The following is a 183,829-nucleotide window of genomic DNA, read 5'->3' as shown; positions in this document are numbered from 1 at the left end:
CCTGCGTCGCGGACCGTGCCGCCGTCGCCTGTTCGGCCCGGGCGCGCCGATACGACGACGTCAGCACGTCACGCCGGTAGGCGCGTTTCGGCCGCCCAGCCGCGTCCGCGACCCGCGAGCCGGTCGGCGTGTCAACCCGTCGCTCGGGTAGGCCAGCGGTTTGGCGCCGATCAGCGCGTGCTTGCTCTCGTTTGGAAAGCCAGTACTGGTCGCGGTTGGCATTCCTGCGGGACCGGTCCAGGGCTTTCTGCCGGCGTCGAGCGACGAGCCCAGCCTTCTCCGCGGCGGCTCGCTGCTGCGGGGTCACCAGTACCTGATCCGCCGCGAGACCGCCGAGCATGGCGGGGCTGGTGGGCATGGAGACGATCGCGAGGTTGGACACGTTCCCGTCCACCTCACCCACCCGGTCTTGGGGCGCGGACAGTCGCTGGGCCCGCACGCTGGGGCTGGCCCAGCCCGATCCGAGGATCATCAGATGCGCGTAGTACCGCCACCCGCCGGGTGCGCGGGGGTCTTCGACGCGGACGAGGTCGATCTTGTGCCACGTGTTCGGGTCGGCGAGGAAGTGCTGCAGGCGCGCCCACTGCCCCATACCCTGGGGCAAGCGTATCGGCAGGACCAGGTCGTGACGGAGGCCGGTGAACACGATCGCGAGCGGACCGTGATACGCCCACCAACCTGCTTGACCCTTTGGCCGGATCGGGGTGGGCAGAACCTCGGGCTCGGCGAGGACCGACCCGGGCTGGGTTGCCGGATACGCCGCAGCGTGCGCGTCAAGAGTCCCGACGAGCCGGAACGTTTCCCACGTACGGGGCTTCGTATGCGAGCGGGCGCGACCGGGGATCCGGGTCGAGTCCCACCACGAGCCTATCCTCGGCGGGCCGTGACGCTTACCCGTCTTGTCCGCGAACAAGTGCCGATCAACGCTCTGCCACACCTCGTCCGCGAGATGCATCGCCAAAGCCTTGGTCAGATGGTTCCGCAGCCAACCCGATGCTTCCACATGCTCGGCAGCGGCGTCTTCGAACGCCTTGCGGGACAATCCGAACCGCTTGCGTGCCTCGGCCAGACCAACCCGGTCGCGCAACCGGTGCGCGGCCCAATACGCGTCCACCCGGTCGCGGGCCTGGTGTTGCATGGTCCGGCGCAACGCATGCACCGCGGTGGACATGCTCGCCAACCGGCTGCGGGTGGCGGGGTTGCTCGCATCAACTTCCAGGCGGATCACGGCGACCGGCTCATCCTGGACGCGGCGCCAGTTCTTGGTTTTGGACTTGCCGCGGACCCGGCGAACCGGGGCGGGCGCCAGCACGGTGTCAGGCATGCCGGTCACCCCCGTCTTTCGATCCGGACCCCAGCGGTTGATCTATCGGCGGGGTCAGCATACGACTGGAGTACGACAGATTCCGCCGCCGATCATCCGGGCATGCCACCCGTTTCGCGGCGATACTCGCGGCTGATCGCGCTCACCGGGCTCACCCCGGCCGCGCTCGCCACCCCGATGACTCGAATCGCCGCCGCCCAGCCCACCGCCACTGCCCGGCCGTGGCGGCTCGCGCTGCCCGACCGGGTCCTGCTCGTCGCTGCTGGGCTACGCACGAACCTCACTACCCGGGCGCTTGCCGCCGTGTTCGGCATCAGCCAATCGATGACCGTGCGCATCCAACGCACCTGCTGCCGGTCCTGGCCGGACTACGCCAGACCCGAACCTACTCCAGCCACCAGCGCCGCTGCACCTGGGTTCTCGACGGCACGCTCATCCCAGTGCACGACCAGTCCCGTACTGCGGTGTCGAAGAACCATCGGCGCAGCGTCAACGTGCACGTCGTGATCCGCCGCTGCGACCGCGCGGTGACCGCCGCCGGCACCGCGTGGCCCGGCAACCGCAACGACATCACCGTCGCTCGCGCCCAACACGACACCCTGCTCACCGACCCGCCTCGCCAGGTGTTGGGCGACGGCGGCTACCGCTCGCTGCCCGACGTGACCGGCCCCCGCCGCGATTCGCACGGCAGGATCATCCGGGACGAGGCATGGCGCCGTCACCGGCGCAGGCGAGCCACCGTCGAACACGTGATCGCCCGGCTGAAAGACTGGCAGATCCTGCGCCAATGCCGCCGACCCGGCCGCGGCATCGACCTTGTTGTCGCCGCCGTGACCGCGATCTATAACCACCGCCTCGACCACTTACGACTCAACTCTTAGGGTCGGGTCGTGCCCCAACGGCTCCTGGCCCTGTCGAACTTCGTGTTCACCGTCGGCAGCGGCATGTACCTGACCGCGGGCGTCCTGTACTTCACCGAGGCCGTCCGCCTGCCGCCGGGCCAGGTCGGTCTCGGGCTGGCCGTCGCCGGTGCCCTCGCCCTCGCCCTGGCCGTCGCGGCCGGGCACCTCGCGGACCGGCGCGACGCGCGGGTCGTGTACGCGGCCACGCTGCTCGTCCAGGCCGCGGCGACGGCCGGGTTCCTGCTCGTGGACGGCTTCTGGGCGTTCGTGGTCGCGGTCAGCGTGGCCACCGCGGCGAAGGCGGCCGGGACGGCGGCGCGCAGCCCGATGATCCGGCGCTTCGGCGGCGAGCGACCGCAGCAGTTCCGCGCCTACCTGCGCGCCGTGACCAACGTCGGCGTCTCGTTCGGCGCGCTCCTCGCCGGCTGGGCGGTGCAGACCGGCACCCACCGGGCCTACGACCTCATGGTCGCCGGGATGGTCGTGGCCACGGCCGGCTCGGCGGCGTTCCTGGCGTTCGTGCCGCGGGTCGCACCGCTCCCGGCGGCCGAGGGCCCGCGGTGGGTGGCGCTGCGCGACCGGCCGTACCTGGTGCTGACGGCGCTGGACGGCGTCATGGCCATCCAGTACAAGGTGCCGACGGTGGCCGTGCCGCTCTGGGTGGTCGGCGCGACCCGCGCGCCGCACTGGGTCATCTCCGCGACCATGCTCACCGGCACGCTCATCGTCGTCGGCTTCCAGGTGCGCGCGAGCCGCGGCATCGACTCGCCCGCGGCCGGCGCCGCCGCCTACCGCCGGGCCGGCCTCGCGTTCCTGGCCTCGTGCGCGCTGATCCCGCTCACCGCGGGCCCGCCCGGCTGGGTCGCGGCGTCGCTGCTCATCGTCGTCGCCGTGGTACACACCGCGGGCGAGCTGTGGCACGCGGCGGGCGCCTTCGAGCTGTCGTTCGCGCTCGCGCCCGAGCAGGCGACCGGCCAGTACCTGGGCGTGTTCGGCCTCGGCGCCGGCATCGCCGAGGCGGTCGGGCCGGGGCTGCTGATCGGGCTGTGCATCACCTGGGGCCGGCCCGGCTGGTACGTGGCCGGCGCGCTGTTCCTGCTCACCGGCCTCGCCATGCCGCCCGCCGTCCGCCGGGCCCGCCGCCGAGCGGCGTCATCACTCGCGAGCGGGGCGGAGGTCACGTCAGCTCGCCGGGGAGCAGGCTGAAGACCAGGGTGTCGCGGCGGGCGGACTTGAAGGGGAAGTGGGAGCGCAGCAGCGATGGCGAGGTTCAGGGACGTGCCGGCCAGGCGGTCCTGCTCGTTGCGGTCGTACGCGGCCGCGATGTCGGCCTCGGTCGGGGGGTCGACGCGCGGCCAGGAGTAGCGCCGGCACAGCTCGTCGGAGAAGGCCTCGTAGCGCTGCGGTGCGTCCTGCGGCCGCCACGGGCGCAGCAGGACGACGCCGTCGCTCAGCGGCGGCTCGGGGAAGGGCAGGGCCGGCAGCCCAGACAGTCTACGAACGGGCCGCGGGCCGGATGCGGGGTGATGCGCTCGGGAACGACGGGAGCGAAAAGACAACATCCTTCAACGAAAAGCGACGCAACCGAAGCAACGCTGCCAACTGCGCAAATGAGCTTAGGACGAAGGATCGGCGACCGCGACGCCCCATCCAGCGGGGGTGGTCGGTGCGAAGGCTTGACAGAAGCACACATGACCGTCAATCTGCCAAGCAAGCAATTATCACCAAGTTCCCACATGTTCGATCACGGTTGGACGTCGTGATCATGGGTGCCCGGCCACGGTGCCCGCGTTTCGACCTGGTTCTGAAAGCGTTCTCAGCCCTGTTCCGCCAGACAGTGAAGGAGAACCACATGCACCACGTACGTCGCGGACTCATCGCCCTCGCGGCGGGGAGCCTGCTGGCCACGGCCGTCGTCGCCGTGACCGCCGCGCCGGCCGGCGCGGCCACCACCACGATCAACGTCAACGGCGGCATCGTCGGGCGCACGTTCGACGGCGTCGGCGCGATCAGCGGCGGGGGCGGCAACTCGCGCCTGCTGATCGACTACCCGGAGCCGCAGCGCAGCCAGATCCTCGACTACCTGTTCAAGCCGAACTACGGCGCCGCGGTGCAGCTGCTCAAGCTGGAGATCGGCGGCGACGCCAACTCCACCGACGGGTCCGAGCCCAGCCACGAGCACGTGCGCGGGGACGTCAACTGCAACGTCGGCTACGAGTTCTGGCTCGGGGAGCAGGCCGTGGCCCGCAACCCGAACATCCGCATCGTCGCCCTGCCGTGGACCGCGCCGGGCTGGATCGGCGGCGGCAACTTCTGGTCGCAGGACATGATCGACTATGACATCTCGTGGCTGAACTGCGCCAAGGGCCACGGCATCACCGTGCACTACCTCGGCGGCTGGAACGAGCGCGGCCACGACAGCGGCTGGTACAAGAACCTGCGGACCGGCCTGAACAACGCCGGGTACGGCGCGGTGCAGATCGTCGGCGACGACTCCGGCTGGGGGATGGCCGACGAGTTCGCCGCCGATCCCGCGCTGAAGAGCGCGGTCGGCGTGCTCGGCAACCACTACGTGTGCGGGTACCTGTCGCAGGCCGACTCCTGCAGTACCACATCCAACGCCCGATCCAGCGGAAAACCGCTGTGGGCCTCGGAGTTCGGCTCGCAGGACGACATGAGCGGCGTCGTGCCGTTCGTCCGCACGCTCAACCGCGGCTACCTGGACGCGGAGATCTCCGGCTACATGAACTGGCCGCTCATCGCCGCCATCACCCCGAACCTGCCCTACGCCACCGTCGGGCTCATGGACGCCGGCTCGCCGTGGTCGGGCGCCTACCGGGTCGGCCGGAACCTGTGGGCCACCGCGCACTACGCGCAGTTCACGCAACCGGGGTGGAAGTACCTCAACAGCTCGGCCAGCGGCTACCTCGGCGGCAACCGCGCCAACGGCAGCTACGTGTCGCTCAAGTCGCCCAACAACACCGACTACACCACGGTGTACGAGACCAGCGGCACCACCTCGACGCAGACCGTCAACGTCACCGTCTCGGGCGGCCTGAGCGCCGGCACCGTGCACGTGTGGTCGACCGACATGGGCTCGTCCAACCCGGGCGACTGGTTCGTGCGCCAGGCTGACATCGCCCCGTCCGGCGGCGCCTACAGCCTCACCATGCAGCCCAACCGCATCTACACCCTGACCACCACGAGCGGGCAGGGCAAGGGCACCGCGGCGAGCCCCGCCCCGCACGGCCTCGCGCTGCCCTACGCCGACACCTTCGACGGCTACGCGGTGCGCAAGCAGCCCCGCTACACCGAGGACATGCAGGGCTCGTTCGAGACCCGCGCCTGCGCCGCCGGCCGGTCCGGCACCTGCCTGCAGCAGGTCGCGCCGCAGCGGCCGATCAACTGGCAGGACGACAGCGACGCCTTCACCCTGTTCGGCGACTCCAACTGGACCAACTACACCGTCAGCCTGGACGTGAACATGCAGCAGGCCGGCACGGTCACCCTGCTGGGCCGGGCGAACATCCAGAATCGGCCGCAGAACCGCCAGGCCGCCTACCAGCTGCGCGTGTCGAACACCGGCGCGTGGTCGATCGTCAGGCACAGCAACACGAACACCGACACGACCCTCGCCTCGGGCACCCGGGCGGCGCTTGGGCTCAACAGCTGGCACAACCTGAAGCTCGGCTTCTCCGGCGGCCAGATCACCGCGACCATCGACGCCACGATCGCCGGCACGGCGAACGACTTCTCCTTCGGCAGCGGCCAGGCCGGCGTCGGGGTCGTGGGCTACCAGACCGACCAGTTCGACAACCTGAGCGTCACCGCCAACGCAGGCCCGGTGCTCAGCGTCCTGCGCGGCGTCGGCTCCGGCCGCTGCGCCGACGTGCCCGCGCTGTCGCAGACCAACGGCACGCAGCTGGCGCTGTGGGACTGCAACGGCGGTGCCAACCAGACGTTCACGCAGACCGCGTCCAACCAGCTGCAGGTGTACGGCACCAAGTGCCTCGACGTCAACGGCGCCGCCACGACGGACGGTGCGGCGGTGCAGATCTGGGACTGCAACGGCGGTGCCAACCAGCAGTGGACCGTGAACTCCGACGGCACCGTGGTCGGGGTCGGGTCCGGCAAGTGCCTCGACGCGACCGCGAACGGCACGGCCAACGGCACACTGCTGGAGATCTGGACCTGTAACGGCGGGGACAACCAGAAGTGGGCGCGGTCATGAGACGCCCGCTGAGCATCGCCGCCACGATGCTGCTCGGGCTCGGCCTGGCGATCGTCGCCATGCCGGGCCCGGCCCGGGCCGCCGTCGCACCGTCCGCCGCGAACAGCGTCGCCGTGCTGATGCGCTCCTACGACGCGAACACCGGGCGCATCGGCACCGACTGGTGGACCAGCGCCGTGTCGCTGAGCACCGTCATGACCTACCGGCAGGCCGGCGGCGACACGCAGTACGACTACGCCATCGCCGGCGCGTTCGCCAAGAACCCGAGCTTCACCAACATGTACATCGACGACACCGGCTGGTGGACGCTGGTCTGGCTGCAGGCGTACGACATCACCGGCAACCGCTCCTACCTGTCGATGGCCGAGACCACCACCCGGTACATGCACAACTACTGGGACGGGGTCTGCGGCGGCGGCGTGTACTGGAGCACGGCCAAGCAGTACAAGGCCGCCATCGCCAACGAGCTCTTCCTCGCCGCGACCGCCGGGCTGCACAACCGCATCCCGGGGGACACGACGTACCTCGGCTGGGCGGGCGACGAGTGGAACTGGTTGCGCGCCAGCGGGCTCATCCACGACAACCTCGTGCAGGACGGGCTCAACGTGTCCGGGTGCCAGTTCAACACCGCCAACTGGACGTACAACCAGGGCGTCATCCTGCAGGGCCTGATCGAGCTGAACCGGGCCACCGGCAACGCCGGGCTGCTCACCACCGCCCGCTCGATCGCCACCACCGCCGTCGGGCGGTTCAACCGGGGCGGCGTGCTCTACGAGGGCTGCGAGCCCAACTGCACGGGCGACGGCCAGGCGTTCAAGGGCATCCTCATCCGCTACCTGCGGGCGCTCGCGACCGCCGCGAACACCAGCGAGTACAACACCTTCATCACCACGACCGCCAACTCGATCCTGGCCAACGACACCGCCGCCGACGGCCGGCAGGGCAACTCCTTCGTCGGCCCGTTCAGCAACTGGAGCCCGACCACCCAGGCGGCGGCCGCGGCCGCGCTCGTCGCCGCCGGCACCAGCGTCACGCCGCCGGCCAACCAGCCGGGGCTGCTGCGGGGCCGCGAGTCGGGCCGCTGCGTCGACGTGCCGAACAACTCGCAGGCCAACTTCACGCGCGTGGCGCTGTGGGACTGCAACGGCGGCGCCAACCAGACGTGGACGCTCACGCCGTCGAAGCAGCTGAAGGTGTACGGCACCAAGTGCCTCGACGTCAACGGCGCCGGGACCGCCGACGGTACCGCGGTGCAGATCTACGACTGCAACAACACCGCCGCCCAGGTGTGGAACGTGAACGCCGACGGCACGGTGGTGAACCCGAACTCGGGCAGGTGCCTCGACGCCATCGCGCACGGCACCGCCAACGGCACGCAGCTGGAGATCTGGTCCTGCAACGGCGGCGACAACCAGAAGTGGGCGAGGATATGAGACGAGCCGTACCGCTGCTGACGGCGGCGCTGCTGCTGCCCGCCGCCGTCGTGCTCACCACCACACGGGCCGCGTCCGCCGCCACCACGTGGACGGTCGCGGGGCCCTCGGCGGGCACGACCGCCGCGCAGGTCAGCCTCGACAACGGCGGCCTGACGTTCGCGGTGAGCAACCAGGGGCAGACGGTGCTGTCGCCCTCGCCGATCGGCATCGTCACCACCGCCGCCGACCTGACCCGGAACCTGGCGTTCACCCAGCGCGCCGACCGGACCGTCACCGAGTCCTACACGATGACGACCGGCAAGCAGCGCACCCGCAGCACCACCTACAACGAGACGACGCTGTCCTTCACCGGCAGCGGCGGCGCCCGCCTCGACGTGGTGGTCCGGGCGTCGAACACCGGCGCCGCCTACCGCTACGTGCTGCCCGGCAGCGGCCCGGTCACGGTGAGCCGCGAGGCGTCGTCGTGGAGCGTCCCCGCCGCGTCCAACGCGTGGCTCGTCCCGCCGCACGCCGAGGACCAGGGCCGCTGGTTCCAGTCCACCGCCGGCGGCGCGCCGACCGGCAACAACTACCGCGTGCCCGCCCTGTTCGAGGTCGGCGCCCGCTTCGCCCTCGTCGCCGAGACCAACCTCGACGGCCGCTACGCCGCCGCGTACCTCACCCACGCCGCCGGGTCCGGCACCTACACCACGGCCCTGGCCGGCGGCATCACCACGACGCTGCCGCTGAGCACCCCGTGGCGGACCGCGGCGGTCGGCGACCTCGCCACCGTCACCGGCTCGACGATCGTCGACGACCTGGCCGCGCCGTCCAGGGTGGCCGACACGTCCTGGGTCAGGCCGGGCACGGTCGCCTGGTCGTGGCTGACCGAGCACGCAAGCCCGTCGGACGAGAACCGGCAGCGGCAGTACATCGACTTCGCCGCCCGCAACGGCTGGGGCTACGTCCTCATCGACGAGGGCTGGTCCTCGAGCTGGGCGCCGTCCGTGGTCTCCTACGCCCGCTCCAAGGGGGTGCAGGTGATCCTCTGGTTCAACTCCAGCAACCTCAGGACCGCGCAGCAGCGGGAGGACTGGCTGCCGCTCATCAAGAGCTGGGGCGTGGCCGGCGTCAAGATCGACTTCATCTACGAGGACACCCAGCCGACGCTGCAGTGGTACGACGCCATCCTGGCCCGCACCGCCGAGCTGCAGCTGATGGTGAACTTCCACGGCGCGGCCACGCCGAGGGGCCTGCAGCGCACCTGGCCCCACGTGATGACGGCCGAGGCGGTGTTCGGGGCCGAGCAGTACCTGCGGGCCGACTTCAACACGATCCTGCCGTTCACCCGCAACGCCATCGCCGGCATGGACTTCACGCCGGTCGTGTTCAGCCTGGCCAACCGGGACACCACCGACGGTCACGAGCTGGGCACGTCGATCGTCTTCGAGTCCGGCTGGCAGCACCTGGCCGACAACCCGCAGAGCTACGAGACCCACCCCGAGGCGCTGCGCATCCTCGACCAGCTGCCGACGGCGTGGGACGAGTCCCGGCTGCTCGGCGGCCGCCCGGGCCAGGAGGCGTACTTCGCCCGCCGGTCGGGCAGCCGCTGGTTCATCGGCGGCATCTCGGCGCTGAACGCGAAGACGTTCACCACGTCGCTGTCGTTCCTCGGCGCCGGGCAGTACCTGGCCGAGACCGTCCGCGACGGCTCGGGCGGGCTGGTGCGCGAGACGCGGGTCGTCACGAGCGCCGACACGCTCAGCGTGGCGGAAGCGACCCGGGGCGGCTTCGCCTCCGTCGTGTGCCCGTACACCTCCGGCATGACGACCTGCGGCACGAGGGCCGTGCCCTTCGCCCTGAAGGGCACCCAGTCCGGCCGCTGCGCCGACGTGCCGGGCGCGTCACAGACCAGCGGCACGCAGCTGGCGCTGTGGGACTGCAACGGCGGGGCCAACCAGGCCTTCACGCTGAGCGGTTCGAAGCAGCTGCTGGTGTACGGCGGGAGCAAGTGCCTCGACGTCGCCGGCGCGAGCACCGCGGACGGGGCCAAGGTGCAGATCTGGGACTGCAACGGCCAGACGAACCAGCAGTGGAACGTCAACGCCGACGGCACCGTGGTCGGCGTCGGGTCGGGCAAATGCCTGGACGCGACGGCGAACGGCACGGCCAACGGCACGCCGCTGGAGATCTGGACCTGCAACGGCGGGGGCAACCAGCAGTGGGGACGGCCCGCTCAATAGCGTGCGACAGGCAGGCGGCGCGGGCCCGAGGACCCGCGCCGCTGTGCTCCTGGCTGTTGCGTCAGGGCAGGGTGATGGTGACGCCGGTCGTGGTGGAGCCGGCCGTCGTGTGGAACTGGGTGGGGTACTTCACCATCTCGCCCGCGACGCTGTAGTAGAGCCAGACGTCGTTGGTGTTGAGGCCCTTGATGGTGAAGGTGCCGTCGGGGTACACGTACGGGCTCACGCCCGCGTTGTCGCCGGTGACGGCGTCCACCACCGTGATGTAGGTGCACTGGATGCACGAGCCGGCGGGGCCGGTCACCGTGCCGCTGATCGCGCCCGTCGCGGGCAGCTTCACGTCCAGGTTCACGGTCTGGCCGGCGATGACCTGGACCGGGGTGGCCTGGGCCCGGTTGATCTTGTCGCCCGACCAGACCCACGCGTGCTGGCCGCTGTAGTCGGGGAAGGCGATCTTCCACTGGTACGGGCCGAGGTCGTGCACCGTGTACTGGCCGTTGGCCCACTCGTCGACGCAGTTGGCCTGGCTGTTGGAGGAGTAGCTCGCCGACGGCGTGGTCGGGGTGGGGCAGACGCTGCGGGCGTTGGCGTCCGTCGATGCGTCCTTGACCGTGCCGCTGATCGAGCCGCCCGGGTCGAGCTTGACCGTCACGTTGATCTGCTCGCCGGCCTTCGGCGAGTACACCTTGGCCTGGTCCGGGTCGCCGGTGCCCGCGCCGGTCGTCGACACCCACTGCGCGCCGTGCACGTGGTCGGAGGTCGCGACGAACAGCCGGAACTTGTCGCCGGGGAACAGGGGCTTCACGTCGATCGCCGGCCCGCAGTTGTTCGGCCACCCGAGCTCGCTGTTGGTGACGCCCATCATGGCGATGCAGGCGCCGCCATCGACCGCGGCGCCGGTGGCGGCGTCCACGAACGTGACGTGCAGGCTCGCCGCCTTGTCCAGCTTCACGACCGCGGTCGCGGTGGCGTTCTCGGTGACCACCGTCGGGCCGAACTGCCCGTTGACGTACACGTTGGTCTGGTCGTAGCCGCCGCCGCTGTAGGTGCCGACCGGGATGTCCTTGAGCTTGGCGACGCCGTTCTGGTCCGTGCAGACCGTCTGGAACTGCAGCGGGCCCTCCTGGTAGTACCAGCAGTAGTTGACGATCGGCGCCTTGGTCTGCCGGTCGAGGGTCTTGATGTGGAGGTTGCCGACCGGCGGGCGCACGAGGTCGATCGTGGTGGTGGCGCTGGGCTTCACCTCGAACGGCGTCGCGTTCCACTCGTCGGCGTGGTCGTACCAGACGACCTGGCCGCTGGGGAACCTGAAGAACATCGTGTAGTTGGTGCCGGTCTCGACGTTGTCGAAGTGGTAGCGGCCCTTGGTGTCGGTCGAGGTGTACCCGACCCAGTTGCCGCCGCGGCGCAGCTCGACGTAGATGTCCTGCAGTCCGCCGCCGCCCGGCTTGGTGACCTTGCCGGCGATTTTGCCGTACTGGATCGGCATGAGCGACACGCTGACGGTGCCCGGCACGGCGATCTTGTCGGCGGTGTAGCGGTCGGCCTTGCCGTTCAGCCACTGCTCGACGTAGCCGTTGCCGGTGACGTCGACGATGTACTGCCCGGCGGCCGCGTCCGGGAACGAGAAGTGCCCGGTGGCGTCGCTGTTGGTGAACGCCCAGTGCGAGCCGTCCTCGAACTGGATGACGATCCCGGCGCCGGAGACCGGCGCGCCGGTCAGGGCGTTGGTGATCGTCCCGTCCAGCCCGGTGCCGGCCGCGGCGGCGCCCGTTGCGGGCACCAGTGCGCCGAGGACGGCGGTGAGCAGCGCGACAGCCAGGATGCCTAACTTGCGCAGGGTGGAGCCAGCCTTCATTTCTCCCCCGTTCATGTTCCACCGCGTGAGGCGGCGGGCCGCGGATGCGACGCCCGCAAGATATCAACAGTCATCAAGCGGGGCAGCCCCAATTCGCGCGCACCGGCATCGGGGAGCGCATCGGCGCTGGTCGCTCGCCGTGATGATCGCCGGACACAGGAAGAACCCCCCACCGCGGTGGTTTCGGTGGGGGTTCAGCGCCCGGACATCGTCGTTACTGCTGGGGCGGGACCTGCGGCCGCGGCTGCTGGGGCGGATACGCCTGCTGCTGCGGGTACTGCGGCTGCTGCTGGGGCTGGCCCTGCGGCGGGAACGGCGGCTGCCCGCCGGCCGGCGCCGCGGCCACGGCCGGCGCGCCGCCCTTGCCGCCGCCGGCGTGCCGCTTGATGATCAGGGCGGTGCCGATGCCGAACATGAGCGTGCCGACGATGATGCAGCCGTAGCGGTACAGGTGGTCCTGCGACTTCTGCTCCTCGTAGGTCCGCGTCGTCGAGCTCCCCTTGCGCGTCTCGACGCAGTGGTCACCGGGCCGCATGGTCTGGCTGCCGCATTTGACCTCGCTGCTGTCGAACCCGAAGATCCCGATGGCCACGAGCAGCACGCCGAGGACGGTCGCGCCGTAGCGATTGGTGAAGAGTCTGCCGATCATGGGCACCGACTGTATCGATGAACGACGCTCCGCGTTGCCCCGAGTCCACGCTCCCTGCACCCCGAATTTGCGTGATTGTTATCGAAGGCGCTCAGGGGACGGACAGCGCGGGAGCGGCGAAGAAGGCGCCGAGGCGGTCCAGCATGGCGCGGTTGATGCGGTAGTACACCCACGTCGCGCGGCGTTCGCTGGTCACCAGGCCGGTCTCGCGCAGGACGCGCAGGTGGAACGAGATCGTCGGGGCGGTCACGTCGAACTCGCCCGTCAGCTCGCAGACGCAGACCTCGCCGTCGCCGCGGGCGGCGATGAGGGACAGCAGGCGCAGCCGGACGGGGTCGCCGAGGGCCTTGAAGACCTTCGCCGTGTCGACCGCCTCCGGTGCGGTCAGCGGCTGGCCGACCAGCGGGGTGCAGCAGTCCGGCTGGTCCGCCACTTCGACGGCCTTCGTCCGCGCCATGGCACCCATGTTCGCCGAGGGCAACCGGGCGCCGCAACCGGAGCCCCTTATTGATCGGGCGTGTGCCTGCTCACCAGGAGCCCGGCGAGGAGGAGGGCGACCAGGCGGCGGGCGTCGTAGCGGGGGTCCTTGCCGGCGCCGATGCACAGGTTGCCGATGCCGCGCATGAGCTCGAGGGCCTCGACGTCGGCGCGGATCTCGCCGGCGGTCGCGGCGGCGTCGAGCAGGGCGGCACAGACGGGGACGAGGCGGTCGAGGAAGTACTCGTGCAGGCTCGCGAACGTCGCATCGCCTGACTGCAGCGCCTCGGCGAGGCCGTGCTTGGTGACGAGGAAGTCGACGAAGAGATCGGCCCACTGCGCCAGGGCGGCGTGCGGCGACGCGGCGGCGGCCAGCAGCGCCGGGCCGGCCGCCACGCACGCCTCGACCTGGTGGCGGTACACGGCGACGATGAGGTCCGCCCGGGTCGGGAAGTGCCGGTAGATGGTGCCGACGCCGACGCCGGCCTTGGCGGCGATGTCACGCACGGGCGCGTCGACGCCGGACGCCACGAACGCCGCGGCCGCCGCCTGCAGCAGCGTCTCCTCGTTGCGCCGGGCGTCGGCGCGCTTGCGCGGGGCCGGCCCGCCGTCGTTGTCCGCCACTCGCGTTGCCTCCGTCACGTACGCCGGCGTTGCTAACCGGAACCAAGTTCCGTATCGTCGGAAACGGAACGTTGATCCGTTAGTCCATGATGGCAGAGGAGCATCCCATGGACCATTCCGGCATGCCCGTCGTCTCCGTACGGCCCGTCGTCCTGCCCGCACCCGGCCGCGGCGACGATCTCCAGGTAAGGGTGTCGGCCCCGGTGAGCGGAGACGAGCTGCCCGTCATCGTCTTCTCGCACGGCTTCGGCGGTTCGATGGACGGCTACGCCCCGCTCGTCGATCATTGGGCGGCGAACGGGTTCGCGGTCGTACAGCCGACGCACCTCGACTCGCGGACGCTGAGCGTGGGGCCGGACGACCCGCGGTACCACGACATCTGGCGCATTCGCGTCGAGGACCTCGTGCGCACCGTGGACGGCCTCGACCTCGTCGAGGCGGCGCTGCCGGGCCTCGCGGGGCGCCTCGATCGCGGCCGCATCGCCGTCGCCGGGCACTCGTGGGGCGCCCAGTCGGCGAGCATGCTGCTCGGCGCGCGGGTCCTCGACGCCGGCGGCGAACCGGGGCCGGACCTGTCCGACCCGCGGGTCAGGGCCGGCGTGCTGCTGGCCGTGCCCGGCACCGGGGGCGGCGACCTGACGCCGTTCGCCGCCGAGCACTTCCCCTTCATGAACCCGGACTTCGCGGCGATGGCGGCACCGGCGCTGGTGGTCGCGGGTGACAAGGACCAGTCGGCGCTGAGCGTGCGCGGCCCGGACTGGTTCACCGACGCCTACCGGCTCGGCACCGGCCCGAAGAGCCTGCTCACGCTGTTCGGGGCGGAGCACTCGCTCGGGGGCGTCTCCGGCTACGACAGCGCCGAGACGACCGACGAGAGCCCCGCTCGGGTCGCGCTGCTGCGGCGGCTCGCGTGGGCGTTCCTGCGCAGCGCGCTCTACCCGGGCGAGCCCGCCTGGTCCGCCGCGCTCGCCGAACTCGAGAAGACCGCCGGCGCGCCGGGCGTGGTGGAGTCCCGGGCCGGCTGAGTCAGGTGCCCTCGACGCCGATGCGGGCGCGCAGGTTGTCGGCCCACAGGTCGGCGGTGTACACCTCCGTGCCCGGCTCGTGCTTGCGCCCGCCCTCGCCGAGCGCCCCGGCGTCGACCGGTTCGTACCCGATCTGCTCGATCAGGTCGAACACCCGCCACTTGGCGTTCGGGTCGTCGCCGGAGACCGGGATGCCGTAGCGCTGGTTGGCACCGGCCGAGCGGCCGTGGTCCATCAGGTGGTCCCAGCGCATGGCGTTGAACGCCTTGACCACGTGCGCGCCGGCGAGGTGGCGTTGCATCAGCTCGCTGCTGGTCACGCTGCCGTGCTCCAGCTTCTCGTCGCGCCCGTCGCGCTGCGGGGAGTAGTTGGTCGCGTCGATGACCGTCCGGCCGGCGAAGGCCTGCGCGGGCAGGTCCCGGTAGTGGCCGAACGGTACGGCGACGATCGTGACGTCGCCGTACCGGGCCGCCTCCTCGGTGGAGACGGCGTGTGCGTGGCGGCCGAGGTGGTGCTCCAGGTCGCGCAGGGTGTCCGGGCCGCGGGAGTTGGCGATGGCCACGTCGTCACCGGCCGCCGTGAACAGGTGGGCCAGCGTGGAGCCGATCTTGCCCGCGCCAATGATGCCGATCTTCATACCGGTGCTGTACCCGCCGGCGGCCCGTTCACGCGAATCAGCGCCGCGGCAGGCGGGCGCACGCCACCGCGCAGCCGGCGGCGAGCACGGCGCAGGCGGCGAGGCCCGTGACCGCGCCGCCGGCCCAGCCGGAGCGCCCGGCGACGGCGACGAAGAGCGAGCCGACGGTCGCGACGCCGGCGGCCAGCCCCGCCTGCTGCGCGGTGACGAGGGCGCCGCTGGCCGCGCCGGCGACCTGCGGCGGCACGGTGGCGAGCACGGCGCCGAACAGCGGCACCATCACCAGGCCGCCGCCGAGGCCCGTCACCAGCATGGCGGGCGCCACGGTGAGCAGGCTCAGCCGGTCGTACCACAGCAGCGCCTGCACCGCGAGGACCCCCAGCCCGGCGGCGAACCCCCACGCGCCCACCACGATCGCCGTAACGCCGTGCCGGGCCACGATCCGCGCCGCGACCAGCGACATCACCAGGAAGCCGGCGGCCATCGGGGTGAGCCCGAGCCCGGCCCGCAGCGGCGACCAGCCCAGCCCGGACTGGGCGAGGACGGCGAAGACGAACATGAACCCGCCGACGGCCGGGAAGTACAGCAGCGCCACGGCGAGCCCCCGGCGCACCGCGGGCCGGCGCAGCAGCGACGGCGGCAGCATCGGTGCGCGCCGCTCGTCGCGCTCCGCCGCCCGCTGGTCGCGCCAAAGAGCCAGGCCCAGCAGCGGTACCGCGAGCAGCGCCGCGATCGTCCACAGTGGCCAGTGCAGCTCGCGGCCGACGGACAGCGGCGCGAGCAGCAGCGCGAGGGTGCCGGCCAGCAGCAGCGCGCCGCGCGGGTCGACGGGCGCGGGCGAGGAGGAGCGGGACTGCGGCATGAGCCGCGCCGCGAACAGCCCGGCGATGCCGAGCGGGACGTTGACGAGGAAGATCGCCCGCCAGCCGGTGCCGGCCACGTCGGCCCGCAGCAGCACGCCCCCGATCAGCTCGCCCGCCACGCTGCCGGCCCCGATCGTGGCGCCGAACAGCCCGAGCGCCCGCGCGCGCATCGGGCCGGCGTAGGTGGCCTGGATCGTGGCGAGCACCTGCGGCACCATCGCGCCGGCGGCGACGCCTTGTAGCACGCGGGCCGCGACCAGCGCGGCGGCGCTCGGCGCGAGCCCGCACAGCAGCGAGGTCAGCGTGAACGCGGCGAGCCCGAGCACGAACAGCCGCCGCCGGCCGAAGGCGTCGCCGAGCCGCCCGCCGGCGACCAGGCAGCAGGCGTACGCCAGCCCGTACCCGGCGACGACGAACTGCACGCCCGCCGGCCCGGCGCGCAGGTCGGTGCCGATCGAGGGCAGCGCGACGTTGACGATGAAGAAGTCGACGACGGCGAGAAACTGGGCGAGCAGGATCACCGGCAGCGCCCGCCACGACGTGGTGACGGCCGCCGGCTCGGTCCTGGGCATCGTGAGCGTCATGGGACCAGTCGACGCCGCTGCCGGTACCGGAACCAGAGCGTGGTTATCCAGGTATCCATGCCACCTGGATCGACCCGCCGGACGGGCGCATGCTGGACGTATGCCGGGTCGCCACCGCGAGCTCGCCCAGTTCTTGCGCTCCCGCCGCGAGCGCCTCTCGCCGGCCGACTTCGGCCTGCCGGTCGGCCCGCGCCGTCGCACGCCGGGCCTGCGCCGCGAGGAGGTCGCGCAGCTCGCCGGCGTGGGCGTCACGTGGTACACGTGGCTGGAGCAGGGCCGCGAGATCACGGTGTCGGCCCAGGTGCTCGGCGCGGTCGCGCAGACCCTGCGCCTCGACCCCGGCGAGCGCTCGCACCTGTTCACCCTGGCGGGTGTCTTCGACAACGCCGTCCCGTGCGAGGCCCAGCCCCTGCCCGGGGCCGTCCTGGCGACCCTGGAGGCCGTGCGCCCCTTCCCCGCCTACGTGGTGAACGGCCGCTGGGACCTCCTGGCACACAACCCGGAGGCCGAGGAGATCCTGGGCGGCTTCGCCGGCGTCCCCCGCGAGCGGCTCAACATCATGTGGCTGGCGTTCGTCGAGCGCACCCTGGACGGCCGGGTCGTCGAGTTCGACGCCGAGAGCGCGCGGCACGTCGCGCTGTTCCGCGCCGGGATGGCCGACCACCCGGACCACCCGGCCTGGAAACGCCTGCGCGACGACCTCCTCGCGGCGTCCCCGCTGTTCCGCGAGTACTGGGATCGCTACGAGGTCAGCCGCCCGATGGTGCGCAGCAAGACCTTCATCCACCCGCGCGCGGGCCGCATCCACGTCGAGACCGCCAGCTTCATGATCAACGGTGGCCCGCCCCTGGCCCGCCTGGTCGTCTACTCCCCGGCGGACGAGACCGCCCGGGCGGCCATGCGCATCCTCTCCCCGTCACCCGGGGCCGCGGTCGTCGCCCTCGCCTGACGGCCAGGCGCGGCGGCCGGCGACCCAGGTCTGGGTGACGCGGGACGCCGGGTCGAACGGGTCGCCGTCGCAGACGACCAGGTCGGCGGGCTCGCCGGGGGAGAGGCCGCCGGCGCCCGGCGCGCCGAGCGCGGCGGCCGCCGCCGTGGTGTAGCAGCGCAGAGCCTCCGACGGGGTGAGGGCCTGCTCGGTGCGGCCGACCGCCAGCCGCAGGTTGCCCAGCGGGTCGAGGGGGCCGGCCGGGTGGTCGGAGCCCGCCGTCAGCGGCACGCCCGCGTCGAGCAGGGCGCGGCCGGCCAGGACGGTGAGGTACCGGTCGGTGCCGGTGCCGGCGATCTGCGGGCCGAACGTGGCCGGGAAGCCGGGCTGGAACGTCGCCGTGGCGCCCGAGGCGGCGACCAGGCCGGTGGTCGCCGGGTCGAGCAGGACGAGGTGGTCGATGACGGCCGCGCCGGGCGGTGCGCCGATGGCGCGCAGGGCCGTGGCGGCCTGGCGGGCCGCGAGGTTGCCCAGCGCGTGCAGCCGCGGGCGGACGCCGGCCTCGACGAACCGGGCGAGGACGTCGGCCAGGGCGCGGTCGTCGTAGCGCAAGTACTCCACGCGCAGGTCCCGGCCGTGGATGCGCGCCGGGCGGCGCAGCGAGTCGCGCAGCGGGCCGATGTGGCGCGCGGCGACGCTCTCGCGCACCGCGCTGCCCGCCAGGCGGGCCAGGGCGCGCGAGGGCAGGTGCAGGGCGCAGCGGTCGCCGCCGTCCAGGAACAGCTTCACCTCGCGCGCGGAGGCGCCGTACGGGCCGTCGGGCAGCGCCGCCGGGCCGGGGACGGGGGTGAGCAGGCCCTCGGCGGCGCCGACCGCCCACGACAGGCGCGGTGCCGGCGCGGCCGCCAGGCGCAGCATCCGCTCGTGGTGCTGCGGCGCGACGTACGCCTCGTGGACGTGGGTGATGCCGTGCGCCAGGCAGCGGTCCAGCTCGTGGCGCAGCAGGGCGTCGGCGTCGTGCTCGGCGATGTGGCCGGCGACGTCGGCCAGGGCGCGGGCCAGGGCCTCGCCGTACGCCTGCTCCCACACCTCGCCGGTCGGGCGGCCGCGGCGGTCGCGGGTGACGTCGCCGGAGCGGGCGCGGGCGGTGGTGAGGCCGACGGCGCGCATCGCCGGGGACGACAGGGAGCCGCGGTGCACGTCGACCCCGCTGAGCATGACCTGGCGGCCGGGCGCCGCGGCGTCGAGCTCGGCGGCCGTGGGCAGGCGGCGCTGCGGCCAGGCGAACGGGCGGGCGTTCCAGAACAGCAGCCACGGCGATGTCGGATCGGCGACTGCGGCGGCCCGGACCGCGGCCAGCGCGTCGCCGAGGCCCGCCCAGGCGGCACCGTCGACGCCCCGCGGCTGCCAGGCGGTCACGCCCACGTGCAGGTGCGAGTCGACGAACCCCGGCACGACGTGCGCGCCCGGCAGGTCGAGCACCGTTTCCGCAGGTGGCGGGGGCACGTCCGGCCCGCCGGTCGCCGCGATCGACGGGCCGTCGAGCAGCAGCCAGCCGGGGCCGGGCGAGCAGTCCGCGCCGGTCCAGATCGTGGCTGCGCGCAGCAGCGTGCCGGGCATGCGCTCACGATAGGGCACCGTCCTACTCAGCCGAACCGAGTAGCACGGCTCATACGCGTTCTCGCCCGGCGAGCCCACAATGATCGGCGTGACGTTCGTGCGGCAATGGACCCTCCGGATCTGCAGCTTCCTGCTGACCTGGATCTACGGCGTGTACCGCGCCCATCCGGCGGTGTGGCGGCTCATGGCGCGCAACTACCGGCCGTACATGGGCCGCTTCGCCCGCCTGCACGCGTGGATGACGTGCCAGTTCGCCGCCATCGACGTGCCGGCGTACGGCGACTTCCTGCGGCGAAACGGCTGGCGGTTCCGGTGGTTCGACCTGTCGTCGTACCCGCCCACCGACAAGCTGTCCTACGTCAAGGCCTACCCGGAGGACCAGCGGTGCTGGCACGGGCGGATCGAGATCGCCGGCTGCGTCGTCGACGAGTCCTCCGGCTCCTCCGGCCGGCCGTACAACTGGGTCCGCAGCCGCCGCGAGCTGCGCACCGTCCACAAGAACCTGGCCGGCTACACGACGCTGGTGTTCCCGTCGAAGCGGCGGTTCGTCATCAACGCCTACTCGATGGGCGCCTGGGCGACCGGGACCAACACCGGCATCGCGATGGCCCGGGTGGCGATGGTGAAGAACACCGGCCCCGACCTGGACAAGATCGTCGACACGCTGCGGCACTTCGGCCCCGGCTTCGACTACGTGATCACCGCCTACCCGCCATTCCTCAAGCACCTGCTCGACCGCATGGACGCCGAGCAATTCCCGTGGGAGCAGTACCGGCTCTCCGCGCTCGTCGGCGGCGAGGGCATGACCGAGGCGCTGCGCGACTACCTCGAGCGGCGCTTCGCCAAGGTGCGCTCCGGCTACGGCGCCAGCGACCTGACCATCGGCATGGCCGGCGAGACCGACCTGACCGTCTGGCTGCGCCGCCGGCTGCGCACCGATGCGCGGCTGCGCGCCGCCCTGCTGGGCGCGGACGAGCACCGGCTGCCGATGGTGTTCCAGTACAACCCCCTCGAGACGTATCTCGAGACGACCGCCGACAACGAGATCCTCTGCACCATCAACACCACCGCGGTGATGACCCCGAAGGCGCGGTACAACATCGGCGACGAGGGCCGGCTGCTGCGCTTCGACGACCTCGTGAAGATCCTCGCCGCCGACCCGGAGGCCCTGGCCGGGGCGCGGGCGGCGATGCGCGCCGAGCGCATGCAGCTGCCGCTGCTGTTCCTCTTCGGCCGCCGCGACAGCACCGTGTCGTACATGGGCGCCAACATCTACCCGCAGGACGTCGAGAACGGCCTGTACCAGGGCAACGAGATGGCGCACCTCATCGAGAGCTTCTGCCTGTCGCTGGAGGAGCACGACAACCTGGAGCATCGTCCCGCGGTACACCTGCAGCTGCGATCCGCCGTCGAGCTCGGCGACGACGAACGGCGCGCGCTGGCCGCGGTGTGCCGGCAGGGCGTGCTGCGCTACCTCGCCGAGGTCAGTCGCGACTTCGCCGAGTCCCTCGCCGAGGACCCGACCGCCGCCGACCTGCGCGTGCACGTCCACGACCACGGCGCCGGCCCGTTCGCCGGCACCGGCTCCAAGATCAAGAACGTCTACCTGGCCAGGAGCGCCGCCGCATGAGGACCACCGACTTCTCCAAGGCCCCGCCGCTGGCCCAGGCCGGCGCGATGTTCGTGGGCGCCACCCGCTACCGCGGACCGCACTCCATCTTCGTGCTGTCCTTCACATGGTTCCGGATGGTGCGCCAGATGAAGCGGCTGCCGGGGTACCGCTGGCACACCGTCTACTGGCAGTGGCCCTTCACGCTCGGCACCATCGCGTTCTTCCACGACCGCGACGCGCTGCTGAAGTTCGCGCGCACCAAGCACCACCGCGACCTCATGTGCTGGATCACCGACCACGGCACCCGCAACGCGACCGGCGGCTACATCCGCCTCTACACCGCCGAGGAGAGCGGCTACTCCAACGGCGTCTGGCGGGCCGAGGGCGACACGATGGCGCACATCGAGCGGTACACGGCACTGTCCGCCGAGACCGAGGGCCCGGCGGTGCACCGGCAGGCGCAGCCGTGACGCTCGACGTCGCGCGGGTCACCGACCGCGCCGGCCTGCGCGCCTTCCTCGACCTGCCGCTGCGCCTGCACCCCGCCGACCGGTTCGTGCCGCTCGACGACGCCGTCGTCACCCGCTGGTGGCGGGGCCCGGTGCAGCTCTACGTCGTGCGCGACGCCACCGGCGCCGTCGTCGGGCGCACCTGCTTGCACACCGACGCGAAGTTCGACGCCAAGCTCGGCCGCCGCAACCGCCTCTTCGGCCTCACCGAGTTCGTCGACGACGACGCGGTCGCCGCGGCGCTGTTCGGGCTGATGGACGAGCACGGGCGCAACGCCGACGCGCTGTTCGGCCCGGTGGCGCTGCTGCCCAACCAGACCGGCGGGGTCATCACCTCCGGCTTCGGCGAGCGCGGGTTCGTCGACTCGGCGTGGAACCCCGAGTACTACCCGGCCGCCTACGAGCGCCACGGCTTCACCCGCCGCTTCGAGGCCGACACGTGGCTGTGCGACCTGCGCGGCCCCGAGTCCGAGCCGTTCTCCTTCGACGACACCCGCATCGCGGCCGAGGGGCTCGCGGTGCGCTACGGCTCTCGCCGCCGGTTCGCCGAGCAGCTGCCGATCCTGCGCGAGATGCTCAACGCGAGCTTCGCGCAGCTGGGGTACTACACCGAGATCAGCGCCGAGGAGCTCGCCGCGCAGACCGACGGCCTGGCGTACCTGCTCGACGAGAAGCTCCTGCTGTGGCTGGAGAAGGAGGGCCGGCCGGTCGCGTTCATCGTCACCGTGCCCGACGTCTCCGAGTTCCTCATGCGCGTCCGCGGCCGCCTCGGGCTGCTCAACCAGCTGCGGCTGCTGGCCACCCGCGGGCGCTACCGCCGCGAGGCCGTGCTCATCATCAAGGGCACCGTCCCCGGCGAGCAGGGCAAGGGCTACCTGAGCCTGTTGTCGCGGGAGCTGTACCGCAACCTGCGCGCCGGCGGGTACCAGGCCCTGCGCAGCACCTACGTCGAACGCGACAACCAGGGCTCGCAGGCGCAGTACCGCCGCATGAACGGCCGCCCGTTGCACGGCTACACCTTCTACGAGCGGGGCCCTCGATGACCTGGGTGGACGAGCTGCGCCGGCGCGAGGAGGCGTGCCGGCGGGCGCCGAGCGCGCACAACACGCAGCCGTGGATGCTGCGGTACCGCGAGGACGCCGTCGACGTGCACTGGGACCCGGCCCGCGAGCTGCCCGACTCCGACCCGACCCGGCGGGACCTGTTCCTGTCGCTCGGCGCCTTCGTCGAGGCGTGCCTCATCGTCGCCGCCGACGCCGGCCTGCCCGTCCGCGCCGAGGTCGCCGTCGACGACGCCGAGCGGCGGGTCGCCCGCCTGCTGCCGGCCGGCGCCGCCTACGCCACCGCGTTCACGACCGCCGCGCTCGAGCGCCGCCGATGCGCGCGCGGCGCCTACGAGCCCGGCGAGCTCGACCCCGCCGTCGTCGCCGAGGTCGCCGCCGGCGCCGACCTGCGCCGGGTGCCCTGCCGCGCGCTCACCGGCGAGCTGGCCGCCGCCGACCGGCACATGTTCGGCACGCCGGTGGTCGCCGCCGAGCTGCGGGAGTGGCTGCGCCTGTCGCCGCGCCACCCCCGCTACGCCCTCGACGGGCTCACCGACCGGGCCATGGAGCTGTCCCGCGCCGAGGCGTCCGGGCTGGCGGCCGTCCTCGCGCCCGGCGTGTACCCGCTCGCCCGCCGCCTCGGCGCGCCGGCGCTGCTCGCCGCCGCCTCGCGGGGGCTGCTGCGCTACGACGGCAGCGTCCTCGTCCTCGTCGGGCGCGCCGCGGGCCCCGACGACCTGGTCGAGCACGGGCGCGCCCTGCTGCGGGTGTGGCTGGGCCTGTCGCAGCGCGGTCTCGCGGTACACCCGCTGAGCCAGATCCTCGACTGCGCGGCGACGGCCGATCGTCTCGCCGCGGTCCTCTCGCCGGCGCCGGGCGAGCGGCTTCTTGCTGTGTTCCGCGCCGGCCGCCCCCTGCGCGAGCCCGTCCGCTCGTCGCGGATCCCGCCGGTGCAATAGCTTGCCGGTGCGCTCAGCGCACCAGCTTCCACAGCCGGATCGTCTTGTCGTCGGCGCCGCTGGCGAGCATGCTGCCGTCGGGCGAGAACGCGAGGCTGAAGACCGAGTTCGTGTGGCCGGTCAGCTCGGGGCCGATCTGGGTGCGGGTGGCGACGTTCCACAGCCGGATGGCGTAGTCGCCGCCGCCGGTGGCCACGACCTTGCCGTCCGGCGAGAACGCCACGCCGATGAGCGTCTTGTCGCCGCTTTGCATCGGCGCGCCGGTCTGCTGCTGGGTGGCGGTGTCCCAGAGGTGGACCATGGCGTCGTGCCCGACCGCGGCGACCAGCTTGCCGTCGGGGCTGAAGCGGATCCGGTTGATGCCGTCGGTGGGGCCGCCCAGGTCGCCGGTCGGCTGGCCGGTCTCGGCGTTCCACAGCCGCACGTCGTGGCCCCAGTCGGTGGCGAGGATGGTGCGGTCCTTCGGGTGGAACGCGGCGAAGCTGACCGGATGGTCCTTGTCGTTCAGCGCCTGGCCGGTCCGGCCGTCGGCAACGGTTCGCAGATACATGAGGTGGTCGCGGTAGTCCACCATGGCGATCGTCTTGCGGTCGGCGCTCACCGCGACGCTCTGGACCGCCGACAGCGTGGCGAACGGCCGGTCGCCCGACTGCCTGGTCTTCGTGTCCCACACGTACACGAAGCCCTCGGCGCCGCCGGTGACGAGCATCTTGCCGTCGGTGCTGAGCGCGTATCCCCAGATCGCGTTCGTGTGGCGGGTCAGCGGCTCGCCGATGGAGCTGTGCTTGCGGGCGTCCCAGAAGCGGACGGTGCCGTCCTGGCCGGCCGAGACGAGGCAGCCGCTGTCGTATGCGAGGAAGTCGAGGAACGACACGGTGTTGGTGTGGCCGGTGAGCGCGGCCAGGAAGGTCGCGCCCTGCACCGGCGGCAGGTTCTCGACGCCGTTGCCGCGGTCCCAGGGCTTCCAGATCACGGCACCGGCCGTCGCGCCGGCCACGGGAACGGCGAGCGCGGCCAGCAGCAGCGCCCGCCGCGAGACCGGCCGCCGCCGCTCGTCGTCCTTGCCTTTGTCGTCTTCGGCCTTGGTCCGCTCCTTGTCTTCGGCCTTGGTCCGCTCCTTGTCTTCGGCCTCGGTCCGCTCCTTGTCGTCGGCCTTGTTCCGGTCCTTGTCTTCGGCCTCGGAATCCTGCTCTTTGTCGAGCTCCGGCTCGGACGAATCGGATATTTCCGGTTTGTTCGTACTGTGGCCGCCGGTCTGCGGTTCGGGGGCCGGCGCCGGAGGCGGCGGGGGCGGCGCCGGCGCGGCGGCCGGACGGGCCAGGAGGCTGCCGTCGGCGACCACGAGCTCGGGCTGGTCGATGACGGTCGGCGCGATGCCGAGCGTGCGGTGCAGCAGCGTCCCGGCGAGCGGCACCCGCGACGCGCCGCCGACCAGGAACACGCCGGCGATCGCCTCCGGCGGCAGCCCCGCCTCGCGCAGGGTCCGCAGGGTCAGCTGCACCGTGCGGTCCAGGTGCGGGTGCGCCGCCTTCTCGAACTCCTCGCGGGTCAGGTGCAGCTCGACGTCGACCAGGGGCACCTGCAGCCGGGCCGTGGTGTGCCGTGACAGCTGCTCCTTCACGGCCCGCGCGCCCCGCCACAGCGCCTGCCGCGCCTGCCGGTCGGCCGCGGACTGCGGCCAGTCCAGCCGGCCCCAGGCCTCGGCGTTCGCGGTCAGGGTGCGGGCGTGGTTGACGACCACGGCGTCGAGGTCGAGGCCGCCGACGTCGATCAGGCCGTTGGTCGCCACGACCTGCAGGGCGCCGTCGACACCCAGCCGCACGACGCTCACGTCGAACGTGCCGGCGCCCAGGTCGTAGACGACGAGCGAGCGGCCCGGCGGGATCTCCCGGCCGAGGGTCTCGAGGAAGTAGGCGGCGGCCGCGACCGGCTCGGCCACCAGCCCCACGTCGCCGAAGCCGGCACGGCGGGCGGCGTCGACGAGCACGGCCAGGCGCGGGCGGCTCCAGACCGCGGGGTGGGTCAGCACGACCCCGGACAGCGGCCCCCCGGCGACCCGGGCCGCCTCCTCGCCGACGCGCCGGAGCACGGCGGCGATGAGGTCCACCACGGCGTGCTCGCGCTCGCCCAGCCACACCGTCCCGTCGTCGATGCGCCGCTTCGGGTTGGCCTCGAGCCCGGCCGGCGAGGCGACCGCGGTCCGCTCGGCGTCCAGCCCGGTGAACAGGGCCGCGCCGTCGCCGACGGACACGGCCGAGGACAGCAGCGGGGAGGCGTCGAAGAGCAGCGGCCGGGCGCGCCCGTCGCCGCCGGCCAGCACCGCGACGGTCGAGGAGGTGCCGAAGTCGATGCCCAGCCGGAAGCCATCCGTGATCACGACGGAAACCTTAGGGATGTCCGGTCCGCAGGTACACCCACCGATGAGTCCCAACCGACCGTATTCGTCGGCGCGATCGGCCGCGGGCGTGGCCGGCTGACGCAGCGCCGGTGGGCGTCAACGGTCCTCGGGCCGGACCCACTGCCGATGGTCCGGCTCCTCGTCCTGTGCTTCGTCGTCGACCAGGCCGCACTCATAGGCGAATACTCGCAGCTCGTACCGGCGCCCTTCGTGCCGCTCGGCCGCGGCGAGCTCCGCGAGGAGCTCGACGAGGCGGCCGCGCTGGTCGTCGGGCAGGTCGAGCAGGTGGGAGGCGACGCTCTCCTGCGTCTTCACCGCCACGTGGAGGTCCACCTCGTCGTCGTCGCAGGCGCCCAGCCACCACTGCACGTCGACGAAGACGCCGGCGACGGCCGGCAGCGAGCCGGCGTCCGGTTCGGCGGGCAGGCTCCGCTCGACGAGGTCCCGCATGCCGGCCAGGGCGTCGGCGTCGACCCGCGGCTCGTCCGGGTCGTCGCCGACGTGGTCGCCCAGCCAGCCCAGGGTGTCGGTCGTGAGGCGGTGCAGCGCGCGGGCGAGCACGGCGTCGGTCTCGGGCGTCATATCGGGTCGGGGTGCGGGATCATGCGGCGCAGCTCGCGGTCGAGCACGTCGATCTCGGGCGCGAGTGCGGCGGCGGCATACTCCGGGTACGCGTAGGAGAACAGGTACACGCGGACCTGCCCCGGCAGGACCTGCGAGATCTGCCAGTACCGGATGTGCAGCACGCCGTCGTCGTCGACGGTGTCGAACTCGTACACGTCGAACTCGCAGTCGTTGGGCAGGGTGCCGCCGTCGATCTGCCGCTCGCCGGGCTTGCGCGGGAACCGCAGCACCGGCGGCCCGGTCGCGTTCGCCGTGCCGAAGACCAGCACGTTGAGGCGCAGGACCGCGTCGCCGTCGGGGTCGTAGTAGCGCCCGCCGTGCTCCTCGGACTCCTCGACCTCCCAGGACTGCGGCACCCAGAAGCGGGCCACGCCGCCCATGTACACGACCTCCTGTGCGCCTCCCCGTCGCTCGCGCCGCCGCCCGCCGGCGCCCTCTTCCCGTCGTCGTTGCAGCCGGCGAGCGCCAGCACCGCAACGACCAGGATGAACGCGAGTGGCTTGCGCACGCGCCGGATCATAGAGCAGCACCCGCGTGTTCCGCGGCCCGCTGTTGTCCGGCCCGCGCTCAGCCCTTGTCGCCACCCTCGTTGGCGCCGCGGATGAAGTACCGCTGGAACACCACGAAGATGACGGCGACCGGGATCGTGGCCAGCAGCGCCGCGCCCAGCTTGAGCGGGTACTGGTTGCCCTTGCCCAGCGAGCCGCTGACCAGGTCGGCCAGGCCGCGCGGCAGGGTGAACAGCGCCGGGTCCTGCACCGCGACCAGGGTGTGCGGGAACTCGTTCCACGAGCCCTGGAACGACAGGATGGTGAGGGTGATCAGCGCGGGGCGGGCCATCGGCAGCACGACGGACCAGAAGGTGCGGAAGGTGCCGGCGCCGTCGATGCGGGCCGCCTCCTCGACGCTGACCGGGATGGACTCGAAGAACTGCTTCATGATGAACACGCCGGCCGCGTCGGCCAGCAGCGGCACGATCAGGCCCGCATAGGAGTTGTAGATGCCGAGCTGCTTGAGGACCAGGAACTTCGGGATCAGCAGCACCACGCCGGGCACCGCCATCACCGCCAGGACCGCGTTGAAGACCGCGCCCCGGCCGCGGAAGCGCAGGCGGGCCAGGGCATAGCCGGCCAGGGAGTCCAGGAACACGCGGCCGGCGGTGACGACGACGGTGACCAGGACCGAGTTGCCGAGCCAGAGCGGGAAGTCCGTGCCGAACAACTGGTGGAACCCGTTGAGGTCGACCGCCGCCGGGATCGGGGACAGGGGGTGCGCCGAGGCGTCGGCCTCGGTCTTGAACGCGTTGCCGATCTGGATCACGAAGGGATAGAGGAAGACCAGGCCGAAGAAGATCAGGATGGCGTACCCGAGGAAGGCGCTCACCAGCGCCCGCGGGTCCCGGCGGCCGTTCATGCCGCGTTCCCTTCCGCCCGGCTGCGGCTGCGGCGGCGGGGCTTGTCGTCGCGCTCGCGCAGCATCCGGCGCTGGAGCAGGGTCAGCAGGATGATGATCAGGAAGAGCACGAACGAGATGGCGGCGCCCGAGCCGTAGTCGAAGTTGCGGAACGCGGTGCGGTAGGACAGGTAGGCCGGGGTGAGCGTGGTCTTGGCCGGGTCGCCCTGGCTCATCACGTAGATCTGGTCGAAGACCTGCCAGGTGCTGATCAGGCCGAGGGTCAGCACCAGGAGCATGGTCGGCCGGATCATCGGCAGCGTGACGTAGCGGAACCGCTGCCAGCGGCCGGCGCCGTCCAGGGTGGCCGCCTCCTCCAGGGCCACCGGCACGTCCTGCAGCGCGGCCAGGAACATCAGCATGAAGGTGCCCGAGGTGGTCCAGACGACGAGCATGATGATCGCGCACATCGCCACGCTCGGCCCGGAGAACCACTCCCACCAGCTCAGGCCGAGCGGGCCGCCGCCGGCCAGCCCGGCCGGGGCGTCGTGGACGCCGACCAGGCCCAGCAGCAGGTGCACGATCCCCCTGGGGTCGGAGAACCACTGCGGGCCGGAGAGGCCGACCATGGACAGCAGCTGGTTGATCGCCCCGGAGCTGGAGAACATGAAGAGGAACACCACGCTGATCGCCACCGAGCTGGTGACCGAAGGGAAGTAGAACGCGGTCCGGAAGAACGCCTTGCCCTTCAGCATGCGGGCGTTGACCACCAGCGCGAGGCCGAGGGACAGCGCGGTCTGCAGCGGTACGACCAGCGCGACGTAGTAGAGGTTGTTGCGGATGGCGGTCATGAAGTCCCGCCGGTCCAGGCTGTCCTCGGTGAACAGCCGGGTGTAGTTGTCCACGCCGACGAACGGGGTCCCGGCGGTGAACGGGCTGCCCTGCCCCCGCCAGTCGGTCAGGCTCACCCAGAGCGCCATGAGGATCGGCAGCAGCAGGAACAGGCCGATGAGCACGATCACCGGGGCGACGAACAGCCAGCCGGCGACGCCCTCGTTGCTGCGGATGCCCTTGCCGCGTCGTACCGGCGGGGGTTTCGGGGTGGACGCGCCGGCGGCGGCCACCGTGTCGGTTGCCAATGGTTGCTCCCTCCTGCAGGGCCGGGTGCCGGGCCCGCCGCGGCGGGCCCGGCACCGGGGGATCAGCCCTTGAGGGCGGCCTCGGTGTTCTTCTGCACCCGGGCCAGCAGGGCCTTCGGGTCGCCGGCGGCCAGGCCCTGGATGCCGGTGTCCAGGTCGGCCAGCACGCTGTCCATCTTCGGCGCGTTGACCGGGCCCTGCGCGTAGGCGGCGCCGTCGATGAACGGCTTGTCGGCCGGGAACGCGGCCGTGTACTGGTCCTTGACCGACTGCCGCGACGGCATGACGCCGAACGCCTTGGCGAAGCTCATCTGCTGCTCGCCGGCGGTCATCGCCTCGACGAACTTGATCGCCTGGTCCTTGTACTTGCTCTTCGCCGCGATGCCCCAGCAGTTGGTGAACGAGAGCGTCGCCTGCGCCTTGGGGCCGGCCGGCAGGGGGTGCACGGTGTACTTCACGTTGGGGTAGTCGGTCTGCATGGCGCCCTTGATCCAGTTGCCCTCGATCGTCATGGCGGCCTTGCCCTTGCCGAACGCCTCGCCGGCCCAGCCGGAGTCGAGCTGCTTCGGGAACTGCACGAGCTTGTCCGTCAGCAGCGTCTTGACGTACTGCAGGGCCTGCAGGTTCTCCGGGCTGTCGGCGGTCGCCTGCTTGCCGTCGGCGCTGAGGATCCAGCCGCCGGCGCCCTTCATGAACGCGCCGACCCGGTCCCGGGTGTCGCCGAGGGCCATCGGCGTGACGCCCGCCGCCTTGAGCTTCTGCGAGACGGTGGTCAGCTGGTCCCAGGTCGTCGGCACGTCGGCATCGGTCAGCCCGGCCTTGGCCCACAGCTCGGTGTTGATCTCCAGCGCCAGCGTCGAGAAGTCCTTCGGCGCGCAGTAGAACTTGCCGTCGTAGGTGAAGGTCTTGCGCAGGCTGTCGTAGAAGTCGTTCGCGTTGCTGATCTTGTCGCCGTACGGCTCCAGCGCGCCGACGCTCGCGTAGTCGGCGAAGCGGCCGGCGTCGACGTAGAACACGTCGGGCGGGGTGCCGCCGGCCAGCGCCTGGCCGAGCTGCTGGGTGAGGTCCTGTGCCGGGGTGACGGTCGCGGTGTTGCCGCTGTCGGAGGCCCACTTGGCCGCGGCGTCCTGCACGGCCTTGGTCTCGGCGGCGCCGGACGAGCCGATCAGGATCTGCAGCGACGCCTTGCCGGACTGCTGCTGCGAAGAGCCCTTGTTGTCGTCGAAGCCGCCACCGCAGGCGGCGGACCCGAACAGCGCGGCCGCGGCAACGCCCGCGACGGCCAGCTGGCGGAATCCGGTCTGTTTCATGTCGATCTCCTGATCAGGCGGGGGACGGAAAGGAGAGGAGGGATGGGGCGTTCAGGCCGACTGGCGCACGACCAGGGTCGGCTGGAGGAGCATCGGTCCGATGCGGTGGCCGAGGGCGGCGTGGTCGCCGTCGAGCGCCGAGGCGAGCAGGTCCATGCAGCCCGCCGCGGCCTCGGCGAGCGGCTGGCTGACGCTGGTCAGGCCGACCGCCCGGGCGACCGGGGTGTCGTCGAAGCCGGTGACCGCGACCGTCGCGCCGGCGGCCCTGACCGCCTGCAGGGCGCCCAGGGCCAGCGAGTCGCTCGCGCAGACCAGGGCGGTCGGCGGCGCGTCACCGCGGAGCAGGTCGCCGGCGACCGACTCGCCCTGGGCGATCCCGTCCGGGGTCTGCCGGTCCAGCGCGGCGGCCGGCTCCAGGCCGGCGTCGCGCATCGCTCGCGCCCAGCCCGCCCGGCGGTCGTCGCCGACGCCGGAGCCGGCGGGCCAGCCGATGAAGCCGATCCGCCGGTGGCCGGCGGCGATGAGATGGTCGGTGGCGTGGGCCGTGCCGGAGGCGCCGTCCACGTCCACCCACAGGTGCCGCTCGGGGTTGTCCCACGGCCGGCCGAACGTGACGAACTGGACGCCCCTGGCGGCGAGCCACTCAGTGCGTACATCGCCGTGGTCGGTGCCGGTCAGCACGAACGCGTCGAGCTCGTACGAGCTGAGCAGGTCGTCGTAGGTGGCGATCTCGTCGGCCGGGCCGGCCGCGGTGTAGAGCATCACGCGGTAGCCGGCGGTCGCGGCGGCATCGGTCAGCCCGTGCAGGAAGCGGTCCAGGACCGATCCGTTGATGCCGTCGCGGGTGGGCTCGATCCGCACCGCGATGAGCTGTGAGCGGCCGGTGCGCATCTGGCGGGCGGCCCGGTTGGTGCGGTAGCCGAGGGCCTCGATCGCGTCGAGGACCCGCCGGCGGGTGTCCTCGCGCACGACATCGGGGCTGTTCAGGACGTTGGACACGGTCTGGCGGCTGACCTGCGCGTGCTGCGCAACCGTGGAGATCGTGACCTTTTCCGCCATTTGCACCCCTCTACGGTCTTGATCGTTCAAACGCTGCTATGCACAATTAGATCGTTCAAGTTGCGGGAATGTTTCGCACTCTGCACCGGCTGAGTCGATCTGTCAAGGAGCCGCTTATGACGCCGCCACTCCAGCCCCTGTTGCACGATCTCGTCGGCGTCGTGCTGGCGCCGACCAGCGTCCTGAGCGACGCCGGCGGGCAGATCCGGCCGGGCGTGGGGGTCCAGGGAGTCTTCCGGGCCGACGCGCGGGTGCTGTCCCGGGCCGAGCTGCGCCTCGACGGGCGCGAGCTCGAGCCGATCGCGCACGCGCCGGACGGCCCGCACGGCGCCCGGTTCGTCGGCCTGGCCCGCTGGCTCGGCGATCCCGGCCCCGACCCGACCGTCCGGGTCGACCGGCTCCGGCACCTCGACGGCGACGGGCTGACCGAGGAGATCGTGGTGCGCTCGACCGCGGCCGTCCCCGTCCGCGCGCTGCTCACCGTCGACCTGGCCTGCGACCTCGCGCCGATCGAGGTGCTCAAGTCGGGCGGTTCGGCGCCATCGCTGCCGGCCGAGGCCGGTCCGGACGGGCTCACCTGGCAGGCCGGCGGCACCACCGTCACGGTCACCGGCGAGGACGCAGCCGTTGCGGACGGCGCACTGCGCTGGCCGATCGACCTTCCCCCCGGCGGCACCGCGACCCTGCGCTGGCACCTGCTGGTCGAGGACCCCAAGGCCGTGGTGGCCGCACCGGCCGGCCCGCTGCCCTGGTCGCGCCCCGAGGTGACGGCCGGCGATCATCGGCTGACCCGGCTGCTCGAGCGGTCCCTGGACGACCTGCAGGCGCTGCGCCTCACCGAGGCCGGCGACCCGGACGGCACCTTCATCGGCGCCGGCGTGCCCTGGTTCCTGACCCTGTTCGGCCGGGACAGCCTGTGGGCGGCCCGGATGATGCTGCCGCTGGGCACCGACCTGGCCGCCAGCACCCTGCGGGTGCTCGCCCGCCGGCAGGGCACCCGTGACGACCCGGCATCCGGCGAGGCGCCGGGCAAGATCATGCACGAGCTGCGCCGCCACGAGTTCCACCTGGCCGGCAACGGCCTGCGCCTGCCGGCCGCCTACTACGGCACGGTCGACGCCACGATGCTCTGGGTGATCCTGCTGCACGAGGCCTGGCGCTGGGGCCTGCCGCCCGAGCGGGTCGAGCCGCTGCTGCCGCATCTGGAGGCGGCGCTGGGCTGGCTGGCCGAGTCGGCCGACCCGGACGGCGACGGCTTCGTGGAGTACCGCGACACCAGCGGCCGCGGCCTGTCCAACCAGGGCTGGAAGGACTCGGGCGACGCGGTGCGCTTCCATGACGGGCGCCGGGCCACCGCGCCGATCGCGCTGGTCGAGGTCCAGGGCTACGCCTACCAGGCCGCCGTCGGCGGCGCGGACCTGCTCGAGGCGTTCGGCCGCCCGGGCGCGCAGCGCTGGCGGGAGCACGCCGCCCGCCTGGCCGAGCGCTTCCGGGCCGCGTTCTGGGTCGACGGGCCGCTCGGCGCCCACCCCGCCCTCGCCCTGGACGCCGCCAAGCGCCCGGTCGACTCGCTGACCAGCAACATCGGGCATCTGCTGGGCACCGGCCTGCTCACCGCGGCCGAGTCCGCCCAGGTCGCCGCGGTCCTCGCCACGCCGGAGATGTCCGGCGGGTTCGGCCTGCGCACGATGTCGACGACCGACGCCGGCTTCAGCCCGCTGTCGTACCACTGCGGCTCGATCTGGGCCCACGACACCGCGATCGTCCTGTCCGGCCTCGCCGAGACCGGACACGGTGCCCCGGCCGCTCGCCTGGCCGACGGGCTGCTCGGCGCGGCCGAGGCGTTCGGCTACCGGCTGCCGGAGCTCTACGGCGGCGACGAGCGCACGCTGCTCGGCCGGCCGGTGCCCTACCCGGCCGCCTGTTCACCCCAGGCCTGGTCGGCGGCGGCCTCGGTGGCCATCCTGCGCGCGGTCCTCGGCCTGCACCCCGACGTGCCGAACGGCCGGCTCGAGGTGCGCCCGCTGCCGGGCCTGCCGTTCGGCCCGGTCACCGCGCGCGGCCTGCGCATTGCCGGCGCGACGATCGACGTCTCCCTCGACGCCACCGGCACCGCCAAGGTCAGCGGCCTGCCGGCGGACATCGCGGTGGTCGCGGCCTGACGAGAGCGGTTCGTCACCTAGAGTGTGCGCATGGCGAGCGCGGGCGGGAGCGGCGGTCGACCGCAGCGGGCCGACGCGCGGCGCAACATCGCCGCGATCCTCGACGCGGCCGTGCTGTGCCTGGCCGAGGACCCCGACGCGAGCCTCGGCGACATCGCGCAGGCGGCCGGGGTCGGGCGGGTCACGCTGTACGGACACTTCAAGAGCCGCGCCGATCTCGTCGACGCGGTGCTGACCCGCACCATGGCCGAGGCCGACGAGATCCTGGACCGGGTCGATACCACCGGCGACCCGAGCGCGGCGCTGACCCGACTGGTCGAGGCCTCGTGGCAGATCGTCCACCAGTTCCGGGCCGTGCACCGCGCCGCCGGGCGCGAGCTGCCGGCGGAGCGGCTGCACGGCAGCCACGACCGGGTGCGGCGGCGCATCCAGAGCATCGTCGAGCGCGGCCGGCGCTCCGGCACCTTCCGCGGCGACCTGCCCGCCAAGTGGCTCACCACGACGGTCGTCGGGCTCATGCACGCCGCCGCAGAGGAGAGCGCCGCGGGCCGGCTCGCGGCCGGCGACGCGCCCCGGCTCATCAGCGCGACCGTGCTCGCCGCGCTCACGGCGCCGGACGAGTCCAGTGGCGCGTCATCAGGATGAAGCCGATCGCGAAGGGCACCGCGCCGGCGATCTCCAGGACCTCGATCGCCGGTGACGTGGGGCCCAGCCCGAAGATCGCGAGCCCGCCCAGGGTGTAGGCGACGGCGCCGGCGGCGAGCAGCAGCCCGGCCCACCGGGCGCCGTGGCGGGCGTTGAGCAGGCCGAGCAGGATGTGGCCGAGCGGGAACAGCAGCAGCGCCGGCAGCACGATGATGGCCGTGCCGGTGTCGAGGTCGGCCGAGGTGTGGACGAGGTCCGGCGCATAGCGCGCGGTGACCGGGTTGCGCGTGCCGTCCACGACGATGAGCCCGAAGTACCAGATCGTGCCCAGCACCGCGGCGTAGACGCCGGTCAGGTCGCGCGGGCGCAGGCGGTCGGCGCCGAGCCACGCCAGGCTGAACAGGCCGACCACCTGCAGGATCAGGCCGACCGCCTCGAGGCCGTGCGTCAGCCCGTACAGCTGCCCGACCTCGGCGATGTGCGCGCCGTCGCGTTCGGGGTGGACCACGACGGCGGCCAGGAACACCAGCACGCCCGGGATCGCGGTCGCCGCCGCGATCCGGCGCAGCAGACCTTGCATCGTGCCTCCAGGGGTAAGTCGTACATTTGAGTTCGACTTGGCTACGATAGCCCGCACCGAGTTATGTCGAACAACTCAGTACGACTTAGTGTGTGGAGGAGAACAGGTGACCCGCTTCTCGCGGTTCGTGCTGCGCCACCGGACGGCCGTGGTGCTGGCCTGGCTCGTGCTGCTGGTGGCCGGCGGTGCGTCGGCCGGCCGGCTGTCGGGCCGGCTCTCGCACGACTTCGCCTTCCCGGACACCGCCGCCGACCGGGCCAACCATGCGATCCTGGCCGAATACGGCAACGGCGCAGGCACCTACCCGCTGGTGCCCGTGGTCGTGCTGCCCGGCCCGGCCGGCGTCGACGACCCGGCGCTCGGGCGCGCCTTCGCCGCCGCGGCCGTCGACCCGGGCCTGCGCGTGGTGTCGTACGCGTCCACCGGCGACCGCCGGTTCGTCGGCGCCGACGGTCGTACCGTGTTCGGCCTGGTCTTCACCCCACCGACCCGTGGCGCCCCGCCGCGCGACTACGCGGCCCGCATCACCGCCGCGATGTCGCGCGCCCTGCCGCCGGGCGCGACGGTGAACGTCACCGGCCTCGACGAACTGTCCACGGTGGACAACACCGGCTCCGGCACGGGCGTGCTCACCGAGACCCTGATCGGCGCCCTCGGCGCGCTGCTGGTGCTGGTCTTCGTGTTCGGCTCGCTGCTCGCCCTGGTGCCGCTGCTCGTTGCCGCCGTGTCGATCCTCACGACGTTCCTCATCGTGCTCGGCCTGACCGGCATCTCCGACGTGAGCTTCATCGTCCAGTTCCTCGTCGCCCTGATCGGCCTGGGCGTGGCCATCGACTACTCGCTGCTGCTCGTCACCAGATGGCGCGAGGAACGGGCACAGGGTCACACCGGCGACGAGGCCGTGCACCGCGCGATGGCCAGCGCGGGCCGGGCCGTGCTGCTCAGCGGCGTGACGGTCGCGATCGGGTTGGTGGCTCTGGTGGTACTCCCCGTGCCCTTCATGCGCAGCGTCGGCTACGGCGGCATGCTCGTGCCGCTGGTCAGCGTGCTGGTCACGCTCACCCTGCTACCGGTCCTGCTGGCCACCGCCGGCCCGCGCATGGAATGGCCCCGGCGCACCCGGGAGCGCCCGACCGGCCGCGCCTGGCGCGCCTGGGCGAGCGGCGTCGTGCGCCACCGCTGGCTCGCGGCCGCGGCCGCCCTGGCGATCCTCGGCCTCCTGGCCGCGGCGGCCACCGGCATCAGGCTCGGCGACGCCGAGAGCGGCGCCCTCGCCGGGTCCGCCCGCCCGGCCGCCGCGGCCGGGCTGCGCGACCTCACCGACGCCGGCGTGCCCAGCGGCGTCCTGACCCCCATCGAGGTGCTCGTACCCGAGGGCGCGCGGCCACCGTCCACGGTGGACGCCTACGCCACCGTCGCCCCGGCCGGCACCCGGCTGCTGGTCGTGCTGCCCCGCCACGAGGCCGGCAGCGACGCCGGCAAGGAGGAGATTGCCCGGGTCCGCGACGCCTTCCGCGACGTGCCCGGCGCGCAGGTCGGCGGCCTGGGCGTGCTGCAGTACGACGCCGAACACGCCCTCTACGGCCCGTTCCCGCTGCTGCTCGCGCTCATCGGCCTGGTCACCCTGGTCCTGCTGACGAGGGCGTTCCGCTCGCCGCTGCTCGCGCTCAAGGCGGTGCTGCTCAACCTGCTCTCCCTGGCGGCGAGCTACGGCGTGCTGGTCCTCGTCTGGCAGGACGGCCACGGCTCCGACGCGATCTGGAACGTCCCGGCCACCGGCGCGATCACCTTCTGGGTGCCGCTCATGGCCTTCGCGTTCCTCTACGGCCTGTCCATGGACTACGAGGTCTTCATCCTGGCCCGGATGCGCGAGGAGTACGACGCCACGGCCGACACCCGCACCGCGATCGTGGAGGGCCTCGCGCGCACCGGCCGCCTGGTCACCAGCGCCGCGCTGATCCTCTTCCTCGCCTTCGTGTCGCTGGCCACCGCCCCCAGCCCCGACATCAAGATCCTGGCGACGGCCCTGGGCGCCGGCATCCTGCTCGACGCCACCGTCGTGCGCAGCCTCCTGGTACCCGCGACGGTGTCGCTGTTCGGCCGATGGAACTGGTGGCTGCCCGGCTGGGCCGCCCGCGCGCTGCGCATCGATACGCTACGACCCGATGCGGACCGGGATGACGACCCGTCCGTGCCGGCGCTGAGCGGGCCGGCGGGCTCGGGCTGATCACGACGAGGGCCGCGGGCACTGTTCGCCGCGGCCCTCGTCGCGCTCGAGGACCTGACTGTCAGGCGGCCGGGGACGTGTACGTCACCGGCTTGCCGCAGTAGCTCGGCGGGAGGGTGACGACCGGGTTGCGGCAGACCTGCACGACGACGGTGTCGACGCCCTTCGAGCCGGCGGCGGCGCCCAGCATGAACGAGAAGGTGACGGTGGCGTTGTCGGCCGTGCGGCTCTGCCGGTCGACCTCGACGCCGTGGGTGTACGCCACGAACGTGACGGTGCTGTTGTACCCGTCGTTGCGGCAGATGGCGCCGGGGTCGATGGGCAGGGGGCGGTCGGCGACCTTGCCGGAGACGGCGACGCCCGGACCGGGCAGCGGCGACGGGCCGACCTGCCAGCCCAGCGTGCCGGAGCTGGAACCGTACGTGCAGCTGTCGCCGGAGTCGGCGGCGAACGCCTGGCTGATCACTGCGGCGTGCGCTGCGGTGGGGAGGGCCAGGACGGTTGCCGTGGCGGCGGCAGTCAGGATCGCCGCCGAGCGTACGTTTCGCATGTGCCGGATCCCTTCGTCGAAGTGCGTTCACTGGTAACTGACCATCGACGAATCTACATGGTTGCATGCTTAGGCGCAGGCCGCCTCGACGAGCCCGTAGTGGCCGCTGGTCAGCACGACGGCCTCGTCGCGGTCCTGGTAGAAGGGGAGCGTGGAGCGGTCGCCGTCCCACCGCTCGCCGCCGTTCACCGTGGTGATCCAGATCGATCCCCGCGGCACCTTGAACGGCTGCAGGTGGCTGCTCTCGCCCATGTGGCCGTAGTCGTACGTCATCTCGAACGTCTGGCACGGGCCGTTGACGCGGTCGGCGATGCTCATGCCGGTGGCCTCGCTGTCGCCGGGGCCCTGGTCGGAGTTGACGATGATCTCCCAGTAGCCGTCGGCGTCGGCGAGCTTCGACGGCGGCCACTCGCAGGTCTTGAACTGCTGCACGCCAGCGCCGTTGTCGTCGGTCTGCTTCGCCTTCGTCATCTTGTGCTGCCGCTCGCAGTCGGCCACCTTCGTCGCCGCCTCGGCCTGCAGGTCCTTGGTCGGCGCCGCCTTCGAGGTCGGCGCGGCCGGGGTGGTGGTCCCGCTGCCGGCGTTCGTGGTCGGGCCGTTCGAGGCGGTGGCACCCGGGTCGTCGCTCAGCAGCAGCGAGGAGACCACGACCGTCGCGATCACGAGCACCAGCGCCGCGACGCCCCACAGCACCTTCGTCGCGGTGCTCATCGCGTCGACGGTCCGCCGCAAGCCGCTCGGCGGCGGCTGATAGGCGGGCGGCGGCTGGTAGGCGGGCGGCGGTGGTTGGTAGGCGGCCACCGGACTGACCGGCGCGGGTGCGGGCGGCGCCGAGAACGGTGAAACCGGCGAGATCGGGGCCGACGCCCCGGTCTGCGGGTAGGCGGGGCCTCCAGAGGTGACCGGGGGCGCCGACGTCGGCGCGACGGCAGGTGCGACGGCGGGCGCGGCGCGGTGGAAGTGCAGGGTGCCGCCGGCGACGATGAGCTCTGGCTGCTCGATCACGGTCGGCGCGACGCCGAGGGACTGGTGCAGCAGGGTGGCGGCCAGCGGCATGCGGCTGGAGCCGCCGACGAGGAACACCGAGGCGATGTCCTCGGTGCGGATGCCGGCGTTGCGCACGGCGACGCGGGTCGCGGCGACCGTGCGCTCGAGCAGCGGCTGTGCCAGGGCGTCGAGCTGCTCGCGGCCGAGGACCGCCTCCACCTCGAGGATCGGCAGGAAGATCGTCGTCATCGCGGTGCGCGACAGCGCCTCCTTGCCGGCCCGCACGTCGTCCCAGAACGTCCGGGACAGCCGGCGGTCGTGTGACGTCGCCGGCGCGGTGAGCCGGCGCCAGGCCTCGGGGTCGGCCGCGCCGTAGGTGGCGCCGAAGTGCGCGACGATCGCCGCGTCGAGGTCCAGCCCGCCGGCGTCGAGCAGCCCCTCCGCGGCGAGGACCTCGAAGCCCTGTGCGGTGCGCCGCACGACGGACGCGTCGAACGTCCCCGCCCCGAAGTCATACACCACAAGACAGGCATTCAGCGGTACCTCATGACGAAGCGCGAACACGTAGAACGCCGCGGCGGCGACGGGCTCGGCGACCAGCTCGGCGGCCGGCAGCCCCGCGGCGGCGGCCGCCTCCAGCAGGGTCTGCCGGCGGCGCGCGCCCCAGCCCGCCGGGTGGGTCAGGACGAGGCGGCCGACCGGGGCGCCCGCGACGCGCAGCGCCTCGTCGTGCACCCGCCGCAGCACGGCGCCGATGGCCGCGGTGACCGGCACGGCCCGCTCGCCGAGCAGGATCTCCCCTTCGTCGATGCGCGACTTCGGGTGCCCCTCGAACCCTTCGGGCCGGCTGCGCGAGGCCTGCACCGCGTCGCGGCCCACGAGGAGGTCGCCGTTCTGCGTGAGGCAGACGGCGGAGGGCAGCAGCGGGGTCTCGCCGAACAGCAGCGGCGCGGCCCGGCCGTCGTCCAGCCCGACCATCGCGACCGTCGACGAGGTCCCGAAGTCGATGCCAAGCGTCACCATGGCCAGGTCTTACCACACCGGCTGGCCAAGATCGATCCGCCGTACCGTCAGAGCCGGTCTTGGAGCTTTCCGGTGTCGCCCGCGTCGGCGGCCAGGCGGGCGCGGGCGGGGTCGTCGTGCAGCAGGGACCAGCGCAGGAAGTCGGTCGTCGTCTTGGCCACCGCCGCGAACTCGGGGCCGTCGGCCAGGTACGGGTCGAGGTGGTCGCCCTTGGGCAGTTCCAGCAGCGCCTTGGGCCAGGGCAGGGGGTCGTACGCCTCCGTGCTCCCCTCGAACTTCACGACCTCGTCGGCGCGGCCGTGCACGAACAGGATCGGCGCGGGCGGGCCGGTGTAGCCGACGCCGAAGGGCCACTGCCCGCCGGCGAGGATGACGCCGGCCTTGAGGCGCTCGTCGCGGTGCTTCGTGAACATGCCGACCGTCGTCATGCCGCCCAGCGAGTGCCCGGCCGCGGCGACGGCGTTTGCGTCGATGCGGCCGAAGAGGGGGTCGCCCTGCGTCGTGTCGAGGGCCAGGACGGCGGTGAGCACGGCGGCGTTGTCGGCCGGCTGGTTCACGATGTCGTCGTCGTCGAGCTTCGCCGAACCGCGCGCCGAGTGCGGGAACGTGGGCGCGGCGACGACGAAGCCGGCGGCCGCCCACGTGCGCAGCAGCGGCAGGTAGTCGTCGGGGCGGCGGGTGTACCCGTGGCTGAACACCACGACCGGGTGCCGGCCCGCCGTGGTCGGCTGGACCAGCAGCGTGGGCAGCGGCCGGTCGGGGCCGCCGGACAGCTGCAGTGTGCGCTCGGTGACTGCGGGCGCCGCCGCCGGTGTCGCGGTCGAGCCGGGGCCGCCGCGGCCGCAGGCGGCGAGCATTCCGGCAGCCAGGAGGCCGGCGAGGGTCAGGCGGATCAGGCGCACACATTGATCATAGTGGGCGTCTTCCCGCAGTCCTACGCCTCCGGTGCCGCCGGGGCGGACAGCAGGGCGCGCAACGTTCTGCGGCCGCGTGAGAGCCGGCTGCGGACGGTGGCCTCGGGAATCCGGCACAGGGCGGCGATTTCGTGGTACGGCCAGCCCAGTCCGTCCGACAGGATCACCACGGTGCGGTAGTGCTCGGGGACCTGCCGCAGCGCCGCCCGGAGCTCCTCCCGGTCGATCACCTCCGACTCCGGTGACTGCGACGGCATCTCCCACGCCGGCTCCGCGACCGGCACCGGACGCCGCAGGCTGCGACGGTGGTGGTCGATCGCGGTGTTCACGACGATCCGGTAGAGCCAGGTCCGCACCGATGACCGCCCGTCGAAGCCCGCGCAGTGCCGCCAGGCCTTGATGAGGACCTCCTGCAGCAGGTCCTGTGCGTCGTGCGGGTCGCGGCTGAACCGGCGGCAGTAGGCCCGCAGCTCCAGGTCGTAGCGTCTGGTCAGCGTCCGGAACGCCTGCGCGTCGCCCGCGGCGCACCGGCGCAGCAGTACCGGATCGGTCTCGTCGTCGAGCGTCGTCGTCATCATGTCTGTCCCGCCTGACCTTGTAGGTGGCATCAGGCTCACGCGGCGCCGACGGCGGAACATCGTCAAACGATGACGTCCGGGGCAGATTTCCGAGGAGCGGGGCGCGACCGGAGCGCCTCGGCCAGGCGGGCCAGGGTGGCGTGGTCGAGGTTCACGACGTCGCCGAGGAAGTCGAGGAGCCACGCGTCCGTGGGCCGCAGGACGCGCTGGGCGGGAAGCGGTTGCCGCATGCCGAGTCTGACGTGCGGTCCCGCGGGCGCGTGCCCGACCGGCACAACGGATGTGGGCCGGCCGGTGAGATCAACTCGTCCGTTGCGCCGGTGCCAGGGTGTTCCCGCGTCGCTAGAGTCGCCGTTACCCGATCTGAACGGTGGATCCGTGACGCAGGCACAGCCCTCCTGGGCGCAGGGGACCTTCCTCGCCGCGCTGCGCGGTGCCGACCGCGACGAGCTGCTGACCCTCGGATCGCCGCGGACGTTCGCCGTCGGCTCCGCCCTGGTGCGCGAGGGTGAGCGCGGCACCGACCTGTACGTGCTCCTGCGGGGCTGCGTGAAGGTCCTGGGCGACACCGTCGACGGGCACACCACGCTGCTGGCGATCCGGGTGCCCGGAGACCTCGTCGGGGAGCTGGCGGGCGTGCGCAACGACGTGCGGTCCGCGACCGTCCTGGCGGCCACCCGTTGCATCGTGCGCAGCGTCGACCGGCCCACCTTCGACGCGTTCCTGCAGCGGCGCCCGGCCGCCGCCCGGGAGTTCATGGCCAGCATCACCGGCAAGCTGCAGCAAGCCACCCGGCTGCGCATCGACCTCATGGGCGGCTCCGCCGCGGTCCGCCTGGCGCGCATCCTGCTGCCGCTCTACGAGGCGCATGCGCTGCCCGGCCGCGACGGCGCGATCGGCATGCCGCTGAGCCAGCGCGAGCTGGCGGCGCTGGCCGGGGTGGCGCCCGCCAGCATCTACCGGTCCCTGGCCGGGCTGCGCGCCGCCGGCGTCGTCGACACGGGCTACCGCCAGATCGTCATCCGCGACCCGGTCAGGCTGGCCCGGCTGGCCCGCGGCGAGGAACCGGAAGGGCACTGACGGGCCCGGGCACAACCACCGGGGCGGGTGCGTCCAACTCGGCGCTGGTCATTGGACGTACCGACGCTGAGGAGCTGGGAAGCATGGACATCGCCATCAAGGGTGGAATCGTCGGACTCGCCGTCGCGGTGGTCTTCTTCGTGGTGCAGAAACTGCGGGGGAAGTGACGCCCTGCCCGCTGCTACCATCCCGCCAGCAGGCCACTGCTGGCGGGATGACGGGAGACACCAGCCATGCCGATGCCGCTGCCCGAGAACCGACTGTGTTTCGTCGTCGACATCGTGTCCTACAGCACCCGGCCGTCGGTGCGGCAGGTGGAGGCGCAGAGCCGGGTCGCGGCCGTGATCGCCGCCGCCCTGACCAGGGCCCGGATCGCGCCCGGGCACTGCGAGCGCCAGGACCGCGGTGACGGCCAGTTGCTGCTGCTGCCGATCGGCGCCGACCCGGTGCGGACCGTTCCGGCGCTGGTACAGGGGCTGCTGGCGGGTCTCGCGGAGGCGAACCGGGTGGCGGCGCTCACCGACCGGATCAGGCTGCGGGCGGCGCTGTCACACGGCGTGGTGCGGATCGCGGCGACCGGCTACGTCGGCGACTGCGTCGTCGAGGCCTGCCGGATCGTGGACGCGAAGCCGCTGAAGCAGGCGCTGGCGGAGCGCCCCGACCGCGACCTCGTCGTCGCGCTCTCGGCCGAGCTGTATCGCGACGCGGTCCTGTCACCCTACGGCGACCTCGCGCCGGAGCTGTTCTGCGAGGTGAACGTCGCGGAGAAGGAGCTGTCGACGACGGCGTGGATCTGCCTGCCCGACCGGCGCGGTCCGGGCGGCGCCCCGGCCGGCGATCTCGCCATGGGCCCGCCCGGACCCGGCGCCGGCGGATGGCTCAGCGGCGCGGCGCGACCCTGGCTCGCGGGCGCCGCCGGATGGGCCATCGGCGAGGAGTGGGGCGACGACCGGGACACCGTCGCCGGCGATCGCGCGACCGCCCCGCACTGGCAGGACCACCACCCGCACCACGACGCCTGGGGTTCGTGAGCGTCAGCCGGCGACGGCCACGTGCTCGCCGGTCTTCGCGTCGATCGCCATGAGATGCCCGTCCCGTCCGGCGAAGAACAGGCGGCCGTCGGCGTACGCCGGGCGGGAGTGGTGCGTGCCGAACCGCAGATCGATGCTCCACTTCTCCCGGCCGTTGCTCGCGTCGATCGCGCACAGCCGCCCGGAGGACGCCAACGACGACCCGACATCGATCAGCGTGCTCAGGAAGCCGAGGAAGCCGCCGGGCGCTTCGGAGTTGTCGCCGACGCCCATCCACGTGCCGGTGCTGACGAACACGAGGCCGTCGGCGACCAGCGGGGTGGCGTTGACCTGGTCGCCGGTGCTGAACGACCAGCGCACCCGCCCACTGCCGGGCTCCAGCGCGATCACGCTGCCGTCGCGGCTGCCGACGTAGACGAGGCCGTTGGCGCACACCGGAGCGGCCACCAGCGGCGCGCCGATCTGCGCCCGCCAGACCTCGCGGCCCTTCATCCCGAACATGCCCTGGTGCGCCACGACGCCGCGCAGGATGCCGTCGGCGCCGCCGACGTAGACGATGCCGGCGCGGGCCGTGGGCGCCGACAGCTCGCCGCCGCCGCCCTCCCAGCGCCACCGGATGTTCCCGCCGGCCGCCTCGATGGCCTCCATCAGCCCGCCGTTGGTGCTGCTGGTCGCGTAGGCGAGCCCGTCGCAGACACAGACGGCGGCGCCGGACAGCGCGGTGTGCCACAGGCCGCGGCCCTGCCCGACGCTGATGGCGCTGACGCCGGCGCTGAACGGCACGAACGCGGTCGAGCCGGCGACCTCGAGATTGGCCGTCGGGTTCGGGTGTTCGCCGGGCTCCTCGGCGAGGCGATGCTGCCACACCTGGGCGCCGGTGGCCGCGTCGAGCGCCACGACACGGCCGTCGAGCCGCAGCAGCACCCGCCCGGGCGTCAGCGCGGCCGGCCGTTCCGAGGAGAGCTGGCTGGTCCAGCGCACCGCCCCGTCGTCGAGGCCGACGGCGGCGGTGCCCGGCCCGTACGAGACGATGGCGACGCCGTCGCCGATCACCGGCGTCACGTCGACGAGCCCGGCCTTCATGTCCAGCGGGACCGTCCACACGCGCTTCGGTGCCTGGCGCTGCCGGTCGGCCCGGCCGACCGGGACCGGTCGCGGGTCCGGCGCGGGCCTGGGCGGGGGCGGCGCGGCCACCGGTGCGATCCGGGTGAGCGCGCCGATCGCCACGACCGCCTTCGGGTCGCCCTGCACGGTGGGCAGCCGGCCGCCGAGCGCGGCCGCCACCTGCTCGGACACGCACGGCATCCGGCTGGCGCCGCCGGTGAGGTAGACGGCGGTGAGATCGGCGAGGCGGGTGCCGGCGCGGGTGACGGTCTGCTGCAGCTCCCGCACCGTGCGCTCGAGCAGCGGCGCGATGGCCTGCTCCAGCTCGCGCCGGGTCAGGTGGACCTCGTCGGGGAGCCCCGGGACGTAGACGTACGCGGTGGGCTTCTCCGACAGGGTGTGCTTGGCGGAGACGATGTCGGCGCGCAGGCTCGAACGATCCCGTTGCGCCCTCGGCCCCTCGCCGGAGGCGATGCTCAGCCACGCATCCTCGTCGGAGGCTTCGGCGTGCGCGCCGACCACGCCCATGAGCGCCTCGTCGACGTCCTCGCCGCCGAGGTGCGCGTCGCCGCCCGGCGGGCCGACGAGCTCGAACCCGGTCGGCGTGCGGCGCAGCACGGCCGTGTCGAACGTGCCGCCGCCCAGGTCGTACACGCCGATCAGCGCGCCCGCGGTCACCGTGGCGTCGGCGTAGTAGTTCGCGGCCGCGACCGGCTCGGCGACGAACTCCGGCTTCGCCAGGCCCGCGATCCGGCCCGCCTCCGCGAGGCGGCCCAGCTCCACCCGCCCCCACGCGGCCGGGTGGGTCAGCACGACCCGCGCCGGATCCTGGTCCTGGAACCTTCTGCGCGCCTCCGCGACCACCTTGGCCAGGACGACGGCGACCACCTCGGCGGTGCCGATCGCGTGGCCGCCGATGACGATGTGCGTCGAGGAGGCCAGGGCCCGTTTCGGCAGCCGCTCGGCGCGCTCGGGGAACTGCGCGGCCCGCCCGCTGGCGCGCTGCCCGGCCAGCATCGTTCCGTCATGTTCGAGGTACACCACCGACGGCACGTACCGCGAGTTGTCGACCTCGATGACCTCGATCCGGCCGTCGGGCGTGCGCACCGCGCCGGTGGTGTTGCTCGTGCCGAAGTCGATCGCGAGTTCCCAGCTGGTCATGGCGCTCCAGACGTCAGGGCGGGCGGCGAGGCGGGGCGGGAGAGCAGCCGCACGCACCGCTCGAGCAGCGGCCGCACGAGCGCCAGCCGCTGCTCCGTCTCGGCTCGTGCCTGGGCGAGCTCGGCCGCGGAGATGTTCCGGGCCGCAGCGCTCTCGGCGAGGGTCTGCTCCAGTTCGGCGCGGCGCGCGGCCAGTTTCGCGCTCAACGCCCGGTCGAACAGCGTGATGCGCTCCTCCAGCGCCTGGCTGACGGCCGCCGGTACTTCGGTGCCGAGCTCGCGGAAGACGCTCTGGACGAATCGCTGCGCTTCGACGCGGGCCTGGGCGGCCTGTTCCCGGGCCGCGCGTTGCTTGTGGATGCTGTGGCCGATGAACCCGCCGAGGCCCAGGAGCAGCAGCGGGTTCACCGAGCTCAGCACGATGTGACCGAGCGCGAACGCGATGCTCATCCCCGGCCCGTACCGCTCCACCAGGTGCATCCCGGTGACCGGTGCGGCGCCGCCGTCGCCGATCACCAGGGGCGGGAGGTCGCGCAGCCGCTCGGGGTAGGCGATGGTCCGCGACAGCGCGTCCACGCCCTGCTCGTCGAAGGCCCACGCCAGCTGGCCGGCCAGCTCGGCGAGGTTGTGCTCGACGGTGGTCTCCAGCTCCATCCAGATGCCGCGCATGCCGGCGTCGAGGTCGTCGGCGAGCGTGGCCAGCTCATACGGGTCGGCGTGCAGGACCCGGTAGTCGGCGGCGTCGCGCAGGTCGGCCGCGAGCCGCTGGTAGGTCAGGCGCAGCTGGGTGTCGAGCTTCTTGAAGTGCTCGGCCAGCTGCCGGCGCCAGGCGGCGTCGGCGGCCTGCAGCTCCAGCAGGCCGGCCCGCTGGCGCTCGGTGGAGCGCACCAGCTCCTCGTCGCCCGCGAGGGCGCGCAGCCTGACCTCGTGCTGGTCGGCGAGCCGGCGTGCCACGCTGTAGGCCGACTGCAGCAGGTTGGCCGAGCGCAGGTCGTCGGCCCGGCTGGCGACCCGCGCCTGCAGCGCGTCGGCGAGCTCCGGCACGCCGCTGTCGGCCAGGTGCCGGCCCCCGGCGGCGGCCTTGCGGGCGCTCACCGCGAACCAGGGCGCGTTCGCGTAGCGAGGTGCGTGCTGTGCCAGCAGCTCGTGGTTGGCGGCGAGGGTGTCGCGCCAGCTCGGGTACTTGTCGATCTGGGTCAGCACGAAGAACACCGTCGCGATGCGTTCGGTGGCCCGCTGCAGGAAGCGGCACTCGGACGCGGTCAGCTCGCTGCTGCCGTTGACGACGAACATGAGCGCGTCGGCGGCGTTCAGGGTCGCCATGGTGATGGCGGCGTGGCCGGCGACCAGACCGCCGACGCCGGGCGTGTCGATCAGCATCAGCCCCGAGCCGAGCAGGTCGCTCGGCACGCCCACCTCGACGCTGCGCACGCCGCTGCGGCGCACCCGGCCGGTGACGGGGTCCAGGGAGGCGTATGCGGGCAGGTCGTCGAGGCCGATCGGGATGCCGCCCGGGTGCTCCTCGGTGACGGCGACCGCGCGTGGCTCGGCCGCATGGCGCACCACGAGGTGGACGGTGGTGGCGACGTCGGCCTCCACAGGTAGCAGGCCGGGCCGGCCGACGAGGGCGTTGATCAGCGAGCTCTTGCCGCGCTTCTTCTCGCCCACGACGACCACGGCCGCCGCACCGCTGCGGGCCCGGGCCAGCTCCTCGCGCAACGCGACGGCGTCGCCGGCACCGCCGATCCGCTCGGCGACCGTGGCGATGCCGGCGACGAGGTCGACGATCTCGTGCTCACCCATCGTCGCCGATCCCTTCGGTCCGGAAGACCATGACCTCCGGCAGCCGCAGCACCCGGCCGCGGTCGACGTATCCGGCGCGTTCGGTGCTCGCCACCGTCTTCTGCAGGTCCGGGTCGGCGGTCGGCTCCCGGCCGACCGCGTCGTGCAGGCGCTCGTCGTACGGCTGGCCGTCGACGATGACGCATTCGACGCCCACCTCGCCGAGGTGGCGGTTGAGCCGCTTCCAGAGCGCGGGATCGCGGTCACGGAGGCGATCACCGATGTCGATCATCGCGGCGACGAGCAGGTCGCGCTCGGGATCCGGTGGCGTCTCACCGCGCCCCCGGCGCATCTGTCGCCACCACGCCGCGGCCTTGGCGATCATCCCCGTTCCCCTTCGATCTCGAAGTACAGCGACTCGTACGCCTCGCGCACCGTGCGGGCGTGGCGGGCCAGGCTCCGCGACGGGCTGCCCTCCAGGGCCCGCCACCGCCCGATCTGCCGGTCGGCGGCGGCGCGCAGCTGTGCCGGGTCCGTGCCGGGCGGCTGTCCCAGCCGCGCGGCCGGGTCGGCACCGGTCACGAGGGCGAGCAGTTCCTCGCCCGCCTCGGCGAGGGCGCCCTCGCCGGCGGCGGTCAGCACCGTGGCGAGCGCCGCCCGCCGCAGTCTCGGGTCGCGGCGCACCTGCGCCAGCTCCTCGCGCAGGCCGGCGAGGACCTCCCGCTCGTCGGCGTCCCGGCCGGTCCACGTCAACGGCTCCACGTTGGACAGCACGCGGTCGACCCGCAACCAGTCGGCGCTGCCCGCGAAGTGCCGGTCGATGGCCTGCGTCAGCGCGTCGATGCCCGACAGCCGGCGCAGTTCGGCGAGGAGCCGGACGGTTCCGGTGACGCCGCCGTCGAGCGCCGCCAGCGCCTGCCCGATGCCGTACACCCCGAGGAGCTTGAGCAGTCGTTCGCGGGCGGCGGGCGGCAGGTCGGTCGCGTCGCCGGCCCGGAAGTCGTCCGGCGAGAACAGCAGCTCGTCGCGCTCCGGCCCGGACAGCGGGACGAGGCGGCGCAGCAGCTGGGTGTCGCTCTCGGTGAACGTCTCGCCCAGCGCCGTCTGTGCCAGCAGCCCGACGATCGGGATCACCTCGGCGACCTGGGTCGTGAGGCGCTGATGGTACCGATCGGCGATGCGTCGGGCCACCGGCCACGGGTCGCCTTCGCCGTCGCCGAGTTGGTCGATGCGGCTGAGCACCCCGATGGCGTTGACCGCGCACATGCCCGCGCCGCCGGCGCCGCCCCGGAACGCGGCGAGCGCCTCGGCGTCGCGCTCGCCGGGATGCGGCATCACGTACAGCAGGGCGTCGGCGTCGGCGAGGGCGAGCATGGAGTACTCGTCCAGCCCCGACAGTGCGTCCAGGCCGGGGGTGTCCACCACGGTGTACTGCTCGCGCAGCCGCCGGTTGGACGTCGCGACGGTGAGGTGCGCGACGTCCTCGGGCGCCGTGCCCAGCTTGGCCGGCACGCCACCGCCCGGCGCCGTCGCGATGGCGTACGGCTCGCCGCGTTTCGGCGTGACCGTCACCCGGTTCTGGTCGCCGTAGACGAACCAGGTCACGATCCGCGTGCACTCGGTGGCGTCGGTCATCGCCAGGCCCTGCCCGAGCAGCGAGTTCACCAGCGTGGACTTGCCGGCGTTGAGCCGGCCGCCGACCGCGACGCGCAGCCCGCCCTCGCTGAGCCGCACCTTGGCCGCGGCCAGGGCCTCGCGGGCGGGGCCGGGCTCGAGCGCCGCCTCGGCCGCCGCGCACACGTCGTGCAGCCGCTCCCGCAGCTGCGTCATCAGAGCGCCTCGATCATGTGGACCCGGCCGTCTTCGGTCAGCGCGTACACGACACCGCCCGCGACGACCGGCCGGGCGGCGGCCCGGGCGTCGAGGTCGACGATCCAGCGCTCGGTGCCGTCGCTCAGGTCGATCGCGTGGACCTCACCGTCGTCGGTGATGTAGTAGCCGGTGTCGCGGTCGACGACGAGCCCGTCGTTACCGGCGTGCCGCGGGCCCGCATATTCCCAGGCCAGGTTGCCGTCCGCCGCGTTGAACGCCAGGAACCCGCCGTCCTTGGCCCGGACGTACAGGTGGTCCCGATCCGCCGTGAGGAAACGGCCCGCGGCACCCAGCGGCGCGAAGGTGATGCCGTCCGGCGTCTTGCTCCAGCGCCGGTTGCCGGTCATCGCGTCCAGGGCCATGATCACGGCGTCTTCGGCCGCGCCGCAGATGTAGACGGTCCTGCCGTAGCCTGCGACCGTCGCCAGATGCAGCTCGTTGATGCCCCAGGCGGGCTTGCCGGTGGTGGCGTCGACCGCAATCACGCCGTTGCTCTTCAGGCACCACGAGACGATCCGGTCGCCGACGGCCACCGGCTGGGCCAGGGGCGCCTTGGCCACATGCTCGAGCGCCATGAAGACGATCCCGGCGAATGCGGAAACCATCAATGCCGTCATGAAATCCGTCCTCGGTCCGGACAGGCCGAAGTCGGACTCCTTGGGTTGACAGGCCCAGCGCTCGGCGCCCGAGTTGGCATCGACGCAGACCAGGCCGGTCTGGGTGGCCACGACCACCTGGCTGCCGGCGAGCTGGGCGTTGGACATGCCCTTCTGCGCGCTCTTGAACAGCTTGGCGCGATGGCGGTAGGACCAGCGCTGCCGCCCGGTGCTGGCGTTGAGCGAGACGAGCTCGTCGCCGGGCTCGGTCACGAAGACGTGCCCGCCGCTGACGATCGGTGTGCGCGGCACCACCCCGGGCGCGTACCGCCCGTAGGACCAGCTGAGCCGGCGGGTCCGCAGATCCACCGCATGCAGCTGGTTCGCCTGCACCAGCAGCTGGTCGCCGGAAACCGCCAGGCTCGCGTACAACGGGTGGAACATCTCCAGGGAGATGGCCTTGCCGTCGTCGTCGACCAGCTCGTTGATCGGCGGCTCGATCCGCGGCAGCTGCACGACGGTCGTCACCCGCGGCCCGCTCGGCACCACCGGCACCGGCGCCGGCCTGACGACGATCTCGGCGAGCGGCGGTATGAACAGGTCCGCCTTGATCGGCTCCACCCGGGTCAGCGCGCCCAGCACGACGACTGACTTCGGGTCGCCGTGCACCTCCGGCAGCCGGCCGACCGCCTCGGCGACCAGGTCGGACACCCGCGGGATCCGGCTGGAACCGCCGGTCAGGTAGACCGCCGCGAGCGACTCGGGTGCGACCCCGGACGCGACGATGGTGCGGCGCAGCTCGGTGACGCTGCGGCGCAGGTGGCCGTCGATCGCGCCCTCGAACTCGCCGCGGGTGAGCCGGAACTCGTCCGACGGACCCGGCACGTAGACCTCCGCGGTGGGCCGCTCCGACAGCCGCTCCTTGGCCGCGATCACGTCCTCGCGCAGCGATGCCCGGTCGCGGGCCGAACGCCGGTCGGTGCCCTCCGACAGCTCCTTCCAGCTGTCCGGGTCGGCCGAGGAGGCCCAGGTGCCGACGAGCCCCAGCACGATCTCGTCGAAGTCCTCCCCGCCCAGGTTCGCGTCGCCGCCGGGCGCGCCGACGAGCTCGAAACCGTCGGCGGTGCGGCGCACCACGGCCGTGTCGAAGGTCCCGCCGCCGAGGTCGTAGATCGCGATGTGCGAGCCGAGCGCGATCTTGCCGTCGGCGTAGTACGCCGCCGCGGCGACCGGCTCCGCCAGGAACTCGGGCGCGGGCAGCCCGGCGAGCCGGGCCGCGTCGGCGAGCGCCTGCACCTGCCGGCGGTCCCATCTGGCCGGGTGGGTCAGCACGACCCGCTGCGGCGCCCGGCCGCCGTGCTGGCGCAGCGCCTCCGCGGCGACCTTGCGCAGCACCACGGCGACCAGCTCGGCGGGGGTGAAGTCCTGCTTCGCGATGCGGACCGGCTCGCCCTCGGCCAGGACCCGCTTCGGCAGCCGCTCGGCCCGCTCGGGGAACTGCAGCGCGGCGCGGTAGGCCTCACGGCCGGCGGTCAGCGCCCCGTCCTGCTCCAGGTACACGACGGACGGCAGGTAGCGGGAGTTGTTGATCTCGACGACCTCCGGTGCGCCGGTCGCCGTGCGCATCGCCACGGTGGTGTTCGACGTCCCGAAGTCGATCGCCAGTTCCCACGCCGTCACTGCAGCCTCCCCGTCTGTCCCGCCCTGTCGCGGTTGCACCTGGTAAGACGCGCGCCGCGGGCGATCTGTGTCTGTGGAAGGCTATTTTTGAAGATCGCTTGGCGATACCGGCGCAAGATCGGCAGCCGTTGACCCTTCGGGCAGATTCCGGCGGCTAATCGGTGCCGTCCAATGCCCGGTTGACGTTGATTTCCAGCTCGTGCAGCTCGTTGCCCCAGCGCAGGTCCGACTCGTTGCGGCTGACGGAGGCGCGGATGCCGTCGGCGAGGTCCTGCCCCTGTATCCGCGCGTCGAGGTACTTGAGCTGCTCGGGGCTGACCGGACGGGCCGTTTCGGGGTGGTCGACGACGTGCTGGGCGTCGGCGAGCACGTTGTTGATCCCCCCGGCGAACGCGTTCATCTGCGGGTTGGAGCCGGCGAGATGGTCGAACCGGCTGGGATCCGTGAAGCCACCGTGCCAGCTGCCGGTCGGGGAGTGCCAGCTCGACCCGGTCCCCGGCTGCCCGTGCATCTGCGGATCGGCGACGTGGGCGTCGTGCCCGGGGTGGACGATGTCGTCCACGAGGTCACCCAGCCAGTCGAAGATGTTCACGGCGCCCCCTCACGAGTATCGACTTAGGATCGTGTCCGGCGGCCGCGCCCGGCACAAGGTCCCAACGGATTGGACGCGGTCCGCCGCGTCGGTGTGCCGCGACGGCGCTTCTGCCACGGCCGGAGCCGGCGGATCGGTGCAATTGCGGTCGTCTGGACGCCCTCGTTCGTGGGCGCACATGCCCGGGTGCCGGAGGTGTGAGTCACGACCCTTGCCGATCCCGGTCGAGACGGCGTGGTGCGGGCGTGTCCTATGCCGCGTTGCGGTGGCGGTCGGCGGCCAGCGCGGCGGCGGCGCGCTGGGCGACGTCGAGGCTGCGGCGGAGCTCCGTCACCGGGTCCGGGGTCGTGCCGGTCGTCGCCTCGAGCCCGGCCGTGATCAGGTCGCGCAGCAGGACCGACAGGGCGACGCCGCGCTCGGCGGCCAGGGTGACCACCTCGGCGTCGACCTGGAACGGCAGGCGGACCGTGCGCACGACCGACACCGGGGCGCCGGGAGGCGGCAGGTCGGGGGCGGGGGCCGAGTCGTCGTAGGCGAGCTCGAGGCCGCCGGTGGCGAACTCGTGGCCGAGGTGCTCGGTCTCGGCGAGGTGCTGCAGGTCCCGGTCGTCGTCGGTCATTGGTCGTGCTCCCATTGCTCGAGGTGGGCCGTCTCGGCGGGCGTCATGGGGCGCGCGGCGACGATCGTGGCGTCGAGGCCGGGGCGTGGCCGGACGACGACGATGATCGGGCGATCCGTTGCGGTGCGGCTCCAGATGGCGACGAAGACGTTGCCGTGCTGGTCCACCATGCGGCGGGGCCAGCGGCGTGGGTTGTCGAGCGCCTGCAGCACCTCGACCGGCTCGGCTCCGTGCAGGATCGCCATGAGGCCTGGCAGCCACTCGTAGCCCACAACCCGAGTGTATACGACATGTATACGCAGGTTAAGGGGGTGAGCGATGCCCGTGGCGGTTGATTCACGTCCGCCGTTTATAACGCTCCGGTAAGGATCGACGGCTGTGGGGTGGCAGGAGCCGCCGCGGCAGTGACACGGTCGGAGCCTAGCCAGACGAGCGTCAATACGGGGAGGCGCGTCGCGTTGGGCATGTGGATCTTTGCTGCGCCGCAGTGAGGGCGCGGGGCTGTTCCTGCTCGCCGTGATGGTGGCGGGGTTCGTGGCCGTGTCGGCGCGCTGGCAGGGGCAGTTCGACCTGCAGGTGTACCACGACGCGGTGCGCTCCTGGCTGCGCGGCGGCGACCTCTATGCGTACCGGCACCCGGGCACGGTGCGGGCGTTCGGGTTCACCTATCCGCCGTTCGCCGCGGTGGTGCTGGTGCCGCTCGCGCTGCTGCCCTGGCAGCTCGCCGCCGTCGTGCTCGCGGGCGTCTCGGTCGCCGGCACCGTCGCGCTGCTGTGGCTGCGGTTCGGGCGGATCGTGCCCGTCGTGGCCGCCACGGTGCTGCTGGCCGCGGCCGAACCGTGGCGCGACACGCTGAGCCTCGGGCAGATCAACCTCGTCCTGCTCACGCTCGCGGCGCTCGACCTGCTGGTGCTGCTGGACCGCTCGCCGCTGGCCGGCGTGCTGATCGGGCTGGCGGCCGGGATCAAGCTCGCGCCGGTGCTGTTCGTGGGCTACCTGTTGCTCTCGCGCCGGTACCGGGCGGCGGGCGTCGCCTCGGCCACGGCGCTGCTCACGGTCGCCGTCGGGTGGGCCGTGGCGCCGGGGGCGTCGCGGCGGTACTGGACGGAACTGGTCTGGGGGACCGACCGCATCGGCGACGTCGCGTCGCTCTCCAACCAGTCGCTGCTGGGCGCGGTACACCGGCTGGGCGCGCCGGGCTGGGCCTGGCCCGTGCTGGTCGTCGCCGTGCTGGCGGGCTGGGCGGCGGCGGTCCGGGTGTTCGACTGCGCGATTGCCGCAGTCGGACACCGGCCTCACGCCGTGCGCGACGAGGCCGGCCGGTGGGCCGGCCTCGCGGTCACCGGCGTCGCGATCTGCCTCCTCAGCCCGGTCAGCTGGCTGCACCACCTGGTGTGGCAGCTGCCCGCCGTGCTCGTCCTGACCACGCCGGCGGCGACCGGGCGGGCGCGGGTGTGGTGCCGGGTCGTCGCGGCCGGCGTGTTCACCCTGATGGCCACCCGGGTGGTGTGGCTCTTCGACGACCCGGGCGCCCTCGCGTACCCGATCGGTGCCAACCTGCACGTGCTCACCGGCCTGCTCCTGCTCGCGGTCGTCCCGATGGCCATGCGCAAACCTGTCGCACCGGGGTGACAACCTTTCGGGGGCCGTTGCAGTAGTTGAGGGTATGAAACCCGAACCTGCGAGCGTCGAGGTTCGGTTCTTCGGGAGCCGCGACGAGCAGTTCGAGGCGTTCGTGGCCGACGTCGGGCCGTACCTGCTGCGGGTCGCGCTGCTGCTGTCCGGCGATCGCGGCCACGCCGAGGACCTGGTGCAGACCACGTTCGAGCGCACCTACCGGGCGTGGGACCGGGCCGGCACCGTCGACCCGCGCGCTTACGCGCGCCGGGTGCTGGTCAACCTGCGCATCGACCGGTGGCGGGGGGTGCGGCGGGAGGTGCTCACCGCGCCCGACACGCTGCCCGAGCGCGCCGCGCCGAGCCACGACGACGCCGTCGACACGCGCAACGAAGTCGTGCGGGCCCTCGCGGTGCTGCCGGCCGCGCAGCGGCGGGTGGTGGTGCTGCGGCACCTGCTCGGGCTCACCGAGGCCGAGACCGCGTTCGAGCTCGCCGTGTCGGTCGGCACCGTGAAGTCGCACAACGCGCGGGCCCTGGCGCGGCTGCGGACCCTGCTCACGGGAAGGGCGGCAATGATGGAAGCCAACCGCGAGCCGGGCGCACGCGACCTCATGTCCGACGAGGCGATCGTCGCCTTCCTCCGCACACACGCGCCGGGGCTGCCGGCCGTCCGGTTCGACGGGCCGGCCGTGGCCGCCCGCGCGCGGCGGGTCCAGCGGCGGCGGCGCCGGGTGGGGGCCTCCGCCGTGACCTTCGCCAGCGCGGCGCTGGTCTACCTCCTGCTCGCGCTCGTCGGCCCGCTGCCGGTGCCCGGCGGCGGCAACGTGAGCCTGCCCGGCAGCCGCGAGCTGCGGGCGGCGGTCGCGCACATCATGCCGGGGCCGCCGAAGGCCGACCAGTGGGGCGAGGACGTGAACCGTCTCGAGCGCGACGTGCTGCCGGTGATCGAGGAGCTGCGGGTCTTCTACTACCTCTACGAGGAGGGGACGCCCTGTCGCGTCCTGGAGTACGGCCGCGGCAACTTCCGCGAGGGCTCGCCCGCCTGCGGGCCGGACCAGGTGCCCTTCGACGCACAGGCCCGCGCCGACTTCGAGCGGGTGAGGATGGGCGTCGAGCACTGCGGCGTGCAGGTCCAGCGGATCTACCGCAGCGGCGGCGTCCGCGTGCAGGTGGTGGACTCCTCGTGGGAGTACAACTGGGAATATGCCTATCTGCCCGGCACCGACGTGGCTCCGCCGAAGGTCTGGCCCGAGGAGGAGTGGACGCACATCCGCGACCAGTGGTGGTTCCACCGGGGGCACGACGACTGACGGGGCAGCGCGCCGATCGCCGATGCGCTAGTAAGCAGGCATGCCGATCGGATACATGATCCCCGTCGCCCTGCTCGCGTTCTGCACGGCGGTGGCGGTGATCGGTCCGCGGCCGCCGCACACGACGCCGAGCTACTGGGGCTACTGGGTCACGTTCCAGATCAACGAGCAGCCGTTCGTGCCGCTGTACGTGCTGGCCGCGATCAGTGCGCTCGCGTTCGCGCAAGGCGACCTCGCCTCGCCAGCCGGGCTGGCCGCCTTCGGCGTCGCGGTGCTCACCGCCGCCGGGCTCATGGTGCTGGTGCGGCGGGCGCTGCCGGCGGGTGCGGTGCTGCGGCGGGCGCTTGCCGAGGGCGGCATCGACGTCCCGCCGGCGCGCCGGTCGTGGGCGCGCATCCTGTTCGCGCCGTTCGCGGTGCGCCGCCGCGACGTGGCCCGCGTCGCGAACCTCGCCTACGGGGACGCGGGCACCTCGCGACGATGCTCGCGCTCACCCCGGACGACCCGCAGCTCCAGCCGGGCTTCGAGGACACGGACACGTCGGTCACGGCCGCCATCGGCTTCTACGGCTACTACGGCCGCGCCGGCGGCCCGGGCTCCTCGCCCCTCGACCGCCTCGGCGACGCGCCGCCGATGTTGTTCGTGCACGGTGACAAGGACAGCTCGACACTGGTCGAGGACACCCGCGAGCTCGTCGAACGGCTGCGCGCGGCAAGCTCCGGCCCGGTGCTCTACGCCGAGCTGCCCGGCGCGCAGCACACCTTCGACCTGTTCTACTCGCTGCGGTACAGCCACGTCATCGACGCCGTGACGGCGTTCTGCGAGTCACAGCGCCCCGCGTAGGGCCTTGCGGTTGAGCTTGCCGACCGAGGTCAGCGGGATCTCGTCGACGATGCGGATGTCCCGCGGGCGTTTCGTCGGGGCCAGCCGCTCGCGGGCGAACGCCTCCAGGTCGGCCGGCTCGCACGGCTCGCGCAGCGACACGAACGCCACCACCTCCTCGCCGAGGCGCTCGTCGGGGCGTCCGACGACCGCGGCCATCGACACCGCCGGGTGCTGGGCGAGCACGTCCTCCACGTCCCTGGGGTACACGTTGAAGCCGCCGCGGATGATGACGTCCTTCTTGCGGTCGACGATGGTGAGGTACCCGTCCTCGTCGAGCCGCCCGATGTCCCCGGTCGCGAACCAGCCGTCCTCGACCCGGTCGCCGCGCTAGTAGCCGCGCATGACGTTCGCGCCGCGCACCAGGATCTCGCCGTCCTCGCCCAGCCGCACGTCCACGCCCGGCACCGGCCTTCCGACCGTGCCGGGCCGCGGCGCGTCGGGCGGGGTCGCGGTGACGATGCCGCCGGTCTCCGTGCAGCCGTACCCCTCCAGGACCCGCGCCGACGGCACCGCCCGTTCGAACGCCTCGGCGACCGCGCGGGGCAGCGGCGCGGCGCCGGAGTACACCCGCCGCAGTTGCCCGAGATCGTGCCTCGCCGGGTCCTGCGCGAGCAGCATGACCAGCATCGAGGGCACCACGGCGGCCACCTGCACCCGATGCCCGGCCGCCAGCCCCAGCCACGCCGCCGGCTCGAACCAGCGCTGCAGCACGGTGACCGGCGCCTCCCTCGCGTGCAGCGCCCCGACGGTGAGCAGCAGCCCGTAGGAGTGCGACATCGGCAGCGCGGTCAACCCCAGGTTCAACCCCGGCGTGTAGCTGACGGCCCGCGACGACGCACCGGCCGCCGACAGGTTTGCATGCGTCAGCGGTACCCCTTTGCTGCGCCCGGTCGTACCCCCGGTATAGAGCAGCGCGGCGAGGTCATCGGCCCCGACGTCCACAATGGACAGCGGGTCGGCGGCCCGCAGCTCGTCGAACTCCGGCGTACCGACGACGAGCGTGCGCACCCCGAGATCGCCGAACTTCGCCACCAGCTCGGGACTGGTCACGACGGCGACCGCGCCCGCGTCGGCCAGGATGTGCCGCAGCTCCTGCGCGGTCACGAGGAACACGACGGGCGTGACGACCGCACCGGCCCGCCAGATCGCCTGGTACACCATCGAGACCTCGGGACAGTTGGCCATCACGACCGCGACCCGCTCGCCGGGCCGCACGCCGAGCGCCCGCAGCCCACCAGCGATGCGCGCGGCGCCGTCGTGCATGGCCGCGGAGGAGTACCAGGAGCCTTCGAACCACAGCGACCGATGGTCCCCGAACCGTTCGAGCGCGGCATCGGCAAGGCGGGCAAGGTTCGTCATGTGACCTCCTTTTGACACTCCCTATGCCGATAGTTGAGCCGTGTCAAGGGGTGCCGGCGACCCGGGGCCGCGAGGACCTCCACGTCTCGCGGAGCGGCTCGCCGAGCCAGTTGCTGTTCACCGATCTACCCTGAGCCGCCCAGTTTTCGTCCCCGCCGGCGTCTACATCAGCGACGCGCGAGTGAGGGGAGCACGCCGATGCCCGGGATGGAGCCGCCGGAGCCCACCCGGCTGGGGGAGGTGCGCTGGTTGCAGCCTTTCCCCGATGTACTGCTGGAATGCCTCGCCGACACCGCACCCGGCCCCGAGGCGCGCTTTGACGCCCGCGAGTCGATCTCGCTCGCGTTCATCACCGCGCTGCAGTTGCTCCCGCCGCGGCAACGGGCGGCGCTCATCCTGCGCGACGTGCTCGGCTTCCACGCACGCGAGGCCGCCGAGATCCTCGATGCCACCGAGGAGTCGGTGACCGGCGTGCTCGAGCGGGCCCGCGCCGCGCTGCAGCGACAGCTTCCGGAGGGGCAGCACGGTGCGCCGCCGCCGGCCGGGTCGCCCGCCGAGCGGGACCTGGTGCAGCGGCTCACCCGGGCCTTCGAGTCCGCCGACGTCGGCGCCGTCGTTGCGCTGCTCACCGACGACGCGTGGCTGACGATGCCGCCGCGTCCCCTGCAGTACCAGGGACGGGAAACGGCCGGCCGGTTCCTCGCCGCCACCGCGTTCCGCCCCGGCCGGCTGCCCCGGCTCGTGCCGACCAGGGCGAACGGGCAGCCCGCGTTCGGCTTGTACGTCCGCGACCCGCACGGCGGCGTCTGCCACGCGATCGGTGTGCTGGTGCTGACGCTGTCCGGGCCGCGGATCAGCGCGATGACCTGCTTCGACACCAGCGTCCTGAGCGCCTTCGGGCTGCCGCGGACCCTGCGCGAGGGCCGTTAGCCGGCCTTCGTGAGGTGGTCCGTGCTCGGGCGATCAGGCGTCAAGCCGACAGTAACGGCGCGACCGCGGGGTGTACGGTGGCGCCGGTTACCACGGAGAGGAAGCCGTCGATGGCTACTGTGGATGACGAAACCGCTTCGGTCGGGGATCGGCAGGATCTTCGAGCACGACGACACCATCCGCACGGCGGTCGCCGGCCACCTGAGGGTCCGGGGCCAGGCGTCACGGGAGCGGGCGGAGCGGGCCGAAGCAGCCTTCGGCCGGTTCAGCCCGAGCCGGTTCACCGAGGAGCAACGGGCGCAACAGGACTACCTCGGGCCCGGCGACGAGCTCGGGCCGGCGATGACCGCGACGATCGGCCGGGGCGTCGACGCCATGCGCGGGGCGGAGACGGAGACGTCGCTGCGGCTGACGCTCACCGACGAGCTGCGCGGGCTGCTCGAGCCGGCCGACGGCGACGCCCTGGGCACCATCGCCCTCGGCACGCTGCACGCCTACCTCGCCCGGCGCCTCGGCGCCGGCTTCGGCGGCAGCGGCGGCAGGCTCACCGCCTACGCGGCCGCGGCGGAGGCCGAGCGGATGCTGGCCGAGATCGAGGACCCGGGCGGCAAGCGCGCGGCCGGCCGGGCCGGCTCGGTCGCCGAGGACGACGACGAGGACACCGGCGGCCAGCATGGCGACCCGGCGGCCGCGATGGTCGCGACCGAGGTCGCCCTGCAGCCGGCCGGCACCACGACGGCCGACCACAGCACGCCGGCCGGCGCCGGGGACATCGACACGTGCGCCTCAAGGACCGCATGCGCGTCACGTTCACCTGGGTGAAGGACCGATAACATGGCCACGACCGACGCCGGCACCGCCGCGATCGCGCCGACCGGCCGGCTGCACCAGCTGCTGACCCGCCTCGACCGGCTGCTCGGCGAGCGGTACGCCTTCGACGTGTTCGCCGCGAACTCGGTGAACTTCGGCTTCATGGTCACCTACCGGCAGACCTGGACGCCGCAGAACTACCAGGTCGGCGACCTCGTGTCGACGATCCCGCTGGCACCCAAGGAGATCCGCCGCTGCAGCGCACGTACCGCATCAGCGAGCGGATCCACAAGCTGACGCCGGTCGTGCTCGTCGCCAACGACGTGCCGGCGCCGCACCAGATCGACGACGCGTGGCTCGTCCAGCACGACTGGATCCTGCGCCGGGTGATCCTCGACGACTCGTTCCGGCCGGCGCTGCGGTACCTCGCCGAGAGCTTCGTCGGCGCCGAGACAAACATCCGCAACCTGCAGGCCAACGCCGAGGCGCAGAAGGCGGTCGTCGACTCCCTCGGCCAGCAGTTCACGGCCCAGGACCGGATCATCGGCGCCGACCAGCAGGACGTCCTCGACGCCGTCCGCGCGCTCGGCTCCAGCCAGCAGCAACAGGGCATGCTCGACATCGTCAAGCGCATCTTCGACCCTCGCCGCGCGCCGACGACGACCTGGTCGTCGTGCCGACGAAGTCGCTGTACATCGAGGCGCTCGCCGGCACACACCCGCTGCTGGAGGACTTCAAGCTCATCCACCGCGCCCTGGACGTGAAGAAGGTCCAGGCGGAGCTGCGCCGCGCCGAGCTGGAGAACGTCCGCCTCGCCGCCCGGGCCTGCGCGGCAAGGACGACGACCCCGACATCGAGAAGAAGATCGTGATCGAGACCGCGACGGACAACATCACGGTCCAGCCCGACGGGAACTAGGCAATGGATCCCGACCGGGGCCTCGATCGGGGCATCTTCGATCGGGGCGTCCTCGACCGCCGCGTCCCCGATCGCGGGCCCGCCGTGCGAGGTCCCGGCGCCCCCGCGGGCCTCGGCCCCCGGGAGCTGGCCGTCGTCGACGAGGCGCTCCTGCGCGGCGCCACCGTCGTGGAGGTCATGGAGGTGCTGTACGCCCGGGGGCTGCCCCGCTTCGACATCGGCCGCCCGGCGCTCGCCGGCCCGGACCCCGCCGACCCGCCGGCGCTGATCCCGCCCGGACGGGCCGAGACGCGCGCGGAGCGGGCGCTGCGCGAGTACAACCAGGGTCTCGCCGCGGTGGCTGCCCAGGTACGACAAGCTGGAGGAGCAGCGCCGCGCCGCCCGGGCCGGCAAGGACGCGGATGCGAAGGTGGCGGCGCTCGACCGGGAGATCCGCGACGACCCCGACCTCGCCGCCGTCCGGGTGCTCATCGCCGAGTACACCCGCAAGGTCCTCGACCAGTGGCGCGCCTACGGCATCATCACGATCCCGCCCGAGGTCGTCGAGAGCTTCGTGCGCAACGGGACAGCCAACGGCGCCCGCTGGGGAGGCGAGCACGAGCGGAGCAAGGACATCATGCACCTCGAGCTGCTGCGGCTCGCGTCGCCGGACTCGCAGGGCCGGGCGGGACGCAGCGGGCGGCGACCGCCCGTCACCGGCCTGCGGGACCTCATGGCACCCGGCGCCGTCCCGGCGCCCGTCAACGGACCGCCCTGACCCACCGCGCGGGCCGGCCGGGCCGCGACCCGCCGGTGCGGGCCGCGGCACCGTGCGGCGTCAGCGGTCGAAGCAGCGCTCCAGCTCGCTCAGCCGGTAGTAGACGCTGCCGCGGGCGATCGGGTGGCACGACGGCGGGAAGGCCGTCTCCCGCTCGTTGTAGAGCATCCGCACCAGGTAGGTGCCGCCCTTGGCGAACAGGTCCCACTGGATGTTGGCGGCCATCGGCGCGACGCTCGCGCCGCGCCACGGGTTGTTGGCGTAGGTGTAGGGCTGGTCGAGGCGGGCCTGCTTCGTGCTGCCCGGCAGCTGCAGCAGCACCGCGAGGGGCTCGACCTCCTCGGCGTGGGTGAAGCGCAGCACCGCACCCTTGGCGCTGGTCCCGCCGGCCTTCGCCTCGAGCTCGGCGAACAGGTCGTCGAGCAGCGGGGCCGCCATCTTGTAGGTGATGTCGCGGCCCGCGAAGGCCGGTCCGCTCTGGTAGAACTCCTCGGCGTCGTCGAGGTACGCCAGCCACGCGGCGTCGGCGGCGGGCAGGAACGGGTCGAGGTTCGCGCGGGGCGCCTCGACGCGCAGGTCCGGCGCCACGCTGTACAGCTCGAACAGCGAACGCGCGAAGGACACCTGGTCCGCCGTGGGCACCCCGGCGGCGTACGCCGGGGTGAACAGGCGGGACACGACGTGCCGGGCGACCTGCGCGGTGCGGGGCTGCTCGTCGATGCGCGCCAGGGCCGCCAGCAGGTCCGGGTCGCCGTCGGCGTAGGCCTGGTAGTCGGCGTTCTGGGGCTGCTTGTGGAAGTACAGCTGGTCCTTGTTCGTGACCGGGGCCTGGATCAGCCCGGTTAGCGCCGGGTTGCCGGCGGCGAGCCCGCCGGTGAAGGCGTCGGCGCTGGCCACGGCCCGCTTCACGCCCGAGGTCTCGACCTCGATCGGGCGTTGCCGGGCGACGATGTCGGCGAACAGTCCCGGCAGCCGGCTCTCCATGCGCAGCGCGGTCTCCCGCTGCTCGCTCGCGCCGAGGCCGGACAGGTTGCCGTAGCCGATCGACGCCCCGGCGTCCAGCAGCGCCTGCACCTGCGGTGCGAGGGCCGCGCCGAGGTGCGTCAGCCCGCCCTTGGCCTGGGCGTCGGAAAGCACGGCGAGCACGGCGTCGCCGTCCTCGCTGTCCGACATGGCGCGCGAGCCGTGCCGCGCCACGCTCTCGGTGAAGACGGGGACGAAGCCGCGCGGCGGTGCCTCGTAGTCGCGCAGGCGCTCCTGCGGCGAGTACGGCGTCTTCGTCGTGTAGTTGTGCGTGTCGTCGTGTGCCAGCGCGGTGCCGGGCGCGGCCAGGAGCAGCACGGCGAGGGCCAGCACGGAGCCGGCACGAACGGTACGCTTCATGATCCCGCACCCTGACAACCCCGGCGGAACCGCGTCCGGCCCGCAGCCGTGGGCGGGATGAGCTGCCGGTAAACATCCGTTTTCTATGTGTCGCGAAGCCTCGACAGGAGCGCGCCGAGCAGCAACGTCCCGCAGGCCCAGGTGGCCAGGACGCCCAGGCCGCCGGACATCGGCGCGACTCGTTCGAACAGCCGATGCCACTGCGGGTCCGCCACCATTTGGGCGAGGATCGGCGGGAGGTACACCAGCCCGAGCACGGTGCCGATCGCGGCGGCGGAGTCGCGCAGGACGGCGGCGATGCCGAGGCCGAGGAGCGCGATCAGCACCAGGAACGCGACCGAGCCGGCGGTGGCGCGCAGGACGTGGCCGTCGGCGAGCGAGAGGCGCGCCAGGCTGGCCCCGGCGACCAGGACGGAGGCGAGCAGGGTGACGCTCCCGGCCGCGGCGACCGCGACGGCGAGCACCAGCGCCTTGGCGGCCAGCACCGTCGTGCGGCCCGGGATCGCGGTCAGGGTGGTGCGGATCAGCGCGGTGCTGTACTCGCCGCTGACGGTCAGCACGGCGAGGACCGCGACCGGGGCCAGCCCCAGGTACACGCCGCTGAGGGCGAGCCGGACCGCGTCGGCGCCGCAGCCGTCCTGCGCGCAGGCGGCCGCGCCCGATATCGCGGCGCCCAGCGCCACCGTGACGATCGCGGTGGTCAGCAGCAGCCACGCGGGGCCGGGAGTGGTGCGCAGCTTCGTCCATTCCGCGCGGACGGCGTTCCACGCGGTGCTCACGCGTCCCTCCGGCGCAGCAGGACGGCGGCCACGGCGAAGGCGAGCGCGGTGTAGCCGCACAGCACCGCCATGCCGGCCCACGGCGGCAGCGGGTAGTAGCCGTTCGCCGGTGTGTAGACGGTGTCGACCTGGGGGTACCGGATGAGGGTCTGCTGCACGGCCAGCGCGGCGGCGGGGGTGACCTCGGTCAGCCACCGCGCCATGGGCGGCGGCAGGAACGGGGTCAGCGCCAGCAGGTAGGGCAGCACAGTGACGGCGACGACGGCGGTGACCGCGGTGGCGCTGCGCCGCAGGATGGTGCCGACGGCCAGGGCGAGGACGGCGACGACGGCGAGCAGCGCGGCGGTGCCCGCCTCGGCGCGCAGCAGGGCGCCGGGCGAGGCCGGGAACACGTAGATGCCGAGCCCGCGGACCAGCCGCGACCACAGCGGCACCGCGACCGCGGCGGCGGCCAGGGTGGAGGCGAACGTGACGCCGGCGACCACGACGGCCTTGGCCACGAGCACCCGGACCCGGCCCGTGCCGGCGCTCAGCGTGCTGCGGATCATCCGGTACCGGTACTCGGTGGTCATCATCAGGGTGGCCACGACGACGATGACGATCAGCGCCGGGAACGTCCCGTAGAGCAGGTCGCTCGGTGCGGCCCCGACGGGCAGGTCGCCGCGGGTGGCCGGCGCGATGTCGCCGGCGCCGGTCACGGTGAACCCGGCCCCGGCCGGCGCGAACCCGCCGGTGACGCCGCGCGGGTAGCCGGCGAAGGTGGCGGTGCGCGCGCCGATCTGGTCACCGGTCCAGGTGGCCGCGGGCCAGTCGCCCGCCAGCTCCGGCTCGCCGAAGCCGGCGGTGGCCGCGTCGACGGCCGAGCCGAGGCCGTCCACGTGCGGCGGGCAGGCCACGAACAGGCCGGCCTCGACGGTGCCGGCGAGCCCGGGCACCCGGACGGTGTCGATCTCGCTCCAGGTCGTGCCGTCGGCCGAGGCCTCGCCGGTGACCGTGTCGCCTGAGCGGGTCAGCCGCAGCCAGCGCGCCGCGGCCGGTTGCCCGGCGCGGTCGTGGAGGTAGTCGTGCTGCATCCGCACGCCGTGCCCGCCGGTGACCATGACCGCGGCGTAGCGGGAGCCGAGGCCCGGTCCCGCAGAGACGATGAGCCCTGCCTTCGCCCACGGCGCAGCCCCGCGCACGGAGCTCAGCGAGGCGACCTCGACGGTGATCCGGCCGTCGCCGGACAGGGGGCGGTGCACGAAGTAGTACCCGTCGCTGACCGCCACGCCGTCCGGCCCCATCGGGACCGGCGCCGCCTCGTCGGGACCGGCGCCGCCCATGCCGAGGACGGGGAACAGCACGATCATCAGGGCCGCGGCGGCGCTGGCGCGCACCCAGGCGGGTACCGAGCGGAACTTCGTCCATTCCGCCCGCAGCAGGCGCCGGTTCACCGGGCCGCTCCGCTCGCGGCGGCGCGGTACTCGACGGCGTCGCGGGTCAGCTCGAGGTAGGCCTCCTCGAGGGTGGCGCGGTGCGGCGCGAGCTCGGAGAACGGCAGCCCGCCGGCGGTGAGCACCGCGACGACCCGCTCGGTGGCGAGCTTCCTGACGTGGAGCTCGTCCGCGCCCGTGCGGGTCACCTGCGCGCCCGCGGCGGCCAGCGCCGCGGCGGCCGGCTGCGGCGCGCTCGTGCGCACCCGCACCCGGTCACCGGACGCGGCCGCGATCAGTTCGGCGACGCTCGTGTCGGCGATGACCCTGCCGCGGCCGACGACCACCACGTGGTCGGCCATGCCCTGCAGCTCGCTCATCAGGTGGCTGGACACCAGCACCGCCCGGCGCTGCCCGGCCAGGTCGCGCAGGAAGCCGCGCAGCCACACGATGCCCTCGGGGTCCATGCCGTTGAACGGCTCGTCCAGCATGATCGCCGGCGGGTCGGCGAGCAGCGCGGCCGCGAGGCCGAGCCGCTGGCGCATGCCGAGGGAGTACCCGCCGGCGGGGCGGCGGCCCGCCGAGGCCAGCCCCACGTGCTCGAGGACCTCGTCGACGCGGCGGCCGTCCAGGCCCTGCGACTGCGCGAGCCACAGCAGGTGGTTGCGCCCGGTCCGGGCCGGGTGCAGCGCGGAGGCGTCCAGCAGCGCGCCCAGGTGCCGCATCGGGCAGCGCAGCGACCGGTAGGCCCGGCCGCCGACCAGGGCGTGCCCCGCGTCGGCGGCGTGCAGCCCGAGGATGATCCGCATGGTGGTGGACTTGCCGGCGCCGTTGGGCCCGACGAACCCGGTCACCCGCCCCGGTACGGCCGTGAACGTCATCCCGTCCAGCGCGGTCGTGGAGCCGTAGCGTTTGCGCAGCCCCGCGACCTCGATCGTGGCATCAGTCATGGCACGGTTTTGTACGCCGGAGCCGGTGACAGCCCGGTACGCGAGGCTGTGACCGGGCTGTCACCCGCCGCCTGGCATCGTGGACCCATGAGGGTGCTGGTCGTGGAGGATCACCGGACGCTGAACGCGCTGGTCACGGCCGGCCTGCGCCGGGAGGCGATGGCCGTGGACACGGCCCTGGACGGCCACGCCGCGCTCGAGCAGCTGTCCGCCACCCGCTACGACGTCGTGGTCCTGGACCGCGACCTGCCCGGCGTGCACGGCGACGACGTGTGCCGGCGCATCGTGGCCGGCGGAACGGGTGCCCGCGTGCTCATGCTCACCGCCGCCGGCACCGTCCGCGACCGCGTCGAGGGCCTCGGCCTGGGCGCCGACGACTACCTGCCCAAGCCGTTCGACTTCGCCGAGCTCGTGGCCCGCGTCCGGGCGCTGGGCCGCCGCAGCGCGCCCGCGCTGCCCCCGGTGCTCGACAACGGCGACCTGACCGTGGACCCCAACCTCCGGGTCGCCTCGCGCGCCGGCCGGCGGCTGGACCTCAGCCCGAAGGAGTTCGCGGTCCTGGAGTACCTGCTCGCCGCCGCCGGCCGCGTCGTGTCCACCGAGGAGCTCCTCGAGCGCGTCTGGGACGACGCCACCGACCCGTTCACCACCACGGTGAAGACCACGATCGGCCGCCTGCGCGCCAAGCTCGGCCGGCCGCCGGCCATCCACACCGTCCGCGAGGGCGGCTACCGGATCGGCGAGCCGTGACCCGGCCCCGGCTGCGGACCCGGCTCGCGCTCCTGCACGCCGGCCTGGCCTTCGCCTGCAGCGTGGTGCTGCTCGCCATGGTCGGCCTGCCGTTCCTCAGCGCCGGCCACACGACACACCGGCCGGCACCCGGGGAACCCGCCGCCGCACGGACCACCACCAACCTTGTCGAGCTGCTGCGGTACTCCTGCGTCGCGCTCGTCGTCCTCGCCGCGGTCTCGGTCGCGCTCGGCTGGCTGATCGCCGGCCGTGCACTGCGCCCCCTCCACGCGATGACCGTCTCCGCCCGCACCATGTCCGCCGACACCCTGGAGCACCGCCTCGGCGCCCCGGCCGCCTACCGCGAGTTCGCCGAGCTCGCCGAGACCCTGGACGGCCTGCGCCAGCGGCTGCACGAGTCGTTCACCGCGCAGCGGCAGTTCATCGCCAACGCCTCACACGAGCTGCGCACGCCGCTGACCGTGCAGCGCACCCTGCTCCAGCTCACCCTCGCCGACCCCGACGCCTCGGCCGAGACCCTCCGGTCGGCCTGCAACGAGCTGCTGGCCCTCGGCGAGCAGCAGGAGCACCTGATCAGCGCGCTGCTCGCCCTGGCCGGTGGCCATCAGGGGATCTCGCACTGGGAGCGCTTCGACCTCGCCGACCTCACCCGCAAGGTGGTCCTGGACCATCGCGCGGAGGCCGAGCGGCGCGGCATCCGCGTCCGGACCGCGCTCGCCCCGGTCACCGTGCACGGCGATTCGCGCCTGGCCGCGAGCCTCGTCGCGAACCTGGTCGGCAACGCCCTGCGGCACAACGTCCCCGGCGGTACCGTCGAGATCGCCACGACGGCCTCCGGCCGGCTCACGGTCGCCAACACCGGCGCCCCGATCCCTCCGGCCGAGGTCGACCGCCTGTTCCAGCCGTTCCAGCGCCTTGGCAGCGAACGCACCGACCAGAGTGACGGGCACGGCCTCGGCCTGGCCATCGTCGCCGCCATCGCCCACGCGCACCGCGCCCGGCTCGCCGCCCGCCCGGGTCCGGCAGGCGGCCTCCACATCACCGTCGGCTTCCCGCCCGTCGCGTGAGGCCTCGGCGCCTCGCCGTTCACTGATCCTCCACCGGCGCCGGCCGCCCGTTCACCCCGCGGTCACCGGCCGAAGCGCCAGGCTGGCGGCATGGCTGACTTTCTGGTTGTCGGTGGGGTCGTCCTCTTCGTCGCCGCGATGCTGGGCTTGATCCGGGCTCTGGAGCGGGTGTGAGTCTCACCGACGGGCTGCTGCTGACACTGTCGTTCGGCGTCCTCGTCTTCCTGGGCGCCGCACTTTTTGAGGCGGAATGGTTCTGATGAGCTTCGCGTGGACGATCGTCGCGCTGGTGGCCGTGCTCGCGGTCTGCTGGCGCTTCCTCGGGTCGTACATGGTGGCGGTGTTCGAGGGCCGGGCACGTGCGGTGGCCGCGAGGTGAATGGCCCGCCGCAGCCGGTGGAGGATCGGTGAACCGCCAGGAACATCGAAGTCGGCAGGCATTGACAGATTTGGAAGGAAGCCTGACAGTAGCGAGAGAGCGCTCTCTGGGCCACCCTCCCCGCTGCGCTCGACGGGAGCCGTCCGCCTGCGGTTTCCCATTCATCCCCTCATGGACGGGACTGCGTATGTCCAACACCCGAGTCAGACGTGCCCGGATCAAGATCGGCCTCATCGTGCTCGCCCTTGCCGGGGCCGGTGCCGTGCAGGTCGTGCCCGCGGTGATCGAGGCCGCCACCGCCGCCGCCACGGCGGTGCCGGCCGCGCCCGCGGGGTTCACCACCACGTGGAGCGACGACTTCAACGGGGCCGCGAACACCGGACTCGACACGAACGTCTGGCGCTATGACGCCGGGGCCGGGGCCAACTTCGGTACCGGCGAGATCGAGACGACCACGACGAGCACCGCCAACGTGTATCAGGACGGCGCCGGGCACCTGGTGCTCAAGGCGCTGCACACCGGGTCCGACCCGCTGGCCGGCTGGACCTCGGGGCGGGTGGAGACCCAGGCCGACGGGTTCGGCGCGCAGGCCGGCGGCGTCGTGGCCATCCAGGCCTCGATCAAGCAGCCGGACGTCAACACGGGCAACGGCCTCGGCTACTGGCCCGCGTTCTGGATGGTCGGCTCGCCGTTGCGCATCGGCGTGCCGTGGCCGGGCTCCGGCGAGATCGACATGATGGAGAACATCAACGGGCACGACTCGCTGTTCTCCACCGTCCACTGTGGAACTCTGCCGACCGGGCCCTGCAACGAGTACACCGGCATCGGCAGCGGAGAGCGGGCCTGCTCCGGCTGCAAGACCGGCTTCCACACCTACGGCGTGCAGATCGACCGGTCCGTGTCGCCCGAGCAGGTGCGGTTCTACTTCGACGGCAACAACTTCTTCACCGTCAACTCCAGCCAGGTCGACGCGACCACCTGGAACAACGCGTTCCACCACACCTTCACGCCCATCTTCGACCTGGCGATCGGCGGGCAGTTCCCGGCGGCGTTCGGCGGCGGGCCCACCGCGGCCACGGTCTCCGGCGGGCACATGGACGTCGACTACATCGCCGTCTACAACAAGCCGCCGGCGGGCAACTTCGGCACCAACGTCGCCCGCGGCAAGACCGCGACCGCGTCGTCGGTCGAGCAGGCCCAGTTCCCGGCGTCCAACGTGGTCGACGGCGACGAGACGACCCGCTGGTCGAGCGCCTTCGCCGACCCGCAGTGGGTGCAGGTCGACCTGGGCCAGTCCTACGCGATCAACCACGTCACGGTGTCGTGGGAGGCCGCCTGCGCAAAGAGCTTCACGATCCAGACGTCCACCAACGGCTCGACGTGGGCGACGGTGTACACCAACACGAACGCCACCAGCGACTACTACGACGTCAACCTGTCGGCCACCGCGCGCTACGTGCGCGTGAACGGCACGGCGCGGGCGTCGCAGTGGGGGTACTCCGTCTATGAGCTGGCGGTGTTCAGCACCGGCGGCACGACCAGCCCGCCGCCCACCGCGACGCTGCTGTCGCAGGGCCACCCGGCGACCGCGTCGTCGTCGGAGAACGCGAGCTTCACCGCGCCGATGGCCTTCGACGGCAACACCGGCACCCGCTGGTCGAGCGCCTTCTCCGACCCGCAGTGGGTCCAGGTCGACCTCGGCGGTAACCACACGCTCAGCCAGGTCGTGCTGAACTGGGAGGCGGCCTACGCGACCGCGTTCCAGATCCAGACGTCGACCAACGGCACGACGTGGACCAACGTGTACTCCACGACGGGCGCCACGGGCGGCCAGCAGAGCATCCCGGTCACCGGCACCGCCCGGTACGTGCGGATGAACGGCACCCAGCGCGCGACGCAGTGGGGCTACTCGCTGTGGGAGTTCCAGGTCTACGGCACCTGACCCGCCGGCGCCGGCCCGGCCGGGTCACAGGTCCGCGAGCCAGGGGTGTCCTGGATGTACGCGAGCCAGTAGCCCGGCCAGGGTCGCGCGCTGCGCGGGGGTGAGGTGCGGGACGGTCGCGTCGAAGTCGGCCTGGTCCTTCTCGCGGGCGTGCTTGGCCTTGAACAGCAGGACGAGCTCGGGCGCGAGGTACGGCACGCCGTCCTCGGTGTGGTGGATGATGTCGCGGTACGGCAGCCGGATCCCCTCGTCGCGGCGGCAGATCCAGGTGTCGCCGTCGTGCGGCTCGCGGAACACGTCGAGCAGGTAGTTGCCGGTGGCCGGGTCGCGAAGCCAGGTCTGGTGCGTGGCCGCCAGCTCCTGCGGCGTGGCGTTCTCCCAGATCCGGCCGTCGCTCACCGTGTCGAAGACGTAGCCGGGGAAGCGGTCGCGGATCAGCGGGAAGGCCGCGGCGGGGACCGCGATCTCGATGTCGCCGTGCTCGCGCGTCTGCTCGCCGCGGAACAGGTCCAGTGCCCAGCCCGCCGCCACGCACCACGGCGCGGCGACTCCGGTGAGGTGTTGCGCGACCTCGGCCGGGCTGAAACAGCAGGCCCACCGGGCGTGGAGATCCTCGCTCACCGCCGCAGGCTACCGGAGCCCTGACCCCGTGTGGGGGGAAAGCCCCCGGTCGAATTCGGGGGAGATCCGGATCGATTCGGCGCGGCCGTCGGCCAAGACTCATCGCATGACAGACAGGCCCAGGTTCAGCATCGTCATCCCGTGCTTCAACGAGGCCGCCTACGTCACCGACGCGCTGCTGTCGCTGCGTAAGCAGGACTTCGACGGGGTGTTCGAGGTCATCGTGGTCGACAACAACTGCACGGACGAGACCGCGGACATCGCCCGGGACTTCGGCGCGGTCGTCGTGACCGAGCCGGTGCCGGGGGTGTGCAACGCCCGCCAGCGGGGCACGGAGGAGGCGCGCGGTGAGATCGTCGTGTCGGCGGACGCCGACACGGTCTACGGCCGCGACTGGCTCAGCCGGATCGACGCGCTGTTCCGCGGCGACGAGCGCGTCGTCGCCGTCGTCGGGCCGTGCGAGTACGCCGACGGGCCGCGCTGGGGCCGGGTCTACGGCCGAGCGCTGTTCGGGGCGGTCAACGGCGTCTATCGGCTGACCGGGCGCGCCGTGTACGCGAGCGCGACCAACATCGCCTTCCGGCGCGAGGCATGGACGGGGTACGACACCGGCATGACGCAGGGCGGCGACGAACTCGACCAGCTGCGCCGGCTGCGCAAGCGGGGCCGGATCGTCTACGACCACGGCAACCCGACCTTCACGTCGGGACGGCGGCACAACCGGGGGCTGGTGTACAACCTCTTCGTGACACTGCCGGTGCATTACCTGCTGACCTACGCCGTGAACCGGATGGCGGGCCGGCGCGTGCTCGGCTCGGCGCCGGCGTTCCGCGACCCCGAGGGCTCGTTCGAGGCGGCGGTCCGATGATCGTCCTCATCGTCCTGCTGATCGCGGCCGGGCTCGGCGTGTCCTACTGGCTGCTGATGTCGCCGTTCGCGCCGTCGTCGCGCGACTACCCCCACCGCGGGCCCGACGCCGAGCGGGTGGTGGCGCTGACGTTCGACGACGGCCCGAACGAGCCGTACACCTCGCAGATCCTCGACCTCCTCGCGGCGCACGACATCCGGGCGACCTTCTTCCACGTCGGGCAGTGCGTCGAGCGCCACCCCGAGGTCGCCCTGCGCGTGATCGACGCCGGCCACGTCGTCGGCAACCACTCGCTGAGCCACCGCTTCGGCACGTACCTGCGGCCGAGGGCCTTCGAGCGGGAGGTCGAGCGGACACAGGGCATCCTGGCGCAGGTCACCGGCCGGACCCCGGCGCTGGCCCGCACGCCCTGGCTGTGGCGCCAGCCGCTGCTGCTGCGGATGCTGCGCCGGCGGGGGCTGCACGCGGTCGCCGGCGAGTTCGGCCACGCGCTGGAGGTGTTCCAGCCGTCGGGCGTCCGCATGGCGCGGCGCGCCGTGGCCAAGACGCGGCCCGGCTCGATCCTCATCTTCCACGACGGGTTCGACGGGCGGGGCGGCAACCGCGCCGAGACGGTCGTCGCGGTGCGCGAGACGATCGCGGGGCTGCTGGCCCGGGGCTACCGGTTCGTGACGGTCGACGAGCTGCTCGGCGTGCCCGCCTACCAGGTCTAGACCTGCGACCGATCGCCATCCGGGGAGTGTCTGGCAGAATTGGTGCCGTGACCCTCGCGATGCGCCATACGACGCGCGACCTGCGTCGGCGCAACCGGGCGGCGTTGCTGTCGCACATCTACCACATCGGCGCCGCCAGCCGGGTGGAGCTGGTGCAGGCCTCCGGGCTGAGCTCGGGCTCGGTGAGCAACGTGGTCGGCGACCTGGTCAACGACGGCATGGTCGCCGAGGTCGGCTCCGAGGACTCCGACGGCGGGCGCCCGCGGGCCCTGCTGCGGGTGCGCCCCGAGTTCGGCAAGGTGGTCGGGGTCGACATCGGCGAGACGCACGTCCAGGTCGGGCTGTTCGACTGGACGCTGCAGCGCATCGCCTCCACGACGTTCGCCATCGCCGAGACCAGCCTGGAGCCGGAGGCGGTGGCCTGGATGGTCGGCTCCGGCATCGCCAAGGTGACCGTCGAGGCCGGCGTCGACCCGGCGACCCTGCTCGGGGTCGGGGTGGGCGTGCCCGGCGCGGTGCAGCCGACCGCGGACGGCACCGCCGTGCACGCGCCGACGCTGCGCTGGTCCGGGGTGCGCCTCGACCAGATGCTCGCCACGAGCGTGCGCGTCCCGCTGTACATCGACAACTGCGCCCGCACGCTCGGCCAGGCCGAGATGTGGCGCGGCGCCGGGCGGGGCACGAGCCGCAGCGTGGTGGCGCTGCTCGGCGTCGGCATCGGCGCGGCCCTGGCCACCGGGCCCTCCTCGCGCGACGCGACGAGCAGCACGAGCGAGTGGGGCCACACGGTCATCGTGGTCGGCGGGGCGCCCTGCCGGTGCGGTTCGCGGGGCTGCCTGGAGGCGTACGTCGGCGCCGAGGCCGTCCTGTCGCGCTACGCCGAGCTGTCCGGCGGCCGGCCCATCGAGGCCGTCGGCACCGAGGCGCGGCTGGCCGAGCTGGCCGCGCGGGCGGAGGCACCGGGCCCCGCCGCGGGCGTGCTGGACACCACCGCCGAGTACCTCGGCATCGGCATCGCCAACCTCGTCAACCTGCTCGCGCCGGACCGCGTGGTGCTCGCCGGCTGGGTCGCCGAGGTCATCGGCCCGCAGATCCTGCCGGCGGTGCGGGCCGCCGCCCGCCGCCACTCCCTGCCGTATCTCTACGGACAGCTGCAGATCCAGCTCGGCGAGCTCGGCACCGACGCGGTCGCGCTCGGCGCCGCCACGCTGCCGGTCGTGCAGATCCTCGCCACGGGCGAGCGGCTGCCGGCCCGCTGAACCTCGCGATCAAGGATTGACGGGGGGCTCGCTCGACACTTACCTTAAGTCTTAACATAAGCACCTCCACGGGAGTCTGCGCATGACCGCTCCTGCCGCCGACGGCCGGCTGTACATCGACGGAACGTTCCGGGACCCAGTTGGCGGGCGCACCGGCCCGGTGCTGGAGAAGGCGACCGGCGCACCGATCGGCACCTACGGGCGCGCCGACGCGGCCGACGTCGACCTGGCCGTGCGGGCCGCCCGCGCCGCACAGCCCGGCTGGGCCGCGCTCGGCGCCCCCGAGCGGGCCGCCTACCTGCGCCGCTTCTGCGCCTATCTCGAGCAGCACTACGAGGACCTGGTCCGGCAGAGCATGCGCGAGACCGGCGGCGTGCGGGCCAAGGCCGAGGACGAGGTCGGCGCCAGCATCCGCCAGCTGCAGATCTCCGCCGTGCAGGCCACCGACTCGGCCGGCGACCTGCTCCAGCCGTACAAGGCCGGCAAGCTGTCGATGTCCCGCGCCGTGCCGCTCGGCGTGCTCGGCCTCATCACGCCCTGGAACTACCCGATGAACCTCGCCATGCGCGCGGTCGCACCGGGCCTGGCGTTCGGCAACACCGTCGTGCTCAAGCCGGCCGAGCTGACCCCGATCATCGGCGGGCAGGTGCTCGCGCAGGCGGCGGACGCGGCCGGGCTGCCGCCCGGCGTGTTCAACGTCGTCACCGGCGACGGGCCCGACGCCGGCCACGCGCTGGCCGAGCACCGCGGCGTCGACCTGCTCGACTTCACCGGCTCCCGGGCCGTCGGCGTGGCCATCGCCGCGTCGGCCGCCGCCGACCTGCGCGCGGTCCGCCTCGAGCTGGGCGGCTCCAACGCCTTCGTGGTCCTCGACGACGCCGACGTCGACCTGGCCGCCTCGGCCGCCATGGTGGCGTCGCTGGAGTTCCAGGGCCAGACCTGCATCAGCGCCAGCCGGCACATCGTGCAGCGGGCCGTGGCCGAGCGCTACATCGACGCGGTGACGCGCCGCGCCGAGGCGCTCACCGTCGGCGACCCGTTCGCCGCCGGGACCGACCTCGGCCCGCTCATCAGCGAGGCCCAGCGGGACCGCCTGCACCGCGAGATCGTCGAGCCCTCGGTTGCCATGGGCGCGACCGTCGCCGCCGGCGGCACGTACGATGGCCTCTTCTACCGCCCGACGGTGCTGACGGGCGTCACGGCGGACATGCCGGCGTTCCGGGACGAGATCTTCGGCCCGGTCATCCCGATCACCGTGGTGGAGTCCGAGGAAGATGCGATCGAGCTGGTCAACGGGTACCCGATGCTGATGAACTCGGTCTTCTCGGCCGACCTGATCCGGGGCCTGGGCGTCGCCGAGCGGCTGCAGGCCGGCGAGGTGCACGTCAACGACGCACACGCCCGCCACGGCGCGGAGAACCAGATGCCGGGCTTCACCAGGCGGCAGTGGATCGGCCTGCAGCGCACGCCCCTGACGCTGCCGGACTGGACCGCCGACCCGGCGGGGCGGCGGTGACGGCCACCGCGCGGCGGGCCCTCGTCGTGCGCGGCGGCTGGGAGGGGCACGCCCCGGTCGAGACCACGGAGCTGTTCCGGCCCGACCTCGACGCCGCCGGCTTCGAGGTGAGCGTCGCCGAGGACCTCGACGTGTACCGCGACGAGGCACTCCTCGCGCGCACGGACCTCATCGTGCAGTGCTGGACCGACGGCACCCTCACCGCGGCGCAGAGCGAGGGCCTGCGCCGGGCCGTGCACAACGGCACCGGTCTGGCCGGCTGGCACGGCGGGCTGGTCGCCACGTTCGCCGAGGACCGCGAGTACCTGCGGATGGTGGGCGGGCTGTTCCTGCACCACCCCGCGGAGTTCCTCGACCACCGGGTGCGGGTCGAGCCGGAGCACGCGCAGCATCCCATCGTCGCCGGGATCGACGAGTTCACCGTGCACACCGAGCAGTACTGGATGCTCACCGACGCCCGCAACCGGACCCTGGCCAGCACGGTCGTGGAGCCCGGCGACGGCGGGCAGGGCGACGGGCCGGTCGCCATGCCGGTGGTGTGGACGCGGCAGTGGGGCCGCGGGCGGATCTTCTTCTCCGCCATCGGGCACCGCGTCGAGGACCTGCTGCAGCCCGAGGTGCGCACCCTCACCGCGCGCGGGCTGGTCTGGGCGAGCCGATGAGGGCGCCGCTCGGCCCGTTCGCGCTCGGCACCGCTCCCTTGGGCATCCTCCCCGAGCTGGTCGACGCCCCGGCGGCGCAGCGCTGCCTGCAGCGGGCCGAGGAGCTGGGCATTCGGTACTTCGACACGGCCCCGTTCTACGGCGCCGGCCTGGCCGAGGAGCGCCTCGGTGCGTTCCTGGCCGGGCGGGACCCCACCCGGCTGGTGGTGTCCACGAAGGTCGGCCGCAGCGTGGTGCCCGGCGGCACGACGGTCTTCGACTTCGGCCGGGACGCGATCCGCCGCCAGCTCGACGAGAGCCTGCGGCGGCTGGGCACGGACCGCGTCGACATCGTGTACCTGCACGACCCCGACGACCACTGGGCCGCGGCGATCGACGAGGCGTGGCCGGTGCTGGCCGAGCTGCGCGCGAGCGGTGCGGTCGGCGCCGTCGGCGCGGGCATGAACCAGACGGCGATGCTGCACCGGTTCGTGCGCGAGACCGACATGGACGTCATCCTGCTGGCCAACCGCTACACGCTGCTGCAGCAGTACGAGGCGGACGAGCTGTTCGCCGCGTGCGAGCGGCGGGGCGTGACGGTCGTGCTCGGCGCCGTGCTCAACGGCGGCATCCTGGCCACCGGCGCGGTGCCGGGCGCGCAGTACGACTACCGGCCCGCGCCGCCCGAGGTCCTGCAGCGTGTGTCCCGCATGGAGGAGGCCGGCCGGCGCCACGGCGTGCCGCTGGTCGCCGCCGCCCTGCGGTTCGCGGCCGCCCACCCGGCGGCCGCCTCGGTGCTCATCGGCGCCAAGTCGGCCGGCGAGCTCGAGCGCAACCTGGCCGCGGCCGCGCACCCGATCCCCGCGGCCTTCTGGGCCGAGCTGCGCGAGCTCGGCCTGCTCGGCGCGGACCGTCCGGTCCCCGCCGCCTGATCCGTGTTTCGACCGTTGACCCCATGATTCTCAAGACTTACCTTAAGTCTTAGGAAAAGCATCTGACGCGCCTCGCCCACACCCCAAGTGAGGAACCGCCATGAATTCTTTCCGTACACGATCCGGTGCGCTGCTGGCCGGCCTGCTGGCCGCCGCGCTCACCTTCACGGCCGGCTGCTCCGGCGACGACAAGAGCCCCGACGCGTCCGGCAGCGCCGCCGGCGGCAAGGTCGACCTGTCCTTCTGGGACTGGGACCCGAACATGGACAAGGTGGTGGCGCTGTGGAACAACGCCCACCCCGACATCCACGTCACGCTGACCAACCCCGCCGGCGGCGACCAGCTCGTCGCCAAGATGATCACCGCGCACCAGGCCAAGAACGGCCCGGACATCGCCAAGGTGGAGTACCAGTCGCTGCCGGCGCTCGTCTCCAACGGCGTCGTGCGTGACATCACCGAGTACACCAAGACCGCGGTCGCCAACTTCGACGACGCGACCCTGAGCGCGACGAAGCTCGAGGGCAAGGTCTACGGCATCCCGCAGGACGTCGCACCGCTCATGCTGTTCTACCGCGCCGACATCTTCGCGCAGTACGGGCTGGCAGTGCCGACGACCTGGGAGCAGTACGCGCAGGAGGCCGCCACCCTGCACCAGAAGGCGCCCAACGTGTCGATGACGAACTTCGACGCCGCCGACCCGGGCTGGTTCACCGGCCTGGTGCAGCAGGCGGGCGCCAACTGGTGGACCGCCAGCGGTACCACGTGGAAGGTGAACATCAACGGGCCCGAGTCGAAGAAGGTCGCCGACTACTGGGAGGGCCTGGTCAAGAACGGCCTGGTGCTGAAGAACCCGTCGTTCTCCCCGCAGTGGAACAAGCAGATGAACGACGGCAGCATCGCCTCCTGGATCTCCGGCGCCTGGGCGCCCGCCCAGCTCGGCGGCATCGCACCGGACACGAAGGGCAAGTGGGCCGCGGCGCCGCTGCCGGCCTGGACCGCCGGCGACAAGACCACCGGCATCTGGGGCGGCTCGGCCGTGACCGTCACCGCCGACTCCGCGCACCCGGCGCAGGCCGCGCAGTTCGTGTCCTGGCTCAACTCCGACGACGCCGCCGTGGCCGCCCAGGTCGAGAACATCAACGTGTACCCCGCCTCGACCTCCGGCCGCTCGCTGCCCATCCTGGCCAAGCCCCCGGCGTTCCTGCCCAACCAGCCGGACTTCTACTCCGTCGTCAAGCAGGTCGCGCCGTCCTCGCGCAGCTTCTCGATCTGGGGCCCGAACGTCACTGTCACCTTCCGCGGCTACACCGACGCCTTCGGCGCGGCGCTGCAGAACGGCACCTCCTTCGGCGCCGCGCTGGACACCATCCAGGAGAGCACCACGGCCGACATGAAGAAGCTCGGCTTCACCCTCGGCTAGGCCTCGTGGCGGGCCCGCGGCACCCGCGGGCCCGCCACCCGACGACGGAAGCGGACGATGACGACGCAAACTTCCCAGGCACCGGCCCGCGGGACCCGGCGGCGGCGCAGCGCGCTGCCGTACGTGCTGGTCCTGCCGGCGGTGCTGCTGTTCGTGCTGTTCATCCTGGCGCCGGGCGCCTACGCCGTGGTGCTGAGCCTGCAGCGGCGCAAGGTCTCCGGCGGGCTGCTCGGCACCGGCTCCAAGGTGGTCTGGGTCGGGCTGGACAACTACCGCCAGGTCCTCACCGACGGCGAGCTGTGGTCGAGCGCGCTGCGGATGCTCGAGGTCGGCGCGATCACGATCCCGGTCACCATCGGCCTGGCGCTGCTGTTCGCCCTGCTGCTGGACACCGCCCGGGCCCGGTTCACCCGCGCCGCCCGGCTGCTGATCTTCCTGCCGTACGCGGTGCCCGGCGTGATCGCCACGCTGCTGTGGGGCTTCATGTACCTGCCCGCCACGAGCCCCATCGGCGGCGACCACATCGACTACTTCGGCGCCACCGGCGTCTACGGCTCGGTGGCCAACATCGCCGTGTGGGGCGCGGTCGGCTTCAACATGGTCGTCATCTACACCGCGCTGCGCGCCCTGCCGCCGGAGATCTACGAGGCGGCCCGCATGGACGGCTGCTCCGAGCTGCAGATCGCGCTGCGCATCAAGGTGCCGCTGGTGCTGCCCGCGATCACCATGTGCACGCTGTTCACCGTGCTGGCCTCGGCTCAGCTGTTCAACGAGCCCAACACCCTCAAGCCGTTGTCCAACGCCATCTCCTCGACCTGGGTGCCGCTCATGAAGGTGTACACCGACGCGTTCGTCAACTCCGACATCTACTCGGCCGCGGCGACCTCCGTGGTCCTCGCCGTGGCGGCGCTGGCCGTGTCGTTCGTCGCCGCGCGCGTCGTGCAGGCCCGCGTCGCCGGGGGTGGCCGATGACCGCCGCGACCGTCGCGCCCGCCCCGCCGCGAGAGCGGGCGGGAACCCGCGAGCCGGGAACCCCGGGCCGGCGCGGTATCGCCCTGCTGCCGACGGCGGCGCTGGTCCTCGGCGCCGTCTACTGCATCGTGCCGACGCTGTGGATCCTCATCGCCGCCACCAAGTCGCCCGCGCACCTGTTCTCCACCGCGACGTACGTACCGAGCCTCGACGACGGGCTGGTGCGCAACATCCGGGAGCTCTCGGCGTACCACGGCGGCATCTTCTGGCGCTGGATGTTCAACAGCTTCCTGTATGCGTTCGTCGGCGGGGTCCTGGCCTCGGCGGTCTCCGCGGCGACCGGGTACGCGCTGGCGAAGTACGAGTTCGCCGGCCGCACGGCGCTGTTCAACGTGATCCTCGCCGGCGTGCTGCTGCCGCAGATCGTGCTGGCGATCCCGCAGTACCTGCTGCTGTCGCACGCCGGGCTCAACGACAGCTACCTCGGCGTGATCCTGCCGCAGCTGTTCAACCCGTACGGCATCTACCTGTGCCGCATCTACGCCGCCGCGGCGGTCGAGGACTCGCTGCTGGAGGCCGGGCGCATCGACGGCGCGGGGGAGTTCCGGCTGTTCCGGTCGGTCGGCCTGCGGCTCATGACGCCCGGGCTCATCACCGTGTTCCTGCTGCAGTTCATCGTGATCTGGAACAACTTCCTGCTGCCGTTCGTGATGGTCGCCGACGACAGCAAGTTCCCGCTGACCGTCGGGCTGTACAGCATGCTGCGCCACGGCGCCGCCGAGGCGTCGCTCTACTCGCTGGTCATCACCGGCACGCTGCTGTCGGTGCTGCCGGTCATCGCCCTGTTCCTGTCCCTGCAGCGGTACTGGCGGATCGACCTCGTCACCGGGGCGGTCCGGTAGCCGTGGCGACCACACCGGCCGGCCTGCTGGCGATGTCCCGCAAGGTGGTCCCGGCGGTGCTGCCCGGCGACCTCATGGCCCGCCTCGCCGGCACGCTGCGTCTCGTCCGGCCGGACCCGGTCGAGGACTTCGACGACCCGGCCGTGCTGGCCGGCGTCGAGGTCCTCGTCACCGGCTGGCTGTGCCCGCCGCTGACCCCGGCGGTGCTCGACGCCGCGCCGCGCCTGCGCGCGGTCGTGCACGCCGCCGGCTCGGTGAAGGGCCACGTCGGCCCGGAGGTGTTCGCCCGCGGCATCGCCGTCTCCTCCGCCGCCGACGCCAACGCGGCGCCCGTCGTCGACTTCACCGTCGCGGTGATCACCCTCGCCGGCAAGCGCGCGTTCCGCCTGGCCCGCGAGGCCGCGGACTTCGGCGGCGGCCTGCCGCCGTTCGGCACCCGCCCTGGCAACGACGGGCGCGTCATCGGCGTCGTCGGCGCGTCGCGGATCGGCCGCGGCGTGATCGCCCGGCTCGTCGCCGCCGGCCACCGGGTGCTGGTCGCCGACCCGTACCTCGACCCGCCGGCCGCGGCCGCGCTCGGCGCCGGGCTCGCCGACCTCGACGAGCTGTGCCGCCGCTGCGACGTGCTGACCCTGCACGCGCCCGCGCTGCCGGAGACACACCACCTGCTCGACGAGCGCCGCCTGGCCCTGCTGCCGCACGGCGCGATCGTCGTCAACACCGCCCGCGGCACGCTCGTGGACACCGACGCCCTCGCCTGCGCCTGCGCGGCCGGCCGCATCGACGCCTGCCTGGACGTCACCGAACCCGAGCCGCTGCCCGCCGGTCATCCGCTGCTGGCGCTGCCCAACGTGTGGATCACGCCGCACCTGGCCGGCGCGCAGGGCAGCGAGGTGCGCCGGCTGGGGGAGTACGCAGTGGCCGAGGTCGAGCGCTTCGTCGCCGGTGAGCCCCTGCACGGCGCCGTCCACGCCGCCCAGCTTCCGCTCCTCGCCTGAGGCGGCCGTCGGCGTCCGGTGATGCTGGAGCATCCGCAATGCGGAACGGGATCGCCGTCATGGCGATGCTCGTGGGCACTGCTACAGGCTGTCGATGGGCAGTATTCGGCGGAGCACGAGTTACGCCAGGCCGGCTCGGTGCGCGGCGATCGCGGCGTGGACGCGGTCGCGCAGGCCAAGCTTCATCAGGACCCGGGCAACGTGGGTCTTCACCGTCGTCTCGCCGATGAACAGCGCGCGGGCGATCTCGGCGTTGGACATGCCGCGCCCGATCAGGCGCAGCACCTCGACCTCGCGGGCGGTCAGCCGGTCCAGCTCCGCGGTGTCGGGCTTCGGCGGCGCGGCCGCGAACCGCTCGATGAGGCGCCTGGTCACCGACGGCGCCAGCAGCGGGTCGGCGCCGCGGGCGGCCTGGCGTACCGCCGCGACGATGTCCTCGCCCGGCATGTCCTTGAGCAGGAAGCCCGAGGCGCCGGCGCGCATCGCACGGTGGACGTACTCGTCGAGGTCGAACGTCGTCAGGATCAGCACCCGCGTCGGGGCGTCGGCGGCGGCGATGCGCTGCAGCGCGGCGATGCCGTCGGCGCCGGGCATCTGCACGTCGAGCAGGAGCACGTCCGGGCGCTCGGCCAGGACGACGGCGACCGCCTCGTCGCCGTCGGCCGCCTCCGCCACGACCGAGATGTCGGGCTCGGCCTCGAGGATCATCCGCAGGCCGCTGCGCACGAGTGGCTGGTCGTCGGCGATCACGATGCGGATCATGCCGGCGCCTCCGCGTTCGCCGGTGCGGGCAGCGGCAGCACGGCCTGCACCTCGAAGCCGCCGTCGTCGCGGGGGCCCCAGCTCACCCGGCCGCCGGCGATGGCGACCCGCTCCCGGATGCCGGCCAGGCCGCGACCCATCACGGGGCCGCTGCCCGGACGGGTGGGCGGCGTGTTCGTGACCCGCACCCGGACCTGCACAGCGTCCCGGTGTACCGCGACCGTGGCCCGCGAGCCGGGGCCGTGCCGCAGCACGTTGGTGAGCGCCTCCTGGACCACCCGCAGCACCACCTCCCGCTGCCACGGCTCCAGCGCGTCCGTCTCCGCGACGTCCGCGTCCACCGGCAGGCCCGTGGCGCGGGTCCCGTCGATGATCGCCTCGAGGTCCGGCGCGGCGTCGGCGGGCTCCAGCGCGGCCACGCCCTCGCGCGCGGCGGCGGCGATCGTGCGCATCACCTCGGCCGCCCGCGCCGGGTCCGTCGCCGACAGCCGTCGCGCGGCCCCCGCCTGCAGCGCGACGACCGTGAGGCTGTGGCCGATGACGTCGTGGAGCTCGCGCGCCATCCGGACGCGCTCGCTCACGACCGCGCGACGGGCCGCCGCCCCCTCCTGCCCGGCGAGCAGTTCGTTGTTCGCCCGGGTCTGCTCGACCAGCCGGCTCACCTCGTTGACCGCGAGCCCGCCGAGCCAGAACACGAGGATCGCCGCCTCGTCGCCGATGATCTCGGGGTTGGCGGCCGTCGCGGCGTGGCCGGCCCAGCACACGACGAGGCCGGCCACCGCCGTCCGGCGCCGCGACAGCGCGCCGACCGTGAACGCTGTGGCGAAAGCGATCGCGGTCTCCGACAGGCTGCCGACGAGCGGGGCCCCGAAGTGCGAGTACGCCGCGGTGGCGAGCCAGGCCGTCGCGGCCGACGTCACCGGCAGCCGCCACCCCGCCACGAGCGGCAGGCCGATCGCGACGCTCGCGAGCACGGCGACCCAGCCGGCGGCGGGGACGGCCAGCGCGCCGACCGACTCGACGGCGAGCCCGGCCGCGAGCGCGCCCGCCGCGAGGGCGACCCACGGCTGGGCGGCGCTGCGCAGGGCCGGCAGGTGGTCGGCGACGGGCGCTGCCGCATGCGCGGCCTCGCCGGCCGGAGCCGTCAGCGCGACGACCTCCTCGCGGGTGCGGGTGAGCAACTCCCGGGCGGCGTCCTCAACCGTTCGCGGGTCCGCGCCGGCCTCGGCGTCGTCGGACAGCGCGCGCATGCCGCGCAGCAGCGTCGGGCGCAGCCGTTCCAGCATGGTCAGCCGCTCGGCGAGCACCGCCGAGCGCGCGTTGGCGCGCTGCTCGCCCTCGATCCGCTCGCGCTGCTCGCGCAGCACCGTCAGGCGCTGCTGCCGAGCCCGCACGGCCCGCCCGACGAGCATCGGGACGAGCCCCAGGAACAGCGTGACGAACAGGACGCCGTTGAGCAGCGGCCAGCCGCGCATCCGAGCGGTGAGGTCGGAGGCGAGCACGACCGCCAGCGGGAGCAGGACGCCGAGCACCAGCACCGCGCGGGTGCGACTGTGCGCGCCGAGGGAGTACGACGCCACCATGAGCGCGAGCATCGGCACCGTCATCTCGGCGCCGGCGGGCGGCCACGCGAGGTGGGGGACCACCGCCACGAGCACGCCCGCGAAGCCGACCGCGCCGATCGCGAGCGCCGGGCGCCATCGGCGCACGCCGAGCGCCGCGAGCAGAGCCGCGCCGACCGCGTTCAGCAGCCGGTGGCCGGCTCCCGCGTGACCGGCGAGGACCGCCTCCGCGACGCCGGCCAGCGCGAAGCCGGCCGCGACGCCTGCGTCGACCCTCGAAACGCGATGCACGCCCGCCAGCGTAGGAGGGCCCGCTCGCCGGTGGCGTCCTCCTGGCGAACGACCTCGGCGGGACGACGATTCAGGCCTCCGTCCTGCCTAGCGTCCTCGCCATGACAACTCCAGCAACCGATGCGAGGATGGTCCGCATCGTCCAGGTCGCGCTCGGTATCGGCATCGTCGCCCTGATCGTCTTCGCGATTGTCGCCACCTTCTGGACCACGGTCGACGGCGGCGAGTTCCGCTCCGCCGCCGACTACTGGTATACCGCCACCGGCGTGCCGATCGCCATCGTCGGCATCGTGCACGCTTTTGCGGTACACCGGCTGCAACACGGCCGCGACGGAAGACTCGGCGCGATCGGCACTTGGCTCAACGCCATCGCCTGCGCGGTGCTGGCGGTCCAGTGCGGCGCGTCGGCCCTCGCCGGCGCCGAGCTGCGCTGGGGCCCAACGTACGTGCTCGGCTCGTTCCTGACGCTGATCGCGCTCGCGCTGCTCGCCGCCGGATCGTGGCGCACCGGCCTGCTGCCGAAGTGGATGCTCGGCCTCTGGCCCGTGGTGTGGCTGCTCGGCTCGTTCTTCGCCACGGGCCCGGGCCCGCTGCTGCTGGTCGCCCTCTACATCGCGTTCATGATCGTGCTGCCGCGCCGGGTTGCGCTGCGCAACGCCCCGGTCATGGTTGCGGTGGGCTGATATTTTCTGCGAGCTCCTGCAACGCCTTCCTGCGCAGCCGGTCCCTCCAGTCGCCGACGTCGATGACGGGTCCGCCGGCGAGGAACGCGGCAAGGACCGGCGCCGGTCGCCCGGCGCCGCGCGGTCGATGGCCGCCGGCAGCGCTCAGCCACCGCGCCACCTCGGCCCGATGCTGCGCGAGCTCGGCGGCGTCGAGCAGGCAGGCGGAGAGCACGCCCAGCGCCTCGGCGCCGACCGCCGGGTCGGGATCCGTGCGCATCGCCCGCGCCGCCTCGTAGACGGCCGGGCGAAGCGCGCGGCACGCGGCGACGTCGTCCGGGTAGCCGCGCCGGTACTCCTCCGGCTCCGTCACGGCCTCCATGACCGACTTGAGCCAGTGCAGCAGCGCGGCCGTCAGCCGGACCGCGGCGGCGTCCCGTCCGGTTCGCGGCGTGACCGGGTGCGGGTGCGGGGGTCCTGCAGCATCGCGACGACGGCGGTGGCCGCAGGGGCGGCCGCGCTGTAGAGGCCGCCCTGATGGTGGACGAGGTCGTGGAGGTCGTAGAGCGCCCGGTTCTGCACCGCCGGGTCCTCGTCGAGCAGCGCCACGAGGATCTGGGGTGTCTCGGGCATGCCGGGGTCGCCGGTGTAGGCGTGATCGAGCGCCGACCAGTCGGTCACCGGCGAAGCATATGGCCGCCGTCCGCCGATCATCGCAGGATCCACGCCGGAGCGCGTCGCGAGCACGGTAGGACGGCGGCGCGCCCGCCGGCTGCGGTCAAGCGCCGTCGCGTGACTGCAGTGCGTCCGCGAGCTGGTTGCGCGAGACGATGCCGAGCTTCGGGAAGATCCGGTACAGGTGCGTGCTCACGGTCCGGTGCGACAGGAACAGGCGCTGGCCGATCTCGCGGTTGGACAACCCCTGCGCGGCCAGCTCGGCGATCTGGGTCTCCTGCGGCGAGAGCCGTTCCCGCGGGCTCGACGTCGGCCGCCACCCGCGCTCGCCCGTCGCGCGCAGCTCCTGGTCGGCCCGCTGCGCCCAGGTGCGGGCGCCGACGGCCTCGAAGGCGGCCCGCGCCGCCCGCAGCGACTCGCGGGACTCGACGGCGCGGCGCTGGCGGCGCAGCCACGAGCCGTAGGCCAGCTCGGCGCGCGCCCGGTGCCAGGGCAGCCCGCTGCTGGCGCCGTCCATGGCGGTCCTGAAGAGCTCCTCGGCCGACGCGGCGTCGGCCAGCACCGCCCGGGAGTACTCCAGAGCGATGATCGACCCCGTCGCGGGCGAGGTGCCCGCGATCCGTTCCATGGCGGCCAGCGTCGACCTCGCCTCGGCGTGCCGGCCGGTGTGGACGGCGGCGTCGGCCAGGTAGCCGAGCGCCCAGACCTGTTGCATCCGCTGGAAGGCCGGGTCGGCGGGCTGGAACACGCGGCGCAGCTCGCTGTAGGCCTGCTCGTGCCGGTTCGCGCCCAGCTCGGCGATCCCGCGGGCCAGCTGCACGCCGGCCAGCAGGGACGACGCGGCGTTCGGGGTCCGCAGCGCCACGTGCTGGGCCTCCGAGAGCAGGTCGTGACGCGTGTCCCACCCCGTGCCCACCCCGTCGATCAGGGCCACGGCGATGCGTGCGGTGGCCGCCCACAGGGACTGGCCCGTCTCGTCCGCGAGCCGCATGGCCTCGTCGGCCGAGCGGGCCGCGTCGAAGGTCCCGAGGTAGATCTCGGCCCACGCCCGGATCGCCAGCGCCTCGGCGAGCAGGCTCATGCGGCCCTGCGCGCGCAGCTCCTGCACGGGCGTGGACAGGAACGCGACGGCGCGGCGGAAGTCGCCCGTGCAGAACGCGGCGATGCCGAGCAGGCCCGCCAGGTCGGGCCGCCCGCCGGCGTCCGCGGGCCACCGCGCCAGCCGCTCGATGACCAGGGGTCCCTGCTCGTGCGACTCGGACAGGGCGTAGATGGCCAGCAGCCGCGGGTCGTCGCCGGGCACGTCCACCTGGCGGGCGGCCAGGACGATCTCGTGCCGCAGCGGCGCTCCCGGGTCGCGCCACCAGACCCTGCGGGCCGCGCCGACCAGCAGCTGCATGGCCAGCTCGACGTCCTGGCCTTCGGTGGCCTGCCGTGCCATGTCGACCAGGTGGCGCACCTCCGCGGGCTCGCCCGTGGAGCCGTCGTGGAAGACGCCCTCGAGCCACGCCAGCCTCGAGCGGTCCCGCGGGCGCAGCGTCATCCCCGTGACCTGCGCCTTGATCTGCTCGACCTGGCCGAACCGGCCCAGCTGGTAGCCGAGCTCCGCGGCGCTGAGCAGGCGGGCGGCCTGCGACCGCGGGTCCGGGCTCAGCGCCGCCGCCCGCTCCAGCCACGCGGCGGCGGAGGCGATCGCACCGCGGCGCTGGGCGTTGCCGGCCGCCTGTTCCAGCTCGGCCGCGATCCGCTCGTCGCGTCCCGACACCGACGAGGCCCGGTGCCACACCGCGCGGTCCGGATGCGCGGCCAGGACGCGGGCCAGCGCTTCGTGCGCACGCTGGCGCGTCGCCGGCGGCATGGCCTGGCGCAGTGCCGAACCGACCAGCGGGTGTGCGATGTGGTACCGCTCGCCGACGACGGTCAGCAGCCCGTGCTCGAAGGCCGGCTGCGCCGCGGCGCGGTCGAGCGGCGCGCCGTGGAGGATCTGCGCGGCCGCGAGGACGTCGCCGACGTCGTCTCCGTCGTCGACCGCGGCGACGGTCAGGATCGCGCGGACGGCCGGGTCGAGGTGCTCGGCCCGCGCGGCGAACGCCCGCTCCAGGCGCGTGGTCATGGGCAGGTCGTCGTCGAGCTCGGTCCAGGTGTACCGCCCGGACTCCAGCGCCGTCGCGAACTCGACCAGGGCGAGGGGGTTGCCGCGGGCCTGCGCCAGGACGCGGTCGCGCATCGCGGGGGTCAGGCGCGGCGCCCGCGCGTCCAGCAGCGCGGCCGCCGAGGCCTCGTCGATGCCGCGCAGCTGCGTCCACTCGACCGTGTGGGCGTCGGCGAACGGCAGCGGCGCGGGCCGGGACGTGCACAGCACCACCACCCGCTCGCCGGTGATCCGGCGGGCGACGAAGGCCAGCGCGTCGATCGAGGGCTGGTCCATCCAGTGCAGGTCGTCGAGGCACACGAGCACCGGCGTGCGCGCCGCCAGGTCGACGAGCAGCTCCAGGACCGCCAGGAACGTGAAGAACGGGTTCACCTCGACCGACTCGCCCATCGCGAAGCAGGCGAGCAGGGCGTCCCGCTGCATGGCCGGCAGCCGGTCGGCGCGGTGCAGCAGGGGCCGCAGCACCTGGTGCAGGCTGGCGAAGGGCAGATGCGTCTCGGACTGGCTGCCCCGCGCGGTGAGCACGGTGAACCCCAGCGACCGCGCGTGCTGCACGGCCTCCGCCTGCAGCGCGCTCTTGCCCACGCCGGGCTCGCCGAGCAGCCCGATGGCGCATCCCCGAGTACCGACCTCGTCCAAATGTCCGAACAGGGACCGCAGCTCGTCGTCGCGCCCGAGCAGACGCCGGCCGGAGGTGGTGCTCACGGCGTCGAGCATCCAGCGGCCCGGCGCCGCGTGTCCACCGAGCGTGCGCGCTGAGAGAGCCGTCACAGCGCCGGGGTCCGGCGGCGCGTGAGGGATGATGTGGGCCATGTCGCCGGACCGTCACGCCGCGCCGCTCCTCGGCCGCGGGCCCGAGCTCGCGATGCTGGCCGAGCGCGTGGGCGGCATCCGCGACGGCGGCGGCGCGGTCGTGGTGCGCGGCGAGGCGGGGATCGGCAAGTCGGCCCTGCTGGCCGAGGCGGGGCGGCTCGCGGCCGCCGCCGGCGTGCGGGGCCTGCGCACGACCGCCGCCGAGTCGGAGCACCAGGTCACGTTCTCCGGGCTGTACCAGCTGATCAGCCCCGTGCTGGATCAGGCCGACGGCCTGCCGGCGCCGCAGCGCGACGCGGTGCTGGCGGCGTTCGGGCGCAGCGATGCCGCGGCGCCGGACCTGTTCCTGGTGGCGCTGGCGACGCTGAACCTGCTGGCCGAGGCCGCCACCCGCGCACCGCTGCTGCTGGTGGTGGACGACGCGCACTGGCTGGACCGGGCCAGCGCCGATGTGCTCATGTTCGTCGCGCGGCGGCTGGAGTTCGAGCCGGTGGTGGTGTTCGCGGCGGTACGGGAGGGCGTGCGCAGCGCGTTCGACGGCGCCGGGCTGCCCGAGCTGGCCGTCGGCCGGCTCGACGACGGCGCGGCGGCCGCCCTGCTCGACGCGGGCGCACCGCGGCTGCGCCGGGCCGTGCGGGAGCGGGTGCTCGCCGAGGCGGCCGGCAACCCGCTGGCCCTCGTCGAGCTGCCGATCGCGATGCGCGACGCGGCCGACGGAGTGGCCCCGATCGGGCCGCTGCCGTTGACGAGGCGGCTCGAGGAGGCCTTCGCCGCGCGGGCGTCGGCGCTGCCGGAGGCGACCCGGCTGCTGCTGCTCGCGGCGGCGCTCAGCGACGGCGAGGTGCTCTCGGAGATGCTCGCCGCCGCCGCGGCGGCCGGCGGCGAGGCGCCGACGGTGGAGGCGTTCGGCCCCGCGGTACGGGCCAGGCTGCTCGAGGTGGACGGGGCGCGGGTGACATTCCGGCATCCGCTCATGCGCTCCGCGGTCGTCCAGCAGGCCGGCATCGGGCAGCGGCGGCAGGTGCACGCCGCGTTCGCGGCGCTGCCGGGCAGCGACGAGGACCGCCGGGTGTGGCATCGCTCGGCGGCGGCGAGCGGACCGGACGAGGGGCTGGCCGACGAGCTGGAGGCCGCGGCCGGGCGCGCCCGCCGCCGCGGCGGCGTGGAGGCGGCGGTGGCCGCGCTGCAGCGCGCCGCGGAGCTGAGCGCGGACCCACGGCGGCGCGGCGAGCGGCTGCTGCGCGCCGCCGAGCTGGCCTTCGAGCTGGGCCGGCACGACCTGGTGTCCGAGCTGCTGCACACCATCGCGGCGACGGAGCTCTCGCCGCGGCAGCGCACCCGGATGGTGTGGATCCGCGGCCGGTTCGACGACGGTGTCGGCGACGTGCAGGCCGGTGCCCGGTCGCTGACCGAGCTGGCCGAGCAGGCCGCCGCCGACGGCGACAGCGACCTCGCGTTGAAGGTGCTGTGGGGCGCGGCGCTGCGGTGCTTCTGGACCGAGCCCGGCGCGGCAATGCGCGACGAGGTCGTGCGGGCAGCCGTTCGGCTGCCGGTCGACCCGCACGACGGGCGGCTGCTGGCGGTGCTCGCCTTCGCCGCGCCGATCGAGCGCGGCGCGGTGATCGTCGACAGCCTGCGCCGGCTGGCCGCGCACCCGAGCCGGCACGGGCGGGCATCCCGGCGGGCCGAGGCCGCCCTGCTGGTGGGCGCGTTCGATCTCGCGGTCGGCTTCTGCGCCACCGCCATCACGGAGCTGCGCTCGGAGGGCCGGCTCGGCCTGCTGGCGCGGTGCCTGGCCACGCAGGCGTGGGGCGCCGCGCACCTGGGCGACCTGGCCGTGGCCATCCCGGCGGCGGAGGAGGCGGCCCGGCTGAGCCGGGAGACGGCGCAGCCGATCATGTACGCCACGGCGCGCGTGACCCAGGCCCTGCTCGCCGCCCTGCGGGGGGAGTGGGACCGGTCCGAGGCCCTGTCCGCCGAGGCGGAACGGGCGGCGCTGCGGGTGGCCGCCCGGCCCGTGCTGGCCACCGTGTGCCACGCCCGCGGCCTGGCCGCGCTCGCCGACGGGCGGCACACCGAGGCGTACGAGCACCTGATCCGGATGTTCGACCCCGCCGACCCCGCACACCACCCGGCGCTGTGCTGCTTCGCCGTCGCCGACCTGGTCGAGGCCGCCGTGCGGGGCGGGCACCGCGACCCGGTCCTGCCCATCGTGGCCCGGATGGAGGACGTGGCCCGCGCGACGCCCTCGCCGGCCCTGCACGCCGGCCTGCGCTACGCGCGCGCCCTGCTGGCCGCCGACGACGACGCGGAGGCGCTGTTCGAGGCCGCGCTGCGGGCGGACCTGATGCGGTGGCCGTTCGCCCGGGCCCGGGTCCAGCTCGCGTACGGCGGCTGGCTGCGCCGCCAGCGGCGGGCCGCCGACTCCCGCGGGCACCTGCGCGCGGCCGGCGAGACGTTCGACGCGCTGGGCACGATCCCGTGGAGCGACCGCGCCCGGCAGGAGCTGCGCGCCTCCGGCGAGACCATCCGCCGCCGGATCCCCGCCGCCCGCGACCAGCTCACCCCGCAGGAGCTGCAGATCGCCCAGCTGGCCGCCGGCGGCCTGACCAACCGGGAGATCGGCGAGCGGCTCTACGTGTCGCACCGGACCGTCAGCTCGCACCTGCACCGCATCTTCCCCAAGCTCGGGGTCAGCTCGCGCGCCGCACTGCGCGCCGCGCTGACGTACGACACCGGCACCGTCATGTGACGTACGCGGGCCGGACCGCGTCGGTCCTAGCCTGCGGATGAGAGGCGCCGGCAGGGCGGTTCCACCGGAGCGGGGCGGTGACGGCGTTGATGCGCGCGCGGATGTGGTTCACGGTCCTCGGCCCCGTGCGGGCCTGGCTGGGGGAGCAGGAGCTCGATCTCGGCAGCCCGCAGCAGCGGGCCCTGCTGGCGGTGCTGCTGGTCCGCGCCGGCCGGCCGGCCGGCCTGGCCGAGATCGTGGACGCGATGTGGGGGCCGCAGCCGCCACCGACCGCGATCAACGCGGTGCACCGCGGGGTCGGCGGCCTCCGGCGGGCGCTGCAGCCCGGCCTGGCCAGCCGCGACGCCGGGCGCTGGCTGGTCCGCTCGGCCGGCGGATACCGCCTCGACGTGGATGCGGACACGGCCGACCTGGTGCGGTACCGGTGGCTGGTCGGCCGGGCCCGGACCGCCGCCGGCGACGCTTCGGCGGCGGGGCTGTTCGCCGAGGCCCTCGAGCTGTGGCAGGGCCCCGTCGCCGGCGGCGTCGGCGCGGCGGTGCGTGCCCATCCGCTGGTCGTCGCGGTGGAGCGCGAGCATCTCGCCGTGGCGCGCGAGGCGGCGGACGCGGCGCTGGCCGCAGACGAGGCCGGCCGGCTGCTGCCCGCCGTGGCGCTGGCGGCCGACCACGCGCCCCTGGACGAGCCGCTGCAGGCCCGGCTGGTGCTCCTGCTCGCCGCGGCGAGCGGCCCGGCCGCGGCGCTGGAGCACTACGGGCACGTGCGCGCCGCCCTGGCGCAGGAGCTGGGCCTCGACCCGGGCGCGGAGCTGCGGGCGGCCCGGGACCGGGTGCTGCGCCGGCCGACGCAGCGGGCCCACGCCGCCGAGCCGGCACCGGCGGCGGCGCCGCGGCCGGCCCAGCTGCCGGCCGATCTGCCCACGTTCGTCGGCCGCCGGGCCGAGCTGGCGGAGGCGCTGGCGTCGCATCCGCCGCGGGAGGCCGCGCCCGGCGCACTCGTGATCACCGTCATCGGCGGGATGGCGGGCGTCGGCAAGACGGCCCTCGCCGTCCACTGGGCGCACCAGGTGGCCGGCCGGTATCCCGACGGCCAGCTGTACGTGAACCTGCGCGGCTTCGACCCGGTCGGCCCGCCCGTGGCGCCCGGCGACGCCCTGCACGACATGCTCACCGCACTCGGGGTGAGCCGCGACGAGATCCCGGCCGGCCTCGATGCCCGCTCGGCGCTGTTGCGCACCCGGCTCGCCGGGCGCCGGGTGCTCATGCTGCTGGACAACGCGCGCGACCTGGCGCAGGTGCGCCCGCTGCTGCCGGGGTCCGTGGGCTGCCTGGTGATCGTGACCAGCCGCAGCCGGCTGGCCGGCCTGCTCGCCGTCGGGGGCGCCAACCTGCTGACCCTCGACGTGCTGCCGGCGGCGGACGCGCGCGACTTCCTGTCCCGCCGCATCGGGGCGCAGCGGGTGGCCCGGGAGGACGCGGCGACCAAGGAGATCGTCGAGCGGTGCGCGGGGCTGCCGCTGGCGCTGGCCATCGTCGCCGCCCGGGCGGTGGAGCATGCCACGGTACCGCTGCAGGCCATCGCCGCCGAGCTCGTCGACGCGGAGGGCGGCCTCGAGGCGTTCACCGGCCCGGAGCCGGCGGTCGACGCCCGCGCGGTCATCTCCTGGTCGTACCGGTCACTGAGCCCCTCGGCGGCGGCGCTGTGCCGGCTGCTCGGCGCCCACCCGGGCCCGGACGTGTCGGCCGGCGCCGCCGGCAGCCTGCTCGGCGCGCCGGCGCGGGCGGTGCTCGACGAGCTCACCGGCGCGCACCTGCTCACCGAGCGCTCGCCGGGCCGGTTCGAGATGCACGACCTGCTGCACAGCTACGCGGCCGAGCTGTTCGCCGCGACCGACCCCGAGCCCGTCCGGCGCGCGGCCCTGCTGCGCCTGTTCGACCACTACCTGCACACCGCGTTCCGGGCCGTGCGGCTGCTGGCGCCGGCCCGGGAGCCGATCGCGCTCGGCGACCCGGCGCCGGGGGTGACGGCCGAGGCGATCCGCGACGGCGAGCACGCCCGCGCCTGGTTCGGCGCCGAGCACGCGGTGCTCGCCGCCGTGGCCGACCGGGCCGCGGCCGCCGGCTACGACGGGCACGTGTCCCGGCTCGCCTGGGCCCTGGACACCGTCCGCAACGAGGTCACAGGGTGGTGACCAGCCCGCCGTCGATGGCGAAGTCGGCGCCGGTGACGTTGGCCGAGCGGTCGCTGGCCAGCAGCAGCACGAGGTCCGCGACCTCCTCCGGGCGGGTGAACCGGCCGGTGACCGAGTCGCCTGCGGCGTGCTTCGCGACGTCCTCCGGCGTGCCGCTGCCGGCCCGGGCGACGGTCGCCGCGACGCCGTCGGCGCCGAGCCACAGTTCGGTGGATACGGGCCCCGGGCTGACGGTGTTCACCCGGACACCGCGCGGACCAACCTCTTTGGACAGCGACTTGCAGAAGCTGGACAGCGCGGCCTTCGCGGCGCTGTAGTCGATGACGAGCGGGTCGGGCAGGACGGCGTTGACGGAGCTGACCGTGACGATGCTGCCCTGGCCGCGGTCCAGCAGGTGCGGCAGCGCGGCGCGGGTCGTGCGCACCGCGGCGAGCAGGTTGATGGTCAGCGCCGCGTCCCAGTCCTCGTCGGTGACCGACAGGAACCCGCCCGTGCGGGGTTTGACCGCCCCGACGTTGTTGACCAGGATGTCGAGGCCACCGCCCACCGAGACGGCGGCGTCGACCAGCCGGCCCGGGCCGTCCGGGGTCGACAGGTCCGCCGCCACGACGTGGACCGCACCGCGCGCGGCGAGCTCGGACAGCTCGGGGCCCGACGTCCGGGCGCCGGCCACCACCGTCACCCCCTCCTCGGCGAGCGCCCGGGTGATGGCCAGCCCGATGCCCTTGCTCGCACCCGTGACCAGGGCGGTCTTGCCCGACAGGCGCAGGTCCATGGTCTCTCCTTCACAGCTCTCCGGCGCGGCCCGGCGGCAGGGCGACCAGCGCGTGGGACCCTGCCGCCGGGGCTCACTGGACGGATCGTGCGGCGGCGACGATGAGGGCCGCGGCCGCGTGCGGGTGGGAGACCATCGCCAGGTGCGAGGCCGGCACCTCCACGACGTGACTGCGCGCCCGCTGCGCCATGGACCGCTGCACCGCCGGCGGGACGACGTTGTCCCTGGTGCCGAGCAGGTACCAGCTGGGCAGCGTCTTCCACGACGGTACCCCGGAGGGCTCGACGAGCGCGCCGAATGCGATCGGCCGCTGCGCCGCGGCCATCTGCGCCGCGGCCTCGGCCGGCACGTCGCCGGCGAATGAGGACGGGAACAGTGCGGTCTTGAAGTACAGGTCGGGGTTGGCCGGCGGCTGGCCGGGCACCTCGACGAAGTCGAAGAGGGCGGTGGGGTCACCGCCGCCGCCGAGCAGGCCGAGGATCGTCTCACCCTGGTCGGGCACGAACGCGTCGACGTAGACCAGCGCCTTCACGTCGGGATCGGACAGCGCGGCGTTGGTGATCACCGCGCCGCCGTACGAGTGCCCGACCAGGATCACCGGGCCCGTGGTCCGCTGCCGCAGGAACGCCGCGAGGTACGCCGAGTCGCCGGCGATGCCGCGCAACGGGTTCGGCGGGGCCAGCACGGTGTACCCCTGCCGCTGCAGCTCGGTGGTCACCTTCGACCAGCCGGACGCGTCGGCCCATGCGCCGTGGACGAGCACGACCGTGGGCTTGGGCGCCCGCGGCCGGTCGGTCGCCGGTGCGGCCGAGGCGAGCGTCGCGGGCGCCGCGACCGTGAGCGCGGCCGCGGCGCCGATGCCGGTGATGGCGGCGCGGCGGGTCAAGGTCATCTCGCCGCCCCTACAGGCCGTTGCGGTGCAGCCAGGACAGGCAGGTGTCGGCCACCTCGCGCCAGCCGTGGTCGATGGTCAGGGAGTGTGCCCGGTCGGGGAAGTCGATGAGGTCGGTGACCGCGTCGGAGTGGCGGTACTGCTTGAGCGTGGCGCGGGTGACCGTCTCCGGCACCGTGTGGTCCCGGCCCCCGCTGATGAGCAGCAGCGGGCCGCGCATCTCGTTGGCGGTGTTCACCTTCGCCGGGGAGTGCGGGTCGAAGTTGGCGGCAGCGGCCTCGAACAGGGGCTTGCCCGGCGCCGGGATCGCCCAGCGCGTGAAGAGTTCCAGCGACTCCTCCTCCGGGATGGCGTTGCCGAAGGCGTACCGGAACTGCTCGGGGGTCAGCGAGACGGCCTTGTGCTTGTTGGTCGGGTTCTTGAACACCGGCAGCGTGGAGCGCAGCGCCGACAGCGGCAGCGGCAGCACGCCCTTGATCTGGGCGGCGTCGATCGCGATGGCCGCGGCGGCGAGGTCCTGCCCGAGCAGCTTCTGGGCGATCATGCCGCCGAACGAGTGCCCGACGAGGATCGGCGGCGCGTCCAGGCCGCCGATGATCTTCGCGTAGTGCGCGACGATGTCGTCGATGCCGTGGTCGGCGATGGCCTCCGGGTTGGCCCGGGCCTCCTCGACGGTCTCCGGGTCGCCGGGCCAGCCGGGCGCGGCCGGGTCGTATCCGGCCTCGCGGAACAGGTCGATCCACGGCTGCCACGAGTCGGCGTGCAGCCACAGCCCGTGGATGAACAGGACGGTCGATCCAGTTGACATGACGGTCTCTCCCGGTGAGTGGGTGACGAACGGACTCACGCCAGCACGTTCGCGGCGGTGAGCATGAGGTCCACGACCGCCGTCGGCTGCGACACGGCGACGGCGTGCGAGCCGGCGGTCTCGGAGGTGCGCGCCCCGGCCCGCTGCGCCATGAACCGCTGCGCCTGCGGGTGGACGAGGCGGTCGTCGGCGGCGATGAGGTACCAGGACGGCAGGGTGCGCCACGCCGCCCCGGCCGCCCGGCCGGTGAGGCACTCGGGCGCGATGCCGCGCTGCGACGCCGCCATCGAGGCGGCGACGGATGCGGGCAGGTCCGCGGCGAAGACGGCGGCGAACGCGTCCGGGTCGATGCGTACGTGCGTGTCCGGCCCGCCGACGGTGGGCAGCGGGGCCGGCGGGAAGCGCCGGTTCACGTCGTCGACCGACTCGCCGGCGTCCAGGGCGTAGCCGGCGACGTACACCAGCCCGACGGCGTTGCCGGCCTGCGTGCCGGCGCCGGTGATGACCGCGCCGCCGTAGCCGTGCCCGGCGAGCAGGACGGGACCGGCGATCCCGCGCGCCGTGGCGGCGACGTGCGCGGCGTCGACGTCCAGGCCGTGCAACGGATTGTCCGCGGCCCGCACCGCGACGCCGGCCTCCCACAGCTGCGCGACGACGGCCGACCACAGCGCGGCGTCGGCGAACCCGCCGTGCACCAGCAGCATCGTCGGACCTGTACGGGACACCATGGGCATGGCCCGTACCGTAGGCCGCCCGCAGTGGAGGATTTGTTGGTAACGACTTGGCGGCGCCTGCTTCGGCGTCGTCAGGCTGTTCCACGACAGCGCCCGGTGCGTGCGTGTGCCATCCTCGGCGACGCTCGAACGTCGCCGAGGAGGAGCGTGGACTTCCTGATCCTGGGGCCGCTGGAGGTCGTCGTCGCCGGTGCGGCGGTGCCGCTCGGCGGTGCCAAGCCGCGGGCCGTGCTCATCGCGTTGCTGCTGCACCCCGGCCGGTACGTCGCCGCCGACCGGCTCATCGCCGACGTCTGGGGCGACGAGCCGCCCCCGAGCGCGGTGAACGCGCTGCAGAGCTACCTGTCGCGGCTGCGACGCGCGCTGGGCCGAGACGCGGTGCGCCACCACGCCGGCGGGTACCGCGTGGCCGCCGGGCCGGAGCAGGTCGACGCCCGCCGCTTCGAGGCCGGCGTCGCGCACGCCCGGGCCGCGCTGGCCGGCGGCGATGCGGCCGGCGCGCTGGGCGCCGCCGAGGCGGCCCTGCGGCTGTGGCGCGGCCCGGCGCTGCTGGACGTGGCCGGCGAGCTCTTCGCACAGGCCGAGATCGCGCGCCTCACCGAGCTGCGCCGGGTCGCCGAGGATCTGCGCGTCGAGTGCCTGCTCGCCCTCGGGCGCACGGCCGAGGCGGTGGCCCGCTCGGCCGAGGTCGTGGCCGGGGAACCGCTGCGGGAGCGCAGCCGCGCCCAGCTGATGATCGGGCTGTACCGCGCCGGGCGGCCGGCCGAGGCGCTGGCCGCCTATCACGAGGGGCGCACCCTGCTGGCCGATCAGCTCGGCCTCGACCCGGGCGAGGAGCTGCGGGCCCTCGCCGGTGCGATGCTGCGCCAGGATGCCGAGCTGGCACCCGCACCGGCCGCCGCGTCGCCCGTCAACGCCGTGCCGCCCGGCCCGGACCGCTTCGTCGGGCGGGACCGGGAGCTCGCCGAGGTCCGGGCGCTGCTCGACGAGCACCGGCTGGTCACCCTCACCGGTCCCGGCGGCGCCGGCAAGACCCGGCTCGCCATGGAGGCGTGCCGGGGCCTGCCCGTCGACGTGCGCCTCGCCGAGCTGGCCGGCGTCGAGGACGGCGCGCTGCTGGAGCCCGCACTGGCGCAGGCGTTCGGGCTGGCGGTGCCGACCGGCGTGGCCGGGATCGCCGAGGCCGCCGGCGACCGGCCGGTCGTGCTGCTGCTGGACAACGGCGAGCAGCTCGTCGCCGCGCTGGCCGGCGTGGTCCGCCGGCTGCTGGCCAAGGTGCCGGGCCTGCGCGTCCTGCTCACCTCCCGGTCGCCGCTGAGCGTGGCGGGGGAGCGGCAGTACCCGGTGCCGCCGCTGCCCGCGGGCACGGCGGCGGTGGAGCTGTTCCTGGACCGGGCCGCGGCCGTCGCGCCCGGCTGGGTGTGCGGCCCGGCCGAGCGGGCGGTCGTCGCGGCACTCTGCGAGCGCCTCGACGGGCTCCCGCTGGCCGTCGAGCTGGCCGCGGCCCAACTGGTCGCGCTCGCACCCGCGCAGATTCTCGACCGGCTCGACGACCCGCGGGCGCTGGTCAGCCCGCGCCGCGACGTCGACGAGCGGCACCGCAGCCTCGAGGGCGCGATCGACGCCACCCACCGGCTGCTGGACGGCCCGCAGCGGGAGCTCTTCGCGCGGCTCAGCGTCTTCGCGGGCCCGTTCGACCTCGACGCCGCCGAGCGGGTCGCGGGGGACGCCGACGGCGTGCTGGCGCCGCTGACCGGGCTGATCACCGGGTCGCTCGTCACGGCGCTGCCGGACGCCTCGCCCCGGCGCTACCGCATGCTGCGGACCCTGCGGCAGTACGCCGAGCGCCGCCTCACCCCCGACGGCCGGGCCGGCCTGCGCCGCCGGCACCTGGCGTGGTCCGGCGAGCTTGCGGCGGCGGCCGACCGCGGGCTGCGCGGGCCGGACGCGCGGCGGTGGTTGCGCACCCTCGCCGCCGGGCAGGACGACGCCCGCGCCGCGCTGGCACACGCGCTGGACGATCCGGCCCTCGCCGGCGCCGGGCTGCGGCTGGCGGGCGACCTGAGCTGGTTCTGGTACCGCGGCGGCCACATCGTCGAGGGCCTGCGCTGGCTGCAGGCCGCGCTCGCCGCCGCGCCGGACGCGGCCGAGGACGACCGGGCCCGGGCGCTCACCGGCGTGGCCTGCCTGCGGTACCTCGCCGGCGACCTCCCGGCCAGCGGCGCGGCGATCGGCGCCGCGCTGCGGCTGGCCCGGGCCGGCGGCGGCCCCGTCACGCTGGCCCGGGCGGCGGTCTACCACACCCTGCTGCTGGGCCTGTCGGGCCGGGCCGCCGACGGCCGGAAGGCGGGCGAGGAGGCGCACGCCCTGGCGGCGGCCTGCGGCGAGGACTGGCTGCTGGCCGAGGCCCTGATCAGCATCGGCCACGTGACGTGGGCCGGCGGCGACCCGGCCGGCGCCGCCGCGGTGCTCGACGAGGCGATCGAGGCCGGCACCCGCAGCGGCTTCGCCTGGTCCGCCTCGTCGGCCCGGTGGATGCGGGCCGAGCTGGCGCTGGGCGCCGGCGCGCCCGAGGAGGCGCTGCGCCTGGCGAGCCTGGCGGTGGCCGACCTCGACGAGCAGGACGACGTGACCGGCTGGCTGGCCACCGCGCACCTGCTGGCGAGCGCGCTCGCGCACACCGGCCGGCCCGGCGACGGCGCCGTGCTGCTCGGCGCGGTCGCCGCGCTCGGCGGCCGGGTCGGCTACGCGCCCGAGCGGATGGACCCGGTCAACGCGCCCGGCCACGTCGAGGCGGTCGCGTCCCGGCTCGACCCGGGCGCCTACGCCGCGGCGCTGGCGCGGGGCCGGCGGATGGACCGGGCCGCGGTCCGCGCCCACCTGCGGGCCCTCGACCGCCTCGGCTAGGCGTCGGCCTGCGGGCCTCGAACCGAGCGCAGCAGCAGGTCCGAGACGTCCGCCACGCGCACCTGCTCCCCGGCCTGGCCCTGCTGCTTGCGGGCGGCAACCCCGTCGGTGAGCATCGCGATGCAGAACGGGCACGCGGCCGCCACCACCTCGGCGCCGGTGCCGAGGGCCTGGTCGGTGCGGGCCTCGTTGATCCGGGTGCCGATGCGCTCCTCCAGCCACATCCGGCCGCCGCCGGCGCCGCAGCAGAACGACGTCTCCCGGCTGCGCTCCATCTCGGTGAACGTCACGCCCGGCACCGCGCCGATGAGGTCGCGGGGCGGGCTGAAGACCCGGTTGTGCCGGCCCAGGTAGCACGGGTCGTGGTAGGTGACGGCGGCGTCGACCGGGTGTGCCGGGCGCAGCCGGCCCTCGGCGACGAGCCGGGACAGCAGCTGGGTGTGGTGCACGACCTCGTAGTGGCCGCCCAGCTGCGGGTACTCGTTGGCGATCGTGTTGAAGCAGTGCGCGCAGGTGACGACGATCTTCTTCGCGCCGGCCGCGTCGAGCGTCTCGACGTTGCGCTTGCCGAGCTCGGTGAACAGCAGCTCCTGGCCGAGGCGGCGGGCGGCGTCGCCGGTGCAGGTCTCGCCGCCGCCCAGGACCATGAACGACACGTCGGCGGTGTGCAGCAGCTCGGCCACGGCCCGGGTGGTCCGCTTGGCGTTCTCGTCGAGGGCACCGGCGCAGCCGACCCAGAACAGGTACTCGACGTCGTCGGGAAGCCGCTCGCCCTCGAGCACCCGGACCGGGAACGGCAGCCCCGCCGTCCACTCGAGGCGGGCCTTGGCGCCGCGGCCCCACGGGTCGCCGGCCCGCTCGAGGTTGCGCAGCAGGACGTTGGCCTCCTTCGGGAAGCTCGACTCGATGAGGACCTGGTGCCGGCGCATGTCGACGATGTGGTCGACGTGCTCGATGTCGACCGGGCACTGCTCGACGCAGGCGCCGCAGGTCACGCACGACCACAGCACGTCCGGGTCGATGACGCCGCCGTCCTCGGCGGTGCCGACGAGCGGCCGCGCGGCCTCGGCGAGGACGTCCCTCGGCAGGGCGGCGCGCGCCTCCTCGGAGCCGGCCAGCAGGTAGGGCGCCTTGGCCAGCGCGTGGTCGCGCAGGCCCATGATGACGAGCTTCGGGTTGAGCGGCTTGTCGGTGTGCCACGCCGGGCACTGCGACTGGCAGCGGCCGCACTCGGTGCAGGTACCGAAGTCGAGCAGGCCCTTCCAGGTGAAGTCCTCCACGGCGCCGCGGCCGATCCGGTCGTCCTCGCCGGGGTCCTCGAAGTCGACGGGCGCGCCGCCGGAGTGCACGGGCAGCAGCGGCCCGAGGGCGCGGGGCCGGCGGGAGAACAGCACGTTGAGCGGGGCGAGGCCGATGTGCAGGTGCTTGGAGTGCACGACGATGACGAGGAACCCGAGCACGACGCCGAGGGACAGCAGCACGCCGACGGTCTCGAGGACCTCGTTGGTCCCCGGCCCGAGCGGCGCGAGCAGGCGCCCGGCGGCCTCGGAGGCGAACGCGCCCTCGTCGTACGGGAACGTGCCGGTGTTGACCTGCGCGCCGCGGAACAGCAGCAACGTCCACATCACGTTGAAGATCATGAACAGGACGAGCCAGGCGGCGCCGAGGTGCGAGCCGAAGAACCGCGACCGGCGCCCGTCGCTGGCCGGCCGGTGGCGCAGCCGGATCGCGGCGAACACGGCGAGCCCGGCGAGGACGGCGACGACGAACAGGTCCTCGGCGAAGCCCAGCCACGCCTGCGTGCCGATGAGCGGGATGTGGAAGTCCCGGTCGAACAGGGCGCCGTAGCCCTCGACGATGGTCGCGCCAAGGATGATGAACCCCCAGAAGACCGCGAAGTGCGCGAGGCCCGGGACGCTCCACGTGAGCAGCTTGCGCTGGCCGAGCACCTCGGTCGCGATCGCCCGCAGGCGGGGGCCGAGGCCGCGGGTCCGCTCCGGTTCGGCGGGCTGGCCGGTGCGGGCGATCCGGTAGAGGGTCCACACCCGCCGGCCGGCGAGGGCGAACGCCGCCGCCGTCATGGCCAGGCCGAGCACCAGTCGCAGGATCATCGTCGGTCCTCCGTGAGGTCGTCATCGGTGACGGGCCGCGCGTGTTGCGGCGGCAAGTCCGGGCTACCGCGATGTCCGTCGTGGTCCGGGCCGTGACTCCCGGGCCTTCGGCCTGGTCGCGTAGTTGCGCTTTGCCTGCGGCGGCGGATCTCGGCGAGCAGCGCCGGCACCACCTGGCGGACGTCGCCGACGACGCCGAGGTCGGCGATGCCGAAGATGGGCGCGTCCGGGTCGCGGTCGATCGCGACGATGGTCTCGGCGTGCTGCATCGCCGCGCGGTGGCGCACCGAGCCGGAGATGCCCAGCGCCAGGTACAGCCGGGGGTGCACGATCGTGCCGAGCTGGTCGATGCGGTCCCGGCGCGGGCACCAGCCGAGCTCGGTCGCGGTGTGCGAGCCGCCGGCGGCGCCGCCGAGCGCGTCGGCGAGCTGCCCGACCAGGTCGAACGCCTGCCGCGAGCCCAGGCCGTGCCCGCCGGCGACGACGACCGCGGCGGTGGCCAGGTCGTGCGCGCCCGCTCCCGCGCCGGGCGGGCCGACGCGGCGCACCCGCCGGTCGCGCGAGACGGTGCCGGCCAGCCGGCGCACGACCGGCGCGGCGGGCGCCGCCGACGCCGCGACCGCCTCGGTACGCACCACGAGCAGCGGGGTGCCGCGCACCACGGCCGACTCGACCAGGTACGCCCCGCCGAGCACCGACTGCACGGCGACCGGGCCGCCGGGCTCGGCGCGCACGTCGACGATGTCGCCGAGCAGCCCGGCGCGTAGCCGGACGGCCAGCCGGGCGGCGACCTCCCGGCCGACCCGGTTGGACGCCAGCAGCACCGCGGCCGGGTTCAGCCGCCGGGTGAGCCGGTCGAGCAGGTCGAGCCGGACCGCGGCCGGGTAGCCGCCGGCGCCGTCGTCGCCGCCGGTCCAGACCGTGCCGGCGCCGAAGCGGCCCAGCAGCGCCACCGCGGCCGGGTCGGCGGGCGCGTCGAGGACCGCGGCGGGCGCGCCGAGGCGGCGGGCCAGGGTGAGCAGGGCGCACGCCGAACGGCACACGCCGCCGCCGGCCGCGTCGCGTTCCACGAGCACCAGCACCGGTCTCACGCAGGCCTCCTCACCCCGGTGGCGGCCGGGGCGTCGGTACCGTCACAGAAACTGCCGCTCCGCGAGGAAGTCGGCGAGGCGGGTCGCGGCCACGGCCGGGTCGCCGGCGAGCAGCAGGTGCGCGCGGCCGTCTGCGCACGAGGTGACCGCGCGCACCTCGGTCGTCGCGGCCCGCCGGCCCACCTCGCCCGCGGCGACGCCGAGGTCGTCGAGCGCCCACGTGCGCACGAGCTTGTGAGCCGCGTCGGCGCTGGCGGCCCAGGCGCGCTGGCCGGGCTCGCCGCATCGTTCGGTGACCGACACGACCGCCGGCAGCGCCGCGGCGAAGGCCTCGAGCCCGCCGCCGTCGTCGCGACCGATCTCGACCCGGCGCTCGCGCACCCGCAGCGTGTCGGCGAAGCATAGCGCGGGCACGCCGAGGAACTCGGCGACCATGGCCGGCACCGCGCCCATGCCCGAGTCGGCCGACGCGGTGCCGCACAGCACGAGGTCGAACCCGAGCCGTCCGGCGGCCGCGGCGAGCACCCGGGCGGTGGCCAGGGCGTCGCACCCGCGCAGCCGCTCGTCGCGGACGTGGACGGCGTCGTCGGCGCCGAGGACCAGCGCGCGGCGCAAGGCGCCGGCGGCCGGGGACGGCCCCATCGTCACCGCGGTGATCTGCACGTCGCGGCGGCGGCGGGCGACGCGCAGCGCCTGGTCGACCGCGTACTCGTCGGCTTCGTTGAGCCAGCCCGGCCCGCCGCGGCGCAGCGCGCCGTCGTCACCGAACGCCCGCGCGGCCGGCACGGATTTCACCAGGACCACGATCCTCATCCGGCCAGTCCTCCGCTCGCGTCAGCGTCCGAACCTGAACGCGAGTTTAGGGCGCCGGAGATCCGCGGAACAGCCCCGACGATTGATCATCTTTGATTCAAGATCGCCGGCGCGCCGCCGCCGTGCGCAGCACGCGCAGGCCGCTGCGGGCCGCGCCCAGCAGCGCGAGCAGGGACGGCACGACGGCGACGAGCAGCGCCGCCAGCCCGGCCCAGCCCGCCGCCGTGCCCAGCCCGCCGTCGCGGATCGGGGCCACGCAGAGCCGCACGAGGTACACCATGCCGGGCAGTGCGAAGGCGGCGAGGTACCCCAGCGCCAGCGCGATCCCCGGCACGTACAGCCACAGGTACCGCCGCGCCCAGGCGATCTCGCCCGCGCCGGTACCGGCCAGGTGCTCCTCGTCGGCGGGGGTCGCGCGGCGCAGGTACCGCCGCAGCAGCGCGCCCTTCGTGGCCCACAGCGTCTTGCAGCCGGTCGCGTTGACCAGCAGCGCGTAGACGTCGGTGCGCATGAACACCAGCAGCTGGGCGACCAGGGCGGTGACCTGCAGCAGCACCAGCGCCCGCAGCAGCCGCACGACCACCGGGCCGAGCGCGCCGGCCAGGCACGCCTGCGCCAGCAGCGCGGCGGCGAGCACGACCAGGTCCCAGGCCACGCCGGCCAGCAGCGGGCCGTAGCGGGCCCGCCGCGGCAGGCTCCACAGGCGGGTGAGGTCGGCCTGGAAGGTGATGAAGTACAGCCGGCGGGTCACCGACAGGCGGCTGCGCAGCCCGTGCCGGGCGGCGGCGAGCACGTGCGCGCCCTCGTGCACGGCGGCCGCCGCGATGCCCAGCGCGCTGACGGCGACGATGTTGAGCAGCTGAGTGGTGAACGGGAACCCGTCGCGGTACGACGGCCGCAGCGACGGCATCGCGACGAGCAGCACCGGCGCCGCGAGGGCGGCGAGGGCGTAGACGGCCCAGGCCAGCGGGTGGAAGAGCGCAGCGCCGGCCCGCCGCCCGAGGCCCGGGCCGTCGGGCGCGCCGGGCGCCTCGTCGAGGAGGCCCTCGGCGGCCAGGGTGGCCAGGAACCCGGGCACGTCGACCGGCTCGCCGGCCACCTCGGCGGCGCGGCGCTCGCACTCGGCGACGTCCGCGCCCTCCTGCAGCCACTCGATGATCCGGGCGCCGAGCTCGGGAACCTCGACATACTCGGCCGAATGCGGGCTGCCCACCACGTAGCCGTCCCCGTCGGCCACCAGCGTGAGCGCCCCGATCCGGGTCAGCACAGCGGGCAGCCGGGGTTGTGCGGCCAGGGCTCCACCGTCATGCGCATGGCGTCGGCCAGGTCGAAGGTGTGGTACGTCGCCGCCGCCACCGGCGGGTCGGTGCGGGTCAGGTAGCGCCCGGCCTCCAGCGCCACGAACCCGGCGAGCAGCTGCGCGACCGGCCCCGTGGCCCGGTTGACGAAGTCCGCGGACATCATGACCGTCTGCTCGACCTGCTGCGCCGCGCCCTCGTCCGCGCGGTTGAGCTCCAGGCACAGCCGGCACGGGCTGACACCGGGCTCGACCGACCAGTAGAACAGGGTCGAGTACTGCAGGCCGCCGGTCACGAACGGCACGCCCAGCTCGAAGCAGGCCTCGTTGACCAGCAGGTGGACGTCGTTGGGGGAGTCGATGGCGCACACCACGACGGACGCGCCCGCGCCCAGCCGGCGGATCGTGTCCGCGTCGGCCACCCGCTCGCGGACGGCCTCGACGGCCGTCGTGCCCGGGGAGTACCGCGCGGCCCAGTCCCGCGCCGCGTCGGCCTTGGCCCGCCCGACGTCGGCGCGGCCGTAGGCGAACTGCCGGGACAGGTTCTTCTCCTCGACGACGTCGAAGTCGACCAGCCGGACCCGCCCGGCGCCGAGGCCGACCAGGGACTGCAGGACCCCGCTGCCCATCCCGCCGGCGCCGAGCAGCAGCACGTCGGCGTCGCGCATGGCCCGGTGGAAGGCCGCGCCGGGCCGCTGCAGGCCGGCGAAGAGGTCGTAGAAGCGCAGGTTGCTCTCGTGCCGCCGCAGGGTGTCCGGGTCGAGCCCGGCGTCGGTGTCGGCGCGCAACAGCACCCCCACCTCGTCGAGGGCGGCGACGGCGGCGGCCATGTCCGCCTCGGTGACGGTGAAGCCGCGCTCGCGCATGGCGGCCGGCAGCCCGGCGACGGGATGCGCGCCCTGCGCGAGGACCTGCAGCAGCGCCGCGACGCTGCCGTCGGGGTCGGCGAGGTACGTGAGCTGCATGGCGCGCCCGACGAGGATCACCTCGGCGGGCCGCCGGACGACGGCGATGGGCTTGAGCCTGGGGCGGACCGGCATGGCACGACCTTTCACGGGGGAGGAAGGGGGCCGGCCGGCCCGACGTCGTTGCGGGCCGGCCGGATGTGCACTCAGGCCGCGCCGACCTTGGCCTCCGGGTCCGGGTGGATCCGGGTGGCCTCGATGCGCTCGACCTTCTTGACCGTGATCTTCATGCGTGTCTCCTCGTCGTCGGGAGCGGTGGCGGCGGGCGGCTGCCCGCCGACCAGAAGGCTGCCGGAGGCCGCGTGCAGCCCGCGTGCAACCGGCGTGCAACGGCCGTCGGCGGACGTCTTGTCACGGCGTTCGTCGATGTCGTACGTTGAACACATGTTCAGAACGGACGTTCAGAACACTCTGTTCGATGTCGCCGTCATCGGCGGCGGCCTCGCCGGCCTGGCGACGGCCATGCGGCTGCAGGCGAAGGGCCGCTCAACGGTCGTGCTCGAGGCGCACGGCCACGCCGGCGGATGCGCCGGCTACTACCGCCGCCGCGGCTTCTCCTTCGACGTCGGCGCGACCACGCTGGTCGACTTCGAGCCCGGCGGGGTCGGCGCCGAGTTGTTCGACGCCACCGGCATGCCGGCGCCGCCCGCCGAGCGGCTGCCCGGCTACGTGGCCTGGCTGCCCGACCGCACGGTCGTGCTGCACCGCGACCAGCGGGCGTGGCGCGACGAGCGGCTGCGCACGCTCGGCGACAGCCCCGCGCACCGCGCGTTCTGGCGCCGCCTGGACCGGCTCGCGGAGGCGTTCTGGCGTGCCAGCCGGGCCGGGGTGCGGATGCCGATGCGCGGCCTCGCCGACGTGGTCCACAATGGACGGATCGTGCGCGCCCGCGACCTCCCGCTGGCGCGGCACCTGGGCGACACGCTCGGCGGTGCGCTGCGCCGGCACGGGCTGCGCGGCGACGACCGGCTCGTCGGGCTGCTGTCCATGCTCGTCGAGGACACCGTGCACAGCACCGTCGACCGGGCGCCGCTCATCAACGCCGCGCTCGGGATCACGATCCGCGGTGCCGGGCTCAGCCGCGCCGCCGGTGGCATGCGCGGGTTCTGGCGGGCCATCGTCGGGCACTACAAGAGCCAGGGCGGGACGTTGTACTGCGGGTGGCGCGCCACGTCCGTCGCCGGGCACGAGGGCGACTTCCGCGTGCACGGCGCCCGCGGCACCGTGCGCGCCCGGCAGGTCGTCAGCGCGCTGCCGCTCGCCACCACCGCCGCGCTCGCCGAGGTGCCCGGGGTGGCGACGGCGCTGGCGCCGTTCGTGCGCCGCGACGCCGGCGAGCAGGGCGGGGCCGTCGTGGTCTTCCTCGGCGTGCCCGAGGACGAGGTCGGCGGGCAGGCGTTCACCCACCACCAGCTGCTGCGCTCGTACGGCGAGAGCCTCGGCGACGGCAACAACATGTTCGTCTCCGTCTCCTCGCCCGGCGACACGGCCAGCGCGCCGCCCGGGCACCGGGCCGTCATGCTGTCCACCCACACCGACCTCGCCGACTGGGAGGACCTCGACGACGCCGGGCACGCCGAGCGGCGGGACAAGGTCGCCGGCATCATGATCGAGGAGGCGCGCCGGGTGTACCCGCGGCTGGCCGAGCGGCCCGTCGTGCGCGAGGTCGGCACGCCCCGGTCCTACGCGCGGTACACCTCCCGCCCCCGCGGCGCCGTCGGCGGGGTCCGGCAGAGCCCGGCCAACGCCAACCAGCACGCCGTGCCGCACGACATCGGCGTGCCCGGGTTCTGGCTGGCCGGCGACTCGACGTGGCCGGGCCTGGGCACCGTCGCCTGCGTGCTCGGCAGCCGCATCGTCGCCGAGCGGGCGCTGCGCCGGGGCAGGGCCGCATGAGAACCGTGGACCGGCCCGCGCTCGCCGACCTCGGCACCGACCTGCTCGACACCGGCCGGGGCAGACGGGCGCTGGCGCTGGCCCGTCCGGCGGCCGGCATCGCCCTCTACGCCGCCGTGAGCTGGGCCGCGCCGGGCCGGCCGTGGCTGTGGCTGCTCACGCCCCTCGTCGTGTTCGGCGTCTTCGTCGCCGTCGTCACCGTGACGCACGACGTCGTGCACCGGGCGATCGGGCTGGGCTCCCGCGGTACCGAATGGGCGCTGTTCTTGTGTGGTCTGGTGTTGCTGGAGAGCGGGCACGCCTATCGCGCGACGCACCTGCAGCACCACCGGCGCTTCCCGCGCGACGACGACCCCGAGGGCTACCCGGCGAAGATCAGTGCGGTCGGCGCGGTGCTCTACGGGCCGGTGTTCCTGGCGCGGCTGTGGTGGTGGGCGTTCCACCGCGCAAGGACCGAGCGGGGGTGGCTGCTCGCCGAGGCCGCCGCGCTGCCGGTCGCCGCGACGGCCGGGGTCCTGCTGTGGCCGCGCACGCCGGCCGTGCTCGCCTACGTCGTCATGGCCGTCGCCGGGAGCTGGGTGTACCCGCTGCTCACCGTGCACCTGCCGCACGACCAGCACGGCGACTCGCCGCTCACGCAGACCCGCACGCTGCGCGGCCGGATCGTGCCCGCCGTGTTCCTCGAGCTCACCTACCACCTCGAGCACCACCTGTACCCGCAGGTGCCGAGCCACCACCTCGCCGAGCTCGGCCGCCGGCTCGACCCGTTCCTGGCCGCCAACGGGGTCCGCCCGCGCCGCGTGCCGTGACAGCTACTGTCGTCACCGATGAACCGCAAAGCCGAGGCCCGCGACCGCATCCTGCGCGCCGCGATCGACACGCTCGCTAGGCAGGGGTTCGCGGCCGCGACCGCGCGCGCGATCGCCGTCACCGGCGGCTTCGCGCCCGGCGTCATCTACTACCACTTCGACGACCTCGACGACCTGTTCCTGGCGGCCATGCGCTACACCAGCGACCAGCGCATGGAGCGCTACGTCGAGCGCACCGCCACGACCGGCGACCCGCCCTCGATGCTGCAGGCGCTGCGGGAGCTCTACGCCGAGGACGTGGCGACCGGTCACATCGCCGCGGTCCAGGAGCTGGTCGTCGGCGCCGGCACCTCGGCGCGGCTGGCCGAGGGGGTGCGCGCCGAGATCGCGCGGTGGGAGGAGTACGCGGAGACGCTGCTGCGCCGCCTCACCGCCGGCACCCCGCTCGAGGACCTCATCCCGGCCCGTGCCGCCGCGACCGCCGTCATGGCCTTCTACCTCGGCCTGGAGATGCTCACCCACCTCGACGGCGACCGCGCGCGGGGCGAGGCGCTGTTCGCCGCCGCTGAGCCCCTCGCCGCCCTGCTCGGCATTTTCCTGCCGCCGCCGGACGAGCGCGCCTAGGCGGCCACTGTCGGGAACCCGACAATACGAGCCGGGTCTATGGGGCTGAGCGCATAGATCTCGATACGCTGCGTCGCACCTCGGGTTGCTCTACCCCGATAACTGTCGGAATTCAAGAACTTCCGTAGCAGGGGTGCCGCATGGCATGTTGAGCAGCGGCGCGGCAGCAGGCCCCGCGGCTCGCATCCGCGCTGGTCAAACCACCTCAACGCCCACCGTGCGTCCAAATCGGACACACGGCGATTCGGCGTACCCGAAAGAGAGGGTGAACGAATGAATCGACGGAGGTGGGCACCCGCGGCAGTCGTCGCGGCGTCGGTCCTGCCCCTGCTGGTCATGGGCCCGGCGGGCCCTGCCAGTGCGGCTCCGGCCCAGGTCGGCAAGTTCACGCTGGTCCAGTCGCTGTCGCCGTCGGGCACGACGACGTCGGCGAAGACCCCGACCAGCAAGATGGCCCAGACCGACCCGACGCTGCTCAACCGCACCGACAGCGCGCCGGTCTCGGTCGTGCTCAAGCTCGACTACGACTCGGTCGCCACCTATGACGGGAACGTGGCCGGGTACGCCGCGACCAGCCCGTCGGTGACCGGCCGGCCGCTGTCGCGCGGGCAGTCGGAGCAGCGGTACGAGCAGCGGATCGCCGGCATCGAGAGCAGGGTGCTCGGCGACGTCAACAAACGGGTCCCGAACGCCAAGGTCGGGCAGCGGCTGCGCACCGTCTACGGCGGCGTGGCCCTGACCGTCCCGGCGAACGCGGTCTCGAAGCTCCTGTCGGTGCCAGGCGTCGTCGCGGTCCAGAAGGACACGGTGAACCAGGTCTCGACGGACTCCAGCGGGGACTTCATCGGCGCGACAGCCGTGTACCCGCAGCTGGGCGGCGCGCCGAACGCCGGCAAGGGCGTCATCTTCGGCTCGCTCGACACCGGTGTCTGGCCGGAGCACCCGTCGTTCGCGGACAACGGCAACCTGGGTGCGCCGCCGGCGAAGGCCGACGGCACGCCGCGGACCTGCGACTTCGGGGACAACCCGCTGACGCCGGCCAACGATCCGTTCGTGTGCAACAAGAAGATCATCGGCGGCCAGGCGTTCCTCGCCACCTACCAGGCCAACAACAACCCGCCCGAGGTGTACACCACCGCGCGTGACTCCGACGGTCACGGCACGCACACCTCCTCCACGGCGGCCGGCGACCCGGTCGCCTCGGCAAAGGTCTTCGGCGTCGAGCGCGGGCCGATCAACGGCATCGCGCCCGGAGCCTGGGTCTCGGTGTACAAGGTGTGCGGCGTCAACGGCTGCTACAGCAGTGACTCGGCGGCGGCGGTGGCGCAGGCCATCCTCGACGGCGTCAAGGTCATCAACTTCTCGATCGGCGGCGGGTCCAGCCCGTACACCGACCCCGTGGAGCTGGCGTTCCTCGACGCGTACGCGGCCGGCGTGTTCGTGTCCGCCTCGGCCGGCAACTCCGGGCCGGGCGCGGCGACCACCGACCATGTCAGCCCGTGGGTCACCACGGTCGCGGCCTCGACCCAGAAGCGGGAGTTCGACTCCACGCTGACCGTCACCTCCAGTGACGGCGCGAAGGCGACGTTCACCGGCTCGTCGATCACCGCCGGCGCCGGCCCGGCGCCCGTGGTGTTCGCATCGGCAGCGCCGTACAACGACATCCTGTGCTCGCACCCCGCGCCGCCCGGCATCTTCGCCGGGAAGATCGTGGTGTGCCAGCGCGGCGGCGTCGTGAACGGTGTGTCGATCGGGCGCGCCGTCAAGGGGTTCAACGTCAATCAGGGCGGCGCCGCCGGGATGATCCTGTACAACCCGACGCTCGCCGACACCGAGACGGACAACCACTGGCTGCCGACGGTGCACCTGGCCGACGGCACCGCGTTCCTGGCCTTCACCGGGGCCCACCCGGGCCTCACCGCCCAGTTCACGCAGGGCGTCAAGGCGCAGGGCCAGGGCGACGTGATGGCCGCGTTCTCCTCGCGCGGCCCGGGCGACCAGTTCATCAAGCCCGACATCACCGCGCCCGGCGTGCAGATCCTGGCCGGCAACACGCCGACCCCGGACGACGTCGCCGCCGGCCCGCCCGGGCAGTACTTCCAGGCGATCGCCGGCACGTCGATGGCCGCGCCGCACGTCGCCGGTTCGGCGCTGCTGCAGCGGGCCCTGCACCCGGACTGGACGCCGGGGCAGATCAAGTCGGCGCTGATGACCACCGCGACCACGAACGTGGTCAAGGAGGACGGTCACACGCCGGCCGACCCGTTCGACTTCGGTGCCGGACGGGTGCAGGTGAACAAGGCGGCCAACCCCGGTCTCACGTTCGACGAGACCGCGGAGCGCATGTTCACCCTCGGCAAGGACCCGGTCAACGGCGTGCAGCTCAACACGCCGGCGATCGACGCACCGGTGATGCCGGGCTCGATCACCGCGACCCGGGTCGCGAAGAACGTCTCCGGTAAGAACCAGGTGTACCGCACGGAGACCACGGCACCGTCGGGCAGCTCGATCACCGTCACGCCGGCGCTGTTCACCGTGAAGGCCGGTGCCACGGTCGAGCTGAAGATCACCATCAAGTCGAACGCTCCCACCGGGCAGTACTTCGGCCAGGTGCGGCTGGTGCCGGTCGGCGGCTCGCTGCCGACGCTGCACCTGCCGGTGGCGTTCGTGCCGAAGCAGGGCGGGATCACGCTGGCCCAGTCCTGCGCTCCGACGACGGTGAACTGGCTCAAGACCACCACGTGCACGGTCACCGCCGCCAACACCACGTTCACCGACACCACGGCGGACTTCGTCAGCAACGGCAGCGTCAACGCCCTGGTCACCTCGGCGAACGGCGCGACCGTGGTCAACGCGCTGCAGGTGGAGAAGAAGGGCGTCGCGCTGTCCGGCGCGCGTCCCGGCACTCCCTCGGTCGGACCCGGGGTCAGCCCGGCCGGCGGCTACCTGCCGCTCGACCTGTTCGGCGGCACCCTCGTGGCGCCGATCGGTGACGAGCAACAGCAGAAGTACAACGTGCCGGCGTTCGTGTACAACGGGGTGACGTACGACTCGATCGCGGTCGACAGCAACGGCTACCTGATCCCGGGTGGCAGCGGCGCGTCGACCGACAACGAGTGCTGCAACATCCCCGACATCCCCAACCCGAACCCGCCGAACAACATCCTGGCGCCGTTCTGGACGGACCTGGACGGCGCGGGAGCACAGGGCATCATGGTCAACGTGCTCACCGACGGGGTGAACAACTGGACCGTCATCGAATGGCGGGTCAACGTGTTCGGCACCAACAGCGTGCGCAAGTTCCAGGTCTGGCTCGGTGACAACGGCGTGCAGGACATCTCCTTCACGTACGACCCGGCCTCCCTGGCGCTCCCGTTCGGCCAGCCGTTCCGGATCGGCGCGGAGAACTCGGCCGGCACCGGCGGCGGCCAGCTGCCGGTCGGCACGCTGCCCGCCGGCGACCTCGTGGTGACCAGCACCGACCCGGTGCCGGGCGCCGCGGTGTCCTACACCTACACCCTGCTCGGGTTGATACCCGGGTCGACGTCGACCAAGACGTCGATGGTGAGCCCGATCGTGCCCGGCACGACCGTGGTCAGCACCCCGCTGACCGTGACGACCCGCAGGTAACGCACGGCACGGCAACACCGGCGGCCGGTCCCCAGCGGGGCCGGCCGCCGGCGCACGTTACGCGGCCGCCGTGGCGGGGAACAGCATGACGCGTGCAGCCATTCGCGTGCGGCAACTGCCGCTCCCTGACCTTCTTCGGCGACCTGTCCTGCCTTGCCTGCGGCAGTGACCTCGGCTTCGAGCGTGCCGCCGGCCGCCTCGTGGCGCGCGACCGGGCGGGCGAGGCGGCCTGGACGCCGTGCGCCAACCGCGAGCTGATCGGCTGCGACTGGCTGGCGCCGGCCGCCGGTGCGCTGTGCGGGTCGTGCGGGCTGACCCGCACCCGGCCAGCCGACGGCCAGGACGCGGACATCGCCGCCTGGCGGGTCGTCGAGGCCTGCAAGCGGCAGCTGCTGGTCGACCTCGACGGGCTCGGGTGGACCCTGGCCGGGCCGCCCGCCGGCGACTCCCCGCTGCGCTTCGACCTGCTCTCCAGCGCGTACGAGCCGATCGTCACCGGCCGGGACGGCGACGTGATCACCGTCGACCTGGCCGAGGGCTTCGACCCGCACCGCGAGGCGCTGCGGGTGCAGCTCGGCGAGCCGTACCGCACCGTGCTCGGCCACCTCCGGCACGAGGTCGGGCACTGGTTCCGTGACCTGCTGGGCCGCCAGGGCCGCCTCGAGGAGTTCCCCGCCGTCTTCGGCGACGACACCACCGACTACGCGGCCGCCCTCCGCGAGCACTACGCCGGCACCGACGACGGCTCGTGGCGGCGGCAGTACGTGTCCCACTACGCCGCCGCGCACCCGGCCGAGGACTGGGCCGAGAGCTTCGCGCACTACCTGCACGTGCGCGCCGTCCTGGACACGGCCCGGGCGTGGGGGACGACGGTGGACGGGCCGGCGGCCGGCACCGGCATCGCCGGGCGGGCCGCGTTGTCGTGCGACCCGCGGCTGCCGGTGCGCCACTTCGACGATCTCGTCAGCCGATGGCTGCCGCTGACCTTCGCGCTGAACGCGGTCAACCGCAGCATGGGCCGCGACGACCTGTACCCGTTCGTGCTCGCGCCGCCGGTCCTGCGCAAGCTCGAGCTCGTGCATCGCGCGCTGGCCAGGTAGCGGCGCCGACACGAGCCGGTAACGAACGGCGGCGACACTGCCTGACGTGACCCTCACGGTTGCCCTCGAACATCGCACCGATTACCGGTTCGACCACCCGGTGGTCATCCATCCCCACGTCGTGCGACTGCGGCCCGCTCCGCACTGCCGCACCCCGATCACGGCGTACTCGCTGACGATCCAGCCGTCGGGTCACTTCGTGAACTGGCAGCAGGACCCGTTCGGCAACCACGTGGCGCGGCTCGTCTTCCCGGAGCGCGCCTCGTCGCTGACCGTGGTGGTCGACCTCGTCGCCGAGCTCACGGTCGTCAACCCGTTCGACTTCTTCCTCGAGGAGTACGCCGAGCGCTTCCCCTTCGCCTACGGCCCGACCCTCGCCGGCGACCTGGAGCCGTACCTGGCCCGGCCGGGGCGCGACCACGTCGTGCCGGGCTCGCCGCTGGACCGATGGGTCGAGGCGTTCCGGGCGGGCGGCCCGCCGCAGCGGCGGGTCGTCGACCTGCTGGTGGAGCTCAACGCCCGGCTGGCCGCCGACGTCGCCTACAGCGTGCGCCTGCAGCCCGGCGTGCAGACGCCGGACGAGACCCTGACGCTCGGCGTCGGCTCGTGCCGGGACTCCGCGTGGCTGCTCGTGGCGATCCTGCGCCGGCTGGGGCTCGCGGCCCGGTTCGTCAGCGGCTACCTGGTGCAGCTGCGCGCCGACCAGCTCTCGCTCGACGGGCCGTCCGGACCGGACCGGGACTTCACGGACCTGCACGCCTGGACGGAGGTCTACCTGCCCGGCGCCGGCTGGGTGGGGCTGGACCCGACGTCGGGGCTGTTCGCGGGCGAGGGGCACCTGCCGCTGTCGGCGACGCCGCACCCGTCGACGGCGGCCCCGATCACCGGCGCGACCGAGCCCTGCGAGGTGGAGTTCTCGTTCTCCAACACGGTCCGGCGCATCCACGAGGACCCGAGGGTCACCCGGCCGTACGACGACGGCACCTGGCAGCGCGTCGACCGCCTCGGCCGCGAGGTCGACGCGGCGCTGCACCGCGGCGACGTGCGGCTGACCCAGGGCGGCGAGCCGACCTTCGTCTCCGTCGACGACATGGAGTCCGCCGAGTGGACGACCGACGCGGACGGGCCCGGGAAGCGGCGCCTCGCCGCCGACCTCGTCGGCCGGCTCAAGCAGCTGTGGGCGCCCGGCGGCGTCGTGCACCACGGGCAGGGCAAGTGGTACCCCGGCGAGCCGCTGCCCCGCTGGCAGAGCACGATCTTCTGGCGCACCGACGCGGTGCCGCTGTGGGGCGACCCGGCCCTGCTGGCGGTGCCGCGCCCGGACGGCGAGCGGGCGGAGGACCGCGGAGACCTGCCTGACGGCGCCGACCCGGCGGCGCACGTCGCGGCCGGCGTGGCGCGGCGGCTCGGGCTGCCGCCGGCGGTGGTGCAGCCCGCCTACGAGGACGGCCGCTACGAGGCGTGGCGCCGGTCGATGCTGCCCGACGGCGAGCCGGACGGCGACGCGGGGCCCGCGGAGCCGGACGCGGTGTCGGCCGGGGAGACGCCCTCCGGTTGGGTGGTGCCGGTGTTCCGGCACCCGGACGAGGACCGCTGGGCCACCGCACACTGGCGCACCCGCCGGGGTCGGATCGTCCTCACGCCCGGCAGCTCGCCGGCCGGGCTGCGCCTGCCGCTGGACTCGATCGCCTGGACACCGCCGCCGGAGCCGGCGCACCGCGACCCGTTCGAGCCCCGCCCGGCGTTGCCCGGACGGGGCTGCGGCGGTGGCACCGGCCCGGCCGATGTCGATCCGGCGGACATCGATCCGGCGGCGGTACTGCAGGCCGGCGAGGCGCCGCGCACGGCGCTCGTCGCCGAGGCCCGCGGCGGGCTCGTCCACGTGTTCCTGCCCCCGCTGACGCACCTCGAACACGCGGTGGAGCTGCTCACCGCGATCGAGGCCGCCGCGCGGGACGCCGGCGCCCCCGTCGTCCTGGAGGGCTACCCGCTGCCGCCGGACCACCGGTTGCGTACGGTGAGCGTCACACCGGACCCGGGTGTCGTGGAGGTCAACCTGCCGCCCGCCGCCGGGTGGGACGAGTTGGTCACGCTGACCCATCAGCTGTACAGCGAGGCGCGGCTGGCCCGGCTGGGCACCGAGAAGTTCGACCTCGACGGCACCCACACGGGCACGGGCGGCGGCAACCACATCACGCTCGGCGGCCCCACGCCGGCCGACTCGCCGCTGCTGCGCCGGGCCGACCTGCTGCGCAGCATGGTCGCCTTCTGGCAGCACCATCCGAGCCTGTCGTACCTCTTCTCGGGCCGCTTCATCGGCCCGACGAGCCAGGCGCCGCGGGTCGACGAGGCCCGGCCCGAGAGCCTGTACGAGCTGCAGATCGCCTTCGCCGAGCTCGACCGCCTCGCCGGGCCGGACGTGCCCGAGCACACCCGGCCCGGTCCGTGGCTGGCCGACCGGCTCTTCCGGCACCTGCTGACCGACCTGACCGGCAACACGCACCGGGCGGAGTTCTGCATCGACAAGCTGTACAGCCCCGACTCGCCGCGCGGGCGGCTCGGACTGCTGGAGCTGCGCGCCTTCGAGATGCCGCCGCACCCGCAGATGGCGCTGGTGCAGGCGCTGCTCATCCGGGCGCTGGTCGCCCGGTTCTGGGCGGTGCCGTACCGGGCCGACCCGGTCCGCTGGGGCACCGACCTGCACGACCGGTTCATGCTGCCGGCCTGGGCCGCGGCCGACCTCGGCGACGTCCTCGCCGACCTGCGCGAGCATGGGTTCGACTTCGACCCGGCGTGGTTCGAGCCGTTCCTGGCGTTCCGCTTCCCGCGCATCGGCGACGTCGAGGTTGCCGGCGTCGAGCTGCGGCTGCACCAGGCGCTCGAGCCGTGGCACGTGCTCGGCGAGGAGGCGTCCAGCGGCGGTACCGCCCGCTACGTCGACTCGTCGGTGGAGCGGCTGCAGGTCAGCGCCGCCGGGCTGGTGCCCGGCCGGCACCTCGTGACCTGCAACGGCATCCCGGTGCCGCTGCACCCGGTGGCCGGCGCCGCGGGGCGCCTCGTCGGCGGCGTGCGCTACCGGGCGTGGGCGCCGCCGTCGGCGCTGCACCCCAGCATCGGCATCCACCACCCGCTGGTCGTCGACCTGATCGACCTGTGGAACGGGCGCAGCCTCGGCGGATGCACCTACCATGTCGTGCACCCGGGCGGGCGCAGCTTCGAGCGGTACCCGGTCAACGCCGCCGAGGCGGAGGCCCGCCGGGCCCGGCGGTTTCTCACCACCGGGCACACCCCCGGCCCGGTGGACGTGGCGGCCCTGCGCGCCGCGGCGGCCCGGGCCGCCACGGCGGAGTTCCCGATGACCCTCGACCTGCGCCGGCACCCGTCGGCGACGACGGCCGCCGGTTGGGGCCGTCACTGACAAACGCACGGTCGCACGGCAGGATGTCAGCGTGAGTGTCGCGGCGCCCCGGGCGGATGACGAGCGCCCGGTCGCGGGCTACGCCCTGCGCATCGGCCGCGGACTGCTCGAAGCCATCGCGCCCGTCGGCGTCGACGAGCTGCTCGACGCCGACGGCCGGGTCCGGCCGGCCAGCCGCGACCTGGGCGCCAGCATCGACCTGCTCGGCCCGGCCGGGCTCGCCCACCGCCGCAGCCAGGCCGCGCGGCTGGCCGAGGACGACGGCGTGACGTACGGGCTCGCCGACTCGGCGAGGGCCGCGCGCCGGTGGCTCGTCGACCCGCTGCCGCTGGCCCTCGACGCCGGCGAGTGGGCCGGGCTGGAGGCCGGGCTGATCCAGCGGGCGCGGCTGCTCGACCTGGTGCTCACCGACCTGTACGGCCCGCGGACCCTGCTGCGCGACGGGCTCCTGCCCGCGGCCGCGGTCCTGGCGCACAGCGGCTTCCTGCGGGAGGCCGACGGGATCCGGGTGCCCGGCGCACACCAGCTCTTCCTCGCCGCGACCGACCTCGGCCGGGACGCCTCCGGCCGGTGGCACGTGCTGGCCGACCGGACGCAGGCGCCGTCCGGTGCGGGCTACGCGATGGCGAACCGCCGGATCGTGTCGCAGGTGATGCCCGGCCTGCACCGCGACACCCGGCTGGCCAGGCTGCGCGGCTTCTTCCACGACATGCGCGCCTCGCTGCAGCAGATCGCGCCCAGCGGCACCGAGGCGCCCCGGGTGGTGCTGCTCACACCCGGCCCCGGCGCCGAGACCGCGTTCGACCAGTCGTTCGTCGCGACCCTGCTCGGTTTCCCGCTGGTCACCGGCGAGGACCTGGTCGTGCAGGACGGCCGGGTCTGGATGCGCGGCCTGAGCCGGCTCGAGCCCGTCGACGTCATCCTGCGCCGGGTCGACGCCGCGTTCGCCGACCCGCTCGACCTGCGCCCCGACTCCCGCCTCGGGGTGCCCGGCCTCCTCGACGCCGCCCGCCGGGGGCAGGTGTCGATCGTGAACCCGCTCGGCAGCGGCGTGCTGGAGAACCCGGCCCTGGCCGCGCACCTGCCGGCGCTGGCGCAGCGGCTGCTCGGCGAGCCGCTGCGCCTGCCGTCGCCGCGCGCCTGGTGGTGCGGCGACCCGGCGCACCTGCGCGAGGTCCAGGCCCGCTTCGCCGGCCTCGTGGTGCGGCCGCTGGCCCGCGGCGCGGGGACCTCCAGCCGGGTCGTCGCGGAGCTGAGCTCGGCGCAGCGCACCGCGCTGGCCGCCCGGATCGCCGCCGAGCCCGCGCTGTGGTGCGCGCAGGAGCCGCTGGCCCTCAGTACCGCGCCGATCGTCACCGACGGCGCCCTGGAGCCCCGGCCGGTCGTCCTGCGCGGGTTCGCGGTCAGCCGCGGCGACGGGTACCAGGTCATGCCGGGCGGGCTGGCCCGGCTCGCCGGCCGCCCCGGCACGCAGGTCGTCACGAGCGCGCTCGGCGCCGTCGCCAAGGACGTGTGGGTGCCGGCCGCGCAGAGCGTCCCCGGTGCGGCGGCGGCCGTCGACGTGGCCGGGCACGACACCGGCGACCTCGCCGCCGAGGCGGCGCTGAGCCCCGTCCCTCGCGCCGCCGAGGACCTGTACTGGCTGGGCCGCTACGGCGAACGGGCCGAGGGCGTGGTCCGCCTGCTGCGGGTGACGGACGACCTGGCGGAGGACTGGTCCCGGCGGCCCGGCAGCGCCGGCGCGGCGGCCCTGCGGGTCGTCCTCGACGTCCTGGCGGAGGTGACCGGGGTGGCGGAGGCGGACGGCTCCGGCGGCCCGCAGGCCGGCCTGCTGCGCCACGCCGTCGACGCCGCAACCCCCGGCACGCTCGGTTTCGCGGTACGCCGGACGGTCGACACCGCACACGCGGTGCGCGAGCAGCTCTCCCTCGACACGTGGCTCGTCCTGGGCGGCCTCGACCGCGTCCTCGGCGAGCTGGACGGGCTCGCGGGGCAGGCCGCGCCGGGCCTCGAGCCGGCGCTGCGGCCCACGCTCGCACGGGTGCTCGAGGGCCTGCTCGCCCTGGCGGGCATCGGCGCCGAGTCGATGGTCCGCGACAGCGCACACGCGTTCATGGAGGCCGGCCGCCGCGTCGAGCGCGCCCTGCACGTCATCGGCGTGCTGCGCGGGGCGTTCGGCACGGTCGCGCCCCCCGCCGTCGAGGCGATGGTCCTGGAGCCGGTGCTCGTCGCCGGCGAGTCGATCATCACCTACCGCCGCCGCGCCGCGGTCCGCCGCCTCGGCGCCACCGGCCCGGGTACCGCCGCCGACGTGCTCGAGCTGCTCCTGCTCGACCGGACCAACCCGCGCGCCGTCGCCTACCAGCTCGACCGCCTCACCGACGCGTTGCGCGCCCTGCCGCCGGCCGTGGATGACGGCGTCCGGGGTACCCGCGAGGACCTGACCGGGGCGCTGCTGGCCATCCAGGCGGCCGTCCGCGAGGCGTCACCGGCCCAGTGGTGCACGCCCGGGCCCGACGGCCGCCGGGCAGTGCTGCGGGCCCGGCTGGACGAGCTGACCGCAGGCCTGTCGGCACTTTCCTCGATGATCGAGACGGTGTACTTCCGCCGTCCGGCACCGCTGCGCCCGCTCTCGGCGGCCTCGGGAAGGTGGCTGCGGTGACCGTGTACGAGATCAGCCACCGGACCGCCTACGCCTATGACGACGACGTCACGACCTCGTACGGACGGGCGTACCTGCGGCCGCGCGACACCCCCGGCCAGCGGTGCCGCAGCAGCCGGATCACGGTGCGGCCCGGTACCGACGTGCTTGCCGAGCGGACCGACTTCTACGGCAACCGCGCCGCGTACTTCGAGGTGCGCACGCTGCACCGGGACCTGGTCGTCGAGGCCCGCAGCGTCGTCGAGGTGGACCGGGAACCGGTCGACCTCGAGGTCCTCGGCGCTCGCGCATGGGACCGGCTCGCGCCCCCCGCCGGCTGGGCGGACCTGGACTTCGTGCTGCCCTCGCCGCTGGTGCCGATCACCGACCGGCTGCGCAGGTACGCCGGCGGCGTCTTCACCCCCGGCCGCCCCCTCCGCGACGCGGTACCGGCCCTCGTCCACCGCATCCACGCCGACTTCCGCTACACGCCGGGTTCCACCGGCGTGACCAGCACCCTGGACGACCTCATGGACCGCGGCGAAGGCGTGTGCCAGGACTTCGCCCACCTCGCCGTGGCCTGCCTGCGCAGCGCGGGCCTGCCGGCGCGGTATGTCAGCGGCTACCTGGAGACGACCCCGCCGGCGGGCCGGCCGAAGCTGCGCGGGGTGGACGCGACGCACGCGTGGGCGTCGGTCCTGCTGCCCGAGGTCGGCTGGGTCGACCTCGACCCGACGAACGACCGCCTGATCGACTCCCGCTACGTGGTGACGGCCTGGGGCCGCGACTACGCGGACGTGGCGCCCCTCAAGGGGATCATCTTCAGCACGAGCATGTCGAGCACGCTGACGGTCGCGGTCGACGTGGAACCGCTGGACTGACCGCCCCGCCCGCCCGGGCGCGGCGTGACGGCCGCCACGCTTGATGGCCTTCGCAAGCCGTCCGCAAGTCCCCGCCAAGCCCTTGCCGGCAGTCTGTTCACCATGACGAACACGACCACGTTCTGGGCCGGCCCGACCTTCACCTCCGCCGTCAGCGGGCAGTCGTAGGTCCTGCCGTGATCGGGCTGGCCTCAGCCCAGGATCCGGGCGGCGCCGAAGCCGCCGGGCAGGCCGGCGCCCGCGGCGAACCGGCCGGGGGAGAACTGTCCGAGCCGCTCGTCGGGGTCGCCGAGGAGCAGCCGTGCGACGTGATCGCCCCACACGGGTGCGAGCTTGAACCCGTGCCCGCTCGTGCCGGCGTCGACGTACACGCGCTCGCCGACCCGGCCGGTCACCGGCTGCCAGTCCGGGCTGACGTCGTACAGCGACGCCCAGCCGCGCTCGGCCACGGCCCGGCCGCGCACCGGGGCCCGCCGGGCGGCGCGGCCGGCGAGCCACGCGGTCTCGGCCGGGGTGACGGCGGCGTCGAAGTCGTCCGGGTCGACCGGCACGGTGGGGGCCAGCGGACCGAGCAGGAACCGGCCGGGTCCGGCGGGGCGGGAGTAGTAGCCGTGCTGGACGTCGATGAGCACGTGGGGTACCGCGCGCGGGACGTCGCCCGGCGGGTGGCGCAGGCCGGCGACGACGTGCCGCTCGGCGGTCAGCGGCAGCGCCACGCCCAGCTGGGCGAGCAGCGGTCCGGTCCACGGCCCGGCGGCGACGAGCAGGCGGCCGACCTCGTGCCCGGAGCCGTCGGCGAGCAGCACCTTGACGGCCCGCGGGCCCTCGGCGACCTGGCAGACCGCGGCGTGCTCCAGCAGCGTTGCGCCGAGCGCGGCGGCGCGGGCCGCGTAGGTGAGCGCGGTCCGGTGCGGGTCGGCGTGACCGGCGTGCGTCTCCCACACCCCGATCGCGGTCCCGTCCAGGTCCAGGTCGGGGAAGCGCTGCGCCAGGTCCCGCGGCGCCAGCACCTCGTGGTCGATCCCGGCCGCGGCGAGACCGGCGGCGGTGGCGTGCACGCCGGCGGCGTCGGCGGGGCCGTGCAGGTACAGCCCGCCGGTGCGCACATAGCCGCTCCCGTTGCCGCTCCCGCCGCCGGCCCGCTCGGCGAGGTCGGCGAGGACGGCCGTGCTGTCGCGGGCGACCTCGGCGAGGAACCGGTTGGTGTAGTAGGAGCGCACGACGCCGCTGGCGCGGCCGGTCGGGCCGCCGGCGCGGTCGCCGCGTTCGAAGACGACCGTGGAGACGCCCCGGCGGGCCAGGTGGTACGCGGCGGTGAGGCCGTGCACCCCGGCGCCGATGATGCCGATGTCGTGAACGTTCACGGGTGCACCCAATCCCATCGGATCAACATGAGCTCATCGTCACCGCAGGTATGCCAGCTCCGGGAACGCGCGGCGGTAGGCGGCCAGCAGCCGGCCCGCGACCGTCACCGAGTCGACGAGCGGGTGGGTGGCGAACGCCCGCAGCGCGGCCGTCGCGGACCGGTCCCGCACCGCCTGCAGTACCGCCCGCTCGCTCGCCTTCACCGTGGCGACCAGGCCGGCCGCGTGGTCGGGCAGCGCCGCGACCCGGTCCGGCCGGGCGCCGGCGGCGTCGACCGTGCACGGCACCTCCACCACCGCGTCGTCGTCGAGGGCGGGCACGGCCCCGCGGTTGCGCACGTTGAGGATCAGGCGGGTCCGCTCGTCGCGGCCGATCGCGCGCATGAGGGCCAGGGCGACGTGCTCGTAGCCGCCGGACACGAGGTCGGTCTCGTCGCGCTCGCCGGCGCCGGCTGCCGCGCGGTTCTCCGCCTGGTACGTGCGTTCGCGTTCCAGCCGGGCGCCGTCCCACACCGCCAGCGCGTCGGCCGGGCCGGCCCGTAGCAGTTCGTAGCAGCGCCGCTGTTGCTCGAGGAGGACCTCGCCGCGGGTGGCGCCGGCGGCCCGGACCGCGGCGACGGTCTCCCGGTTGTTGTAGTAGTAGTGCAGGTACTCGTTCGGCACCGCGCCGAGCGTCTGCAGCCACTCGGCGCCGAAGAGCCGGCCCTCCTCGACGGTGGCCAGCGCGGCCGGGTCGGCCAGCAGCCCGGGCAGCAGGTCGCGGCCGTCCAGGTCGGCGCCGAGCAGCCAGCCGAGGTGGTTGAGCCCGGCGTAGTCCAGCCGCAGCCGCGCCGGGTCCACGCCGAGCGCCGCGGCGACGCGGCGGCCCAGCCCGACCGGCGAGTCGCAGATGCCGATCACCCGGTCGCCGAGGTGCGCCGCCATCGCCTCGGTCACCAGCCCGGCCGGGTTGGTGAAGTTGATGACCCAGGCGTGCGGCGCCACGGCGGCGACGCGCCGCGCGATCGCGACGGCCACCGGCACGGTGCGCAGCGCGTAGGAGACGCCGCCCGCGCCCGCCGTCTCCTGGCCGAGCACGCCCTCGGCCATGGCCACCCGCTCGTCGGTGATCCGGCCGTCGAGCCCGCCGACGCGGATCGCGGAGAAGACGAAGTCGGCGCCGTCCAGGGCCTCGGTGAGGTCGGTCGTGGCGGTGACGGCGGGCGCGTGCCCGGCGCCGCGCGCCTGTGCGGCCAGCACCCGGCCGATGGCCGCCAGCCGGTCGCCGGCGACGTCGTGCAGGGTCAGCTCGACGTCGCCGGCGGCCAGCAGCGCCCGGTGGATCAGCGGCACCCGGAACCCGCCGCCGCCAAGAATGGTCAGCCGCATCTCAGGCGGCCTCCGGCAGGCGGTCGATGGTGGCGCTCGCCCGGCGGGCGAAGCGGACCTCCCCGTGCGGGATGACGTCGTCGAGGAAGCCGTAGGCGGCGATGCGCTCCCGGTCGCCGCGCAACCGCGCCGCACGCCACCAGTCCGCGATGTCGCCCCAGCCCGGCGCGGACAGCGAACCGCCGAAGTGCCGCACGGACAGCGCCGCGACCAGGTTGGCGAAGGCGACCCGCTGCGCCAGCGGCAGCTGCCACAGGCTCGCGGCGACGAGGCCGGCGATGAAGACGTCGCCCGCTCCGGTCGGGTCGAGCACCTCGACCGGGACGGGCGGCACGCTGACGACCTCGCCGCGCTCCGAGTCGATCGCGATCGCGCCGTCCCCGCCGCACGTCACCACCGCGAGCGGTACCCGCTCCGCCAGCCGCCACAGCGCTTCGCGCGGCGTCGAGGCCCGCGTGTAGTGCATCGCCTCGACCGCGTTGGGCACGAACGCGTGACAGTCGTCGAGCACGTCGAGGGCGTCCACCGGCCAGGCCGCGCTGGCGTCCCAGCCCACGCCGCCGAAGACCAGCGTGCCCGCGTCCCGGGCCCGGCGGACCCAGGGCAGGCGCTGCGGCGTCACGCTCAGGAACGCGGCCCGCGCCGCCGGCAGCTCACCCACGAGCCCGTCGGGGTTGACCGGGACCGGGTGGGCGTGCGTGATCATGCTGCGGTCCCGGCCGTTCGCCACCGACACGGTGACCGGCGAGTGCCAGCCGGGGACGCGCCGCGACGGCGTCAGGTCGATGCCCTCCTGGCGGCTGAGGATGCGGTGGCAGAACTCGCCGTACACGTCGGTGCTGAAGGCGGTGCCGAGGCCGGTGCGCACTCCGAGCCGGCTGGCGGCGACCGCGAGGTTGGCGACGCCGCCCGGCGACGACCCCATGCCGGGCGCCCACGCCTCCTCGCCGGGGTCGGGCAGCTTCGGCAGGCCGGTGAAGATGATGTCGAGAAACACCACCCCGGGCACGAAGAGATCCATCTCGTCACCATAAACCTATGATCGCGATGGGAATAGTATGCTTCATCACGCGTTGCGGGCGACAGTCGTGCGGATCCCCCCGGGAGGCTCCGCCGGCCGCGGCGTTCGGCCTCGGGCGAGAACGTGCGGTTGCTCGCCGATCCGGCCCGGACCGTCGCGCCGGCCCTGGGCTGGACGCCGGCATATCCTACTGGTCTTGTAGGGTAGCCGGATGACATCGAGCCCGCGCCCGAGCACCGCCGCGGACGAGGTCGCCGCCCTGACGAGTGACCTGATCCGGATCGACACGACCAACACCGGCGACCCGGCGACCCTGGCCGGCGAGCGGGCCGCCGCCGAGTACGTCGCGGAGAAGCTCGCCGAGGTGGGCTTCGAGCCGCAGTACGTCGAGTCGGGCCCGGGCCGCGGCAACGTCGTCGTCCGGCTGGCGGGCGCCGACCCGGGCCGCGGCGCGCTGCTCGTGCACGGCCACCTCGACGTGGTGCCGGCCGACCCCGCCGAGTGGTCCGTCCACCCGTTCTCCGGCGAGATCCGCGACGGGTACGTGTGGGGCCGCGGCGCCATCGACATGAAGCACATGGTCGCCATGACCCTCGCCGTCGCCCGCCAGTTCAAACGCGAGGGGACGGTGCCGCCGCGGGACATCGTGCTGGCCTTCCTCGCCGACGAGGAGGCCGGCGGCTTTCACGGCGCCCGCTGGCTCGTCCAGCACCGGCCGGAGCTCTTCGACGGCGTGACCGAGGCGGTCAGCGAGGTCGGCGGGTTCTCCCTGACGCTCGGCGACGGCGTGCGGGCGTACCTCGTCGAGACCGCGCAGAAGGGCATCATGTGGCTGCGGCTCAAGGTCCGCGGCACCGCCGGCCACGGCTCCATGGTGCACAGCGACAACGCCGTGGCCAAGCTCGCCGCCGCGGTCGCCCGGCTCGACGCCCACCGGTTCCCGATCGTGCTGACCGCCGCGACCCGCGAGTTCCTGGAGGGCGTCGCGGAGCTGACCGGGGTGCCGTTCGACCCCGACGACCCGGAGGCGGCCGTCGCCCGGCTCGGCTCGGTCGCCCGGCTCATCGGCGCCACCCTGCGCGACACCGCCAACGTGACCATGTTCAACGGCGGCTACAAGACGAACGTGGTGCCGTCGCTGGCCGAGGCGACCGTCGACGGGCGGATGCTGCCGGGCCGCGAGGCGGCCTTCGAAAAGACCCTGGCCGAGGTGCTCGGGCCGGACATCGAGCTGGACTGGGACCTGCTCCCGCCGGTGGAGACGACCTTCGACGGGCGCCTCGTCGACGCGATGACGGCGGCGATCTCGGCCGAGGACCCGGGTGCGCGGCTGCTGCCGTACATGCTCTCCGCCGGTACCGACGCCAAGTCCTTCCAGCTGCTCGGCATCCGCAACTTCGGCTTCGCGCCGCTGCGGCTGCCGCCGGAGCTGGACTTCACGTCGCTCTTCCACGGCGTCGACGAGCGGGTGCCGGTCGAGGGTCTCGAGTTCGGCACCCGCGTGCTGAGCCGCTTCCTGCTGGGCAGCTGAGGCGTCGGCCCGCAACATCGGTGAACTCCCGCGCCGCGGTTCTCGTACGCCCTGGCGTGGGATGGTTGCGGCGACGTATGGCCTGGTGGATGGTGGCGGCGGTGTTCGGCGTCGCGGGCGCGCTCGTGGCACCGGCCGGGGTGGCGGGCGCCCATGCGGTGCTCAGCGAGTCGAACCCGCGGCCGGGGGAGGTCGTGCAGTCGCTGCCGGCGCAGATCCGGCTCGGCTTCAACGAGCCGGTGCGCGCGGTGCCGGGCAAGACGGTGGTGGTGGGCCCGGACGGCAAGCGGCTGAACGCGGGCGACCCGGTGCCGTCGGCAGACGGCCTGTCCATCAGGCTGCGCGGCGCCGACCAGCCGACGGGCACGTACGTGGTCTCCTACCGGGTGATCTCGGCCGACAGCCACCCGGTGTCCGGTTCGTTCACCTTCTCGGTCGGCGCGCCGTCGGCGGCCCCGGTCGCCGAGGTGCCGGTGGGCACGCATCCGGCCGTGCGGGTGGCGGTCCCGGCGGCGAAGTACGCCGGCTACCTGGGCCTGGTGCTGCTGATCGGCCCGATGGTGATGCTGGCGATGTGGTACCCGCGCCGCCTGCCCCGGCGGGTCCCGCTGCGCCTGGCCCGGGCCGGCCTGGTGACGGTGGCCGCGAGCACCCTGGCCGCGCTGTGGCTGCAGGCGCCGGCGGCCTCCGGTGCGGCGCCGTTCGACGTCTCCCCGGCCGAGCTGCGCGACGTCGTGGCGAGCCCTTTCGGGCTGATCCTCCTCGGCCGGCTGCTGGCGCTGGCCGCCGCGGCAATGCTGCTGGGCCGGCTGCGGCGCCGGCCGGGATGGCGGCTCGGTTCGGCGCTGACGGTGACCGCGGTGGCCGGCCTGTCGACGTGGCCGCTGACGGGTCACCCGGTGGCGGCGCCGCACGCGGCACTGCTGGTGGCCGCGGACGTACTGCACCTGGCCGCCATGGGGATGTGGATCGGCGGGCTGGTGGCCCTCTGGGCGGCGGTGCTGCGCCGCGCCGACCCGCGCGAGCTGCGGCTGATCCTGCCGTCATGGTCGCGATGGGCGATGATCGGCGTGTACTGGCTGGTCGCCGCGGGCCTGGTGCAGGCGCTGGTGCAGCTCGGCGGGTGGTCGTCGCTCACCGGCAGCGGCTACGGCCGGGCCGTCGTGGTCAAGGCCGGGCTGGTGGCCGCGGTGCTCGGCGTCGCCGCCGTCTCCCGCCGCCTGGTCCGGCGCGGGTCGGCGACGGCCGCGCCGGCCCGGCTGCGGCGGGCCGTCGGCATCGAGGCCGCCATCGCGATCGTCGTGCTCGCCGTCAGCGCCGTGCTGGTGCAGCTCACCCCCGGCCGGACCGTCGACGTGGAGGCGGCCGCGGCGGCGCGGGCGCGCGGGTTCGCCACGACGCTGACCAGCCCGCTGTATGCGGTGCAGTTCGAGGTGTACCCCGCGACGGTGGGGGAGTACAACAGCTTCCACGCATTCGTCTACACGCCCGAAGGCAAGCCGCTGCCGGTCGCGGAGTGGACGGTGACGGTGGCGCTGCCCGAGCAGGGCATCGAGCCGATGGCCAACCCGGTCTTCACGCTCACCGGCAACCAGGGCCTGGGCAACATCACGTTCCCGATGCGCGGGCAGTGGAGTCTCGTCATCACGCTGCGCATCTCCGACTTCGACCAGGCGACCGTCACCACGCCCATCGCCGTCACCTGACGTCTCGTCGACGCCGGCCGGCTACAGCAGCAGCGGCATCGATGCGGGCCTGCCGGCCCCCGCGCGTTGCGGCGCACGGGAGCCGGCCGGCGCCGCCGGCATGGCGCCGGCCTACGACGGGTCGGCCTTCATCACCGGGCAGCCGGGCCGCTGCGACACGATGACAGAGCTGTCCGGCGTCGCTCCGCTGTAGGCGGCCGCCTGGGCCGTAGTTCGTTGTGACAATGAACCACTCCGATCTTCCCGCGGTATGGCCGTTCGGATCCGTTGCCCTCACACCAGCCCCCGTCTTGCTGCGGATGGCACTGGCCCCACCCTGGTCGGCCGGCGCGTTGACCGACAGGTCCGCGGGCGCCGGACAAACAACGCCGGACAACCCGGCCACCCGCGCGCGGCGTCCACCCGGGGGCGGTCGATACTTCCCTGATCCCGGTCGATGACCGGCCGGCACGCGTGGAAGGGGAGGGATGGGCCGTCCCGAGAAGCCCGTCGATCCACAGGCCGGGCCGGTGCAGCGGCTGGCCTGGCAGCTTCGCCGCCTGCGGGAAAGCGCCGGGAACCCGAGCTACCGGGCCCTGGCCCGCCGCGCACACTACTCGGCCAGCACTCTCGCGGACGCCGCGAAGGGCGAGCGGCTGCCGTCGCTGGAGGTGACGCTGGCATACGCCGAGGCGTGCGGCGGCGATCCCGCCGAGTGGCAGGCGCTGTGGTCGGCGGCGGCCGAGGCGCCGGCACCGCAGCGGGCCGACGAGCGCTGCCCGTACCGGGGGCTGCGTGCCTTCCGGCCGGAGGAGGCGGAGTGGTTCTTCGGGCGCTCGGCCCTGGTCGACCGGCTCCTGACCAAGGTGGACCGGCTGGCGATGGTCGGGGTGTACGGCGCGTCCGGCAGCGGCAAGTCCTCACTGCTGCGCGCCGGGCTGCTCGGTGCCGTCGCCGCGGACCCGCGGCTCGCGCGACGGTGGCGCCCGATGCTGCTGACCCCGACCGAACATCGGCTCGAAGCGTTGTCCGACCTGGTCACGAAGTTGTCCGGCGCCGACCGGCAGCGCGTGCAGGAGGAGCTGGCGGCCGATCCGGCCGCCCTGGACATCGCCGTGCGCGGCGCCCTCGCCGCCGGCCCGCCGGACGCCCGTGCGCTGCTGGTCGTGGACCAGTTCGAGGAGGTGTTCACCCTGTGTACCGACCGGGAGGAACGCCGCCGGTTCATCGCCGCCCTGCTGGACGCCACTCAGGGCGGCGAGCGGCGCACCACCGTCGTGCTCGGGGTGCGCGCGGACTTCCTCGCGCACCTCACGCAGTACACCGGGCTGCTGGACGCGCTGGACGACGAGGCGCACCTGCTCGTCGGGCCCCTGACCGGCGCCGAGCTGCGGGAGGTCGTCACGCGGCCGGCGGCGCGGGCCGGAATCGGCGTGGAGCCGGACCTGCTCGGCACCCTGCTCGCCGACGCCGCCGACGAGCCGGGCGCACTGCCGCTCGTCTCGCACGCCCTGCTGGAGACGTGGCAGCGACGGGACGGGGCGGCGCTGACCCTCGCGGCGTACCACGCCAGCGGCGGCGTCCGCGGCGCCATCGCGCAGACCGCCGAGCGGGTCCACGCCGGCTTCGACGCGGCGGAACGCCAGGCGGCCCGGCGCATCTTCCTGCGGCTCACCGCGCTCGGCGACGGCACCGAGGACACCCGCCGGCCGATCGCCCGCACCGAGCTCGACGGCGTCGCCGACACCGCCGTCACCGCCCGGGTCCTCGACGAGCTGACGGAGGCGCGCCTCGTCGTGCTCGGCGACGGCACCGTCGAGGTCGCACACGAGGCGCTGATCCGGGCCTGGCCCCGGCTGCACCGCTGGCTCACCGACGACCGCGCCGGGCTGCTCGCCCACCGGCGGCTCACCGACGCCGCGCACACGTGGGCGTCGCTGCGGCGGGACCCCGGCGCCCTGTTGCGCGGCGTCCAGCTCGCCGCCGCTCGCGGCCTCGCCGAGGACCGCCCCGGTGAGCTCAACGACCTGGAGTCGGCGTTCCTGCGCGCCAGCGACGCCCTCGCCGAGGCCGAACAGCTCGGCGCCCGGCGCCAGGCGCGGCTGCTCAAGCGGCTCGTCGCGGGCATGGCCGCGCTGCTGGTCCTCGCGCTGCTCGGCGGCGGCGTCGCGGTCCGGCAACGGCAGGACGCCCGGCGGCAGCAGCTGGCGGCGCTGGCCGAGGAGGTGTCGCTGCGGGCCCGGTCACTGCTGTCCACCGACCCCGAGCTGGCCGGCCTCCTCGCCGCCGAGGCCGAGCGGCTGCACCCGAGCGTCGAGACGCGGGGTAGCGTCCTGAGCGCGGCGGTGGCGCCGAGGCGCACCGAGCTCAACGCCGGCGGACCGTCCGTGTACGGCGTCGCGTTCAGCCCGGCCCACGCGCTGCTGGCCGCCGCGGCGGGCGACGGCACGATCGGGCTGTGGGATCCGGTCCGCGGCGCCCGGGTCGCCACCCTGTCCGGGCACACCGGCCGGGCCGCGGGCGTCGCCTTCAACGGCGACGGGACCCGCCTCGCCTCCATCGGCATCGACGGGACCAAGGGCGCCGTCATCGTCTGGGACACAACGACCCTGCAGCCGGTCAGCCGCTACGAGGAAACCGACTCCGGCTCCAGCATCGCGTTCAGCGCCGACGGCACCCTGCTCGCCACGGCCACCACGACCGGCGGCATCGTGGTGCGCAACCTCCGGACGGGGATCCGCACCGTGCTCGCCGGTCAGGCAAACCCCGCCACGTCCCTGACCTTCAGCGCCGACGGGAAGCTGCTCGCCTCCGCCGACGGGCACGACGCACCGAAGGTGTGGGACGTGGCCACGGGCGCCGTCGTGGCCGAGCTGACCGCCGAGCGCGTCGTCTCCGTCGCGTTCGGCGCCACCGGCTACGTCCTGGCGAGCTCCGCCGACGACCGAGGCGTCCACCTGTGGGACCTCGGCGGCGGGCGCCCCGCGCCGCTGCCGCCGCTGCCGCTGGCGGGCCGCTACGCGTGGACGATCTCCGCGCCGGCCGGGGACACGATCGCCGTCGCCGACGAGAACGGCGCCGTCACCGTCTGGGACTACCGGCGCGGCGTGCCGCTGCAGACGTTCCAGGACCGGGGCCGCACCGAGACGGCCTCCGTCGCGCTCAGCCCGGACGGCACGTTCCTGGCCTCCTCCGGCTTCAACGGCACCATCGTGGTGCACGACCTCGCCGGCCAGCCGTTCGGCGGGTTCACCGCCCAGGTCAAGGACGTGAAGGCCAGCCCCGACGGCAACGTCGTCGCCTCGGCCGGCACCGACGGGACGGTCCGGCTGTGGGACGGCGCGGGGCAGCCGATCGGCACGCTCGCCGGCCATCCCGACGAGGTCCAGGCCGTCGCGTTCGGCCCCGACGGGCACCTGCTCGCCACCGTCACCCGCACCAACCTCGTCACGATCTGGGACGTCCGCCAGCAGCGGCATGTGGCGCCGCCGCTGACCGCGACCGGCGCGGGGGTCTCCACCGACATAGCCTTCGACGCCACCGGCACCGTGCTCGCCGCCGCCACGCTCGGCCAGTCGCTGTGGAACGTGCAGGACCTCGACCGGCCCGCCGACATCACCGCGCGGTTCGGTTCCCGCATCGTCACCTCGCTCGCCTTCACCCCGGACGGCCGCCGCCTGTTCGGCGCGAGCGCCGGCGGCTACGTGAACGTCTGGGACGTCGGCACCGGGCGGCAGCTGAGCCGGTACGGCACCGGCCAGAGCGCCGTGCAGGACATCGCGGTCAGCCCCGACGGGACCGTCGTGGCGACCGCCGGCGACAGCCGCACCGTCAAACTGTGGGACGCCGCCTCCGGCCAGGAGCTCGCCACCCTGGGCGGCCACACCGCGCCGGTGCAGGTCCTCGCGTTCAGCCGGGACGGCCGCCGGCTCGCCTCCGCCGGCGACGACCACACCGTCGTCGTGTGGGACCTCGCCGCCCGCCGGCCGCTCGTCACGCTCACCGGTCACGGGGGACGGGTGCGCGGGCTCGCCTTCACCGCCGCCGGTGCCCTGGTCTCCGGCGCCGAGGACGGCCGGATCATCAGCTGGTCCTTCGACGTCGCCACCGCCCGGGCCCGGCTCTGCACCGGCCGCAGCCTCACGCCCCAGGAGTGGGCGTCCCACCTGCCATCGGTTCCGTACCGGCCGTCCTGCGGCAGCTCAGCCATACGGTGACGCCCGGTCTGGGGTCGGCCCGCCGATCACGCTCAGGAGCTGCAGTTTCTCGTGGCTCTCGCTGCCGGGTTGCGCGGTGTAGACGACCAGTTGCTGCGCCTGGTCCGGGTCGATCAGCCGCTGGCAGTGCAGGTCGATCGGCCCGACCTCCGGGTGCATGAGCTGGATGGGGCCGCAGTAGCGGCTCGCCACCGGATGCTCGCGCCAGAGCGCGGCGAACTCCGGGCTCTCCGCGAGCAGCGCGTCGACCAGCGCGCCCGCCCGGGAGTCGCGGCCGTCGCGGATGTACGACTCGTGCAGGTCCGCGACGATGAGCGGCCCCTCCGCGGGCCGCAGGAGCCGCGTCGCCGGGTCGGTGAACCAGCGATAGTGCAGGCTGCGCCGCAGACCCCGGTGGACGTTCTCGTCGCCGATCAGGGCGACGGACAGCGGGGTCTGCAGCAATGTCTCGCCGAGCGGGCTCACCACCTGCGCCGCGGCGTCTCGCAGGCCGTCGAAGATGCGCATCATCCCCGGGTTGACGTGGTCGTCGGTCGAGCGGCGCGCGGTGGCGTAGCCGGCGAGCCGGAAGAGATGGTCGCGCTCCTGCATGGACAGGCGCAGCCCGCGGGCGAGCGCGCCGAGGATCTGCTCGGAGGGGTGGGGACCGCGCGGCTGCTCGAGGCGGCTGTAGTAGTCGATCGACATGTCGCAGAGCACCGCGACCTCCTCGCGGCGCAGGCCGTGCGTGCGCCTCCGCCGCCCGCGGGGCAGCCCGACGTCCTCCGGTTGCAGGGCTTCGCGACGGGTACGCAGGTACTCGGCCAGCAGGGCGCGGTCCATGCTTACACCGCCGCGAACTCGACGCCGGCCAGACGCTGCGAGACGTCCCACAGCCTGGCGGCCGCGGCGTCGTCGCGTGCCGGGCGGTAGAGGTCCAGTTCGGCCGGGCCGCCGGTGAACTGGCCGAACCCGTCCGGGCCGTAGAGGTGTCCGCCCTGCGCCTCGGGGCCGGTGGCCGCATACAGAGCCGGGAGCAGGCCCCGCTCCACGCCCTGGACCAGCACGCCCCAGCTCGCCAGGCGTCGCATCACGGCCTCGAGCCGCGCGGGCTTGTCCCGCCCCAGGTTGGGGCCGGCGGCGTACAGGCCGGTCAGGGTCGTGCCCGGGTGGGCGGCGTTGCTGACGATGCCCCACCCGGCCGCTCGCGAACGCCGGTCGAGCTCGAGTGCGAACATCAGGTTCGCGAGCTTCGACTGGTTGTACGCGCGGACCGGCGCGTACGCCCGCTCGCTCTGCAGGTCCTCCCAGTTCAGCCCGGCGTGCCGCGCCGCGCTGCTGGTCATGGTCGTCACCCGGGCCGCGCCGGCGCTCAGCAGCGCCAGCAGCCGGCCGGTGAGCGCGAAGTGCCCGATGTGGTTGGTCCCGAACTGCAGCTCCAGGCCGTCGGCGGTGGCGTGCCGCGTGGCCGGCGTCATCAGCCCGGCATTGTTGATCAGGATGTGGATCGGCCGGCCCTCGGCGTTCAGGGTGTCTCCCAGCGCGTGCACCGACTTGAGCGAGGCCAGGTCGAGCTCGCGCAGCGACACGTCGGCACCGGGCGACTCGGCGCGGATACGGCTCAGCGCGGCATTGCCCTTGGCCTCATCGCGGACCGGCAGGAGGACCTCGGCGCCGGCCGCGGCCAGGCGAGTGGCCAGGCCGAGTCCGACGCCGCTGCTCGCTCCGGTCACGACGGCGAGCCGCCCGGTCAGATCAACGGTGTTTCGCATGGTTACCTTCTTCATGCCGCAACGCTGACGCCGCTTCTCGTTCGCAACCATGTACTGCCAGTACAAGGCTCAGCCGCGCGGCTTCGCGGGATTCAGCACGACAGCGGGTACGCGCGGGCCGGCACCGGCCAGGAACGCCTCCCGGGGGTGCTGCACCGACGTGAGGGAGACGATGTCACGGCCGAACAGCGCGGCGGTCGCCCAGACCGCGAGCACCCGGAACTTCCGCTCCCAGGTCGGCACCGCCAGCACGTGGTAGCCGCGGTGCATCAGCCAGGCCGGGAAGCCCTTGATGACCAGGCGGTGGTACTGGAAGATGCCGCGGCCGAGGCCCAGCGTGGCGACCACGCCGAGGCTGTGGTGCAGGTACGGCTTCGGCTCGCGCCCGCGCAGCGAGGCGATCAGGTTCCTGGCCAGCAGCTTGCCCTGCCGCACCGCGTGCTGGGCATTGGGCACCGTCGCCGCGCCGGGCCGCCCCGCGGCGAGGTCGGGGACGGCCGCGTCGTCGCCGGCGCCCCACGCGTCCGGCACCGGCGCCTCGTCGGTGCCGACCCGCAGGTCGGGCCGGACCACGAGCACCCCGCGCTGGTCGATGGGCAGGTCGGTGTGGTTGTGCACCATCGGGTTCGCGGCGTTGCCGACCGTCCAGACGATCAGCTCGGAGTCGAACTCCTCGCCGGTGGACAGCACCACGTGGCCGTCGATCGCGGAGAGCAGCTGGGCGTTCAGGTGCACGTGCCCGCCGCGCCGGCGCAGCGAGCGCGTCACCCACTCGCCGGGCCCGTCGGTCACCTCGGGCAGGATCCGCCCGCTCGCCTCCACCAGGTGGTAGCTCACCTCGTCCGGGCTCAGCTCGGGGTAGCGTCGCACCAGCGACTTGGCCAGCGCCAGCAGCTCGCCGAAGCCCTCGACGCCGGAGAAGCCGCCGCCGACGAACGTGACGGTGAGCAGCTTGCGGCGCAGCGGGCCGGGCGGGAGCCCGGCGGCCTGGTCGAAGGCGGTCAGCAGCCGGTCGCGGATCGCGACGGCCTCCTCGACGTGCTTCATGCCGATCGCGTGCTCGGTCAGGCCCGGGATCGCGAAGGTGCGGGTCACCGCGCCCGCGGTCACGACGATGATGTCGTATTCCAGCGGGTAGGAGTCGCCCACCGCCGGGCGCACGGTAACGGTCTTGTGCGCGTGGTCGATCCTGGTGACCCGCCCGGCGATGAGCTGCGTCTTCTTCAGGTGCCGGCGCAGCGAGACGGCAGCGTGCCGCGCCTCGACCGATCCGGCCACCACCTCGGGCAGGAACGGCTGATAGGTCATGTACGGCCGGGGGTCGACGACGATCACGCGCGCCTCGCCCCGGCGGAGCTTCTTCTGCAGTTTCCAGGCCGTGTAGAAGCCAGCGTACCCACCGCCGACGATCAGGATCGTCCGCACCATCGTCCCCTGTCTCTCGCTGCCGCCAGCTATGACAACGCAGGCGCCTATTTTGTGACAGCTCCCCACGACCGGGCGACTTGACCACGGTGGCTACCGTTCGTCGTTGATGAGCGGTCTGCGGGTGGCGGTGGCCGGGGCCGGCCTGGGCGGGCTGTGCCTTGCACAGGGGCTCGTGCGGGCGGGTGTCGACGCCCAGGTCTACGAGCGGGACGCCGCGCCCGACGCCCGCCGGCAGGGCTATCGGCTGCACATGGACTCACGCGCCGGTCTTGCGCTCGAGCGCTGCCTGCCACCGGAGCTGTTCCGGCTGTTCCTCGCCACGACGGGCCGGCCAGGCACGAAGTTCACCGTGCTCTCCGCCCGGCTTCGCGTCCTGCACGAGACGCACGGCAACCCCGGACGCGACCTGGACGACCCGGCGACGCTCAGCACGTCGGCCGACCGCGGCATCCTTCGCGAGATCCTCGGCATCGGGCTCGAGGACCGGATTCACGCCGGCCGCGAGGTCGCAGGATACGAGCAGGACCCGGACGGGGTGACGCTGCGGTTCGCGGACGGCTCGACCGGCCGCGCCGACGTGCTCGTCGGCGCCGACGGCGTGAACTCGGCGGTCCGCCGCACGCTGCTGCCCGGCGCGTCGATCGTGGACACCGGCGCGCGGGTCATCTACGGCAGGACACCGCTCGGCGACGCGGTGCGGCAGCTCGTCCCGCCCGCCATGTACGAGGGGTTTACCGCAGTCGTCGGCGGCCACGTCGGCCTGGCGGCCGGGATGGTCGAGTTCCGCTCGCGTCCTGCGCAGGCCGCCGCCGCGATCGCGCCGGGAGCGCGGCTGAGCCCTGTCGGCGACTACCTGATGTGGGGCGTGTCCGCACAGCGCGACCGGTTCCCGGCCACCGACGCACAGCTGACCGGGATGGACGCGGCAGCGCTGCACGCCGTCGCGTGCGCGGCGATCCGGTCGTGGCACCCCGACCTGCGCACCCTGCTCGCCAGGGCCGCCGTCGACGAGACGTTTTACATCCGGGTCCGCAGCTCCGAACGCGTTGCGGCGTGGACGCCCGGCCGGGTGACCCTCCTCGGCGACGCGATCCACGCCATGAGCCCGGCCCGCGGCTCCGGCGCGAACACGGCGCTGCTGGACGCGGCGAACCTGTGCGCCGCGATCACCGGAGGCGGCGACGTCGTCACGGCGATCGGCGCGTACGAGGAACGGATGCGCACCTACGGCTTCGCGGCGGTCGAGGCGTCGCGGCAGGCGGAGATGCAGACCGCCCGCCGGGGTAGCCCGCTGTGGCTGCGGATTCTCAATCACCTGCGGTAGGGAAACGCGCACTTCACCCTCTGGTGCCGCCAGCTTCCGGACCGCCGGGCGTCGACGAACCGCTTCGGACGTTAGCCAGCGGTCGGATCGGGTAGCGCGGAACGCCGCGTTCATACCGCGGCTCGACGTTTGAGCGATCGTCCGTGGGGGTTCGGATTGACCAGTACCAGTGTGGAGCCGGAGCCGGTCGTTGCGCCGCAGCCGGCTCGTCGTCGATGGCTGTGGGTGGCCGTGGCTGTGGTGGCCACCTTGCTGGCCATCACCGGATTCGTCGCGTTCAGGCTCAGCCGCCCGGTGCCGGCGCTGCGGATCGCGCAGACCGTTCCGCAGATGTACGAAATTCCCGGCGCCGCGCCCGTGCTGCCGTGGCCGCAGGCCGGTCAGGCAGCGCTGGAGATCGACGGGCTCGGCCGGCTGGGCACCTCCGGCGGTGCAAAACCCGTGCCGATCGCCAGCGTGGCCAAGGTGATGACGGCGTACGTCGTCCTGCAGCACCATCCCATGCGCGTGGATGAGAACGGCCCCACGCTGACCGTCTCGGCCGAGGAGGCCGCCGCCTACCCGTCCCAGCTCGCCTCCGGGCAGTCGCTGATCCCGGTTGCGGCCGGCGAGACATTCACCGTGCGGCAAGCCCTCCAGGCCCTGCTGCTGCCCTCGGCCAACAACATCGCCCACATCCTCGCCCGGTGGGACGCCGGCAGCAGCGCCGCGTTTGCGACCGAGATGAACCAGACCGCGGCGCAGCTAGGGATGGCGAACACCCACTACACCGACCCGGCCGGGCTCGACCCGGCCACCGTCAGCACCGCCGCCGACCAGGTCATCCTGGCCCGCGCGGCAATGCGGGTGCCGGTACTGGCCCAGATCGTGGCGATGCCGCAAGCGACGCTCCCCGACGTCGGGCTGGTCCGGAACGTCAACACACAGCTCGGCAAGGACGGGATCGTCGGCATCAAGACCGGCTCCACCGATCAGTCCGGCGGCTGCCTGCTCTTCGCGGCCGAGATCACCGTCGAAGGGCAGCGGCTCAGGGTCCTCGGCGCGGTGTTCGGAGCCGGCCCGAACATGGCCGACGCCTTCGACGCCAGCCGTCGCCTGATCCAGGCCGCGACCGGCCTGCTGCACAAGTACCAGGTCGTGCGCGCCGGCCAGGTCGTGGCGACCGTCCGGGGACTCCGGGACAGGACCACATCCCTGGCCCCAGCCGGCGACGTGAACGTGCTCGGCTGGCCCGGCTTGACCTACCGGATCGAAATTCCGGCCACCGTGCCGACCCGCCTCGCAGTGGGAGCGGGTGCCGGCGCACTCAAGCTCACCACCTCGGACACGACCGTCACCGCCGCGCTGCAGGCCACCCAGGCGCTCAAGCCACCCAGCCGGTGGGAGCGAGTCGTGTACCGAAGGTGAGCAGCCGGGGGTTTGCGCCGCCGCCCCCGGGTAGGAGATCTAGCGAACTCATTGCCAACCGACGGGAGAGCGGTCATGGCTGAGCGGGTGTACGACCAGACCGCGGCCGGGGCCGAAGTTGGCCCGTTGCCGACGCGGCTGGAGTGGCAGCGGGCCGCGGATCGCAACCCGGACGACTTCGACCCGGACGAGGAGGGCCGAGGGCAGATGGTGAACCCGGCCACCGGCCTGGAGTACGGCGAGATCGACAACGCGCCGCGGCTGCAGCGGGCCTGACCGGCCCCCTCCACTGCGAGGGGGCACGTCCGCCCTCAGTCGGGATCGACCGGGAAATCTGCGCCGCGGGCCAGGCCCTCACTCATCCGGATGTCGGCCGTGGCCGCCGCCAGTTCCGCGGTGACCGCCTCGAAGGCGTCGCCGCCAAGGACCAGGCGATGCGGTGGGGGATCCTGGCTCATGGCCCGGAGGACGGCGCGGGCACCGCGGGCCGGGTCTCCGGGCTGGCGGCCGTCCTGGTCGATCATCGTGGCGCGGACACGCTCCAGCAGCGGCGCGTAGGCGGCGACGGGCTCCTGGAGCGGCTCGCCGGCAAAACCCGTGTACGCATGTGTGCGGAACGCCCCGGGCTCGACGGCCAGCACCCGGATACCGAGCTCCGCCACCTCCTCGCGCAGCACGGCGGTGAGGCCCTCGATCGCGTGTTTGGCGGCGGTGTAATAGCCGAACCCGACCACGCCGCGCAGGCCGGCCACCGAGGACATGTTCACGATCCAGCCGGTACCGCGGGCGCGCATCCCCGGCAGCACAGCGCGCGTCACGGTCAGCACGGCGAAGAAGTTCAGCTCGAACAGGTCGCGCACGGCCGCGTCGGGCATTCCCTCGACCGACCCGATCCAGCCACGGCCGGCGTTGTTGACCAGCACGTCGATGCCGCCGAAGCGGGTCTCGGCCGCTGCCACCGCATCCCGGACCGCGTGGGCATCGGTCACGTCGAGGGGCAGGACGAGTACACGATCCCCGAAGGTCTTTGCCCAGCTGTCGAGCGGCTCGGTCCGCCGGGCGGTCAGGACCACCCGGTCCCCGGCCTCGAGCGCCGCCTCGGCGTAGGCCATCCCGAACCCGCCCGGGGTCCCTCCGGTGATGAACCAGGTCCTCACGGCTCGATCACCAGCCCGGCGATCCGCGCGTCCCGCAGCGCGAACCGGAAGTGCAGGTCGACCACGCCACCCGGGAAGTCACCCTCCAGGTGATGCACCACGTCGAAGTTCCGGTCATCCATCCGGTACGCCCCGACGACCTCGGAGGTGTAGGTGTACTCGCTCGCCGCGCGGGACAGCCAGGCGCGGATCTCGTCGGGGCCGCGGTATGTGTGCCCTTCGTCGGTCACGGCCCCGTCGGGCGTGTAGCAGGCGACGGCCGCGTCGAGGTCGCGCGCCTGGTCCGCCGTGAGGTATTCGGTAATGACGGTGGGCAGTTCATCTCGGGCGATTGCGTGCATAGTTCTACCGTCGACCCTCTCGCTGGGAGAGGGTCAAGGGTGTCAGCCCTCGAGAAAGGTGCAGAGTGCGTCGCATGCGTGCGGGCCTGACGATCGGCGAGTTCGCGACGGTCACCCACCTGAGCGTGCGGACCCTGCGGCGCTACCACGAGGCCGGCCTGCTCGAACCGGCGGCGGTCGACCCGCACACCAGCTACCGCTACTACTCCCCGGACCAGATCCCGAACGCTCAGGTGATCCACCGGCTGCGCGAGCTGGACGTACCGCTGGCCGAGGTCAAGGCGATCATCGCCGCCGACGACCCGCGGACCCGCACCGAACTGATCACCGGCCACCTGCGCCGCCTGGAAGAGGCGCTGGACCGCACCCGCGGCGCCGTCGTCGCGCTGCGCCACCTGCTCCGCCCCGACGATCCCGGGCTGCGGATCGAGCTCCGCTCGGTCGCCGTGCGGACGGTGGCGGCCATCACCGCCGACGTACGGCTGACCGACTCCCTGCAGTGGTACGACGGGGCGATGGCCGAGCTCGACGCCGCGTACCCGCCGGCCGAGCGCACCGGCCCGCCGGGCGGCCGCTACGCCAACGAGCTGTTCACCGAGGGCGCCGGCGCCATGACGGTGTACCGCCCGGTCCGCGCACCGCACGGGTCCGGCCGCATCGAGGTTCTCGACCTGCCGGCGACCGAGCTCGCCGTCGCCGTGCACCAGGGCCCGCACGACGACGTGGACGTCACCTACGGCCGGCTCGGCGCCTGGGTGGTCGACCACGCGCTGGCCGTCGCCGGCCCGGTCCACGAGACGTACCTCGTCGGCCCGCGCGACACCGACGATCCGGCCCGATGGAGCACCGAGATCGGCTGGCCGATCTTCCGCCTCACTGCGGGCTGACGGCCCTGCAGGTTCCCGGGACCGGCCGGCGCCACCCGGTCAGCGAGCGGTCCAGCCGCCGTCGATGAGCATGACCTCGCCGGTGATGAGCGACGCGGCCGGCGAGACGAGGAACAGCACCGCCCCCGCCACCTCCATCGGCTCCCCGATGCGGTGCAGCGCCGCGATCCGCTCCACCACGTCGGCCCGGTGCGCCGGATCGGCCAGGTACGCCTCGGTGCCGGGCGTGTGCACGAACGTCGGCGCGACCGCGTTGACGGTGATCCCGTGCGGCCCCCACTCGACGGCGAGGCACCGGGTGAGGTGGGCGATGGCCGCCTTGGTCATGCAGTAGACGGCCTCGCCGGGCAACGCCACCGCGCCCGCCTGCGACCCGACGTTGACGATCCGGCCGTACCGCTGCCGGATCATCACCCGCCCGGCGGCCTGGCTGGCGAAGAACGTCCCCTTGAGGTTGACGGCGAGCGTGGCGTCGAAGTCCGCCTCGGTCACGTCCTCGGCCGGGTTCTCGGGCGCGATCCCGGCGTTGTTGACGAGGATGTCGAGCCGCCCGAAGCGCTCCACCACGGCGTCGACGGCGGCGCCGATCTGCGCGGTCCTGGTCATGTCCATCTGCAGCGGCAGCACCTGCCGGCCCAGCTCGCGGATCTCCGCCGCGAGTCCGGCGTCGGCCTCGACGTCGCGCAGCCCGAGCGCCACATCGGCCCCGGCGTGCGCGAGGGTGAGCGCGATGGCCCGCCCGAGCCCGCGCGCCGCCCCGGTCACCAGCGCGACCCGGCCGGGGACATCGAATCGGGGCACATCGAATCGGGGCACATCAAATCGCGGAAATTCCGTCACGGCGTCAGCCTACGGCGGCGACCCTCTTATCTGTTAAGACTCTGTACGATTAGGCCGCGGGCGATCGATGGATGTCGCGGCATCAGGGAAGGGTCGGTGGCATGGCAGAACAGATCATTGTCGCCTTCGAGGGCGAGGGCTCCGGCGTCGACGACCTGTCCTGGGGCCAGCTGGACCTGTGGATGGCGATGCGGCGCCAGAACTCCTGGCTGCCGATGGGCGGCGCGACGCCGTTGCCCGCCGGCACCACCCTCGCCGACGTCGTGGAGAACCTCCGCTACCTGATGAGCCGCTACCAGACAATGCGGACCCGGCTACGCTTCGACGACGACGGCCGGCCGTCCCAGGTGGTCTCCGGCTCGGGCGAGATCGCGCTGGACGTCGTCGACGCCGGCGACGACGACCCGGCGGAGACCGCCGAGGCGCTGAGCCGGCGGTACCAGGAGACCGACTACGACTTCGTGACGCAGTGGCCCGTGCGCATGGGCGTGGTGCTGCGAGCGGGCCTGCCGACGCACCTGGTCATCATCCTGTGCCACCTGGTCACCGACGGATCGGGCGCCGCGCTGATGATCGCCGAGCTCGACGCCCGGGTGACCGCGCCGATCAAGGGGATGCAGCCGCTGGAGCAGGCCCGGTGGCAGCGTTCGCCGGCCGGTGTCCGACAGAACGAGGCGGCGCTGCGCTATTGGGAACGGCTGCTGCGGACCATCCCGGTCCGCCGGTTCGCCGGTTCGGACGACCCGCGCCAGCCACGCCATTGGCGGGGCGAGTTCAGGTCCCTGGCACTGCACCTGGCGACGCAGGCGATCGCCGACCGGGCCGGCATGGACGCCTCGCCGGTGCTGATGGCCGTCTACGGGGTGGCGCTGCACCGGATGACCGGCATCAATCCGGTGGTGTTCCGCCCCACGGTGAACAACCGCTTCCGCGCCGGACTCGCCGACGTGGTGTGCACCGTCGCCGAAAGCGGCCTGTGCGCGCTGGACGTTGCCGGGGCGCCCTTCCCGGAGGTCCTGACGCGGACCCGCCGGGCGGCGATGACGGCCTACAAGCACGCCTATTTCCATCCGGTACACCTGGACGACCTGATTGCGAGCGTCGCCCGCGACCGAGGCCCGGACTTCGACATCGCCTGCTTCTACAACGACCGCCGCATCAACACACGCGCGGCCTCGAGCGGCCCGGCTGCGACCCCGGAGCAGATTCGCGAGGCGCTCTCCGGCAGCCAGACCACGTTCCGCTGGACGATCCGGCAGGATGATCCCTTCGAGCGGCTGTTCGTCCACATCGACGACGTACCGGACACCATGCAGATCACCTTGTTCATGGACACCCATTTCGTCTCGCCCGGCGACGCGGAGGCGTTGCTGTACGGGATGGAAGAGGTCGCCGTCGAGGCCGCGCTCGACCTGGTACCGCATCCGAGCTGAACGGCTCCCGGCCATACAAGCGGTACCTGTGCGACGTGTCCTGGGCGAAAATGATGCGGTGATCGACCTCGACGTCTCCGGCCCGGTCGGGCCGGCGCCGGTGCAGGCGCCGCCGTCACGCCGGCGCTGGTGGCTGCTGGGGTTGCTCGTCGTGCTGCTGCTGCCCGGTGACGGTCCGGCCGTGCCGCCGGCCCCGTCGGTGGTGCTGGAGGGCGACGGGATCGGCGACATGCGCGCCGACGGCGACGCGCTGTTCCTGCTGATGCGCACGGCCGTGGCGGCGTACCGGATGCCGGGCGGCGCCCGCCGCTGGAGCGTCCCGGTCGAGCCCGGCGCGCAGCTGCTGGCTGCGTCGCAGGGCCGGGTGGTGCTGTCCGTCGTGGAGCCGGCGACCGGCACGGCCTCGCTCGTCGGCCTCGACGCCGCCACGGGCGCCCAGGTCTGGCGGCGCGACGGGTACGTGCCGTCGCTCCCGTCCGGCGACGGCCCGCCGGCGGTGCTGATCGCCCGCGCGGACAGCGCGATCGACGGGCGCCTGCTCGGCCTCGACATCGGCACGGGCGCGGTGCGCTGGGAGCTCGGCACGCCCGCGGTGCGCCGCGTGCTGACGGACAACGGCCGGCCCGAGATCGCCGACCTCGACCCGGGCGGCACGCTGCTCATCCGCGACGCCGGCTCGGCCGCGGTCGTGCGTACGGTCGCGCTGTCCGACCTCGGCACGGTCGACGGCTTCGACATCTCCGGCGACCGGCTGCTGGTGTACCGCTTCGAGCGCACCACGCTGCTGGACACTGCCGTGTTCGACCTGACGACGGGCCGTCGCCTGTGGCAGCACACCGACATGGCGGCGGCCGGCGGCCTGTGGTGGTGCGGGACCGTGCTGTGCACCGGCAGCGTCGGGCGGACCACGGTGGTGGACCCCGACACCGGCGACGAGCGGTGGAGCGTCTCGGGCTGGACGCACCTCGGCCCCTTCGACGCGGGCCACATGTGGGCGACCGAGCCCACCCCGAACGCCGCCGATCCGTCGCTCGGCGCCGTCGTGCTGGACGCCGCGACGGGCCGGGTCGTGCGCCGCTTCGGCGCGTGGGACGTCGTGGCGGCGCTGCCGGGCCGCGCCGCCCTGGTCACCGACCGCAACCCCGGGGGCTCGCTGGTGGGCCGCCTCGACCTCGCCACGGGCGCGGTGACGGTGCTGGGCCGCGCGGAGCACTGGCCGGCCCCGCCGCAGTGCCTCGCCACCGCCAGGCTGGTGGCCTGCCATCGCGAGCGGGTGTCGGTGTGGCTGCTGTGAGCGGTAGGAGGGCCGGGGCCGCCGGCGGCGGCGCTCCGGCCCTCCTGCGGATCATCGGGTGGTGTAGCGGATGACGTCGGTGCGCATCACGTCGCCCGACGCCTTCACTGCCATGAAGGTGTGCTGCCCGTTGCTGAGCCCCGAGACACTGAACACCGGCTGCTGTGTCACGCGCGCGTCGGTGCGGGTGTCGACGCGCCCGGCGAGTCTGCCGTCGATGTAGATGTCGACGAGCCCCTGGTCGGGTGCGGTGGCGGTGATCCAGTCGACGCCGGTACCCCGGAACGTGTACGAGACCGAGTCGCCGTTGTGGGTCGTGGCGTGCACGTCGTCCAGATAGTCACCCCGGAACGCGAAGTCCAGCTGCGCCGTGCCGAGCGGAAGACCGGCGAGGTACGCCGAGCGCAGGGTCACGGTCGACCCCGACAGCGTGTAGTCGCTGCCCTGCTTGAGGGCCGTGCCGCCGCGCGAGACGCCGATGAACTCGCTGCCGGTGCGCAGGACCTTCACCTGCACGTCCGCCGGCGCCTTCTTGTCGAACGACGCCGCCGGCGGGTCGATGAGACTCGGCTGCAGCACGTCGATCCGGTCGAGCAGCATGAAGGCGCCGGACTTCTTGACGGCCTTGAGCGTGTGGCTGCCGTTGGGCAGGTCGTTCACCGTGAAGACGGTCTGCTGCGCGAGGCGAGGCTGCCCCGGGTCGCGTCCCGTGTTCACGGTCTTCACGAGCTGGTCGTCGATGTAGATGTCGACGTTGCCCTGTGACGTGTCCATCTCGGTGAGGTACGAGACGCCCGTGCCCTGGAAGGTGTACTGGAACGAGTCGCCGTCGCGCTCGGTGTAGTGCACGCCGTCGCCGTAGTCGCCGAGCCCGCGGCCGGTGCTTTGCGACCACGATCCCACGTACGCGACGCCCGGGTCGGTGTCGTCGTGGGTGATCGTGCGGAACGGGCCGGTCGTCGACGGGGGAGCGGGCGTGCCGGTGTCGGTGACGTTCATGGTGAGCGGCTGCGAGGTGGCGGCGACCTCGTTCCCGCCGTTGCGGGTCCAGTCGCCGCCGTAGCCGACGCGCAGGGCGTCGTCGTTGACGGCGACGGCAGCGCCGGCCTGCGGCGTCACCTTGAGCAGGCGCACGCCGTGGATCGGTACACCTGAGGCCGTGAATCCGGTGGGGAAGCGGCCGAGGTCCTTGCGGGCCCACAGGTCGCGCACGGTGGCGGCACCGGTCAGGCCGAGGTCCGACCAGTTCGCGGTGATGTCCTTCTCGGTACGGCCGAGGTTGAACAGCGCGACGGTGTAGCTGCCGTCGGCGTTGAGCGCGTACCAAACCTGCTGTTGCGTCGTTGTGGAGACCGGGCGCGCCGGGGTCCCGGCCTGGTCGACCGCGATCGCCTCGGGGTTGGTGAGCAGGCTGAGCCCGTAGGAGTCGAGGTTCGTCAGGTCGTTGCCGAGGTACAGCGGCGCGGCGGAGATCGCCCACAGCGTCATCGCGGTCTGCCGCTCGTCGCGGGTCAGGCCGTCCATGGTGCCGTTGCCGACGTCGAGCGAGTCGAGGTCGTTCCACCCGCCGTTGCCGCCGTTGCGCCACCAGGAAGCCACGTCCGGGAAGAGCCGGGCGATGTTGTCCCACTTCGTGAGCGCGTCGTTGGCGCAGTAGCACTCGACGTCCCACTCGACGCGCCAGCCGTTCGCCTTGGACCGCCAGTAGTCGGCGTACTTCGGGTCGACCGCCCACGACAGCTCGAACCAGATCTTGTGCGCCTTGAGCGCCGCGGACCAGGCGGCGACGTCGTCGCGGGCGTCGAGCGACAGGTCGCTCACCCCGGAGCCGGGGGTGACGCTGTCGAACTTGACGAAGTTGACGCCCCACTGGGCGAAGAGGTCGACGATCGAGTCGATGTACCGCTGCGAGCACGGGTTCGAGAAGTCGATCTTGTAGCCGATGTGCCAGTAGTCGGAGGGTCGCGGCGGCTGCGCGACGATGTCGTGCGTCGTGCAGCCGGGGGCGCCGGCGATCGGCAGGCTCGCGTTGTACACGTCCGGGGAGATGCCGGGGATCATGTAGAGCCCGAACTTCTGGCCGTTTGCGTGGACGTGGTCGATGACCTTCTGCAGGCCTTGCGGGTAGAGCGTGGCACTGGGCTTCGGCCGGCCGTTGGCGTCGACCCCGTCGTTCCATCCGGCATCGACGTTGATGTGGTCGTAGCCGTACTGCTGCAGCTTGGCGTGCATCGCGTCGGACTGCTTGATGAGCTGGTCACCCGTGATCCACTTCGAGTTGCCGGAGTAGACCTGCATGCTGTAGCTGCTCCAACCCATGTACGGCCGCACGGCCCAGGGGTCGGCGCTCGAGGCGGCCGGCGCCTTGGGCGTCGCGGTGAGCGGATCGGATGGGGGCGCGACGGCGGGCAGGGCGCCGGGCGCCGCGGCGGGCGGTGCACTCAGCTTCCGGTCGTATCCGGCGGCGGCCTGCGCCGGATGGGCGCTCGCGCCCAGGAGCGTGAGCAGCGCGGCGGCCAGGACGGCGGCGGCGGAACGGGTTCGGCTCCTGCGTGGGGGCTGGGGTCGGTCGGCCTGCATGGCGGTGCGTAGCGGTGACCTCACAGTCACACCTCTCGATTGGGGGCGGGGTGGTGCCGGGCCACGGCGGGCCGGCGCGATCGAGTCGATGCCGGTCTGCGGCAACCTAGCCGGAACGTAGAAGCAATAATTAACTTCGTCAAGTATTGATTTCGCCGGGCGGGCGGACCTACGCTCGGCGGCACCCGTCACCACCGACCGGCACCCGGCGGCACCCGCCGGCGCCGCCGAATCGCCGAACCGAGGACGACGATGCCTGCCGTGCTGTTCGATCCCGATCACCGCCCGGCATGACCGGCGACTTACCACCCGACGAGCGGGTCCTGGCCGCGAACCGCCACCGCCAGATCCTGCAGCTGCTCGCCGAACACGAGTACGTGACCATCGGCCAGATCCGTGACGCCACCGGCGCGTCGAACTCCACGGTGAGCCGCGATCTCAGCTTCCTCGCCGGCGCCGGCGCCATCCACCGCATCAGGGGCGGCGCGACCCGGCCGGCCGGAACGCGCGATGCGCTGGACGAACTCCGCGCGCACCTCGCCGGATTGTCCCGCCCGCTCAGGCACGGGGACCTCGATGCGGTTCAGGCCATCCTCCGGCAGGCGCTCGCGGTCTGCGATCGTGTGCGCCTGCGGCAATCGGCGGGGTCCGCCCGGTGACGCCCGGATAGCGCCTCCGCCCGGGCATGGCGGCGGCCGGGCCGAGGCGAACCTCGACCCGGACGCTGCAGGCATCGAGCTATGTCGAAGGTGCGAGTGGTATCCGAGACCTGGGCGCGAGTTCGGTCAGATCCGGTCCGAAGTGGACTTCCTCGCCCGCGTCGACAGCCACCTCGACGGTTCGCCGGCCATCGCGGATCACGGCCGTCCGGGTGCCGGTCAGGTGACTGCCGCGGACCGTCAACGACGTGAGGCGGCCCTGCTGCCAGGCGAGGTCGACGCTCCACCCGCCGCGGCACCGCACGCCCCGGGCGGAGCCTTCGGGCCATTGCGCGGGGATGGCCGGGAGCAGGCGGATGACGCCGCCGTGGCTGTGCACCACCAGCTCCAGGATCGCCGCCATGAGTCCGTAGTTGCCGTCGATCTGGAACGGTGGGTGGGTGCTGAAGAGGTTCGGCAGCAGGCCGCCCCACCGCGAGCCGTCGACCGGCGCGTCGGTCGTGGAGTCGCCGCCGAACGGGCGGGTCGCCTCCAGGAAGAGGCCCCGGGCCGTCCGGGCGTCGCCAAGCCGGGCTCGGAGTGCGATCTTCCAGGCCCAGGACCATCCCATCGCGCCGGGACCCCGGGAGTCGAGGAGCCGTGCGGCGGCCGCGGCGAGGTCCGGCGTCTGCTCCGGGTCGATCTGGCCGAGGGGGTAGACGGCCACCATCTGGGACATGTGCCGGTGGGCGGGGTCCTGTTCCGGGTGGTCGTCGACCCATTCCTGCAGCCGGCCGTCGCCGGTGACCGCCGGTGGGCGCAGCCGTGGCAGCGCGTCGCGGATCTCCCGGCAGATCGGATCGTCGTGCGCCCCAAGGCGTTCGGCCGCGTCGAGGCAGCGCGTGAACAGGGCACGGATCAGCGCGATGTCCATCGCGGTGGAGTACGACAGGGATTCCGGGGTGCCGTGGCGGGAGATGAAGGCGTTCTCCGGCGACGTGGAGGGAATCGTGTCCAACCAGCCCGCTGCGCCGTCGACCAGCCAGTCCAGGCAGAACTCGGCGCAGCCGCGCATCAGCGGCCAGCCCCGGTCGCGCAGGAAGTCCATGTCCTGGGTGAAGTCGAAGTGCTCCCAGACGTGCTGGGTCAGCCAGACGCCGCCCATCATCCAGATCGCCCACGAGGGGTTGCCGTGTCCCATCCCCACGGGCAGGGCCCAGGCCCACATGTCGGTGTTGTGGTGTGCCACCCAGCCCCGGGTGCCGTAGAGGTCCCGGCTCACCTGGCGGCCCGTCACCGCGAGCCGGTCGATGAGCTCGAACAGGGGCTCGTGGCATTCGCTCAGCCCGGCGGGCTCGGCGCCCCAGTAGTTCATCTCCGTGTTGATGTTGAGCGTGTAGTTCGACGACCACGCGGGGCGCAGATCGGCGTTCCACAGGCCCTGAAGGTTGGCCGGCGGGCCGCCGCCCGGGCGGGACGCCGACGCGAGCAGGTAACGGCCCAGCTGGAACATGACCGTCGCGACGAGGCGGTCGTCGATGCCGGCCAGGACGTCCCGGGCGACATCGACCGTGCCCGCGCGGCGGTCGCCGATCGCGAGACGCGTGGCGCCGAGCAGGTTGCGCAGGTCCGTCTCGTGCGCGTGGAGCAGCTCGTCGGCGCCGGCGCTGCGAGCCGCTGCGGCACGATGCGCCGCGTCGTCCTGGTGCTGCTTCCTGCTGCCGGGTGACGTCGCCGGTCCTCGCCGGGCCCAGAAGTCGCCCGCGCTGGTGGCACTCGCCAGGGTCACGAGGGCCCGCGTCATGCCCCGGACGGACCAGGTGTCCCCGGCGACGACCACCGTGCCGTCGGTGTCGATCCGGACCGCGGCCGCGGCGAACGGGTCGTAGCCGTCGGTCCGTTGTCCGGCGTACCGCAGCGGCTCGGCGACACCCTCCTCGTGCCGCGGCGCGCCGTCGATGGGCACTTCGACGCCCACGACAATCCCCGCGTGGTCCGTCGTGCGGTGCACAACCCGCAGGAGGGAGGACAGCTCGAGGCTCATGTCCACGGTGCCGCCGTCGACCGTGACCGAGACGCACAGCGCCTGCGCCGGCCGGCTCGCCCAGGTGCGTCGCTCGACGGTGCGCCCGGCACCCAGGTCGATCGTCTCGCCGACCACGCCGGTGTCGAGGTTCAGCGTGCGGCCCCGGTACGTCGCCTCCGGGCCGGCGGCCAACGACATCCACAGGTCCAGGAACGGCAGGTACTCCTGGCTGTAGCGGCCCTCGAACGACATCAGCAGCGCCTCGGCCCGGCGGTAGTCCTCCTCGCGGATGGCCCGTCGCACCTCGGCGAGGCGCTGCGGGCCCGCGCCCGATGCGAGGACCTCGGCCAGCCCGGCCGCCGGGCCGTCCGGCGTCCCGGACCAGACCGTCGAGTCGTTGACCTGAAAACGGCTTCGGTGCACGCCGCCGAACACCATGGCACCGAGCCGGCCGTTGCCGACCGGTATCGCCTCGAACCAGGTCGACGCCGGCTGCGGCCATGCCAGTACGAGGTCGCCGGCCGTGCCGCCGACGCGTCCGTGATCTGCATCCATCGTCATGCTCTCCCGATCAGCCGGCCAACAGGCTGCGCAGCCAGCGCAACTGGATCGGCGCCTGGAACGTCGCGCCGCCCTCGTGCCCGTTGTACGGCCAGACCGTGATCTCCTTCGGACCGGCGTAGTGGTTGTACGCGGCGAACACCGTGGACGGTGGGCAGACCGCGTCCATCAGCGCCACCGAGTACAGCGCCGGTGCGGTAGCCCGCGCCGCGAGGTGCACGCCGTCGAAGTAGCCCAGCGTGTCGAAGACCTGCTCGATCCGGTCCCGGTTCGTCGCACAGAAGACGGCCAGTTCCTGGTACGGGTACGCGTCGGTGATCTCGCTGGCCCGCCGGAAATGGGTGAGGAACGGCACGTCGATGAGGGCGGCCCGGACCCGGGGGTGCAGGCCGGCCACCGCCTGCGCGATGCCGCCGCCCTGGCTGGCGCCGGCGACGATGATCCGGTCGGCGTCCACGTCCGGGTGGGTGGCGGCCGCGTCCACCGCCCGTACCGCGTCGGTGAAGAGCCGTCGGTAGTAGTACTGCTCGGGGTTCAGCACGCCGCGGGTGAGCAGGCCGGTGTGCTGCGGCGTGTCGCCGCCCGGCAGGTCGGGGGTGTCGCCGTCGCCCTGGCCGCGGGAGTCCACCACGAGCACCGCATACCCGGCCGCCGGCCACAACAGCCACTCGTGCGGGCGGCCCCGGCCGCCGCCGTAGCCGATGAACTGCACGATGCACGGCAGCGGCCCGGATGCGGCCGCGGGCGTGAGGAACCAGCCCGCCACCCGCTCTCCGCCGTAGCCGCTGAACCGCACATCGTGGACGTGCACCCCGGACAGCAGTGCGTCGTACGGGGTGAACTGCGGCGCCAGGTCGTGCTTCGCCGCGTCGGACAGCGTCGCGTGCCAGAACTCGTCGAAGTCGTCCGGCTCGACGCGTTGCGGGCGGTACTCGCGCAGCTGGTCGAGGGGTAGGTCGAACAGGGCCATGGCGGTGCCTTTCTGGATCGTGCCGGCTCAGCTCAGCCGCTGCAGGCGGACGAGTGCGCTGGCGTGGTCGCCCGGGGGCAGGTCGAGGGGCAGGCCGGAGTGCAGCAGCACGGCGCCGGGATAGGTCGCCCCGGTGTCCCGGTTGCGGTACACCGCGTCGGGTCGCACCGCGGCGAGGCGTAAGGGGGCGGGCCCGTGGCCGAACGGGCGGGCGGGGCACCAGGCGAGGACGACGTGCTCGTCCCCGTGGGTGTATTCGACCGCGGTGAGCGTGCCGTCGCCGCGCAGCCGGTACGGCGTGCCGTGCTGGATCACCGCCCGGGCGTCCTTGTACGCGGCGACCAGCTCGGCGGCCTCCTTCAGTTCGTCCTCGGTCCATGCGGTGAGGTCGCCGCCGATGCCCAGGGCGCCGGCCATGGCGACGTGGAAGCGGAACCGCAGCGGGGTGCGCCGCGCGGTGGCCGGGTTCGGGCTGTCGGTGACCCAGGCGCCCATGACCTGCGCCGGGTAGAGCTGGCTGAATCCGTGCTGGATGCCGATGCGGTCGACGGGGTCGGTGTTGTCCGATGTCCACACCTGGTCGGTGCGGGTCAGGATGCCCAGGTCCGCCCGGCCGCCGCCGCCGGCGCACGCCTCGATGCGCAGCCCCGGGTGGTCGGCCCGCAACCGGTCCATGATCCGGTAGACGGCCCGGGTGTGCTCGATCCACAGCCGGTCGGGATCGGCGTGGCCGGGCCATCCGGCCTCGGTGAACGGGCGGTTGGCGTCCCACTTGAGGAAGTCGATGTCGTGCTCGGTCACCAGCCGGTCGAGCCACGCGTGGGTCCACTGGGCGGCGTCGGGCCGAGCCAGGTTGAGCACGAGCTGGTGGCGCATCTCGGTGCGGTCGCGGTTGGCCATGTGCAGCACCCAGTCCGGGTGTGCCCGGTAGAGGTCGCTGTCGGGGTTGACCATCTCCGGCTCGACCCACAACCCGAAGCGCATGCCGAGCCGGCGCACCTCCGCGGCGAGCGGGCCCAGCCCGGTGGGGAAGCGGACCTGGTTGGGCACCCAGTCCCCGAGACCGGCCCGGTCGCTGCTGCGGTCGCCGAACCAGCCGTCGTCGGTCACGAACAGCTCGACGCCGAGGGCGGCGGCGCGCGCCGCGAGGGCCATCTGCCCGGCCTCGTCGACGTTGAAGCCGGTCGCCTCCCACGAGTTGTAGAGCACGGGCCGGGTCTCGTCGGGATGGGACAGCACGTGCCGGCGGACGTATGCGTGCCAGGCACGGCTGGCCGCACCGAACCCGCCCGCGGTGTAGTGGCCGGCGAACACCGGGGTGTCCAGCGCCTCGCCGGGCGCGAGTGACCAGCTCAGTCCCTCGTGGCCGAAGCCGCCGGTCCAGGTGGTCCGGCCGAACGGGTCGCGGTGCAGGGTGATCCGCCAGCTGCCGCTCCAGGCGAGCGCGGTGCTCCAGACCTCGCCGTGTTCCTCGCCGGCGGTGCCGTCGTCGACGGCCAGCCAGGGATTGGCGTGGTGGCTGGTGATGCCGCGCCGGCTGGTCAGGACCGTCTCGGCAACGGGTACCTCGGTGCGCCGGAGCTGGAACTCGCTGTTCCAGCCGCCGGTGAGGTGGCTCATCCGGTACGCCGGGCGGTGCGGAACCGCCCAGGCGGCGGAGTCGCAGCGCAGGATCGTGACCGCAGCCCCGTCCTCGGGGTTCTCGATGGTCGTCCACCGCTCGATCACGTCGCTGCCGTCGTGCATCCGGTAGTGCAGGGTCGCACGCAGCGGATAGTGCCGGTCGTGCAGGTGGATGCGCAGGTGGCCGCCGTCGGCGTCGTGGCCGGCGTAGCGCCATTCGATCGCCCGGGTGCCGTCGGCGAAGCGCACGAGCAGGCTGGGCGGCCCGAACCGGGCGCCGCCCTCCACCGCCAGCTCGTCGACGCCGGCCACGGCCTCGAAACTGCTCGCCGCCGGTGAGGTGCGCTCGGCCACCTCCGTGGCCTGGGCGAGGGTCAGCGCGGCACCCCAGTGGACATGGCGCACGCTGTCGTCCGCGGCGAGCCGGACGGCATACGACGTGGTCGGGCCGCGCAGCAGCCACAGGCGGTGAGCGGGGTCGAACAGCACGGGGGCATCAGGTCCTCGGTTCGGCGCGGGCGGCCGCAGGCCGCTGAGTGCCGATGAGCGTAGGACCGCCCCCGAGGCAATTCAATACTTGACGAAGTTAATTATGCCTCCTACGTTTCGCCTATGTTTCCAGAGACCGGTACGGCTTCGCTCGCCGCGGCCCCGGCGGCAACCGCGGTGTTCACGGCGGTGCTGACCGAGGGCCCGCTGAGCCGGGTCACCCTTGCACGCCGGCTCGGGCTGTCCTCCGCCGCCGTCACCAAGGCCGCCCGGCCGCTCATCGACATGGGCTACCTGTACGAGTTGGCCGCGACGGAGCGGACCAGTGCGGGCGCCGGACGCCCGGCCAGTCCGCTGGCCGTCCAGGCGGACCGCGAGTTCTTCGTCGGGGTGAAGATCACCGCCGACGAGCTGATCGGCGTGGTCTGCGATCTCTGCGCGGACGTGCGGGCCACCGCCCGCCGGCCGCTGAGCGATCCGAGCGTCGAGGCCGTCCTCACCGAACTCGGCCGGCTCGTCGACGGGCTGCTCGACGGGCCCGGCGACTACCGGTCACGCACCCGCCGGCTGGGGCTCGCCGTCTCCGGCGACGTGGACCGCACCACCGGCCAGGTCCGGTACTCGCCGTTCCTGCACTGGCGCAACGTACCCCTGAGCCAGCAGGCGGCCCGTACAACCGGGCTCACCGTCACGGTGGAGAACGACGTCAAGGCCCTGACCGCCGCCGAACACTGGTTCGGCGAGGGCGTTGGCGCCGAATCCTTCGCCCTCGTCACCGTGGGCACCGGCATCGGCTGCGGCCTGGTCGTCAACGGCCGGCTGGTCTCCGGCTCACACGGTGTGGCCGGCGAGATCGGCCACATCGCCGTCGACGCCAGCGGCCCGGACTGCCACTGCGGCGGTCGCGGCTGCGTCGAGGCCATCGCCGGCACGGAGGCCATCGTCCGGCAGGCCCGGGACCGCTCCGGCCGGCCGGAGCTCACCATCGACGACGCGGTGGCCCTGGCGCGCGCCGGCGACGAGCGGGTCGGCGCGGTCTTCGCCCGCGCCGGCAGCGCGATCGGCTCCGGGATCGCGGCCGTCGCGAACCTCGTCGGTCCCGCCCGCATCGTCGTGTCCGGCGAGGGTCTGGCCGCCTACGACCTGTTCGAGGCGCACATCCGCGCCGGCTTCGAACGCCAGGCATTCGGCGCCGCCGTCGACTGTCCCCTGTCCATCCGTCCGCTGCCCTTCGAGGAGTGGGCCCGCGGAGCGGCCGCGGTGAGTATCCAGTCGCTCGTCGTTGCCTGACCCGCCGGCGCCACCTCTGCGCCCCAGCACCAGGAGGTGTGACAGTGAGGTCACCGTTACGTACGACCGGGCAGCCCGACGAAGCACCGCCAGGCCCGCAGGCCGAGACGGCGATGGCCGGTCAGCGCCCGAACCCGCCGGCCGGCGCGACCGAGCCGCCGGCCAGTTCCGGCGGGCGCCGCAACGCCGCCCCGTACCGCCGGCGCAGCCGCTGGGCCGAGGCGCAGCGGTCCTGGCGCAGGCATTGGCAGCTCTACCTGCTGGTGATCGTGCCGGTGGCGTACTTCGTCATCTTCAAGTACATCCCGATCAGCAACGCCGTGATCGCGTTCAAGGACTACAACGTCATCCAGGGACCCTGGGGCAGCGACTGGGTCGGGTTCAAGAACTTCGAGCTGTTCTTCAGCAACCCGGTCTTCGGCACGCTGCTGAAGAACACCTTCATCCTGGCGTTCTACCTTGTGCTGGCGAGCTTCCCGATCCCGATCCTCCTGGCGATCGGGCTGAATGAGATCCGCGACGGCTGGTTCAAGCGCACGGTGCAGATGGTCACCTACGCGCCCTACTTCATCTCCACCGTCGTGGTGGTCTCGATGACGATCCTCGTGCTGTCGCCACGGATCGGCATCGTGAACGACGGGCTCGGCCTGCTCGGGATCCCGCCGGTGGACTTCCTCGGCGATCCGAGCTACTTCCGGCACATCTATGTCTGGTCCGACGTGTGGCAGACGGCGGGGTATTCGGCCGTCATCTACATGGCCGCTCTGGCCGGCATCGACCCGGCGCTGCACGAGGCGGCCAAGATCGACGGTGCCAGCCGGCTGCAGCGGATCCGCAACGTCGACCTGCCGGGCATCATGCCCACCGCGGTGATCATCCTGGTGCTCGGCGTCGGCAACATGATGGCGATCGGGTTCGAGAAGGCATACCTGCTGCAGAACTACCTGAACCTGGCGCAGTCGGAGATCATCCCGACCTACGTCTACAAGACCGGCCTGATCAATGCGGACTTCAGCATGGCGACCGCCGTCGGCCTGTTCAACTCGGTGGTCAACCTCTGCCTGCTGCTGTTCGTCAACTTCGCCGCCAAGCGGATCACCGGGAAGGGACTGTGGGGATGAGCACGCTGACGACATCGGACGTGTCGACGCCGCGGCGCAAGCCGGCCGCCGTGAAGAAGGTCCGCGAGCCCTTCCGGGACCGCGTGTTCCTGGTCGTCGTCACGATCATGCTGGCAGTCCTGCTGGCGCTGGTGCTGCTGCCCCTGATCTACATCGTCGCCAGTTCGTTCAGCAGCGCGAGCGCCGTCTCCGCGGGCCGGGTGACCTTCTGGCCGGTGGAGTTCTCGCTGCGCGCCTATGAAGAGGCCCTGACGAACCCGCAGCTCCTGCGCGGGTACTACAACTCGCTGATCTACGCCACCGCGGGCACCCTGATCAGCGTCACGCTGACCGTGGCCATCGCCTACCCGTTGTCGCGCAAGACGTTCTTCGGGCGCAACGTGCTGATGACCGGCCTGATCTTCACCATGCTGTTCTCGGGCGGCGTGATCCCGACGTACCTGGTGATCCAGGACCTCGGCATGCTGAACACCCGCTGGGCGCTGCTGATCCCCAACGCGATCGGCGTCTGGCAGGTGATCATCGCACGTACCTTCTTCGCCAACTCGATCCCGGACGACCTCTACGAGGCGGCGATGATCGACGGGGCGAGCGAGCTGCGATACCTGTGGTCGGTCGTGTTGCCGCTGTCGAAACCGCTGCTGGCCGTCCTCGCGCTGATGTACGCGATCTTCCAGTGGAACACCTACTTCGACGCCCTGATCTATCTCAAGGATCCCGATCTCTATCCGCTGCAGATCGTGCTCAGGAACATGCTCATCCTCAACCAGCGCGGCGTCGGCGCAACGGACGCGGCGCAGCTGCTCGAACAGCAGCAGCTCGCCAACGTGCTGAAGTACGCCCTCATCGTCGTATCGAGCCTGCCCGTGCTGCTCATCTACCCCTTCATCGCCCGCCACTTCACCAAGGGCGTGATGGTCGGCGCTGTGAAGGGCTGACACCCCACCCTCACCATTGGAAGGAACCTAGAAAAGTGCGCGCCATCAACAAAAGATTCACTGCGCTGGCGGTCGCCACGACGCTGGCACTGGCCGGGTGCACCTCCGAGAAAACGCCCGGCAGCGCCAAGCCCGAGTTCGGTCCGGACGGCAAGGTCATCATCGACACGTTCGCGCCCGCCAACGCGGACCTGAACCTGGACACCAACCCGGTCACGAAGTTGATGAGTGACAAGTTCAAGATCCAGTTCCGCTGGCAGACCACCACGTTCGACGCCGGACCGGCCCGGGAGAAGCGGCAGATCGCGCTCGCCAGTGGCGACTACCCGGACCTGTTCATGCTGATCCCCTGGGTGGACGGGTTCTCACAGGCCGACGTGCTGAAGCTCGGCAAGCAGGGCGTCGCGGTGCCGCTGGAAGGCCTGATCAAGGACAACGCGCCGAACATCCAGAAGGCGCTGGACACCAACAAGACGCTCAAGGAGATGTCGACCGCGCCCGACGGGCACATCTACGCGCTACCGCAATGGTCGGACTGCTTCCACTGCAGTTATCCGAACAAGCTGTGGATCAACAGCGCGTGGCTGAAGAAGCTGAACCTGCAGATGCCGAAGACCACCGAGGAGCTGCGCACGGTCCTGCGGGCGTTCAAGACCCAGGACCCGAACGGCAACGGCAAGGCCGACGAGATCCCGATGACCGCCGACGTGCAGGACGGCCACCTGATCGACTACCTGATGGGCGCGTTCGCCTACCCGCCGGCCGGCGCGAACAACGGCGGGCTCGGCCTGCTCACCCTCAACGGCGACAAGGTCACCACCCCGGTGAACACGCCCGAATGGCGCGAAGGCCTGAAGTACATCCGCTCGCTGTACCAGGAGGGCCTGATCGACCCGGCCTCGTTCACCCAGAACGCCGAGGCACTCCAGGCGACCGGCAACAACCCCGACGCCGTCATGATCGGCTCGTCGCCGCTGCTGCACCCGGCCATCTTCGTGAACCTGGGCTCCAAGGACAGCCGCGACAAGCAGTACGACGCCGCGCCCCCGCTGACGGGGCCGTCCGGCAAGAACTACAGCGGCCTGAACTACCCGAGCTCCAGCACCTTCACCTTCATGCTGACCAACAAGTCCAGCAAGGAGGCGCAGCTCGCGGCGATCAAGATGCTGGACTACATCTACACGACCGAGGGCACCAACATCGCGGTGATGGGTCCGGAGGGCGTGGGCTGGACCAAGCCGGGACCCGACGACATCGCGCTCGACAACAGTGTCCAGCCGCTGTACAAGCGCACGCCGGGTTCGCAGGCGCCCAAGAACCTCTCCTGGGACTCGATGGCGCAGTACAACCTGACCCTCGCCTACCGCAACGCCAACGTGGTGCCGATGGACATCTACGCCGAGGCCGGATACGAGCGGCGGCTGTTCCAGGCGACCAAGCTGTACGAGGGCCACGATGACAAGGCGCAGTTCTTCCCCACCGTCTCGGTCTGGACCGACCCGAGCGCCAGCGCCGAGATCGCGACCCTGAAGACCAACCTCGACAGCTACGTCTCGCAGGGCGAGCTGGCCTTCATCACGGGGTCGAAGAACATCGACTCCGACTGGGACGCCTACGTCAAGGGTCTCGACGGCGTCGGCCTGAAGCGGTACCTCGAACTGAACCAGAAGGACTACGACAGGTACAAGAACGGCAAGTGACCCGTGCACCCAGCCGGTCGGTCGTCGGCGCCGACCGGCTGGGCACGCGACGTGCCGGCGAGTCCTCGAGGAGAACCGTAGTGACGTCCACGATCACGCATGCCGAGGCGTACCTGGTCGATATCGCCGTCGAGACCGTCCGTACCGATGCGGTGCAGGCGTTCCTCAAGCAGGAGACGGTGTTCGTCGAGGTCCGCACGGGCGACGGCCGGCAGGGCACCGGCTACTCGTACACCATCGGCACCGGCGGCACCGCCGTGCTCGCGCTCCTGCGCGACCACCTGGTGCCCCGCCTGATCGGCCTGGACGCGGCCCGGGTGGAGGCGGTCTGGCGTGAGCTCTACGCCAGCACCCGCGCCACCGCCGTCGGCGCGATCACCTCACTGGCCCTGGCCGCAATCGATACCGCACTGTGGGACCTGCGCGCCAAGGCCGCCGGCCTGCCCCTGTGGGTGCTGGCCGGCGGGGCCAAGGACCGCATTGCGCTCTACGACACCGAGGGCGGCTGGCTGCACCTCAGCACCGAGGAGCTGGTCGCCGGGGCGACAGCGTCCCAGGCGGCCGGGTGGCCGGGGGTCAAGCTGAAGGTGGGCAAGCCCGACCCGGCCGAGGACGCCGAGCGGATCGCTGCCGTGCGAGCCGCCGTCGGCAACCGGCTCGACGTGATGGTCGACGCCAACCAGTCGCTCACCGCGGCGGAGGCGATCCGCCGGGCGCGGCTGCTCGAGCCGTACGGGCTCGCCTGGTTCGAGGAGCCACTGCCCGCCGACGACGTCGCCGGGCACGAACTGCTCGCCCGCTCGACGAGCATCCCGATCGCCGTGGGCGAGTCGATGTACTCGATCGGGCAGTTCGCCGAGTACGTGCGCCGCCAGGCCGCGGGGATCATCCAGGTCGACGTCGCCCGGATCGGCGGGATCACCCCCTGGCTCAAGGTCGCCCACCTGGCAGAGGCGTGCAACGTGGCGGTGTGCCCGCATTTCCTCATGGAGCTGCACGTGAGCCTGTGCGCCGCGGTGCCCAACAGCCGATACCTCGAGTACATCCCGCAGCTGCGGGCGGTGACCCGGTCCGAGATCGCCGTCGTCGACGGCCACGCTCTTGCTCCGAGCACCCCCGGGCTCGGCATCGACTGGGACCGCGACGCGATCGAGGACAGGAGAGTCGCGTGACGGCGCTGCTCGACGTCACCGACTTCGGGGCGCATCCCGGCCTGCACCATGCCGATGCCGCGCCGGCGATCCGGGCGGCGCTGCGCGCGGCGGGTGCTGCGGCGGGCCCGGTGCTGCTGCATTTCCCGCCGGGCGACTACCACGTGTGGCCGGACGGCGCGCAGCGCCGTGAGCTGTACGTCTCCAACACGGTGGGGGACGACCCGCGGCACCGCGTCAAGTCGATCGCGCTGCTCGTGGAGGGGACGGACGATCTTGTCCTCGCCGGGGAGGGCGCCCGTCTCGTCCTGCACGGGCTGCAGACCGCCTTCGCCGTCATCGACTCGTCGCGGGTGCGCATCGAGGGGCTCGAGTTCGACGTCGCGGTGCCGACGGTCGTCGATGCCACCGTGGCCGGCGCGGGCGTCACGGCGGGCCGGGCCTACCGGCTGATCCGGGTGCCCCCGGCCACGCTGTTCTCCGTCGAAGGCACCTCGATCCGCTGGCACGGCGAAGTGCTCGGCTCGGGCGGGGTCGCCTGGTCCGGGCGCGACGCGCTCGAGTACACCCAGATCCACGATCCGGCCCGTCAGCGGACGTGGCGTGGCCCGAACCCCCTCTTCGACCTGGTCCGCTCGATCCGCTTGGTGGGGGAGCGCGACATCCGCATCGACTACGAGCACGCCGAGGAACCGGCCGACCTGGGGCTCGTCTACTCGATGCGGTCGACGACCCGCGACCACCCCGGCGGGCTCGTGCTCGACAGTACCGACGTGACGCTGCAGCGGCTGCGGCTGCGCTTCCTGCACGGGTTCGGCGTGGTCGCCCAGACGAGCCGGGACGTCACCGTCGAGGGCTGCGAGTTCCAGGCCCCGGCGCAGAGCGGGCGGCACAGCGCCGGCTTCGCCGACTTCGTGCAGTTCTCCGGTTGTTCGGGGCGAGCGGTCGTGCGTGACTGCCTCTTCGACGGGCCGCACGACGATGCGATCAACGTCCACGGCAGCTACCTGCGGGTCACCGGGCAGCCGGACCTCCGCACGCTCGAACTGCAGTACCCGCACGCCGAGACCGCCGGCTTTCCCCAGTTCTCGCTCGGTGAACAGATCGAGCTCATCGATCGCGCCACGCTCCGGGCGGTCGCCTCGGCCACGGTGCACGACGTGCGGCAGCCGAGCGGTCGCGCCCACGACCAGCCCCTGCGCACCATCGTCGTGACCGTCGACGCGGACCTTCCGGGCGGTCTCGCCGGCTGGACCGCGGTGGAGAACGTCACCCGGACGCCGAGCGTGCTGATCGCACGCAACATCTTCCGCAACGTCCCCACGCGCGGGGTACTGGTGACCACCCGGCGCGCGGTGCTGATCGAGGAGAACCGGTTCGAGCGCACCGGCATGGCCGGCATCTACGTCTCCTGCGACGCCGACGAGTGGTGGGAGTCCGGGCCGGTGCACGACCTGACGATCCGTGGCAACGAGTTCATCGAACCGGGCGGGCCGGCGATCTTCCTCGATCCGCGCAACACCCGATGCGACGGCGAGCATCCGGTCCACCACGGTGTGGTCGTGGCGGAGAACCGCTTCGTGCTCGACGGTGTGCCCGCACTCGACGCGAGCAGCACGCACGGCATCCGCTTCCGGAACAACACCATCGTCCGGCGCGGCCCGGAGGGACCCGACTTCGTCCTGCGGTCCTGCTCCGACGTTGGCATCGACATATCGCCGTCATCGGACATGGTCGGGCCGCCGGCGCCGGTTCGGTGGGAGGATGCGGAACCAGTATGAGCCGTAGCCCGGCAAGGTCAGCAGGTACGGTCGCAGGCCGATGCCGGGGAACCGGGTGTCGCCGGTGAGCTCCACCGGCGTGTGACCGTGAAACCGGGATCCCAGCGGGAGCTGCACCGGCTGCGGGTGCCGGGACAGGTTGTGCACGCACAACAGCACCTCGTCGGTGGATTCGTCGTGGTACTCCCGCAGGAAGGCGAGCACCGCGTCGTTGGAGCCGCCCAGGTTGGTCAGCTCGCCGAGGGCGAACGCGGTGTGCCGTTTGCGGATCGCGAGCATCTTGCGGGTCCAGTGCAGCAGCGAGGCCGGTTCCTGGCGCTGGCGTTCGACGTTGACCGATTGGTAGCCGTACACCCAGCCGTTGTTCATCGGCAGGTACAGACGGCTCGGATCGCATCTGGAGAAGCCGCCGTTGCGGTCGACGTTCCACTGCATCGGGGTGCGTACGCCGTCGCGGTCGCCGAGGTACACGTTGTCGCCCATGCCGATCTCGTCGCCGTAGTAGATGACCGGCGCGCCCGGCAGCGACAGCAGCAGCGACGTGAACAGCTCGATCTGGTTGCGGTCGTTGCCCAGCATCGGAGCCAGCCGCCGCCGGATGCCGAGGTTGAGCCGCATGCGCGGATCGTGGGCGTACTCGGCGTAGAGGTAGTCGCGCTCCTCGTCGGTGACCATCTCCAGGGTGAGCTCGTCGTGGTTGCGCAGGAACGTGCCCCACTGGCAGCCGTCGGGGATCGTCGGCGTCTGGGCGAGGATCTCCGACAGCGGCGCTCGGGACTCCTTGCGCACCGCCATGAAGATGCGGGGCATCAGCGGGAAGTGGAACGCCATATGGCACTCGTCGCCACCGGTGCCGGCGTCGCCGAAGTACTCCACGAGGTCGGTCGGCCACAGGTTGGCCTCGGCGAGCAGCACGCTGCCGGGGTACTCGTCGTCGACGATCTTCCGGATGCGTTTAAGGTACTCGTGCGTCTCCGGCAGGCTGGCGCAGTCGGTGCCCTCGCGCTCGAACAGGTACGGCACCGCGTCGAGCCGGAAGCCGTCGATGCCGAGGCCGAGCCAGAACCGCACCACGTCGAGCATCGCGTCGGCGACGGCGGGGTTGTCGTAGTTGAGGTCCGGCTGGTGGTGGAAGAACCGGTGCCAGTAGAACTGCTGCCGGACCGGGTCGAACGTCCAGTTCGAGGGCTCGGTGTCGGCGAAGATGATCCGGGCGTCGGGATAGCCGGTGTCGGTGTCGCTCCACACGTAGAAGTCGCCGTAGGGTCCGGCCGGGTCCCGCCGCGACTCCTGGAACCAGTGGTGGCTGTCGGAGGTGTGGTTGAGCACGAGGTCGGTGATGACCCGGATACCGCGGGCGTGCGCCTCGTCGAGCAACGTCACGAAGTCGTCGATCGTGCCGTACTCCGCGCAGATCGTGTAGTAGTCCCGGATGTCGTAGCCCCCGTCGCGGCGCGGCGAGTCGTAGAACGGCGGCAGCCAGATGCAGTCGATGCCGAGCCACTGCAGATAGTCCAATTTGGACACCAGTCCCAGCAGATCGCCGACGCCGTCGTCGTCGGAGTCGAAGCAGGCCTGCGTGAGGACCTCGTAGAACACCGCGCGCCTGTACCAGTCTTTCTCGATCGGTCGGGCTGCCGGCGGTTGCGAAGTGCGCTGTCGCGTCATGGGGTTGTCCCGTCGTGGCGTGGCGAGGCTGCCGCGCGGACGGCCGGTCATCGTCGACCGGCGGTCGCGAGGGCGGATGGGTGGCACCTGGTCATGACGCGAGCCGGTAGCCGCGGCGAATGACCGTGTGGATCAGCTGCGTGCCGTCGAGGGCCCGGCGCAGGCGCGATATCGCCATCTCGATGGCGTGGTCGTCGACCGACGCGCCGGTCGGCATGTTGCGGCGGATGTCGGCGCACGACATCACGCGGCCCGGACTGCGGGCCAGGGTTCGCAGCACCGCGATCGGGACCGGCTGGACCGGGATCAGCCGGTCGTCGACGATCACCGCCTGCCCCCGGATCTCCACCTGGTGCGATCCCAGGCTCACCCGCACGGCGTTGGCCGGCAGCGCGGTGATCAGCGTCGCCACGAGGTCGTCGGTGTAGCCGACCGGCCCGACCAGGGGTCGCACCCCCTGGGCGACCAGCGCCGCCGCGGTCACCGGGCCGAGGCAGACGGCGCTCACCTCTTCGCACAGTGCGTTGAGCAGTTCCGGCAGCCGCCGGTCGCGCTCGGCCTGCTCGAGCAGGCTCCCGGTCGCCTCCGGGCTGGTCAGCGCGATCGCGTCGATCTGCCAGCGGATCACCTGGTCGACCAGCCGCCGCAGCTGCTCGGCGTGGTTCGGCGGGAACGCGCGATAGGTCGACACCTCCACCACGTCGGCGCCCTGCCGGCGCAGGGCCCGGCACACGTCGCGCAGCGACGGCGTGTCGACCTGCACCACGATGCGCCGGCCCGCGACCGGATGCGCGAGCAGGTACCGCAGCAGCTCCTCGGTCGAGGCGGCGGCGGTCGACCAGATCTCGCGCAGGCCGAGCTCGCGCAGGCTGTCGGCCGATGCGCCGTCACGGGCCAGCAGCCGGGCGCGGCCGAACGCGGCGGTCAGTCGGTCGGCGAGATGCCACCGCTGGGCCGCCGCGAGCCAGCTGCGGAACCCGAAGGGCGACGTGACGATGAGCTCCTCGATCGGCGCGGCCAGGCACTGCTCGGTGGCCGCGCGCAACTCGTCCTCGTCAGGCTGGGCGACGATCCGCAGGGCCTGCACGGCGACCACCTTCGCGCCGGCCTCCTCCAGTGGCGCGGCGATCGCCGGTCGGCGCTGCTCCGTCGCCAGCGCCACCGTGTAGCCCGTCAGTGGCGCGATGGCCGGGCTGTTCGAGCCCCCTGGGCGGCCGGAGCCGCCCACGGCGATGCCAGCGGCCGGTCGCCGCGGGTCGGCTGGCGGTGGCGCCACGGTGTACTCCTCTCGACCCCCTGGGCTGGCGGCAGGCACACGCGGCGGCATCGGCGGTGGCGCAATAGGCGGGGTGGGGCAGCGGTGCGCGGGAAACGTTCGGGATGGCCCCGGGGTCGGGGCCGTAACCGGTCGTGGGCGGTCCCGACAGGTTGGCGTCTACCGTGCCAGGAAATGCGCCGGAGGAGAGTCACGATACGATAAATCTCCGCTCACTGATTTTGGCTCCGGCCCGGATGCTGCAAAAATGAATGCGTCGCCGAAACGGCTGCGGCTCTTGGGCGCCTTTATGCAGGAAGCGGAGCCCCGATATTCGGGGCGAAGCGGACATCAACGGCGAGTCTTTCCCGGATCCGAGTTGCGATCTTGTGAGGAAGTCGTCGTTTCTGTTGCGGATCGTTATGCGGTCTGGTCACCGCCTCGTGAACGCGACAACACTCGCCACACCATTCGATTCGGTCGACGTCACGGCCTTTCTGTGAACGCGTGGCGGCCGTCGGACGAATCCAGACGAACCCAGCAGATCGGGAGTGGTCCGTGGCGGAGGTCAGGCTCGACGAGGTGAGCAAGGTGTACGCCGACGGGACACGGGCTGTCGACGGGCTGAGCCTCGAGATCGCCGACGGCGAGCTGCTCGTGCTCGTCGGTCCGTCCGGTTGCGGCAAGACCACCGCGCTGCGCATGGTGGCCGGGCTCGAGGACATCGATGCGGGACTCGTCAGCATCGGCGGCCGCGTCGTCAACCGAGTGCCGGCGCGCGACCGCGACATCGCGATGGTGTTCCAGAGCTATGCGCTCTACCCGCACCTCGACGTCTACGACAACATCGCCTTCGGCCTGAGGCTGCGCAAGGTGCCCGGGGCCGAGATCGAGCGCCGGGTCGCCGCGACCGGAGCCGCCCTGGGGCTGCGGGACCACCTCCGCCGCCGGCCACGGGCCCTGTCGGGCGGGCAGCGCCAGCGGGTCGCGATGGGGCGCGCGATCGTCCGCGAGCCGCAGGCATTCCTCATGGACGAGCCGCTGTCCAACCTGGACGCCAAGCTGCGGGTGCAGATGCGGGCCGAGATCGCGCGCACCACCCGGCGGCTCGGCGTCACGACCATCTACGTCACACACGACCAGACCGAGGCGATGACGCTCGGCGACCGCGTGGCGGTCATGCGCAAGGGTGTGCTGCAGCAGGTGGCCGCTCCGCAGGAGCTCTACGACCGGCCGGCCAACGTGTTCGTCGCCGGCTTCATCGGCTCGCCCGCGATGAACCTGGTCACCGGCGTCTTCACGACCTCGGCGCAGGACGTGGAGCTGCAGATCAGCGACCAGCACCTGCGGGTCGATCCGGCGCTGCTGCGCAACCGGCCGGGCGTGCGGGCGTACCTCGACCGCCCGGTCGCCGTCGGCATCCGGCCCGAGGACATGCAGGACGCGAGTCTGGCGCCGGCCGACGGCGCGGTGCTCTACGGCGCCGTCGACCTTGTCGAGGCGCTCGGCTCGGAACTGCTCGTGCACCTGCGGGTCGCGGTGCCTGGCGTCGTCACCGACGAGACCCGCGAGCTCGCCCGCGACGCCGGCCTCGACCCGGTCGAACCGGTCGGCACGGCAGGGCCGCTGACCGAGCTCGTCGCCAGGTTCAGCCCGCGTTCCCGCGTTCGCAAGGGCGAGCTGGTCGAGGTCGCCGTCGACACCGCTCGCCTGCACGTATTCGACTTGGACACCGGCCGGTCGATCCCGTGATCCGCGTGACCCGCGGCGCGAACGACCGCCAACGCCCTCGCTGGGCCCGGCGCGGGTTCCGACCGTTATGACACCCCGGCAAGAAGGAGACCGTTTCATGGCACGTAGGGCACAGCTCTGCGCGGCGCTGGCCGCGGTGGCAGTGGCCGCCGCCGGCTGCGAGGGCACCGCGTCCGAACCATCCGCAACCGGGGGGCTGAGCGGCACCGTCGAGGTCGTGGCGAAGTGGTCGGGCGTCGAGCAGGCCAACTTCAAGAAGGTGCTCGAGAACTTCGAGAAGAAGACCGGCGTCAAGACCGTCTACACCTCCGCCGGCGACGACGTCGCGTCGTTTCTCAACCAGAAGATCTCCGGCGGCACGCCGCCGTCGATCGCGCTCGTCCCGCAGCCCGGCACGGTCGCCGAACTGGCGAAGAAGGGCAACCTCAAGCCCCTCAGTGGCGAGGCGCTCGACGCGGTCACCGCGAACTACAGCCCCGCCTGGAAGGACCTCGGCACGGTCGACGGGAAGATGTACGGCTTCTACCTCAAGGCCGCACAGAAGTCGATCTGCTGGTACCGCACCGACGCCTTCGCCGCGGCCGGCATCAAGGATCCGAAGACCTGGGAGGAGTTCGGCGCCGCGGCCAAGACCCTCGCAGACGCCGGCATCACGCCGTTCGCGGTGCCCGGCGCGTCGGCCTGGACGTTGACCGACTTCTTCGAGAACGTGTACATCCAGGTCGGCGGTCCGGACAACTACGACAAGCTGTCCAAGCACCAGATCCCGTGGACCGACCCGACCGTGGTGGAAACGCTGAAGATCATCGGGCAGCTGTGGTCGACGCCGCGGATGATCGACGGCGGCAACGCCGGCGCGCTGAAGATCGACTTCTCGCAGTCCGTCGCCGAGGTGTTCGGCGAGAAGCCCAAGGCCGCCATCCTGTGCGAGGGCGACTTCGTCGGCTCGGAGATCACCAAGGCCGGCAAGTACAAGGTGGGCGACACGGCCAAGTACCTGCCCTTCCCGTCGATCAAGGGCGCCAAGCCGTCCGTGGTGGTCGGCGGCGACCAGGCGGTGGCGCTCAAGGACGACAAGGCGACGACGGCGCTCATGGCCTACCTCGCCTCGAAGGAGTCGGCCGAGATCTTCGCCAGGGGCGGCGGGTTCATCACGCCGAACAAGACCGCCGATCCATCGGCGTACCCTGATGCTACAGTGCGCGGACTGGCCAACCTGGTCATCAGCGCCGACGTCATCAAGTTCGACATGTCGGACCTCGCCCCGGCATCGTTCGGCGGCGGCACCAACGCCGACGAATGGAAGCTGCTCCAGGACTTCCTCGGCAACCCGACGATGGATGCGAACGCCCTGGCGGGCAAGCTCGAAGACGCGGCCAAGAAGGACTTCGGGAGCAACTGATGGCGCGCGCGTCCGAGCCGGCAGGCACGTTCAGGGCCGTACCGGCAGCAGGGAACAGGGGTCGGCTGACCGGCCAACCGGTCCGGGGCGGCGCCCTCGCCCGCCGGCCGGACGCGCCGGACGGCAAGCCGTCGCAACGGGGGCGGGGAGGGCGCCGGTGGGAGGTTCCCGGCCTCATCACGGCGCTCTTCCTCGGCCCGGCGCTGGTCATCCTGGCCGCCGTCGTGGCGTACCCGATCGTCGCCACGGTCTGGTACAGCTTCTTCAACGCCGACAGCACCCGCTTCGTCGGTCTGGACAACTACGTCGAGATGTTCACCGGGCCGGCCACCCGCCGGGCCATCATCAACAACGTCATCTGGGTCGTCGTGGCCCCGACGGTGGTCACCGCGCTCGGGCTGCTGTTCGCCGTGCTCAGCGAGCGGATCCGGCTGGCCACCGCCTTCAAGACCGTGCTGTTCATGCCGATGGCCATCTCGTTCCTCGCCGCCGGCGTCACGTTCACCCTGGTGTACCAGGCGGACAAGGACCGCGGCGCGCTCAACGCCGCGATCGTGTCGATCCACGACGCGTTCAAGCCGCCGTCGAAGTACTACGGGACGAGCCCGCGCGACGAGGCCGGCCTGGTGAGCGTCGACGGCACGGTGCAGACTGCGAAGCCCGCCGCCACGACCGCGCCGGTCCTGCTGCCGATGGTCGGCCTGCCACCCGACCGGATCCCGGCCGAGGCGGTCGATGCGGCGCCCGACCTCCCCGCAACGGGCCTGCGGGGCGTGGTCTGGCTCGACTTCAGCCGCGGCGGCGGCGGCCGCTCCGGCGCCGTCGACGCGGGGGAGAAGGGCCTGCCCGGCATGGTTGTCGAGGCGGTACGGGACGGGAAGGTGCTCGCCACGACCCGGACCGATCCGGCGGGGGGCTTCGCGTTCCCCCAGCTCACCGGCGACGGCTACACGATCCGGCTGGCCGCGGCGAACTTCGCGCCCCCGTTCAACGGGGTCACCTGGCTCGGCGGCAGCATCGTGACGCCCGCGATCATCGCCGCGTACATCTGGATCTGGGCCGGCTTCGCGATGGTGCTGATCTCGGCGGGCCTGTCGGCCATCCCGCGCGACGCGCTGGAGGCCGCCCGGGTCGACGGCGCCACCGAGTGGCAGGTGTTCCGGCGAGTGACCATCCCGCTGGTCCGCCCGGTGCTGGTGGTCGTGCTGGTCACGCTGGTCATCAACGTGCTGAAGATCTTCGACCTGGTGTACATCCTGGCGCCGGACCCGGCGACCCAGGACCGCGCGAACGTCGTGGCACTGCAGATGTACCAGACCGCCTTCGCGCGGCAGAACACCGGACTGGGCAGCGCGCTGGCGGTGCTGCTCTTCGTACTCGTACTGCCCGCCATGCTGTACAACGTCCGCAGGCTGCGAGGAGACAGGGACCGATGAGCTTCGTATCCACAGCCAGGGTGCCGACGATCGAACCGGCCGGCACCGCGGTGACCGGCCCGCCGAGGCGCAGCATCGTGTCCCGGATCGTCGCGCGGCTCGGCGGTGGCCTGATGTACGCGACCGTCGTGCTCATCGCGCTGATCTGGCTGCTGCCGACGACCGGCCTGCTGGTGGCCAGCCTGCGCCCGGCCTCGGCCAGCGCCGCCACGGGCTGGTGGCACGTCTTCACGAAGCCCGGCGAACTCACCCTGGCCAACTACGCCAACCTCCTGAACAACGGCGACATGGTCGGCGGGCTGTGGAACAGCGTGCTCATCACGGTGCCGTCCACCGTCCTGGTCGTGGCGATCGGTGCGCTGGCCGCCTACGCCCTGGCGTGGCTGGACTTCCGCGGCCGCGACACGCTGTTCGCCGTCGTGGTCGCGCTCATCGTGGTACCGATCCAGATGGCGATCATCCCCGACGCGAAGCTGTTCGGCGCGCTCGGCATCTTCGGCACGCTCACCGGCGTGGTCGTGTTCCACGTCGCGTTCGGGCTCCCGTTCGCCATCTTCCTGCTCCGCAACTTCTTCATCGGCATCCCCCGAGACCTGCTCGAGGCAGCCCGCATGGACGGCGCCACCGAGTTCACGATCTTCACCCGGGTGGTGCTGCCGATCGGCTGGCCGGCGATCGCCTCGCTGACCATCTTCCAGTTCCTGTTCGTCTGGAACGACCTGCTGGTCGCGAAGGTCTTCGCCGGCGCGTCCAGCAAGCCCATCACCTACGTCCTGCAGGAACAGATGGGCACGTTCTCCTCCAACGTCGACGTGATCGCGCCGGGCGCGTTCCTGTCGATGCTGCTGCCCCTGATCGTGTTCTTCGCGTTCCAGCGGTACTTCGTGCAGGGCGTCATGGCGGGGTCGGTGAAGTAGCCAGTCCTCCGCCGGTCCGGCCAACCCAGGCCGAGGCGGCCGGATCGGCGGATCCCAGCCCGGCCCGCGCTCGTTCTACGCGAGCGCGGGCAGCGGGATCTTCGGAGCGCTCGTTTCCGGTCGGGTGCAATCGGGGTGAACGGGCGTAGGGTGAAGGCGCTGCTCCGGACCCCGGTGGCCGACAGTCCGTCGTTGATGGACGCGTTCCACCGATCGAGGTCGTCTCTCGTGCGATATGCATGAATTGTCATCCTGGCTCCGGAGGCCACCGCTGCCGCGCTGTCTGCGTCGGCCGGCTCGGACCCGTTGAAGGTCCCCGGAGTACCGAATGGAAAGCCGGTCCCGTCGGCCTGGGCGTAGTCGTCGTCCACGTTCGAACCTCGGCCACGACGGCGCCCTTTGACTGCCTTGCGGAGCCGGCAACATCAGCGTCGGCTTCGCCACCGTCACCCTCACCGCACTCATCGCGGCGATACAGCGTCCCAAAGCTCGCCGCGACCTTACACCGAAGGGGGCGTTGATATCTATGAATCTTCTCATGACACCGACCGTCCACATTGCTGCTCCGGCAAGAAGAGGTCTTCGGGCCGATCGGGCGGTGACCACGGAACAGCTGCTCCGTGCCCGCAGGAATCTACCGGCCGGTCATCCTGATCGGGGACCGCTGCGTGCACGGGCGATCGAGGCGAACCTGCCGCTGGCCTACCGGCTGGCGCAGCGCTACGCCGGCCGAGGCGAGCGCCCCGACGACCTCGCGCAGGTCGCCGCGATGGCGCTGGTCAAAGCGGTCGACGGCTACGACCCGGACCGGCTCGCACCGTTCGTCGGCTACGCCGTCCCGACGATCGTCGGTGCGCTCAAACGGCATTTCCGGGACACCGCGTGGGGCATGCGTGTCCCGCGCCCCACGCAGGAACTGGTGCTCGGCCTGCGAGAGGCGACCGGGTACCTCGAGCAGCTGCGTGGTCGCACCCCGACGGCCGTCGAGCTCGCAGCCCACCTGCGCGTCGATGTCGATGCACTCTCGGACGCGATCATCGCCTCGCACGTGTACCGCCTGCAGTCGCTCGACGGGCCCGGCACCGGCAATGACAACATTGAACTTGTCGATCTGATCGGCCGCATCGACCCGCGCTTTGCCCGCATCGACGAGCGGCTGTCACATGGGGAGCTCGGCCGGCTCGTCGCGGCGCTGCCGCTGCGCGAGCGGCGCATCCTTGCCATGCGGTTCTCCGACGAGATGACCCAGGCCGCCATCGCCGCCGAGCTCGGCATCTCGCAGATGCATGTCTCCCGGCTGTTGCGGGGGTCCCTCAACAGACTCCGGATCGGCTTCGTCGCCTCGGTCGAGCCGACAGCATGACCGAGAACGACGTCACCGACATCGGAAGGATGTCCATCATGTCCAACGACGCTCCGACACGTCCCTCCGACGCCCGGGCCGTGGCTCACGCACTGGTTGAGGCGGCCATGACGGCCGGATACGCGCCGTCGATCCACAACACCCAGCCGTGGCGGTGGCGGCTCACCGGCAACACCCTCGATCTGTACCTCGAACGCAGCCGCATCCGCGACGGCACCGACCCCGCCACCCGGCTCGCGACCTTGAGCTGCGGCGTCGCGGTGCACCATGCCCGGGTCTCGTTGGCCGCGCACGGCTGGCATGCCACGGTGATCCGGATGCCGGAGGAGGCCGACCCCGACCATCTCGTCCGGCTGCACGTCGACCGACGCTCGCCGATCGAGCTGCCCGCGGTCCTGCATCTGCGGACCGTCCCGTGGCGGCGCACCGACCGGCATCCCGTCACCGGCACACCGGTCGGCCCGCCGGATCTGGCGGCCATCACCGCGGCCGTCACGGCGGAGGGCACCTGGCTGCACACCTTGTCTGCAGACCAGGTCTTCGAGCTCGCCGGCGCCGCCGACCACGCCCGACGCGCCGAAGCCGGCGAACCCGCCTGGCGCGCCGACCTGGCCTACTGGACCGGCGGCGATCGGCCGGCGGGGCCCGGCATCCCCGACCCTGCGATCCCGGCCCGCGCCACCCGGTCCACCGTCCCCGGCCGCGATCTCGGCCACCACGACGACCTGACCGGCAGCGCCGAGCACGACACAGCGGCAATCTTCGCCGTGCTCCACGGCCCAGCCGACGAACCCGGCGACTGGCTCCGCGCCGGCGAAGCGCTGTCCGCCGCCTGGCTCACCGCCGCCGAGCACGGCGTCTCCGTCCTGCCACACAGCGCCCCGGTCGAAGTGCTCACCACCCACCAAGCGCTGCGCGTGATACTTCGCAGCACCGGATACCCGTACCTGGTACTGCGGCTCGGCGCCATCGACCCAGCCGACCCCGGACCACCCCACGCGCCCCGTCTGCCCGCCGACCAGATCATCGAACGTTCCTGACCAGCGCCGCGTCTACGCCAACGCGGGTACCTCTCGTCGCTGCGTACGGCGGGCACATGCGGCGGCCGCCATGGAGCGGCAACTGCGACGGCAACCGCCGCCGTTGCGGCCCGACGTCGCCGCTGTGGCGTCGAAGCCTGCAAGTGCTAGCGTCGAAATGGACGACGGCCCGCGCAGGCAGGACCACCGCCTGGTGTGGTGAACGGCGAATCAGCAATGGTCGGCCCCCGGACCCCGGGCGACGCATCATCCGCAGGATCAGGATGCGCACCGGAAAGGTCCACCAATGGCAACAACGGCAGCATCGACCATCCCACCCCGTCGCGGCGATGACACACAGCGTGCGGCGGCACCCGGCAGCTACTACGCCGACCTGCTGCGCCAGGTCAAGGCCGCCGGCCTGCTGGAGCGGCGAGTCGGCTACTACCTGACGAGGATCGCGGTGACCGGCGGATTCTTCGTCGCGGCGTGGATCGTCTTCGCGGTGCTGGGCGACTCTTGGTGGCAGCTCACAGTCGCCGCGTCCCTGGCTGTGATATTCACCCAGATCGGGTTCCTCGGCCACGACGCAGGGCACCGGCAGATCTTCCGCTCGAAACGCGCCAACGACCTGGTCGGTCTCGTGCACGGCAACCTGGCCATCGGGCTGAGCTACGGCTGGTGGGTGGACAAGCACAATCGCCACCACGCCCATCCCAACCAGGAGGACAAGGACCCGGACATGGACATCGGCGCGTTGGCGTTCACCACGCGGCAGGCCCGCGCCAAACGGGGCCCGCTAACCCGGTTCATCGCCCGCCATCAGCGCTACCTGTTCTTTCCCCTGCTGCTGCTGGAGGCGGTACAACTCAAGGTGTCCAGCGTCCAGGCTCTGACGGGTCGCCGGCTGCGCCACCGCGCTGGGGAGACGCTGATGCTCGCCCTGCACGCCGCCGGCTACCTGACCGCCGTACTGCTGGTGCTCTCACCGCTGAAGGCGGCCGCGTTCATCGTCGTGCAGCAAGGGTTGTTCGGCCTGTACCTGGGGTGCTCGTTCGCGCCCAACCACAAGGGCATGCCGGTCAACGCCACCGACGACCGGACCGACTTCCTGCGCCGGCAAGTACTCACGGCCCGCAACGTCCACGGCGGCTGGCTCGTCGACTTCGCCCTCGGCGGCCTGAACTACCAGATCGAGCACCACCTGTTCCCCAGCATGCCCCGGCCGAACCTGCGCCGGGCCCAGCCGCTCGTGCGGTCGTTCTGCCAGCAGCACGACGTGTCGTACTGCGAGACCACCCTGCTGCGCTCCTACGCGCAGGCCCTGCACCACCTCCACCACGTGGGCCAACCACTACGCGCCACCAGCGCAAGCTAACCCTCGTAAGGCCGTGACGACGACCTTGCCCCCGGGGGCGAGCATCTGCAGAACCTCGATCGGGTCGCACCGGCGGCTCCGAACGCAGGTCACGAGGCGTTCGCCGGCTCGGCTGGGACATGCCGGCGCGAGGGCTCCCGGGCGCTGTGGCCGCCTTCGTTGTCCCACACCGTGCTTGGGTCGACGCCTTCATTGCGTTCGGCGGCTGGTGCGGTGCGGGACGCGGCGAGGAGGGCCGGAGCGCGCAGCTGGTTGGCCGGGTCGGCGGCCGTTGCCATGGCGGTGGCTGCGGTGGCGGCGTCGGCCTCTGGGGGCACGACGAGCAGGTCGATCTGGTCGCCGCGCTCGGTGGTGGCGATCAGCATGCCGGGGTCGACGGTGCTGAACCACCCGGCGCGCACCACGCGGGTGCCGACCGCGATGCGCCGGAACTGGCCATCCCAGGTGCCGCTGTTGAGCATCAGCTGACGGATCGGTCCGTACCGTTCGTTCAGCGCCAGGATCAACCCCGGCAGTTCCGCCACCGGGTCCCGGGAGCGAGGCCACCACCCGCCGTCGAGGACGGCTCGCGTGGCCCGCACGGCGGTGAGCGACAGCCGTGGCTGGGTCGGTGGTCCTGGCGGGACGACGGTGACGCGTTGGGCGGCGGTGAACATGACTGGCCCCTCTCCCGACCTGCGGCTGCCACCGAGAGGTGACCGGTGTGGGAACCTGCCGCTTTGCGTCGGCGTGACTCGGTCCGTGCTGCGCCGACCGTGGTCCGTCGGCGGTGCATATTTCGGTCACCGGGGTCTCGAGCGCCAAATTCAACTCTACGCCCGCAGCACGAGAACGACGCGATGCCCCGATCGAGGTTCCTGACGGCACCTGCGATATCAGCAGTCCCACAGCGAACGTACGACGGGCTGCTGTGACTCCTGGCGGCGAGCCCGGGAGCCGTCGACCGGGACCGGCAGTTGCCGGCGCGTGCGGCTTGCAGTGGATGCAGCCGGTGCCGGGGACCACTCGCGTTGCCGGTCGGCGCCGACGACAGGGCCCCGACGCTCGTGAGCGGTCTGCCACGCCATGGCGCGTTTCACGTACTCGGGCAGCACAATGTCCTTGAGCTCGACCCGTTGGGCCTGCACGCCCCACGGACCTTCGGTGACGACGTTGATGGCGTTGGTGAGATCGATGTTGACGTCGTCCCGGCTGGACAGGAGATCATCGAGGCCGGCGCAGCTGACAGCGGTGCACAGCAAGGCTTCCGCGATCTCGGAGACCGCGTGCCGATAGTTGCCGATGTTGAGGACCGCCTTGACCGGGTCAACGACGCGCAACCAGATGACGGCGTCGACGCCGACGGGCACCCTGTCGCGGGTGACGACGTTCCGGGCGGCCGCGCTCACCACGGTGGCCTTCAGGTCGACCCTGGTCAGCCGGTCCATACCGGGAACGATGAGGGTCGGCCCGGGGCCGCGGACATCTCCGTGCAACCGGCCCAAACGGAACACCACGCCGCGTTCGTACGGTCGAAGGATGCGAACTGCGCATGAGGCGGTGAACAAGCCGATGACACCGATCGTGATGAGCACGACGAAGACGATGGTCTGGAACTCGTTCATGCGGTGTCCTCCAGCTCGACGAGACAGCCTGCCTGGGCGGTACGGCCGGGCGGCGGTCGGTCCGCAACCGGCGGAACGCGACGAAGGCGCGGACAGCAGAGGTTGGGCGCGGAGCGCCACGTCAACGCACAGGCGTGGGGTCCCGGCTGTCATCGCCGCGACGAGCGTGGCGAGGGTGACGGTGGCGAATCCGACACGAACGTGGCCGGCGCGTCGCTCACGACCGGGACCGGGCGGGCCGGGCCGCACGGCCGACATCGATTGCTGATCCGGCGATGAGCCTGGCTGCGAGCGCCGCATACCGCGCGGCGACTGCGGGCCAGCGTAGGGCTGGTGCGCGAGGCCGGGACAGCCGGGCGGCCATGGCGGGGTCGGTGAGGACCCGCCGGATCGCGGTCGCCAGTGCGGCGGGGTTTCGGTGGGGTACGAGCAGCCCGCGTCCATCGCTGAGCAGTTCGACGGCGTGCGGGAAGGTGGTGGCGACGACCGGGATGCCGGCGGCGACCGCCTCGGTGAGCACGCCGGACGTGACCTGCTCGAGGGAGTCGTACGGCAGGACCACCACGTCCGCCGACCGGATGAGCGTGCCCAGAGCCTCCTCGTCGTGGTACTGCGGCTGATAGTCCACGGCGTGCGCGACGCCGAGCTGTGCTCCCAAGCGGTGCAGGCCCGCCCGGTATGCCTCGCCGTGACGGGCGATGACCTTCGGGTGGGTCTGCCCGGCGACGGTGAAGCGCAGCGGCGGGTCGATGTTCTGCAGCAGCGCGACGGCTCGCAGCGCCCACTCGACGCCCTTGCCCGGGCCGAGCAGGCCCCACGTGAGCATGTGCGACCCTGACCGGCGCGCGACCGCCGCGCCGGCATGCCCGGCGCTGCCGTGCGGGATGACCTCGACCTTGGCGGGGTCGACGGCATAGCCGTGCAGGAGTCGGCTGCGGGCGGTGTCGGTCATGGTGACGACCGCGCCGGCGGTGGCGGCGATGGCCTCCAGCAGCACCCGCTGCCCGGACGTCGGAGCGGCCAGGACGGTGTGCAGGACCACGATGCTGGGCACGGTGAGCCGGCGCAGCAACGGCAGGACGTCCCCGCCGTCGGGTCCGGGGTAGATGCCGTACTCATGTTGCACGATGGCGACGTCGAAGGCATTGAGCGCTTTCGCCGCTTCCAGCCACCCGGCGACGCTGCCCGCCGACCAGGTGTGCACCACGCCAGGGCCGGGATGTTGGTCCTCGTCGGCGGCGGTGACCCTGACGATCCCGGCGGGCCAGCCGTCAGCGACGGTCAACTGCGCGGCCAGCGCGGCATTGAAGGTGGCCAACCCGCAGCGGGTCGGCGGATGCGTGCTGAGAAGTCCGTACCTGACTGCCATTGCGTAACTTCCGATCGTCGCCGGCATTGATGAGGAAGCAGAATCGGACCGACGACGATTCATACATTCGGCGCGTGAGAGACGACCTCGACGGTGGGACGCATCGATCAACCACACAGGTCGTCAGCCACCGGGATCCGGAGCGGCACCTTCAGCCTACGCCCGTTCACGGCGTACGCGGCTTCGGGCGGGCGGCCAGTCGGGAGCCCCGGCCGGTCTACGCGAGTCTCGCCTCCCAGATAGCGGGCCTGCGCGAACAACGGCCGGGCGTTACCGGCCTCGGCTGAACCAGTCATGTACCGGTCGAGCCGAGCCCTGCTCCCCTCTCGGCCATTGACTAGTCGCGGCGCCGGCGGGCCAGGCGGCGCAGCTGGGTGATCCGGGCCGCGCCGAACACCATCGCCAGGATGGCTGAGCCGACCCCAGCGACCAGCAGTGCCAGGGCCAACGGCAGCGTGCCGTGCATCCACAGGAAGCTGACTTCGACGCTGCGGGTGTTCTGCAGCATGAACACGATCAGCAACACCAGGGCCAGCGTGGCGGCGCAGACGCCCACCCAGGCCGCACCCCACCGGGTGCGTGGCACGGTGAGCTGCCGCGGGGCGGCCGGCGTTGCCGGGATGCCAGCGGGTTCGGTCATCGGCGGGGCAACATCCGCCGCGGCGGGTTCACCGTGATCGGGCGGTTGGACAGACATGAACACCACCTCCGAGCCCGGCCGCGGACCAGCCGCGCCGGGACGTCGAGATCGCCGGTTCTCGATTAGACCAATCGTACGCTGCGGTGCCGGTCATCGGGATGCTGATCCGTCGACGACGGCCGTGGAGCTCGAAACAGCGTTGCAACAGCGGGGCGCCCCACGCCCGCCGGCACCTTCAACCGCCGTCGGTGAGGGGTGTGTTCGACAGCGCGGCGAGGATGGCGGGGGCGTGCAGCCGGTTGGCGGGGTCGGCAGCTTTGGCCATCGCCGTCCCGGCGGTGGCCGCGCTGGCGTGGGGTGGCACGACGAGCAGGTTGACCTGATCGCCGGACTCGGTGATGGCGACCAGGAGGCTTGGTTCGGCGGTGCTGAACCACCGGATCTGCACCGTGCCGGAGCCGACCACGAGGCGGTCGAAGCCGGTGTCCCAGGTGTGACTGTTGAGGATCAGCCGGCGGATCGGTCCGTAATGGTCGGTGATCGCGACGACCAACCCGGCCAGCTCCGCCGCGGGATCCCGGGAGCGTGGCCACCACCCACCGTTGAGGACCCCTCGGGACACTCGGCCCGAAGAGAGGGAGAGTCGAGGCTGTGCGGGGGAGCCGAAGGGAACGAAGGTGGTGTGTGGCGCGGTGGCAAGCATGGCTGACCTTCTCTCGACGGGCGTCGAAGGTGGCGGTGTCGGGCGCGCCATCACGTCGCAAGGGTTTGCGGGGACCGGAACCGGAAATGGCGGGGCCCCTTGGGGACTGAGTTGAGGTGGCCGGCCCGCAGCGGGCCGGCGGGATGCGTACGGAGAAATCCGTACCTTCCAAATCATCGGACTATCGACCCGACCGGGAAGCGTCGGCAAACGGTCACGCGGCCAGGTCGTTCACGGTGCGGGAGACAGGAGAGGCTTTCCGTTCGGCAGTTCTGAGGCATCCAGCGGATCGGGCCGCGGGACCGCCGCGGCCTCGGCCTCTCGCGCGAGGAACGCGCCGAGTTCGCCGATTGTGCTCATCAGCGGGGCCGGGAACACCACAGTGGTGTTCTTGTCCACGCCGATCTCCACGAGGCTTTGCAGGTTGCGCAGCTGCAGCGCCAGCGGATGTGCCATCATGATGTCCGCCGCGCTGCCGAGCGCGTCCGCGGCCATTGCCTCGCCCTCGGCGGCGATGATCTTGGCGCGCTTCTCCCGCTCCGCCTCCGCCTGCCGGGCCATGGCCCGCTTCATGCTCTCCGGCAACTGGATGTCCTTCAGCTCGACCAGCGTGACCACCACGCCCCACTCCTCGGTCGCGACGTCGAGGATCTCCCGGATGTTGACGTTGATCCGGTCGGTCTCCGACAGCGTCTCGTCGAGGGTGTGCTGCCCGACGACCTTGCGCAGGGTGGTCTGGGCGATCTGGTTGATGGCCGCCCCGACGTTCTCGATGGCCACCACCGACTTCACCGCGTCGACAACCCGGAAGTAGGCGACCGCGGACACGTCGACGCTGACGTTGTCCTTGGTGATGATGCCCTGCGACTGGATCGGCATGGTGACGATGCGCAGGCTCACCCGCTGCAGGACGTCGACGAACGGAATGATGACGGTGAGGCCGGCCTGCCGCACACCGATGACCCGGCCGAGCCGGAAGAGCACACCGTGCTCGTACTGCTTGACGACCCGCACGGCAAGGGAAAGCACGAGCAGGAGCACGATGGCGGCGATGACGATCCATACGTATGGCATCGGAGCTGACCTCGATCAGTGGGATGCGTCCATCAGGCGATGGACTGTCAGCCACCGAGGTCCGGGGCGGCATTGTCACCCTACGCCTGTCCGCCCGAATCACCCATGACGCGCAGCGCAGCCCGCCGCGTCGAAATAGCTGATCGTCACGGCCTGGGGTGGCAAAAGGCGCGTACAGTCAACGGTGGATTGGTTCGTCAATCTCTTTGACGGCCTGCGCCCACCGGGTGCGCTGCCCGAGACCACGGCAGCCAGACGCCGCGCCGCTGAGTTCGAGGGCCGAGGACCCCGACCGGCACATCGTCACCGGCGATGACGGTGCAGCGTATCCGTCGGGAAAGTACGCCCCCACGCGGACCTCCGGACCGGCCCGCGCAACAACCTTCTGCTCCCGTCGGGCGCCCCGCGCCCGCGCGCCGGGCGACCGTCCATCCGTTGGAGGTAGGCCACCATGACTGGAACGTCCAGCTATCCGGTACGCGTGGATGCGCGCCTGGATTCGCACCTGTCACGCTGGCTGTGGCTGGTGAAGTGGGTCTTGACCATTCCGCACTACATCGTGCTGCTGCTCCTGTGGATCGCGTTTGCCGTGGTGTCCGTGGTCGCGTTCTTCGCGATCCTGTTCACGGGTCGGTACCCCCGGCCGATCTTCGAGTTCAACGTCGGTGTGCTGCGGTGGACCTGGCGGGTCAACTACTACGCCTACAGCGCGCTGGGCACCGACCAATACCCGCAATTCACACTCACCGATGTCCGCGACTACCCGGCGCGGTTGTATGTGCCCTACCCCGAGCACCTCTCGCGTGGGCTGGTCCTGGTGAAGTGGTGGCTGCTGGCCCTGCCGCACCTCGTGATCGTCGGCATCTTCACCGGCGGAGGTACCTGGCTCGCCTTCCGCTCTGACACCCAGAACTACAGCTGGACCGCCGGCGGCCTCATCGGGATCCTCGTGCTGATCGCCGCGATCATCCTGGCCGTCACCGGCCGCTACCCACATGGCCTCTACGACTTCATCCTCGGCCTGAACCGGTGGGTGCTCAGAGTCGCCGCGTACACGTCGTTGATGACCGACGCCTACCCGCCGTTCCGGTTGGACACCGGCGGCACGGACCCCGCAACCGCCGACATCGCGCCGACCGACTAGCCGACCGCCCGAGGGGCGGCTGACCCTCGACATGATCCGCGGGCGTTCGCACCGCGGAACCCGATCCACAGGCCAAATGAAGGAATGTGAGCGCGATGGTCGACATCGCCGACGAGCACAACGGCGCCACCCGTAGCACCGCCGCTTCGGCTCCCCAGCTAACGCTCAGGGAATACCAGAGGCCGGCCGCCCGGACCGGCAACCGCCCGGCGATCGACGGCCGTGGGCCGGCACCCGTGGCCGTCCCGACTGCCGAAAGCCGGTCCACGACAGCAACCAGATACCTGCTGGCCGGGAGCCGCGTCGCCCTCGGCTGGATCTTCCTGTGGGCGTTCATCGACAAGGCATTCGGTCTGGGCTACGCCAACACATCGGCGAATGCCTGGATCAACGGCGGCAGCCCCACGAAGGGATTCCTGGGCTCGGCTGAGGGCCCGTTCAGCGGCTTGTACCACGCCATCGCCGGCGCCACCGGAACCGATGTGCTGTTCATGGCGGCGCTGCTCGCCATCGGTGTCGCGTTGCTCCTCGGCATCGCGATGCGGCTCGCCACAGCAGGCGGCGCACTGCTGACCGTCATGATGTGGACCGCCGTGCTTCCCCCCGCCAACAACCCGTTCATGGACGAACACCTCATCTACGCGGCCGTCCTGATCGTCCTCGCCCTCACGGGTGCCGGTAACACCTTCGGGTTGGGCCGCAGGTGGGCCGCCATCCCGCTGGTGCGCCGTGCCGCCTGGCTGAAGTAGCCGCGAAGCGGTGCGCGCATGGCGGCGCATCGTCATGCGTGCACCGCTTCGGATGCGCGACCACATCAGCGGCGCCGCCCGGGCCGTACCGCCCAGGCAGGCGAAGGTCCGTGGGGCGTGCAGGACCACGGGTCGAGCTCAAAGACCTGGCGCTACCCGAGTACGTCAAACGCGCCATGGCAGGCCGATCACGAACGTCGAGGCCCTGTCGTCGGCGTCGGGCGGCAACGCGAGAGGGCCACGACGCCTGCTGACTCCGCCGCAAGCCACAGGCGCCGACACCTGCCGTCGCGATCGACGGTCCCGTGACTCGCCAGGAACCACGACAAGCCCGTCGCGCGATCCGTGGGACTGCTGAACGCCCGATCACGACCGATCGTTGCCCTGCGGACGTGTCCGGTGCGAACAGTCCGGCCGGCCGGTCAACCCGGCCCGCCCTGCCCGAGCCCTCGCATCACCCATCTGCGCCGCCTGGCCCGCCGGCGCCGCGACTAGCTGATCCCTTCGTCGCGGCGAGCCGGCCATGCAGCGTGTCGCCAAACCGCGAACCGATGACCCAACTCGACGGCCGCGCCGCCGCTGTTCCCGGCGCCGGCCATTGATGCACGCTCGCCGGACTGGCTCGCCGCAGGCGAACGGGATCGCGTCGCTCAGACACGTCACGACCCTTGGCCCGGGGTATTGTGGCGGCAACGGTCGCTCCAGACCTCGGCGGCGTGATCGCCGGTCGCCGGGAGGGCACTGTGAGCACCGTTGACTTGACCATCGAACATGTCCGCGCTGGGTCGGCTCGCCGGGGCAGCGACTACGCGGAGCTGATGAGGCTGGTCCGCCAGGCCGGGCTGCTTGAGCGTCGCCCCGTCTTCTACATCGCACACATCACTGCGAACCTGTTGATGCTCGTCGCCGGGTGGACGGCGTTCATGCTGCTCGGCGACGCGTGGTGGCAGCTGTTCAGCGCCGGATACCTCGCGGTGGCATTCACCCAGAGCGGGTTCATCGGCCACGACGCCGGGCACCGGCAGATCTTCCGGTCCCGGCGCGCTAACCAGTTGGTCGGCTGGGTGCACGGCAACCTGGCCATTGGGCTGGCATTCGGGTGGTGGGTCGACAAGCACCACCGCCACCACGCGCATCCCAACCAGGATGGCCTCGACCCAGACATCGGTGGCGAGAACATCGTCTACACCAGATCCCAGGCCGGTGCCCGGCACGGACTGGGTCGTGTCCTCGCCCGTCACCAGCGTGCGCTGTTCTTCCCGATGACGCTGCTGCTGGGACTGAGCCTCCATGTATCCGGCTTCAAGGCGATGGCCCGCCGCGGCTACCACAACCGGGTGCCGGAGGCGCTGCTGCTCGCGTTGCACATGGCGGCGTACCTCACCGTGATCCTGCTGGTGCTGTCGCCGCTCAAGGCCCTGGTCTTCATCGCCGTCCAGCAAGGACTGTTCGGCCTCTACCTGGGGTGTTCGTTCGCTCCCAACCACAAGGGCATGCCGATCCTCAGCCGGGATGACGACAGCGACTTCCTGCGCCGCCAGGTCCTCACCGCGCGCAACGTGCGCGGCGGACGGTTCATCGACCTGCTCCTCGGCGGCCTGAACTACCAGATCGAGCACCATCTGTTCCCCAGCATGCCCCGCCCGTCGCTGCGCCGTGCTCAACCGGTGGTACATGCGTTCTGCCTCAGCCACGACGTGCCGTACGCGGAGACCAGCCTGGCCGACTCGTACCGGCAGGCGCTGCACCACCTGCATGCGGTGGGCCGCAGCGACCAGCACGAAAGATCGGGCGCACCAGGTGGCACGGCACGGGTTGGCTGAGGGTTCGGCCGCGTTGCAGGGTCGCGGCCGATGACCGCGACGGGTGTCGGTGACTTCCCCTACTCCAGAAAAGGGCCTACGACCCCCCATGACACTGATCGGCCGGTCGGAGATCGGCGTTTCCGGCGCACTTACCCCGCTGACCGCATCCCAGGCTCTGCCGCTATGAGACTCGTGGGCCCGCACTTGCGGCAGCAAGCAACCCCACTATGCCTCGGCGGACGAGGCACAGGGTGCCGGCGTTCGTCCTGGTGAACCGGCCGTTACAGGTACTGGCCCGTCGCGTCGCTGTCGGTCTTCGACACCCGCACGGACACCACGTTGGCGAGGTTGATGACCACGCCATTCTCGTTTGCCTCGCGGTTGTACCTCGCATGGGTCAAGACCAAGCCGCGCCGCCCGTCCAGAGCCCCGGCAATCGCGTCCAGCGCCTCCTCCGGTCCACCGAAGTCCGCGCTCAGCACGGAGACATCTTCACCGCCCACCGGGTGAAATCGCATGATCAGTTCGATGTTGTCAACCACCGTCGGCCCCTTCCGCGAGCACCGAACGCGCTGTGCCTCTCTCCCGCCCGGCGCCCCCAGCCAAAATTGCGGCATTGGACACCTACCTGGCGCCAGACGCCGTACCCAACCCGTATCCAGCTGGGATCGCTGTTGCTGCGGATCCAGACACCGTCAAGTATCCCCGCCTGGATTATCGTCGACACCGTCCGGTGGACCTCGCGCAAGCCGCGCGTCACGGCCTTCGGACCAGACTTCGAGCCCCACAGCTTCACCCGAGCTCTCACCCCGCACCTGCCGGGTTCCGGCGTAGCGTGGCAGTCGCCTGCGGGACAAGCGGGAGAGCGAAGCTATTAGCCCAGCGGAGCTGAGAGGCCGAAAGATCGGAGAGGTTGGACGGCGATCCCCATTCACCTGATCCGGGCAATGCTGGCGAAGGAAAATTGCCTCGCAGGTTATTCATGTGTATCGAGCACCCGGCGCGTCGTCTGTGATGATGGCGCGCTTGATGTTCTTGACGGACGCGGGGCCCTCGAGGTTGGCCGCCGATCGAGGTGCACCGCGTTGAACGGGCTACCACGTCCACGAACCTCGGCGCGACCGGCCCGGCCTGATCATGTCCTGCGGCGGCCGCGCGATACCGCGTTGCGACTGGAAAATCGCCGGCGTCCAAGATGCAGCAGCGCAGCCCATGCCGCTGTCTACAGTGGAGTGTTGTGCCCGAACGGGCAATTTCGCGGTACGGGTTTATCGATGCGGGGATCCCGGCCCTGATGCCGTCCGGCACGGCGCGCCGCCGATCATGGTCACCGCGGCTCGCGCGGACGGGGCGGACGGGCGCGGCCGGGTGTCGGGCACGCCGGCGGGCCGGGTATAGACGCGCGGTTCCTGCCACACGCCGCGGAACGCACGCCACAGCAGGGCGGGGGCTCGATCTCGCAGAGTTCGTCGACGATCTGTTGGCCGGCGCAGCCGTTGATCACAGCCGGGTCAGGACGCGATGTGCAGTTCGTTCCGCACGCTGGTCACGCCGGCGGCGCTCCAGGCGGATCGCTCGGCCTCGCGCAGCTCCGACCACGACCCGACGCTGCCGTGCAGCGTCAGTTCGGATCCGTCGAGGTCGATCGTGATCCACCGCGGGTTCAGCATGGCGTTGCGTCGCATCGCGGCCTCGACCGCTGCCTTGGTGTCGGTCGTCGGCGGCTGCGACCCGAGCGAGATCTCGTTGCTGATCTGCGTCACGCCCTTGAGGTACATGACCGCCCGCGCTGCAGCGTTGCGCTGGTACTCCCAGGTCACCTCACCCGAGAGGGTGACTTTGCGGTCGCGAACATGTGCGGTGACCGCGTTCGGCGGGACGTCGACGGCCCACGCAAGGATCTGGCTGGCGGCTTGCGCGATGTCCTGATCGTTGACGCCGGAGGTGATCGGAGCGCGGACAGACGTCTTGTTGGTGACATTCTTGACGCCGCCGACCCGCATGGCGGCGTGCTTCGCCGCGAGACGTTCCGGCAGGCTGGCGACCTCGCCGGACAACGTCACCGTTCCGTCGTTGACCTGCACTTCGACGCCGGTTTCGTCGATGCTCGGGGTGTATTGCAGTTCCTCGATTACGGCGGTCTTCAGTTCCTGGTCGGTCTTGTGCGGTGTCTGTGCCACAAGCCCCACGATGTCCCACATCCGGAGTGGGCGCCAGTCCAATTCAGTCCGTATTGCCAAGATCTTTTGTGATCCGCGAGAAACGCCGCAGTTTATAGCGAGATAGGCCTTTCATCAGGCCAAGGTACTTGGCCCTGAGTATTTCGGCGGCAACGGTCGCTCCAGACCCCGGCAGCGTGATCGCCGTGCCCGACCGGTGGCTTGCGCGCGTGCTGCGTCAGCCGCGGCCTGCCGTACGTGGCGACCAGCCTGGTGGATTCGCACCGGGAGGCGCTGCACCACCTGCACTCGGTCGGCCGGGATGACCGGTCAGCCGGACCACTTGCGCCGGACAAGCCCGCGGGCAATTGAGGACCGCTTGACCGGGTCAACGACGCGGAACCAGATGACGGCGTCGACGCCGACGGGCACCCTGTCGCGGGTGACGACGTTCCGGGCGGCCGCGCTCACCACGGTGGCCTTCAGGTCGACCCTGGTCAGCCGGTCCATACCGGGAACGATGAGGG

General features: G+C 72.9%; 152 protein-coding genes. 75 read left to right on the top strand and 77 right to left on the bottom strand.

Annotation, left to right across the window (positions count from 1 at the left end; genetic code table 11):
• A partial coding sequence (locus tag ABD901_RS33590) for a hypothetical protein (protein ID WP_345133028.1) occupies positions 1-1,324 on the bottom strand: 1,324 nt, incomplete at its 3' end.
• Positions 1,325-1,416: 92 nt separating this feature from the next.
• Positions 1,417-1,662 carry a hypothetical protein gene (locus tag ABD901_RS33585; RefSeq protein WP_345133033.1) on the bottom strand — a complete coding sequence of 82 codons (246 nt, stop codon included), beginning with the start codon at positions 1,660-1,662 and terminating at the stop codon, positions 1,417-1,419.
• Here ABD901_RS33585 and ABD901_RS33580 point away from each other — a divergent pair.
• From ABD901_RS33580 to ABD901_RS33560, 5 genes are all read left to right on the top strand, one after another.
• On the top strand, positions 1,546-2,205 hold the full coding sequence (locus ABD901_RS33580; protein ID WP_345133026.1) for a transposase: 660 nt from the start codon (positions 1,546-1,548) through the stop codon (positions 2,203-2,205). The two genes, ABD901_RS33585 and ABD901_RS33580, sit on opposite strands and share 117 nt — an antisense overlap.
• Positions 2,206-2,214: 9 nt before the next feature.
• A complete protein-coding gene (locus tag ABD901_RS33575) occupies positions 2,215-3,432 on the top strand; it encodes an MFS transporter (protein ID WP_345133024.1) in 1,218 nt (405 codons plus the stop codon).
• Positions 3,433-4,078: 646 nt separating this feature from the next.
• Entirely contained in the window at positions 4,079-6,457 is a 2,379-nt protein-coding gene (locus tag ABD901_RS33570) for a ricin-type beta-trefoil lectin domain protein (protein ID WP_345133022.1), read from the top strand.
• The gene (locus ABD901_RS33565) at positions 6,454-7,890 is read left to right on the top strand and encodes a glycoside hydrolase family 76 protein (RefSeq protein ID WP_345133020.1); all 1,437 of its coding nucleotides are present in this window, start codon (positions 6,454-6,456) and stop codon (positions 7,888-7,890) included. The genes ABD901_RS33570 and ABD901_RS33565 overlap by 4 nt, the downstream gene beginning before the upstream one ends.
• Positions 7,887-10,115: a glycoside hydrolase family 97 N-terminal domain-containing protein gene (locus ABD901_RS33560; RefSeq protein WP_345133018.1), complete on the top strand. Its 2,229-nt coding sequence runs from the start codon at positions 7,887-7,889 to the stop codon at positions 10,113-10,115. The genes ABD901_RS33565 and ABD901_RS33560 overlap by 4 nt, the downstream gene beginning before the upstream one ends.
• Positions 10,116-10,176: 61 nt before the next feature.
• Here ABD901_RS33560 and ABD901_RS33555 read toward each other — a convergent pair whose 3' ends face one another.
• The 4 genes from ABD901_RS33555 to ABD901_RS33540 all read right to left on the bottom strand — a co-directional run bounded on the left by ABD901_RS33555 (position 10,177) and on the right by ABD901_RS33540 (position 13,723).
• Positions 10,177-11,973, bottom strand: coding sequence for a carboxypeptidase regulatory-like domain-containing protein (locus ABD901_RS33555; RefSeq protein WP_345133016.1), 1,797 nt, complete (start codon positions 11,971-11,973; stop codon positions 10,177-10,179).
• Between the two features lie 214 nt (positions 11,974-12,187).
• Complete coding sequence (locus ABD901_RS33550) at positions 12,188-12,622, bottom strand: hypothetical protein (protein WP_345133014.1); 435 nt, start codon at positions 12,620-12,622, stop codon at positions 12,188-12,190.
• 91 nt (positions 12,623-12,713) lie between these two features.
• Positions 12,714-13,079 carry an ArsR/SmtB family transcription factor gene (locus tag ABD901_RS33545; RefSeq protein WP_345133012.1) on the bottom strand — a complete coding sequence of 122 codons (366 nt, stop codon included), beginning with the start codon at positions 13,077-13,079 and terminating at the stop codon, positions 12,714-12,716.
• A gap of 47 nt (positions 13,080-13,126) precedes the next feature.
• Positions 13,127-13,723: a TetR/AcrR family transcriptional regulator gene (locus ABD901_RS33540; protein WP_345133010.1), complete on the bottom strand. Its 597-nt coding sequence runs from the start codon at positions 13,721-13,723 to the stop codon at positions 13,127-13,129.
• Between the two features lie 89 nt (positions 13,724-13,812).
• On the opposite strand from ABD901_RS33540, the gene ABD901_RS33535 reads away from it, so the two are divergent.
• Positions 13,813-14,748, top strand: a complete 936-nt coding sequence (locus ABD901_RS33535) for an alpha/beta hydrolase family protein (RefSeq protein ID WP_345133031.1) — start codon at positions 13,813-13,815, stop codon at positions 14,746-14,748.
• Between the two features lies 1 nt (position 14,749).
• On the opposite strand, the gene ABD901_RS33530 is transcribed toward ABD901_RS33535, so the two are convergent.
• Entirely contained in the window at positions 14,750-15,385 is a 636-nt protein-coding gene (locus ABD901_RS33530; RefSeq protein WP_345133008.1) for an NADPH-dependent F420 reductase, read from the bottom strand.
• 37 nt (positions 15,386-15,422) lie between these two features.
• On the bottom strand, positions 15,423-16,832 hold the full coding sequence (locus ABD901_RS33525) for an MFS transporter (RefSeq protein ID WP_345133006.1): 1,410 nt from the start codon (positions 16,830-16,832) through the stop codon (positions 15,423-15,425).
• A 100-nt stretch (positions 16,833-16,932) separates the two neighbouring features.
• Between ABD901_RS33525 and ABD901_RS33520 the strand changes: the two genes are divergently transcribed.
• The gene (locus ABD901_RS33520) at positions 16,933-17,781 is read left to right on the top strand and encodes a helix-turn-helix transcriptional regulator (RefSeq protein ID WP_345133004.1); all 849 of its coding nucleotides are present in this window, start codon (positions 16,933-16,935) and stop codon (positions 17,779-17,781) included.
• On the opposite strand, the gene ABD901_RS33515 is transcribed toward ABD901_RS33520, so the two are convergent.
• Positions 17,749-19,380 (bottom strand): amidohydrolase family protein, encoded by a 1,632-nt coding sequence (locus ABD901_RS33515; RefSeq protein ID WP_345133002.1) that lies wholly within the window; start codon positions 19,378-19,380, stop codon positions 17,749-17,751. The two genes, ABD901_RS33520 and ABD901_RS33515, sit on opposite strands and share 33 nt — an antisense overlap.
• Positions 19,381-19,468: 88 nt before the next feature.
• On the opposite strand from ABD901_RS33515, the gene ABD901_RS33510 reads away from it, so the two are divergent.
• The 4 genes from ABD901_RS33510 to ABD901_RS33495 are packed head-to-tail and all read left to right on the top strand — an operon-like array spanning position 19,469 to position 23,503.
• Positions 19,469-21,010 (top strand): phenylacetate--CoA ligase family protein, encoded by a 1,542-nt coding sequence (locus ABD901_RS33510; protein WP_345133000.1) that lies wholly within the window; start codon positions 19,469-19,471, stop codon positions 21,008-21,010.
• A complete protein-coding gene (locus ABD901_RS33505; RefSeq protein ID WP_345132998.1) occupies positions 21,007-21,462 on the top strand; it encodes a DUF4188 domain-containing protein in 456 nt (151 codons plus the stop codon). The genes ABD901_RS33510 and ABD901_RS33505 overlap by 4 nt, the downstream gene beginning before the upstream one ends.
• Positions 21,459-22,544: a hypothetical protein gene (locus tag ABD901_RS33500; RefSeq protein WP_345132995.1), complete on the top strand. Its 1,086-nt coding sequence runs from the start codon at positions 21,459-21,461 to the stop codon at positions 22,542-22,544. The genes ABD901_RS33505 and ABD901_RS33500 overlap by 4 nt, the downstream gene beginning before the upstream one ends.
• Positions 22,541-23,503: a nitroreductase family protein gene (locus tag ABD901_RS33495; protein WP_345132994.1), complete on the top strand. Its 963-nt coding sequence runs from the start codon at positions 22,541-22,543 to the stop codon at positions 23,501-23,503. Before ABD901_RS33500 ends, ABD901_RS33495 begins: the two co-directional genes overlap by 4 nt.
• Before the next feature lie 13 nt (positions 23,504-23,516).
• Here the strand turns inward: ABD901_RS33495 and ABD901_RS33490 are convergent, their stop codons facing one another.
• The 7 genes from ABD901_RS33490 to ABD901_RS33460 all read right to left on the bottom strand — a co-directional run bounded on the left by ABD901_RS33490 (position 23,517) and on the right by ABD901_RS33460 (position 31,425).
• On the bottom strand, positions 23,517-25,880 hold the full coding sequence (locus ABD901_RS33490; protein WP_345132992.1) for an Hsp70 family protein: 2,364 nt from the start codon (positions 25,878-25,880) through the stop codon (positions 23,517-23,519).
• Positions 25,881-25,997: 117 nt separating this feature from the next.
• The gene (locus ABD901_RS33485) at positions 25,998-26,483 is read right to left on the bottom strand and encodes a hypothetical protein (protein WP_345132990.1); all 486 of its coding nucleotides are present in this window, start codon (positions 26,481-26,483) and stop codon (positions 25,998-26,000) included.
• The gene (locus ABD901_RS33480) at positions 26,480-26,905 is read right to left on the bottom strand and encodes a hypothetical protein (RefSeq protein WP_345132988.1); all 426 of its coding nucleotides are present in this window, start codon (positions 26,903-26,905) and stop codon (positions 26,480-26,482) included. The genes ABD901_RS33485 and ABD901_RS33480 overlap by 4 nt, the downstream gene beginning before the upstream one ends.
• A gap of 187 nt (positions 26,906-27,092) precedes the next feature.
• Positions 27,093-27,938, bottom strand: a complete 846-nt coding sequence (locus ABD901_RS33475) for a carbohydrate ABC transporter permease (RefSeq protein ID WP_345132986.1) — start codon at positions 27,936-27,938, stop codon at positions 27,093-27,095.
• Positions 27,935-29,056 (bottom strand): carbohydrate ABC transporter permease, encoded by a 1,122-nt coding sequence (locus tag ABD901_RS33470; protein WP_345132984.1) that lies wholly within the window; start codon positions 29,054-29,056, stop codon positions 27,935-27,937. Before ABD901_RS33470 ends, ABD901_RS33475 begins: the two co-directional genes overlap by 4 nt.
• Before the next feature lie 62 nt (positions 29,057-29,118).
• The gene (locus tag ABD901_RS33465; protein WP_345132982.1) at positions 29,119-30,366 is read right to left on the bottom strand and encodes a sugar ABC transporter substrate-binding protein; all 1,248 of its coding nucleotides are present in this window, start codon (positions 30,364-30,366) and stop codon (positions 29,119-29,121) included.
• Positions 30,367-30,417: 51 nt separating this feature from the next.
• A complete protein-coding gene (locus ABD901_RS33460; protein WP_345132980.1) occupies positions 30,418-31,425 on the bottom strand; it encodes a LacI family DNA-binding transcriptional regulator in 1,008 nt (335 codons plus the stop codon).
• A gap of 116 nt (positions 31,426-31,541) precedes the next feature.
• On the opposite strand from ABD901_RS33460, the gene ABD901_RS33455 reads away from it, so the two are divergent.
• Together ABD901_RS33455 and ABD901_RS33450 are read left to right on the top strand one after the other, a co-directional pair.
• Complete coding sequence (locus tag ABD901_RS33455) at positions 31,542-33,587, top strand: amylo-alpha-1,6-glucosidase (RefSeq protein ID WP_345132978.1); 2,046 nt, start codon at positions 31,542-31,544, stop codon at positions 33,585-33,587.
• Between the two features lie 30 nt (positions 33,588-33,617).
• Positions 33,618-34,232 carry a TetR/AcrR family transcriptional regulator gene (locus tag ABD901_RS33450; RefSeq protein ID WP_345132976.1) on the top strand — a complete coding sequence of 205 codons (615 nt, stop codon included), beginning with the start codon at positions 33,618-33,620 and terminating at the stop codon, positions 34,230-34,232.
• On the opposite strand, the gene ABD901_RS33445 is transcribed toward ABD901_RS33450, so the two are convergent.
• Positions 34,192-34,812 (bottom strand): hypothetical protein, encoded by a 621-nt coding sequence (locus ABD901_RS33445; RefSeq protein WP_345132975.1) that lies wholly within the window; start codon positions 34,810-34,812, stop codon positions 34,192-34,194. The two genes, ABD901_RS33450 and ABD901_RS33445, sit on opposite strands and share 41 nt — an antisense overlap.
• Positions 34,813-34,918: 106 nt before the next feature.
• Here ABD901_RS33445 and ABD901_RS33440 point away from each other — a divergent pair, with 106 nt between their 5' ends.
• Positions 34,919-37,039 (top strand): MMPL family transporter, encoded by a 2,121-nt coding sequence (locus tag ABD901_RS33440; RefSeq protein WP_345132973.1) that lies wholly within the window; start codon positions 34,919-34,921, stop codon positions 37,037-37,039.
• Positions 37,040-37,100: 61 nt separating this feature from the next.
• On the opposite strand, the gene ABD901_RS33435 is transcribed toward ABD901_RS33440, so the two are convergent.
• From ABD901_RS33435 to ABD901_RS33415, 5 genes are all read right to left on the bottom strand, one after another.
• Positions 37,101-37,589: a hypothetical protein gene (locus ABD901_RS33435; protein WP_345132971.1), complete on the bottom strand. Its 489-nt coding sequence runs from the start codon at positions 37,587-37,589 to the stop codon at positions 37,101-37,103.
• 69 nt (positions 37,590-37,658) lie between these two features.
• Positions 37,659-39,599 carry an Hsp70 family protein gene (locus ABD901_RS33430; RefSeq protein WP_345132969.1) on the bottom strand — a complete coding sequence of 647 codons (1,941 nt, stop codon included), beginning with the start codon at positions 39,597-39,599 and terminating at the stop codon, positions 37,659-37,661.
• A gap of 47 nt (positions 39,600-39,646) precedes the next feature.
• Entirely contained in the window at positions 39,647-40,501 is an 855-nt protein-coding gene (locus ABD901_RS33425; RefSeq protein WP_345132967.1) for an alpha/beta hydrolase family protein, read from the bottom strand.
• Between the two features lie 32 nt (positions 40,502-40,533).
• On the bottom strand, positions 40,534-41,091 hold the full coding sequence (locus ABD901_RS33420) for an RNA polymerase sigma factor (RefSeq protein ID WP_345132965.1): 558 nt from the start codon (positions 41,089-41,091) through the stop codon (positions 40,534-40,536).
• 62 nt (positions 41,092-41,153) lie between these two features.
• Positions 41,154-41,321: a hypothetical protein gene (locus ABD901_RS33415; protein WP_345132963.1), complete on the bottom strand. Its 168-nt coding sequence runs from the start codon at positions 41,319-41,321 to the stop codon at positions 41,154-41,156.
• 148 nt (positions 41,322-41,469) lie between these two features.
• On the opposite strand from ABD901_RS33415, the gene ABD901_RS33410 reads away from it, so the two are divergent.
• Together ABD901_RS33410 and ABD901_RS33405 are read left to right on the top strand one after the other, a co-directional pair.
• Positions 41,470-42,171 carry a Crp/Fnr family transcriptional regulator gene (locus tag ABD901_RS33410; protein WP_345132962.1) on the top strand — a complete coding sequence of 234 codons (702 nt, stop codon included), beginning with the start codon at positions 41,470-41,472 and terminating at the stop codon, positions 42,169-42,171.
• A 233-nt stretch (positions 42,172-42,404) separates the two neighbouring features.
• The gene (locus ABD901_RS33405; RefSeq protein ID WP_345132961.1) at positions 42,405-43,202 is read left to right on the top strand and encodes a hypothetical protein; all 798 of its coding nucleotides are present in this window, start codon (positions 42,405-42,407) and stop codon (positions 43,200-43,202) included.
• Between the two features lie 3 nt (positions 43,203-43,205).
• On the opposite strand, the gene ABD901_RS33400 is transcribed toward ABD901_RS33405, so the two are convergent.
• The 8 genes from ABD901_RS33400 to ABD901_RS33365 all read right to left on the bottom strand — a co-directional run bounded on the left by ABD901_RS33400 (position 43,206) and on the right by ABD901_RS33365 (position 52,879).
• On the bottom strand, positions 43,206-45,467 hold the full coding sequence (locus ABD901_RS33400; protein ID WP_345132959.1) for an outer membrane protein assembly factor BamB family protein: 2,262 nt from the start codon (positions 45,465-45,467) through the stop codon (positions 43,206-43,208).
• Positions 45,464-47,269 carry a dynamin family protein gene (locus ABD901_RS33395; RefSeq protein ID WP_345132957.1) on the bottom strand — a complete coding sequence of 602 codons (1,806 nt, stop codon included), beginning with the start codon at positions 47,267-47,269 and terminating at the stop codon, positions 45,464-45,466. The genes ABD901_RS33400 and ABD901_RS33395 overlap by 4 nt, the downstream gene beginning before the upstream one ends.
• Positions 47,262-47,633, bottom strand: a complete 372-nt coding sequence (grpE, locus tag ABD901_RS33390) for a nucleotide exchange factor GrpE (protein ID WP_345132955.1) — start codon at positions 47,631-47,633, stop codon at positions 47,262-47,264. The genes ABD901_RS33395 and grpE overlap by 8 nt, the downstream gene beginning before the upstream one ends.
• Positions 47,630-49,078 carry a dynamin family protein gene (locus ABD901_RS33385; RefSeq protein ID WP_345132954.1) on the bottom strand — a complete coding sequence of 483 codons (1,449 nt, stop codon included), beginning with the start codon at positions 49,076-49,078 and terminating at the stop codon, positions 47,630-47,632. Before ABD901_RS33385 ends, grpE begins: the two co-directional genes overlap by 4 nt.
• Positions 49,078-51,396: an Hsp70 family protein gene (locus ABD901_RS33380; protein WP_345132952.1), complete on the bottom strand. Its 2,319-nt coding sequence runs from the start codon at positions 51,394-51,396 to the stop codon at positions 49,078-49,080. Before ABD901_RS33380 ends, ABD901_RS33385 begins: the two co-directional genes overlap by 1 nt.
• 154 nt (positions 51,397-51,550) lie before the next feature.
• Positions 51,551-51,988 carry a hypothetical protein gene (locus tag ABD901_RS33375; RefSeq protein ID WP_345132950.1) on the bottom strand — a complete coding sequence of 146 codons (438 nt, stop codon included), beginning with the start codon at positions 51,986-51,988 and terminating at the stop codon, positions 51,551-51,553.
• A gap of 250 nt (positions 51,989-52,238) precedes the next feature.
• Positions 52,239-52,607, bottom strand: coding sequence for a hypothetical protein (locus ABD901_RS33370; RefSeq protein ID WP_345132948.1), 369 nt, complete (start codon positions 52,605-52,607; stop codon positions 52,239-52,241).
• Entirely contained in the window at positions 52,604-52,879 is a 276-nt protein-coding gene (locus ABD901_RS33365) for a hypothetical protein (protein ID WP_345132946.1), read from the bottom strand. Before ABD901_RS33365 ends, ABD901_RS33370 begins: the two co-directional genes overlap by 4 nt.
• 202 nt (positions 52,880-53,081) lie before the next feature.
• Between ABD901_RS33365 and ABD901_RS33360 the strand changes: the two genes are divergently transcribed.
• On the top strand, positions 53,082-54,239 hold the full coding sequence (locus tag ABD901_RS33360) for a glycosyltransferase 87 family protein (RefSeq protein WP_345132943.1): 1,158 nt from the start codon (positions 53,082-53,084) through the stop codon (positions 54,237-54,239).
• A gap of 34 nt (positions 54,240-54,273) precedes the next feature.
• The gene (locus ABD901_RS33355; protein ID WP_345132941.1) at positions 54,274-55,536 is read left to right on the top strand and encodes a SigE family RNA polymerase sigma factor; all 1,263 of its coding nucleotides are present in this window, start codon (positions 54,274-54,276) and stop codon (positions 55,534-55,536) included.
• Between the two features lie 141 nt (positions 55,537-55,677).
• On the opposite strand, the gene ABD901_RS33350 is transcribed toward ABD901_RS33355, so the two are convergent.
• Positions 55,678-55,932 carry a hypothetical protein gene (locus ABD901_RS33350; RefSeq protein ID WP_345132939.1) on the bottom strand — a complete coding sequence of 85 codons (255 nt, stop codon included), beginning with the start codon at positions 55,930-55,932 and terminating at the stop codon, positions 55,678-55,680.
• A gap of 84 nt (positions 55,933-56,016) precedes the next feature.
• On the opposite strand from ABD901_RS33350, the gene ABD901_RS33345 reads away from it, so the two are divergent.
• Positions 56,017-56,379, top strand: coding sequence for an alpha/beta hydrolase (locus ABD901_RS33345; RefSeq protein ID WP_345132938.1), 363 nt, complete (start codon positions 56,017-56,019; stop codon positions 56,377-56,379).
• Here the strand turns inward: ABD901_RS33345 and ABD901_RS33340 are convergent.
• The gene (locus tag ABD901_RS33340) at positions 56,362-56,613 is read right to left on the bottom strand and encodes an AMP-binding enzyme (protein WP_345132936.1); all 252 of its coding nucleotides are present in this window, start codon (positions 56,611-56,613) and stop codon (positions 56,362-56,364) included. The two genes, ABD901_RS33345 and ABD901_RS33340, sit on opposite strands and share 18 nt — an antisense overlap.
• Positions 56,614-56,748: 135 nt before the next feature.
• The gene (locus ABD901_RS33335; protein ID WP_345132935.1) at positions 56,749-57,780 is read right to left on the bottom strand and encodes an AMP-binding protein; all 1,032 of its coding nucleotides are present in this window, start codon (positions 57,778-57,780) and stop codon (positions 56,749-56,751) included.
• Positions 57,781-57,813: 33 nt separating this feature from the next.
• Between ABD901_RS33335 and ABD901_RS33330 the strand changes: the two genes are divergently transcribed.
• The 5 genes from ABD901_RS33330 to ABD901_RS33310 all read left to right on the top strand — a co-directional run bounded on the left by ABD901_RS33330 (position 57,814) and on the right by ABD901_RS33310 (position 61,195).
• Positions 57,814-58,710 (top strand): RNA polymerase subunit sigma-70, encoded by an 897-nt coding sequence (locus tag ABD901_RS33330; protein WP_345132933.1) that lies wholly within the window; start codon positions 57,814-57,816, stop codon positions 58,708-58,710.
• Between the two features lie 123 nt (positions 58,711-58,833).
• Entirely contained in the window at positions 58,834-59,532 is a 699-nt protein-coding gene (locus ABD901_RS33325) for a hypothetical protein (protein ID WP_345132931.1), read from the top strand.
• Between the two features lie 12 nt (positions 59,533-59,544).
• Complete coding sequence (locus ABD901_RS33320; RefSeq protein ID WP_345132928.1) at positions 59,545-59,817, top strand: hypothetical protein; 273 nt, start codon at positions 59,545-59,547, stop codon at positions 59,815-59,817.
• 8 nt (positions 59,818-59,825) lie between these two features.
• Positions 59,826-60,284 carry a hypothetical protein gene (locus ABD901_RS33315; RefSeq protein ID WP_345132926.1) on the top strand — a complete coding sequence of 153 codons (459 nt, stop codon included), beginning with the start codon at positions 59,826-59,828 and terminating at the stop codon, positions 60,282-60,284.
• A gap of 563 nt (positions 60,285-60,847) precedes the next feature.
• Positions 60,848-61,195, top strand: coding sequence for a hypothetical protein (locus ABD901_RS33310; protein WP_345132924.1), 348 nt, complete (start codon positions 60,848-60,850; stop codon positions 61,193-61,195).
• A gap of 60 nt (positions 61,196-61,255) precedes the next feature.
• On the opposite strand, the gene ABD901_RS33305 is transcribed toward ABD901_RS33310, so the two are convergent.
• The 4 genes from ABD901_RS33305 to ABD901_RS33290 all read right to left on the bottom strand — a co-directional run bounded on the left by ABD901_RS33305 (position 61,256) and on the right by ABD901_RS33290 (position 65,719).
• Positions 61,256-62,578, bottom strand: a complete 1,323-nt coding sequence (locus ABD901_RS33305; protein WP_345132922.1) for a histidine-type phosphatase — start codon at positions 62,576-62,578, stop codon at positions 61,256-61,258.
• 83 nt (positions 62,579-62,661) lie between these two features.
• Positions 62,662-63,357, bottom strand: coding sequence for an ABC transporter permease (locus ABD901_RS33300; protein ID WP_345132920.1), 696 nt, complete (start codon positions 63,355-63,357; stop codon positions 62,662-62,664).
• Positions 63,354-64,790, bottom strand: a complete 1,437-nt coding sequence (locus ABD901_RS33295; RefSeq protein ID WP_345132918.1) for a DUF1349 domain-containing protein — start codon at positions 64,788-64,790, stop codon at positions 63,354-63,356. The genes ABD901_RS33300 and ABD901_RS33295 overlap by 4 nt, the downstream gene beginning before the upstream one ends.
• Complete coding sequence (locus tag ABD901_RS33290) at positions 64,787-65,719, bottom strand: ATP-binding cassette domain-containing protein (protein WP_345132916.1); 933 nt, start codon at positions 65,717-65,719, stop codon at positions 64,787-64,789. Before ABD901_RS33290 ends, ABD901_RS33295 begins: the two co-directional genes overlap by 4 nt.
• Before the next feature lie 87 nt (positions 65,720-65,806).
• Between ABD901_RS33290 and ABD901_RS33285 the strand changes: the two genes are divergently transcribed.
• The 3 genes from ABD901_RS33285 to ABD901_RS33275 all read left to right on the top strand — a co-directional run bounded on the left by ABD901_RS33285 (position 65,807) and on the right by ABD901_RS33275 (position 69,857).
• Positions 65,807-66,469 (top strand): response regulator transcription factor, encoded by a 663-nt coding sequence (locus ABD901_RS33285; RefSeq protein WP_345132914.1) that lies wholly within the window; start codon positions 65,807-65,809, stop codon positions 66,467-66,469.
• Positions 66,466-67,536 carry a sensor histidine kinase gene (locus ABD901_RS33280; protein ID WP_345132912.1) on the top strand — a complete coding sequence of 357 codons (1,071 nt, stop codon included), beginning with the start codon at positions 66,466-66,468 and terminating at the stop codon, positions 67,534-67,536. The genes ABD901_RS33285 and ABD901_RS33280 overlap by 4 nt, the downstream gene beginning before the upstream one ends.
• Before the next feature lie 566 nt (positions 67,537-68,102).
• Positions 68,103-69,857 carry a discoidin domain-containing protein gene (locus ABD901_RS33275; RefSeq protein ID WP_345132909.1) on the top strand — a complete coding sequence of 585 codons (1,755 nt, stop codon included), beginning with the start codon at positions 68,103-68,105 and terminating at the stop codon, positions 69,855-69,857.
• A 24-nt stretch (positions 69,858-69,881) separates the two neighbouring features.
• Here ABD901_RS33275 and ABD901_RS33270 read toward each other — a convergent pair whose 3' ends face one another.
• Positions 69,882-70,478: a nucleotidyltransferase domain-containing protein gene (locus tag ABD901_RS33270; protein WP_345132907.1), complete on the bottom strand. Its 597-nt coding sequence runs from the start codon at positions 70,476-70,478 to the stop codon at positions 69,882-69,884.
• A gap of 106 nt (positions 70,479-70,584) precedes the next feature.
• Between ABD901_RS33270 and ABD901_RS33265 the strand changes: the two genes are divergently transcribed.
• The 10 genes from ABD901_RS33265 (at position 70,585) to ABD901_RS33220 (ending at position 80,699) form a co-directional block, all read left to right on the top strand.
• Positions 70,585-71,346: a glycosyltransferase family 2 protein gene (locus tag ABD901_RS33265; protein WP_345132905.1), complete on the top strand. Its 762-nt coding sequence runs from the start codon at positions 70,585-70,587 to the stop codon at positions 71,344-71,346.
• Positions 71,343-72,059, top strand: a complete 717-nt coding sequence (locus ABD901_RS33260; RefSeq protein WP_345132904.1) for a polysaccharide deacetylase family protein — start codon at positions 71,343-71,345, stop codon at positions 72,057-72,059. Before ABD901_RS33265 ends, ABD901_RS33260 begins: the two co-directional genes overlap by 4 nt.
• A gap of 47 nt (positions 72,060-72,106) precedes the next feature.
• The gene (locus ABD901_RS33255; RefSeq protein ID WP_345132902.1) at positions 72,107-73,318 is read left to right on the top strand and encodes an ROK family transcriptional regulator; all 1,212 of its coding nucleotides are present in this window, start codon (positions 72,107-72,109) and stop codon (positions 73,316-73,318) included.
• An 82-nt stretch (positions 73,319-73,400) separates the two neighbouring features.
• Positions 73,401-74,834, top strand: a complete 1,434-nt coding sequence (locus ABD901_RS33250; protein WP_345132900.1) for an aldehyde dehydrogenase family protein — start codon at positions 73,401-73,403, stop codon at positions 74,832-74,834.
• Positions 74,831-75,496: a ThuA domain-containing protein gene (locus ABD901_RS33245; protein ID WP_345132898.1), complete on the top strand. Its 666-nt coding sequence runs from the start codon at positions 74,831-74,833 to the stop codon at positions 75,494-75,496. Before ABD901_RS33250 ends, ABD901_RS33245 begins: the two co-directional genes overlap by 4 nt.
• Positions 75,493-76,407 carry an aldo/keto reductase gene (locus tag ABD901_RS33240; protein WP_345132896.1) on the top strand — a complete coding sequence of 305 codons (915 nt, stop codon included), beginning with the start codon at positions 75,493-75,495 and terminating at the stop codon, positions 76,405-76,407. The genes ABD901_RS33245 and ABD901_RS33240 overlap by 4 nt, the downstream gene beginning before the upstream one ends.
• 100 nt (positions 76,408-76,507) lie before the next feature.
• Positions 76,508-77,827: an ABC transporter substrate-binding protein gene (locus tag ABD901_RS33235; RefSeq protein WP_345132894.1), complete on the top strand. Its 1,320-nt coding sequence runs from the start codon at positions 76,508-76,510 to the stop codon at positions 77,825-77,827.
• Between the two features lie 57 nt (positions 77,828-77,884).
• Positions 77,885-78,799 (top strand): carbohydrate ABC transporter permease, encoded by a 915-nt coding sequence (locus ABD901_RS33230; protein ID WP_345132892.1) that lies wholly within the window; start codon positions 77,885-77,887, stop codon positions 78,797-78,799.
• Positions 78,796-79,701 (top strand): carbohydrate ABC transporter permease, encoded by a 906-nt coding sequence (locus ABD901_RS33225; protein ID WP_345132889.1) that lies wholly within the window; start codon positions 78,796-78,798, stop codon positions 79,699-79,701. Before ABD901_RS33230 ends, ABD901_RS33225 begins: the two co-directional genes overlap by 4 nt.
• A gap of 2 nt (positions 79,702-79,703) precedes the next feature.
• On the top strand, positions 79,704-80,699 hold the full coding sequence (locus ABD901_RS33220; protein ID WP_345132887.1) for a hydroxyacid dehydrogenase: 996 nt from the start codon (positions 79,704-79,706) through the stop codon (positions 80,697-80,699).
• 120 nt (positions 80,700-80,819) lie between these two features.
• Here ABD901_RS33220 and ABD901_RS33215 read toward each other — a convergent pair whose 3' ends face one another.
• Both ABD901_RS33215 and ABD901_RS33210 read right to left on the bottom strand, forming a co-directional pair.
• Entirely contained in the window at positions 80,820-81,461 is a 642-nt protein-coding gene (locus ABD901_RS33215; protein ID WP_345132885.1) for a response regulator, read from the bottom strand.
• Positions 81,458-83,314 carry a sensor histidine kinase gene (locus tag ABD901_RS33210; RefSeq protein WP_345132884.1) on the bottom strand — a complete coding sequence of 619 codons (1,857 nt, stop codon included), beginning with the start codon at positions 83,312-83,314 and terminating at the stop codon, positions 81,458-81,460. Before ABD901_RS33210 ends, ABD901_RS33215 begins: the two co-directional genes overlap by 4 nt.
• Positions 83,315-83,415: 101 nt before the next feature.
• Between ABD901_RS33210 and ABD901_RS33205 the strand changes: the two genes are divergently transcribed.
• Positions 83,416-83,997 carry a hypothetical protein gene (locus ABD901_RS33205; RefSeq protein WP_345132882.1) on the top strand — a complete coding sequence of 194 codons (582 nt, stop codon included), beginning with the start codon at positions 83,416-83,418 and terminating at the stop codon, positions 83,995-83,997.
• Here ABD901_RS33205 and ABD901_RS33200 read toward each other — a convergent pair.
• The 3 genes from ABD901_RS33200 to ABD901_RS33190 form a co-directional block, all read right to left on the bottom strand.
• Complete coding sequence (locus ABD901_RS33200) at positions 83,978-84,358, bottom strand: hypothetical protein (RefSeq protein ID WP_345132880.1); 381 nt, start codon at positions 84,356-84,358, stop codon at positions 83,978-83,980. The genes ABD901_RS33205 and ABD901_RS33200 overlap by 20 nt on opposite strands.
• Before the next feature lie 32 nt (positions 84,359-84,390).
• Positions 84,391-84,657: a hypothetical protein gene (locus ABD901_RS33195; RefSeq protein WP_345132878.1), complete on the bottom strand. Its 267-nt coding sequence runs from the start codon at positions 84,655-84,657 to the stop codon at positions 84,391-84,393.
• A 97-nt stretch (positions 84,658-84,754) separates the two neighbouring features.
• Positions 84,755-87,574: a helix-turn-helix transcriptional regulator gene (locus ABD901_RS33190; protein WP_345132876.1), complete on the bottom strand. Its 2,820-nt coding sequence runs from the start codon at positions 87,572-87,574 to the stop codon at positions 84,755-84,757.
• Positions 87,575-87,614: 40 nt separating this feature from the next.
• On the opposite strand from ABD901_RS33190, the gene ABD901_RS33185 reads away from it, so the two are divergent.
• Both ABD901_RS33185 and ABD901_RS33180 read left to right on the top strand, forming a co-directional pair.
• Positions 87,615-90,368 (top strand): helix-turn-helix transcriptional regulator, encoded by a 2,754-nt coding sequence (locus tag ABD901_RS33185; protein WP_345132874.1) that lies wholly within the window; start codon positions 87,615-87,617, stop codon positions 90,366-90,368.
• Between the two features lie 77 nt (positions 90,369-90,445).
• The gene (locus tag ABD901_RS33180) at positions 90,446-92,557 is read left to right on the top strand and encodes an AfsR/SARP family transcriptional regulator (protein ID WP_345132872.1); all 2,112 of its coding nucleotides are present in this window, start codon (positions 90,446-90,448) and stop codon (positions 92,555-92,557) included.
• On the opposite strand, the gene ABD901_RS33175 is transcribed toward ABD901_RS33180, so the two are convergent.
• The 4 genes from ABD901_RS33175 to ABD901_RS33160 all read right to left on the bottom strand — a co-directional run bounded on the left by ABD901_RS33175 (position 92,544) and on the right by ABD901_RS33160 (position 95,766).
• Complete coding sequence (locus tag ABD901_RS33175; protein WP_345132870.1) at positions 92,544-93,332, bottom strand: oxidoreductase; 789 nt, start codon at positions 93,330-93,332, stop codon at positions 92,544-92,546. The two genes, ABD901_RS33180 and ABD901_RS33175, sit on opposite strands and share 14 nt — an antisense overlap.
• A 73-nt stretch (positions 93,333-93,405) precedes the next feature.
• Positions 93,406-94,224, bottom strand: a complete 819-nt coding sequence (locus ABD901_RS33170) for an alpha/beta fold hydrolase (RefSeq protein ID WP_345132868.1) — start codon at positions 94,222-94,224, stop codon at positions 93,406-93,408.
• Positions 94,225-94,234: 10 nt separating this feature from the next.
• Entirely contained in the window at positions 94,235-95,032 is a 798-nt protein-coding gene (locus ABD901_RS33165) for an alpha/beta hydrolase (protein WP_345132867.1), read from the bottom strand.
• 35 nt (positions 95,033-95,067) lie between these two features.
• Positions 95,068-95,766 carry an alpha/beta hydrolase gene (locus ABD901_RS33160; RefSeq protein ID WP_345132865.1) on the bottom strand — a complete coding sequence of 233 codons (699 nt, stop codon included), beginning with the start codon at positions 95,764-95,766 and terminating at the stop codon, positions 95,068-95,070.
• Between the two features lie 147 nt (positions 95,767-95,913).
• Between ABD901_RS33160 and ABD901_RS33155 the strand changes: the two genes are divergently transcribed.
• The gene (locus ABD901_RS33155) at positions 95,914-98,673 is read left to right on the top strand and encodes an AfsR/SARP family transcriptional regulator (protein ID WP_345132863.1); all 2,760 of its coding nucleotides are present in this window, start codon (positions 95,914-95,916) and stop codon (positions 98,671-98,673) included.
• On the opposite strand, the gene ABD901_RS33150 is transcribed toward ABD901_RS33155, so the two are convergent.
• The 6 genes from ABD901_RS33150 to ABD901_RS33125 form a co-directional block, all read right to left on the bottom strand.
• Positions 98,670-100,784 carry a (Fe-S)-binding protein gene (locus tag ABD901_RS33150; protein WP_345132861.1) on the bottom strand — a complete coding sequence of 705 codons (2,115 nt, stop codon included), beginning with the start codon at positions 100,782-100,784 and terminating at the stop codon, positions 98,670-98,672. The two genes, ABD901_RS33155 and ABD901_RS33150, sit on opposite strands and share 4 nt — an antisense overlap.
• Positions 100,781-101,875 (bottom strand): electron transfer flavoprotein subunit alpha/FixB family protein, encoded by a 1,095-nt coding sequence (locus ABD901_RS33145; protein ID WP_345132859.1) that lies wholly within the window; start codon positions 101,873-101,875, stop codon positions 100,781-100,783. Before ABD901_RS33145 ends, ABD901_RS33150 begins: the two co-directional genes overlap by 4 nt.
• 42 nt (positions 101,876-101,917) lie before the next feature.
• Complete coding sequence (locus ABD901_RS33140; protein ID WP_345132856.1) at positions 101,918-102,688, bottom strand: electron transfer flavoprotein subunit beta/FixA family protein; 771 nt, start codon at positions 102,686-102,688, stop codon at positions 101,918-101,920.
• Positions 102,689-102,785: 97 nt separating this feature from the next.
• On the bottom strand, positions 102,786-103,955 hold the full coding sequence (locus ABD901_RS33135) for a hypothetical protein (protein WP_345132854.1): 1,170 nt from the start codon (positions 103,953-103,955) through the stop codon (positions 102,786-102,788).
• Positions 103,949-105,025: a HesA/MoeB/ThiF family protein gene (locus tag ABD901_RS33130; RefSeq protein WP_345132853.1), complete on the bottom strand. Its 1,077-nt coding sequence runs from the start codon at positions 105,023-105,025 to the stop codon at positions 103,949-103,951. Before ABD901_RS33130 ends, ABD901_RS33135 begins: the two co-directional genes overlap by 7 nt.
• Positions 105,026-105,096: 71 nt before the next feature.
• Positions 105,097-105,336 (bottom strand): hypothetical protein, encoded by a 240-nt coding sequence (locus ABD901_RS33125; protein ID WP_345132852.1) that lies wholly within the window; start codon positions 105,334-105,336, stop codon positions 105,097-105,099.
• Between ABD901_RS33125 and ABD901_RS33120 the strand changes: the two genes are divergently transcribed.
• From ABD901_RS33120 to ABD901_RS33085, 8 genes are all read left to right on the top strand, one after another.
• Positions 105,335-106,846: a phytoene desaturase family protein gene (locus tag ABD901_RS33120; RefSeq protein WP_345132851.1), complete on the top strand. Its 1,512-nt coding sequence runs from the start codon at positions 105,335-105,337 to the stop codon at positions 106,844-106,846. The genes ABD901_RS33125 and ABD901_RS33120 overlap by 2 nt on opposite strands.
• The gene (locus ABD901_RS33115; protein ID WP_345132849.1) at positions 106,843-107,655 is read left to right on the top strand and encodes a fatty acid desaturase; all 813 of its coding nucleotides are present in this window, start codon (positions 106,843-106,845) and stop codon (positions 107,653-107,655) included. The genes ABD901_RS33120 and ABD901_RS33115 overlap by 4 nt, the downstream gene beginning before the upstream one ends.
• An 18-nt stretch (positions 107,656-107,673) precedes the next feature.
• Positions 107,674-108,279 (top strand): TetR/AcrR family transcriptional regulator, encoded by a 606-nt coding sequence (locus ABD901_RS33110; protein WP_345132847.1) that lies wholly within the window; start codon positions 107,674-107,676, stop codon positions 108,277-108,279.
• A gap of 273 nt (positions 108,280-108,552) precedes the next feature.
• Positions 108,553-111,909, top strand: coding sequence for a S8 family serine peptidase (locus tag ABD901_RS33105; RefSeq protein WP_345132845.1), 3,357 nt, complete (start codon positions 108,553-108,555; stop codon positions 111,907-111,909).
• Positions 111,910-112,001: 92 nt separating this feature from the next.
• Positions 112,002-113,009, top strand: coding sequence for a zinc-binding metallopeptidase family protein (locus tag ABD901_RS33100; protein WP_345132843.1), 1,008 nt, complete (start codon positions 112,002-112,004; stop codon positions 113,007-113,009).
• A 46-nt stretch (positions 113,010-113,055) separates the two neighbouring features.
• Positions 113,056-116,427, top strand: coding sequence for a transglutaminase family protein (locus ABD901_RS33095; RefSeq protein WP_345132841.1), 3,372 nt, complete (start codon positions 113,056-113,058; stop codon positions 116,425-116,427).
• Positions 116,428-116,458: 31 nt separating this feature from the next.
• Entirely contained in the window at positions 116,459-119,089 is a 2,631-nt protein-coding gene (locus tag ABD901_RS33090; protein WP_345132840.1) for a circularly permuted type 2 ATP-grasp protein, read from the top strand.
• Positions 119,086-119,949 carry a transglutaminase family protein gene (locus tag ABD901_RS33085; RefSeq protein ID WP_345132838.1) on the top strand — a complete coding sequence of 288 codons (864 nt, stop codon included), beginning with the start codon at positions 119,086-119,088 and terminating at the stop codon, positions 119,947-119,949. The genes ABD901_RS33090 and ABD901_RS33085 overlap by 4 nt, the downstream gene beginning before the upstream one ends.
• Before the next feature lie 191 nt (positions 119,950-120,140).
• Here the strand turns inward: ABD901_RS33085 and ABD901_RS33080 are convergent, their stop codons facing one another.
• Genes ABD901_RS33080 through ABD901_RS33070 form a run of 3 tightly spaced genes read right to left on the bottom strand, consistent with a single transcriptional unit; the run spans position 120,141 to position 123,702 of the window.
• A complete protein-coding gene (locus tag ABD901_RS33080; RefSeq protein ID WP_345132836.1) occupies positions 120,141-121,313 on the bottom strand; it encodes an NAD(P)/FAD-dependent oxidoreductase in 1,173 nt (390 codons plus the stop codon).
• Between the two features lie 39 nt (positions 121,314-121,352).
• Positions 121,353-122,681 (bottom strand): 6-phospho-beta-glucosidase, encoded by a 1,329-nt coding sequence (locus ABD901_RS33075; RefSeq protein ID WP_345132833.1) that lies wholly within the window; start codon positions 122,679-122,681, stop codon positions 121,353-121,355.
• Between the two features lies 1 nt (position 122,682).
• Positions 122,683-123,702 (bottom strand): carbohydrate kinase family protein, encoded by a 1,020-nt coding sequence (locus ABD901_RS33070; protein ID WP_345132831.1) that lies wholly within the window; start codon positions 123,700-123,702, stop codon positions 122,683-122,685.
• Positions 123,703-123,913: 211 nt separating this feature from the next.
• On the opposite strand from ABD901_RS33070, the gene ABD901_RS33065 reads away from it, so the two are divergent.
• The 3 genes from ABD901_RS33065 (at position 123,914) to ABD901_RS33055 (ending at position 131,135) form a co-directional block, all read left to right on the top strand.
• Complete coding sequence (locus tag ABD901_RS33065; protein ID WP_345132828.1) at positions 123,914-125,233, top strand: M20/M25/M40 family metallo-hydrolase; 1,320 nt, start codon at positions 123,914-123,916, stop codon at positions 125,231-125,233.
• A gap of 77 nt (positions 125,234-125,310) precedes the next feature.
• Positions 125,311-126,939, top strand: a complete 1,629-nt coding sequence (locus tag ABD901_RS33060) for a copper resistance protein CopC (RefSeq protein ID WP_345132826.1) — start codon at positions 125,311-125,313, stop codon at positions 126,937-126,939.
• Positions 126,940-127,406: 467 nt separating this feature from the next.
• Complete coding sequence (locus ABD901_RS33055; RefSeq protein WP_345132824.1) at positions 127,407-131,135, top strand: nSTAND1 domain-containing NTPase; 3,729 nt, start codon at positions 127,407-127,409, stop codon at positions 131,133-131,135.
• Here the strand turns inward: ABD901_RS33055 and ABD901_RS33050 are convergent.
• The 3 genes from ABD901_RS33050 to ABD901_RS33040 all read right to left on the bottom strand — a co-directional run bounded on the left by ABD901_RS33050 (position 131,121) and on the right by ABD901_RS33040 (position 134,314).
• A complete protein-coding gene (locus ABD901_RS33050) occupies positions 131,121-131,957 on the bottom strand; it encodes a helix-turn-helix transcriptional regulator (protein WP_345132821.1) in 837 nt (278 codons plus the stop codon). The genes ABD901_RS33055 and ABD901_RS33050 overlap by 15 nt on opposite strands.
• A gap of 2 nt (positions 131,958-131,959) precedes the next feature.
• A complete protein-coding gene (locus tag ABD901_RS33045; protein WP_345132819.1) occupies positions 131,960-132,886 on the bottom strand; it encodes an SDR family oxidoreductase in 927 nt (308 codons plus the stop codon).
• Between the two features lie 69 nt (positions 132,887-132,955).
• Complete coding sequence (locus tag ABD901_RS33040) at positions 132,956-134,314, bottom strand: NAD(P)/FAD-dependent oxidoreductase (protein ID WP_345132817.1); 1,359 nt, start codon at positions 134,312-134,314, stop codon at positions 132,956-132,958.
• A 106-nt stretch (positions 134,315-134,420) separates the two neighbouring features.
• Between ABD901_RS33040 and ABD901_RS33035 the strand changes: the two genes are divergently transcribed.
• The 3 genes from ABD901_RS33035 to ABD901_RS33025 all read left to right on the top strand — a co-directional run bounded on the left by ABD901_RS33035 (position 134,421) and on the right by ABD901_RS33025 (position 137,321).
• A complete protein-coding gene (locus ABD901_RS33035) occupies positions 134,421-135,638 on the top strand; it encodes an FAD-dependent oxidoreductase (protein WP_345132815.1) in 1,218 nt (405 codons plus the stop codon).
• A 240-nt stretch (positions 135,639-135,878) separates the two neighbouring features.
• Positions 135,879-137,045 carry a D-alanyl-D-alanine carboxypeptidase family protein gene (locus tag ABD901_RS33030; RefSeq protein WP_345132813.1) on the top strand — a complete coding sequence of 389 codons (1,167 nt, stop codon included), beginning with the start codon at positions 135,879-135,881 and terminating at the stop codon, positions 137,043-137,045.
• A gap of 75 nt (positions 137,046-137,120) precedes the next feature.
• Entirely contained in the window at positions 137,121-137,321 is a 201-nt protein-coding gene (locus ABD901_RS33025) for a hypothetical protein (protein ID WP_345132811.1), read from the top strand.
• A gap of 35 nt (positions 137,322-137,356) precedes the next feature.
• Here the strand turns inward: ABD901_RS33025 and ABD901_RS33020 are convergent, their stop codons facing one another.
• Together ABD901_RS33020 and ABD901_RS33015 are read right to left on the bottom strand one after the other, a co-directional pair.
• A complete protein-coding gene (locus ABD901_RS33020) occupies positions 137,357-138,202 on the bottom strand; it encodes an SDR family NAD(P)-dependent oxidoreductase (RefSeq protein ID WP_345132809.1) in 846 nt (281 codons plus the stop codon).
• Positions 138,199-138,543: a nuclear transport factor 2 family protein gene (locus tag ABD901_RS33015; RefSeq protein WP_345132807.1), complete on the bottom strand. Its 345-nt coding sequence runs from the start codon at positions 138,541-138,543 to the stop codon at positions 138,199-138,201. Before ABD901_RS33015 ends, ABD901_RS33020 begins: the two co-directional genes overlap by 4 nt.
• Before the next feature lie 74 nt (positions 138,544-138,617).
• Between ABD901_RS33015 and ABD901_RS33010 the strand changes: the two genes are divergently transcribed.
• On the top strand, positions 138,618-139,430 hold the full coding sequence (locus ABD901_RS33010) for a MerR family transcriptional regulator (protein ID WP_345132805.1): 813 nt from the start codon (positions 138,618-138,620) through the stop codon (positions 139,428-139,430).
• Positions 139,431-139,469: 39 nt separating this feature from the next.
• Here the strand turns inward: ABD901_RS33010 and ABD901_RS33005 are convergent, their stop codons facing one another.
• Positions 139,470-140,231 carry an SDR family NAD(P)-dependent oxidoreductase gene (locus tag ABD901_RS33005; RefSeq protein ID WP_345132803.1) on the bottom strand — a complete coding sequence of 254 codons (762 nt, stop codon included), beginning with the start codon at positions 140,229-140,231 and terminating at the stop codon, positions 139,470-139,472.
• A 140-nt stretch (positions 140,232-140,371) separates the two neighbouring features.
• Between ABD901_RS33005 and ABD901_RS33000 the strand changes: the two genes are divergently transcribed.
• Positions 140,372-141,703: a condensation domain-containing protein gene (locus tag ABD901_RS33000; RefSeq protein ID WP_345132800.1), complete on the top strand. Its 1,332-nt coding sequence runs from the start codon at positions 140,372-140,374 to the stop codon at positions 141,701-141,703.
• A gap of 58 nt (positions 141,704-141,761) precedes the next feature.
• Entirely contained in the window at positions 141,762-142,997 is a 1,236-nt protein-coding gene (locus ABD901_RS32995; RefSeq protein ID WP_345132799.1) for an outer membrane protein assembly factor BamB family protein, read from the top strand.
• A 51-nt stretch (positions 142,998-143,048) separates the two neighbouring features.
• Here the strand turns inward: ABD901_RS32995 and ABD901_RS32990 are convergent, their stop codons facing one another.
• On the bottom strand, positions 143,049-145,601 hold the full coding sequence (locus tag ABD901_RS32990; protein WP_345132797.1) for a X2-like carbohydrate binding domain-containing protein: 2,553 nt from the start codon (positions 145,599-145,601) through the stop codon (positions 143,049-143,051).
• Between the two features lie 266 nt (positions 145,602-145,867).
• On the opposite strand from ABD901_RS32990, the gene ABD901_RS32985 reads away from it, so the two are divergent.
• Complete coding sequence (locus tag ABD901_RS32985; RefSeq protein ID WP_345132795.1) at positions 145,868-146,236, top strand: DeoR family transcriptional regulator; 369 nt, start codon at positions 145,868-145,870, stop codon at positions 146,234-146,236.
• A 79-nt stretch (positions 146,237-146,315) separates the two neighbouring features.
• On the opposite strand, the gene ABD901_RS32980 is transcribed toward ABD901_RS32985, so the two are convergent.
• Genes ABD901_RS32980 through ABD901_RS32970 form a run of 3 tightly spaced genes read right to left on the bottom strand, consistent with a single transcriptional unit; the run spans position 146,316 to position 151,884 of the window.
• Complete coding sequence (locus tag ABD901_RS32980) at positions 146,316-148,796, bottom strand: glycosyl hydrolase family 95 catalytic domain-containing protein (RefSeq protein WP_345132793.1); 2,481 nt, start codon at positions 148,794-148,796, stop codon at positions 146,316-146,318.
• A 16-nt stretch (positions 148,797-148,812) separates the two neighbouring features.
• Positions 148,813-149,772, bottom strand: a complete 960-nt coding sequence (locus tag ABD901_RS32975) for an acetylxylan esterase (RefSeq protein ID WP_345132791.1) — start codon at positions 149,770-149,772, stop codon at positions 148,813-148,815.
• 27 nt (positions 149,773-149,799) lie between these two features.
• Positions 149,800-151,884 (bottom strand): alpha-galactosidase, encoded by a 2,085-nt coding sequence (locus ABD901_RS32970; protein ID WP_345132789.1) that lies wholly within the window; start codon positions 151,882-151,884, stop codon positions 149,800-149,802.
• A gap of 123 nt (positions 151,885-152,007) precedes the next feature.
• Here ABD901_RS32970 and ABD901_RS32965 point away from each other — a divergent pair, with 123 nt between their 5' ends.
• The 6 genes from ABD901_RS32965 (at position 152,008) to ABD901_RS32940 (ending at position 159,865) form a co-directional block, all read left to right on the top strand.
• Positions 152,008-153,174: an ROK family transcriptional regulator gene (locus ABD901_RS32965; RefSeq protein WP_345132787.1), complete on the top strand. Its 1,167-nt coding sequence runs from the start codon at positions 152,008-152,010 to the stop codon at positions 153,172-153,174.
• 44 nt (positions 153,175-153,218) lie between these two features.
• Positions 153,219-154,295 (top strand): ABC transporter permease, encoded by a 1,077-nt coding sequence (locus tag ABD901_RS32960; RefSeq protein ID WP_345132785.1) that lies wholly within the window; start codon positions 153,219-153,221, stop codon positions 154,293-154,295.
• Positions 154,292-155,233 (top strand): carbohydrate ABC transporter permease, encoded by a 942-nt coding sequence (locus ABD901_RS32955; RefSeq protein ID WP_345132783.1) that lies wholly within the window; start codon positions 154,292-154,294, stop codon positions 155,231-155,233. Before ABD901_RS32960 ends, ABD901_RS32955 begins: the two co-directional genes overlap by 4 nt.
• Before the next feature lie 35 nt (positions 155,234-155,268).
• The gene (locus ABD901_RS32950) at positions 155,269-156,933 is read left to right on the top strand and encodes a type 2 periplasmic-binding domain-containing protein (RefSeq protein ID WP_345132781.1); all 1,665 of its coding nucleotides are present in this window, start codon (positions 155,269-155,271) and stop codon (positions 156,931-156,933) included.
• 80 nt (positions 156,934-157,013) lie between these two features.
• The gene (locus ABD901_RS32945; protein WP_345132778.1) at positions 157,014-158,105 is read left to right on the top strand and encodes a mandelate racemase/muconate lactonizing enzyme family protein; all 1,092 of its coding nucleotides are present in this window, start codon (positions 157,014-157,016) and stop codon (positions 158,103-158,105) included.
• Complete coding sequence (locus ABD901_RS32940) at positions 158,102-159,865, top strand: right-handed parallel beta-helix repeat-containing protein (protein WP_345132776.1); 1,764 nt, start codon at positions 158,102-158,104, stop codon at positions 159,863-159,865. The genes ABD901_RS32945 and ABD901_RS32940 overlap by 4 nt, the downstream gene beginning before the upstream one ends.
• On the opposite strand, the gene treS is transcribed toward ABD901_RS32940, so the two are convergent.
• Entirely contained in the window at positions 159,806-161,464 is a 1,659-nt protein-coding gene (gene treS, locus ABD901_RS32935; protein WP_345132774.1) for a maltose alpha-D-glucosyltransferase, read from the bottom strand. The genes ABD901_RS32940 and treS overlap by 60 nt on opposite strands.
• Before the next feature lie 160 nt (positions 161,465-161,624).
• The gene (locus tag ABD901_RS32930; protein ID WP_345132772.1) at positions 161,625-162,809 is read right to left on the bottom strand and encodes a uroporphyrinogen-III synthase; all 1,185 of its coding nucleotides are present in this window, start codon (positions 162,807-162,809) and stop codon (positions 161,625-161,627) included.
• A 537-nt stretch (positions 162,810-163,346) separates the two neighbouring features.
• Between ABD901_RS32930 and ABD901_RS32925 the strand changes: the two genes are divergently transcribed.
• The 7 genes from ABD901_RS32925 (at position 163,347) to ABD901_RS32895 (ending at position 172,055) form a co-directional block, all read left to right on the top strand.
• Positions 163,347-164,540, top strand: coding sequence for an ABC transporter ATP-binding protein (locus tag ABD901_RS32925; protein WP_345132770.1), 1,194 nt, complete (start codon positions 163,347-163,349; stop codon positions 164,538-164,540).
• A gap of 97 nt (positions 164,541-164,637) precedes the next feature.
• The gene (locus tag ABD901_RS32920; protein ID WP_345132768.1) at positions 164,638-165,942 is read left to right on the top strand and encodes an ABC transporter substrate-binding protein; all 1,305 of its coding nucleotides are present in this window, start codon (positions 164,638-164,640) and stop codon (positions 165,940-165,942) included.
• On the top strand, positions 165,942-167,378 hold the full coding sequence (locus ABD901_RS32915) for an ABC transporter permease subunit (RefSeq protein WP_345132766.1): 1,437 nt from the start codon (positions 165,942-165,944) through the stop codon (positions 167,376-167,378). The genes ABD901_RS32920 and ABD901_RS32915 overlap by 1 nt, the downstream gene beginning before the upstream one ends.
• A complete protein-coding gene (locus ABD901_RS32910) occupies positions 167,375-168,295 on the top strand; it encodes a carbohydrate ABC transporter permease (RefSeq protein WP_345132764.1) in 921 nt (306 codons plus the stop codon). Before ABD901_RS32915 ends, ABD901_RS32910 begins: the two co-directional genes overlap by 4 nt.
• Before the next feature lie 598 nt (positions 168,296-168,893).
• Positions 168,894-169,658: a sigma-70 family RNA polymerase sigma factor gene (locus ABD901_RS32905; RefSeq protein WP_345132762.1), complete on the top strand. Its 765-nt coding sequence runs from the start codon at positions 168,894-168,896 to the stop codon at positions 169,656-169,658.
• Positions 169,655-170,698 (top strand): Acg family FMN-binding oxidoreductase, encoded by a 1,044-nt coding sequence (locus ABD901_RS32900; protein ID WP_345132760.1) that lies wholly within the window; start codon positions 169,655-169,657, stop codon positions 170,696-170,698. The genes ABD901_RS32905 and ABD901_RS32900 overlap by 4 nt, the downstream gene beginning before the upstream one ends.
• A gap of 286 nt (positions 170,699-170,984) precedes the next feature.
• Positions 170,985-172,055, top strand: coding sequence for a fatty acid desaturase family protein (locus tag ABD901_RS32895; RefSeq protein ID WP_345132757.1), 1,071 nt, complete (start codon positions 170,985-170,987; stop codon positions 172,053-172,055).
• An 89-nt stretch (positions 172,056-172,144) separates the two neighbouring features.
• Here ABD901_RS32895 and ABD901_RS32890 read toward each other — a convergent pair whose 3' ends face one another.
• The 6 genes from ABD901_RS32890 to ABD901_RS32865 form a co-directional block, all read right to left on the bottom strand.
• Positions 172,145-172,711 (bottom strand): DUF5994 family protein, encoded by a 567-nt coding sequence (locus ABD901_RS32890; RefSeq protein ID WP_345132755.1) that lies wholly within the window; start codon positions 172,709-172,711, stop codon positions 172,145-172,147.
• Between the two features lie 219 nt (positions 172,712-172,930).
• Positions 172,931-173,659 (bottom strand): SPFH domain-containing protein, encoded by a 729-nt coding sequence (locus ABD901_RS32885; RefSeq protein WP_345132753.1) that lies wholly within the window; start codon positions 173,657-173,659, stop codon positions 172,931-172,933.
• Between the two features lie 217 nt (positions 173,660-173,876).
• Complete coding sequence (locus ABD901_RS32880; RefSeq protein WP_345132751.1) at positions 173,877-175,028, bottom strand: glycosyltransferase; 1,152 nt, start codon at positions 175,026-175,028, stop codon at positions 173,877-173,879.
• 337 nt (positions 175,029-175,365) lie between these two features.
• Positions 175,366-175,668, bottom strand: a complete 303-nt coding sequence (locus tag ABD901_RS32875; RefSeq protein ID WP_345132749.1) for a lipopolysaccharide assembly protein LapA domain-containing protein — start codon at positions 175,666-175,668, stop codon at positions 175,366-175,368.
• 235 nt (positions 175,669-175,903) lie between these two features.
• Positions 175,904-176,371, bottom strand: coding sequence for a DUF5994 family protein (locus tag ABD901_RS32870; RefSeq protein ID WP_345132747.1), 468 nt, complete (start codon positions 176,369-176,371; stop codon positions 175,904-175,906).
• Between the two features lie 231 nt (positions 176,372-176,602).
• Positions 176,603-177,445: a slipin family protein gene (locus tag ABD901_RS32865; RefSeq protein WP_345132745.1), complete on the bottom strand. Its 843-nt coding sequence runs from the start codon at positions 177,443-177,445 to the stop codon at positions 176,603-176,605.
• 451 nt (positions 177,446-177,896) lie between these two features.
• On the opposite strand from ABD901_RS32865, the gene ABD901_RS32860 reads away from it, so the two are divergent.
• The 3 genes from ABD901_RS32860 (at position 177,897) to ABD901_RS32850 (ending at position 181,161) form a co-directional block, all read left to right on the top strand.
• Positions 177,897-178,589: a DUF4389 domain-containing protein gene (locus ABD901_RS32860; RefSeq protein ID WP_345132742.1), complete on the top strand. Its 693-nt coding sequence runs from the start codon at positions 177,897-177,899 to the stop codon at positions 178,587-178,589.
• 95 nt (positions 178,590-178,684) lie between these two features.
• Positions 178,685-179,338: a DoxX family protein gene (locus tag ABD901_RS32855; RefSeq protein WP_345132740.1), complete on the top strand. Its 654-nt coding sequence runs from the start codon at positions 178,685-178,687 to the stop codon at positions 179,336-179,338.
• Positions 179,339-180,156: 818 nt separating this feature from the next.
• The gene (locus ABD901_RS32850; RefSeq protein WP_345133030.1) at positions 180,157-181,161 is read left to right on the top strand and encodes a fatty acid desaturase family protein; all 1,005 of its coding nucleotides are present in this window, start codon (positions 180,157-180,159) and stop codon (positions 181,159-181,161) included.
• Between the two features lie 263 nt (positions 181,162-181,424).
• Here the strand turns inward: ABD901_RS32850 and ABD901_RS32845 are convergent, their stop codons facing one another.
• The 3 genes from ABD901_RS32845 to ABD901_RS32835 all read right to left on the bottom strand — a co-directional run.
• Positions 181,425-181,685 (bottom strand): hypothetical protein, encoded by a 261-nt coding sequence (locus tag ABD901_RS32845; RefSeq protein WP_345132738.1) that lies wholly within the window; start codon positions 181,683-181,685, stop codon positions 181,425-181,427.
• Between the two features lie 969 nt (positions 181,686-182,654).
• Positions 182,655-183,344, bottom strand: coding sequence for a BON domain-containing protein (locus ABD901_RS32840; protein WP_345132736.1), 690 nt, complete (start codon positions 183,342-183,344; stop codon positions 182,655-182,657).
• Between the two features lie 288 nt (positions 183,345-183,632).
• Positions 183,633-183,829, bottom strand: a 197-nt coding sequence (locus ABD901_RS32835) for an SPFH domain-containing protein (protein ID WP_345132734.1), incomplete at its 5' end; no start/stop codon positions are given.

It is taken from the genome of Dactylosporangium darangshiense (genome assembly GCF_039537565.1).
GTDB classification, from domain to species: domain Bacteria; phylum Actinomycetota; class Actinomycetes; order Mycobacteriales; family Micromonosporaceae; genus Dactylosporangium; species Dactylosporangium darangshiense.
The sequence above is the reverse complement of the archived record's forward strand: the minus strand, read 5'-3'. Positions and strand labels throughout refer to the sequence as shown.

Coding starts and splice junctions, on each gene's coding strand:
- ABD901_RS33585 (WP_345133033.1), bottom strand. CDS start 1,662: ATGCGCACGGTCATCGATTGGCTGATGCCGAACACGGCGGCAAGCGCC.
- ABD901_RS33570 (WP_345133022.1), top strand. CDS start 4,079: ATGCACCACGTACGTCGCGGACTCATCGCCCTCGCGGCGGGGAGCCTG.
- ABD901_RS33565 (WP_345133020.1), top strand. CDS start 6,454: ATGAGACGCCCGCTGAGCATCGCCGCCACGATGCTGCTCGGGCTCGGC.
- ABD901_RS33560 (WP_345133018.1), top strand. CDS start 7,887: ATGAGACGAGCCGTACCGCTGCTGACGGCGGCGCTGCTGCTGCCCGCC.
- ABD901_RS33555 (WP_345133016.1), bottom strand. CDS start 11,973: ATGAAGGCTGGCTCCACCCTGCGCAAGTTAGGCATCCTGGCTGTCGCG.
- ABD901_RS33550 (WP_345133014.1), bottom strand. CDS start 12,622: ATGATCGGCAGACTCTTCACCAATCGCTACGGCGCGACCGTCCTCGGC.
- ABD901_RS33545 (WP_345133012.1), bottom strand. CDS start 13,079: ATGGCGCGGACGAAGGCCGTCGAAGTGGCGGACCAGCCGGACTGCTGC.
- ABD901_RS33535 (WP_345133031.1), top strand. CDS start 13,813: ATGGCAGAGGAGCATCCCATGGACCATTCCGGCATGCCCGTCGTCTCC.
- ABD901_RS33530 (WP_345133008.1), bottom strand. CDS start 15,385: ATGAAGATCGGCATCATTGGCGCGGGCAAGATCGGCTCCACGCTGGCC.
- ABD901_RS33525 (WP_345133006.1), bottom strand. CDS start 16,832: ATGACGCTCACGATGCCCAGGACCGAGCCGGCGGCCGTCACCACGTCG.
- ABD901_RS33520 (WP_345133004.1), top strand. CDS start 16,933: ATGCCGGGTCGCCACCGCGAGCTCGCCCAGTTCTTGCGCTCCCGCCGC.
- ABD901_RS33515 (WP_345133002.1), bottom strand. CDS start 19,380: ATGCCCGGCACGCTGCTGCGCGCAGCCACGATCTGGACCGGCGCGGAC.
- ABD901_RS33505 (WP_345132998.1), top strand. CDS start 21,007: ATGAGGACCACCGACTTCTCCAAGGCCCCGCCGCTGGCCCAGGCCGGC.
- ABD901_RS33495 (WP_345132994.1), top strand. CDS start 22,541: ATGACCTGGGTGGACGAGCTGCGCCGGCGCGAGGAGGCGTGCCGGCGG.
- ABD901_RS33485 (WP_345132990.1), bottom strand. CDS start 26,483: ATGACGCCCGAGACCGACGCCGTGCTCGCCCGCGCGCTGCACCGCCTC.
- ABD901_RS33480 (WP_345132988.1), bottom strand. CDS start 26,905: ATGGGCGGCGTGGCCCGCTTCTGGGTGCCGCAGTCCTGGGAGGTCGAG.
- ABD901_RS33475 (WP_345132986.1), bottom strand. CDS start 27,938: ATGAACGGCCGCCGGGACCCGCGGGCGCTGGTGAGCGCCTTCCTCGGG.
- ABD901_RS33465 (WP_345132982.1), bottom strand. CDS start 30,366: ATGAAACAGACCGGATTCCGCCAGCTGGCCGTCGCGGGCGTTGCCGCG.
- ABD901_RS33460 (WP_345132980.1), bottom strand. CDS start 31,425: ATGGCGGAAAAGGTCACGATCTCCACGGTTGCGCAGCACGCGCAGGTC.
- ABD901_RS33455 (WP_345132978.1), top strand. CDS start 31,542: ATGACGCCGCCACTCCAGCCCCTGTTGCACGATCTCGTCGGCGTCGTG.
- ABD901_RS33450 (WP_345132976.1), top strand. CDS start 33,618: ATGGCGAGCGCGGGCGGGAGCGGCGGTCGACCGCAGCGGGCCGACGCG.
- ABD901_RS33445 (WP_345132975.1), bottom strand. CDS start 34,812: ATGCAAGGTCTGCTGCGCCGGATCGCGGCGGCGACCGCGATCCCGGGC.
- ABD901_RS33435 (WP_345132971.1), bottom strand. CDS start 37,589: ATGCGAAACGTACGCTCGGCGGCGATCCTGACTGCCGCCGCCACGGCA.
- ABD901_RS33430 (WP_345132969.1), bottom strand. CDS start 39,599: ATGGTGACGCTTGGCATCGACTTCGGGACCTCGTCGACGGTCGCGATG.
- ABD901_RS33420 (WP_345132965.1), bottom strand. CDS start 41,091: ATGATGACGACGACGCTCGACGACGAGACCGATCCGGTACTGCTGCGC.
- ABD901_RS33415 (WP_345132963.1), bottom strand. CDS start 41,321: ATGCGGCAACCGCTTCCCGCCCAGCGCGTCCTGCGGCCCACGGACGCG.
- ABD901_RS33405 (WP_345132961.1), top strand. CDS start 42,405: ATGCCGATGCCGCTGCCCGAGAACCGACTGTGTTTCGTCGTCGACATC.
- ABD901_RS33400 (WP_345132959.1), bottom strand. CDS start 45,467: ATGACCAGCTGGGAACTCGCGATCGACTTCGGCACGAGCAACACCACC.
- ABD901_RS33395 (WP_345132957.1), bottom strand. CDS start 47,269: ATGGGTGAGCACGAGATCGTCGACCTCGTCGCCGGCATCGCCACGGTC.
- grpE (WP_345132955.1), bottom strand. CDS start 47,633: ATGATCGCCAAGGCCGCGGCGTGGTGGCGACAGATGCGCCGGGGGCGC.
- ABD901_RS33385 (WP_345132954.1), bottom strand. CDS start 49,078: ATGACGCAGCTGCGGGAGCGGCTGCACGACGTGTGCGCGGCGGCCGAG.
- ABD901_RS33370 (WP_345132948.1), bottom strand. CDS start 52,607: ATGACCGACGACGACCGGGACCTGCAGCACCTCGCCGAGACCGAGCAC.
- ABD901_RS33355 (WP_345132941.1), top strand. CDS start 54,274: ATGAAACCCGAACCTGCGAGCGTCGAGGTTCGGTTCTTCGGGAGCCGC.
- ABD901_RS33350 (WP_345132939.1), bottom strand. CDS start 55,932: ATGCGCGCCCACGACCGGCGCGCCGGCGGGACGTCGATGCCGCCCTCG.
- ABD901_RS33345 (WP_345132938.1), top strand. CDS start 56,017: ATGCTCGCGCTCACCCCGGACGACCCGCAGCTCCAGCCGGGCTTCGAG.
- ABD901_RS33335 (WP_345132935.1), bottom strand. CDS start 57,780: ATGACGAACCTTGCCCGCCTTGCCGATGCCGCGCTCGAACGGTTCGGG.
- ABD901_RS33325 (WP_345132931.1), top strand. CDS start 58,834: ATGACGAAACCGCTTCGGTCGGGGATCGGCAGGATCTTCGAGCACGAC.
- ABD901_RS33320 (WP_345132928.1), top strand. CDS start 59,545: ATGGCCACGACCGACGCCGGCACCGCCGCGATCGCGCCGACCGGCCGG.
- ABD901_RS33305 (WP_345132922.1), bottom strand. CDS start 62,578: ATGAAGCGTACCGTTCGTGCCGGCTCCGTGCTGGCCCTCGCCGTGCTG.
- ABD901_RS33290 (WP_345132916.1), bottom strand. CDS start 65,719: ATGACTGATGCCACGATCGAGGTCGCGGGGCTGCGCAAACGCTACGGC.
- ABD901_RS33285 (WP_345132914.1), top strand. CDS start 65,807: ATGAGGGTGCTGGTCGTGGAGGATCACCGGACGCTGAACGCGCTGGTC.
- ABD901_RS33275 (WP_345132909.1), top strand. CDS start 68,103: ATGTCCAACACCCGAGTCAGACGTGCCCGGATCAAGATCGGCCTCATC.
- ABD901_RS33265 (WP_345132905.1), top strand. CDS start 70,585: ATGACAGACAGGCCCAGGTTCAGCATCGTCATCCCGTGCTTCAACGAG.
- ABD901_RS33260 (WP_345132904.1), top strand. CDS start 71,343: ATGATCGTCCTCATCGTCCTGCTGATCGCGGCCGGGCTCGGCGTGTCC.
- ABD901_RS33250 (WP_345132900.1), top strand. CDS start 73,401: ATGACCGCTCCTGCCGCCGACGGCCGGCTGTACATCGACGGAACGTTC.
- ABD901_RS33240 (WP_345132896.1), top strand. CDS start 75,493: ATGAGGGCGCCGCTCGGCCCGTTCGCGCTCGGCACCGCTCCCTTGGGC.
- ABD901_RS33235 (WP_345132894.1), top strand. CDS start 76,508: ATGAATTCTTTCCGTACACGATCCGGTGCGCTGCTGGCCGGCCTGCTG.
- ABD901_RS33230 (WP_345132892.1), top strand. CDS start 77,885: ATGACGACGCAAACTTCCCAGGCACCGGCCCGCGGGACCCGGCGGCGG.
- ABD901_RS33225 (WP_345132889.1), top strand. CDS start 78,796: ATGACCGCCGCGACCGTCGCGCCCGCCCCGCCGCGAGAGCGGGCGGGA.
- ABD901_RS33215 (WP_345132885.1), bottom strand. CDS start 81,461: ATGATCCGCATCGTGATCGCCGACGACCAGCCACTCGTGCGCAGCGGC.
- ABD901_RS33205 (WP_345132882.1), top strand. CDS start 83,416: ATGACAACTCCAGCAACCGATGCGAGGATGGTCCGCATCGTCCAGGTC.
- ABD901_RS33200 (WP_345132880.1), bottom strand. CDS start 84,358: ATGGAGGCCGTGACGGAGCCGGAGGAGTACCGGCGCGGCTACCCGGAC.
- ABD901_RS33185 (WP_345132874.1), top strand. CDS start 87,615: ATGTCGCCGGACCGTCACGCCGCGCCGCTCCTCGGCCGCGGGCCCGAG.
- ABD901_RS33175 (WP_345132870.1), bottom strand. CDS start 93,332: ATGGACCTGCGCCTGTCGGGCAAGACCGCCCTGGTCACGGGTGCGAGC.
- ABD901_RS33170 (WP_345132868.1), bottom strand. CDS start 94,224: ATGACCTTGACCCGCCGCGCCGCCATCACCGGCATCGGCGCCGCGGCC.
- ABD901_RS33165 (WP_345132867.1), bottom strand. CDS start 95,032: ATGTCAACTGGATCGACCGTCCTGTTCATCCACGGGCTGTGGCTGCAC.
- ABD901_RS33160 (WP_345132865.1), bottom strand. CDS start 95,766: ATGCCCATGGTGTCCCGTACAGGTCCGACGATGCTGCTGGTGCACGGC.
- ABD901_RS33150 (WP_345132861.1), bottom strand. CDS start 100,784: ATGATCCTGCGACTGGTGCTCGGCCTGGCCATGACGGCGGCGGCGTTC.
- ABD901_RS33140 (WP_345132856.1), bottom strand. CDS start 102,688: ATGAGGATCGTGGTCCTGGTGAAATCCGTGCCGGCCGCGCGGGCGTTC.
- ABD901_RS33130 (WP_345132853.1), bottom strand. CDS start 105,025: ATGCCGGTCCGCCCCAGGCTCAAGCCCATCGCCGTCGTCCGGCGGCCC.
- ABD901_RS33120 (WP_345132851.1), top strand. CDS start 105,335: ATGTTCAGAACGGACGTTCAGAACACTCTGTTCGATGTCGCCGTCATC.
- ABD901_RS33125 (WP_345132852.1), bottom strand. CDS start 105,336: ATGTGTTCAACGTACGACATCGACGAACGCCGTGACAAGACGTCCGCC.
- ABD901_RS33115 (WP_345132849.1), top strand. CDS start 106,843: ATGAGAACCGTGGACCGGCCCGCGCTCGCCGACCTCGGCACCGACCTG.
- ABD901_RS33110 (WP_345132847.1), top strand. CDS start 107,674: ATGAACCGCAAAGCCGAGGCCCGCGACCGCATCCTGCGCGCCGCGATC.
- ABD901_RS33105 (WP_345132845.1), top strand. CDS start 108,553: ATGAATCGACGGAGGTGGGCACCCGCGGCAGTCGTCGCGGCGTCGGTC.
- ABD901_RS33075 (WP_345132833.1), bottom strand. CDS start 122,681: ATGCGGCTGACCATTCTTGGCGGCGGCGGGTTCCGGGTGCCGCTGATC.
- ABD901_RS33070 (WP_345132831.1), bottom strand. CDS start 123,702: ATGGATCTCTTCGTGCCCGGGGTGGTGTTTCTCGACATCATCTTCACC.
- ABD901_RS33065 (WP_345132828.1), top strand. CDS start 123,914: ATGACATCGAGCCCGCGCCCGAGCACCGCCGCGGACGAGGTCGCCGCC.
- ABD901_RS33060 (WP_345132826.1), top strand. CDS start 125,311: ATGGCCTGGTGGATGGTGGCGGCGGTGTTCGGCGTCGCGGGCGCGCTC.
- ABD901_RS33055 (WP_345132824.1), top strand. CDS start 127,407: ATGGGCCGTCCCGAGAAGCCCGTCGATCCACAGGCCGGGCCGGTGCAG.
- ABD901_RS33050 (WP_345132821.1), bottom strand. CDS start 131,957: ATGGACCGCGCCCTGCTGGCCGAGTACCTGCGTACCCGTCGCGAAGCC.
- ABD901_RS33045 (WP_345132819.1), bottom strand. CDS start 132,886: ATGCGAAACACCGTTGATCTGACCGGGCGGCTCGCCGTCGTGACCGGA.
- ABD901_RS33040 (WP_345132817.1), bottom strand. CDS start 134,314: ATGGTGCGGACGATCCTGATCGTCGGCGGTGGGTACGCTGGCTTCTAC.
- ABD901_RS33035 (WP_345132815.1), top strand. CDS start 134,421: ATGAGCGGTCTGCGGGTGGCGGTGGCCGGGGCCGGCCTGGGCGGGCTG.
- ABD901_RS33025 (WP_345132811.1), top strand. CDS start 137,121: ATGGCTGAGCGGGTGTACGACCAGACCGCGGCCGGGGCCGAAGTTGGC.
- ABD901_RS33015 (WP_345132807.1), bottom strand. CDS start 138,543: ATGCACGCAATCGCCCGAGATGAACTGCCCACCGTCATTACCGAATAC.
- ABD901_RS33010 (WP_345132805.1), top strand. CDS start 138,618: ATGCGTGCGGGCCTGACGATCGGCGAGTTCGCGACGGTCACCCACCTG.
- ABD901_RS33000 (WP_345132800.1), top strand. CDS start 140,372: ATGGCAGAACAGATCATTGTCGCCTTCGAGGGCGAGGGCTCCGGCGTC.
- ABD901_RS32985 (WP_345132795.1), top strand. CDS start 145,868: ATGACCGGCGACTTACCACCCGACGAGCGGGTCCTGGCCGCGAACCGC.
- ABD901_RS32980 (WP_345132793.1), bottom strand. CDS start 148,796: ATGGATGCAGATCACGGACGCGTCGGCGGCACGGCCGGCGACCTCGTA.
- ABD901_RS32975 (WP_345132791.1), bottom strand. CDS start 149,772: ATGGCCCTGTTCGACCTACCCCTCGACCAGCTGCGCGAGTACCGCCCG.
- ABD901_RS32965 (WP_345132787.1), top strand. CDS start 152,008: ATGTTTCCAGAGACCGGTACGGCTTCGCTCGCCGCGGCCCCGGCGGCA.
- ABD901_RS32955 (WP_345132783.1), top strand. CDS start 154,292: ATGAGCACGCTGACGACATCGGACGTGTCGACGCCGCGGCGCAAGCCG.
- ABD901_RS32920 (WP_345132768.1), top strand. CDS start 164,638: ATGGCACGTAGGGCACAGCTCTGCGCGGCGCTGGCCGCGGTGGCAGTG.
- ABD901_RS32915 (WP_345132766.1), top strand. CDS start 165,942: ATGGCGCGCGCGTCCGAGCCGGCAGGCACGTTCAGGGCCGTACCGGCA.
- ABD901_RS32910 (WP_345132764.1), top strand. CDS start 167,375: ATGAGCTTCGTATCCACAGCCAGGGTGCCGACGATCGAACCGGCCGGC.
- ABD901_RS32900 (WP_345132760.1), top strand. CDS start 169,655: ATGACCGAGAACGACGTCACCGACATCGGAAGGATGTCCATCATGTCC.
- ABD901_RS32895 (WP_345132757.1), top strand. CDS start 170,985: ATGGCAACAACGGCAGCATCGACCATCCCACCCCGTCGCGGCGATGAC.
- ABD901_RS32890 (WP_345132755.1), bottom strand. CDS start 172,711: ATGTTCACCGCCGCCCAACGCGTCACCGTCGTCCCGCCAGGACCACCG.
- ABD901_RS32885 (WP_345132753.1), bottom strand. CDS start 173,659: ATGAACGAGTTCCAGACCATCGTCTTCGTCGTGCTCATCACGATCGGT.
- ABD901_RS32880 (WP_345132751.1), bottom strand. CDS start 175,028: ATGGCAGTCAGGTACGGACTTCTCAGCACGCATCCGCCGACCCGCTGC.
- ABD901_RS32875 (WP_345132749.1), bottom strand. CDS start 175,668: ATGACCGAACCCGCTGGCATCCCGGCAACGCCGGCCGCCCCGCGGCAG.
- ABD901_RS32870 (WP_345132747.1), bottom strand. CDS start 176,371: ATGCTTGCCACCGCGCCACACACCACCTTCGTTCCCTTCGGCTCCCCC.
- ABD901_RS32865 (WP_345132745.1), bottom strand. CDS start 177,445: ATGCCATACGTATGGATCGTCATCGCCGCCATCGTGCTCCTGCTCGTG.
- ABD901_RS32860 (WP_345132742.1), top strand. CDS start 177,897: ATGACTGGAACGTCCAGCTATCCGGTACGCGTGGATGCGCGCCTGGAT.
- ABD901_RS32855 (WP_345132740.1), top strand. CDS start 178,685: ATGGTCGACATCGCCGACGAGCACAACGGCGCCACCCGTAGCACCGCC.
- ABD901_RS32850 (WP_345133030.1), top strand. CDS start 180,157: ATGAGGCTGGTCCGCCAGGCCGGGCTGCTTGAGCGTCGCCCCGTCTTC.
- ABD901_RS32840 (WP_345132736.1), bottom strand. CDS start 183,344: ATGTGGGACATCGTGGGGCTTGTGGCACAGACACCGCACAAGACCGAC.